The sequence below is a fragment of the Salipiger bermudensis genome, from assembly GCF_020171625.1.
GTDB lineage: Bacteria > Pseudomonadota > Alphaproteobacteria > Rhodobacterales > Rhodobacteraceae > Salipiger > Salipiger bermudensis_B.
The window spans coordinates 389,762-591,088 of sequence record NZ_JAIUZY010000004.1 but is presented as its reverse complement, the minus strand read 5'-3'; the positions used below and the strand labels follow the sequence as shown (position 1 = coordinate 591,088).

General features: G+C 66.8%; 194 protein-coding genes, 3 tRNA genes, 1 pseudogene and 2 riboswitches (1 of these 200 running past the window's edge). Of the genes and pseudogenes, 114 read left to right on the top strand and 84 right to left on the bottom strand.

The window, feature by feature from the left end:
• From LCM15_RS09420 to LCM15_RS09410, 3 genes are all read left to right on the top strand, one after another.
• Positions 1–201 (top strand): IS3 family transposase (locus LCM15_RS09420; protein WP_224855708.1); only part of this gene is annotated, 201 nt, incomplete at its 5' end.
• A gap of 177 nt (positions 202–378) precedes the next feature.
• Positions 379–696, top strand: a complete 318-nt coding sequence (locus LCM15_RS09415) for a DUF1153 domain-containing protein (protein ID WP_224855706.1) — start codon at positions 379–381, stop codon at positions 694–696.
• A gap of 316 nt (positions 697–1,012) precedes the next feature.
• Complete coding sequence (locus tag LCM15_RS09410) at positions 1,013–1,552, top strand: IS3 family transposase (protein WP_412103282.1); 540 nt, start codon at positions 1,013–1,015, stop codon at positions 1,550–1,552.
• A 246-nt stretch (positions 1,553–1,798) separates the two neighbouring features.
• Here the strand turns inward: LCM15_RS09410 and uxaC are convergent, their stop codons facing one another.
• The 7 genes from uxaC to uxuA all read right to left on the bottom strand — a co-directional run bounded on the left by uxaC (position 1,799) and on the right by uxuA (position 9,840).
• Complete coding sequence (gene uxaC / locus LCM15_RS09405) at positions 1,799–3,187, bottom strand: glucuronate isomerase (protein WP_224855702.1); 1,389 nt, start codon at positions 3,185–3,187, stop codon at positions 1,799–1,801.
• Between the two features lie 8 nt (positions 3,188–3,195).
• Positions 3,196–4,482: a TRAP transporter large permease gene (locus LCM15_RS09400; RefSeq protein WP_224855700.1), complete on the bottom strand. Its 1,287-nt coding sequence runs from the start codon at positions 4,480–4,482 to the stop codon at positions 3,196–3,198.
• Positions 4,479–4,997, bottom strand: a complete 519-nt coding sequence (locus LCM15_RS09395; RefSeq protein WP_224855698.1) for a TRAP transporter small permease — start codon at positions 4,995–4,997, stop codon at positions 4,479–4,481. The genes LCM15_RS09400 and LCM15_RS09395 overlap by 4 nt, the downstream gene beginning before the upstream one ends.
• Positions 4,998–5,061: 64 nt before the next feature.
• The gene (locus LCM15_RS09390; RefSeq protein ID WP_224855696.1) at positions 5,062–6,033 is read right to left on the bottom strand and encodes a C4-dicarboxylate TRAP transporter substrate-binding protein; all 972 of its coding nucleotides are present in this window, start codon (positions 6,031–6,033) and stop codon (positions 5,062–5,064) included.
• Positions 6,024–7,196: an AGE family epimerase/isomerase gene (locus tag LCM15_RS09385; RefSeq protein WP_224855695.1), complete on the bottom strand. Its 1,173-nt coding sequence runs from the start codon at positions 7,194–7,196 to the stop codon at positions 6,024–6,026. Before LCM15_RS09385 ends, LCM15_RS09390 begins: the two co-directional genes overlap by 10 nt.
• The gene (locus LCM15_RS09380) at positions 7,193–8,629 is read right to left on the bottom strand and encodes a mannitol dehydrogenase family protein (protein ID WP_224855693.1); all 1,437 of its coding nucleotides are present in this window, start codon (positions 8,627–8,629) and stop codon (positions 7,193–7,195) included. Before LCM15_RS09380 ends, LCM15_RS09385 begins: the two co-directional genes overlap by 4 nt.
• Entirely contained in the window at positions 8,626–9,840 is a 1,215-nt protein-coding gene (gene uxuA, locus LCM15_RS09375; protein ID WP_224855690.1) for a mannonate dehydratase, read from the bottom strand. The genes LCM15_RS09380 and uxuA overlap by 4 nt, the downstream gene beginning before the upstream one ends.
• A gap of 107 nt (positions 9,841–9,947) precedes the next feature.
• Between uxuA and LCM15_RS09370 the strand changes: the two genes are divergently transcribed.
• Entirely contained in the window at positions 9,948–10,628 is a 681-nt protein-coding gene (locus tag LCM15_RS09370; RefSeq protein ID WP_224855688.1) for a GntR family transcriptional regulator, read from the top strand.
• A 352-nt stretch (positions 10,629–10,980) separates the two neighbouring features.
• Here the strand turns inward: LCM15_RS09370 and LCM15_RS09365 are convergent, their stop codons facing one another.
• The 4 genes from LCM15_RS09365 to LCM15_RS09350 all read right to left on the bottom strand — a co-directional run bounded on the left by LCM15_RS09365 (position 10,981) and on the right by LCM15_RS09350 (position 15,091).
• Entirely contained in the window at positions 10,981–11,793 is an 813-nt protein-coding gene (locus tag LCM15_RS09365) for a class I SAM-dependent methyltransferase (protein ID WP_224855686.1), read from the bottom strand.
• Between the two features lie 175 nt (positions 11,794–11,968).
• Complete coding sequence (locus LCM15_RS09360) at positions 11,969–13,543, bottom strand: tripartite tricarboxylate transporter permease (protein ID WP_224855684.1); 1,575 nt, start codon at positions 13,541–13,543, stop codon at positions 11,969–11,971.
• Positions 13,540–14,103 carry a tripartite tricarboxylate transporter TctB family protein gene (locus LCM15_RS09355; protein WP_224855682.1) on the bottom strand — a complete coding sequence of 188 codons (564 nt, stop codon included), beginning with the start codon at positions 14,101–14,103 and terminating at the stop codon, positions 13,540–13,542. The genes LCM15_RS09360 and LCM15_RS09355 overlap by 4 nt, the downstream gene beginning before the upstream one ends.
• Positions 14,104–14,125: 22 nt before the next feature.
• Entirely contained in the window at positions 14,126–15,091 is a 966-nt protein-coding gene (locus LCM15_RS09350; RefSeq protein WP_224855681.1) for a tripartite tricarboxylate transporter substrate-binding protein, read from the bottom strand.
• A gap of 144 nt (positions 15,092–15,235) precedes the next feature.
• On the opposite strand from LCM15_RS09350, the gene LCM15_RS09345 reads away from it, so the two are divergent.
• Positions 15,236–15,697: a MarR family winged helix-turn-helix transcriptional regulator gene (locus tag LCM15_RS09345; protein WP_224855679.1), complete on the top strand. Its 462-nt coding sequence runs from the start codon at positions 15,236–15,238 to the stop codon at positions 15,695–15,697.
• Positions 15,694–17,130, top strand: a complete 1,437-nt coding sequence (locus LCM15_RS09340; RefSeq protein WP_224855677.1) for a sulfatase-like hydrolase/transferase — start codon at positions 15,694–15,696, stop codon at positions 17,128–17,130. The genes LCM15_RS09345 and LCM15_RS09340 overlap by 4 nt, the downstream gene beginning before the upstream one ends.
• A gap of 356 nt (positions 17,131–17,486) precedes the next feature.
• Here the strand turns inward: LCM15_RS09340 and LCM15_RS09335 are convergent, their stop codons facing one another.
• Positions 17,487–18,404, bottom strand: a complete 918-nt coding sequence (locus tag LCM15_RS09335) for an NAD(P)/FAD-dependent oxidoreductase (protein WP_224855675.1) — start codon at positions 18,402–18,404, stop codon at positions 17,487–17,489.
• A gap of 129 nt (positions 18,405–18,533) precedes the next feature.
• On the opposite strand from LCM15_RS09335, the gene LCM15_RS09330 reads away from it, so the two are divergent.
• From LCM15_RS09330 to LCM15_RS09305, 6 genes are all read left to right on the top strand, one after another.
• The gene (locus LCM15_RS09330) at positions 18,534–19,019 is read left to right on the top strand and encodes an RrF2 family transcriptional regulator (RefSeq protein WP_224855673.1); all 486 of its coding nucleotides are present in this window, start codon (positions 18,534–18,536) and stop codon (positions 19,017–19,019) included.
• Positions 19,020–19,203: 184 nt separating this feature from the next.
• Positions 19,204–20,943: a sigma-54-dependent Fis family transcriptional regulator gene (locus LCM15_RS09325; protein ID WP_224855671.1), complete on the top strand. Its 1,740-nt coding sequence runs from the start codon at positions 19,204–19,206 to the stop codon at positions 20,941–20,943.
• Between the two features lie 140 nt (positions 20,944–21,083).
• A complete protein-coding gene (locus LCM15_RS09320; protein ID WP_224855669.1) occupies positions 21,084–22,883 on the top strand; it encodes an NAD(P)/FAD-dependent oxidoreductase in 1,800 nt (599 codons plus the stop codon).
• Positions 22,884–22,972: 89 nt separating this feature from the next.
• Positions 22,973–24,025, top strand: a complete 1,053-nt coding sequence (locus LCM15_RS09315; protein ID WP_224855667.1) for a 2,3-butanediol dehydrogenase — start codon at positions 22,973–22,975, stop codon at positions 24,023–24,025.
• 404 nt (positions 24,026–24,429) lie between these two features.
• Positions 24,430–24,876: a hypothetical protein gene (locus LCM15_RS09310; RefSeq protein WP_224855665.1), complete on the top strand. Its 447-nt coding sequence runs from the start codon at positions 24,430–24,432 to the stop codon at positions 24,874–24,876.
• A 113-nt stretch (positions 24,877–24,989) separates the two neighbouring features.
• A complete protein-coding gene (locus LCM15_RS09305; RefSeq protein WP_224855663.1) occupies positions 24,990–25,847 on the top strand; it encodes an alpha/beta hydrolase in 858 nt (285 codons plus the stop codon).
• 251 nt (positions 25,848–26,098) lie between these two features.
• Here the strand turns inward: LCM15_RS09305 and tcuB are convergent, their stop codons facing one another.
• From tcuB to LCM15_RS09290, 3 genes are read right to left on the bottom strand one after another with little or no spacing between them, the layout of a single operon-like run.
• Positions 26,099–27,157, bottom strand: a complete 1,059-nt coding sequence (gene tcuB, locus LCM15_RS09300; protein WP_224855728.1) for a tricarballylate utilization 4Fe-4S protein TcuB — start codon at positions 27,155–27,157, stop codon at positions 26,099–26,101.
• Positions 27,147–28,547, bottom strand: coding sequence for an FAD-dependent tricarballylate dehydrogenase TcuA (gene tcuA / locus LCM15_RS09295; RefSeq protein WP_224855661.1), 1,401 nt, complete (start codon positions 28,545–28,547; stop codon positions 27,147–27,149). The genes tcuB and tcuA overlap by 11 nt, the downstream gene beginning before the upstream one ends.
• Positions 28,544–29,227 carry a GntR family transcriptional regulator gene (locus LCM15_RS09290; RefSeq protein ID WP_412103281.1) on the bottom strand — a complete coding sequence of 228 codons (684 nt, stop codon included), beginning with the start codon at positions 29,225–29,227 and terminating at the stop codon, positions 28,544–28,546. Before LCM15_RS09290 ends, tcuA begins: the two co-directional genes overlap by 4 nt.
• A 104-nt stretch (positions 29,228–29,331) precedes the next feature.
• Between LCM15_RS09290 and LCM15_RS09285 the strand changes: the two genes are divergently transcribed.
• The gene (locus LCM15_RS09285) at positions 29,332–30,360 is read left to right on the top strand and encodes an AbrB family transcriptional regulator (protein WP_412103285.1); all 1,029 of its coding nucleotides are present in this window, start codon (positions 29,332–29,334) and stop codon (positions 30,358–30,360) included.
• On the opposite strand, the gene LCM15_RS09280 is transcribed toward LCM15_RS09285, so the two are convergent.
• The 6 genes from LCM15_RS09280 to LCM15_RS09255 form a co-directional block, all read right to left on the bottom strand.
• A complete protein-coding gene (locus LCM15_RS09280) occupies positions 30,335–31,309 on the bottom strand; it encodes a D-2-hydroxyacid dehydrogenase family protein (RefSeq protein WP_224855656.1) in 975 nt (324 codons plus the stop codon). The two genes, LCM15_RS09285 and LCM15_RS09280, sit on opposite strands and share 26 nt — an antisense overlap.
• A gap of 9 nt (positions 31,310–31,318) precedes the next feature.
• Complete coding sequence (locus LCM15_RS09275) at positions 31,319–31,480, bottom strand: hypothetical protein (RefSeq protein WP_224855654.1); 162 nt, start codon at positions 31,478–31,480, stop codon at positions 31,319–31,321.
• Between the two features lie 10 nt (positions 31,481–31,490).
• Positions 31,491–32,306 carry a universal stress protein gene (locus LCM15_RS09270; RefSeq protein WP_224855652.1) on the bottom strand — a complete coding sequence of 272 codons (816 nt, stop codon included), beginning with the start codon at positions 32,304–32,306 and terminating at the stop codon, positions 31,491–31,493.
• A gap of 1 nt (position 32,307) precedes the next feature.
• Positions 32,308–33,396 (bottom strand): 4-oxalomesaconate tautomerase, encoded by a 1,089-nt coding sequence (locus LCM15_RS09265; protein WP_224855650.1) that lies wholly within the window; start codon positions 33,394–33,396, stop codon positions 32,308–32,310.
• An 18-nt stretch (positions 33,397–33,414) separates the two neighbouring features.
• Positions 33,415–35,445, bottom strand: a complete 2,031-nt coding sequence (locus LCM15_RS09260; RefSeq protein ID WP_224855648.1) for a tripartite tricarboxylate transporter permease — start codon at positions 35,443–35,445, stop codon at positions 33,415–33,417.
• An 89-nt stretch (positions 35,446–35,534) separates the two neighbouring features.
• The gene (locus tag LCM15_RS09255; protein WP_224855646.1) at positions 35,535–36,611 is read right to left on the bottom strand and encodes a tricarboxylate transporter; all 1,077 of its coding nucleotides are present in this window, start codon (positions 36,609–36,611) and stop codon (positions 35,535–35,537) included.
• Positions 36,612–36,759: 148 nt separating this feature from the next.
• On the opposite strand from LCM15_RS09255, the gene LCM15_RS09250 reads away from it, so the two are divergent.
• Together LCM15_RS09250 and LCM15_RS09245 are read left to right on the top strand one after the other, a co-directional pair.
• Positions 36,760–37,431, top strand: coding sequence for a response regulator transcription factor (locus LCM15_RS09250; protein WP_224855644.1), 672 nt, complete (start codon positions 36,760–36,762; stop codon positions 37,429–37,431).
• Positions 37,421–38,803 carry a sensor histidine kinase gene (locus tag LCM15_RS09245; protein WP_224855642.1) on the top strand — a complete coding sequence of 461 codons (1,383 nt, stop codon included), beginning with the start codon at positions 37,421–37,423 and terminating at the stop codon, positions 38,801–38,803. The genes LCM15_RS09250 and LCM15_RS09245 overlap by 11 nt, the downstream gene beginning before the upstream one ends.
• A 9-nt stretch (positions 38,804–38,812) precedes the next feature.
• On the opposite strand, the gene LCM15_RS09240 is transcribed toward LCM15_RS09245, so the two are convergent.
• From LCM15_RS09240 to LCM15_RS09225, 4 genes are read right to left on the bottom strand one after another with little or no spacing between them, the layout of a single operon-like run.
• Positions 38,813–40,111, bottom strand: coding sequence for a F390 synthetase-related protein (locus tag LCM15_RS09240; RefSeq protein WP_224855640.1), 1,299 nt, complete (start codon positions 40,109–40,111; stop codon positions 38,813–38,815).
• Positions 40,108–40,893, bottom strand: coding sequence for an MBL fold metallo-hydrolase (locus LCM15_RS09235; RefSeq protein WP_224855637.1), 786 nt, complete (start codon positions 40,891–40,893; stop codon positions 40,108–40,110). Before LCM15_RS09235 ends, LCM15_RS09240 begins: the two co-directional genes overlap by 4 nt.
• Positions 40,881–41,816 carry an NAD-dependent epimerase/dehydratase family protein gene (locus LCM15_RS09230; protein WP_224855635.1) on the bottom strand — a complete coding sequence of 312 codons (936 nt, stop codon included), beginning with the start codon at positions 41,814–41,816 and terminating at the stop codon, positions 40,881–40,883. The genes LCM15_RS09235 and LCM15_RS09230 overlap by 13 nt, the downstream gene beginning before the upstream one ends.
• Positions 41,816–42,799, bottom strand: a complete 984-nt coding sequence (locus LCM15_RS09225) for a 3-oxoacyl-[acyl-carrier-protein] synthase III C-terminal domain-containing protein (protein WP_224855633.1) — start codon at positions 42,797–42,799, stop codon at positions 41,816–41,818. Before LCM15_RS09225 ends, LCM15_RS09230 begins: the two co-directional genes overlap by 1 nt.
• A gap of 103 nt (positions 42,800–42,902) precedes the next feature.
• On the opposite strand from LCM15_RS09225, the gene LCM15_RS09220 reads away from it, so the two are divergent.
• Together LCM15_RS09220 and LCM15_RS09215 are read left to right on the top strand one after the other, a co-directional pair.
• Positions 42,903–43,493 carry a TetR/AcrR family transcriptional regulator gene (locus tag LCM15_RS09220; RefSeq protein ID WP_224855632.1) on the top strand — a complete coding sequence of 197 codons (591 nt, stop codon included), beginning with the start codon at positions 42,903–42,905 and terminating at the stop codon, positions 43,491–43,493.
• On the top strand, positions 43,490–44,584 hold the full coding sequence (locus LCM15_RS09215) for a sulfotransferase (RefSeq protein ID WP_224855630.1): 1,095 nt from the start codon (positions 43,490–43,492) through the stop codon (positions 44,582–44,584). The genes LCM15_RS09220 and LCM15_RS09215 overlap by 4 nt, the downstream gene beginning before the upstream one ends.
• Before the next feature lie 180 nt (positions 44,585–44,764).
• Here the strand turns inward: LCM15_RS09215 and LCM15_RS09210 are convergent, their stop codons facing one another.
• Both LCM15_RS09210 and LCM15_RS09205 read right to left on the bottom strand, forming a co-directional pair.
• On the bottom strand, positions 44,765–45,184 hold the full coding sequence (locus tag LCM15_RS09210) for a VOC family protein (RefSeq protein ID WP_224855628.1): 420 nt from the start codon (positions 45,182–45,184) through the stop codon (positions 44,765–44,767).
• Between the two features lie 150 nt (positions 45,185–45,334).
• Positions 45,335–46,198, bottom strand: coding sequence for an NAD(P)H-binding protein (locus LCM15_RS09205; RefSeq protein ID WP_224855626.1), 864 nt, complete (start codon positions 46,196–46,198; stop codon positions 45,335–45,337).
• Positions 46,199–46,312: 114 nt separating this feature from the next.
• Here LCM15_RS09205 and LCM15_RS09200 point away from each other — a divergent pair, with 114 nt between their 5' ends.
• From LCM15_RS09200 to LCM15_RS09180, 5 genes are all read left to right on the top strand, one after another.
• A complete protein-coding gene (locus LCM15_RS09200) occupies positions 46,313–47,218 on the top strand; it encodes a LysR family transcriptional regulator (RefSeq protein WP_224855624.1) in 906 nt (301 codons plus the stop codon).
• A gap of 172 nt (positions 47,219–47,390) precedes the next feature.
• Positions 47,391–47,581: riboswitch (cobalamin riboswitch) on the top strand.
• Between the two features lie 101 nt (positions 47,582–47,682).
• Positions 47,683–48,693, top strand: coding sequence for an ABC transporter substrate-binding protein (locus LCM15_RS09195; protein WP_224855622.1), 1,011 nt, complete (start codon positions 47,683–47,685; stop codon positions 48,691–48,693).
• On the top strand, positions 48,690–49,748 hold the full coding sequence (locus LCM15_RS09190; RefSeq protein ID WP_224855620.1) for a FecCD family ABC transporter permease: 1,059 nt from the start codon (positions 48,690–48,692) through the stop codon (positions 49,746–49,748). The genes LCM15_RS09195 and LCM15_RS09190 overlap by 4 nt, the downstream gene beginning before the upstream one ends.
• A complete protein-coding gene (locus LCM15_RS09185) occupies positions 49,745–50,506 on the top strand; it encodes an ABC transporter ATP-binding protein (RefSeq protein ID WP_224855618.1) in 762 nt (253 codons plus the stop codon). The genes LCM15_RS09190 and LCM15_RS09185 overlap by 4 nt, the downstream gene beginning before the upstream one ends.
• A 10-nt stretch (positions 50,507–50,516) precedes the next feature.
• On the top strand, positions 50,517–50,927 hold the full coding sequence (locus LCM15_RS09180; protein ID WP_224855616.1) for a pseudoazurin: 411 nt from the start codon (positions 50,517–50,519) through the stop codon (positions 50,925–50,927).
• Positions 50,928–51,189: 262 nt separating this feature from the next.
• On the opposite strand, the gene LCM15_RS09175 is transcribed toward LCM15_RS09180, so the two are convergent.
• The 5 genes from LCM15_RS09175 to LCM15_RS09155 form a co-directional block, all read right to left on the bottom strand.
• Positions 51,190–52,131, bottom strand: coding sequence for a YihY/virulence factor BrkB family protein (locus LCM15_RS09175; RefSeq protein ID WP_224855614.1), 942 nt, complete (start codon positions 52,129–52,131; stop codon positions 51,190–51,192).
• A 294-nt stretch (positions 52,132–52,425) separates the two neighbouring features.
• Positions 52,426–53,970 carry a hypothetical protein gene (locus tag LCM15_RS09170; RefSeq protein ID WP_224855612.1) on the bottom strand — a complete coding sequence of 515 codons (1,545 nt, stop codon included), beginning with the start codon at positions 53,968–53,970 and terminating at the stop codon, positions 52,426–52,428.
• A 17-nt stretch (positions 53,971–53,987) separates the two neighbouring features.
• Positions 53,988–54,236, bottom strand: coding sequence for a hypothetical protein (locus LCM15_RS09165; protein ID WP_224855610.1), 249 nt, complete (start codon positions 54,234–54,236; stop codon positions 53,988–53,990).
• Between the two features lie 91 nt (positions 54,237–54,327).
• Entirely contained in the window at positions 54,328–54,816 is a 489-nt protein-coding gene (locus tag LCM15_RS09160; protein ID WP_224855608.1) for a DUF805 domain-containing protein, read from the bottom strand.
• The gene (locus LCM15_RS09155) at positions 54,813–56,390 is read right to left on the bottom strand and encodes a hypothetical protein (protein ID WP_224855606.1); all 1,578 of its coding nucleotides are present in this window, start codon (positions 56,388–56,390) and stop codon (positions 54,813–54,815) included. Before LCM15_RS09155 ends, LCM15_RS09160 begins: the two co-directional genes overlap by 4 nt.
• Positions 56,391–56,873: 483 nt before the next feature.
• Here LCM15_RS09155 and LCM15_RS09150 point away from each other — a divergent pair, with 483 nt between their 5' ends.
• The 5 genes from LCM15_RS09150 to LCM15_RS09130 all read left to right on the top strand — a co-directional run bounded on the left by LCM15_RS09150 (position 56,874) and on the right by LCM15_RS09130 (position 62,361).
• The gene (locus tag LCM15_RS09150) at positions 56,874–57,278 is read left to right on the top strand and encodes a c-type cytochrome (RefSeq protein WP_224855604.1); all 405 of its coding nucleotides are present in this window, start codon (positions 56,874–56,876) and stop codon (positions 57,276–57,278) included.
• Positions 57,279–57,417: 139 nt separating this feature from the next.
• On the top strand, positions 57,418–58,710 hold the full coding sequence (locus LCM15_RS09145; RefSeq protein WP_224855602.1) for a PQQ-dependent sugar dehydrogenase: 1,293 nt from the start codon (positions 57,418–57,420) through the stop codon (positions 58,708–58,710).
• Between the two features lie 525 nt (positions 58,711–59,235).
• Entirely contained in the window at positions 59,236–60,252 is a 1,017-nt protein-coding gene (dusA, locus tag LCM15_RS09140) for a tRNA dihydrouridine(20/20a) synthase DusA (RefSeq protein WP_224855599.1), read from the top strand.
• 80 nt (positions 60,253–60,332) lie between these two features.
• On the top strand, positions 60,333–61,154 hold the full coding sequence (locus LCM15_RS09135) for a sulfite exporter TauE/SafE family protein (protein WP_224855595.1): 822 nt from the start codon (positions 60,333–60,335) through the stop codon (positions 61,152–61,154).
• A gap of 142 nt (positions 61,155–61,296) precedes the next feature.
• Positions 61,297–62,361, top strand: coding sequence for a calcium-binding protein (locus tag LCM15_RS09130; RefSeq protein ID WP_224855593.1), 1,065 nt, complete (start codon positions 61,297–61,299; stop codon positions 62,359–62,361).
• A gap of 3 nt (positions 62,362–62,364) precedes the next feature.
• Here the strand turns inward: LCM15_RS09130 and LCM15_RS09125 are convergent, their stop codons facing one another.
• The 3 genes from LCM15_RS09125 to ccmI form a co-directional block, all read right to left on the bottom strand.
• The gene (locus LCM15_RS09125; RefSeq protein ID WP_224855591.1) at positions 62,365–62,571 is read right to left on the bottom strand and encodes a DUF1289 domain-containing protein; all 207 of its coding nucleotides are present in this window, start codon (positions 62,569–62,571) and stop codon (positions 62,365–62,367) included.
• Positions 62,568–63,044 (bottom strand): Holliday junction resolvase RuvX, encoded by a 477-nt coding sequence (gene ruvX / locus LCM15_RS09120; RefSeq protein WP_224855589.1) that lies wholly within the window; start codon positions 63,042–63,044, stop codon positions 62,568–62,570. Before ruvX ends, LCM15_RS09125 begins: the two co-directional genes overlap by 4 nt.
• 94 nt (positions 63,045–63,138) lie before the next feature.
• Complete coding sequence (gene ccmI / locus LCM15_RS09115) at positions 63,139–64,377, bottom strand: c-type cytochrome biogenesis protein CcmI (protein ID WP_224855587.1); 1,239 nt, start codon at positions 64,375–64,377, stop codon at positions 63,139–63,141.
• A gap of 183 nt (positions 64,378–64,560) precedes the next feature.
• Between ccmI and LCM15_RS09110 the strand changes: the two genes are divergently transcribed.
• On the top strand, positions 64,561–65,805 hold the full coding sequence (locus tag LCM15_RS09110) for a sarcosine oxidase subunit beta family protein (RefSeq protein ID WP_224855585.1): 1,245 nt from the start codon (positions 64,561–64,563) through the stop codon (positions 65,803–65,805).
• A gap of 29 nt (positions 65,806–65,834) precedes the next feature.
• On the opposite strand, the gene LCM15_RS09105 is transcribed toward LCM15_RS09110, so the two are convergent.
• Entirely contained in the window at positions 65,835–66,251 is a 417-nt protein-coding gene (locus LCM15_RS09105; RefSeq protein WP_224855584.1) for a hypothetical protein, read from the bottom strand.
• Positions 66,252–66,475: 224 nt separating this feature from the next.
• Here LCM15_RS09105 and LCM15_RS09100 point away from each other — a divergent pair, with 224 nt between their 5' ends.
• From LCM15_RS09100 to LCM15_RS09080, 5 genes are all read left to right on the top strand, one after another.
• The gene (locus LCM15_RS09100; RefSeq protein WP_224855582.1) at positions 66,476–66,697 is read left to right on the top strand and encodes a hypothetical protein; all 222 of its coding nucleotides are present in this window, start codon (positions 66,476–66,478) and stop codon (positions 66,695–66,697) included.
• A gap of 57 nt (positions 66,698–66,754) precedes the next feature.
• Positions 66,755–67,078, top strand: a complete 324-nt coding sequence (locus tag LCM15_RS09095) for a sarcosine oxidase subunit delta (protein WP_224855580.1) — start codon at positions 66,755–66,757, stop codon at positions 67,076–67,078.
• A gap of 100 nt (positions 67,079–67,178) precedes the next feature.
• Positions 67,179–70,217, top strand: coding sequence for a sarcosine oxidase subunit alpha family protein (locus LCM15_RS09090; RefSeq protein ID WP_224855578.1), 3,039 nt, complete (start codon positions 67,179–67,181; stop codon positions 70,215–70,217).
• Positions 70,210–70,815 carry a sarcosine oxidase subunit gamma gene (locus LCM15_RS09085; RefSeq protein ID WP_224855576.1) on the top strand — a complete coding sequence of 202 codons (606 nt, stop codon included), beginning with the start codon at positions 70,210–70,212 and terminating at the stop codon, positions 70,813–70,815. Before LCM15_RS09090 ends, LCM15_RS09085 begins: the two co-directional genes overlap by 8 nt.
• A gap of 78 nt (positions 70,816–70,893) precedes the next feature.
• Positions 70,894–71,493, top strand: coding sequence for a superoxide dismutase (locus tag LCM15_RS09080; protein ID WP_224855574.1), 600 nt, complete (start codon positions 70,894–70,896; stop codon positions 71,491–71,493).
• A 248-nt stretch (positions 71,494–71,741) separates the two neighbouring features.
• Here LCM15_RS09080 and LCM15_RS09075 read toward each other — a convergent pair whose 3' ends face one another.
• Positions 71,742–72,608: a DMT family transporter gene (locus tag LCM15_RS09075; RefSeq protein ID WP_224855572.1), complete on the bottom strand. Its 867-nt coding sequence runs from the start codon at positions 72,606–72,608 to the stop codon at positions 71,742–71,744.
• A complete protein-coding gene (gene mnmD / locus LCM15_RS09070; RefSeq protein ID WP_224855570.1) occupies positions 72,605–73,279 on the bottom strand; it encodes a tRNA (5-methylaminomethyl-2-thiouridine)(34)-methyltransferase MnmD in 675 nt (224 codons plus the stop codon). Before mnmD ends, LCM15_RS09075 begins: the two co-directional genes overlap by 4 nt.
• Before the next feature lie 47 nt (positions 73,280–73,326).
• Between mnmD and LCM15_RS09065 the strand changes: the two genes are divergently transcribed.
• Positions 73,327–74,367: an NAD(P)/FAD-dependent oxidoreductase gene (locus LCM15_RS09065; RefSeq protein ID WP_224855568.1), complete on the top strand. Its 1,041-nt coding sequence runs from the start codon at positions 73,327–73,329 to the stop codon at positions 74,365–74,367.
• Between the two features lie 294 nt (positions 74,368–74,661).
• Here LCM15_RS09065 and LCM15_RS09060 read toward each other — a convergent pair whose 3' ends face one another.
• The 3 genes from LCM15_RS09060 to LCM15_RS09050 are packed head-to-tail and all read right to left on the bottom strand — an operon-like array spanning position 74,662 to position 77,661.
• The gene (locus LCM15_RS09060; protein ID WP_224855566.1) at positions 74,662–75,303 is read right to left on the bottom strand and encodes a GntR family transcriptional regulator; all 642 of its coding nucleotides are present in this window, start codon (positions 75,301–75,303) and stop codon (positions 74,662–74,664) included.
• A complete protein-coding gene (argE, locus tag LCM15_RS09055; RefSeq protein WP_224855564.1) occupies positions 75,300–76,454 on the bottom strand; it encodes an acetylornithine deacetylase in 1,155 nt (384 codons plus the stop codon). The genes LCM15_RS09060 and argE overlap by 4 nt, the downstream gene beginning before the upstream one ends.
• A 10-nt stretch (positions 76,455–76,464) precedes the next feature.
• A complete protein-coding gene (locus LCM15_RS09050; protein ID WP_224855563.1) occupies positions 76,465–77,661 on the bottom strand; it encodes a M24 family metallopeptidase in 1,197 nt (398 codons plus the stop codon).
• A gap of 421 nt (positions 77,662–78,082) precedes the next feature.
• Here LCM15_RS09050 and LCM15_RS09045 point away from each other — a divergent pair, with 421 nt between their 5' ends.
• From LCM15_RS09045 to LCM15_RS09025, 5 genes are all read left to right on the top strand, one after another.
• Entirely contained in the window at positions 78,083–79,183 is a 1,101-nt protein-coding gene (locus tag LCM15_RS09045; protein WP_224855561.1) for an ABC transporter ATP-binding protein, read from the top strand.
• A 122-nt stretch (positions 79,184–79,305) separates the two neighbouring features.
• Complete coding sequence (locus LCM15_RS09040) at positions 79,306–80,412, top strand: extracellular solute-binding protein (protein WP_224855559.1); 1,107 nt, start codon at positions 79,306–79,308, stop codon at positions 80,410–80,412.
• Positions 80,413–80,515: 103 nt separating this feature from the next.
• Positions 80,516–82,207 (top strand): ABC transporter permease, encoded by a 1,692-nt coding sequence (locus LCM15_RS09035; RefSeq protein WP_224855557.1) that lies wholly within the window; start codon positions 80,516–80,518, stop codon positions 82,205–82,207.
• 4 nt (positions 82,208–82,211) lie between these two features.
• Positions 82,212–83,402, top strand: coding sequence for an ABC transporter permease (locus tag LCM15_RS09030; RefSeq protein WP_224855555.1), 1,191 nt, complete (start codon positions 82,212–82,214; stop codon positions 83,400–83,402).
• Between the two features lie 124 nt (positions 83,403–83,526).
• Positions 83,527–84,774 carry a PAS domain-containing protein gene (locus tag LCM15_RS09025; RefSeq protein ID WP_224855553.1) on the top strand — a complete coding sequence of 416 codons (1,248 nt, stop codon included), beginning with the start codon at positions 83,527–83,529 and terminating at the stop codon, positions 84,772–84,774.
• Between the two features lie 18 nt (positions 84,775–84,792).
• Here LCM15_RS09025 and LCM15_RS09020 read toward each other — a convergent pair whose 3' ends face one another.
• Complete coding sequence (locus tag LCM15_RS09020; RefSeq protein ID WP_224855551.1) at positions 84,793–85,269, bottom strand: transglycosylase SLT domain-containing protein; 477 nt, start codon at positions 85,267–85,269, stop codon at positions 84,793–84,795.
• 138 nt (positions 85,270–85,407) lie between these two features.
• On the opposite strand from LCM15_RS09020, the gene LCM15_RS09015 reads away from it, so the two are divergent.
• Positions 85,408–86,271 (top strand): SDR family oxidoreductase, encoded by an 864-nt coding sequence (locus LCM15_RS09015; protein WP_224855549.1) that lies wholly within the window; start codon positions 85,408–85,410, stop codon positions 86,269–86,271.
• 115 nt (positions 86,272–86,386) lie between these two features.
• Here the strand turns inward: LCM15_RS09015 and LCM15_RS09010 are convergent, their stop codons facing one another.
• The 3 genes from LCM15_RS09010 to LCM15_RS09000 all read right to left on the bottom strand — a co-directional run bounded on the left by LCM15_RS09010 (position 86,387) and on the right by LCM15_RS09000 (position 89,019).
• Positions 86,387–86,830 (bottom strand): MaoC family dehydratase, encoded by a 444-nt coding sequence (locus LCM15_RS09010; protein ID WP_224855547.1) that lies wholly within the window; start codon positions 86,828–86,830, stop codon positions 86,387–86,389.
• A 207-nt stretch (positions 86,831–87,037) separates the two neighbouring features.
• Positions 87,038–87,910: a TIGR01459 family HAD-type hydrolase gene (locus LCM15_RS09005; RefSeq protein ID WP_224855545.1), complete on the bottom strand. Its 873-nt coding sequence runs from the start codon at positions 87,908–87,910 to the stop codon at positions 87,038–87,040.
• A gap of 188 nt (positions 87,911–88,098) precedes the next feature.
• Positions 88,099–89,019 (bottom strand): manganese-dependent inorganic pyrophosphatase, encoded by a 921-nt coding sequence (locus LCM15_RS09000; RefSeq protein ID WP_224855543.1) that lies wholly within the window; start codon positions 89,017–89,019, stop codon positions 88,099–88,101.
• Between the two features lie 175 nt (positions 89,020–89,194).
• On the opposite strand from LCM15_RS09000, the gene LCM15_RS08995 reads away from it, so the two are divergent.
• Together LCM15_RS08995 and LCM15_RS08990 are read left to right on the top strand one after the other, a co-directional pair.
• The gene (locus tag LCM15_RS08995; RefSeq protein ID WP_224855541.1) at positions 89,195–89,389 is read left to right on the top strand and encodes a DUF3072 domain-containing protein; all 195 of its coding nucleotides are present in this window, start codon (positions 89,195–89,197) and stop codon (positions 89,387–89,389) included.
• Positions 89,390–89,574: 185 nt separating this feature from the next.
• Positions 89,575–91,854, top strand: coding sequence for an NADP-dependent malic enzyme (locus LCM15_RS08990; RefSeq protein ID WP_224855539.1), 2,280 nt, complete (start codon positions 89,575–89,577; stop codon positions 91,852–91,854).
• A gap of 40 nt (positions 91,855–91,894) precedes the next feature.
• Here LCM15_RS08990 and LCM15_RS08985 read toward each other — a convergent pair whose 3' ends face one another.
• Positions 91,895–93,178 (bottom strand): Hint domain-containing protein, encoded by a 1,284-nt coding sequence (locus tag LCM15_RS08985; protein ID WP_224855538.1) that lies wholly within the window; start codon positions 93,176–93,178, stop codon positions 91,895–91,897.
• 717 nt (positions 93,179–93,895) lie between these two features.
• Here LCM15_RS08985 and LCM15_RS08980 point away from each other — a divergent pair.
• A complete protein-coding gene (locus LCM15_RS08980) occupies positions 93,896–95,797 on the top strand; it encodes a propionyl-CoA synthetase (protein ID WP_224855536.1) in 1,902 nt (633 codons plus the stop codon).
• A 58-nt stretch (positions 95,798–95,855) separates the two neighbouring features.
• On the opposite strand, the gene LCM15_RS08975 is transcribed toward LCM15_RS08980, so the two are convergent.
• The 3 genes from LCM15_RS08975 to LCM15_RS08965 form a co-directional block, all read right to left on the bottom strand.
• Positions 95,856–96,239, bottom strand: a complete 384-nt coding sequence (locus LCM15_RS08975; RefSeq protein WP_224855534.1) for a VOC family protein — start codon at positions 96,237–96,239, stop codon at positions 95,856–95,858.
• Positions 96,240–96,354: 115 nt separating this feature from the next.
• Positions 96,355–96,558 (bottom strand): CsbD family protein, encoded by a 204-nt coding sequence (locus LCM15_RS08970; protein WP_224855532.1) that lies wholly within the window; start codon positions 96,556–96,558, stop codon positions 96,355–96,357.
• A gap of 87 nt (positions 96,559–96,645) precedes the next feature.
• Positions 96,646–97,407 (bottom strand): NAD kinase, encoded by a 762-nt coding sequence (locus tag LCM15_RS08965; RefSeq protein ID WP_224855530.1) that lies wholly within the window; start codon positions 97,405–97,407, stop codon positions 96,646–96,648.
• Between the two features lie 168 nt (positions 97,408–97,575).
• Here LCM15_RS08965 and glyA point away from each other — a divergent pair, with 168 nt between their 5' ends.
• Entirely contained in the window at positions 97,576–98,871 is a 1,296-nt protein-coding gene (glyA, locus tag LCM15_RS08960; RefSeq protein WP_224855726.1) for a serine hydroxymethyltransferase, read from the top strand.
• Positions 98,872–99,018: 147 nt separating this feature from the next.
• Here glyA and LCM15_RS08955 read toward each other — a convergent pair whose 3' ends face one another.
• Positions 99,019–99,672 carry a peroxiredoxin gene (locus tag LCM15_RS08955; RefSeq protein ID WP_224855528.1) on the bottom strand — a complete coding sequence of 218 codons (654 nt, stop codon included), beginning with the start codon at positions 99,670–99,672 and terminating at the stop codon, positions 99,019–99,021.
• Positions 99,673–99,833: 161 nt separating this feature from the next.
• Here LCM15_RS08955 and LCM15_RS08950 point away from each other — a divergent pair, with 161 nt between their 5' ends.
• Positions 99,834–101,273: an aldehyde dehydrogenase family protein gene (locus tag LCM15_RS08950; protein ID WP_224855526.1), complete on the top strand. Its 1,440-nt coding sequence runs from the start codon at positions 99,834–99,836 to the stop codon at positions 101,271–101,273.
• A 523-nt stretch (positions 101,274–101,796) separates the two neighbouring features.
• Here the strand turns inward: LCM15_RS08950 and LCM15_RS08945 are convergent.
• Complete coding sequence (locus tag LCM15_RS08945; RefSeq protein ID WP_224855524.1) at positions 101,797–102,444, bottom strand: RluA family pseudouridine synthase; 648 nt, start codon at positions 102,442–102,444, stop codon at positions 101,797–101,799.
• A gap of 178 nt (positions 102,445–102,622) precedes the next feature.
• On the opposite strand from LCM15_RS08945, the gene glpX reads away from it, so the two are divergent.
• From glpX to LCM15_RS08910, 7 genes are all read left to right on the top strand, one after another.
• Positions 102,623–103,588 carry a class II fructose-bisphosphatase gene (glpX, locus tag LCM15_RS08940; protein WP_224855522.1) on the top strand — a complete coding sequence of 322 codons (966 nt, stop codon included), beginning with the start codon at positions 102,623–102,625 and terminating at the stop codon, positions 103,586–103,588.
• A 126-nt stretch (positions 103,589–103,714) separates the two neighbouring features.
• Positions 103,715–105,460 carry a single-stranded-DNA-specific exonuclease RecJ gene (recJ, locus tag LCM15_RS08935; RefSeq protein WP_224855520.1) on the top strand — a complete coding sequence of 582 codons (1,746 nt, stop codon included), beginning with the start codon at positions 103,715–103,717 and terminating at the stop codon, positions 105,458–105,460.
• A gap of 137 nt (positions 105,461–105,597) precedes the next feature.
• Positions 105,598–105,672 (top strand) — tRNA-Glu (locus LCM15_RS08930).
• A gap of 36 nt (positions 105,673–105,708) precedes the next feature.
• Positions 105,709–105,783, top strand: a tRNA-Glu gene (locus tag LCM15_RS08925).
• A 155-nt stretch (positions 105,784–105,938) separates the two neighbouring features.
• A complete protein-coding gene (locus tag LCM15_RS08920; protein ID WP_224855518.1) occupies positions 105,939–108,227 on the top strand; it encodes an arginine/lysine/ornithine decarboxylase in 2,289 nt (762 codons plus the stop codon).
• Between the two features lie 623 nt (positions 108,228–108,850).
• Positions 108,851–110,425 (top strand): sensor histidine kinase, encoded by a 1,575-nt coding sequence (locus LCM15_RS08915; protein WP_224855516.1) that lies wholly within the window; start codon positions 108,851–108,853, stop codon positions 110,423–110,425.
• Positions 110,426–110,469: 44 nt separating this feature from the next.
• The gene (locus LCM15_RS08910) at positions 110,470–111,456 is read left to right on the top strand and encodes a DNA topoisomerase IB (protein ID WP_224855514.1); all 987 of its coding nucleotides are present in this window, start codon (positions 110,470–110,472) and stop codon (positions 111,454–111,456) included.
• Positions 111,457–111,639: 183 nt separating this feature from the next.
• Here the strand turns inward: LCM15_RS08910 and LCM15_RS08905 are convergent, their stop codons facing one another.
• Positions 111,640–114,387 carry a [protein-PII] uridylyltransferase gene (locus tag LCM15_RS08905; RefSeq protein ID WP_224855512.1) on the bottom strand — a complete coding sequence of 916 codons (2,748 nt, stop codon included), beginning with the start codon at positions 114,385–114,387 and terminating at the stop codon, positions 111,640–111,642.
• Positions 114,388–114,406: 19 nt separating this feature from the next.
• Complete coding sequence (locus tag LCM15_RS08900) at positions 114,407–115,597, bottom strand: penicillin-binding protein activator (RefSeq protein ID WP_224855510.1); 1,191 nt, start codon at positions 115,595–115,597, stop codon at positions 114,407–114,409.
• 88 nt (positions 115,598–115,685) lie between these two features.
• Between LCM15_RS08900 and rsmI the strand changes: the two genes are divergently transcribed.
• The 4 genes from rsmI (at position 115,686) to LCM15_RS08880 (ending at position 118,909) form a co-directional block, all read left to right on the top strand.
• Complete coding sequence (gene rsmI / locus LCM15_RS08895; RefSeq protein WP_224855508.1) at positions 115,686–116,561, top strand: 16S rRNA (cytidine(1402)-2'-O)-methyltransferase; 876 nt, start codon at positions 115,686–115,688, stop codon at positions 116,559–116,561.
• Positions 116,562–116,580: 19 nt separating this feature from the next.
• A complete protein-coding gene (locus tag LCM15_RS08890) occupies positions 116,581–117,015 on the top strand; it encodes a YraN family protein (RefSeq protein WP_224855506.1) in 435 nt (144 codons plus the stop codon).
• Positions 117,016–117,077: 62 nt separating this feature from the next.
• The gene (gshB, locus tag LCM15_RS08885; protein WP_224855504.1) at positions 117,078–118,013 is read left to right on the top strand and encodes a glutathione synthase; all 936 of its coding nucleotides are present in this window, start codon (positions 117,078–117,080) and stop codon (positions 118,011–118,013) included.
• Complete coding sequence (locus LCM15_RS08880; RefSeq protein ID WP_224855502.1) at positions 118,010–118,909, top strand: alpha/beta hydrolase; 900 nt, start codon at positions 118,010–118,012, stop codon at positions 118,907–118,909. Before gshB ends, LCM15_RS08880 begins: the two co-directional genes overlap by 4 nt.
• Here the strand turns inward: LCM15_RS08880 and LCM15_RS08875 are convergent.
• Positions 118,879–120,383: pseudogene (locus tag LCM15_RS08875) on the bottom strand (YifB family Mg chelatase-like AAA ATPase). The gene LCM15_RS08880 and the pseudogene LCM15_RS08875 overlap by 31 nt on opposite strands.
• A 543-nt stretch (positions 120,384–120,926) precedes the next feature.
• Between LCM15_RS08875 and LCM15_RS08870 the strand changes: the two are divergent.
• From LCM15_RS08870 to LCM15_RS08845, 6 genes are all read left to right on the top strand, one after another.
• A complete protein-coding gene (locus tag LCM15_RS08870; protein WP_224855500.1) occupies positions 120,927–121,805 on the top strand; it encodes an RNA polymerase factor sigma-32 in 879 nt (292 codons plus the stop codon).
• A complete protein-coding gene (locus LCM15_RS08865; protein ID WP_224855498.1) occupies positions 121,802–122,650 on the top strand; it encodes a ChaN family lipoprotein in 849 nt (282 codons plus the stop codon). The genes LCM15_RS08870 and LCM15_RS08865 overlap by 4 nt, the downstream gene beginning before the upstream one ends.
• 55 nt (positions 122,651–122,705) lie before the next feature.
• Entirely contained in the window at positions 122,706–123,902 is a 1,197-nt protein-coding gene (coaBC, locus tag LCM15_RS08860; protein WP_224855496.1) for a bifunctional phosphopantothenoylcysteine decarboxylase/phosphopantothenate--cysteine ligase CoaBC, read from the top strand.
• Positions 123,903–123,995: 93 nt separating this feature from the next.
• Positions 123,996–124,433, top strand: coding sequence for a dUTP diphosphatase (gene dut / locus LCM15_RS08855; protein ID WP_263619600.1), 438 nt, complete (start codon positions 123,996–123,998; stop codon positions 124,431–124,433).
• The gene (locus LCM15_RS08850) at positions 124,433–125,479 is read left to right on the top strand and encodes a HesA/MoeB/ThiF family protein (protein ID WP_224855492.1); all 1,047 of its coding nucleotides are present in this window, start codon (positions 124,433–124,435) and stop codon (positions 125,477–125,479) included. The genes dut and LCM15_RS08850 overlap by 1 nt, the downstream gene beginning before the upstream one ends.
• A 593-nt stretch (positions 125,480–126,072) precedes the next feature.
• A complete protein-coding gene (locus tag LCM15_RS08845) occupies positions 126,073–128,094 on the top strand; it encodes a M3 family metallopeptidase (RefSeq protein ID WP_224855490.1) in 2,022 nt (673 codons plus the stop codon).
• A gap of 2 nt (positions 128,095–128,096) precedes the next feature.
• On the opposite strand, the gene LCM15_RS08840 is transcribed toward LCM15_RS08845, so the two are convergent.
• Positions 128,097–129,086 (bottom strand): TraB/GumN family protein, encoded by a 990-nt coding sequence (locus tag LCM15_RS08840; RefSeq protein ID WP_224855488.1) that lies wholly within the window; start codon positions 129,084–129,086, stop codon positions 128,097–128,099.
• Between the two features lie 88 nt (positions 129,087–129,174).
• Between LCM15_RS08840 and LCM15_RS08835 the strand changes: the two genes are divergently transcribed.
• Positions 129,175–129,834 carry a DUF2161 domain-containing phosphodiesterase gene (locus tag LCM15_RS08835; protein ID WP_224855486.1) on the top strand — a complete coding sequence of 220 codons (660 nt, stop codon included), beginning with the start codon at positions 129,175–129,177 and terminating at the stop codon, positions 129,832–129,834.
• A 1-nt stretch (position 129,835) separates the two neighbouring features.
• Here the strand turns inward: LCM15_RS08835 and LCM15_RS08830 are convergent, their stop codons facing one another.
• A complete protein-coding gene (locus LCM15_RS08830; RefSeq protein WP_224855484.1) occupies positions 129,836–130,807 on the bottom strand; it encodes a DMT family transporter in 972 nt (323 codons plus the stop codon).
• Between the two features lie 336 nt (positions 130,808–131,143).
• Here LCM15_RS08830 and LCM15_RS08825 point away from each other — a divergent pair, with 336 nt between their 5' ends.
• The 7 genes from LCM15_RS08825 (at position 131,144) to LCM15_RS08795 (ending at position 139,270) form a co-directional block, all read left to right on the top strand.
• Positions 131,144–131,437, top strand: coding sequence for a co-chaperone GroES (locus LCM15_RS08825; protein ID WP_224855482.1), 294 nt, complete (start codon positions 131,144–131,146; stop codon positions 131,435–131,437).
• 69 nt (positions 131,438–131,506) lie between these two features.
• A complete protein-coding gene (gene groL / locus LCM15_RS08820) occupies positions 131,507–133,150 on the top strand; it encodes a chaperonin GroEL (protein ID WP_224855480.1) in 1,644 nt (547 codons plus the stop codon).
• Positions 133,151–133,541: 391 nt separating this feature from the next.
• Positions 133,542–134,300: an SDR family NAD(P)-dependent oxidoreductase gene (locus tag LCM15_RS08815; protein ID WP_224855478.1), complete on the top strand. Its 759-nt coding sequence runs from the start codon at positions 133,542–133,544 to the stop codon at positions 134,298–134,300.
• Positions 134,301–134,321: 21 nt separating this feature from the next.
• The gene (locus LCM15_RS08810) at positions 134,322–134,969 is read left to right on the top strand and encodes a ribonuclease HII (RefSeq protein WP_224855476.1); all 648 of its coding nucleotides are present in this window, start codon (positions 134,322–134,324) and stop codon (positions 134,967–134,969) included.
• 89 nt (positions 134,970–135,058) lie between these two features.
• Positions 135,059–136,171 (top strand): site-specific DNA-methyltransferase, encoded by a 1,113-nt coding sequence (locus LCM15_RS08805; protein ID WP_224855474.1) that lies wholly within the window; start codon positions 135,059–135,061, stop codon positions 136,169–136,171.
• A 268-nt stretch (positions 136,172–136,439) separates the two neighbouring features.
• Positions 136,440–137,318 (top strand): DMT family transporter, encoded by an 879-nt coding sequence (locus LCM15_RS08800; protein WP_224855472.1) that lies wholly within the window; start codon positions 136,440–136,442, stop codon positions 137,316–137,318.
• Positions 137,319–137,398: 80 nt separating this feature from the next.
• Positions 137,399–139,270 carry a methyl-accepting chemotaxis protein gene (locus LCM15_RS08795; RefSeq protein ID WP_224855470.1) on the top strand — a complete coding sequence of 624 codons (1,872 nt, stop codon included), beginning with the start codon at positions 137,399–137,401 and terminating at the stop codon, positions 139,268–139,270.
• Between the two features lie 234 nt (positions 139,271–139,504).
• On the opposite strand, the gene aroC is transcribed toward LCM15_RS08795, so the two are convergent.
• A complete protein-coding gene (gene aroC / locus LCM15_RS08790; RefSeq protein WP_224855468.1) occupies positions 139,505–140,605 on the bottom strand; it encodes a chorismate synthase in 1,101 nt (366 codons plus the stop codon).
• 94 nt (positions 140,606–140,699) lie between these two features.
• Positions 140,700–140,799, top strand: a riboswitch (TPP riboswitch).
• Between the two features lie 37 nt (positions 140,800–140,836).
• Here aroC and thiB point away from each other — a divergent pair.
• From thiB to LCM15_RS08775, 3 genes are read left to right on the top strand one after another with little or no spacing between them, the layout of a single operon-like run.
• Entirely contained in the window at positions 140,837–141,820 is a 984-nt protein-coding gene (gene thiB, locus LCM15_RS08785) for a thiamine ABC transporter substrate binding subunit (RefSeq protein WP_224855465.1), read from the top strand.
• On the top strand, positions 141,796–143,337 hold the full coding sequence (locus tag LCM15_RS08780; RefSeq protein WP_224855464.1) for a thiamine/thiamine pyrophosphate ABC transporter permease ThiP: 1,542 nt from the start codon (positions 141,796–141,798) through the stop codon (positions 143,335–143,337). The genes thiB and LCM15_RS08780 overlap by 25 nt, the downstream gene beginning before the upstream one ends.
• A complete protein-coding gene (locus tag LCM15_RS08775) occupies positions 143,324–144,022 on the top strand; it encodes an ATP-binding cassette domain-containing protein (RefSeq protein ID WP_224855462.1) in 699 nt (232 codons plus the stop codon). The genes LCM15_RS08780 and LCM15_RS08775 overlap by 14 nt, the downstream gene beginning before the upstream one ends.
• A gap of 79 nt (positions 144,023–144,101) precedes the next feature.
• On the opposite strand, the gene LCM15_RS08770 is transcribed toward LCM15_RS08775, so the two are convergent.
• The 3 genes from LCM15_RS08770 to petA are packed head-to-tail and all read right to left on the bottom strand — an operon-like array spanning position 144,102 to position 146,843.
• Positions 144,102–144,890 carry a cytochrome c1 gene (locus LCM15_RS08770; protein ID WP_224855460.1) on the bottom strand — a complete coding sequence of 263 codons (789 nt, stop codon included), beginning with the start codon at positions 144,888–144,890 and terminating at the stop codon, positions 144,102–144,104.
• 20 nt (positions 144,891–144,910) lie between these two features.
• Positions 144,911–146,254, bottom strand: coding sequence for a cytochrome b (petB, locus tag LCM15_RS08765; protein ID WP_224855458.1), 1,344 nt, complete (start codon positions 146,252–146,254; stop codon positions 144,911–144,913).
• 13 nt (positions 146,255–146,267) lie between these two features.
• Entirely contained in the window at positions 146,268–146,843 is a 576-nt protein-coding gene (gene petA, locus LCM15_RS08760) for a ubiquinol-cytochrome c reductase iron-sulfur subunit (RefSeq protein WP_224855456.1), read from the bottom strand.
• A gap of 218 nt (positions 146,844–147,061) precedes the next feature.
• On the opposite strand from petA, the gene LCM15_RS08755 reads away from it, so the two are divergent.
• The gene (locus LCM15_RS08755; RefSeq protein WP_224855454.1) at positions 147,062–147,721 is read left to right on the top strand and encodes an outer membrane protein; all 660 of its coding nucleotides are present in this window, start codon (positions 147,062–147,064) and stop codon (positions 147,719–147,721) included.
• Between the two features lie 85 nt (positions 147,722–147,806).
• Here LCM15_RS08755 and LCM15_RS08750 read toward each other — a convergent pair whose 3' ends face one another.
• The 6 genes from LCM15_RS08750 to LCM15_RS08725 form a co-directional block, all read right to left on the bottom strand.
• A complete protein-coding gene (locus tag LCM15_RS08750; RefSeq protein WP_224855452.1) occupies positions 147,807–148,103 on the bottom strand; it encodes an alkylphosphonate utilization protein in 297 nt (98 codons plus the stop codon).
• 36 nt (positions 148,104–148,139) lie between these two features.
• Positions 148,140–148,829 carry a CDP-diacylglycerol--serine O-phosphatidyltransferase gene (pssA, locus tag LCM15_RS08745; protein ID WP_224855724.1) on the bottom strand — a complete coding sequence of 230 codons (690 nt, stop codon included), beginning with the start codon at positions 148,827–148,829 and terminating at the stop codon, positions 148,140–148,142.
• Between the two features lie 103 nt (positions 148,830–148,932).
• Positions 148,933–149,613 (bottom strand): phosphatidylserine decarboxylase, encoded by a 681-nt coding sequence (locus LCM15_RS08740; RefSeq protein ID WP_224855450.1) that lies wholly within the window; start codon positions 149,611–149,613, stop codon positions 148,933–148,935.
• A gap of 77 nt (positions 149,614–149,690) precedes the next feature.
• Positions 149,691–150,296, bottom strand: a complete 606-nt coding sequence (locus tag LCM15_RS08735; protein WP_224855448.1) for a glutathione S-transferase — start codon at positions 150,294–150,296, stop codon at positions 149,691–149,693.
• Positions 150,297–150,424: 128 nt separating this feature from the next.
• On the bottom strand, positions 150,425–151,351 hold the full coding sequence (locus tag LCM15_RS08730; RefSeq protein WP_224855446.1) for a tyrosine recombinase XerC: 927 nt from the start codon (positions 151,349–151,351) through the stop codon (positions 150,425–150,427).
• Positions 151,348–152,061: a DUF484 family protein gene (locus LCM15_RS08725; protein WP_224855444.1), complete on the bottom strand. Its 714-nt coding sequence runs from the start codon at positions 152,059–152,061 to the stop codon at positions 151,348–151,350. Before LCM15_RS08725 ends, LCM15_RS08730 begins: the two co-directional genes overlap by 4 nt.
• A 199-nt stretch (positions 152,062–152,260) precedes the next feature.
• On the opposite strand from LCM15_RS08725, the gene LCM15_RS08720 reads away from it, so the two are divergent.
• Complete coding sequence (locus LCM15_RS08720) at positions 152,261–152,611, top strand: antibiotic biosynthesis monooxygenase family protein (RefSeq protein ID WP_224855442.1); 351 nt, start codon at positions 152,261–152,263, stop codon at positions 152,609–152,611.
• An 18-nt stretch (positions 152,612–152,629) separates the two neighbouring features.
• Here the strand turns inward: LCM15_RS08720 and LCM15_RS08715 are convergent, their stop codons facing one another.
• Positions 152,630–153,340: a response regulator transcription factor gene (locus LCM15_RS08715; RefSeq protein ID WP_224855440.1), complete on the bottom strand. Its 711-nt coding sequence runs from the start codon at positions 153,338–153,340 to the stop codon at positions 152,630–152,632.
• Between the two features lie 296 nt (positions 153,341–153,636).
• On the opposite strand from LCM15_RS08715, the gene LCM15_RS08710 reads away from it, so the two are divergent.
• Positions 153,637–154,044, top strand: a complete 408-nt coding sequence (locus LCM15_RS08710) for a universal stress protein (RefSeq protein ID WP_224855438.1) — start codon at positions 153,637–153,639, stop codon at positions 154,042–154,044.
• An 18-nt stretch (positions 154,045–154,062) separates the two neighbouring features.
• Here LCM15_RS08710 and LCM15_RS08705 read toward each other — a convergent pair whose 3' ends face one another.
• Positions 154,063–154,638 (bottom strand): hypothetical protein, encoded by a 576-nt coding sequence (locus tag LCM15_RS08705; RefSeq protein WP_224855436.1) that lies wholly within the window; start codon positions 154,636–154,638, stop codon positions 154,063–154,065.
• A 193-nt stretch (positions 154,639–154,831) separates the two neighbouring features.
• Between LCM15_RS08705 and LCM15_RS08700 the strand changes: the two genes are divergently transcribed.
• Complete coding sequence (locus tag LCM15_RS08700; RefSeq protein ID WP_224855434.1) at positions 154,832–155,479, top strand: hypothetical protein; 648 nt, start codon at positions 154,832–154,834, stop codon at positions 155,477–155,479.
• Positions 155,480–155,711: 232 nt separating this feature from the next.
• The gene (gene tuf, locus LCM15_RS08695; protein ID WP_224855408.1) at positions 155,712–156,887 is read left to right on the top strand and encodes an elongation factor Tu; all 1,176 of its coding nucleotides are present in this window, start codon (positions 155,712–155,714) and stop codon (positions 156,885–156,887) included.
• Positions 156,888–157,021: 134 nt separating this feature from the next.
• Here tuf (LCM15_RS08695) and LCM15_RS08690 read toward each other — a convergent pair whose 3' ends face one another.
• Complete coding sequence (locus LCM15_RS08690; RefSeq protein WP_224855432.1) at positions 157,022–157,270, bottom strand: hypothetical protein; 249 nt, start codon at positions 157,268–157,270, stop codon at positions 157,022–157,024.
• A gap of 377 nt (positions 157,271–157,647) precedes the next feature.
• Between LCM15_RS08690 and LCM15_RS08685 the strand changes: the two genes are divergently transcribed.
• Positions 157,648–158,640 (top strand): zinc transporter ZntB, encoded by a 993-nt coding sequence (locus LCM15_RS08685; protein ID WP_224855430.1) that lies wholly within the window; start codon positions 157,648–157,650, stop codon positions 158,638–158,640.
• A 56-nt stretch (positions 158,641–158,696) separates the two neighbouring features.
• A tRNA-Trp gene (locus LCM15_RS08680) sits at positions 158,697–158,772 on the top strand.
• 292 nt (positions 158,773–159,064) lie between these two features.
• On the opposite strand, the gene LCM15_RS08675 is transcribed toward LCM15_RS08680, so the two are convergent.
• On the bottom strand, positions 159,065–159,619 hold the full coding sequence (locus tag LCM15_RS08675; RefSeq protein WP_224855428.1) for a hypothetical protein: 555 nt from the start codon (positions 159,617–159,619) through the stop codon (positions 159,065–159,067).
• Between the two features lie 364 nt (positions 159,620–159,983).
• On the opposite strand from LCM15_RS08675, the gene secE reads away from it, so the two are divergent.
• The 4 genes from secE to rplA all read left to right on the top strand — a co-directional run bounded on the left by secE (position 159,984) and on the right by rplA (position 162,226).
• The gene (secE, locus tag LCM15_RS08670; RefSeq protein WP_222601867.1) at positions 159,984–160,175 is read left to right on the top strand and encodes a preprotein translocase subunit SecE; all 192 of its coding nucleotides are present in this window, start codon (positions 159,984–159,986) and stop codon (positions 160,173–160,175) included.
• A gap of 221 nt (positions 160,176–160,396) precedes the next feature.
• A complete protein-coding gene (nusG, locus tag LCM15_RS08665) occupies positions 160,397–160,930 on the top strand; it encodes a transcription termination/antitermination protein NusG (RefSeq protein ID WP_224855427.1) in 534 nt (177 codons plus the stop codon).
• A 143-nt stretch (positions 160,931–161,073) separates the two neighbouring features.
• Positions 161,074–161,523 carry a 50S ribosomal protein L11 gene (rplK, locus tag LCM15_RS08660; RefSeq protein WP_007792844.1) on the top strand — a complete coding sequence of 150 codons (450 nt, stop codon included), beginning with the start codon at positions 161,074–161,076 and terminating at the stop codon, positions 161,521–161,523.
• A gap of 1 nt (position 161,524) precedes the next feature.
• Positions 161,525–162,226 carry a 50S ribosomal protein L1 gene (gene rplA / locus LCM15_RS08655; protein WP_224855424.1) on the top strand — a complete coding sequence of 234 codons (702 nt, stop codon included), beginning with the start codon at positions 161,525–161,527 and terminating at the stop codon, positions 162,224–162,226.
• 95 nt (positions 162,227–162,321) lie between these two features.
• Here the strand turns inward: rplA and LCM15_RS08650 are convergent, their stop codons facing one another.
• Entirely contained in the window at positions 162,322–162,582 is a 261-nt protein-coding gene (locus LCM15_RS08650; protein ID WP_224855422.1) for a DUF2798 domain-containing protein, read from the bottom strand.
• Between the two features lie 505 nt (positions 162,583–163,087).
• Between LCM15_RS08650 and rplJ the strand changes: the two genes are divergently transcribed.
• From rplJ to LCM15_RS08625, 5 genes are all read left to right on the top strand, one after another.
• Positions 163,088–163,606 carry a 50S ribosomal protein L10 gene (rplJ, locus tag LCM15_RS08645; protein ID WP_224855420.1) on the top strand — a complete coding sequence of 173 codons (519 nt, stop codon included), beginning with the start codon at positions 163,088–163,090 and terminating at the stop codon, positions 163,604–163,606.
• Positions 163,607–163,680: 74 nt separating this feature from the next.
• The gene (gene rplL, locus LCM15_RS08640) at positions 163,681–164,061 is read left to right on the top strand and encodes a 50S ribosomal protein L7/L12 (protein WP_076696776.1); all 381 of its coding nucleotides are present in this window, start codon (positions 163,681–163,683) and stop codon (positions 164,059–164,061) included.
• A 259-nt stretch (positions 164,062–164,320) separates the two neighbouring features.
• The gene (gene rpoB / locus LCM15_RS08635) at positions 164,321–168,457 is read left to right on the top strand and encodes a DNA-directed RNA polymerase subunit beta (protein ID WP_224855418.1); all 4,137 of its coding nucleotides are present in this window, start codon (positions 164,321–164,323) and stop codon (positions 168,455–168,457) included.
• Between the two features lie 96 nt (positions 168,458–168,553).
• A complete protein-coding gene (gene rpoC, locus LCM15_RS08630) occupies positions 168,554–172,813 on the top strand; it encodes a DNA-directed RNA polymerase subunit beta' (protein ID WP_224855416.1) in 4,260 nt (1,419 codons plus the stop codon).
• A gap of 148 nt (positions 172,814–172,961) precedes the next feature.
• Positions 172,962–173,867: a DMT family transporter gene (locus LCM15_RS08625; RefSeq protein WP_224855414.1), complete on the top strand. Its 906-nt coding sequence runs from the start codon at positions 172,962–172,964 to the stop codon at positions 173,865–173,867.
• Here LCM15_RS08625 and LCM15_RS08620 read toward each other — a convergent pair.
• Positions 173,843–174,643 carry a glycosyltransferase gene (locus LCM15_RS08620; RefSeq protein WP_224855412.1) on the bottom strand — a complete coding sequence of 267 codons (801 nt, stop codon included), beginning with the start codon at positions 174,641–174,643 and terminating at the stop codon, positions 173,843–173,845. The genes LCM15_RS08625 and LCM15_RS08620 overlap by 25 nt on opposite strands.
• Before the next feature lie 368 nt (positions 174,644–175,011).
• Between LCM15_RS08620 and rpsL the strand changes: the two genes are divergently transcribed.
• From rpsL to rplP, 13 genes are all read left to right on the top strand, one after another.
• Complete coding sequence (gene rpsL / locus LCM15_RS08615; RefSeq protein ID WP_007118826.1) at positions 175,012–175,383, top strand: 30S ribosomal protein S12; 372 nt, start codon at positions 175,012–175,014, stop codon at positions 175,381–175,383.
• Positions 175,384–175,395: 12 nt separating this feature from the next.
• Complete coding sequence (rpsG, locus tag LCM15_RS08610; protein ID WP_007792799.1) at positions 175,396–175,866, top strand: 30S ribosomal protein S7; 471 nt, start codon at positions 175,396–175,398, stop codon at positions 175,864–175,866.
• A gap of 21 nt (positions 175,867–175,887) precedes the next feature.
• Entirely contained in the window at positions 175,888–178,011 is a 2,124-nt protein-coding gene (gene fusA / locus LCM15_RS08605; protein WP_224855410.1) for an elongation factor G, read from the top strand.
• Positions 178,012–178,098: 87 nt separating this feature from the next.
• On the top strand, positions 178,099–179,274 hold the full coding sequence (tuf, locus tag LCM15_RS08600; RefSeq protein WP_224855408.1) for an elongation factor Tu: 1,176 nt from the start codon (positions 178,099–178,101) through the stop codon (positions 179,272–179,274).
• A gap of 181 nt (positions 179,275–179,455) precedes the next feature.
• Entirely contained in the window at positions 179,456–179,764 is a 309-nt protein-coding gene (gene rpsJ / locus LCM15_RS08595) for a 30S ribosomal protein S10 (protein ID WP_007792792.1), read from the top strand.
• A 12-nt stretch (positions 179,765–179,776) separates the two neighbouring features.
• The gene (gene rplC, locus LCM15_RS08590; RefSeq protein ID WP_224855406.1) at positions 179,777–180,619 is read left to right on the top strand and encodes a 50S ribosomal protein L3; all 843 of its coding nucleotides are present in this window, start codon (positions 179,777–179,779) and stop codon (positions 180,617–180,619) included.
• Positions 180,616–181,233 (top strand): 50S ribosomal protein L4, encoded by a 618-nt coding sequence (rplD, locus tag LCM15_RS08585; protein WP_224855404.1) that lies wholly within the window; start codon positions 180,616–180,618, stop codon positions 181,231–181,233. The genes rplC and rplD overlap by 4 nt, the downstream gene beginning before the upstream one ends.
• Positions 181,230–181,526, top strand: a complete 297-nt coding sequence (locus LCM15_RS08580; protein ID WP_224855402.1) for a 50S ribosomal protein L23 — start codon at positions 181,230–181,232, stop codon at positions 181,524–181,526. Before rplD ends, LCM15_RS08580 begins: the two co-directional genes overlap by 4 nt.
• Positions 181,527–181,917: 391 nt before the next feature.
• Positions 181,918–182,760 carry a 50S ribosomal protein L2 gene (gene rplB / locus LCM15_RS08575; RefSeq protein ID WP_224855400.1) on the top strand — a complete coding sequence of 281 codons (843 nt, stop codon included), beginning with the start codon at positions 181,918–181,920 and terminating at the stop codon, positions 182,758–182,760.
• Between the two features lie 3 nt (positions 182,761–182,763).
• Complete coding sequence (rpsS, locus tag LCM15_RS08570) at positions 182,764–183,042, top strand: 30S ribosomal protein S19 (protein WP_007792772.1); 279 nt, start codon at positions 182,764–182,766, stop codon at positions 183,040–183,042.
• Positions 183,043–183,045: 3 nt separating this feature from the next.
• Positions 183,046–183,426 (top strand): 50S ribosomal protein L22, encoded by a 381-nt coding sequence (gene rplV / locus LCM15_RS08565; RefSeq protein WP_007792768.1) that lies wholly within the window; start codon positions 183,046–183,048, stop codon positions 183,424–183,426.
• Positions 183,426–184,136, top strand: a complete 711-nt coding sequence (gene rpsC / locus LCM15_RS08560; RefSeq protein WP_224855398.1) for a 30S ribosomal protein S3 — start codon at positions 183,426–183,428, stop codon at positions 184,134–184,136. Before rplV ends, rpsC begins: the two co-directional genes overlap by 1 nt.
• A 13-nt stretch (positions 184,137–184,149) precedes the next feature.
• Positions 184,150–184,563: a 50S ribosomal protein L16 gene (rplP, locus tag LCM15_RS08555; RefSeq protein WP_007792765.1), complete on the top strand. Its 414-nt coding sequence runs from the start codon at positions 184,150–184,152 to the stop codon at positions 184,561–184,563.
• Positions 184,564–184,671: 108 nt separating this feature from the next.
• Here the strand turns inward: rplP and LCM15_RS08550 are convergent, their stop codons facing one another.
• Positions 184,672–185,466, bottom strand: coding sequence for a hypothetical protein (locus LCM15_RS08550; protein ID WP_224855396.1), 795 nt, complete (start codon positions 185,464–185,466; stop codon positions 184,672–184,674).
• 270 nt (positions 185,467–185,736) lie between these two features.
• On the opposite strand from LCM15_RS08550, the gene LCM15_RS08545 reads away from it, so the two are divergent.
• The 12 genes from LCM15_RS08545 to rpmD all read left to right on the top strand — a co-directional run bounded on the left by LCM15_RS08545 (position 185,737) and on the right by rpmD (position 190,979).
• Positions 185,737–186,357 carry a TIGR02466 family protein gene (locus LCM15_RS08545; RefSeq protein WP_224855394.1) on the top strand — a complete coding sequence of 207 codons (621 nt, stop codon included), beginning with the start codon at positions 185,737–185,739 and terminating at the stop codon, positions 186,355–186,357.
• A 266-nt stretch (positions 186,358–186,623) separates the two neighbouring features.
• Positions 186,624–186,830: a 50S ribosomal protein L29 gene (gene rpmC / locus LCM15_RS08540; protein WP_007792750.1), complete on the top strand. Its 207-nt coding sequence runs from the start codon at positions 186,624–186,626 to the stop codon at positions 186,828–186,830.
• A 12-nt stretch (positions 186,831–186,842) separates the two neighbouring features.
• Positions 186,843–187,073: a 30S ribosomal protein S17 gene (gene rpsQ, locus LCM15_RS08535; protein WP_224855392.1), complete on the top strand. Its 231-nt coding sequence runs from the start codon at positions 186,843–186,845 to the stop codon at positions 187,071–187,073.
• A 75-nt stretch (positions 187,074–187,148) separates the two neighbouring features.
• Positions 187,149–187,517, top strand: coding sequence for a 50S ribosomal protein L14 (gene rplN, locus LCM15_RS08530; RefSeq protein WP_005854833.1), 369 nt, complete (start codon positions 187,149–187,151; stop codon positions 187,515–187,517).
• Positions 187,517–187,828, top strand: a complete 312-nt coding sequence (gene rplX / locus LCM15_RS08525) for a 50S ribosomal protein L24 (RefSeq protein WP_224855390.1) — start codon at positions 187,517–187,519, stop codon at positions 187,826–187,828. The genes rplN and rplX overlap by 1 nt, the downstream gene beginning before the upstream one ends.
• A complete protein-coding gene (gene rplE / locus LCM15_RS08520; RefSeq protein ID WP_007792725.1) occupies positions 187,821–188,381 on the top strand; it encodes a 50S ribosomal protein L5 in 561 nt (186 codons plus the stop codon). Before rplX ends, rplE begins: the two co-directional genes overlap by 8 nt.
• An 11-nt stretch (positions 188,382–188,392) precedes the next feature.
• A complete protein-coding gene (rpsN, locus tag LCM15_RS08515) occupies positions 188,393–188,698 on the top strand; it encodes a 30S ribosomal protein S14 (RefSeq protein WP_224855388.1) in 306 nt (101 codons plus the stop codon).
• 12 nt (positions 188,699–188,710) lie between these two features.
• Positions 188,711–189,103 carry a 30S ribosomal protein S8 gene (rpsH, locus tag LCM15_RS08510; RefSeq protein WP_007792718.1) on the top strand — a complete coding sequence of 131 codons (393 nt, stop codon included), beginning with the start codon at positions 188,711–188,713 and terminating at the stop codon, positions 189,101–189,103.
• Positions 189,104–189,113: 10 nt separating this feature from the next.
• Positions 189,114–189,647 (top strand): 50S ribosomal protein L6, encoded by a 534-nt coding sequence (rplF, locus tag LCM15_RS08505; RefSeq protein ID WP_224855386.1) that lies wholly within the window; start codon positions 189,114–189,116, stop codon positions 189,645–189,647.
• Positions 189,648–189,660: 13 nt separating this feature from the next.
• The gene (gene rplR / locus LCM15_RS08500) at positions 189,661–190,020 is read left to right on the top strand and encodes a 50S ribosomal protein L18 (RefSeq protein WP_224855384.1); all 360 of its coding nucleotides are present in this window, start codon (positions 189,661–189,663) and stop codon (positions 190,018–190,020) included.
• A gap of 186 nt (positions 190,021–190,206) precedes the next feature.
• Positions 190,207–190,785, top strand: coding sequence for a 30S ribosomal protein S5 (rpsE, locus tag LCM15_RS08495; RefSeq protein WP_224855382.1), 579 nt, complete (start codon positions 190,207–190,209; stop codon positions 190,783–190,785).
• Between the two features lie 5 nt (positions 190,786–190,790).
• Positions 190,791–190,979, top strand: a complete 189-nt coding sequence (gene rpmD, locus LCM15_RS08490; protein WP_224855380.1) for a 50S ribosomal protein L30 — start codon at positions 190,791–190,793, stop codon at positions 190,977–190,979.
• Between the two features lie 195 nt (positions 190,980–191,174).
• On the opposite strand, the gene LCM15_RS08485 is transcribed toward rpmD, so the two are convergent.
• From LCM15_RS08485 to LCM15_RS08435, 11 genes are all read right to left on the bottom strand, one after another.
• Positions 191,175–191,963, bottom strand: a complete 789-nt coding sequence (locus LCM15_RS08485) for an amino acid ABC transporter ATP-binding protein (protein WP_318246060.1) — start codon at positions 191,961–191,963, stop codon at positions 191,175–191,177.
• A gap of 12 nt (positions 191,964–191,975) precedes the next feature.
• Positions 191,976–193,292, bottom strand: coding sequence for an amino acid ABC transporter permease (locus LCM15_RS08480; protein ID WP_224855378.1), 1,317 nt, complete (start codon positions 193,290–193,292; stop codon positions 191,976–191,978).
• A 1-nt stretch (position 193,293) separates the two neighbouring features.
• Entirely contained in the window at positions 193,294–194,526 is a 1,233-nt protein-coding gene (locus LCM15_RS08475) for an amino acid ABC transporter permease (protein WP_224855377.1), read from the bottom strand.
• Positions 194,527–194,697: 171 nt separating this feature from the next.
• On the bottom strand, positions 194,698–195,717 hold the full coding sequence (locus LCM15_RS08470; protein WP_224855375.1) for an amino acid ABC transporter substrate-binding protein: 1,020 nt from the start codon (positions 195,715–195,717) through the stop codon (positions 194,698–194,700).
• A gap of 200 nt (positions 195,718–195,917) precedes the next feature.
• Positions 195,918–196,631: an ATP12 family chaperone protein gene (locus tag LCM15_RS08465; RefSeq protein WP_224855373.1), complete on the bottom strand. Its 714-nt coding sequence runs from the start codon at positions 196,629–196,631 to the stop codon at positions 195,918–195,920.
• The gene (locus tag LCM15_RS08460; protein ID WP_224855371.1) at positions 196,628–197,305 is read right to left on the bottom strand and encodes an HAD-IA family hydrolase; all 678 of its coding nucleotides are present in this window, start codon (positions 197,303–197,305) and stop codon (positions 196,628–196,630) included. The genes LCM15_RS08465 and LCM15_RS08460 overlap by 4 nt, the downstream gene beginning before the upstream one ends.
• Before the next feature lie 3 nt (positions 197,306–197,308).
• Positions 197,309–198,361, bottom strand: a complete 1,053-nt coding sequence (locus LCM15_RS08455; RefSeq protein ID WP_224855369.1) for an RluA family pseudouridine synthase — start codon at positions 198,359–198,361, stop codon at positions 197,309–197,311.
• Entirely contained in the window at positions 198,358–198,735 is a 378-nt protein-coding gene (gene crcB, locus LCM15_RS08450) for a fluoride efflux transporter CrcB (protein ID WP_224855367.1), read from the bottom strand. The genes LCM15_RS08455 and crcB overlap by 4 nt, the downstream gene beginning before the upstream one ends.
• Positions 198,736–198,867: 132 nt before the next feature.
• Positions 198,868–199,893, bottom strand: coding sequence for an ABC transporter ATP-binding protein (locus tag LCM15_RS08445; protein WP_224855365.1), 1,026 nt, complete (start codon positions 199,891–199,893; stop codon positions 198,868–198,870).
• An 11-nt stretch (positions 199,894–199,904) separates the two neighbouring features.
• Entirely contained in the window at positions 199,905–201,137 is a 1,233-nt protein-coding gene (locus LCM15_RS08440) for an MGH1-like glycoside hydrolase domain-containing protein (protein WP_224855363.1), read from the bottom strand.
• Positions 201,134–201,327 carry the 3' end of a carbohydrate ABC transporter permease gene (locus LCM15_RS08435; protein WP_224855361.1) on the bottom strand. It continues 1,030 nt past the right edge of the window, so only the last 194 of its 1,224 coding nucleotides appear in the window; its start codon lies off the right edge, out of view; it ends in the stop codon at positions 201,134–201,136. The genes LCM15_RS08440 and LCM15_RS08435 overlap by 4 nt, the downstream gene beginning before the upstream one ends.

Genomic DNA, 201,327 nt, shown 5'->3' with positions numbered 1-201,327 from the left:
GTCTCGCCCGAGAGCTTCTTCAACCTGCTGAAGCGAGAGCGGGTCAGGCGACGGACCTACCGAACACGCGAAGAGGCCAGGCAGGATGTGTTCGACTACATCGAGATGTTCTACAACCCGAAGCGCAAACACGCCCGGAACGGAATGCTGTCGCCGGTCGACTTCGAGCGGCAGCAAAAACTGAGATACGAAGGCGTCTAAGAAACGCGGGGCTATTCACTTGCGGTTTGCCCTGAGCATTTTGGTTTCCTTGGAATAGCTAAGAGGTTCAAAGGGGCGGAGGGACAGACTAAACGCTCGGGGGCGATGATGAACTTGCTTCGCAAGGGTGTATCGACCCAGTGAAAACCTGCTCATGCTACAAGGGAGAACGTAGCCATGAGTAAGACGATAGACGACAGCATCAAGCGGTGGACGGCGAAGCGTACGACGGCGCTCGTCATCGAGATCATCCAAGGCAAGACGACCGTGTCGGAGGCCTGCCGGTCTTTTGACCTGACGCCCTCAGAGATCGAGGGCTGGGTCGAGGATGCCAAGCGCGGCATGGAGAACTCGCTGCGCGCCAACCCGCTCGACATCCGCGAGCAATACGAGAAGCAGCTCCGGGACCTGCAGGAAGCCTATGGAAAGGCGATGCTGGAGCTGCGGGCGCGAAAAAAGCTGCAGGCCCTGCTGGATGCGCAGGACGGGAATTGATCCGTCGCATCCAGCAGGGCCTCATTGCCGAGGGCATCGTTGTGTCGGTCGCCAAGCTGCGTGCCTGGTTCGGCATCCCGAGGGGGACGGTCCCACAAGCCGGTGAAGGCTGCGCCTAAGGTCGAGGCCCGCTTTTGCGAGCCGATCAAGACGCTGATCGAGGAAGAGCCGTCCTTTGGCTATCGGACCGGGGCTTGGCTCTTGGGGTTCAACAAGAACACCGTGCAGCGGATCTTCCTGATCAAGGGCTGGCCCCTCTCGGCAGCATGCTGCGCATGCGCCCGCCGGGCGACGGGTGCGCAAGCGTGCCGTGGGCATGCGGCCCCGTATCCAGGCCTTGCCGTCGGTCGCGGCTGCGCCGAACGAGCGCTGGTCGACGGATCTCGCCCGTATCTGGACGGGCAAGGACGGCTGGGCTTCCTTGGCATTGGTGATCGACTGCCACACCCGCGAGTTGCTGGGCTGGCACCTGTCGAAGTCCGGCAAAGCCACGACCGCCAGCGCCGCCCTCGAGCATGCGCTGATCGCCAGGTTCGGCACTTTGGGCAAGGTCGAGAAAGAGTTCTTGTTGAGGTCGGACAACGGTCTGGTCTTCACCAGCCTCCACTTCACCAAGATCGCCCGCAGTTACGGCCTGAAGCAGGAGTTCATCCCCCCACACTGTCCCCAGCAGAACGGCATGGTCGAATGCTTCGTCCGGACGCTGAAGGAGCAATGCGGGCATCGCCACCGTTTTGAGACCATCCAGCACGCGATGCGCCTCATCGGTGACTGGATCAGCTTCTATAACAACCGCCGCGCTCATCAGGCGCTTGCCATGCGCACGCCTGCCGAGGCATTCACATTAGCAGCTTAACCTGAGCAGATTCAGATGGATCGATACGCCGCTGCGGGGTGACAGTACGTGGCGCTTCCGTGACGAACCTGTCCCATCGGGCTTCCTCCCATTCCTTCGACAGGATCACACCATCAAACCGTGGGATCAAACACCTGGTTTCCCAGACACCTCAGCTCGGCGCCCGGAACCGTGCGCAACCCTTGAACGGAGAGGGCGTCGGGAGAGGCCCCGAGCCCAGTCAGGCGCACACTGCGATCATGGCGGTTAAAGCCGGAACGCGCGGCGTGCCAGATCGCCGGTCAGAAGGGGGAGGACCTCGAAGGCTTCGTCCTCCTCCAGTCGGTGCGTCGTCACCAGCCCCGCGAGGAACGCGCAATCCACCCGTCGTGCCACGTCGTGCCGCGCGGGGATAGAGCACAGCGCCCGCGTGTCGTCGTTGAAGCCGGCGAGGTTGTGGAACCCGGCGGTTTCGGTGGCGATCTGGCGGAAACGGGTCATGCCCTCGTAGCTGTCTTGGAACCACCAGGGCGGCCCGAGCAGCAGGCAGGGCCAGACCCCCGCCAGCGGCGCAAGCTCGCGCGAATAGGTGGACTCGTCGAGCGTGTAGAGGATGATCTGAAGCCCCGGCGTCAGGCCCACGGCGTTGAGCATCGGCCGCAGCGCCTCGGTGAAGCTGACGGGGATGGGAATGTCGAAGCCACGGTCGGTGCCGTAGCGCGCCCGCACGGCGTCGGAATGGCTCCGCGACGAGCCTGAATGGATTTGCATCACGAGGCCGTCCTCGGCGGACATCCGGGCCATCTCGGTCAGCATCTGGGCGCGGAACAGCTCGGCATCGCCGGGCGCGGCGCGCCCCGCGCGGAGCCGGTCATAGAGCGCCTCGGCCTCGGCCCGCGGCAGATCGGCGGTGCGCGGCGTCGCGTGGCCGTGGTCGGTCGCTGTCGCGCCCATCTCTGCAAAGAACGCCCGGCGCGCACGATGCGCGTCGAGATAGCCTTGCCAGGTGCCGGTATCGCAACCTGTCAGCTCTCCGAGCCGGTCGAGGTTCTGCACGAAACCGGGCACGTCGGGATCGGTCACCGCATCGGGGCGATAGGTCGGCACCACGCGGCCCGTCCAGCCCGAGGCCTGCGCCTTGCGGTGCTGCTCCAGATCATCGAGCGCGCTGTCGGTGGTGGCGATCACCTCGATGCCTAAGCGGTCGTAAAGCGCGCGGGGGCGGAACTCCGGCAGCGCCAGCTTCTCGGCGATCGCATCATAGGCGACATCGGCCGTCTCGGGGCTCAGCCGCTGCGTGACGCCGAAGACCTCGGACAGCGCATGATCGACCCAGAGACGCGAGGGCGTGCCCCGGAACAGGTGGTAGTGTTCGGCGAAGGTGCGCCAGATGGTGCGCGGGTCGGTTTCGGCCCCCGCACCGATCCCCAGCGCCTCGAAGGGCACGCCCTGGCTGGTGAGCATCCGGGTCAGGTAGTGATCCGGCGTCACGAACAGCGCGGCAGGGTCGCTGAAGGCCGGGTTCTCGCCCCACCAGCGCGGGTCGGTGTGGCCGTGCGGCGAGATGATCGGCGCAGACGCCACGGTCTCGTAGAGCGCGCGGGCCAGGGTGCGGGTGCCGGGATCGACGGGGAACAGGCGGTCGGGGTGCAGCAATTCGGGCCTCACATCAGCCAGTCGGGCAGGAACAGGACGACCTGCGGGAAGAGGATCATCACCACCACGGTCAGCAGCACCGCGCCGATGAAGGGCAGGGCCTCGACGGTGTAATCCTTGTAGGAGCAGCCGAGGATGCCGCAGACGGTGAACATCGACACGCCGACCGGGGGCGTCATGCCGCCGAAGGTCACCAGCGTCATCATCACCAGGCCGAAATGCACCGGGTCGATGCCCGCCGCCGTGATGACCGGCACCAGGATCGGGGTCAGCAGCATCACCAGCACCGTGGCCTCGATCAGCATCCCGAGCACCAGCAGGAAGCCCGCGACGACGAAGAGCAGAACCGTCGGGTTGGTCATCGCGGTCAGCGCGAATTCCGCGATGTCCTGCGGCACGCGCTCGAAGGTGATGACATAGCCGAAGGTGCCGGAAAACAGGATGATGAGCATGATCATCCCGATGTCGGTCAGGGTCTGGCGAAAGGCCGCGAGCACCTTGGCGGGGGTCAGTTCGCGATAGACGAACATGCCGATGACGAGGGTGTAGGCGATGGCGAAGGCGCCGGCCTCGGACGGTGTGAAGAAGCCGAAGCGGATGCCGACCAGCAGCCAGACCGGGAAGAGCACCGCCCAGAAGCCGCCGACGAAATCGCGCCAGACCTCGGCGAGCGTCGGCAGGGTCTCGCGCTCGGGCACATAGCCCCGGCGGCGCGCCACCGCCGAGGTGGTCGCCATCAGCGCCACGGTCAGCAGGACGCCCGGCACGATCCCCGCGATGAACAGCCGCCCGATCGAGACCTCTCCGAGATAGCCGTAGAGAATGAGCCCGAGGCTCGGCGGGATGGTTGCGGTGATCAACCCGCCGATGGACAGCAGCGACCCGGCGAAGCCCGGCGAGTAGCCGCGCTGCACCATCGGCACGCCCAGCACCCGCGCCTGCATCGCCGCGTCGGCGACGGCCGAGCCGGAAACGCCGCCCATCAGCGCGCTCAGCAGGATCGAGGATTGCGCCAGCCCGCCGCGCATCCAGCCTGCCAGCGTGGTCGACAGGCGGATCAGCCGCTCGGTGATGCCCGAGCCGTTCATCAGGTTGCCGAGCAGGATGAACAGCGGCACCGCCAGCAGGGGGAAGCTCTGCGAGACGGCGACGATGCGCTGCACGGCGGTGGAGTCCGGCAGGAAGGTCGAGGGCAGCAGGAAATAGGCGGTGCCGGAGATGCCGATGGCAAAGGCCACGGGCATCCCGATGGCGATCAGCAGCAGGGCGGCGATAAGGATGAGTCCGGAAATCACAGTACTTCCTCCGCGGCGAGGTCTTCGGGATCGGTGTCTTCGTCTTCGAGATGATCGAAGAGCGCGAGCAGCCCCACGGCGGCGAGGCGGCGGAGGAAGGACAGCGCCAGCAGCACCGCGCCGACCGGCAGCGCCAGCGTGACGAGCCCGTAGGACAGGCCCGAGGCGCCCAGCTCGCGCTCCCAGTTGCCGGTGGCAAGAAGCCAGCCTTCCCAGGCGATGAAGCCGAGGAACGGCAGCACCAGCGCGAGGCAGAGCAGAGAGACCGCCGCCCGTCCCTTGTTCGGAAGCATGTAGTAGAGCGCGTTGACCCGGATGTGCTGGCCCTGCCGCGCCGCGATGTCGGCGCCCAGGACACAGGCCCAGATCAGCGCGAGCTGCGCGTATTGCGGCGCGGCGGCCACCGGCGCGCCGATGCTGCGTCCGATGGCGGCAAACAGCACCGCGAGCACCAAGCCGCTGAGGGCGGCCAGCGCCAGCACCTGCTCGATGCGGTCGAAGATCTTCCAGAACATCACGGTTGCGCCTCCCTTACGCGCGTCGTCCCCGGCCGCGGGTATGCGGCCGGGGTGGGCTTGCTCAGTTGCCGAGATACGGCTGCAGCTCGGCGCGGGCCTCGGCTAGGCCGAGCTCGTCGTAGACGCCGGCGGTTGCCTCGCGGAACGGGGCCATGTCGACCTCGTTGAAGGTGACGCCCGCCGCTTCCATCTCGGCCTGCACCTCCTCCAGCTTGGCGACGGTGGCCTCGGTCGCGGCATCGCCGGCAGCGGCGAGTTCCTCGTCGAGCACGGTGCGGATGTCCTCGGGCAGCGACTGGAACCAGCTGTCCGAAGTCACCAAGCCGGTGAAGAGCTGGATGTGGTTGGTGAAGGCGACATTGGTCGAGACCTCGTGCAGCTTGATGCCGTAGGCCCCGGTCAGCTGCGCCTCGGCGCCGTCGATGGCCCCCAGTTGCATCGCGGAATAGACCTCGGACCAGGCCATCGGCGCAGCGGTCGCGCCCATGGCGTTGATCGTGGCGATCCAGCCCGGCGCGTCGATGGTGCGCACCCGGACGCCGCTCAGATCGGCGGGGCTGGTGATCTCCTTCTGCGTGAACATCTGGCGCGTGCCCTGGAACCAGTTGTAGTTCATCAGGCGCAGACCCGAGGCTTCGGCCAGCTCGTCCACCCAGCCGTCATAGACCGGCGACGCGGTGATCTCGGCATAGCCGGTGTAATCATCCACGAGGTAGGGCGCGGACAGGATGCCCAGTTCCTTCTGGAAGGGCGCAAGACGGCCCGCGTCGACCAGAACCGCGATCGGTGCGCCGCCCCGGATCTGCTCGAGCACATCGTTGTCCTCGCCGAGCTGCGAGCTGGGATAGATGACGACCTCGAGCCGACCGTCGGTGCGCTCCTCGATCTTCTCCTTCGCGCCCTGCATGGCGATCACCAGCGGATCGGTTAGCGGCTGCGACGTGGACAGCGCCAGCGTGTAATCGGCGGCGAACGCCGTCGAGGCCGTGAGCATGGCAATGGCCGACAGGGTGATGCGAGACATCAGTTGCATGGGGTTTCCTCCTCCTTGATGGATGACGGGGCAATATGGTCCTGCGCGCCGGGCTGCCCGTCGGGCCCGGTGAGGCGCCAGAGTCCGGCGCGGTCTCCCTCGGTGACGAAATATGCCACATGGTAGAGCAGGCGGCTGAGCGCCGCATCCCACGTGACGGTGCCGTTCCCGTCGAGCTGGTTGACCCAGCGCAGCGCGCCGGGGGTGAAGTAGCGGTCGAAGATCAGCTCTGCCATGCGCTGCGCGGCAGGATCTCCGAGTTGTGCGTAGAGCTTGCCTGCTTCTGTCAGTGGCCAGAGCAGGTGAGTGTCTTCGGTGACGCGGCCCTCGGCGTCGAGCGCATCGAAGGGCGCGCCGTCCAGCGGGCCACCCCGGCGCACCCCGTGGGTGTCCGCGAACTGCTGCATCCGGCGCGCGAGACTGCGCGGGGCGTCGTCGCCCGAGAGGTCGGCGTAGCGGTGCAGCAGCCAGGCCCATTCGTACTGGTGCCCCGGTTCGCGCCGCGCGCCCTCAGGGCCGGGCAGGGGGAGCAGATCGGCCCCGATGAACTCGCGCACCGCTCCGGTGGCAGGGTCGATGAAATGACGCTCGGCGATGGCGATGCGCTGTTCGGCGCGGGTCAGCCAGACCTCGTTGCCGGTGGCCTGATAGGCGGCAAACAGCGCCTCGAGCATGTGCATCTGCGGGTTCTGCGCCCGCCGCCCCGTTTCGGGGCCATCGTCGTCGCGCAGCACGCCGGTGCTGTCGAGAAGCTCGGCCTCGACGAAGCCGCAGAGCGCGTCGAGCTCTGTCTCAGGCGTGGCGACGGGATCGACCGCATTCAGCTCGGCGAGGGCCAGCAGCGCAAAGCATTGGTCATAGCTGCGGCGGCGGGTGTCCACTGGCGTGCCGTCTTCGGCCACGGTCGCGATGACGCCGCCGTCCGTCATATGCGCCGCAACGAACCCCTGCACCCGCAGCGCCGCCGCGACCAGCTCGGGGTCTCCCGCGAGCCGCCCGACATGGGCCAGCGTGACCACCGCCCGGCATTGCGTCAGCGCGCTGCGCGGACCGGTCTGCCCGAGCGCCTCGACGACCGGGGCGGGGCCGCCGCCCTCCGCGAGCGCCAGCCGCGTCCAGCCGCGCAGCAGCGCCGCGAAGCTGGAGGGTGCGTGGCCTGTCACGCCGCCTCCGCCGCGATGGCCGCCGCCATGCCATCTGTCAGCATCACGTGCAGACGCTCTTCGATGATGGTCAGGAAATCGCCCTTCAGCGGATCGGGAAACAGCCCCGGCAGCGCCGCCATGGCCTGCACCACCTGTGCCGCATCGCCCTGTGCGGCGGCGGTCAGCTCGGCCTCGCGCGGATCGCGCAGCGCATAGGCCGTCCCATCCTCGGCCTGCCCACGTGCGTAGCGCAGCCACGCCGCCACCGCGAAGGCAAAGGGCGCCAAATCCTGCCCCGCCGCCAGCGCGTCGAGCGCGGGGGCAAAGATGCGCTGGGGGATCTTCTCGGACCCGTCCATGGCGATCTGGTAGGTCTGATGCGCGATGGCCGGGTTTGCGAAGCGCTGGATCAGTGCCACGCGATACGCATCGAGGTCGATCCCGTCGAGCGAGCCGACCGTCGCTGCAGCGGCGCGCATGTGCCGGTCGACCAGCGCCGCCAGCGGGGCATCCGCCATCGCGTCGCGCACATAGACATGCCCCGACAGGAACCCGGCATAGGCGATCAGCGAATGCGCCCCGTTCAGCATCCGCAGCTTCATCCGCTCGAACGGGGCCACATCGGGTGCAAAGATCGCGCCGCCGGCCTCCCACGCCGGGCGACCCAGCGGGAAATGATCCTCGATCACCCACTGAAAGAACGGCTCGGTCTCGATGGCGGCGGGATCTTCGAGGTCGGTGAGACGCGCCGCAAGCGCCACCGTTTCCTCGGTCGCGGCGGGGGTGATGCGGTCGACCATCGAGGCGGGAAAGGCGACCTCGGCAGCGATCCAGTCGGCCAGCTCAGGATCGCAGCGCCGCGCGAAGCCGACCACGCCCGCGCGCAGCAGCGCGCCATTGTCGGGCAGGTTGTCGCAGCACAGGATCGCCGGCGGCGGATGCCCCTCGGCGCGCCGCTGCTTCAGCCCCAGCACCAGCAGCCCGAGCACGCCCTGCGGCGCATCGGGATGCGCAAGATCATGCGCCACCGCCGCGTGCTCAGGGTCGATGTCCATCGCGGCGCGGTCGATGCCATAGGCCTTCTCGGTCACGGTCAGCGTGACCACTTTCACCGCCGGATCGGCCAAGCGGTCCAACACGGGCGCAATGCCGCGCGCCGCGGCCAGCGTCTCGGAGATCGCGGCGATGACGCGAGCATGGTCTCCCTCGGCGCCGCGCTCGATCAGGGTATAAAGACCGTCCTGCGCCGCAAGTGCATCCACCGTCTCCACCGAACGCAGGCTCACCGCCGAGATCCGCCAGTCACCGCCGTGCGCCGCCAAGGCGTCATCGGTGCAGACCGCCTGATGCGCCCGGTGAAAGGCCCCGAGCCCGATATGCAGCACCCCGATGCCATGCGCTACGGGGTCGTAGCGCTGCGCTTTCACGCTGTTCAGGCTCAGCCGGGTCATGACGCCCTCGCAACCGGATGGGACAGGGCCGTGGCGATGCCGCGCAGCTCGGCCAGCCCCTTGAGCCGCCCGATGGCGGGATAGCCCGGCTGTGCCTGCCGCTTGAGATCGTCGAGGATGTCCTGCCCGTGATCGGGGCGGAACGGGATCGACACGTCGGCCCGACCTGCCGCGCGCCGCTTTTCCTCTTCCTCCAGCACCGCCGCGATCAAGGCGACCATGTCGGTGCCGCCACCCAGATGCTCGGCCTCGTGGAAGGAGCAGGGCGTGCCCTCGGTCTCGCGCGTGACATTGCGCAGGTGCAGGAAATGCACCCGGTCGCCGAGCCGCCGCATCATGCCCGGGAGGTCGTTGTCCTCGCGCGCGCCGAGCGAGCCGGAACACAGCGTGATCCCTGCCGACGGCGAGGGCACCGCGTCGAGCAGCGCGCGGTAATCGGCCTCGGTGCTCATCACGCGGGGGAGACCCAGAAGCGGGAAGGGCGGATCGTCGGGATGGCAGCACATGCGGATGCCGAGCCGCTCGGCCTCTGGCACCACCTCGGACAGGAAGTCGACGTGATGCTGCATCAGGGTGTCCGGCGACATATCCGCATATTGCGCCAGATGCGCCCGCACGTCGTCGAGGCTGAATCGTTCCGCTGCGCCGGGCAGGCCGAAGACCACGTTCCCCGCCAGTTGCGCGCGCCGCGCCTCGGGCATGTCGGAAAAGCGCCGGTCCGCCGCGTCGGCGATGGCGCCGTCGAAGGACTCCCGCGCGCCGGGGCGCCGCAGGATGTGAATGTCGAAGGCGGCAAAATCTATGAGATCGAAGCGCATCGCCGTGCCGCCGTGCCGCACCCGCCAGGCAAGATCCGTGCGTGTCCAGTCGAGCACCGGCATGAAGTTGTAGCACAGCACTTCGATGCCAGCCGCCGCCAGATTGCGCAGGCTCTCGCGGTAGTTGTCGAGATGCGCGCGCCAGTCGCCCGACTGCTTCTTGATGTCCTCGGAGACCGGCAGGCTTTCGACCACCTCCCAGGCAAGACCCGAGCCGCTGCCATCGGGCAGGGCGGCGATCTCCTCCTGCCGGCGGGCGATCTCCTCGCGGGTCCAGGCTGCGCCTGTCGGCACGTGATGCAGCGCCGAAACGACGCCCTCCACCCCGGCCTGAAGCATATCCGCGATGCCAACCCCGTCCTGCGGGCCGAACCAACGCCAGGTCTGACGCATGTTGTCTCCTCCTCTTGCCTCACCGTGTTAGACGCGAATCGCATTGATTACAAGTATGGTAGTATGTGCGTATTGGCATTGCCCGAGGCGCAGGGTACATTCGGGCCATGGACAAGATCGCGACCCTCGAAGCCACCGCGCCCATCGGCGCCCAGCTGATGACCGACCTCAGGGCGCGGATCGTCACCGGCGCCCTGCCTCCGGGCACGCGCCTGTCGGAGCAGGAGATCGCCGCGGGCTACGGCCTGTCGCGCCAGCCCGTGCGCGAGGCCTTCATCAAGCTCGGCACCGAACGGCTGGTCGAGATCCGCCCGCAGCGCGGCACCTATGTGTGCAAGATCAACCTGTTCGAGGTCACGCAATCGCAGTTCGTGCGCGAAGCGGTGGAGGCCGATATCGTCCGCCTCGCGACCCGCCGCGCCGATGCGGCGGCGCTCGACACGCTCCGCGCCGAGATCGCCGTCCAGGAGGAACACCTCGCAACGGGCGGACGTGGTTTCGTCGCGCTCGACGAACGGTTCCACCAGGCACTCGCCGCCGCCGCCGGGCGTGAGGCGGTCTGGTCGCACATCCAGCAGATCAAGATGCACATGGACAGGGTGCGCCATCTGACCGTGGAGGAATTCCCGCTCGAACATCTGGTCGAGCAGCACCGCGACATCGTCGATGCCATCGCATCAGGCAACGAGACCGCAGCCGAAACCGCGATCCGCAACCATCTGCGCGGCGTGCTCGACGACCTCAAGCGTGTCGCCGCCCTGCGCCCGGAATTCTTCGACCCGGCCTGAGCGCCCCTTCGCAATTTGCGCCGCGCAGGCGTTACGGACCCACTTGCAGACCGGCCAAAATCTCGCCGAGGTCGGTCCGCGATCCCGGAAACCGTCGGCGCCGAAGCCGGGGGGAAGGTCTGCCGGTTCTTGGTCTTGTCGCTCGGCGGGATCGGTCTGATCATACGGGGGCGCTCCCACACTGGATTCAAGCGATGTCTCCTTCGCTCGACCTTTGCGCAACAACGCCCTCTCGCGGGCCAGGTGGCATTCGCCGGCGCCCGAAACTGCCGGTCAGGCATCGCGCGGCGACGGTCGGGAGCGCGCCCAACGCCTCGAACGCTGCGCGGCGATCAAAAGGCAGCTGTCGACCCTAGGCGCTCTGCGCTTTCTGAGCGACGAGGCAATAGCTCATTGGAATTTGAGCCGCGCGTTTCTCGTAAATGTCATACTCCGGCTCGCGAATGGTGTGCCCGTATTCTCTCAGTTCGGCGATGCCGAGCCCGGACTGGGCGCACGCGGTAATGATCTCGCCGAGGGGGTGAATGAACCAGTAACCCGTTTCCCCCTCACCGTGATCTTTGCCGTCATAGCTGATCGCTTCGGTCAACGCCTGTGGCTGACGCTCGAAATAGCTGAAAGCAGGCTCAAACGGTGTCTTACTTGCCGGATCGAAGACCTCCATAAACGGATGCGTTTCGTAGATGACCAGCCGCCCGCCCGGTGCGAGCAGACGGGATGTAATACGGAAGAACTCCGGCAAGTCCGGCATCCAGTTGAGAACGCCTATGGTAATGAGGGCGAGGTCGAACTGGCCGACATCCGAAGGCAGGTCGTAAATGTCCGCCTCAAGCAGGCGCAGGTCGAGGCCGGCGGCGTCTGCGAGTTTCCTGGCCTGGACCAGAAAGCCGCTCGCTTGGTCGATCCCCATTTCGGGCTGGATCCCCAGCGAGGCGAGGGAAATCAACTCACGGGCGTTGTTGCAGCCAATTTGCACAGCGGTCTTGCCCTTGAGGTCAAGCCCGTCCAGCGTGGCCGTCAGGAACGGGTCGAGGACCGAAAAGCCGGGATGGCCGGCATTTTCGAGAAGCTGCTCCCAGTCTTTTCCTTCTCCGTGCAAAGGTGCAGACGCGTTCCATGCAGCGCGGTTCGCTCGAGTGATTTCCTTTTTGGTGAGTTCAGCCATCTTGCGCACCGCTGGGGCAGAGTGTTGATCCTGTGTCCCCAAACGTAGACCTTCGAGACGTCGCGTGGAAGGGCAGCTTGGTCCGCACTGTCGCCGCTCATGGGAGATGCGGCGAAGGTCCGTCCCCGGTTCAAGCCGACCGCGACCATGCCAGAGCTTCGCTGCGGGTGCCGCCCTAGCCGTCGCGCCCGAGAAAGATCAGCGCCGCCACGGCCATCAGCAACAGGATCACCGAGGTGGGGCTGGAGAACAGGAACCACGGGTCCGCCCCGGTGGCGGAGAAGGCCTCGCGCGCGCTGCGCTCCAGCGGACCGGCGAGGATGAAGGCGATGACGAAGGGCAGAACCGGCACCGCAAGCCTGCGCATCCCGTAGCCCAGCACGCCGAAGGCCAGCGTCGCCCAGACCGCGAACATCGAGGTCTCCTGCACGTAGATCGCGGTGAGCGAGACAAGCAGGACCACGGGCAGCAGCCGCGTCGCGGGCACCCGGGCCAGCACGCTCATCGACCGCATCACGGCCCCGCCGACGGTCCAGTTCAGCAGGTTGCCGATGGCCATCAGGGTGAAGATGCCGAAGGCCACGACGAGCTGCGGGTTGGTCTCGCCCTCGGGCATGGCAAAGACCGCCGGGCCGGGGTTGAAGCCGCCGATGCTGTCCGCCGCGAGGATGAGGAACACCGCCGCCGCGTTGCCGGGAATGCCGAGCGACAGCACCGGGATCAGGTTCGCGCCCGAAACGGCCGAATTGGCGGCTTCGGTCGCGGCGATGCCTTCGGGCGCCCCGCTGCCGAAGGGCTGCGCACCGGCAATCCGCCTGGCCCGGCGTGCGCCGAGCGAGTAGGAGAGCGTCGCCGCGAGGGTCGAACCGACGCCGGGAAGCGCACCGATGACCGTGCCGATGAGGGCGCCTCTGACGACGACGGGGGTGATGCGCTTCAGGTCACCGGGGGCGAGGCCATCCTGCGCCGTGCCGTGCGTCTCGGTCTTGACGTCGAGTGCCCGGTTGTTGCGCCAGAGCGTCTCCAGCGTGGCGAAGATCTCGCCGACGATCAGCACCCCGAGGATGGCGGCGATCAGCGGCACGCCCGCATCCAGCGCGTCGAACCCCATGGTCAGGCGCGGCGTCAGGTCGTTGCCCGACGCGATATAGGCGACGATCAGGCCAAGCCCGACGGAGAGCAGCCCTTTGCCCACGGACGCCCCCATCACCGCCGCGATGAAGGAGATCGACAGGATCAGCAGCGCGGTTTTCTCCGGCAGATCGAGGTAGCTCTCGACCACCACGGCGAGGAAGGGCGCGCAGACGAAGAGCACGATGTCGGAGAAGCTGTCTCCGGCCACGGAAGAGAGCTGTGCGATCCGCAGGGCCCGGCGCGGCTGGCCGTTGCGCGCCATGGGGTGACCGTCGAGCGTGGTCATCATCGCGTCCGGCGTGCCGGGCAGGTTGAAGAGGATCGCCGGGACCGCCCCGCCGAGGGTGGCACCCTTCATGATGCCGATCAGGAAGGCAAAGACCGGCAGCAGGGCGTCCGGCGTGAAGCCGAAGGCCGAGATCAGCAGCGGCAGCGAGATCGCCATGGCCATCGGTCCCGCAAGGCCCGGCGTCGCGCCGACGGCGATGCCGGTGAACAGCCCCGCCGCCAGCATCACCAGCGCGACCGGCAGGCCGATACCGCCGATCTCGAACAGGGCAGGGCCGTTCAGCACGGCCATGATGCCGAGGCCGATGTAATTCAGCAGGTCGGTCATTGGTCACCGTTCGGAGGCAGGAGAAGGTCGTCGAAGGCGAGGTCGAAGGCCCCGATCAGCACGAGCACCGTCGCCAGCCCGATGGCCAGCGCGGCCCATGAATAGCGATGCTCGACGAGGGTGATGAGGCCCGTCACCAGCCCCGTGCCTCCGACGACGAAACCGATGTGTTTCCACGGGGCGGCGTCGCGGAGATTCCGGTAGGTCTCGTCCGGGTTGAGCAGCGCCACCGCCAGCGGACCCGCCCAGATCATCACCGTCAGGGCCGCCGCGCAAATCCCCAGCATCACCGCGAGAAGGGCGGGGCCGCGCCTGTCGGACTGCCCCGGCGCGTCGAAGTTTCGCGTCTCCCAGAGGATGAGCAGGCCGGACAGCGCAAGCAGGCCGAAGGCCAGCGCGGGCGCCATGGCATCACCGATGGAGACCCGCCCGCGTTTCGAGACCACGTAGCCGGAGGCCGTGTCATTGGGCACCCAGACCAGCAGCGCGAGGACGGCGAGGACGAGCACGACCGCCCCGAGCGCACGGCTCGGGGTCAGCCTGAAGGACGGGTGTCGCACGGCGAGGCTCCGGCGCGCGGGGTTATTCCGAGACCGCCTTGATCAGCTCGGCCGCCTCGGCATTGGCCTTGGTCATGTAGCTGTCGAGATCGTCGCCGGTGCGCACCGCCGGCCCGCCGAAGGCCTTGCTCAGCAGGCCGTTCGCGTCGGTTTCGCTGTCCTCGGCCACGTCGCGGATCGCCTCGCCGAGCGCCTCGCGGGCGGCCGGATCGAGATCGCCCGGCGCGATGAACATGAAGTAGCCGTCGAGCAGGTAGTCGCTGCCCAGCTCGGTGATCATCGGTGCATCGGGACTGTTGGCCAGCGGGGACTCGATGCCGCGCGCGATGTTGACCATCTCGCCCTGCTGCACCGGTCCGGACTGCGCGCCCGCGACCCAGCCGATGTCCACGTCGCCGCCGCGCAGACCGTCCATGACACCCTTGCCGCCGCGCACTTCGACGATGTTGAAGTCGATGCCGACCTGCTGGCCGAGATGCCATGCCATGTCCGCGTGACGGTCGGAGGCGGCGGCAAAGCGGATCGGCGTGCCGGCCTCGGCCGCGCCCATCACCTTGTCCCAGCTGTCGAAATTCCCGTTCGCCATGGCCACGAGCCCAAGCTGGAACTCTGCCGTGGTGGCGAGCGAGGTGAAATTCTCGTAGTCGAAGGCCGGGTCACCGGCGGCCTGCGAGGAATAGGACAGGGTCTCCGACACCACCATGCCGATCGCGGTGCCATCCGCCGGGGCCTTCGCCAGTTCTGCCGCGAGGTTCAGCCCGGAGTTGCCCGGTGCCTGCTGCGGGATGACGGTCCAGCCGAATTTCTCCTCGAGGCCCTGGGCGATCAGGCGGGCCTGCGTGTCCGCGCCGCCCCCGGCGGCAAAGCCCACATACATGGTGATCGGCCCGGGCGGGGTCCACTCGTCTGCCAGCGTGGCGGTCGGGGTCGTGATGGCCGTGGCGCACAGGGTCGCGGCCGCGAGGAGCGGCTTGAAGAAGTGGGTCATGGTGTCCTCCCTTTATGCCTCGACGCTGACTCGGCAAGGTGGAAAAGTCAACGATAAGGTTGACAAGTCCGCCAAACCGGCAAAGCCTTGGCCGCAATGGGAGGACACGACGTGCTAAGTGAGGAAAAGGACGATGCCGAGGCCGTGGCCCGGATCGAAGCGGCGTTTCCGCTGAGTTTCATGATCCATCAGTTGCAGATAAAGCTCGGGGCGCAGGCCCGCGCGCTGATCGCGCAACACGGCGACCTGACGCTGCCGCAATGGCGGATCATCCGGGTGATCGGCATGGACGCCGCCGATGGCTCGACCGCGATCCGCAAGGTTCTGGGGTTCGACAAAAGCCAGTTTTCCAAGACCGTCACCCAGTTGCAGGCCCGCGGTCTGGTCGAGGTGCTCGACCATCCCGTCGACCGGCGGCAGTTCCGGCTGGCGCTGACCGGCGAAGGCCGCGCGGCGCTCGATCGCCTGACGCCAGTGCTGAGCGCACGCAATGAGTATCTCATGCAGGCCCTGTCCCCGGAAGAACGCGCGCTCATCCGACCGGCCCTACAAAAGCTCAGCATCGCGGCCGAGACCACCGACATACCAACTGGAACCGATACATGACCCGCTCGAAGAACCTTCTCGTCATCATGTCCGACGAGCACCAGGCGCGGGCGCTGTCCTGCGCCGGGCATCCGCTCGCGAAGACGCCCAACCTCGACAGGCTGGCGGCGCGGGGCATCCGCTTCACCGATGCCTACACGCCGTCGCCGATCTGCGTGCCGGCGCGGGCGGCCTTTGCCTCCGGGCGCTACGTGCATGACATCCGCCTGTGGGACAACGCCATGCCCTATACCGGCAAGCCGCGCGGCTGGGGCCATGCGCTGCAGGACAAGGGCATCCGCGTCGAGTCCATCGGCAAGCTGCATTACCGCAGCGACGAGGACCCGGCGGGCTTCGACGTCGAACACATCCCGATGCAGGTCGCGGGCGGGGTCGGCATGGTCTGGGGCTCGCTTCGGCGCGAGGACGAGCGCGTGCGCAAGGAGGGCCGGATGCTCGGGCCCTATATTGGCCCCGGCGAGAGCAATTACACCCGCTACGACCAGGCCGTGGTCTCTCGGACCGCGGACTGGCTGGCCGACGCGGGCAACGACCCGTGGTGTCTGTATGTCGGGCTGGTCGCGCCGCACTTTCCACTGATCGTGCCGCAAGAGTATCTCGACATGTACCCGGTCGAGAGCCTGCCGCCCTTCAAGCTGCACACGCTGGACGGCTTCGAGAACCACCCGTGGGTGCAGAAGCAGAACGAGGCGCTGACCGGCGACGACGGCTTCGAGAGCCATGACGAGCGGCTGCTGGCGGCGCGGTGCTACTTTGCGCTGTGCAGTTTTCTCGACGACAACATCGGCAAGCTGATGGAGGCCTTGGAGGCCAACGGCCAGCTCGAGGACACCATGGTGATCTACACCTCGGATCACGGCGACAACGTCGGCGCGCGCGGGCTGTGGGGCAAGTCGAACATGTACGAGGAATCGGTCGCCGTGCCGATGATCGTCGCCGGGCCTGCAGTGCCCGAGGGGCATCGTGGCAGCACCTGCGCCACGCCGGTCAGCCTGCTCGACGTCTCGCAGACGATCATCGACCATTTCGGAGCGACCCTCGAAGGCGACCGGCCCGGCGAGAGCCTGTTCGACATCGCCAGCCGCGAACCGGAGCCGGAGCGCGTGATCTTTTCCGAGTATCACGCGGTGGGCGCGGTCTCGGGGGCCTACATGCTGCGCAAGGGGCGGTGGAAGCTGATCCACTACCACGGGTTCGCGCCGGAGCTTTTCGACCTCGAGGCCGACCCGGAGGAGATCACCAACCGCGCGGCGGATCCCGCCTGTGCCGAGGCGCTGGCCGACCTCTATGCCGCGCTGAACGCGATTTGCGATCCGGCAGCGATGAACGAGCTCGCCTTCGCCGATCAGGACGCATTGATCGCGGGCTATGGCGGGGCAGAGGTCGCCATGAACATGGGCGCACCCGCCGCAACGCCGCCGCCGGAAACCTGACCTCAGGCCCGGGGGGGCTTGAGAGGGCGGAAGGCACGAGCCGCCTGTGGCGCGGCGGGCGGCGCTCCGGCTGTCCAGCGGAGGCTCGATCACGGAGCGGCGCGCGCGTGACGACCAGCTCACCACCATCCGCCCGTGAGCGGATGGTGGTAAGCTGGAGATGCAGCGGCGAAACTGCTCCCGGCGAGCGCGCCAGACGGATCGTCGCTTTTGGCGCATCCAAGCCCCAGCGCCGCGCCGACGCGTCAGGACCTCGGGAACTGTGAGCGCGTCAGCCCGAAGCTGCCAGACGAGGTCTGCGGGCCCTCGGCGCAGATGCCGTTCCGGATGGTCTCGGACGGCCTTAGTGTTCGCCTTCAGCCCGCACCCGTCAGATCGGGATCGAAGATCAGCGACCGGTGCGCGGCGACCCCGGCCATCACGCCTGCCGCCGCGGCCAGCGTCGCGTTGGCCGCCGGGGTGGCGACATCGCCCGCCGCGAACACGCCCGGAACGTTCGTCATCTGCATCGCGTCGACGGCGAGGTAGGGGCCGCTCGGGCCGTCCGTCGACTCGCAGCCGAGCGAGGTGGCAAGGTCGCTCGCCGGGGTGGTCTGCGGGGCGGTGAACAGCGCCGCGATGGGGATCTCGCGCCCATCGGCCAGCCGCACCGCCTCGAGCGCCGGCGCAGGCCCAAAGAGGGACGCTATCGGCGTGTCTTCGATCATGACGCCCCGGTCGGCCAGCGTATGGCGTTGCTCCGGGGTTGGCGCGAAGGCGCCTTGCGTGAAGAGCGTCGTCGGCCCCCAGTCGGGCAGCAGCATCGCCTGATGCATCGCCATCTCGCTTCTCGCCAAAACGCCCACGGGTTGCCGGTTTAGTTCATAGGCATGGCAGTACGGGCAATGCAGCACGCCCGTGCCCCAGCGCTCGGACAGACCCGGCAGGTCCGGCAGCGTGTCGCGCACACCGTAGGCGAGGATCAGCCGCTTGGCTGTGAGCGCATCTCCGGCTGCGAGCGACAGGTGGAAGCCGGCTCCCTGACGGGACGCCTGCACCGCCTCGGCATCTAGGAATGTCACCGTGGGATAGGCGTCAAGCTCGACACGCAGCGCGCCCCTGATGTGCGCGGGGCGTTTGCCATCCTGGCCGGGAAAGCCGTGCGAGGCGGCCGCGTAACGGTTGCGCGGCGCTCCGGTGTCGAGCACGAGCACGTTCCGCCGGGCGCGTGCCAGCTGCATGGCGGCCGAAAGCCCGGCGAAGCTGCCGCCGATGATGATGACGTCGTGATCCATGTGAGGACCCTCCATTTGGCTTAACGCAACACGGCGAGTTACGTGATTCGATAAGGGGGCGCAAGACACGGAACTTGGAGTGTTGCGTGATGCGTGCTAGAGAGCCGGCATTGAGAGAGGATCCCCCCAATGCCCCGCGACCTGCGCCTGTCCCGTATGCTTCACGTGCTCATCCACATGGACCGCCATGTGACGCTCGCGACGTCGGAGCAGATCTCGAAGATGATCTCGACCAATCCGGTGGTGGTGCGCCGGATGATGGGCGGGCTGCGCGAGAGGGGCATCGTCACGTCGGAGAAGGGGCATGGCGGCGGCTGGAAACTGGCCCGCCCGCTGAGCGAGGTCACGCTGCGGGACGTGTACGAGGCCGTCGGCGCGCCGCCCCTGTTCAACATCGGTCCCACCGCGGATCCGTCCGCCTGTCTGGTCGAACAGGCGGTGGACAGCAGGCTCGACGCATCGCTGCGCGAGGCGGAGGCGCACCTGCTGGCGCAGTTCGCCGAGATCCGGGTCGAGGACGTGGCCAAGGACTTCGAAAGCCGCGCCGCCGAGCAGCCCGGTGGCGTCCCGGCCTTTGGCGTTGGGCTCGAGCCGCATTTCGACCCTGACGCATAAGGGGTGGGCCTGAGAGGGAGTGCTCCCGCGTGACGTCAGGCACAGCGGGTCACCGCCCTTAGCCCAATCCACCCGCCCATGAGCAGACCGTCGCTTTCAGATCGACAGGACCGGCCCCTCATACCAAAATCCTGCATTGGCAGAGCAGCTTTTGACTGTACCATGCGGATCAGGGAGAGGTCTGATGATCGAGCGGTATCACGTAGAGGAAATTGCCCAGGTCCTGAATGGTCATGCCTCTGGACGCGACAGTTACGTAGACGCGTCCTGGCGCCGGTGTGTCGAGCTCTATGGTATGGACCCCACCCGCAACGAGCCGGCCCATATCGTGACCGACACGGAATTCCGCACCCATCGTGAGCAGGCCGACTGGATGATCGGGGCGGCGCGGTCCAGCCTGCAGACCCTGTTTAGACAGGTGGCGGGGCAGAATTACGTGCTGCTGCTGGCGGACGCGAAAGGGGTCTGCGTCGACTTCTTCGGCGACAGCCTGTTTGCCGACGAACTGCGCGGGGCAGGGCTCTATCTCGGCTCGAACTGGTCCGAGGATCTTGCCGGGACCTGCGGCGTGGGCGCTTGCATCGTCACCGGCGAGCCGGTCACGGTCCATCAGGACGATCATTTCGGCAATGCCCATACCGCACTTTCGTGTACCTCCGCTCCGATCTACGACAGCCTCGGGCAACTGGCCGCGGTGCTCGACATCTCGCTGCTGCGCTCGCCCTCGCCGAAAAGCAGCCAGAACCTCGCCATGTCTCTGGTGACGGCTGCGGCGCGGCGGGTCGAGATGGCCAACCTGATGGCCGCGAGCCGTCGCGAATGGGTGTTGAGGTTCTCCTCCAGCCCGGAGTTCCTCGATGTGGACCCGGAATGCGCGGTCGCTCTTGACGGCTCGGGCCGGGTGATCGGGGCCACCCATGCCGCCACCCGGATGCTCGCGCGCGGGGGGCAGCTGATCGGAGAACGGATCGACGGTCTGCTCGGGATCGGCGTCGACGATCTTCCGGACCTGATGCGCGATCGCCCGACCGAAGAGCGTGTCGTGGCGCTTGGCGATGGCGGTGCGGTCTTCGGTCACGCGATCGCGCCACAGGCCCCGCGTCGGCCAGCGGGGGCGCGGGTCTCGCGCGGCTCCGCCGGCGTCCTGACCGGGTTTGCGGGCAGCGATCCCGGCATGGACCGCCTCCTGTCGCGGGTCGAGCGGCTTGCGCCTACGGAGGTTCCGCTGCTGCTCTGCGGCGAGAGCGGCAGTGGCAAGACAAAGCTCGCCCGCGCCGTTCACATGGCCTCGCGGCGGGGCGGGTTCGTCACGCTGGACTGCGCCGGGATGCCGGCCGACGAGATGGCCTCGGTGGTCGAGGCGCAGCCCCGGCCGGCGACGCTGCTGCTTCGGCGGATCGAGGATTTGTCCGAGACGGCCGCCCTTGCGCTGCCCGGCCTTCTGGATGCGCATCCCGACCTGCGAGCGATCGCAACCAGCGGCCTCGCGCCAAGTGCGCTTCTGTCGCACGACATCCTGCCCTCCGCGCTCTATCACCGGCTCGCCGGGGCCGTCTTCGAGCTGCCGCCCTTGCGCGAGCGGCAGGATCTTGGCTGGCTGATCGAGCGGCTGCTGCGGCGGCGGTCGGGCGGCGAGATGCGTCTCACGCCCTCGGCCCGCGCGGAGCTGATGGCCCGCGACTGGCCGGGCAACCTGCGCGAGCTGGGCAATGTGCTCGACGTGGCCTGTGCCCTGGCCGAAGGCTCGGTGATCGATCTGCCGGATTTGCCCGAGCCACCCTGTGCCTGCGACCCTGAGCCGAGCCTCGAGACCGTGCTCGACGCCTGCAACTGGAACATGGCCCGCGCCGCTCGGCGGCTGGGGGTCAACCGCTCGACGGTGCTGCGCCGGATCCGCAAGGAAGGGTTGCGCGCGCCGAAGTGACGCGTTGCGCGGCGTTGCGTTTGCAACATGCTGCGCTGCTGCAAGCTCGCAGACAGCCAAAACTGTCGGATTCACGTGGCCCGAGGGCGGTCGGGCTCGCCACACTCTCCTCATCACATTGCCTATGAGGAGGATATGCAATGCTCGACTCGACCGTCACCGCCGAGGTGCAGGATATGCTCGACAGCCTGAACGCCGCCCTTGAGCAGGGCGACGCGCAGGCGGCCAGTGCGCTCTTTGCCACCGACAGCTACTGGCGCGACCTGGTCGCCGTTACCTGGAACCTGAAGACAGTGGAGGGGCCCGCCGGCGTGCAGGACATGCTTACGGCTCAGCTCAAGCACACCAAGCCGCACGGCTTTGCCATCCAGCAGGGGGAGCTTCCCGCCGAGGAGGGAGGTGTCATCACGACGTGGATCACCTTCGAGACCGCGACCGGGCGGGGCTGGGGACTGATGCGCCTGAAGGACGGCCGCATTTGGACGTTGCTCACCACGCTGCAAGAGCTGAAGGGGTTCGAGGAGAACCGCGGCAAGCGCCGCCCGATGGGGGCCGAGCACGAGGCCGCGAAGAACCGCAAGTCGTGGTCGGAAAAGCGTGAGGCGGAAGCGGCGGAGCTGGGCTACACCGAGCAGCCCTACACCGTGATCATCGGCGGCGGGCAGGGCGGCATCGCGCTTGGCGCGCGGCTGCGCCAGCTCGGCGTGCCGACCATCGTGCTCGACAAGCATGACCGCCCCGGCGACCAGTGGCGCTCGCGGTACAAGTCGCTCTGCCTGCACGATCCGATCTGGTACGACCACCTGCCGTATATCAAGTTTCCCGACAACTGGCCGGTCTTCACACCCAAGGACAAGGTCGGCGACTGGCTCGAGATGTACACCAAGGTCATGGAGCTCAACTACTGGACCCGGTCCGAGGTGCAGAAGGCCAGCTTCGACGAGGCGTCCGGGACGTGGGAGGTCAAGGTGAACCGCGACGGCGAGGAGGTCACGCTGCGCCCCACCCAGCTGGTGCTCGCCACCGGCATGTCGGGCAAGGCGAACATGCCGAAGTTCCCCGGCATGGAGGACTTCAAGGGCACCATCCAGCATTCCTCGCAGCACGACGGTCCGGACGCGTGGAGCGGCAAGAAGGTGGTGGTCGTGGGCTCCAACAACTCGGCGCACGACATCTGCGCCGCGCTGTGGGAGGCCGATGCCGATGTGACGATGGTGCAGCGCAGTTCCACCCATATCGTCAAGTCCGACAGCCTGATGGAGATCGGCCTCGGCGCGCTCTACTCCGAGGACGCCGTCGCCAGCGGCATGACGACTGAGAAGGCCGACATGGTCTTTGCCTCGCTGCCCTACCGCATCATGCACGAGTTCCAGATCCCGCTCTACGACCAGATGAAGGAGCGCGACGCCGAGTTCTACGCCGGGCTCGAACGGGCCGGGTTCGATCTCGATTGGGGCGATGACGGCTCGGGGCTGTTCATGAAGTATCTCCGCCGCGGCTCGGGCTACTACATCGACGTGGGCGCCAGCCAGCTTATCATCGATGGCGAGGTGAAGCTGGTGAAGGGGCAGGTGGAGCGCTTCGACGAGACCGGCGTGGTGCTGGCCGACGGGACGCATCTCGAGGCCGATCTCGTGGTGATGGCGACGGGCTACGGCAGCATGAACGGCTGGGCCGCCGATCTCATTAGCCCGGAGGTGGCCGACAAGGTCGGCAAGGTCTGGGGCCTCGGCTCGGACACCACCAAGGACCCCGGCCCCTGGGAGGGCGAGCAGCGCAACATGTGGAAGCCGACCCAGCAGGAGAACCTCTGGTTCCACGGCGGCAACCTGCACCAGTCGCGCCACTACTCGCTGTACCTGGCGCTTCAGTTGAAGGCCCGGATGGAAGGCATCGACACGCCTGTCTACGGGCGTCAGGAGGTGCATCACCTGTCGTGATGGCCCTCCCGGCGCGCCGTGAGCGGCGCGTCCAGCGCCCGGCCTCTCCTCCCGCCGGGCGCCCCCTTTTCTGACATTGGAGAACAGACATGAAAGCAGCACGTTGGCATGGCGTGGAGGATATCCGCGTCGAGGACATTCCGGAGCCGACGCCGAAGGCGGGCGAAGTGAAGGTCAAGGTGGCATGGACCGGGATCTGCGGCAGCGACCTGCACGAATACCTGGCCGGCCCGATCTTCGTCCCGGTGGACGAAGACCACCCGCTGAGCCACGACAAGGCGCCGATCACCATGGGGCACGAGTATTGCGGCACGGTCACCGAGCTGGGCGACGGCGTCACCGACCTCGCGATCGGCGACCGCGTGGCGATCGAGCCGATCTTTGCCTGCGGGACCTGTCCGGCCTGCCTGGAGGGCAAGTACAACCTCTGCGACAGCCTCGGCTTCGTGGGCCTCTCCGGCGGCCATGGTGGTTTTGCCGCGCACAGCGTCGTGCCCGCGCGCATGGTCCACAAGATGCCCGATGACCTGTCGATGGAACAGGGCGCGCTGGTCGAGCCGGCTGCGGTTGCCCTGCATGCCGTGCGGCTGTCCAAGATCAAGGCGGGGGACAAGGCAGCCGTCTTCGGGGCCGGGCCCATCGGCCTTCTGGTCGTCGAGGCGCTGCGCGTCGCGGGGGCGTCGGAAATCCACGTGGTCGAGCCATCCGAGGTGCGCCGCCAGAAGGCGCTCGATCTGGGCGCGACCTCGGTCATCGACCCGACGGAGAGCGACGCGGTCGACACGATCCGTGCCGCCACCGGAGGCGTGCACGTCGCCTTCGAGGTGACGGGCGTGCCGCAGGTGCTGCCTCAGTGCATCGACGCCACACGCCACGAGGGACAGGTTTTGATCGTGTCGATCTGGGAGAAGGAGGCGTCCTTCCAGCCCAACACGGCGGTTCTCAAGGAGCGCCAGCTGCAGGGGACCATCGCCTATCGCAACGTCTACCCCGCGGTCATGGCGCTGATGACACAAGGGTACTTCAGCGCGGACCAGCTCGTCACCAAGCGCATCGCGCTCGACGACATCGTGGCAGAGGGCTTCGAGGCGTTGGTCGCGGAGAAGTCCCACGTCAAGATCCTCGTCGAAGCGCCCGACTGATGGGGTGAACGGCATCCCGCCCGGCCGCCTGCTCGAGCAACGGCGGCCGGGGGCGGGGGGCTGATCGCCACCACCGTACGGGGTGACCTGCCGGGCCGTTGGCGTAGGAATAGGTATTGGGGGGCGTCCGAACAGGCGCCCCCTTGTCACACTCGGACTGGACGCCGCGCGGTAGGCCTTGCAGGTGGCGTCTATCATCACGGTCTTCTTTTCGCCGTGCCGGCTGCCCCTCCCACCATCATTTCTACGAAGACACCCCGCTCGTGGCCGCGCTCGGACCGGTGGCGTTTGCCACTCACCTCCACCGCTTCCAACGATTGTAGAGCGTCCGTCGCGGGGCGCTTGGATGCACATACTCAGAGGCAATCGCATATTTGGCTGACCCGAACCGGAAGGCCACGCCGATGTCGCCGACCGATTCCGCCACGCTGTCGCGCGCTTTCATTGCCGACGAAGGCAAGGACACGACCCCCAGATTATGGCAGATGAACCACCATCGTATCAAGCCGATCGCCGCGAAACTCGGGCAGGTTCTCGAGCCGGCGGAGCGCATCGAATTCTATCGGCTTTACCTTCGGCGCGCCAAGTTCGCACCCGCGGTGCCGCAGGGCGAGATCCCCCTGCTGATCGAAGGATACAGGCAGCTGGTGCCCCATGACCGGTCCCGGGCCCCTGCCGTTTCGGAGATTGACTGGGCTTTATCTCTTCGGCTTCGACGCGGTCGGCTCTGGGCCGCGTGCGCCAAGCCGATGCCACTTGCAGGGCCGGTGATGATCGCAAGGCTGCCTTCGATATCGAGGTTTGTGATACAGGTCCCCTCTCTGCCCGGGATACAGCAAGACTCGGCATGACGTGTTTCCGTGCGCCCCTCGGGAACCCAACGGCGCCCCGCGCCTTGATCTCTACAAGTCGACGACCTTCCCCGATCCACGGACATGCGTCCCTCAGCCGAATTGACCCGAAAATGACAGAGCGCGCCCAAGCCTCCCCCCTCGACCGCCGACCAAAGACAGAGGCAGAGCTGCGCGATCGCATCGCGGCCTGCCCGATTTCGGGCTCTGCCCAGCAAATGCGGCGGGCCTTCGCGACACTGGCTGGCCCGCAACCCCACCTGTCCGAGATCACGCGGGGCGGGCGGCGGTGTCTGGTGGTCGGCGAGGGGCCGGAAATCGTCTGGTTTCACGGGGGTGGCTATGTCTTTGGGGCGCCCGAAACCCATGCCACCCTGGCGACCGCTCTGGCCGCGCACGGCCTGCGCGTGGTCCTGCCCGATTACCGCCTCGCGCCGGAAGATCCCTGGCCCGCGATGTTGGAGGACGCCCACGCGGTCCTCTCCGACAGCGGGCCGGTGGTAGCGGGCGGCGACAGCGCCGGGGGGCATCTCGCGCTGGTCGCGGCGCAGACCGGCGCGGATCTCAAGGGGCTCGCGCTCGTCTCGCCCAACACCGATCGCAGCGGGGCGAGCCAGACGCGCGGGCGCGAGAGCGACGCCATGAACGACGATGCCAGCGATGCGGCCCTCGCGCGGCAGGCCATGCCCGACCGGAGCGGCAAGGACCCGGCCGCGTCGCCCCTTCTTGGCGAGCTGGCGGGCCTTCCCCCCGTTCATCTCGAGGCCGTGGGCGCGGAGATCCTTTTGGACGACTCGCTGCTTCTGGCACGGGCGATGGCCCTGGCCGATTGCGAGGTGTCGCTGCATGTCACTCCCGGCCTCATGCACATGCACACCCTCTGGCCGGATTGCCTGCCGGAAGGCGCGGCAAGTCTGGCACGCATTGCCGCGTTCGAACGGCGCCAGAGCGGGGCAGCGCAGGCGGGCTGACATCCCCGTCGACACGGGTGGAGCCTCGTCGGTGGTCGGGTTTTGTAGTGCGCCCATACGGTCTGAAGGTGCCACGAGCAGCCACGGCGTCTGGGTGCCCTTCGCAGGTCGGTGGGGCCGGTGAAACCCGCCCGAATAGAGCTTGGGGATCAGAACTCGTTCTCTCTCAGCCGGGAGACGAAGCCCGCGGCCCTCCCGGTTGCCGAGACGACGGTTTGCGGGGGCAGGTCAGACCTGCCCCCGAACCTAGATCATCCTCGTTGTGCATCGACCGCGAGCGCGGCGAGGCGATAGAAGCCGTGCGCCATCTTGGTGAAGGGCATCAGCAGGAAGAAGCCCAGCACCGCGCCCAGATGGATGGCGAGAAGCGCAGGCATGGCCGGGGTCTGGCCGAGGGCATAGAGCACCAGCCCGCTCAGTCCGACGAAGCCCAGCAGTCCGACAAAGGCGATCTCGCCGCCGAAGGCACCGCTCGCGCCAAGCGTGCGCTCGGAGCGCAGCTTCAGCCGGACCATCTCGAAACAGCCCGCCACCAGCAGCAGCCCGCCGGACAGGCCCAGCAGTTTCGGCAGCGACAGAAGCGGGTAGGGGGCGGGCATGTTCAGCGCGTAATGCATGACAGTGGCCACGCTGGTCGAGGCAAAGCACAGAAGGAACCCGTACATGACCGCCTGATGCACCGCGCGGCGGGCGTGGCTGAAGCGGTCCTCGTCCTCGAAATTGCAGCCGTCGCCATGGCCGCCCTTGAGGTTCTTCATGCTGGCGGCCTGCCGGACCGCCTGCACGAGATGCGCCAGTTTCAGCGGCTTTGCTCCGACCCGGCGCCAGTAGCGGCGCAGGCTGATGGCGATGCTGAGCAGCGGGAACAGGAAGGCGGGAAGGAAGATGGCCACCATCGCGTTGTGCGACAGGACCGCGTAGAAGCCCTCGCCGCCCTGGCTTGCCAGGGCCTTTGCCGCCCAGAACAGCAGGGCGAAGCCGGTCACCGTGGCAAGGGCGATCATCAGGCCGTTCTTCTGGAACGCCTTGCCTGCTGCCTTCGGGAAGGCGAGCTCTTCCCAGCTGTCCTGCCGCACATCGGCCAGCGCTTGTGGCAGGTTCAGGTCGAACTCGTGCGGGGCGGTGTACTGGCAGGCGTAATAGCAGCCCCGGCAGTTGTGGCACAGGTTCGCCAGCTGCGTGAGGTCGCCGTCGGAAAAGGCGCGCTCCGCGTGCAGGGCCGGAAAGACCGAACAATAGCCCTCGCAATAACGGCAGGCGTTGCAGACCTCGGCCTGCCGGCGCGCCTCCTGAAGCAGATCAGTTTGCATGTGCATATGCGGCGGCCTCCTTGCCTGCGATGCGTCCGAAGACGGTGCCGATGGTCATGCCAAACCCGGCGAGATAGCCCTGACCGAGGATCGAGCCGGCCATGGTTTCGCCCGCCGCCCACAGGTTGGACACCGGGCGGTTGCCGATGGAGCATTGCGCGTTCTCGTCGACCTTCAGCCCGAGATAGGTGAAGGTCACGCCGGTGCGCAGGGAATAGCCGTAGAACGGCGCCTCGGTGATCGGGCGGGCCCAGTTGGTCTTTGGCGGGGTCAGGCCGGTGGTGCTGACGCCGTCCAGCTCGGTCGGGTGAAAGCCCGACGTGTCGCCGCAGGCGGCGTTGAACTCGGCCACGGTCTGCGCCAGCGCGTCGGCGGGCAGGCCCATCTTGTCGGCCAGCTCTTCGAGCGTGTCGGCCTTGATCGGCGGGAAGACCGAGGGCATGAACAGGTTGAGCGACTTGGCGTCGATGATGACATAGCCCACCTGGTCTGGCTGCGCCGCGACGAGGCGCCCCCAGATGGCGTAGCGTTTGGGCCAGACATCCTCGCCCTCGTCGTAGAACCGCCGGGCCTCCTTGTTCACCACGATCGAGAAGGGCACGCAGTCGAGCCGGGTGACGATGCCGCCGTCGAATTTCGGAGCGCGCCCGTCGATGGCGACTGCGTGGCACTGCGTCGGATCGCCTACTTGCTCGATCCCCTGATCGAGCAGGTCGGCCAGCACCACGCCGCGATTGTAGGGCGTGCCACGAATGAGAAAGTTCTTGGCCGCCGGGCCCCAGGCGCGGGCCAGCCAGTCGGTGTCGGCCTGAAACCCGCCCGAGGCCACGACGACCGATTTCGGCGTCAGGCGGTGGGTCTCGTCCCCTTGGGTGTACTCGACATATGCGACCCGACCGTCGGCCAGCTCCAGATGGGTGACGGCAGCCTCGTATTTCACCTCGACGCCGAGGGCCTCGGCAGTGCGGTAATAGGCATTCACAAGGCTCTTGCCGCCGCCGAGGAAGAAGGCGTTGGTGCGCGCCAGCGACAGCGTGCCCGACAGCGAGGGCTGAAAGCGCACGCCATGCGCTTCCATCCACGGCAGGCAGTCTTCCGAGCTGCGGATCGCGAGGCGGGCCAGCCCCTCATGGGTCTTGCCGCCGGTGACCTTGAGCAGGTCGGCGAGGTATTCCTCTTCGGTATAGCTGTCGACCAGCGGGCCGAGCGGGCCGTGATGCATACAGCGGAAATTGCGCGTGTGGCGGGAATTGCCGCCGCGATAGGGCTTCGGGGCGGTTTCCAGGATCAGCACGCTGGCGCCCGCCTCGGCGGCGGTGATCGCCGCGCAAAGCGCCGCATTGCCGCCGCCGATGACAAGGATGTCGGGGCTCGAAACAGGAGCGGTCACAAGAGGTCTCCGTCATATCCGGGGGAACGGTTGGGCAGGGCGCGAAGCGCGCGGACGCGCACGCGCTGCGCCGCTTCGATATGGGCGCGCATGGCGGTCTCGGCGCGCGCGCCGTCGCGCGCCTGGATGGCGTCCAGCACCTCGAAATGCTCTTCGACGGCCTTGTGCGCACGGTCCGGCTCGGTCAGCGTGGTCGGGCCGAGGATCATCAGCGCCTTTTGCAGAACGTGGATGGACCGGGCCAAGAACCGGTTCTTGGCCGCGTCCAGCAGGGCGGCATGGAACTGGCGGTTCAGCACGAAGGCGTCCGGCGCATCGCCGAGCTCGGCCATCTGCCGGTTCATGTCCGCCAGCTCCTCGATCTCGATATCCGACGCAGCGCGGGCGGCCAGCCGCGCGGCCGTCCCCTCGAGCACGGCGCGCATTTCGTAAAGCTCCATCACCTCGGCGTAATCCAGCGTGCGGACGCTGGCGCCCTGGCGGGGAAGGTGGGTGACGATGCCATCCGCCTCGAGCTGGCGAATCGCCTCGCGGACCGGGGTGCGCGACACGCCGAGACGCTCTGCAAGATCTGTCTCGCGCAGCCGGTCGCCCGGGTTGAGGCGGCCGTCGCGCAGCTCGGCGATCAGGCGGGCATAGGCGGTGTTGCCCTGCGGGGTGCTGTCATCTTCGGTGGTCACGCGACTCTCCATCGACTATTGTATCCACGTGGATACAATAGTATTCAAGATCGGGTCAAGCGAGGCTGGAGGCGGGTTTGCGCAAACATCTATTCACACAGGCCATGGGCCGCAGGCTCCTGACATTCGCCCTCGCGGCGGCAGGGACGGGGCTGTTCTGGCTGCTTGGCCTGCCGCTGCCCTTCCTGTTCGGGCCGATGAGCTTCTGCCTCGCGGGGGCGCTCGCACATGCGCCGCTCAAGGGGTTCGGGCAGGTGTCGGTCGCGGCGCGCACCATCCTCGGGGTGGCGGTGGGGGCGTCGATCACGCCGACGGTCATCGCCGAGTTGCCGCGGATGGCGGCGTCCATCGCGCTGATCCCGCTCTTCATCGCGGTGATCGCGCTGGTCGGCGTGCCGTTCTTTCGCAAAGTCTGGGGGTTCGATGGCCCCACCGCCTATTACGCGGCGATGCCGGGCGGGCTTCAGGACATGGTGATCTTCGGCACCGAGGCCGGGGCCAGCCCCAGGGTGCTGGCGCTGGTGCACGGCACGCGGGTGCTGTTCATCGTGACGCTGGCGCCGTTCATCCTGAGCCATTTCTACGGCGCGCCGCTGACCAATCCGATCGGCAGCCCGGTCGCGGACCTGCCGTGGTACGAACTGGTCATCATGGCAGCCGCGGCCTTCATCGGCTGGAAGGGCGGCGAGCGTGTCGGCCTCTTCGGCGCGTCGATCCTCGGGCCGATGATCGTCACCGCGACGCTGTCGCTGTCCGGGGTGATCCACTTCCGCCCGCCGGCCGAGGCGATCCTCGCGGCGCAGTTCTTCATCGGTTGCGGCATCGGGGTGCAGTTCCTCGGCGTGACCCTGCGCGAGCTGACCCGCGTCGTGGCGGCGGGCGTGGCCTATGTGGTGGTGCTCTCGGTGCTGGCGGCGGGCTTTTCCGGCATCGTCTCGGGGCTGGGCCTCGGCGATCCGGTGGCCGCCTTCCTCGCCTTCGCGCCAGGCGGTCAGGCCGAGATGACCGTGCTTGCCATCGTGACGGGCGCGGACCTGGGGTTCGTCATCACCCACCATCTGACGCGCATCGTCATCGTGATCGTGGGGGCTCCGATACTTGCCGGGCTCATCGCCCGTAGGCGGAGGGATTGACCATGTGGATCGGCGCGCCCGCGGCGTAGGCGTTCACCTGCTCGAAGATGTCGGTGAACTGGCTGTCAAATTCGTCTTCGGTGACAAAGCCGATATGCGGCGTCGCGATCAGGTTCGGATGCGCCAGCAGCGGGTCCCCGGGATCGGTGAGCGGCTCGGTGTCGAAGACATCGACCGCGGCCATGGCGGGGCGGCCCGCGTCGAGGCCCGCCAGCAGCGCGCCCGGCGAGATCAGCCCGGCGCGCGAGGTGTTCACCAGCACCGAGCGCGGCGCCATCTGCGCTAGGTCGTCGGCGGTGACGATGCCGCGGGTCTGCGGCGTCAGGCGCATGTGCAGCGACAGCACCTCGCTTTGCGCGAAGAAGGCCTCGCGGCTTTCGGCAACGGTCTCGCCCGCCGCCGTGGCACGGGCGCGTCCCTCGTCCGAGGCCCACCACTGCACCGGCATTCCGAAGGCGCGGGCATAGTCCGCCACCGCCCGGCCGATCCGCCCGTAGCCGTAAAGCCCCAGCGTCCGGCCACGCAGCGTGCGCCCGACGCCGGTCTGCCAAGTGCCCGCCTTGGCGCTGGCCATCTGCTGCGGCAACTGCCGCATCGCGGCGAGGATCAGCGCGAAGGTCAGCTCGGCGGCGGCGTAGTTGGCGCCGTCCGCGCCGGTGTTGGAGCACAGCAGCACGCCCTGCTCGGTGCAGGCGTCGACATCCACATGCGGCCAGGCACTGCGCTGCGAGATCAGCCGCAGGTTCGGCAGCCGCTCCAGCAGGCTGCGCGTGATGCGCGTGCGCTCGCGGAAGAGAACGACGCATTCGGCCCCGGCGAGGCGCGCGGCGAGCGTGTCCTCGTCGGGGGCGGCATCGGTCCAGACCGTGACCTCGTGGCCGTCAAGCAGGCGGAAGCAGGGCAGCCCCTGCAGCGTGTCGAACCAGTCGTCGAGAATATGGACCTTCATGCCGCTCTCTCAGCCTTGCGGGGACAGCGCCTTGATGGCGCGGCTGACGCGGTCGTGCAAGATCGCATGGTCGGTCTCGGTGACCTGCTCGGCGAGGGCGGGCTGCGACAGCTCCCTGCGGAAGTCTTCCAGCTCGCGGCGCAGCAGCGCCAGTTTCTCGAAGGGGGTCATGACGGGCCTCTCAGTGGGACAGCAGGACGGGGATGTCGATCCGGGACAGCACCTCGGAGGTGACGCCGCCCAGCAGGTCTTCGCGGAACTTGGAATGCTCGAAGGCGCCCAGAACCAGCAGCGACGGGCGGTGCTTTTCGCACCAGCTCAGCAGGGTCGGGGCAACGGGATGAGAGGTGGGCCATTCCTCGAGGGTGGCGTCGACCTCGTGGCGGGCGAGGTGGGTCATCAAATCCTGAATTGGCCAGCTCGCACGCGGCCCGACGGTCAGAACGCTGACCCGGCCCGCATCCTCGAGCAGGCGAAGACTGTCGGACAAGGCGCGCGCGGCGGCACGGCCACCGTCCCAGGCGAGCGCCGCGTGGGTCAGACGCCCATCGCCCTCGTAGCCCGCCGGGACCACGACCACCGGGCGCCCCGACATCAGCGCGATGCGGTCCGGGTGCAGGGTCACGTGTTCGTCGTCGGTCTCTGCGTGGCTTCCGACGATGAGCATGTCGTAATGCCGGGCCGCCTCGGACAGAACGGTGTCGACGCGGCCTTTCACCTCCCTCAGCTGCAGCGTGTTGGTCAGCCCCAGCGCGCTGCGCTCGGCCTCGAACCGGGCCTCGATGTCGCGCAGGACGTTGGCGCCGACCTCGTCGAGCAGCGCGCGCGCTTCCTTCGGAATCCAGCGCGAGCGCTTGTCGATGACCTCGTGGGCGGTGTGGGCCAGCATCGCCGTGACATGCGCGCCGAGCCGGTCGGCCAGCGCCGCGGCATAGCGCAAGGCGGCAACCGAGCCTTCGGAGCCGTTGAAGGCGACGAGCAGGTTCATCATCGGCATCTTATCGGCCTTTCCAGACAGAGGCGGGCACGTAGACCTGCCCGTCCGCCAGCTTGCGCGCGGTGCGCAGCAGCCCGGCGGAGTTGAGGGTGAATTGGTCGGTCATGTCGAAATCCACGAGCACCTCGATGGTGCCCGAGGCGTGTTCCAGCACGACATTGGCCGGGCTCTCGGCGGGCCGCTCGAGCAGCCCGTCCGCCACCGTGCCCGGTGTTAGCGCGCAGGAGGCAAGGCATTGCGATCCGGTGACCGCCATCGACGGGTGCGTGGTCCAGGGCATGAAATAGCGGGTCGCGATCGTTCCGCCATCGCGCGCCGGGGCCAGCAGGCCGAACTTCGGCGTGACCGATTTCGACACGTCGCCCATGCCCATGGCGGCGCCGGCCTGAAGGCGCACCGCCTCCATGCGGGCGAAGAACTCGCGGTTCTCGTCCAGCTCCTGCACCGTCTCGTGGCCCGAAAGGCCGAAGTCTTCGGCGCGGGCGATGACCATCGGCATGGCCACGTCCATGCAGGTGACCTCGATGTCGTCAAAGCTGTCGTGCAGGTTTCCGGTGGGCAGGAACGCCCCGGTCGACGAGCCCACAACGCCCATGAAGCTGAGCGCGATGGGGGCGGCGGTGCCGGGCACGCCGGCGATGGCGGTGTCGCCGCCATAGCGCAGCGCGCCGCCCGGGGTTTGCACCCGTGCCAGCACCCGCGCCCCGGTGTTCACGGCGCGGATGCGTATCTCGGTCTCGTCGCCGGTGGGGGCGACGAGACCCATCTCGATGGCCGCCGGGCCGACGCCCGACAGGATGTTGCCGCAGGTCGGCTTGAAGTCGACCAGCCGCTCGTCGACGGACACCTGGGCGAAGAAGTAATCCACGTCCGCCCAGTCGTCCTCCGACGGCGACAGTATGGCGACCTTCGTGGTCACCGCCACACCGCCGCCGATGCCGTCGATGTTGATCGGATGGCCCGCGCCGAGAACCTCGATCAGCACCTCGGCGAGGGTCTCGCGGTCCTCGGGCAGGTCGGCGCGATTGAAGTACGGTCCCCGCGAGGTGCCGCCACGCATGAAGACGAAGGGAATGCCGGTCTGTGTCATGTCAATGTCTCCGGAAGGTCAGTGCAGCGGCCAGGGCAGATCGACGGCGTCCTGCAGAAGGCCCGGCGGGAAGTCGCGGTTGAGCGCACCCGCCATCACGCACATCAGCGCGAGGCCGCAGGCCGTGAGGATCAGCGTCTTGGGCCAGGGGGCCTGGGCGCGCACCCTCAGGAAGACGACGAGGAAGCCGGCCAGCGCGAGGATGAAGCCCACGAAATAGGTCGCGGCGATCAGGCTCGCGAACCAGGCCAGCGTGCCCCACAGCCCGTAGGGCGCGTCGGCGTCCTCGCCCGAAGCTTCCTTGTCGGCGAAGATCGTGTTGCCCTCGGGGCGCAGGATCATCTGCACCAGCAGGATGAGCAGGGCGACCAGGGTGATGCCCCCGATCACCAGCGGCACGATCTTGTCCGTCATGTTGTAGTCGGGGATGGCGTTGGCGTTGAGCAGCGCGGTCACGACATACGCCATGATCACCAGCAGGAAGACGATCGGCGCGCGCTTCGAGCCGGACTGGACGTCGCCCTCGGCCATGATGGTCTTGGCCTGACGCAGACCCAGAACGACCGACACCACGGTGATGATCAGCAGCACGATGACGATCGGCGAGAAGATGTAGTCCATCCCCTCCTCGAACGACCGGCGGAAGCGGAAGGACGCGATCTGGAAGGCCTGGTTCGAGAATTTCTCGACCGGGTTGGACAGCACGAACCCGATCAGGAAGGCCGGGCGCGACCAGTCGAAGCGGCGCAGGAAGATGCCGATCAGGCCAATGGCGAACAGCGCAAGGATGTCCTCGAAGTTCTGTCCGGACTGGAAGGCCGCGAAGGCGATCAGCATGAACAGGAACGGCGCGAGATAGGTGAAGCGGATGGTGGTCAGCTTCGCGATGCCGCCCGAGACGCCGATGCACAGCAGCGTGCCGACGACGTTGGCCAGCGCCAGCAGCCAGACGATGGAATAGGTGATGTCGAGGTTGTCGCGGAGCATGGCCGGGCCGACCTCGATGTCGCCCGATCCCAGCAGGGCGATCGCCCCGATGAAGATCGCCATGGAGCCCGAGCCGGGAATGCCGAACAGGAGGGTGGGCACGAGGCCGCCACCTTCCTTGGCGTTGTTCGAGCTTTCCGGCCCGATCACGCCGCGGATCTCGCCCTTGCCGAAGTTCGACTTGTCCTTGGTGGTCTGCACCGCGTGGCCATAGGCGATCCAGTCGACCACCGAGCCGCCGAGGCCGGGGATCACGCCCACCAGCACGCCGATCAGCGAGCAGCGGACCGACAGCCATTTGTTCGCGAACCAGTCGCGCACGCCGTCCATCCAGCCGGCGCCGAGCGAGGCGTTCTTGGAGATCGACTGGTCCTGCCGCAGCAGCGAGACGATCTCGGGCACGGCAAAGATGCCGAGGCCCACGATGACGAGTTGCAGGCCGTCGGTGAGATAGGGGAAATCATAGCTCGCCATACGCAGCGAGCCGCCGGCATCCGCGACACCGATGGTGCCGATCAACATGCCCAGACCCGCCGCCGCAAGCCCCTTGAGCGCGACGCGCCCCGCGAGCACCGCGACCATCGACAGGCCCAGCACCGAGATCATCAGCATCTCGGGCAGGCCGAACGCCAGCACGAGCGGCCGCGCGACGACGATGAACAGCGTCAGGAAGCAGGCGCCGACAAGGCCGCCGAAGAGCGAGGCGGTGAAGGCCGCCGACAGCGCCCGCGCCGCCTGGCCCTTGCGCGCCAGCGGAAACCCGTCGAGCACCGTCGCCTGTGAGGCGGACGAGCCCGGAATGCCCATGAGCACGGAAGAGAACGTGTCCGAGGTGGGCACCACGGCCACCATGCCGATCATCAGCGCAAGACCCAGCACGGGTTCCATGCCGAACATGAAGGGCAGCAGCAACGACAGGCCGGCGATGCCGCCGAGGCCGGGAAAGACGCCGACCGCAAGCCCCATGACCACTCCCAGGACCAGATAGCCCAGGACCAGAGGTTGCAGGATGAGAGCCCATGCGTCGGCAAGCGCCGGCAGGGCGGTCGCGAAGAGATCCATCGCACCGTTCTTTCGGTTGAGTTTTCAGAAGGAAGTCGAAAAGGGCGGGCCCCCCGGGGGAGGAGAAAGGGGGCCCGCCTGCGCGACGATTACTTGATCGTCACGCCGTAGGAGTCCTTGAGCCAGTCGATGACATAGGCCTTGGCCTCGGGCGACACCGTGGTCGCCTCCTTTGTCGCCTTGACCGCGCCTTCGCCGACGAACATCGGGTACTGACCCACTTCGTTCGACGAGATCTCGGCGAAGTCGGGGCGCGCGCGCACCGCTTCGAAGGCCGCGACATAGGTGTCGATCACCTCTTGCGGGGTGCCCTGCGGCAGGAACGCGATCTTCTGCGACGGATAGCCCGCGATGAAGAAGGCCTTCCAGGCGTCCCAGGCCACGCCCTCGGTCTCACAGCCCTCGGTCGCGGCGCAGACTTCCTTGAACGACGGCATGTCCGGGAAGGTCGGATCGCGGACGATGGCACCGTCTTCGTCGAGCGCGCCCCAGCTCATCATCGGCACGGCGGTGCCGGCCTCGACCAGTTCGGCGCCGCCGGACAGGTAGCCCGAGGAGGTCTGGTAATCGATGGTGGCCTCGCCGCGCTCGAACATCAGGCGACCGTCACCGCGGCCCTTGATGCCGAACACCGGCTCCACGTTCATGCCGAGCAGCTTCCACGCCAGCAGCGGCACCAGGTCGAGCCCGGTGGCCCCCTGCGAACCGAAGATCAGGTTGACGTCCTGAAGCCCGTTGGCCGAGCCGTCGAACTTCGCGCCGTCTTCCGGGTTCAGGTAGGCGACACCGCCGGTGCCCGTCGCCATGACCGGGATCCAGTCGCCGTACTCGTAGCGCACCCGCGGGTCGTCGAGCAGATAGGGGAACTGGGTCGAGCCGGAGGACCCGAACAGCATCGTACCGTCCTCGTATTCCTGCTCCTGGAACCAGTTCGCGCCCTTCGTCGAGCCGGCGCCGGGCATGAATTTCACGACCACGGTCGGTTCGCCGGGCAGCTCCTGCGCCAGCAGCGGCGCGAAGAAGTTCGCCCATTTTGCCGAACCGCCGGTTTCCGAGAACGGGATCACCCATTCGATCGTCTTTCCGGAGAAGTCGACTTCGGCCAGCGCCGGGGCGCTCAGCAGGGCGAGAGTTGCAGCCGAGGCGGCAAGGGTCTTGATGGTCATTGGTGTCCTCCCGTAGACCTTTACGCGCCGGACAGGCGCCCGACGCTTTAAGAGTTATTCGTTCAAGGGACTGATTCCCTCCTCCAACGGCGGAAACATGCCGTGCCAACCTTGCGTGAAACTTGCGCAAATCGACAAAGGCATCCGAATGCGTATCGCCGTGATCGAAGACAACGAAGCCCTGGCGCACGGGATCGCGTTCCGGTTGCGCGACCGCGGCCACTCCGTTGATCTGCTGCATGACGGCGCCGAGGCGGATGCGTTCCTCGCGCAGGAGGGGGCGGATCTGGTGGTGCTGGATCTGAACCTGCTGCACATGGAAGGGCTCGAGGTCCTGCGCGCCATGCGACGCCGCGGCGACGGCACGCCGGTGATCCTGCTGACCGCGCGGTCCGAGACGGCGGAACGCGTCGCGGGGCTCGATGCCGGGGCGGACGACTACCTCACCAAGCCGTTCGAGATGGACGAGCTGGAGGCCCGGCTTCGTGCCATGGCCCGGCGCAAGAACCTTGAATTCGCGGCGCGCGACAGGCTGGGGCCGCTGATCTTCGACCGCAACGCCCGGCAACTCCTGCAGAACGAGACGCCGCTCGACATTCCCCGGAAGGAGATCGCGACGCTGGAATGCCTGCTCGAGCGCCGCGGGCGCATCGTCTCCAAGGCGCAGTTGATCAGCCATGTCTACGGCACCGGGTCCGACGCCGACGAAACCGCGATCGAACCGCATGTCTCGCGGCTGCGCAAGCGGCTCGAACCGTTCGGCATCCGCATCAAGACCGCGCGCGGGCTTGGCTACATGCTTGATTCAGATGGCGAATAAACGGCGCGGGAGCGCGCGGCGCCGGGCACTTTCGCTGCGGCTGAGGCTGTTTCTCGTGATCCTGCCGCCGCTGTTCGCGGTGTCGATCCTTCTGGGTCTGTGGCGCTTCCATGCGGCGCAGGAAACCTCCGACGAACTCTTCGACCGCGGCCTGCTCGCCGCGGCGCTGGCAATCTCGCGGGATGTGGCGATCTCGGAGGGCGATGCGCTGTCGCCCATCACCCGCAGCTTCATCTCCGACGCCGGCGGGGGCGAGATCTTTTATCACGTCACCGGGCCGGGCGGGTATTACGTCACGGGCTATGCCTACCCTCCGCGTCATCCCTCGGGCTTCGACCCAACGGTGCCAAACTACTACGTCGCCGATTACCGGGGCGAGGAGATGCGCGTGCTGCGGATGACCGAGGCCCGCACCATCGCCAATCTCACCGGCGACAGCGTGGTGACCGTCTGGCAGCGCGTGAGCGACCGGCAGGCCTTCGCGCGGGAACTGGCCTTGCGGGCGATCGCGTTGATCGCCGGGCTGATGGCCACGCTGGCGCTGGTCGTCTGGTTCGGGGTGCAGCTCGGGCTGCGGCCGCTCAACGATCTTCAGGAGGCGATCCGGATCCGCTCGCCGGATGATCTCGCCCTGATCCGCCGCCCGGTGCCCAAGGAGGTCGCGGGGGTGGTCGGCACGCTGAACCGCCTGTTCGGGCAGGTGAAGGACAACATCGAGGCGCATCAGGTGTTCATTTCCGACGCCGCGCATCAGCTGCGCAACCCTGCCGCCGCGCTTCTGGCGCTTGCCGAAACGCTTCCGGATGTCACCGACGAGAGCGAGAGGGACGCCCGGCAGGCAGAGCTGATCGATGCGGCGCGTTCCACGGCGCGTCTGACCAACCAGCTGCTTCAGCTCGAGCGCCTGCGCTATGGCGACACCGGCGCGCGGCAGGTGTTCGACCTGAACGATGTCATCGAAGAGGTGTGTCAGGCGCGCGCGCACGCGGCCCTGACGCGCGACCTCGACTTTTCGCTCGATCGCTGCGCCGAGCCTCTGCCGGTTGAGGCAGACCCGACCCTCATCGGCGAGGCGGTGACCAATCTCGTGGACAACGCTTTGCGCCATGGCGGCGACGAGATGACCCGGATCACCGTGAGGACCGCACCGAGCGAGGCGGGCGTCACCGTCACCGTGCAGGACGACGGTGTCGGCATCCCCTCAGAGCAGTCGGAGGCCGCGTTCCGCCGGTTCTCGCAGCTTCGCAACGGCGAGGGCACCGGCCTTGGCCTGTCCATCGTCGAGCAGGTCGTGCGCCGGCATCACGGCAGCGTGCGTCTGGTCGCGGCGGCGAGAGGCACGACGATCCGCATCGAGTTGCCGCGCGCGTAGGGCAGGCGGCTAAGCGCTTCGCCGATCTTCGGCGAGGGACATCTGGTCCGTCGCGACCCGGATCCGCCGGCGCTTGAACCCGCTGTCCGGCGGAAGGCCCTCGCGGACCACAAGCGTCGGCGGCGCGACCCGGAACTGCCGGGCAAGCTCGGACACACGCGCCCGCAACGCGGCCTCGGTGTCTGGCCCCACCTGCTCGAGGCTGATCGTCAGGGCATCCGCGTGCTGCACGACGCGATAGTCGCCGACCGCCTGGTCAAGGCTGGCCAACATGGTGCGGATGGCTTCTGCCGGAATGAGGCGCGGTCCGTCGGGCCCCTTCCACCAGAGCATGTCGTCCTCTCGCCCTTCGATCCTCGCGATTCGCGAACAGGCCGAGCCGCAGGGGCAAGGGGTCTCGTCGGGCACAAGGACATCGTTGAGCCGATAGTTCAGCAGCGGCAGGCTTTCGCGCGTGAAGTCGTGGATCACCGGGCAGAACGCCCCGCTTTCCGGATCGACCACGTCGCGCTCGATCCGCATCCACGCTTCGTTGAGATGCAGGTTGCCGGCCGGGCAGGTGAAGGCAAGCACGCCCTCCGTCGCCTGATAGACCTCGTCGACCTGCGTGCGGAAGGCGCGGGCGATCGCCGCGCGGTCCGAAGGTCCGAGGCTTTCCGCGACCGAGACCACCCGCTGCGGCTGCACCGCAAGCCGGCCCTCCGACTGGGCGCGTGCCAGAAAGGACAGGACACCGGCGGGGGCAATCAGGACGGTGGGGGCGAAGTCACCCAGCCCTTGCAGATGCGCGTCCATCCCCTGCGTCACGTCGAAGAACTCGAACCGGAGCAGGGGATTGCTCAGCGACCGGTAGAGCGCGTTGTCCGCCCGCATGAAGAACGCCACCCTCTGCCGGCGCCGGAGGTCGGGCCAGAAGCGTCCCGACATGATCGCCGCCCAGAGCCGTCGTTCGCGCGGGGTGGTCAGGAACAATCCCCGCTGGCCGGAGGTCCCGGTCGAAAGGCCGACGCCGACCCTACCGATCATCGGAGAGAAATCCCGGCTGCGCTCCGCCTCGAGGGCGACCTCGAACGCTTCCTCCCGGTCGATGCCGCAGGTGTTGATCGCGGTGAAGCTCTCCATCAGTCGCGCCTTGTCCATGCGGGGCAGCGCGTGAAGCGGCGTGTCGATATGGTCTTGGTAGAAGGGCGAGCGGGGCATGATGCGGCGCCGGAACCGCGCCATGGCGCGGGATTGATGCGCCTCGATCTCCGCACGCGAGCGCAGGCCCCGGCCGTAGCGGGTCTGCAGGAAGGCTGTGATGCTCATGGCGCAGCCTCCCGGCAGTGCGACGGCACAATAACGATCTCCGGCCGAGCGCGCATGAGCGCCTGCAGGCGTCCGAAGGTGTCGCGGTAGCGGCCCGCGTTTCCCAGCCGCCCAAGGATGGGCGCGGGCGGGAGCCGGCCACTGCGCAGCGCGCTTCGGGCATAGGCCGCGTCGGCGATCAGGAAGGTGTTGGCCGCAGGCAGCCACAAGCCGATCTGGCCCACGCCGTGGCCGGGCAGGGGAATGGCAATCGCGTCGCCGGTGCCGGTCACGTCGTGGCCTTGCGGAAACCCCGGAAGGCCGGTCTCGACCAGCGCGCCACCCTCGACCGGCTGCGGCGCACGCGACAGGACCGCCTCGCGCAGGGCCATGGGGCAGGCCGCCAGCGTGGCGCTCACCTCGGACCTGAGGCCCCTGAGGTGGGCGATGGCCTCGGTCGACGCCAGAACCGGCGTTCCCTCCGCGATCTCGGGCAGCCCCGCCACGTGGTCGCCATGCATGTGGCTCAGCACCACCATGTCGGGCTGGCGGGGCAATTGCCGTGTCAGGCGTTCCTCCGCGGGAAGGGTGACCGGTGTCGCCCAGCGATAGGCGCGGGCCGGAAAGCTCTTCGTGGCGCTGAAGAACGCCTCGCCATAGCCGCAGTCGAACAGGATGGCCGCATCGGCGGTCTCGACAAGCGTCACCAGCGCGGGGAGGTCGACCTCCCCCCGATCCGGCAGGCCGGCGGCAAAGCCGCGCACCCGGCAGCTTCCGACACGGAACACGTTCACGCGAAGCATTCGTCGAGCCCCTCTTCAAGTCTGACCTTCGGCTCATACCCGAGATCGCGTCTGGCCGCGCCGATGTCGAGGGTCAGGGAGCGCCCGATCGAGACGACGGCCTGCCGGGTCAGCGCGGGCTCCTTGCCGCCGAGCAATGGGGCGGCCCGTTCCATCACCCCGGCCATCTTGTAGGCAAGGCCGAAGGGCAGGCGGATCGGTCTCGGGCGATAGCCGCCCTTCTCGCAGACAAGCTCCGCCAAGGCACGGAATGTGAATACCTCGCCGGAGCTGATGTTCCACACCCCTCCGCCGGGGCCGTCTGCCGCAAGGCGCATGGCCTGCGCCGCGTCGTGGCGGTGGGTCAGGTCGATGCGCGCGCTGCCGCGCTCGATCAGCGGCAGGATGCCCCGCTCGAAGGTGGCCCGGAGCCTCGGCAGAAGCGCGCGATCGTGTCGGCCATAGATCGCCCGTGGGCGGATCGCAGTACACCGCATCGCGGCCGTGTCGGAGCCCAGTACAAGCGTCTCGGCCGCGCGCTTGCTGTCCGCGTAGGGGGAGAGGGCGCGCGCCGGCAGGCTCGCATCCTCCGTGACGTGCAACCTGTCGCGCCCGTCCGCGTAGAGGCTCGGGGTCGAGGCAAAGACGAAGCGCGCGACACCCGCGGCGCGGGCGCTGTCGAGCAGGCGCGCGGTCGCCGTGACATTGGCGGCGTGGAACGCCTGCGGGCTGCCCCATCCGCCGCTCATCGCCGCGCAGTGAAAGACGGCATCGACGCCGTCCACGAGCGGGCCAAGATCGTCACATGTGAGATCGGCCGCCATGAAGTCCGGCAGGTCTACGGGGGTTCGGGCCGTGGTGCGCAGGGACCATCCATGCGCCCCGAGCTCCTCGATCATCGCGCGGCCGAGACAGCCGCTTGCTCCGGTAATCAGCGCTTTCATCAGAACCTCAGAACCGTGCCACCAAGGGAAATGCCGGCGGAGGTGCCCATCAGCAGGGCGGTCTGGCCGCGGCGAAGCTGCTGCGAGCGGACCGCGTGATCCAGCGCGCTGGGGATCGACGCCGCCACCTGGTTGCCGGTGCGGGCGAAGATGTTCACGACCTTCTCGGCCTTCAACCGCAACCCGCGCGTCACGTGCGACAGGGCCTGCGCGCTCGCCTGGTGGGGGACGATGCAGTCGATCTGATCGACGCCGATCCCGGCGCCGGACACCAGCTTGGCCAAAAACCGCGGCAGCCGACGCGAGGCCACCCGGAAGGCCAGCCCGCCATCCATCCGGAAGGTCTCGTCCCCGGGCTGTGCCCCGCGGGCGGGATTGACCCGGGTGCCCCCGGCGGCCAGCACGCAGGCGTCGCGCCCCTCGGCATAGGTCTCGAACCCATGGGCCATGATGCTGCCCTCGCCACGGCCCAGCACCACGGCGCCGGCGCCGTCCCCAAAGATCGCGGCGCCTTCGGGACGGGACCAGTCGAGCCCGACCGACGCGATGTCGGCAGAAAAGATCAGGACGCGGCGGGCCCGGTTCGCCTCCAGCCACATGCCCGCAAGATCCAGCGCCTGAAGGAAGCTCAGACAGGTCGCGTTGACGTCGAAGGCCGGGATCCCCGAACTTGCAAGACCCAGCCGGTCCTGCACCAGAACCGCGGTCGAGGGGATGGGCTGCTCCATCACGCCGCAGGCGCCGATGATCAGGTCGAGCTCGTCCGCCCGGCAGCCCGCCATCTCCAGCGCGCGTTCCGCGGCCCTGACGGCCATGAAGGAGGAGGTCTCGTCATCGCTGGCCACATGCCGGGCATGGAGCCCGAACCGGGACAGCGACTGGCCCGTGGGCCATCCCATGCGGGTGTCGATCTCGTCCGAGGTCAGGCAGGTCCGGGGCAGGTAGCTGCCGGTGCCGAGGATGGTGGTCGTGGTTGGAAACATGATCTCGTCGCCCGTTAATGAACGTTGTCCATTAACATTGACATGCCAGTTTATTTCGTCAAGTATGTTTTTGAACGATGTCCATTAATAATTTGAGGACCCAATGGCCCGTCCCAGACAATACGATCCCGAGGACCTGCGGCGCCGTGTCATCGTTGCCGCAAGGAGCCTCCTGCAGGAGGGTGGCCCGCCCGCCCTGACCGCCCGTGGGCTGGCCGAGGCGGTCGGCGTGACCAGCGGAACGATATACGCCCAGTTCGGCGGCCTTCGCGGCGTCATCCTCGAGGTCAACCGCGAGACGTTCAGCGAATTGCGCGCCACGATCGAAGCCCTTCCGGAGGCGTCGCCCGAGGTCTGGCTCTACAATCTGGCAGATGCCTATGTGGACTTCATGCTGAGACGGCAGGGCGTCTGGCAGGCTCTGTTCGAAGGGCCCCGACGCGACGATGTCGCGCCCGATTGGTATCTTCAAATGATCAAGAAGCTGCTCGGCCGGATTGCGGCCCCGCTGGCGGAAATCTCTCCCGAGGGAGACGCCGCCGGTCGCGCGGAAGAGCTGTTTCTGGCAGTCCACGGCATCGTGGCCATGGCCGCCGCCGACCGGCTGCACATGGTCTCTAGCCGGTCCCCCGAAGCTCTCGCGCGGGAAGCCGTCGCAACCATGGTGCGCGCGATCGCGCCAGCGCAATCATGACGGCCCCGAAACAACAAGATCCGGACACGTGCCGCGGCCAGCTCGGCGGCGGTCTGATCCTGGGGTCTGCCCGCTGCGGGTCGACCCTTGTGTCCGAGATCCTCAATCGCCACCCCGATATCCTCTCGGTGTCCGAGTTGTTCTCGACCGTTGGGCCACATGCGTTCCGACCCGATGTCCTGTCGGGCGCGCAACTCTGGCGCCACCTGTCGCGCCCGTCGCGGGCGCTTTCGAAGATCGGCAATCCCGACACGGCGCCGCGGGAATTCCTCTACGGCCAGACCGAGGACCCGGAGCACGACCCATGGCTCTGCCCGCCGATCCTTGCCATCACGCTGCCCCATCTCAGTGACGATCCGGACGCGCTGTTCCGGACGCTGTCGCAGGAGGTGCCTACATGGCCGAAGCGCGCGCTGGCCGCGCAGTATCGCGCGCTCTTCGCGGTGTTGGCGCGCGAGCGGGGAGGGCGGCAGGTCTGGGTCGAGCGCTCCGGCGGATCCCTCGTCGCGGCGGGCACGCTGCTCGAGGTGTTCCCGGAGGCCCGTCCGGTCCTGCTCACGCGGAGCGGCCCGGACACCGTCCTGTCGATGCGGGACTATCCCGCGACGCGTCTGGCGATCTGGATGTGGCGCCGGCTGTCCTGGACCGGCCTCGACCTGCTGTCGCCGCGGCACCACTACGGACGCGGCGCGATCTGGCCTCTCATCGCGACGCTCGGCGGGGTCGGGGGGCTTGGGCATATCGTGAAGCGGCGCCCTTCGCTGGAAGAGTGCGGCGCCTTCTGGTCGGACCTGACGTGCCGGGGGGTGGCAGCGCTCGCGGGGCAAACGCCGCTCGTGCTCTCCTACGAGAACTTGTGCCAGTCACCAAAGGAGGAAATCCGTCGTCTCGGCACGTATCTCGCGGGGACGGCCCCCTCCGAGTGGCTCCGGACAACCGCCACTCTGCCCCGCCCGCGGCCCTCGCGGCTGCAGGCCCTGAGCCCGGCCGAGCGCGACGTGCTCGAGACCGCCTGCGCCCCCGGCGAAGATGCTCTGGCAAGGTTCACGGCAGGGGCGCCTGTCGGCTCGGCGGAGAGGATCGCAGGGTGACTGGTCTCTGACGGGCACCTCAGCCTGTTCCGGGGGCGGTGGTGTGGCGCTCCCGGGCAAATGTGCTTTCGCCAAGTTCACAGCAGGGGCGCGTGTCGGTTCTGCGGTCGGGATCGCAGGATGACCGGACCCTGACGGGCACCTCAGCCTGTTCCGGGGCGTCGTCGCGCCGCTACCGGCTCATCCCGGCTGGAACAGCTCCACGAGCATTCCTTCGTTGTCGTGGATGAAGGCAAAGCGCGACTCGCTGCCGTCGGGAACGTCGCGGGGCGGGGCGACGATCTCCACCTTCCGTCTCCGAAGCTCGGCAACCGCTGCCTCGAGATCGGCCACCGCGAGCGCCAGATGGCCGATCCCGCCGATCTTGAGGTTGGTGTCGGGCCGGCGGCGGTCCTCGCTCATCGGCGTTGCCGCCTCATTCTGGAAGAGTTCGATCCGGATGTCGCCGCGGCCGATGAACGCCGCGCGCACGCCGGGCCAGCCGTATGTGGAAAGCAGCTCGAAACCCAGCGTATTCCGATACCAAGCGATGCTCGCATCGAGGTCGCGCACGGTGGCGCCGACATGGTGAAGGCCGGTAAGGGCGATGGTCTGTGTCATGATCTTGGTTCCCGGTTTGGTGAGGTCAGTGGTCTGTAGGCGCTGGATGATTGCTCTAAGGGCCTCGGGGGTCGGCGGACGCGACGGCCGGTCCGATGGGGGTGTCGATCCCGCCCGCACCAGCGTAACAGGCGTCGTCCCATGCCCACCTCAGAGCGATGCACGGGCCAGTACGGCCCGCATCGGAACCGTGGCGCGCCCGAGAAGGCGGGCGAGGGTCGGGTCCGGGCGGTTGAACTCGCCCGCTCTTGCGGCCCGGAAATAGCCCGTCATCACGGCGATCGCGCCCTCAGGGGCGCCGGTCTGCCGCGCGCGACGCGCGATCTCCTCTTCCGACACCACCTCCCGCGTGATGTCGCGGCCCGTCACCTCCGAGGCGAGGCGGGCGAGCGCCGCAAGGTCGAGAGCTTCGGCCCCGGTGAGCGGGGGCGTGGCACCGTTGATCGTCTCTTTCCCGGCGAGCAGCCGGGCATCGGCCTCGGCGAGGTCGTCATGCGTGACCCAGGCGACCTTGCCGTCTTCGGGGCCGACGAGCGCCCCCCGCGCAAAGCCGTGGGCGTTCATTTCAAGAGCGCTTGCCGCGTAGAACCCGTGGCGCAGCGCGGTCCAGGCGAGGCCGGACCCGGCCAGCATGGACTCGGTGGCCGCATGATCGCGTCCGGGCGGGAACTGCGACTCCGGAGACGCCGAGATCTGGCTCGTATAGAGCAGGCGCCCGACGCCAACCTCGCGCGCCATGTCGATCGCCACGCGGTGCTGCGCGATCGGATCGCCCCCGCGGGCTGCGGCGTTCGAGGACACGAGCAAGATCCGTTCCGCGCCCTCCCACGCATGGCGCAGGCTGGCAGGGTCGTCGTAGTCGCCGCGCCGCACGCGGATGCCCGCCTCAGGGAGATCGGCGGCCCGGCTCGGGTCGCGGGTGCTGACCCCGATCCGATCCGCGGGCACAAACGCCCTCAGATGATCCACGACCCTCCGGCCAAGCTGTCCGGTCGCTCCCGTGACGATGAGCATAGCGGTCTCCCTTCAGCAGCGGGCGGACCCGACCACGTCGGTGCCCCCACGACAGGGATCTAGCTGTTCCGGGTAACGGTGACTACGCGCCGGTTTTCGAATACGGTGTTCTCCATGAAGAACAGAGATTCCTTCGACGACCTCGCGATCTTTCACACCGTCGTCCGCGAGGGGGGCTTCCGCGCCGCGTCGCGGCGGCTCGGCCTCGCGCCCTCGAAGGTCAGCACCACGGTCGCGCGGATGGAGGCCGAGTTGGGCGTGCCTCTGTTGCGGCGCACGACGCGCAGCGTTTCGACCACCGATGCCGGGCGCACGCTGGCCGAACGGATCGGTCCCCTGCTGGAAGGGCTCGATGCCGCCCGCGCCGAGGCGGCGGAGGGCGCGGACCGCGTGACCGGCCGGCTCAAGCTCAACGTGCCGGGGGCGGTCATGCCCGACATGCTGCCTCCGCTGCTCGCCGCGTTTCATGCGCGCCATCCCGACGTGGAGGTGGAAATCGTTGTCGAGAACGGCATCGTCGACATTGTGGCCGCCGGTTGCGACGCCGGCATCCGCTACGAGGACATTCTCGCGCAGGACATGATCTCGGTGCCGGTTGGCCCGCGGATGCAGCAGATTGCCCTTGCCGCCGCGCCGGCGTACCTCGACGCGCACGGCACGCCGACGGCACCGCACGATCTGATCGAACATCAGGCGATCCGCTACCGCCTGCCGGACGGCCGGCTCCTGCCGTGGCAGTTGGTCGAGGATGGCGGAACGATCGCGGTCGAACCGATCCCGCGGCTTGTCCTCGGCGTCAACGCGATCAACACGGGCCTCGGGTTCGCGCGCGCCGGCATCGGCATCATCGCGACGTTCCGCAATTGGCTGGAGGCGGATTTCACGCGCGGCGATCTCGTGCCGATCCTGCCCGAACACTGGCCCGCCCGCACCGGGCCTCGCCTGTACTATCCGAACCGCCACGCGCCGCGGCCTCTGCGGGCCTTCATCGAGCTGTGCCTGGATCATCCTGCGGGCTGAGCGCCAACCGGACCAGGCGCCTGGCGAGATCGAGGGCACGCGTCCCGGGCGCGGGGGCGTCTGTCATCGCCCTCGCTGCACCCGTCATCTTCCGGCACTGAGGGCCCGCCGGTCTCGCGCCCGGTCTGACAAGATGACGCGCGACTGCTGATTGCCAGCTTCGGAAAAACCTGCCACTGGTCTCGGTGTCGGTTTCCTTCGGGAATGAAAAGGGAATCCGTTCCGGTCTTGGCCGGGAAACGGAACTGCCCCCGCAACTGTAGGCGGTGAGCGCCTCTCGATATGCCACTGGGATCGTCCCGGGAAGGCGAGAGGTGCCGCGACCCGCCAGTCAGGAGACCTGCCGACGAGCATAAACCATGACCGGACGGGGTGTGCCGGGGCGGGAAACTCGACGTGGCCGGCCCGGCCGCACTCCGTTTCGCGTCTTGCCCCAGACGGTCCTATCTGACGGGACGGATCGGATGAGACAGACCTTGATGACGGCTACGCTAGTGGTGGCTGCGGCAGGTGCCCTACACGCGCAGCAGACGGACTACCCCCTGACATTGACGAATTGCGGCGTCGAGCTGTCTTTCGACGCCGCGCCGGGCAGTGCGGTGACCATCGGACAATCGGCGACCGAGACGCTCTATTCCCTCGGCCTAGCGCCGAAGGTCTCGGGCACCGCGGTCTGGTTCAACCCGGTGCTGCCGGAATATGCCGAGGTGAACGCGGGCATCGAACGGCTGGCCGACAACGATCCCAGCTTCGAAAGCGTGGTGGCGAAGAAACCCGGCCTCGTCGCCGTGCAATACGAATGGCACGTGGGCGAAAGCGGGATCGTGGGCACGCGCGAGATGTTCCACGACATCGGCATCCCGACCTACATCATGCCGGCCGATTGCGACACCAAGGACAACTCCACCGGCGGCGACGGCACCCGCACCGGCGCGTTCGAAACCGCGTCGGTCTACAAGGGCATTCGCGAATTGTCCCAGATCTTCGACGTGGCGGAGGCGGGCGAGACGCTGGTCGCAGACCTGAAGGCCATCGAGGCCGACGCGATCGCCCGCGCCGAAGATGTCGACCTGCCGGACGACCTGTCGGCGGTGTTCTGGTTCTCGTCCGCCGATGTCGAGATCGACCCCTACGTGGCGGGGCAGCTCGGCGCGCCGGGCTACATGATGGACGCGCTCGGCATCGACAACGTCATCAAGTCCGACGAGGAATGGCCGACGGTCGGGTGGGAGAGCATCGCCCGCGCGGATCCGGACGTCATCGTCATCGCCTATATGGACCGTCGCCGCTTCCCGGCCGACGATGTCGAGCAGAAGCTGGAGTTCCTGCGCAACGACCCCGTCGCAAGCCAGATGACGGCTGTGCAGGAAGGACGGATCGTGCAGATGGATGCCCATGCGATGAGCGCGACCATGCGGTCGATCTACGGGCTGGAAACCCTGTCCGACGCGCTGTCGGAGATGTCGTTCGAATGACGGTCGTGGCCGCGCCGCTTCGCACGGCACCGCGGCGCGGCCTCCTGCTCGCCCCGGTCGTCCTGGCGCTGACCATCCTGGCCGGCACCGCGATCGGAGAGACCCGCCTGCCGTTCATCACGGTGCTGCAGACCCTCGCCAACCAGCTTTGGGAGGCCGGCTATCCCGTCGACAGGATCGATGCCGGGATCATCTGGAGCTATCGCCTGCCGCGGGCCATCGTGGCTGCCTGCTGCGGTGCCGGGCTGGCGCTGACCGGCGTCGTGCTGCAGGCGCTGCTGCGCAACCCGCTCGCCGACCCCTACCTCATGGGCCTGTCCGCGGGGGCATCGACCGGGGCGGTTCTGGTGACGGTGGCGGGCGTGGGCGGCGGCGCGGTCTCGATGTCGCTCGGGGCGCTGGGCGGAGCGCTGCTCGCCTTCGGCTGCGTCGTCGTGCTGGCCCACGCGGTGAGCGGAGGGGCAGGCGGCGGCCGCGCGACGCAGGCCGCCGCGGCAATCATCCTCGCCGGCATCGCCGGGTCGCAGATGTTCAATGCGTTGACGGCCTTTGTCATCGCGCGCTCGGCCAATGCCGAGCAGGCGCGCGGCATCATGTTCTGGCTCATGGGCAACCTCTCCGGCGTTCGGTGGGAGGATGTCGCCTCCTGCAGCCTCGTCTCCATTGCGGGGGTGGGCCTGTGCATCTGGCACCGGCGCGGGCTCGACGCCTTTTCCTTCGGGGCGGACGGGGCGGCCTCCCTCGGGATCAACGTCCCGGCCCTGCGCGGGAGCCTCATCACGGCGACCGCGATCATGGTGGGCGTGCTTGTCTCGAAGGTGGGGGCGATCGGCTTCGTGGGCCTTGTCGTGCCCCACGCCATGCGCTTCCTCGTCGGCGCGCGCCACGATCGTCTGGTGCCCGCCTCGGCGCTTGCGGGGGCCGTGTTCCTCGTCGCGGCGGATGTGATCAGCCGCGTCATCGTCCCGGGGCAGGTGCTGCCGATCGGGGTGGTGACCGCGCTCGTCGGCGCGCCGGCCTTCGCGCTGATCCTCGTGCGGGGGGCGCGGCGATGAAGATCGAGGTGCAGGCCCTGTCGGCGCGCGTGCATCGCACGCCGCTTCTCGAAGACATGACCTTCCGGATCGAACCGGGGGAGCTGTTCGGCCTGATCGGTCCCAACGGATCGGGCAAGTCGACCCTGATGCGCTGTCTCGCCGGGCTGAGCCGGCCCTCCGCCGGGCGCGTTCTGGCCGACGGGGCGGACCTCAAACGGATGCCCGCGAGGCGACGCGCGCGGCGCATCGCTTTCGTCGAGCAGCAGGCCGACACGACGGACCGCCTGACGGTCCGCAACGCGGTCGAACTTGGGCGAACGCCTTATCTTTCGCCGCTGCGGGGCTGGAGCGAGATCGACGATGCGGCGGTGTCGGACGCGCTCAAAGCGGTGGAGATGACCGCCTTTGCCACCCGCCTCTGGCACACCCTCTCGGGCGGCGAACGGCAGCGCGTCCACATCGCCCGGGCGCTCGCGCAGGCCCCCGAACTGCTCCTTCTGGACGAGCCGACCAACCATCTCGACATCCGCCATCAGCTTTCGCTGCTGGACCTCGTCGGGCGCCTGCCGATCACCCGCGTCATCGCGCTGCATGATCTCAATCAGGCCACGGCCTGCGACCGGATCGGGGTGCTCCGCGGCGGGCGACTGTTCGCCACCGGTGCCCCGTCAGAGGTTCTGAACGAAACGCTGCTGGCCGAGGTCTTCGGCGTCGCGGCGACGCGCCATGCGGCGCCCGACGGCGCGCCGCGCCTGCACTTTTCTCATGCCCTTTGAAGGATTTCCCATGCGCTTGTCGATTGCTTTGCTCGCCCTTCTGCCCACCATCGGACATGCCGAAATCCACGACGTGGCCATGCTCACCCGCGGGGACACCGGTGCGATGGTCTACGAACCCGCCTATCTCGAGATTGCCGCCGGCGACACGGTCCGCTTCCTGCCCACGCAGCGCGGCCACAACGCGGCGTCGATCCCCGAGATGCTGCCCGACGGAGCCGGGCGCTTCATCGGAAAGATCGACGAGGAACTCTTGGTCGTCTTCGAGGTCGAGGGCCGCTACGGCATCAAGTGCTCGCCGCATTATGCGATGGGCATGGTGATGATCGTCGACGTGGGGGAGGTGGCTAAGGCAGCGCCGCTGCCCGATGCGCTGCCGACCCGAGCGCGGGAGCGGATGTCGGAGATCCTTGCGCGATAAGAGGCTCGGAAGACTGGCCTCTGTGACCGCGCAGAAACAGGTAGACCCCGGTTCGCCGCCGGCGCCATGAGCCGTATCCGGCGGACGGCCCCTTGCTGCGCGGCGACCGCGCGGTTCCTCCGCAGTGCGGGCCTCGGGCCGCGAGACGCTGCCGCACGTCGCCGCGAGCGGCGGGCAAAGGGAAGCGGCGGCGCAGCGATCTCCGGTTCCTTGAACGTCCGGACAGGGCGGGAGATGGCGGCGCATTGCGATGTCGCGAAGCCTACTTTCGGCCGCGCATCGCGCGCGACAGGCGGCGGATCCGTATCGCCCGGTTGAGTTCTCCGCCAAAGATGAGAACGAGGGCCGCCAGGTACATGAAGTAGAGCGCGGCAATGATCCCCGCGAGGCCGCCATAATAGCTGGCGTAGGCCGCAAAGTGCCCGAGGTAGAACGAGAAGGCGACCGTCAGTGCGCTCCACGAGACAACCGTGAAGAGTACGCCGGGATAGATCGAGGAAAAGCGCGTGCGGCGTGCCGGAAGCAGCACATGGGCGAGGAACAGGGCCGCGATGAGGATGAGCGCCGCTGACGGATAGCGCACGAGGCTGACCGTCACGGAGGACGGATCGAACTCGGGAAACAGGATGTGCAGCCAAGAACCGGCACGCGGGGCGAGGACAAGCAGGTAGCCGACCAGCACCAGCACCAGGCTCGCGATCACCACCATCAGGGCCATCAGGGGATACAGCATGTACCACGGGCGGGTCTCGCGGACCCCGTAGGCGCGATTGAGGCCGACCCGGACGCCGTCAACGCCACCGACCGCGAACCAGATGGTCAGCAGGATACCCAGCGACAGGACGCCACCGCGTTGGACCGTCATCACCTGGCGAACTTCCGAGACGATGGGCTCGATCAGCGCCTCCGGCACGATGGCGATGAGGAACGAGACCAGATCGTCGGCCATGTCTTCATTGCCGATGAAGGCGGTCAGCGAGGAGGTGAAGATCAGGAACGGGAAGATGGCCATGAGCACACGAAAGGCGACGTTGCCTGCCAGGCCGAAGGCATCATCGCTCCAGAGCCGCAAACCGCCTTCGCGGAAGACGGCCCACACCGCTTGCCAACCGGTGCCGCGGAGCAGGGCTTCCGGATTGTCGGTGACGATGCCGTGAGTGATGACGGCATCACGGCCTGCTTCGGTCGGCATACGTTCAGCCATTCGGTACGTCTCGCGTTGGGCTGATGCCTTACCTAGTTCGCTCCGATAGGTCAGACCACTGGCTAGGGCCTCGTGGACCGCAACCGCGCCAGCTCGGCGCCGGGCGCGCATATATTGCCCGAAGCGGAATGGCTGGTCGTGGGGCTCTGTCAGGACCGACGAGCGCAACCGCCCCCGGGATGACCTTCCTGCAGGGTGCAGTGCGACGTCAGCTCCAAGGCAAAGCCCCTTGCGCATGACCGGCGGCCCGATCGGCAAACGCCCACGCTGACGTCTGCCGATCTGACGCCCGCCTCAGCGGCCGTACTCGCGCGGCGAGAAGGTGATGTCCCGGCGGACCTGAGGCTCCTCGGCAGGGCGGTCCAGCCGGAGGCGAATGGTCTGCGGGGCGGTTTCGGTGCGCAGGACCAGGGTTTGGCCCTCGGGGTGCTCGGCCGCGTACATGCGGACCTGGCTTTCTTCAGGGGAGAGCCAGTCAGGTCCGCGATCATGGGCATAGAGCGCGGCCTGGCCCGACATCTCCTCCGGCCCCGTCCATGTGATCAGATCGTTCTTCCGCCCGCTGTAGCGCAGGATGTAGGTGCCGGGTGCCTCGCCCGGCTGCAGGTCGGCCCGCACACCGTCGCTCTCGACGGACCCTCGCCCGTCCTCGTCCGCGGTCAGTTCGATCGTCTGTGTCGTCGAGGGATACCAGGCGACCTCTGCCGTCATGCTGGACATCTGATCGAGCATCACGGGGCCGATCACGTTCGGGGTCACGAGGGCGGCAGAGCGGAGCCGCTCGGGATAACCGAAGAACGGTTGTGCATAGACGGTGCCGATATGAGTACGGATATCGACGGGCTCTCCGGCTTCATCGATCATGCGCAGATCGGTGAACGTCATCCTGCCGGCCTGAACGAAGCTCTCGATCTCGGCAGGAATGCCCAGAAGGGCGGGCGCGCCGAAGAATTCGAAGGTCGCCTCGTCTCCGAACATCTGGTCCTCGGTGGCGGGGGGCAGCTCCGCGGGCGCCATCACCTTCTCGATGTCGCGGGGCCACCGGCTGCCTTCTGCGGCAAAGCTCTCCTCGCCGTCGGTCAGCGGCATCAGCACGGTCGTGCGGCGGGAGGGCAGCTTCTTGCCATCGAGCGTCAGCGTCGTTTCACGGGTGACAACCTGACGGATCACCCATCCCTCGGCACGATCCAGAACGGCGAGCCCGGCGATGCGGTGGCCGCGGGTGCGCCACGGGCGGGGATCATCAGCTTCGGCGGGCGTGTCGGGGCCGGTACCGCCCGCGAAGGCGACGCGCACCTCGTCGTCTGTCACCGCGGTCACGCGCACCTCCACGTCCTCGTAGCTGCCCAGCTCCGGAAGGGTGGTCGACCAGCCCTCCTCGGCCTGAACCGTAATCGGGAAAGCGGGGCCGGCGAAGGGATCGGACACGGCGGCGTGCAGCTGGACGGCCTTGTCGCCTGCGCCCTGTTCCACGTCAGGGGCGGCGCTGGTGACGGTGCGGGCCGTATCGTCGCCCGAGATCACCGTGTCATAACCGGCGCGTTGCAGGGCGGTCAGGTCGTCCGACCACTGCCCCGGCGCGGATGAGTTTGCGTACTGGTTCTCTTCCCGCAGTTCGACGCGCGTCGGGGTCGTGTGCACCCCGTCTTCTGTCGCCGTCACGTCGAGATAGGTGTCGAGATAGCGGCCATAGAGCCCGTCGAAGGCCAGCGGGCGGGCCTCGTCGCCGACGGAGAGGCTGTAGCTTCGCGTGCTGTCCGGGGCGGGCTGGAAGGTCACCGGTTCGGCAAGGGCCGGGACGGCCCAGAGCAGCGGTGCGATGAGAGCGAGTGAACGCATGTGAAGTCCTTTCATAGTCAAGCGAAATCTCCGCTGAGCCACATCCAGAGCAGGGCCGCCATCGCTGCCGCCGAAAGCAGCAGGTAGGCGCCCGCCACGGGCGCGACGATCAGCCAGATCAGGCCGTAGAGAAACGGGTGGCGCCGGAAGAACGGACGCCGCTGCCCCTCCTTGTGGGCGAAGGCCAGCGCGACGACGCCGATCGCCGCGATCGCCTGCCAGACCACCAGCAGGAGCGTCAGTCCCCCTTGCGCCACGGGGATCATGACGGACGCCGCCCCGGTTGCAGGGCGGCAGCCGTGCAGGGGCGGGCCGGGCCGCCCGGGATCGACAGATGATATCTCATCCGGTGCGCCATCATCCGTCCTGCGGTGCCGGGCCGAAGCGGTTCTCCTGCGGATCGCCCCGCCGAGCCAGCAGCACGATGAGCCAGATCGTCGTGACGAGCGAGACCGCCGGGGCGCCCAGCAGGATGGTGTAGAGCCAGCCTTCGGAGTTGCTGACGGTCGGGATCTCCGCCATCGGCTGCGCGGTCAGGCCGCGAAGGACGAAGGCGCCGACAAGGAAAACCAGCGTGGCAGCCCCCGGCAGCAGCAGCCACCAGCCGCGCCGGTCCACATCGTGCAGGCGCCGCCACCCGGCGGAGGTCATCGGCAGGACGGCGACGATGGCAAGCAAGGCGCCGAGGGGGTGCAGGCCGTCGAAGAGCATGTAATCCAGCGCGCCGGCGAGCCAGTTCGCGATGACCAGAGCCAGCACGAAGAGCCAGTATTCCGCCCGCGAGGCCCGCCCGCCGAAGCGGAAGACCTTGCGCAGGCAGGTGCGAATGGCCCGACCGAAGGTCATGGCGAGTCAGCCGGCGGGCTCGGGGTACGATCCTGCGACGGATCGCGCAGGACCGGGCGACCATCTTTGTCATGCGCCTCCTCGCGCAGCCGCCCTTGATCGGTCAGGAACGTGATCTCGCGCGTCGCGGCAGGGGTGTCCGGGTGACGGATCACACGCACCGACAGGGTGGGCGCGGGGGCCTCGGTCTTCAGTGCCACGCGCACGCTGCTGTACTGCGGCGCGGCGATGCGACGCGCAAGGCTTTCGGCAGGCACCAGCCAGTCCGGCCCGCGATCGGCGGCATAGATCATGCTGCCCGCCTCCGTGCCTTTGTCGACGGCCCACATGAAGTCGTCACCCTCGCGCCCCGACACGATCAGCTCGAATCCCTCCTCGGTCGGAGAGAGCCGCGCGGTGGCGCCGTTCTTCGTCACCTCGGCATGGCCGGTTTCGTCGGGGGTCAGCGTCATCGTGAAGGGGGCCGCCGGATACCACGCCACCGTCGCGCGGATCCCGGTCGCGTCCAGCACATCCGGCAGGATCTGCGTCTGCTCCGTGGGGATCAGCATGGTGGAGGTGAAAGTCGGATCGCCGTCTTCCTCGTGATAGTTCGGCAGGGTGATCGACGGCAGGGCCAGCATCGGCATCTCCACCGGCGCCTTGCCCCGGAACGCCTGCGGGTCGCTGAGCACCAAGCGTCCGGTATTGGCCATGTTCTCGTGCAGATGGGTGAAATCCAGCGTCGGAAGGTCGGCCTCGAGGCGCACGCGGCCCTGATCGTGGGCAAAGATATCGGCTTCGGTCGGCAGCGGTGTCATGGCAGAGAGGCTGTCGGGCACGGGCTGCCAGTCGGGGCGCTCATAGGTGTAGTCGGCATGGATGGGGAAGGGATAGTCCTGCGGGGCCATCGCGAGGGTGGTGCGCAGGGTGGTGCCGTCCTCGGCGGTCTGGTCGGTGGTCATGACGACGCGGCGCAGCCAGCCTTCCTCGCGATCCACCACCGCAAGCCCCGCGAGGCGGAACGCAGCGTCCTCGCCCGAATAGCGCAGGAACACGCTGTCCTGCGTGACATGGGTGACGGTCACCGTGACGTCCGGCACGCCCGAGAAATCTTCGATCACCGTGCTCCACCCCGCCTCGGCCTCGAGGCGCGCGGGGGGCAGGACGGCGCCGAACTGCTGGCTCAGCCCCGTCATCATCTCCTGCGGGACATCGGTTGTTCCGTGCGGCGTGACCTCGGCAATGACCCCGCCGTTCAGCGTGGCCTCGAATCCCTCCGCCATGGCCTGCCGCATCTTGTCGGGGAGAGGCCCCTGCGTGCCGTAGGTTTCACCGGCCACCACGGTCTGAAACCACAGCGGGAGGATATGCAGCGTCTGGGCATCGACAACCTCCATCCGGGTCAGCGAGGAGATGCGCTGGGTGGCGTAACTGTAGTCCGGCGGTTCGCCCTCGCGGCCGGGGCGGACGGACATCTCCATGCGCCATTTGCGCGTGTCGCCGGGTTCTGGGGTGAAGGCCACCGTTTCAGCCATTGCAGCGCTGGCGAGCATCGCAAAAATCGTGCTCAGCCCGAGTGTTAAGTGTCTCATGTGTCTTCCTTCGAGTCGGCGCGACGCTACCAGACAGCGTTCGGATGTGAACGGCTTTGTCGCGCAAAGGGCGAGACGCGCGGACCTCCGCCTTCGCCTGCCGTTATTTTCCATCGGCTCTGGGGGGAGAGGGCGCTCCGCCGGAACTCCGCAAACCGGCCATCGAAGGGGCACGCTCTCTGGACCTACTCGGAGCGGCGTCCTGCATCGCAGCTTCATCTCCGGCGCTTCACCGAACGTGACGCCAGTGGTCCGGCGTGGCTATCCGGGGCGACAGGCCGACTCGGCACGTCTTGGCGGTTCGATTGACGGGAATTGGGGACCAGCGGTGCCGTGAAGTCCGAATCCCACGGATGCGCAGGGCCGGGCGCCCCTCAGGCCAGCGCAGCCGCGTCAATACAGACTTTCCGCGGCATGGTCAGATGTAATGATGTATCTTCATTATTTCTTTGAATTGCGGAATGCAGGACGGAGAATAAACGTATGTGGAAAACCATCTGCTTGGGCGTCGGCCTGGCATTGATCGGCACGGTCGGCGTGGCTGACGAAAAGGAGGCCACGGCCAGCGACACCGGCGTGGTGCAGGCAGACACCACGGATGCGGCCAAGACCGACGCGGCCACTGAGCTTCAGGATGTCGACCTTGCCGCGGCCAAGAAGATCTTCTCGCGCTCCTGCCGCGCCTGTCACGGAAACAAGGCGCAGGGCGCGGCGAGCTACCCCAGCCTCTCTGACAAGGAGCCCACCTATATCGTCGAGCGGTTGGAGCGCTACCGCTCCGGTGAAACCATCGGCCCCAACTCGATCCTGATGATCCAGCACGCCAAGAAGCTGTCCGACGAAGACATCGCCAGCCTTGCGGTCTACGTCACCACCGCGTTCGAGTGACGGCGGCCTCGATCGAAGAACGCACGCCAAGCCCCGTCAGGAGAGCCTGAGCCGAGATCCGGGGCGGGTCGAAGAACATCCCGACTGGAGCGGGTGTGGCGCCATCAGTTCAGGTGGTGCCGATATAAGGGAGGAAACCATGAAATTTTCCGTTGAAAGATCCAAGCCGCCGGTGGTGGCAGCCTTGCTTGCCGGAACCAGCCTGCTGGCTGCGCCGGTCCTCGCGCAGGACGGCATGAACACCACGAAACTGACCTCGGAGGTCGTGCTGGATGACCTCGACAATCCGTGGGACATGGCCTTCCTCGAGGATGGCACGATGCTGTTTACCGAAAAGTGCAGCGGCCTGTCGGTGCTCATGCCGGACGGGAGCGTGAACGCGCTCTATGGCGTGGGCGAGGCCGAGGGCTATCCCGAGTCGGGGTCTGACCTGTTCTGCGAGGGGCAGGCGGGCATGATGGGGGTCGCCTTCGACCCAGAGTTCGAAAGCAATCGCCGGATCTACGTCTATGCGACGTCGAACATGTCCGACCCGCACACGAACCGCCTGATGCGGTTCACGCTGAGCGAGGATTTCAGCTCGGTTTCGGATCGCACCGACATCGTGGACGACGTGGTTTACAAGATGGCCGCGTCGGACCACCCGTTCGGGGGCCCGGGCGCGCATAATGGCGGACGCGTCCGCTTTGGCCCGGACGGGGCGCTGTACCTGACCACCGGGGACACCCATAACTCCGAGGTGCCCCAGAGCCCGACGATGATGGGGTCCAAGGTGCTCCGGATCGACACCGACGGCAACGCCCACCCCGACAACGCCCCGCCCGAGGGCTTCGACAAGCGCACCTACACCTACGGGCACCGCAACGTTCAGGGCCTGGCCTTCCACCCGGAAACCGGCGCGGCGATCACCGCCGAGCATGGGCCGTGGCACTCGGACGAGATCACCATCCTCGAAAACGGCGGCAATGCCGGTTGGGATCCGCGGCCGAACATGGCCGGACGCGGCGACTGCCCGGACGATTATTGTGGCTACAGCCCGAACCAGGCAGAGGGCATGAACCGCTACGAGCGTGCGGCCTTCATGCCGATGACCGACTTCGAGACCTATCCGGACGCCATGCCACCGATCTGGAACAACAACGGCTGGTCTCAGGGCACGTCCTCCGCCGCATTCCTCTCGGGCGAGCAGTGGGGCGACTGGGATGGCGCGATGGTGGTCGGCATCATGGGCATCGGCTTTGGCGGGACCCCGATCGGTCAGCGCATCGACGTGATCCAGTTCAACGACGAGTACAACGACGTCTACGACGTGACCGAGATGACGCTGCCGATGGATCCCGGCCGCTTCCGCTCCGTGGTCTCCGGACCGGATGGCAGCCTCTATACGTCCATCGACGAAGGCACCATCTACAAGCTGACGCCAGGCAACTGAGCCTTGAAAGGCCGCGCCCTGTGCGCGGCCTTTTTCCGTCTGCACGGGGGGGCTTGCGCTTTGGCCGCTCCAACCCGCTCGAGGTAATCGCCGGGCCGCGAACACCTCTCGGAACCTGATGCGCGCAGCTCGAGGCGAGTTCCCGTCCCCGGACTGATCTGCATCGCCCTGCGCGGGAGGCTCTCTCTGAGTGGGGGGGGGGCGATCCTTCTCGCCTCAATTTTGCTGATCTCCGCTACGTCGTTCTTCCCTCGGCCTTCCTTCCGACGCGCCATGATGGTACCCATCTAGGCCGCTTTTCGGGGCCATGTTGCCGATCGCCGGGCGGTCGCACCCGGCGGCGGAAGCGGCGCTCCGGGGGCGATGTCGCGGCAATGTAAGCGAGCGAGCCGTCGTGCCTATGCGCGGCACCAAAGGCGCTTAAGAGCGACGTAACAATTCGGGGGTTCGGGGCGAGAGTTGTTGCACCGCCCCCGAAATCGGGGGCAAAAGCCCCGTGAATCGAGGAAATCGGGTCAGGTGACCATGAGCGCAGAGCAAGAAAACCGAGGGGGTTCGGACGTCCGCAGGGCGGCCCGCCTCTCCGTCGCACCCATGATGGACTGGACCGATCGGCATTGCCGGTATCTGCACCGGCTGCTGTCGCGGTGCGCGCTGCTCTATACCGAGATGGTCACGGCGCCCGCGCTGGTGCGCGGCGGCGCGCTGCACCTGCTCGACTTCAATCCCGAGGAACATCCCGTGGCGCTGCAGCTCGGCGGCTCGGACACGGAAGAGCTCGCGCAGGCGGCGAGGCTCGGCGAGCAGGCGGGCTATGACCAGATCGACCTCAACTGCGGCTGCCCCTCGGACCGGGTCCAGTCGGGCACCTTCGGCGCGGTGCTGATGCGCTCGCCGGAGCTTGTCGCGGACTGCGTCGCCGCCATGCGAGAGGCGGTGAAGATCGACGTCACCGTCAAGTGCCGCATCGGCGTGGACGAGCAGGAGCCGCGCGAGGTGCTGCCCGACTTCCTCGAGAAGATCTCGGCGGCGGGCTGCGGGCGCGTGGTGATCCATGCCCGCAAGGCCTGGCTGCAGGGGCTGAGCCCCAAGGAGAACCGGGACATCCCGCCGCTCGACTACGATCTGGTGCGCGAGATGAAGCGGGCCTTCCCGCAGCTGCATGTCTCGATCAATGGCGGCATCGATGATCTTGGCACCGCCGAGGCGCTGCTCGCGGACGGGCTCGACGGCGTGATGATCGGGCGCGCCGCCTATCACCAGCCGTGGGATATCCTCGCCAATGCCGATGCGCGGATCTACGGGGAGGCGGGCCATCCGGTGTCGCCCGAGGCGGCGGTGCAGGCGATGCTGCCCTATATCGAGCGCCACCTCGCCGGCGGCGGCAGGCTGCACCAGATCACCCGGCACATGCTGGGTCTCTTTGCCGGTCGCCCTGGGGCGCGGCAGTGGCGCCGGGTGCTCTCCGAAGGCGCCACGCGCGACGGCGCCGGGCCGGAGCTGGTCGAAGAGGCATTGTCGCGGGTCCCTGCAGCGGCCTGACCGTCGCGGACCGGCGCAAGGCTTGCACGAACGGTGGCGGGGGACTAAGCCGCTGGTATACCAGGTCGAGGATCTCCCCCATGCCGGACATCGCCACCCTGTTGCCCCTCGTGGGGCTGCTTGTCGTCACCAGCGCGTTTGCCGGTTTGATCGCGGGCCTGCTGGGCGTGGGCGGGGGCATCGTGCTGGTTCCGGCGTTTCTCTTCACCTTCGAGACCCTTGGCTATGGCAGCCCGCAGGTCATGCAGATCTGCCTTGCCACCTCCTTGGCGACGATCATCGTCACCTCGATCCGCTCGGTGCTGTCGCACAACCGGAAGGGCGCGGTGGAATGGGGCATCCTGCGCGCATGGGCGCCGGGCATCGCCATCGGCGCGCTGATCGGGGTGCTGACCGCGGCGCGGCTGCGCTCTGATTTCCTGCAGGCGCTGTTCGGCTGCATCGCCATCTTCATCGGCCTCTACTTTGCCTTCGGACGCCGCCACTGGCGCCTGTCGGACGCCATGCCGGGCGGGCTGATGCGGGCCATCCTGTCGCCGGTGGTGGGCTTCCTGTCGGTGCTGATGGGGATCGGAGGCGGCAGCTTCGGAGTGCCGATGATGACGCTGTGCTCGGTGCCGATCCACCGCGCCGTGGCCACTGCCGCGGGCTTCGGCCTGCTGATCGCGCTGCCCTCGGTGCTGGCCTTCCTGTTCGTGCCGGTGCCCGCCGCGGTGCGGCCGCCGCTGACGCTGGGATCGGTCAATCTGGGCGCCTTCCTGATCGCCATTTCGATGACCCTGATCACCGCCCCGCTGGGCGCGAAGCTGGCCCACGCCGTCGACGAAAAGACCCTGCGCCGGTCCTTCGCGGTGTTCATCCTGGTGGTGGCCGCCAACATGCTGCGCAAGTCGTTCTTCTGAGCCGCGCTCCGATCCTGCGGACAGCGCTGCGCGCTCAGGCCCGGGATGCGATCAAGCGACGCGGATCAAAACGCTGGCAAGATGTCAGGCAAACTCGTTAACGTGATCTCGGCACGTATTTTGATCGGTCAGGGATTTGAAAATGCTCGAAGGTCTTTTGCTTCTTTCTCTCGGTGTTCTGGGGATTTCGCTGATCGGCAGCGGTGACGGTGGTGACGATGACGCCTCGGACGCGCCTTGGGCGGATCTCGATGAGCCGATCGTCGGCACGCTCGGCGATGGCGACGACAGCGCAATGCTCACCGACAATGCCGATACGGTCGCGGGAGGCGCAGGCAACGATCTCATCGAGGCGGGTGGCGGCGACGACTGGGTGCGCGGCAACGATGGCAACGACACGCTGCTGGGCGGGGAGGGCGACGATTTCCTTGCCGGAAATGCCGGCGCCGACGAGATCGACGGTGAGGACGGCGACGACGTTCTGCGGGGCGGGGCCGGGTCTGACCTGATCGAGGGCGGCGAGGGGGATGACGTGATCGAGACCGGGCTCGGCCGCGACCGTGCCTGGGGCGGCGGGGGCAACGACACCCTCGTGGTCGCCGAAGAAACCGCCGGCGATCTGCAGTTCAACGAGCTCCATGGCGGGCGCGGGGACGACCTCATGCTACTCAACAGTGGCTACGCGCAGGTCTCGGGCGATGAGGGCAACGACACGATCGCGATCTACCTCGCCGATGAGGCGGTCCGCGTCGACGCGCTCGGGGGCGATGGCGACGACCTGATCGTCGCCGGCTACACCGGGACCGACGCGCCGATCTACGCGTCGGGGGGCGAGGGGAACGACACCATCGATGTCGGTGCGGGTGGCTATGTCAGCGGCGATGCCGGCAACGATGTCATTCTGGCGGAGGGCATCGAGATCTACGGCGGGGCCGGGAGCGACCTGTTCGTCGGCGACCTGACCGGCGATCGCAGCATGTCGGGGGTGGTGCTGGATTTCCTGCCCGGCGAGGACGCCATCCTCTTCGATGTCCCGGTGTCGGACCTCGAGGGCGCGGAACTGGTCATCGGTGAGCCCGCCTTCAGCGAGGAGTACGGCAGGAGCCTGACCGAGATCGCGCTGACAGCGGGGGGCCAGACCTACTCGATCTTCGTCCAGACCGCCGAGGAGATCCGGCCGGACGATATCATCGTGCAGGGCTCGTGAGCTTCAGCCACGGTGATTGGCGATGCGCGGGGCGCGGGAGGGCAGCTCCCGCATCACCGCCCGGCGGGCGTCGGGGCTCATCCGCGACCACGCGGTGATCTCGTCGATGCTGCGCAGGCAGCCGGTGCAGAGCCGGCTTTGCGGGTGGATGACGCAGATCTTGGTGCACGGACTCTCGATCTCGTCACGGCGCATGGCATCGTCGCTCATCCGTTCGCTCTCAGGTGGCGCAGCCGATCGAGCGCGCCCTGCAGGATGTAGGATGCGGCGACATGGTCGATCAGCTCGGCGCGCTTGGCGCGCGAGGTGTCGGCCTCGAGCAGCGCGCGCTCGGCCGCGACCGTGGAGAGCCGCTCGTCCCAGAAGGTGATCGGCCCGTCCCAGAGCCGCGAGAAATTGCGCGCGAAGGCGCGGGTCGACTGGCAGCGCGGGCCCTCCGAGCCGTCCATGTTGCGCGGCAGCCCGAGCACCACGCCGCCGATCTCGCGCTTGGCGAGGATCTCGAGCAGGCGCTCGGCGTCGAGGGTGAACTTCTTGCGCTTCACGGTCTCGAGCGGGGTCGCGACGCTCAGCAGCCGGTCGGAGACCGCCACGCCGATTGTCTTGGTGCCGAGGTCGAGCCCGGCGAGGGCGCGGTCGCGGGGCAGGGCGGCGGCGAAGTCTTGGATCTCGTCGTGCATCATCGCGGATGGCTTTCGTTGCGTCGGAGGGGGCGCTGCCCCCGTCGCCCGAGGGCGACTCCCCCGAGGTATTTTCGAACCAGAGAAGACAGGGGCGTCATTTCGAGATCCCGGCGCGGGCCGCACCGGCCCGGACGATGGCAAGGGCTTCGGGCTGGCCCGCGAAGACCGTCTGGGCCTCCTGCCAGATCTCGGCGGCCTGCTCGGTGCGGCCCAGCACGCCCAAGGCGCCCAGCAACTGGCCCCATTCCTGCGGCGAGCCGCCCTCGTCGGCGAGGCGGGCGCCGAGCCGGTCGACCATGCCCTCGATCATCTGCTGCCGGTCCTCGGCGCTGAGCTCGGAGGCGGCCTCGACATCCGCCGCGCCGGGGCCGGCGATGGCCGGGCCGTCGGGGGCGGCGGGCAGTTCGTAGTCGTTGATGCCGGCGGCATAGGCGAGGTCGGGGATCTGCGCGCGGACCGGGGCCACCCAGGGGGCATCTGCCGGGCTTTCACGCAGCAGCTTGTCCCAGATCCGGAAGGCGGTGTCCGGCCGGCCGGTCTGCGCCATCATCAACCCGCCGTAATAGCGCGCCACACCGTTGTCGGGGTCGCGCCGCATCACCTCGTCGAGCGCCTGCTCGGCCTCGGGCGACACGTAGCCGCCGGCGGCGAGCACCAGCATATCGGTGAGATCGGCGTAATCCCTGGCGCTGGCCTCGTCGCCCTTGAGCGTGATCAGCCGGCGCTGCGCGGCGTAGGCTTGCGGATAGTTACCCAGCGCCGCCTCGGAACGGGCGAGAAGCGCATGGCCCTGCACGTCGTCGGGCCGCTCGGTCACCGCGGTGCGCAACCGCTCGACCAGCGCGCGGTAGTCTTCGGGCGCCTCGGTCGGTGATTGCTCGGGAAGCTGGGCCTCGGCCTCGGACTGCGAGGGGCGGTTCTCCCGGGCCTCCTGCGCCGCCGAGATGCGGGTCTGCAGGCCGAGATCGCCATAGCCCGGCGCGCCGAGGCGCAGGTAGATCAGGGCGCTGCCGGCCAGCAGCACCAGCACGATCACCGCCGCCATCACCAGGCTCGGGCCACCGCCACGGGCCGACCGGGGCGTGCCGGCCTGCATCCGGGCATCGGCGGCGAGGATACGGCGCGAGACCTCGGTCTTCAGCCGCTCCGCCTCATCCGGGGCGATGGTGCCGCGCGCCGCGTCGCGCTCGATCTCGCGGAGCTGGTCGCGGTAGACCTGCAGGTCATAGGCCTCGGCCGGGCCGGTGGCCCGCTCGCCGCGCAGTAGTGCCAGCACCAGCAGCGCCGCTATCACGAGCACCAACGCGCCCGCCACGATCCAGAAGAGGGTCAATGCTGTCTCCGTCCCAGTGTCCGCCCCTCATGTATAGGGAGCGGCGCCCGGAAAAAAGGCCCCAGGGGCGCGACGGATTGCCGGTCCGGCCCCGTGCCGGTGTCGAGGTGGTTGCGGTGGGGCCGCCTCCCGTGCTGATCTTGACCACAGAGGGGCCCTGCCACGCCCCGGATTCGAGGATTGATGAAGCGTTATTCCGCCTTTGCCATCGCCCGAGAGGCCGCACGCTACCATACCGGCTGGGGCCGGGCCTGGGGCAGACCCAAGCCGAAGACCCATTACGACGTGATCATCGTCGGCGCCGGCGGGCACGGGCTGGCCACCGCGTATTACCTCGGGAAGAATTTCGGCATCCGCAACGTCGCGATTCTCGAGAAGGGCTGGCTCGGCGGCGGCAACACCGGGCGCAACACCACGATCATCCGCTCGAACTACCTGCAGGATCCCTCGGCCGCGCTCTACGAAAAGGCGCGCTCGCTCTACGAGGGGTTGAGCCAGGATCTCAACTACAATGTCATGTTCTCGCCGCGCGGCGTGATGATGCTGGCCCAGACCGAGCACGAGCTGCGCTGCTACCAGCGCACCGTCCATGCCAACCGGCTGCAGGGCATCGATACCGAGATGATCTCGCCGCGCGAGGTCAAGCGGCTGTGCCCGATCATGAACATCGAAGGGCCCCGCTATCCGGTGCTGGGGGCGCTGTGGCAGGCGCGCGCCGGCACCGCGCGCCACGATGCCGTGGCCTGGGGCTATGCGCGGGCCTGCTCGGACATGGGCATGGACATCGTGCAGGGCTGTGAGGTCACCGCGGTGCGCCAGAGCGGCGGCAAGGTCACCGGGGTCGAGACCTCGCTGGGCGAGATCTCGTGCAACAAGCTGGGGATCGTGGTGGCGGGCCATTCCGGCGTGCTGGCCGAGATGGCCGGGTTCCGGCTGCCGATCGAGAGCGTGTCGCTGCAGGCGCTGGTCAGCGAGCCGATCAAGCCCTGCATGGACGTGGTGGTCATGGCCAACACCGTGCACGGCTACATGAGCCAGTCCGACAAGGGCGAGATGGTGATCGGCGGCGGCACTGATGGCTACATCAACTACACCCAGCGCGGCAGCTTCCAGCACATCGAGGAGACCGTGCGCGCGCTGGTCGAGACCTTCCCGATGATCTCGCGGCTCAAGATGCTGCGGCAATGGGGCGGCATCGTCGACATCACCGGCGACCGCTCGCCGATCCTGTCGAAGACCCCGCTCGAGGGCTGTTTCGTCAATTGCGGCTGGGGCACCGGCGGCTTCAAGGCGATTCCGGGCTCGGGCTGGGGCTTTGCCGAGCTGATGGCCAAGGGTCACTCGGCGCTGACCGCCGAGTTTGGCCTCGAGCGCTTTCGCCAGGGCCGCTTCATCGACGAGAGCGTCGCGGCGGGGGTGGCGCATTGACCACTCCGCGCGCTTCACTCCCTGCGGCGCTACCGACCGGCCATCGCCCGCTTGGTGCGGAATGGCGCCGGGGCGGCAAGACCCGCGAGCCCGGCCAGCGCGCCGCTTCCGTCGTTGCACGGCGGGTGCCAGCTGTGGATGAACTCGGCGGCGATCAGCGCGCGGTCCTCCGGGCGGGCCAGCGCCAACCCGCCGATCGCGTCGAAGCCGAGCGCTTCGGCACGGTCCCACGGGCCGCCGGGGCGGCGGTCCTGAAGCAGCTGCGTGCCAAGCGCGCAGGTCTGACCGACATAAAACACCTGCACCTGTCGCGAGCGCCCCTCGGGCAGCTTGAGGAAGAGATAGACCGCGCCGGTCTCGGTAAAGCCGGTGTCGGGCGTGAACAGCTCGACCGGGTAGTCCCGGCCGCGGTGGCTGGTGAGGGTCAGGGTGGTCAGTCTGCTCATTGTGGGTCCCGGTCTTGTTGCCTCGGGACCAATCTAGGCGCCGCGCGGGAAAACACCGTGAACCGGGCCGGGATTGCGCCGGCGCGGGGTCGGAATTCGCGGATCTGCCCGCCTTTTGCGCAGCCCAAGCGGGAACGGGCGCAGGATGTGGCAGGGCCGGCACGGAACGGCAGGGGCGCGATGCGCGTTTCACTGACATCACATGGCCGCGAAGGAGAGCCCGAATGTCAGATCGTCCCGCCCCGCGGCGGTTCCCCGGCCGCCACCTCGCCCCCGTTCTCTTCGCAATCGTGCTCTCGGTGGTGCTCGCCGTCCTGCTCTACACGTTCCTCGCACCCGGGGCGACCGGGTCCTCTGGGCTCGGCGTGCGTGTCCCGGTGCCGACCGAGGGTGGCGCCTCGACGCTCGAAAACGCGGCCAGCGCGCTGGAAAATCTCGACAACTGATCGGGCAGGGGGCCTCGCGCCGCTGCCGCGCCGCAGTGTCGCAACAGGAGCCTTCCCATGCTGATCCTCCACTGCCCCTGCTGCGGCGTCGACGCCGCCGAGATCGAACTCGCCCCCGGCGGCGAGGCGCACCTGACCCGCGAAGGCCCCGGCAGCTCCGACGCGGCGCTCGAGGCGTATCTCTTCACCCGCGACAATCCGCGCGGGGTCGTGTTCGAGCGCTGGCGCCACGCCTATGGCTGCGGCAAATGGTTCCTCGCCGCGCGCGACAGCGTCACCATGGAGGTCTACGGGACGTACTCGGCCCAGACCCACGCGCCGCCGCAGGAGATCCTCGACCGCATCGCCGACCGCCACCCGGACCGGGCAAAGGCACTCTGATGTTTCTTCTGGCGGAAAATATCCTCGGGGGGAGCGCGCTCCGGCGCGCGAGGGGGCAGACAGCCCCCCACCCCGCGCGCAACATCTCGGGAGCTTGGGCATGAGCACGCGTCTGGCCACGGGCGGCCGCTTCACCGATCGCGGCAAACAGATCGGGTTCACCTTCAACGGCCGCCGCTTCACCGGCTTTCAGGGCGACACGCTCGCCTCGGCGCTGCTTGCCGGCGATCAGATTCTGGTGGGGCGAAGCTTCAAGTATCACCGCCCACGCGGCATCGTCGCCTCCGGCTCCGAGGAGCCCAACGCGCTGGTGGGCCTCGGGCAGGGCGCGCGGTTCGAGCCGGACCAGCGCGCCACCACCACCGAGCTCTTCGACGGGCTGGTGGCGGAGAGCCAGAACCACTGGCCAAGCCTTGCCTTCGACGTGGGCGAGATCAACGCCAAGCTCGCCCGCTTTCTGCCAGCCGGGTTCTACTACAAGACCTTCCTGTGGCCGCGGGCGTTCTGGAAACACATCTACGAACCGGTGATCCGGCGGTCCGCCGGGCTTGGGAAGGCGCCGCACCCGGAGGTGCGGGACGCCGACCGCTACGAGCATTTCCACGCCCATACCGACGTGCTGATCGTCGGCGGCGGCGTGGCCGGGCTGCAGGCGGCGCGCAACGCCGCGCGCGCCGGTGTTCAGGTGCTGCTGCTCGAGCAGACCGCCCATTGGGGCGGCCGCACCCCGGTCGACGGCGGCACCATCGAGGGGCTGGCCCCCGAGGCGTGGGTGACGCAGGCCGTGGCCGAGCTCGCGGCGCTGGACAATGTCCGGATGCGGCTGCGCTGCATGGGGGCGGGCGTGTACGATCACGGCTATGCACTCGGCTACGAGCGGCTCACCGACCACAAGCCCGGCGCGCCGGGGCCACGGCACCGGCTCTGGCGCATTCGAGCCAGGCAGATCATCACCGCCACCGGCGCGCTCGAGCGTCCGCTGAGCTTTGCCGGCAACGACGTGCCGGGGGTCATGCTGGCCTCGGCGGTGCGCGACTACGTGGTCAATTACGGCGTCGCCCCCGGCGACCGCACCGTGGTTGTCACCAACAACGACGATGCCTACCGCACCGCCATCCTGATCAAGACATCCGGCCTCGACGTGCCCGCCATTCTCGACGCCCGCCCGATGGGCGGTGGCGCGCTGATGCAGCAGGCGCGCGATCTCGGCATCCGGGTCGAACCCGGGCGCGGCGTATCGAAGGTGCTCGGCGGGGCCCGCGTCACCGGCGTGGCGGTCTGCGATCAGGCCGGCGGCGGCTCGATGCTCGAGGAGATTCCGTGCGACGCGGTGGCGATGTCCGGCGGCTGGTCGCCGGTGGTGCATCTCTGGTCCCATTGCGGCGGCAAGCTGACATGGGACGCCGATGGCGCCTTCTTCCGCCCCGACCCGTCCCGCGCGCCCACCGGCGCCGATGGCACCCCCTTCGTCATCGTGGCGGGATCGGCCAATGGCCATCTCGGGCTGCAGGAGGCGCTGTGCTGCGCCGATGGCGCCGGCAAGGACGCGGTCGAGGCCATTGGCTGCTGCCTCGAGGAAAGCCCGGTGCCGAAGGCCGACGCAGTCGCGGAGGCGCCGCTGATGCCGGTCTGGCTGATGCCGCAGGGCGCCCGCGCCGATCTGCGCATGAAGGCCTTCCTCGATTACCAGAACGACGTGAAGGTGTCCGACATCCAGCTCGCCGCGCGCGAGGGCTATGAAAGCGTCGAGCACGCCAAGCGCTACACCACGCTGGGCATGGCCACGGATCAGGGCAAGCTCAGCAACATCCACGGCCTTGCGATCCTGTCGGACGCGCTGGGCGCACCGATCCCGCAGGTCGGCACCACCACGTTCCGCCCGCCCTACACGCCGATCAGCTTCGGGGCCATCGCCGGCGAGGCGCGCGACGCGGTGTTCCAGCCGCTGCGCCGCACCGCGATGCAGGACTGGCACGAGGCCAACAACGCGGCGTGGGAGATCGTCGGCCAGTGGCGCCGGCCCTACTGCTACCCGCGCCCGGGCGAGAGCCGCCACGCCGCCGTCAACCGCGAGATCAACGCCACCCGCGAGAGCCTCGGCCTGCTCGACGCCTCGACGCTGGGCAAGATCCTCGTCAAGGGGCCGGACGCGGGCCGCTTCCTCGACATGATGTACACCAACATGATGTCGACACTGCCGGTGGGCAAATGCCGCTACGGGCTGATGTGCAACGAGAACGGCTTCCTGATGGATGATGGCGTGGTGGTGCGGCTCTCCGAGGACAGCTGGCTGTGCCACACCACCTCGGGCGGCGCCGATCACGTCCACGCCCACATGGAGGATTGGCTGCAATGCGAGTGGTGGGACTGGAAGGTCTACACCGCCAACCTGACCGAGCAATATGCCCAGATCGCCGTCGTCGGCCCCAATGCCCGCAAGCTCCTGGAGAAGCTCGGCGGCATGGATGTCTCGAAAGAGGCGATGCCGTTCATGACGTGGGCGGAGGGCAGCCTCGCCGACACGCCGGCGCGGGTCTACCGCATCTCGTTCTCGGGCGAGCTGTCCTACGAGATCGCGGTCCCGGCCAATCGCGGCCGCGCCTTCTGGGGCAAGCTGCTCGAGGCCGGGGCGGAGTGGAACATCACGCCTTACGGTACCGAGGCGCTGCACGTGATGCGGGCCGAGAAGGGCTTTATCATGATCGGCGACGAGAGCGACGGCACGGTGATCCCGCAGGATCTCGGCCTGCATTGGGCGATCTCCAAGAAGAAGGAGGACTTCCTCGGCAAGCGCGCTCAGCAGCGCCCCGACATGGCGCGAGACGACCGCTGGCAGCTTGTGGGTCTCGAAACGCTCGACGGCTCGGTGCTGCCCGACGGCGCCTATGCCCTCGCGGCGGGCAAGAACGCCAACGGCCAGCGCAATACCGAAGGCCGCGTGACCTCGACCTATTATTCGCCGACGCTGAACAAGGGCATCGCCATGGGGCTGGTCAAGAACGGCCCCGACCGCATGGGCGAGGTGCTGTCCTTCACCGCCGAGGCGCAGGACGAGACCCGCGACGAGCTCAGCACCGTCGAGGCGAAGATCGTCAGCCCGGTGTTCTTTGATCCGAAAGGGGAGAAACAGGATGTCTGATGTGATGGCACCGATGGCGGGCGCCAGGTCCGAAGGGCTGATCGCTGTCGAGGCGTTGCCGCCGCAGGGCCAGATCTCCCTGCGCTGCGAGGTCTCAGAGGACTACCGCGCAAAGCTTGGCGACCTGCTGGGCCTCGGCGTGCCTGAGCCGCTCTCTGCGGTGGAGGAGGGCGACCGGGCGCTGCTCTGGATGGCGCCTGACGAGCTTCTGCTGCTTCTGCCCTACGACGCGGTGCCGGAGATGCTTGCACGGCTGAACGAAGCCTTCGAGGGCTGGTTCATCGCCATCACCGATGTCTCCGACGCCCGGGCGCAGTTCCGCCTGAGCGGCCCGCATCTGGGTGACGTGCTGTCCAAGGTGACGCCCGCCGACATGTCGCCGGACGCCTTCACCCCCGGGATGGTGCGACGCTCGCGGCTGGCGCAGATCGCGGCGGGCTATTGGCTGCGCAGCGACAGTGAGGCGCAGGTCTTCGTGTTCCGCTCGGTGGGCGACTATGCCTTCCGGGTGCTGTCGCTTGTCGCAACGCCCGGCGGGGAGGTGTACCACCACACGCGCGAGGCGATATCGGAACATGATGCGTCATCGTACGTTTAAACCATGACACTCCTTGACCTCGCTGAACGCAAGTCTAGGAATGGTATACAAATTCACTCGGACCAAGAGGGTAACACCATGGCTTTCGAACTTCCCGATCTTCCTTACGCACACGACGCGCTTGCCTCCAAGGGCATGTCCAAGGAAACGCTCGAGTACCACCACGACATCCACCACAACACCTACGTCACCACGCTGAACAAGCTGATCGACGGCACCGAGTGGGCGGACAAGTCGCTGGAAGAGATCGTGAAAGGCACCTACGAAGCTGGCGCCGTGGCGCAGTCGGGCCTGTTCAACAACGCCTCGCAGCACTGGAACCACTCGCAGTTCTGGGAAATGATGGGTGCCGGCGACAACGCCATGCCGTCCGAGCTTGAAGCGGCCCTGAAAGAGAGCTTCGGCTCGGTCGACAAGTTCAAGGAAGACTTCTCGGCAGCCGGCGCCGGCCAGTTCGGCTCGGGCTGGGCATGGCTGGTCAAGGACGCCGATGGCGGCCTGAAGATCACCAAGACCGAGAACGGCGTGAACCCGCTGTGCTTCGGCCAGACCGCGCTGCTCGGCTGCGACGTGTGGGAGCACTCCTATTACATCGACTTCCGCAACAAGCGCCCGGCCTACCTGGCGAACTTCCTCGACAACCTGGTGAACTGGGAAAACGTCGCCTCGCGCATGTGATCGCGACCGACCTGTTCCTGACAGGACAAAGCCCCGCGCAGCGCGTGGGGCTTTTCTTTTGTCCGGCCGAAAGGTGCCGGAGTTAGGGGCCAGGGGAGAGTCGGCTGTCACCGCGCTTGAAGGCGGCGCCGGGCGTTGCGATCCCGGCGTCGGAGGGCAAGGTATAGCCAGCGATCCCCGCGCCCGACGGCGGTGCCGGTCATCACAAGTCTGGTTGCCGGATGACCGGTCGTGAGGGCGAAAGCGCCCTAGCGCTTCACTCGCTCACGCCAGAGCGTGAAGAGCCCCGCCGCCACGATGATCGCTGCCCCCATCGCCACGTTGGGCCGCAGCGTCTCGTTGAACACGGTCATGCCGAGCGCCGAGGCGAAGACCAGCTGAAGGTAGGCGAAGGGCTGCACGGCCGAAGCCTCGGCCACCTCGTAGCACTTGATGAGGGTGAAATGCCCGCTGGCTCCGGTGATGCAGAGCAGCGCCATCCAGCCCCAGTCCGGCGCGCTCATCGGCTCCCAGAACCACGCGCCCACCAGCGTCGCGGTGACCGCGCCCGACACGCCGGTCCAGAAGAACGAGGTCGCTGCGCTATCGCGCCGGGCCACGTAGCGGGTCAGCAGACCGTAAAGCGCGAACATCAGCGCCGCCACCAGCGGCACGACGGCGTGGGGCGAGAACACCCCGCCCGAGGGCTGAAGGATGATGACCACCCCGACAAAGCCCACGCCGATGGCCGACCAGCGCCGCCAGCCGACCTTCTCGCCGAGAATCGGCCCCGACAGCGCCGCGATGAGCAGCGGGTAGGCGGTGAAGACGGCGTGGCTCTCGGTGAGGCCCAGAAGCACGAAGGCGGTGATCATCACCCAGATCTCGGCCACCAGCAGCACGCCGCGGAAGATCTGCAGCCACGGCTGGGTGGTGGCGGCGGCGGCCCTGAGCCCGCCCTCCTGCCGACCGGCGATGGCCATGACGAACGCGGCGAAGAACCAGTAGCGGATCATCACCACCATGTAGACGTTGTAGGCATCCGACAGGTGCCGCGAGATGCCGTCCTGCAGGGCGAAGACGAACGTCGTCAGGATCATCAGCCAGATGCCGAATTTGGTGTTCTGTTCCGTCATTCGGGCATCTCCGCGCGGGTCATGTGTCGTTTGCGGCCATAGCCGGGCACGCGGGTGACTGCAAATCCCGCCGCCTCCAGCGCCCGGCGCACGTGGCCGGCAGCGGTGTAGGTGGCGGCGGTCCCGCCCGGCGCGGTGTTGCGGCCAACCTCGGCCATCAGGTCCTCGCCCCAGAGCTCCGGGTTCTTGGCCGGCGAGAAGCCGTCGAGAAACCACGCATCCGCCTTGCCCTGCCACGCGGGCAGAGTGGTGCGGGCATCGCCTTCCACCATGCGGAAGCGCAGGTCGGGAATGTCGATCTCGCGCGCCCCGTCGCGCCAGAACGGCGCCAGCTCATCGGCGATGGCCGCGAGCTCGGGAAAGGCGGACTGGGCGCGGATCATGTCCGCGCCGTTCATCGGGAAGGCCTCGAAGCTGGTGAAAAGCAGCCGCCCGGCGGTGCCGCTCTCGCGCCAGAGCTGCAGCGTCGCGAGCAGGTTGAGCCCGGTACCGAATCCCAGCTCGGCGAGCTGGAACCCGTCGCAGAAGCGGGCGGGCAGGTCGTTGCCGGCGAGGAAGGTGTGGCGGGTCTCGGCAAGGCCGTTCTCGAGCGAGAAATACGGATCGTCGAAGCGCGGCGACACCGGCACTTCGCCGTCGCGCCAGAGCGGAGCGTCGGGCTGGTTCGTCATGATGGTCTGTCCTAGAACTGGCGCGACCATGACCGGAGGGCAGACGAATGGCAAGCATCGACGTGACAGTGCGCGGGGCGGGGATCTTCGGCCTCTCGATCGCCTGGGCCTGCGCCCGGGCCGGGGCCGCGGTGCGGGTCGTCGACCCGTACGGGCCGGGGGCCGGATCGAGCGGCGGCATCGTCGGCGCGCTGGCCCCGCACGTGCCGGAGAACTGGAACCCGAAGAAGGCCTTCCAGCTCGAAAGCCTGTTGATGGCCGAGGCCTTCTGGGCCGAGGTCGAGGCGGTGGGCGGGGTCGCACCCGACTATGCCCGCAGCGGCCGGCTGCAGCCGGTGGCCGACGAGGCCGGGCTGGAGCTGGCGCGCGCGCGCGCGGTCACGGCGGGGGACCTCTGGGGCGAGGCGGCGGTCTGGGAGGTGATCGGCGCCGAGTCCGCGGGCCACTTTGCGCCGCAGACGCCCACGGGCTGGCTGATCCGCGACACGCTGAGCGCCCGGATGTCGCCCCGCCGCGCCTCGGCGGCGCTGTTGGCGGCGCTCTCGGCGATGGGCGTCGAGGTGGTGCGCGAGGCGGAGGATTCTGGGCAGGTGCTCTGGGCCACCGGCTGGCAGGGTCTGCGCGCTTTGTCGGAGGCGCTGGGCAAGCCGGTGGGGGCAGGCGTGAAGGGGCAGTCGGCGCTGCTGCGCTTCGATGCCGGTGACGCGCCCCAGGTCTTTGCCGGCGGGCTGCACATCGTGCCACATCACGACGGCACCGTGGCGATCGGGTCGACCTCGGAGCGCGACTTCGTCGACCCGTCTTCCTGCGACGCGCAATGCGACGCGCTGGTCGAGCGCGCGGTGGCGGTGATGCCGGTGCTGCACGGCGCCGAGGTGGTCGAGCGCTGGGCCGGGGTGCGCCCGCGCGCCAGGAGCCGGGCGCCGATGCTTGGGCCTTGGCCCGGGCGGGAGGGGCATTTCATCGCCAATGGCGGCTTCAAGATCGGATTCGGCATGGCGCCGAAGGTGGCCGAAGTGATGGGGGAGCTTCTGCTGAACGGTCGGGACGGGATCCCGGAGGGGTTCCGCGTCGAGGATTCGCTGTAGCTCGGGCGGTATTGTGTCGCCTTGGTAGGATGGAGAGGGGGGGGGATGGGGGCGCTGCCCCCGTCCGCGCGCCGCGGACTCCCCCGGGATATTTCTGGCCAGAAGAAGCTTGTGGGTGGCGCTTGGTTTGAAACGTTGCGCTGGTGCACTGGGTGGCGCGGGCGCGACGCTGTACGGAGCGTCGCACCGGTTGGAACGCGGTGAAGGGGGGCGCTGCCCCCGCCGCAGCGGAGCTGCGACTCCCCCGAGGTATTTTTGAACCAGAGAAGATGGGGCGCTGTGGCGGAGCGTAGCTCAGCGGGACATGCGGCGCACGCTCATCGAGATGTGGGCGCGGCGGATCAGGGCGGCGGCGGCGGTGTCTCCGGCGTCGAGGGCGGTTTCCGTCTCGCGCATCTCGCCGAGGAAGATGGCGCATTCCGAGCGCAGGTTCATGCGCGGGATCGAGGTCAGCCAGATCCGGGCGGTGAGGTAGTATAGACGGGCCGCGGTCTCGCGCAGGGGGGCGCTGCCGGTGAGCGACAGCCCGAAGCCGTGATAGGCGCTGTTGAGCGCGGCGAAGGCGCGCGGGTCGGGGGCGGCCAGAAGCGCTTCGCCGCGGCTCACGAAATCGCGGATCTCGGCCATCACCGCGGGGGTCACCGGCAGCGGGTCGAGCTGGCCCACCAGAGCGGAGAGGTGCAGGCGCAGATCGTAGACCTGCGTCATCAGCGCCATGTCGACATCGGTCACCAGCGTGCCGATGCCGTGGCGGCTTTCCACCAGACCCTCGTCCTCGAGCCGCGCCAGCACCCGGCGCAACGGCGTGCGCGAAGTGCCGAACTCGGCCGCCAGCGCCTCTTCCGAGAGCTTCGTGCCGGGCGGGTAGTCGAGCAGGCAAATGCGCTCGCGCAGCTCCGCGTGCAGGCGCTGGTGGCGCGCCGCGGCGGTGCTCACGCGGCGACGCTCCGCCCGATGCCCTCCAGCATGGTCAGGCATTGCGACAGCTGCTGGCGCGAGACGAACTCGTCGGGCTTGTGTGCCTGCGCGATCGAGCCCGGGCCGCAGATCACCACCGACATGCCCATTTCCTGGAACAGGCCGCCCTCGGTGCTGAACGGCACCACGCCGCAATCGTCATTGCCGGTGAGCTGCGCCACCAGATCGCGGGCAGCATTGTCGGACATCGGCTCGAGCCCCGCGACCTCGCCGATCACCTGGGTCTCGATGCGGGCCTCGGGGTTCACCTTGCGCATGGCCGGCAGCAGCTCGGTCTCGACGTAGGCCTCCAGCGCATCCTTGACGAAATGCGCGTCCCCCGACTGCACCGGGCGCATCTCCCAGTCGACCTCGGCGAAGCCGGGGATGACGTTGTGCGCGACGCCGCCATAGAGCCGGCCGACGTTGACCGTGGTCCAGGGTGGATCGAAGCGCGAATTGGCCGGCACCCGGGTCTTGAGCTGCTCGGCCAGGGTCATCAGGCGGGTGACGTAGCGCACCGCGTATTCCACCGCGTTGACGCCGCGCGCGGGGGCGGAGCCGTGCCCCTCGAGCCCGTGAAACCGGCAGGTGTACTCGCAGCAGCCCTTGTGGCCCTCGATGATCTTCATGTCGGTCGGCTCGCCCACGATGGCCATGCGCGGCGCGTAGCCGCGGCGCTCGAGCTCGGGCACCAGGGCGCGGGCGCCCATGCAGCCGACCTCTTCGTCATGGGTGAAGCACAGGTGCACCGGGCGCTTCAGCGGCGTCTTGGAGAGCGGGTCGGCCATCGCGATGGCGGCGGCGATGAAGCCCTTCATGTCGCAGGCCCCGCGGCCCAGCAGCAGGTCGTCGCGCTCGGTCAGGTGGAACGGGTTGGAGTGCCAGACCTGGTCGGTTACCGGCACGACGTCGGAATGGCCCGACAGCACCACGCCGCCCGGCACGTCCGGGCCGATGGTGGCGAACATGTTGGCCTTGGCCCCGCTGGCATCGGCGAAGAGCTCGACCTTGGCGCCGTGATGTTCCAGCCAGTTGGCCATCCACGCCATCATGTCGAGATTGCTGTCGCTCGACACGGTGGGGAAGGAGATGAGGTCGGCGAGAATCGCTTCGGTCTCTTTCAGCATGGTTGGCTCCTCAGGGTTTGATGAACATCTGGCGGGGACGGTCGCAGAAGCACGCCGCCGCCCCGTCCTCGGTGATCAGGATCGATTCGGTGATTTCCAGCCCCCAGTCCGACATCCACAGGCCGGGCATGAAGTGGAAGGTCATGCCGGGCTGCAGGACGGTTTCGTCCTCGGCGCGCAGCGAGATGGTGCGCTCGCCCCAGTCCGGCGGGTAGCTGAGGCCGATCGGGTAGCCGCAGCGGGCGCCGCGCTCGATCCCGGCGCGCTCGAGCGGGGCGGCGAGCGCGTTGGCGATGTCGCAGGCACGGTTTCCGGCGCGGGCGGCCTCGAGCCCGGCCTCGAGCCCCTCGACCAGCGCGTCCTCGGCGGCGAGGAACAGGTCGGGCGGCTGGCCGAGAAAGATCGTCCGGCAGAACGGCGCATGATAGCGGCGGTAACAGCCCGAGATCTCGAAGAAGGTGGCCTCGCCCTTCTTGAAGGGGCGGCCGTCCCAGGTCAGGTGCGGGGCGGCGGCGTCGGAGCCCGAGGGCAGCAGCGGAACGATGGAGGCGTAGTCGCCCCAGTCGCCGCCCACGCCGAGGATCGCGTCGCGCTGGATCTCGGCCACCACCTCGTTCTTCGGCACGCCGGGCTCGACCCGCTCGAGCAGGCCGTCGACGATTTTCTCCGAGATCCGGGCCGCCTTGCGCATGAAGGCGATCTCTTCGGCGGACTTGATGTTGCGCTGCCAGTTCACCAGCGCGGTGGCATCGATGATGGTGGCGGCGGGAAGGCTGTCGGCGAGCGCCATGAACGCCTTGGCGGAGAAGTAGTAGTTCTCCATCTCGACACCGAGCCGGGCGCCCTCGAGGCCCATGCCGATCAGCCGCTGGGCGAGGTCCTCCATCGGGTGGCGTTCGGTCGACTGCACGTAGTTGTCGGCATAGCCGATGACCCGGTCGTCGCCCATCCAGACGGTGCGCACGGCGCCGTTGCTGTCCTGATTGCGGCCCCACCAGATCGGGTCGGCGTCGTGGAACACCAGCACGCCCTGGTGCACGTAGAACGACCAGCCGTCATAAGCGGTGAGCCAGGCCATGTTCGAGGGGTCGGTGACCAGCAGAACCTCGACGCCGGCGCGCTCCATGGCGGCGCGGGTCTTGGCGAGGCGTCGTTCATACTCGGCCTCGGAGAAGGGCAGGTCTTTCTGGAATCGGTGCTGGTCCATGGCGGTCTCCGGGGGTGGTCTTCGCCCCAGCTAGACAGTTGTGCACAACTCTGGCTGTCAAAAACCGACATCCCGCGTCGCTCATGGGATGGGAGCGCTGAAATTGCGCGCTTGTGGTTACGAGTTGTGCACTTGTGGCACCGAAACGCCTCGAAATTCCCGAAAATGGCCGCGCGGGCGGCCGCGAGGGGTTGGGTTCCGTAGCGTAAGATGTCCCGACTCGTGCAGCCGAATAGACCGGATATGGCAGCGGAAGTGGCGGTTTTGGCTGTGAAGTGCCGTTTTCAGGACCAGATCTCCCGTGTTGCGGGGGCTAGGCTTTGTCTGGCGTCTATGCGGTTGCAAGACGTGGTCGGACGCGGTTTAGTTTGACCCACAAGACAGCGGGGACAATCCGCGAGACATCAACGGGGAGCCGGATTTGCCAGATACCGGGACAAGCGACGCGTTCGTCGCCTTCGAACGTGTTCAGAAAAGTTATGATGGCGAGACACTCGTCGTCAAAGACCTGAACCTCAACATGCCCAAGGGCGAGTTCCTGACCATGCTCGGGCCGTCCGGATCGGGCAAGACCACCTGCCTGATGATGCTGGCAGGGTTCGAGACCGCCACCCATGGCGAGATCAAGCTCGACGGGGTCAGCATCAACAACATCCCGCCACACAAGCGCGGCATCGGGATGGTCTTCCAGAACTACGCGCTCTTCCCCCACATGACCGTCGCCGAGAACCTGTCCTTCCCCTTGGAAGTGCGCAAGATTGGCAAATCCGAGCGGGAGAAGAAGGTGATGCGCGCGCTCGACATGGTCGAGATGGGCGCCTTCGGAGGCCGCCGTCCGGCGCAGCTTTCGGGCGGCCAGCAGCAGCGGATCGCGCTGGCGCGGGCGCTGGTCTTCGAGCCCGAGCTGGTGCTCATGGACGAGCCGCTCGGCGCGCTCGACAAGCAGCTTCGCGAGAAGATGCAGTTCGAGATCACCGACCTCGCGCACCGTCTGGGCATCACCGTGGTCTACGTGACCCACGACCAGACCGAAGCGCTGACGATGTCGGACCGCGTCGCCGTGTTCGACGACGGCCGCATCCAGCAGCTCGCACCGCCCGACGAGCTGTACGAAGCGCCGCAGAACAGCTTCGTGGCGCAGTTCATCGGCGAGAACAACACGCTCGAGGGCGTGGTGAAGGAGATCAGCGGCGGGCGCTGCACGGTCCAGCTTGACGGTGGCGAGGTGATCGACGCCGTTCCGGTCAACGTCAGCAAGGTCGGCGAACGCACCCGCGTGTCGATCCGGCCCGAGCGGGTCGAGGTCAATCCCGATCTTGGCGAGAGCGCCCATACGCTTAAGGCGAAGGTGAAGGAATTCATCTACATGGGCGACATCTTCCGGACGCGGCTGAGCGTTGCCGGAAACGAGGATTTCGTCATCAAGACGCGCAACCGGCCCGACCAGGTCCGGCTGAGGCCGGGCGACGAGGTCACCATCGGCTGGATGCCCGAAGATTGCCGGGCGCTGGACGCTCAGTAGATTTGTGATTTGCCGGAACCGGCGGATCTGCGGATCATCGTCGGTACGGCAAGCACCACGAGGCCGGTACCGAAACCCGGGGGCCGTCCTCTCAATACGACGGGTTGAAAAGGGAGTTACCAATGAAACTGACCAAGACACTTATGGCCTCTACGGCCCTGACCGTCGCTGCCGGTGCAGTGGCCGCACAGGACATGGCGGACAGCATGACGCTGGTGTCCTGGGGGGGCGCTTATCAGGCCAGCCAAGACAATGCCTACGCCAAGCCCTATGCCGAGATGCACCCCGAGGTGAGCATCTCCTGGGACGAGAGCTCGAACGAGGCCGTGGCCAAGTTGCGCGCCATGAACGAAGCCGGCAACATCACCTGGGATCTCGTTGACGTGGTGGCCTCCGACGCCATGCGCCTGTGCGACGAAGGTCTGGCGATGGAATACGATCCCGACGAGCTGCTGGCCGAAGCGCCCGACGGCACGTCCGCCGAGGATGATTTCGGCGACATGATCGTCTCCGACTGCTTCATCCCGCAGATCGTCTACTCGACCACCGTGGGCTACCGCACCGACCTTGTCGGCGACACCGCCCCGACCGACATCTGCGCGATCTTCGACCTCGAAGCCTATCCGGGCAAGCGGTCGCTCGAGAAGCGCCCGATCAACAACATGGAGTGGGCGCTCTACTGCGACGGCGTCGCCAAGGAAGACATCTACGACGTGCTCGAGACCGCCGAGGGCCAGGACCAGGCGCTCGCCAAGCTCGACACCATCAAGGACAACGTCGTCTGGTGGTCCGCCGGTGCCGACACGCCGCAGCTGCTCGCCGACGGCGAAGTCATCATGGGCTCGACCTATAACGGCCGTCTGTTCTCGGTGATCGAGGAGCAGGATCAGCCGGTGGCGATGCTCTGGGACATGCAGGTGTTCGACCTTGATGGCTGGATCATCCCGACCGGTCTTCCGGAAGATCGCCTGGCGCGCGTGAAGGACTTCGTGAAGTTCGCCACCGACACCCAGCGTCTGGCCGATCAGGCCGCCTACATCTCCTACGGTCCGGCGCGCCAGTCCTCGGCACCGCTTGTCGGCCAGCACGCAGAGCTGGGCATCGAGATGGCACAGCACATGCCGACCGATCCGGAGAACGCCTCCAACACGCTGCTCTACAACTACGAGTTCTGGGCTGACTACCGCGACGACATCGACGCGAAGTTCCAGGCCTGGCTCGCGCAATAAGCGCCTGAGCTGAGCGACAGGGAAGGGGGCCGCGTGGCCCCCCTCCACCCTAGATAAATCAAATGCGCATCAAAGACGCAGATCCAACGGGGACCACATCCGCATGAGCGACGCCACTGGGCCAGATACATTCGACGGGCCGACGCCAGACAACGCGCTGCGCCAGGCACAAAAGACCTCCGGCCCGATGCTGGCCGCCGACGGGACGCCTCTGAAGAAGAGCCTTTCTCGGGCGCTGCGCCGTCAGAAGATGCGAGCGCTGATGCTGATCGCGCCGCTGCTGCTTTTCGTGCTGATCACCTTCATCGCGCCGATCGCCGACATGCTGTTCCGCTCGGTCGAGAACCAGATCGTGTCCGAGACGCTGCCCCTCACCACCGAGGAGCTGGGCAGCTGGGACGGCGAAGGGATGCCGCCCGAGGCCGCCTTCGAGGCCGCCTATTACGACATTTTCCTCGCCGCAGAGCGCAAGGAACACACCCGCCTCGGCACGCGCCTCAACTACGAGCTGACCGGCGCCTCCTCGCTGTTCCGCAAGTCGGGCCGCGGGCTCGACGATATCGGCGAAGTCTACCAGGACCAGTTCGAGGATCTCGACGAGAACTGGGACGAGGCGCTGCCCTGGCTCGAGCTGATGGGCGATCCCGAGTGGCTCGCCGAGCAGCAGGAATGGGTCGCCGAAGGCGAGGAGGGGCGGCAGCCGTCCTTTGAACTGAGCGAGGGCACCGCCGACATCCTGCCGCGGACGGCGCGCGAGTTTGCCGTCTTCGCCGAGTACACCCAGGATGAGGAGCGGGACAACCTGCTCGACGAAGAGCCCTGGTCGGCCGTCCATACGGCCCTCTATCAGGATCTTTCGAGCGGCGACGTGTCATCCTATTCCGGGCCGCGCGCCGACATGCTGCAGGCCGCCGCCGCGCTGGTCGCCAGCCCGGATTTTGAAACCGTCTCGTTCCTCGATGGCTTCGAGGAGGTCGATGAAGACTGGATGGAGCCGCCGATCTGGCGCACCATCAAGCTCTACAGCCCCAACTACACCTCGGGCTACTTCCTCAACTCGATCGACATGCAGCTGACGCCGGACGGCATCGAGGCGCGGCCCGAGAACCAGCAGATCTACATGCTGCTGTTCCAACGCACGCTGTTCATGTCGCTCGTCATCACGTTCAGCTGCATTCTGCTGGGCTACCCGGTGGCCTACATCCTGTCGAACCTGCCGATGCGCAGCGCCAACCTGCTGATGATCCTCGTGCTGCTACCGTTCTGGACCTCGCTGCTGGTGCGCACCTCGGCGTGGAAGGTGATGCTGCAGCAGCAGGGCGTCATCAACGACGTGCTGGTGTGGATCGGGCTGGTCGCGGACGACTCGCGCCTGACCATGATCAACAACCAGTTCGGCACCATCGTGGCGATGACCCACATTCTGCTGCCGTTCATGATCCTGCCGATGTACTCGGTGATGTCGACCATCCCGCCCTCTTACGTGCGGGCCGCGAAATCGCTCGGCGCGACCAACTGGACGACCTTCTGGCGGGTCTATTTCCCGCAGTCGATCCCCGGGATCGGGGCGGGGTCGATCCTCGTGTTCATCCTGTCGATCGGCTACTACATCACCCCCGAGATCGTCGGTGGCACCACCGGGACATTCATCTCGAACCGGATCGCCTACCACATCTCGTCCTCGCTCAACTGGGGCCTCGCGGCCGCGCTGGGGGCAATCCTGCTGGCGGTGGTGCTGATCCTCTACTGGGCCTACGACCGCATCGTCGGCATCGACAACGTGAAGCTGGGGTAAGGCAATGAACGACGTGATCCTCACACCCGTGGAAGAGAAACCCCTCTCCTTCACCCTGCCGGTGCTGGCCGCCGCGGGCGCCTTTGCAGGCATCTTCGTCGGCGCTGCCAACGGCTCGAGCCTTCTGGGCATCGTCGCCGGCGCGGTCATCATGGCCGCAATCGGCTTCCTGGTCGTCTCGGTGCTGGGAGAGAGCAACGAGAAGCCCGCGCGCTGGGGCCTGATCGCGGTCTTTGCCGCGGTGGGCTTCCTGCTGGGAGGGATTCCCGGCCTCGTGGTCGGGGCGCTGTTCGGCTGGTTCTTCGGCTGGTTCTCCTACTGGGTCGGCTTCGGCCGCTACCGCGAGAAGCTGGTGCCCTACCTCACCCCCGGGCAGGTGCTCTGGCACTATGCCTTCCGGGTGATCTGCGGCGCGATCTTCGTGTTCCTGATCACTCCGATCATCGTGGTGATGCCGCTCTCGTTCAACGCCGAGAACTTCTTCACCTTCACCCCAGAAATGCTGCGCTTCGATCCCGATGGCTACTCCCTGAGGCACTACCGCGACTTCCTGACCAACCCGGAATGGACCCGGGCGGTGAAGAACTCGCTGCTCATCGCCCCCGTGGCAACGCTGATCTCGGTCTCGCTCGGGACGCTGGCCGCCATCGGCCTGAGCCAGAGCCACGTGCCCGGCAAGCGCGCCATCATGGCGATCCTGATCTCGCCGATGATCGTGCCGCTAATCATCTCGGCAACCGGCATGTACTTCTTCTACTCCAAGATCGGCATCGTCGGCACCTACTGGGGGGTCGTTCTGGCCCATGCCGTGCTGGGCATTCCGTTCGTGATCATCACCGTGACCGCGACGCTGGTGGGCTTTGACCGCTCGCTGACCCGGGCCGCGGCCAACATGGGCGCCAACCCGGTCACCACCTTCTTCCGGGTGCAGATGCCGCTGATCCTGCCGGGCGTGATCTCGGGCGGCCTGTTCGCCTTCATCACCTCCTTCGACGAGGTCGTGGTGGTGCTGTTCATCGGGTCGGCCGAATTGCAGACCCTGCCGTGGCAGATGTTCACCGGCCTGCGCGAGCAGATCTCGCCCACCATCCTTGCCGCGGCGACGATCCTCGTGGGGATCTCGATCCTGCTGCTGAGCACGGTCGAACTGCTGCGCCGCCGCTCGGAACGGCTGAGGGGCATGAGCCCGGGCTGACCCGCCCCCGGCACAAGGCAACGAAAAATGCGGAACGCGGGCGTCAAAAGCGCCCGCGTTCAGCTTTTGGAAAGGGAGCTGCGTGCAAGGTCGGGACGATTGCGTCCTGAGGCACGAGGCACCGATGACCCAGCATGATTCCCAGCTCGTATCCCAAAGCCGCGGTGGCATGGGCGAGGTGCCGTTCGAGGCATCGTGCATGTTCTATTCCCGCACCGACGAACGCGGGATCATCGTCGAGGGCAACAGCATTTTCCGCCGCATCTCCGGCTTCGGCTGGGAAGAGCTGAAGGGCGCCCCGCACAAGCTTGTGCGCCATCCCGACATGCCGAAGGGCGTGTTCCACATCTACTGGGACCGCCTCAAATCCGGCAAGCAGGTCGCCGCCTACGTCAAGAACCAGTCGAAGGACGGGCGCTATTACTGGGTGCTCGCCGTGGCCTGGCCGATCGCCGGAGGGTATCTGTCGGTCCGGATAAAGCCGCATACGGACCTGTTCACCAAGATGAAGGATATGTACGCCGATCTGCGCCAGGCCGAACTCGAGGATGGCGTGTCCGCGGCGCGCAGCGCCGAGACGCTGCTCGCCCGACTGCCCGAGCTTGGCTACGAAGATTACGATGCCTACATGTCCGCCGTGCTCTCGCTCGAGCTCGAGGATCGCGCCAAGCGCTGCGGGTTGCCTCTGGATCCCCAGCAGCAGCGGTTCCTCACCATGGTGCGCACCATCGGCCAGATCCGGGAAGAAACCGACCGCATGACCGAGATCATCAAGATGATCCGGACGGTGCCGATGAACATGCGCATCCTCGCCTCGCGGCTCGAGAATGCCGGCGGCCCGATCAGCGCGATCTCGGTCAATTACGGCTCCATGCTCGACGAGATGGCAAGCTGGGTGACAAGCTTCGTGGAGGGCAAGGACAGCACCTATGTCCGGATGCGAGAGACCATCGAGCGCGGCCAGTTCCTCGTCTGCGCGGCGATCATGCAGCGCGAGATGTCGACGCTGTTCGAGGAAGACATCAAGAGCGCGCCGGACACCACGGCCCTGAACGAAGACCGCGAGACGCTGCAGGCCGAGGCCAAGATGTTCCACAAGAGCGCCGGAGAGGCGCTCAAGGTCGTCGAGAGCGAGGCGACCCGCCTGGGCCGCAGCGTGCTCGACATGAAGCGCTACGTCACCGGCCTCAGCTCGACGCGGATGATGTGCAAGATCGAAAGCGCGGCGCTCAACGGGTCGGGCGATTCGCTGTCGGGCATCGTCGATCAGCTGGATGCGGGGCAGGACGAGATCGAGGCGCGTCTGGCCCGGATCGTCGAGCTCAACACCATCATCCAGTCGAACACCGCAATGCTCCGGGCCGTCACGTGACGGGCCAGGGCGGGCGCCTCAGCCTGACCGCAGGCCGGTCTCGACAAGCATCCCACGGCGCTTGGCTTCGTAGTAATAGCCGCGCGCGTACCAGCCGATCGCCTCGTCATGGCTGCCGTCGGAGAGAAGCCATGCCCCACGGAGGTACTTCACCCCGTATTTCAGGTTGGTATCCGCGTTCAGCAGCTCCGACGGCGCTCCACGAAAGCCCATCGTGCGCGCCGTCTGCGGCAGGATCTGCAGCAGCCCGTAATAGGGGCCGTTGCGGGCCGCCGGATTGTGGCTGCTCTCGCGGATGGCCAGCCGATGCACGAGCGCGCGCGGGACCTCGTAGTGATCCGACCAGAGATTGATCTGCTTGCGCAGCTGCGGGGTCTCGTTTGGATAGAGCGGCGGGTTGTGGCTGCGTGAGGCCGGCTCATCCTGGCGGGTTCCGCAGGCGGCAAGCCCTCCGAGCATCAGCACCATCAGGGCACGGCGAGACAGACACGGCATGGGATACCTCTCAAGAACGGGGTGACCCTTGATTAGCGCGACACGCCGGGCTTGCCCATACTTTGGCAGGATCATGCGCGAAGCGCCGCTCACGTCGGGCGGCTTGCATATTCCCGCCTCAGAACTCACTTTGGAGGCATGACAAAGAGACTTCTCTCGCTCGGACATGGATACTCGGCGCAGGCGCTGGCGCGGCACTTGCTGCCGCAGGGCTGGACGGTGCTCGGCACCACCCGCGACCCCGACAAGGCCGAACGGCTTCGCGCAGAAGGCATCGTGCCGCTGCTCTGGGACCGCGCTGCTGTGGAGGAGGCGCTGGGGCGGGTGAGCCACGTGCTGATCTCGGCCGGGCCGGATGCCGAGGGCGACCCGGCGCTGCGGCTCTGCGGTGCCGCCATCGCCGAACGCGCGGCGCAGTTCGACTGGGTCGGATATCTCTCGACCACCGGGGTCTATGGCGACCATGGCGGCGGCTGGGTCGACGAGGACACACCCCTCACCCCCGGCACGCGGCGCGGGGCGATGCGGTTGGCCGCCGAACAGGCGTGGCGCGCCATCCCCGACCTGCCGCTGCACATCTTCCGCCTTGCCGGGATCTACGGGCCCGGACGCGGGCCCTTCGCCAAGGTGCGGGCCGGGACCGCGCGACGCATCGTTAAACCGGGGCAGGTGTTCTCGCGCATCCACGTGGAGGACATCGCACGGGTGCTCGAAGCCTCGATCGGCCAGCCCGCGCCCGGCGCGGTCTACAATGTCTGCGACGATGATCCCGCCCCGCCGCAAGACGTGATCCTGCACGCGGCGGAGCTGCTCGGTCTCGCGCCGCCGCCCGAGGAACCCTTCGACGAGGCAGAGATGGGGGCGATGGCGCGCAGCTTCTATGCCGAGAGCAAGCGGGTCTCGAACCGCCGCATCAAGGAAGATCTGGGGGTGACGCTGTCCTATCCGGATTACCGTGCCGGGCTTGCTGCGTTGCTGGAGGACGAGACCAACGCGGGCTGAGATCTGCCCCGCGGTCGCTCTGGCGGCGCGGGCGGGGAGGGGGCCAGCCCCCTCTTGGCGCAAGCGCCAATTCACCCCCGAGGTATTTGTCGAACCAGAGAAGACAGGGTGCGGCTCAGTCGAACTTGCGCGAGGGGGCAAGCACCTTGGCCTCGCCGGCAAGCACTTTCTTGCCATCGACAGAGCAGTGGCAGTCGAGCGTGACGCGGCGCTTCGAGTGGTCGATATCGACCACCTTGACCTCGGCGTAGACCGTGTCGCCCGGGCGCACCGGGGCGAGGAATTTGAGGGTCTGCCCGAGATAGATCGTGCCGTGGCCGGGAAGCTGTTCGCCGATCACCGCCGAGATCAGCCCGGCGGTCAACATGCCGTGGGCGATGCGCCCCTCGAAGATCGTGTCATGCGCATAAGCGTCGTCGAGATGCACCGGATTGCGGTCGGTGGAGACCTCGGCAAAAAGCTCGATGTCGCGGTCGGTCACCAGCTTTCGCAGGTGCCGGGTCATCCCCATCTCGATATCCTCGATGCAGATGGTGCCTCGCGGAAAATTGTCGAACATCTCAGCCTCCATGATCCCCGACCTGGTAACAAACGTGCGAGAATACGCAACTTACACGTAACTTTATTGCTTCGCGGGCGCAGAAAATCAAGGCTGTTCTGCGCGAGGCCGGTCAAACACCTGTGCTGCGGGCAGGGCAGACAGAGAAAGGGCGCGCCGTCCGATCGCGGCGCGCCCGTGTGTTTCAGGCCCGGAAAGCGCTGCGGATCAGCGCAGGAAGCCGATCGAATAGGTCGGCGCCATGCCCTCGCGCTCGAGGAATTCGAGAAGCGCCTCCGCGTGGGGCTGGCTCTCGGTGCGGGTTTCCTCGGCGGCGAGCCCGCCGGTGATGAACAGCGAATCGATGTCCTCGCCCTGCGCGCCCTGGATGTCGGTGCGCACGCCGTCGCCGATGGCGAGGATGGCGCTGTCACCGATTTCGGGGGCGATCTCGTGCAACCGGCGGCGCGCAAGGTCGTAGATCGGCGGGTGCGGCTTGCCGAAATAGAGGCTCTCGCCGCCCATCTCGGTATAGAGCGCCGCCAGCGCGCCGGCGCACCATTCGCGGCGGTGACCGCGATCCACGACGATATCGGGGTTGGCGCAGAGCAGCTTGAGGCCCTTCTGCTTGGCGTAGAGGAATTGCGGGCGCATCTCGGCCGGATCGGCGCTGGCGTCGAACGGGCCGGTGCAGACGATGCCCTCGGCCGCTTCGAGCGGCACGCAGGTGACCTCGACCGGGTCCTTGATCAGGTGCAGCGGCTCGAAGAAGGTCTTCTCTTCCTCGTTGCCGATGAAATAGACCTTGTTGCCCACGGTGCCCTGGAACATGGCGGAACGCGCGCTGTCGCCAGAGGTGGCGATGGTGTCCCAGGCGTCGTCGGGCACGCCGAACGTCACCAGCTGCTTGGCGACCTCGACGCGGGTGCGCGGCGAGTTGGTCACCAGCACCACGATGCCGCCGGCCTTGCGATAGGCCTGCAACGCCGCGCAGGCGGCGGGATAGGCGGTGACGCCGTTATGGACGCAGCCCCAGAGGTCGACGAACAGCGCCTCGTAGTTCTGCGAGACGTCGGACAGGGCTTCGATGATCTGGGACATGGGTCACCTTCTGTGCTCGGGTCGCGCCCTAGGTAGGCCGCGCGGGCGCGCTTGGCCAGCCCCTACGACACCCGTGCGGCAGGCTCTGGCCCCGCGTCAGGGCGCACTGAGCCGGACGCAGGGAGACACGCAAAGAAAAAGGGCGCCCCGGCAAGGGCGCCCGTCCGATCGCGTCGCAGGGGACAGGATCAGAGCTTGAGGTTCGGGATGATCTGCTTCTTGCGGCTCATCACGCCGGGCAGGACCACGGTGTCGCCCTCGACGGTGGCGCCGAAGCTCTTCTCGGCCACGCTCTTGACCAGATCGTTGGGGACCAGGAGGGTGGCCTCTTCCTTGATGATGTCGACCACGAAGAGCAGCACCTCGTCGACGCCATCCTCGGCGGCGACGGTCTTGAAGCTCTCCATCAGGCTGGCCTTGCGGTCGAGCGGGATCTCGGGCGCGGTGGTCTCGAGCACGGAGACGCGGAACTTGGTGCCGTCGACGGCATATTCCTTGCTGTCCATGCGGATCAGCTCGGCATCGGAGAAGGCCGAGACGTCGGACTTGGCGGCAAACATCTGTGCGGCGAACTCGGAGATGTCGAGGTCGAGATCGGCCGCCAGCGTCTCGGCCACGGCGCGGTCATGCGAGGTGGTGGTCGGCGAGCGGAATTCCAGCGTGTCCGACAGGATGCAGGTCAGCGCGGCGCCCTTGATGGCGTCGGGCATCTTGGCCACGTCGCCGCCCATCAGGTCGACCATGATGGTCGCGGTGCAGGCCAGCGGCCGCACGGTGATGTCGATCGGACCCTTGGTCTCGAGACCGCCAACCAGCTTGTGGTGGTCGATGATGGCGCGGATGTCGGCGCCATTGATCGAGGCGGGCAGCTCGGCGGGGTTGTTGGTGTCGACGATCACCACCGGCGCGTCGGCCTCGACATCGGCGATGATCTCGGGCTTCTCGAGGCCCCAGTGCTCGAGCATGAAGGCCGCTTCGGTGTTGGGCTCGCCCAGCAGTACGGGCTTGGCGCTCTCACCCTTCACCTCGTTGAGGTACCACGACCAGATGATCGGGCTGCCGGTGCTGTCGGTGTCGGGGGATTTGTGGCCGAAAACCAGAGTGGTCATGGAAAATTAGCTCCTTGGGTGCGGATCGGAATTTGGCGCGGGTTATAGGTGGCGAGGGGCCTCTTGTCACCTGCGGAAATGACCTGTCTGCAACGGTGGCACACGGGTTTGCGCCACCAGTGGAACCGGTCGGGCGGAGGTCGCGTTGGTCGCGCAAATGCGAGGACATGACCAGATGAACGCGATCAGCCGCCCCGACCGGATCGATGCCGCCCTTGACGTGCCGCCGAACCCGAACCAGCCGATGAGCGCCGCCCAAGAGGCCCGCCTCCGCGCGCTGTCCGAGCGCGCCGGAGCGCCCGTCAGCGCCGATCTGACGGTGCGGCAGGCCGAGCGGCGGATCGAACTTCTCGAGGCGGTGGTCTACTGATCCGACGCCCCCTTCGCTGCGCTGCGGCACCTGCTTTCGAGCGCCGAAATGCCCGGTCGCGGCCTGTCTCCGGCAGGGGCGCGGCGGATCCCGCAGGCGATTTTCGTTTACGGCTTGCCGGACTCCTGATATCCCGCCATCGACAGATTGTTCAGTGTTGAACTATTTCGGGAGCGCTGCGGGTCATGAGCGATACCACCCAGGAAAGCTTGCGCCAGGCGGCGCTTTTCTACCACGAGAACCCCAAGCCGGGTAAGCTCGAGATCCGGGCGACGAAGCCGCTGGCCAACGGTCGCGACCTGAGCCGCGCCTATTCCCCCGGCGTTGCCGAGGCCTGTCTCGAGATCAAGGCCGATCCGGCCAATGCCGCCCGCTACACCGCGCGCGGCAACCTCGTGGCGGTGGTGTCGAACGGCACGGCGGTGCTGGGGCTCGGCAATATCGGCCCGCTGGCCTCCAAGCCGGTGATGGAAGGCAAGGCCGTACTGTTCAAGAAATTCGCCAATATCGACTGCTTCGACATCGAGCTGAACCAGCCCGATCCCGAGAAGCTGGCCGAGATCGTCTGCGCCATGGAGCCGACCTTCGGCGCGATCAATCTCGAGGACATCAAGGCGCCCGACTGCTTCATCGTCGAAAAGATCTGCCGCGAACGGATGAACATCCCCGTCTTCCATGATGACCAGCACGGCACCGCCATCGTCGTGGGCGCGGCAGCGGTCAACGCGCTGCACGTGGCCGGGAAGAACTTCGAGGACATCAAGATCGTCTCCACCGGCGGCGGCGCGGCGGGCATCGCCTGCCTCAACATGCTGCTCAAGCTCGGGGTGAAGCGCGAGAATGTCTGGCTCTGCGACATCCACGGTCTCGTCTACGAGGGCCGCGAAGAGGACATGAACCCGCAGAAGGCGGCCTTCGCTCAGAAGACCGACAAACGTACCCTCGACGACGTGATCGACGACGCCGATATGTTCCTCGGCCTCTCCGGGCCCGGTGTGCTCAAGCCCGAGCACGTGCAGCGCATGACCGCGCAGCCCATCGTCTTCGGCCTCGCCAACCCGACGCCCGAGATCATGCCCGACGCGGTGCGCGCCGTGGCACCCGATGCGATCATCGCGACCGGGCGCAGCGACTTCCCGAACCAAGTCAACAACGTCCTGTGTTTCCCGTTCATCTTCCGCGGCGCGCTCGACGTGGGCGCGACCGAGATCAACGACGAGATGGCCGTGGCTTGCGTCGAGGGCATCGCGGCGCTGGCACGGGCCACCACCTCGGCCGAGGCGGCGGCAGCCTACCACGGTGAGCAGCTGACCTTCGGGCGCGACTACCTGATCCCCAAGCCCTTCGACCCGCGCCTGTCGGGCGTGGTGTCCTCGGCGGTGGCCAAGGCCGCGATGGAGTCGGGCGTGGCGACGCGTCCGCTCGAGGATCTGCAGGCCTACAAGGATCACCTCAACGCCTCGGTGTTCAAGTCGGCGCTGCTCATGCGCCCGGTCTTCGAGGCCGCCCGCACCGCCTCGCGCTCGATCGTGTTCTCCGAGGGCGAGGACGAGCGCGTGCTGCGCGCCGCGCAGGCCATCCTCGAGGAGACCACCGAGCAGCCGATCCTCATCGGCCGCCCCGACGTGCTCGAGACCCGCTGCGAGCGCATGGGGCTCGAGATCCGTCCAGGGCGCGACTTTCACGTGGTCGACCCCAACAACGACCCGCGCTACCGCGCCTACTGGGAAACCTATCACCGGCTCATGGCGCGCCGCGGCGTGACGCCGGATCTGGCCCGCGCCATCCTGCGCACCAACACCACCGCGATTGCCGCCATCATGGTGCACCGCGGCGAGGCCGACAGCATGATCTGCGGCACCTTCGGCGAGTATCGCTGGCACCTCAACTACATCAGCCAGGTGCTGGGCGGCGATGGCCACATGCCGCAGGGCGCGCTGTCGATGATGATCCTCGAAGACGGGCCGCTCTTCCTTGGCGACACGCAGGTCTGGACCGAACCCTCGCCCGAGCAGATCGCGCAGACGGTGATCGGTGCCGCGCGCCACGTGCGCCGCTTCGGCCTGACGCCGAAGATCGCGCTGTGCTCGCGCTCGCAGTTCGGCAACCAGTCCGACGGCTCCGGTCCGCGCATCCGTGCCGCGCTCGAAATCCTCGACAGCCAGCCGCGTGACTTCATGTACGAAGGCGAGATGCACGTGGACAGCGCGCTCGACCCCGAGCTGCGCGAACGCCTGATGCCGGAGAACCGGCTCGAGGGGGCGGCCAACGTGCTGATCTTCGCGCAGGCGGATGCGGCCAGCGGCGTGCGCAACATCCTGCGCCTCAAGGCCGGTGGTCTGGAAGTGGGACCGATCCTCATGGGGCTTGGCAACCGGGCGCATATCGTGACGCCTTCGATCACCTCGCGCGGGCTGCTGAACATGGCAGCCATCGCCGGTACGCCGGTCGCCAGCTACGGCTGAGGTATAAGACGCGCGCCCCGGTGCGGTCCGGGGCGCGCGCTCAGTGGTCCACCAGCAGCTTGCGGTTCTTCGAGATCCGCTCCGAGAACTTGCGCGCGCGGCGGCCCGCGACCAGCGGACGCGCCGAGAGATACCGGTCCATGTCGGGGAACAGAGTCAGGATCTCGTGGCGGGCTTCGGCCGGCAGCGCCCTGATCGCTTCGCTCCCGAGGTAGAGGCTTTCCGTGGCGGCCCCGTTCGAGAAGACGATCTGGTGCTGATCGAAGAAGAAGTGCCAGTAGGTCACCGAGGCGATGTCCCCGGCGGTCTCGATGCCGTCGAGCGACAGCAGGTGCTTGGCGGCGATCAGAACCTCCTTTTGGCCGAACATGCGCTCGGCGACCGCATTCGACACGAGCACGCGATGCTGGGGCGAGACGACGATGTCGCGGTCTGGGCGCCCCTGTCCAAGAGCATTGGCGCGGATCCGGATCGGGCGCAGCTCTGGATGGCGTCTCAGGTCCTCCTCTGCGAGATGGCGGCACCCGATCCAGCGGATCGGCTGGTATCCGTTGTCCATGGTCAGAACGCGGTGCCCAACGCGGAGGTGTTCCACCGCAACATCGCCGGCCAGCGTGGCGACGGGCGTTCCGCTGGTCAGGCAGGGCAGAGCCAGGCCGGGGAAGGTGAAGGTGTCGCCGCTCAGCAACGTGGCCTGATTGGCGAAGAATTCCGAGGCCTCGGCCTCGGTCATCGGAACCTCGATGTTGACGCTCTGGCTCAGCAGGCCGCCATCGACGGTCAGGCGCAGGACGCTTCCGTCATAGGCGCTTTCGGGCTCGCCGGCAGTGGCCTCGTCAAGCTCGATCGTGCGGCCTTCGACGATGAACTGGTCGGTGGCCTGCATCCCGGTGGTGTTGAAGCTCACCGGCTGGATGCCCAGCACCGAGAGGGTCGGCGGATCATAGGTAAACGTGCCGGTGCCGGAGGGGCCGGAATAGGCGACGTCGTAACTGTTGAGCAGGCCGTTGACGACGCTGAGGCTCAGGGTCGAGGCATCCAGCGTCATGGCGCTGTTGTCGAACACCTCGAAGGTGAAGCCGTTGAGCGCCGAGGCGTCGAGCAGCCCGTTGTCGATGGTCAGGTCGCCGCCGTTGATCACCCGGAAGGTCGGAGAAGAGCCTGCGGTGATGCCGGCAATGGAGGTGATCGTCAGGCTGACGCCGTCGACGATCAGCAGGCTGTCGCCAAGCGCGGTGATCTGGACGGTGTCGCCGTCGTTGGCGTTGCTTTCGTCATAGGTGAAGGTCGAATTGGTGAGCAGGTCGACGGACAAAAGGGCCATGGCGCTCAGATCCCCCCGGTCGTGCTGGTCCGGCGGTCAGGGGCCGGGCGGTGCTCTGCTGTGTGGCCCCTTGGGGTGCGGGGGCCGCGACGTGCCCCCGCTGTGAGTGGTGTGCCAATTGGGGAGGTTTGCGTCGGAACGTGTCGCACCATGTCTCAATCTCCATCTACCGACCTTCGTCGCGGCAGGCCGGACCTCGTTACTGCGAGAGATGAGGGGCGGTGGGTGCCGCTCTTGCGATCTCTCTTCCCCATTGAGAGGTCCAATTGTGATATCAATTTGATATAATGGCAATGTATGTATCATTTTGAGAGAAAATATTGTTCTGGAAAGATATTTTTTCGAGTTTGCGGGAGCGCGCGGACGATACGGGGCGAGATTGCGGTGAAAGCAGCCGAGAATCGTGGTTAATTGAGGTTAAAATGCGGCGATGGTTAACGCGGGGACGATTCTGGCGCAGCCGTATCGCTGGGTCGGGTATTCCAATCTGATATTGATTGGCATGCGAATGTCCTATCACGCGCCAGATTTTGCAAACTCGCCATGACTTCGCAGCGCGGTCTACGGAACCTGCATATTTGCAAATCTCGCCGCCCCGCAGGCGCGGGTTTCGTCAGATCGCCTGCGGTTTTGTGTCATGCTGGGCGGTAACATACTTGCTCGACGAGGGTGTCGTGCCTAATCAAAATACCCAGAGGCGAGAGGAGGAGCTTTCCAATGGGCTACAAGGATGTGTACGAGGCCTGGAAATCCGACCCCGAGGGGTTCTGGATGGAGGCCGCACAGGCCATCGACTGGGACGTGCCGCCGTCGAAGGCGCTCTTCGACAAGGGCGGCGACATGTACGAGTGGTTCTCGGATGGCATGGTCAACACCTGCTGGAACGCGGTGGACCGCCATGTCGAGGCGGGCCGTGGCGACGAGATCGCCATCATGCACGAAAGCCCGATCACCCACGCGAGCAAGGGCATCACCTATTCCGACCTGCGCGACCGTGTCGCCTCGCTTGCCGGCGCGCTGAAGATGCGCGGCGTGGAGAAGGGCGACCGGGTCATCATCTACATGCCGATGATCCCCGAGGCGCTCGAGGCAATGCTGGCCTGCGCCCGGCTCGGGGCGGTGCACTCGGTGGTGTTCGGTGGCTTCGCCGCGCACGAGCTGGCGGTGCGGATCGATGACTGCACCCCCAAGGCGATCATCGCCGCGAGCTGCGGCCTCGAGCCGGGCCGCGTGGTGCATTACAAGCCGCTGCTCGACGAGGCCATCGAGCAGGCGGCGCACAAGCCTGAGTTCTGCGTGGTGTTCCAGCGCGAGCAGGAGGTGGCCAAGCTGATCGAGGGGCGCGACTTCTCGTGGCATGGCTTTCAGTACGGGGTGAAACCCGCCGACTGCGTTCCGGTCGAGGGCAACCACCCGGCCTATATCCTCTACACCTCCGGCACCACCGGGCAGCCCAAGGGCGTGGTGCGCTCGACCGCCGGCCATCTCGTCGCCCTGCAGTGGTCGATGAAGAACATCTACAACATCGAGGCGGGCGACCGGTTCTGGGCGGCGTCGGATGTGGGCTGGGTCGTGGGGCATTCCTACATCTGCTACGGCCCTCTGATCGCCGGGGCGCAGACCATCGTCTTCGAGGGCAAGCCCATCGGCACGCCGCACGCCGGCGTGTTCTGGCGCATCATCCAGAACCACCGGGTGAAGAGCTTCTTCACCGCGCCCACGGCCCTGCGGGCCATCCGCCGCGCCGATCCGGACGGCGAGTGGATCAAGCGCTACAAGCTGCACGACCTTCAGGCGCTGTTCCTCGCGGGCGAGCGGGCCGACCCGAGCACCATCGAATGGGCGCAGAAGCACCTGAACGTGCCGGTGCTCGACCACTGGTGGCAGACCGAGACCGGTTGGGGCATCGCCGCCAACCCGATCGGCATCGAGGCGCTTCCGGTCAAGCTGGGCTCGCCCTCGGTCGCCATGCCGGGCTATGACGTGCGCATCCTCGACGAGGGCGGCCACGAGATGCCGGCGGGCGAGCTTGGCGCCATCGCCATCAAGCTGCCGCTGCCGCCGGGCACGCTGCAGACGCTGTGGCAGGCCGAGGCACGGTTCAAGACATCCTACCTCACCCAGTTCCCCGGCTACTACGAGACCGGCGATGCGGGGATGAAGGACGAGGACGGCTATCTCTACATCATGTCGCGCACCGATGACGTCATCAACGTTGCCGGTCACCGCCTGTCGACCGGTGCCATGGAGGAGGTGCTGGCCTCGCATCCGGACGTGGCCGAATGCGCGGTGATCGGCGTTTCGGACCCGCTCAAGGGGCAGGTTCCGATGGGGTTCCTCTGCCTCAGCTCCGGCGTGGAGCGCGACGCGGCGGAGGTCTGCCGGGAATGCGTCAAGCTGGTGCGCGACCAGATCGGCCCGGTCGCGGCCTTCAAGCTCTGCACCGTGGTGGAGCGCCTGCCCAAGACCCGCTCGGGCAAGATCCTGCGCGCCACCATGGTCAAGATTGCCGATGGCGAGGCGTTCAAGATGCCGGCGACGATCGACGAGCCGGTCGTTCTCGACGAGATCCGCGCGGCGCTCGAGGGGTTGGGCTATGCCAAGACGGTGCCAGCGTGATCCGGCGCGGCACTTGACCGAATGAGACAACCGCCCGCTGTCGCGCAGCGGCGGTGTCTCAGCCCTCGTAAAGCTCCAGCGGGAGCCCGTCGGGATCGGCGAAGAAGGTGAAGCGCTTGCCGGTCAGCTCATCCGTGCGGATCGGCTCGACCGGCACGCCCTGGGTCTCGAGCCTTTGCTTCGCCTCCTCTACGTCGGTGACGGAGAACGCGAGATGCCGCAGACCCTTGGCCTCGGGCCGGTCGGCGCGGTCTGGCGGGGAGGGGAAGCTGAACAGTTCGATCTGGCCACCGCCGGGCAGGGCGAGGTCCAGCTTCCAGCTGTCGCGGGCCTCGCGATAGGTCTCGGCGATGATCTCGAGCCCGAGCAGCTCGGTATAGAAGGCCTTGCTGCGGGCATAGTCGCCGCAGATCAGCGCCACGTGGTGAAAGCCTGTGAGCATGGTCCCGTCCGTCCCGGCCGCAATCTGCCTGCAAGAGCTATCAGAGGGCCGGACAAAAGAAAAACCCCGGGGGAGGGAACCCCGGGGCCTTCTTACGTGCCTTGACCGAAAGAGGTCAGGAGGAGTGCTTGTGGTAGAACTCGTCCACTTCGCGCTCTGCCTGGTCCTTCGCGATGCCGTAGCGCTCCTGGACGACACCCACGAGCTTCTCGCGGTCGCCCTCGGCGCGGTCAAGATCGTCATCGGTGAGCTCGCCCCACTTGGTCTGAGCGTCACCCTTCAGCTGTTTCCATTTGCCTTGGATAATATCCCAGTTCATCGGAATTCTCCTTTATCTCGGCTTGGTCCCGCCTCATCGCGGGGTTCGGATAAAGAACGCGGGCCGCGTGGCCGGAGTTCCGGGCGTTCAGACAAATTGTTCGCGGATCAGACGCTCCTCGAGGCCGTGGCCCGGATCGAACAGCACCCGGTGCGCCACCTTCGGTTCCGAGCGGATCTCGACCCGCAGCACGTCGCGCACCGACTGGCTGTCGGCCTCGGCCATCACCGGGCGTTTCTCGGGCTCCAGCACCTCGAAGGTCACGTCGGCGGTCTTGGGCAGCAGCGCGCCGCGCCAGCGTCGCGGTCGGAAGGCGGCGACCGCGGTGAGCGCCAGCACATCGGCGCCGATCGGCAGGATCGGACCGTGAGCCGAGTAGTTGTAGGCGGTCGAGCCGGCGGGGGTGGCCAGCAGCGCGCCGTCGCAGACCAGCTCGGGCATCCTCAGCCGGCCATCGACATAGATCGCCAGCCGTGCTGCCTGCGGTCCGGCGCGCAGCAGCGAGACCTCGTTGATCGCCAGCGCCCGGTGCTCGCTGCCGTCGGCTCGGTGCGCGCGCATCGAGAGCGGGTTGATCACCGCCTCCTCGGCGGCGGCCAGGCGCTCTTCGAGGGCGTGCTCGGAATAGGCGTTCATCAGAAAGCCGACGGTGCCGCGGTTCATGCCGTAGACCGGCACCGCCAGCGCCTCGGTGCGGTGCAGGGTGTGCAGCATGAAGCCGTCGCCGCCAAGTGCCACGATCACGTCGGCGCCGTCCTCGGCGTGGTTCCCGTAGCAGCGTGTCAGTCCGGCCAGCGCGGCCTGTGCGATGGGCGCGTTGGACGCGCAGAAGGCAATTTTCAGCGACATGGGTTTCCTTGGGCTGTCACGCCGTTCCGAAACAATCATAACTTCCCGGAACCCGCCAGTACCGTCGCCCCTCTACCGGAACAATGCCGCTTTGATCCCTTTGCGCAGGCGTCGCTTTCCTTTACGTAGTCGGCACGTGACGAATCCATGACACCGGAGACCTGCCTCATGAACGCCCCGCACCGCGATGACGGCTTCTTCACCCAGTCGCTTTCCGACCGCGACCCCGAGCTTTTCGCCTCCATCACCGGCGAACTCGGCCGTCAGCGCGACGAGATCGAACTGATTGCATCCGAGAACATCGTCTCCCGCGCCGTGATGGAAGCGCAGGGCTCGGTAATGACCAACAAGTATGCCGAAGGCTACCCGGGCCGCCGCTACTACGGTGGCTGTGACTGGGTCGACGTGGCCGAGAACCTCGCCATCGACCGCGCCAAGGAACTCTTCGGCTGCGAGTATGCCAACGTGCAGCCGAACTCCGGCAGCCAGGCCAACCAGGGCGTGTTCACCGCGCTGATCCAGCCCGGCGACACCATCCTCGGCATGTCGCTCGATGCCGGCGGCCACCTGACCCACGGCGCCAAGCCGAACCAGTCGGGCAAGTGGTTCAACGCCGTGCAATACGGTGTCCGCCAGCAGGACAACATGCTCGACTACGACCAGGTCCAGGAGCTGGCCAACGAGCACAAGCCGAAGCTGATCATCGCCGGCGGCTCGGCCATCCCGCGCCAGATCGACTTCGCCAAAATGCGCGAGATCGCCGACAGCGTGGGCGCCTACCTGCATGTGGACATGGCGCACTTCGCCGGCCTCGTGGCGGCGGGCGAGCATCACTCGCCGTTCCCGCACGCGCATGTGGTGACCACCACCACCCACAAGACCCTGCGCGGTCCGCGCGGCGGCATGATCCTGACCAATGACGAGGCCATCGCCAAGAAGGTCAACTCGGCGATCTTCCCGGGCATCCAGGGCGGTCCGCTGATGCACGTCATCGCGGGCAAGGCCGTGGCCTTCGGCGAGGCGCTGAAGCCCGAGTTCAAGACCTATGCCAAGCAGGTCATCGCCAACGCGCAGGCGCTGTCCGATCAGCTGATCAAGGGCGGGCTCGACACCGTGACCCACGGCACCGACACCCACGTGGTGCTGGTGGACCTGCGCCCCAAGGGCGTGAAGGGCAATGCCACCGAGAAGGCCCTGGGCCGGGCGCACATCACCTGCAACAAGAACGGCGTGCCGTTCGACCCGGAAAAGCCGACCGTGACGAGCGGCATCCGTCTCGGCTCGCCCGCCGGCACCACCCGCGGCTTCGGCGAGGCCGAGTTCCGCCAGATCGCCGACTGGATCATCGAAGTTGTCGATGGCCTTGCGGCGAACGGCGAGGAGGGCAATGCCGAGGTCGAGGCCAAGGTGCGCGGTGAAGTGACCGAGTTCCTCAAGAGCTTCCCGATCTACCCGATGCTCTGAACGGATCGCCCAAGATTTTTCGTCCGAAAAATCTTGGGGTCCCGACACCGGCGTGAAGATTTTTCGGACGAAAAATCTTGGGCACAGGCCAGAAAAAAGCCCCGGATCCTGCGATCCGGGGCTTTTCCGTTCCGGCTGCAGAGCCGATCAGGCGGGGTTCTTGGCAAAGCGCAGGTAGGGCAGCTTGATGTCGAGTTCGCCGTATTTCTCGGTCGCCGCCGCGTCGTCGAGCGACAGCGCGACGATCACGTCCTGTCCGGTCTCCCAGTTCGCGGGCACGGCCAGGGGCTGCTCGTAGGTGCGCTGCAGGCCGTCGAGGGCGCGCAGCACCTCGGCGAAGTTGCGGCCCACCGACATCGGGTAGGTCATCATGAGCTGCACCTTCTTGTTCGGCGCGATGATGAAGACCGAGCGCACGGTGGCGCTGTCGGCCGGGGTGCGGCCGTCGGGCAGGTAGGCATCGGCGGGCAGCATGTCGAGCGCCTTGGCCACCTTCAGGTCGTTGTCGGCGATGATCGGGAAGCCGGCCGTGGCGCCCGAGGTCTGCTCGATGTCGCCCTTCCAGCCCTTGTGTTCCTCGACGCCGTCCACCGAGATGCCCATCACCTTGGTGTTGCGCTTGGCCCATTCATCGGCCAGTTGCGCCACGGCACCGAACTCGGTGGTGCAGACCGGGGTGAAGTCCTTGGGGTGCGAGAACAGGATCGCCCAGCTGTCGCCGATCCAGTCGTGCAGGTCGTATTCGCCAAGGTCGGTGACGACGTGAAGGTTGGGAATCTCGTCGTTGATGCGCAGTGCCATGGGACTCTCCTCTTGCATGACGTCCGGGTCGGACGGTCTCTCCGCCTCCTACGTACATCCCCGATGCATGATGTAAAGACCCCGGCTTGCGGCGGGCCGGGTCGCGTGACAGAGTGCCGCCACGGGGAAATTTGATCAAATCTCAACGAAGGATGACTCCCATGATCGAGAAGCGTCAGTTCTACATCGATGGCGCGTGGACCGAAGCGCTCGCGGGGCGCGACCACGAGGTGATCGATCCGGCAACCGAAGAGCCCTGCGCGGTCATCGCGCTTGGCGGGCAGGCCGACACCGACGCCGCCGTGGCCGCGGCCAAGCGTGCGCTGCCGGGCTGGATGGCGACGCCCGCAGCCGAGCGCATCGCGCTGGTCGAAAAGCTGCTCGCGGTCTACAAGTCCCGCGCCGAGGAACTGGCGCAGGCCATGAGCCTCGAGATGGGCGCCCCGATTGCGCTGTCGCGCGCCAACCAGGTCGGTGCCGGGCTCTTCCACCTGCAGAATTTCGTCGATGCCGCCAAGAGCTTCGACTTCGAGGCGCCGTTCTCGGACGCCTATGCCGACACAAGGCTGATCCACGAGGCGGTCGGCGTCTGCGCGCTGATCACGCCGTGGAACTGGCCGATGAACCAGATCACGCTGAAGGTCGGCGCCGCGGCGATTGCCGGCTGCACGATGGTGCTCAAGCCCTCCGAAGAGAGCCCGCTCTCGGCGCTGCTCTTTGCCGAGTTCATGGACGAGGCCGGCTTCCCGAAGGGCGTGTTCAACCTCGTCAACGGCGACGGCGCGGGCGTCGGCACGCAGCTTTCGGGGCACGCGGATGTCGACATGGTGAGCTTCACCGGCTCGACCCGCGCCGGCCGCGCGATCTCGAAGACCGCCGCCGAGACGCTCAAGCGCGTGCATCTGGAACTCGGGGGCAAGGGTGCCAATCTGATCTTCGCCGACGCCGACGAGAAGGCGGTGAAGCGCGGCGTGCAGCACATGATGCAGAACTCGGGGCAGAGCTGCAACGCGCCCTCGCGCATGATGGTCGAGGCGCCGATCTATGACCGCGTGGTCGAAGAGGCCGCCGCCGTCGCGCAGGCGGTCAAGGTGGGCGCTCCTTCCGAGGACGGCAAGCATATCGGTCCGGTGGTCAATGCGACGCAATACGAGAAGATCCAGGGGCTGATCGAGACCGGGATCAAGGAGGGCGCGCGGCTCGTCGCCGGCGGCCCGGGCCGCCCCGAGGGCTTCAACAAGGGCTTCTACGTGCGCCCCACGGTGTTCGCCGACGTGACCCCCGAGATGACCATCGCCAACGAAGAGATTTTCGGCCCGGTGCTCTCGATCATGAAGTTCGAGACCGAAGCCGAGGCGGTCGAGGTTGCCAATGACACGCCCTACGGCCTGACCAACTATGTCCAGAGCCAGGATGTCGACCGCCGCCACCGGATGGCGCGCCAGCTGCGTGCGGGCATGGTCGAGATGAATGGCAAGAGCCGTGCCCCCGGCGCGCCCTTCGGCGGCATGAAGCAGTCGGGCAACGGCCGCGAGGGGGGCATTCTCGGGATCCACGACTTCCTCGAGATCAAGGCGGTCAGCGGCTGGGCCGCAGAGTAAGCCTTCGCACGGGGCGGCTGCGCAGCGCTGCCGTCCCACACCGCGCTCACGCTTTCTCAATGTCGACAAACACGCACGGCCCGGCCTCCCCGCCGGGCCGTTCCTTTCAGACGGGGGCGCGTCTTCCGTCCCTGTCCTGAACGGCTCTACGTTCCGGCACACGTACGGCGTGACGCTCCCGCCCGGCGCGCCGCTGCAGAGGGCAACACTGGAAGGAAACGCCTCCTGCGGTGCCCCCACCGGTCTCGCCCCGGCCCTATCTTCTCTACGTCGATAAATACTCACGGCGCCACGCTCCCGCCGGGCGCGCCGCTGCAGAAGACAGCACTGCGAGGCCGCACCACCCGCGGCGCCCCCACCGCTCTCGCTCGGCTCCTGCCTTCTCTGCGTTGATAAATACTCACGGCCCGGCCTCCCCGCCGGGTCGCTCCTTTCAGAAAAGGGCGCCCACTCTGGGACTGCCCTGATCTTCTCTACGTCAATAAATACTCATGGCCCCACGCGCCCCACCGCGCGCGCCGCCTCAGAACGGGGCCTTGGCGCGGAACTTCACCCCGATGCCGCTTTCGGGGTGGTGCAGCCGCAGTTCCTCGGCATGCAGCATCATGCGGGGATGGTCCGCCGCGGTCTCGGGGGCGTAGAGCGGGTCGCCGATGATCGGGTGTCCGAGCGCCAGCATGTGCACCCGCAGCTGATGGCTGCGCCCGGTGACCGGGTGCAGCCGCACGCGGCTTTCGGCATCGCTGGCCTTTGTCACCTTGTACTCGGTGAGCGCGGGCTTGCCGGTCTCGTGGCAGACCTTCTGCAGCGGCCGGTTCGGCCAGTCGACGATCAGCGGCAGATCGACGCTGCCGGTTTTCGGCACGAGCCGCCCGGACACACGGGCGATATAGGTCTTGCGGGTCTTGCGGGTCTCGAACTGCTGGCCGAGATGACGCTGGGCGTGCGCGGTCAAGGCGAAGACCATCACGCCCGAGGTGTCCCGGTCGAGCCGGTGCACCAGCCGCACCGTCGGGAAGGCACGCTCGAGGCGCGCGATCAGGCAATCGGCCAGCTCCGGCCCCTTGCCGGGCACCGACAGCAGGCCCGCGGGCTTTTCGACGACCAGCAGGTCGCTGTCCTCGTGCAGGACCGGGATCTCGCCCGTGGGCGGGGAATAGACATCGCTCATGCCGTCCCATGTGGCCCAGCCGCGCCGCCATCGCAAGGTGTGAGGCGCCATCCGTTGCCCGCAGGCCCCTGCACCGGCTTGAGCGGCGGCCCGCCGGTGCTGTTAGCGCCTGCGGGCTTGCCACTCGTCTCGCCCGCGCGCTACACCGCTTTCAACTGTCATTTCAAAGGACCTCTCCATGTCGATCCCCACGGATTTCAATGACCGCATGTTGTCTCTGGGCCTGGCCCGCGTGGCCGAACAGGCCGCGATCGCGTCAGCCAAGCTGATCGGCCATGGCGACGAGAAGGCTGCCGACCAGGCAGCAGTGAACGCGATGCGCGACCAGCTCAACAAGCTCGACATCAAGGGCGTCGTGGTGATCGGCGAGGGCGAGCGCGACGAGGCGCCGATGCTCTACATCGGCGAGGAAGTGGGCACTGGCACCGGCCCGGGCGTGGACATCGCGCTCGACCCGCTCGAAGGCACCACCCTGACCGCCAAGGACATGCCCAACGCGCTGACCGTGATCGCCATGGGGCCGCGCGGCTCGATGCTGCACGCGCCCGACGTCTACATGGACAAGCTGGCGATCGGCCCGGGCTTCGACGAGGATGTCGTCACCCTCGACATGACCCCGACCGAGCGGGTCGAGGCACTGGCCGCGGCCAAGGGCTGCAAGACCACCGACATCACCTGCTGCGTGCTCGAGCGTCCGCGCCACGAGGAGATGATCGCCGAGATCCGCGCCACCGGCGCGGCGATCCGCCTGATCACCGACGGCGACGTGGCCGGGGTCATGCACTGCGCCGAGGCGCACCTGACCGGCATCGACATGTACATGGGCTCGGGCGGGGCGCCGGAAGGCGTGCTCGCGGCGGCGGCGCTGAAGTGCATGGGCGGCCAGATGTATGGCCGGCTGATGTTCCGCAACGACGACGAGCGCGGCCGCGCCGCCAAGGCCGGGATCACCGATCTCGACAAGATCTACAAGCGCGACGACATGGTCACCGCCGACGTGATCTTCGCCGCCACCGGCGTCACCAACGGCTCGATCCTGTCGGGCATCAAGCGCGAGCCGGGCTGGATCACCACCGAGACCATCCTGATGCGCTCGAAGACCGGCTCGGTCCGCCGGGTGATCTACCGCAACCCGTTCGAATGACGCCACGCCCGGCTTTGATGCCGTGACGTGAGTATTTGCAAACGTGAAGAAGCAGGGGGCGGCGTTCCGTTCCCTGCTTTTTCGCTTTATGGCAGGGCTGAGACAGGCAGAGGGGAACGATTGGGCATGAGCTATCTCGGGGTCGAGGCATCGCTGACCGGGCGCCGCTGGGTCGGGCCGGGGGTCGAGCAGGAGCGGCAGGCAGAGGCGCTGGCGCAGCAGAGCAACCTGCCGCGCGGGCTGTGCCAGGTGCTGGCGCGGCTCGGGGTCGAGGCGCCGGAGGTGGCGGGCTATCTCGCGCCGACGCTGCGCGACCTGTTGCCGGACCCGCGCTCGCTGCGCGACATGGAGACGGCGGCCACGCGGGTGCTGGCGGCGGTGAAGCGGCGCGAGCGCATCGCGGTGTTCGCCGATTACGATGTCGACGGTGGCACCTCGGCGGCGCTGCTGCTCGACTGGCTGCACCAGCTGGGGCTCGGTGCGACGCTCTATATCCCCGACCGCATCGACGAGGGCTACGGCCCCAACGAGCCAGCGATGGAGAAGCTCGCCGCCGGGCACGACCTGATCATCTGCGTCGATTGCGGCACGCTTTCGCACGGGCCGATCGCGGCGGCGAAGGGCGCGGACGTGGTGGTGCTCGACCACCACCTCGGCGGCGAGACGCTGCCCGATTGCGTCGCGGTGGTGAACCCCAACCGTCAGGACGAGGACGGCGCTCTGGCGCATCTCTGCGCTGCCGCGGTGGTGTTCCTGATGCTGGTGGAGTGTGGCCGGCAGATGCGCGAGGAGGGCACGCGCGGCCCCGACCTGATGGCGATGCTCGATCTGGTGGCGCTGGCCACGGTGGCCGACGTCGCTCCGCTCAAGGGCGTCAACCGCGCGCTGGTGCGGCAGGGGCTTGCGGTGATGGCGCGGCGTGCGCGGCCGGGGCTGGTGGCGCTCTCGGACGTGGCGCGGCTCGATACGGCGCCCTCCTCCTATCACCTGGGCTACGTTCTGGGGCCGCGCGTCAATGCCGGCGGCCGCATCGGCCAGGCCGATATCGGCGCCCGTCTTCTGGCCAGCCGCGACCGGCACGAATCCGAGGCGCTGGCGGCGCGGCTCGACCAGCTCAACACCGAGCGTCGCGAGGTCGAGGAGGCGGTGCGCGCCGCGGCACTGGCGCAGGCCGAGGCACGCGGGCTCGACGCGCCGCTGGTCTGGGCCGCGGGCGAGGGCTGGCATCCGGGCGTGGTGGGCATCGTCGCCTCGCGCCTCAAGGAGCTGACCAACCGCCCGGCGGTGGTGATCGGGCTCGACGGCGACGAGGGCAAGGGCTCGGGCCGCTCGGTCTCGGGTGTCGATCTGGGCGCCAGCATCCAGCGTCTGGCGGCGGACGGGCTGCTGCTGAAGGGCGGCGGGCACAAGATGGCCGCGGGCCTGACGGTGGCGCGCGACGGGCTCGAGGCGGCGATGGAGCGGCTCTCCGAGCTGCTGGCCAAGCAGGGCGCGGGGCAGGGCGGCGCGGCCGATCTGAAACTCGACGGGCTGCTGATGCCGGGCGCGGCCAATATCGAACTCTGCGAGCAGATGGAGCAGGCCGGCCCGTTCGGCGCCGGCGCACCCGCGCCGCGCTTTGCCATGCCGGACGTGCAGGTGGGCTTTGCCAAACAGGTCGGCTCGGGGCATCTTAAGGTCTCGTTCGGAGACGGGCTCGGGGCCAAGATCGACGCGATCTGCTTCGGCGCCTTCGACGGCCCTCTGGGGCAGGCGCTCTGCGATCACCGGGGGCGGCGATTCCACGTCGCCGGGCGGCTCGAGATCAACGAGTGGAACGGGCGGCGCTCGGTGCAGATGCGGCTGGAGGATGCCGCCCCGGCGGAGGGCTGACACGACGCAGTCTAAGCGACTGAGAACAAAGTCGATATTCCGCGCGGGGCAGGGCGGAAGACAGGTGAGAAAAATATGAAAATTGGGCTTGCGGCTGCGCACGCAATTCCCTAAAACCCGCGTCACGCTTCGGCGCTGGCCCGTTCGTCTATCGGTTAGGACGCCAGGTTTTCAACCTGGAAAGAGGGGTTCGATTCCCCTACGGGCTGCCAGCGAAGCGCAAGTCGACGACCTGATCGTCGCAGAGTGGCCCGTTCGTCTATCGGTTAGGACGCCAGGTTTTCAACCTGGAAAGAGGGGTTCGATTCCCCTACGGGCTGCCACTTGATCCCGAAAATCAGACCCTTCGCCAAGCACGCTCGCCGTGCCTGTCGTGCTGTCGCTGCCCGTATGGCGGCGGCCCGCACAGGCCCTTGACGGGGCGGGCCGGGGCGGAAACAACGTTGGCACGTGTCATGCCGGCCGAGAGGAGAGGCAGATGAAGTTCCGTTTTCCCATCGTCATCATCGACGAGGATTTCCGCTCCGAGAACACCTCGGGCCTGGGCATCCGTGCCCTCGCCGACGCCATCGAGAGCGAGGGCTTCGAGGTGCTGGGCGTCACCGGCTACAGCGACCTGAGCCAGTTCGCCCAGCAGCAGAGCCGGGCCAGCGCCTTCGTGCTGTCGATCGACGACGAGGAATTCACCCCCGGCCCGGATCTCGATCCGGCGGTGCTCAACCTGCGCTCCTTCATCGAGGAAGTGCGCTGGAAGAACGCCGACGTGCCGATCTATGTCTACGGCGAGACCAAGACCTCGCGTCACCTGCCCAACGACATCCTGCGCGAGCTGCACGGCTTCATCCACATGTTCGAGGATACGCCGGAATTCGTCGCCCGCCACATCATCCGAGAAGCGAAGAGCTATCTCGAGAGCATCCAGCCGCCGTTCTTCAAGGAGCTGCTCGATTACGCCGAGGATGGCTCCTACTCGTGGCACTGCCCCGGGCATTCGGGCGGCGTGGCCTTCCTGAAAAGCCCGATCGGGCAGATGTATCACCAGTTCTACGGTGAAAACATGCTGCGCGCCGATGTGTGCAACGCCGTCGAGGAACTGGGCCAGCTGCTCGATCACAACGGCGCCATCGGGGCCTCCGAACGCAATGCGGCGCGGATCTTCAACGCCGATCACTGCTTCTTCGTGACCAACGGCACCTCGACCAGCAACAAGATGGTCTGGCATCACAGCGTGGCGCCGGGCGACGTGGTGGTGGTCGACCGCAACTGCCACAAGTCGATCCTGCATTCGATTATCATGACCGGCGCGATCCCGGTCTTCCTGCGTCCGACCCGCAACCACTGGGGCATCATCGGGCCGATCCCGCGCGCCGAGTTCGAGCCCGAGTCGATCAAAGCCAAAATCCGCGACAACCCGCTGCTCGAGGGCTATGACGCCGAGGCGGTGAAGCCGCGCATCATGACGCTGACCCAGTCGACCTATGACGGGGTCCTCTACAATACCGAGGTGATCAAGGGCCTGCTCGACGGCTGGGTCGAGAACCTGCATTTCGACGAGGCCTGGCTGCCGCACGCCGCTTTCCATCCGTTCTACGGCAGCTATCACGCCATGGGCCGCAAGCGGGGGCGGACCGAGAAATCGGTGACCTATGCCACCCAGTCGGTGCACAAGCTTCTGGCCGGCATCAGTCAGGCCAGCCACGTGCTGGTGCAGGATTCCGAGACCACCAAGCTCGACCGGCATCTCTTCAACGAGAGCTACCTGATGCACACCTCCACCAGCCCGCAATACTCGATCATCGCAAGCTGCGACGTGGCGGCGGCGATGATGGAGCCGCCGGGCGGCACGGCACTTGTCGAGGAGAGCCTCGACGAGGCGCTCGATTTCCGCCGCGCCATGCGCAAGGTCGACGAGGAATACGGCGACGATGAATGGTGGTTCAAGGTCTGGGGACCGGACGATCTTGCCGAGGAGGGCATCGGCCGCACCCGCGACTGGGAGCTCAAGAAGACCGATGCCGAGGGGCTCGAGACCGGCGGCGGCGACAGCTGGCACGGCTTCGGCGACATGGCACCTGGCTTCAACATGCTCGACCCGATCAAGGCGACGATCATCACCCCGGGCCTCGATATCGAGGGCAATTTCGGCGACAGCGGCATCCCGGCCTCGATCGTGTCGAAATACCTCACCGAGCATGGCGTGGTGGTCGAGAAGACCGGGCTCTACAGCTTCTTCATCATGTTCACCATCGGCATCACCAAGGGCCGGTGGAACACGCTTCTCGCGGCCCTGCAGCAGTTCAAGGACGATTTCGACAAGAACCAGCCGCTGTGGCGGGTGATGCCGGAGTTCTGTGCCAAGCAGCCACGCTACGAGAAAATGGGGCTGCGCGATCTCTGCCAGCACGTGCACCGGATGTATGCCAAGTACGACGTGGCGCGGCTGTCGACCGAGATCTATCTCAGCGACCACCGCCCGGCGATGACGCCGTCCGAGGCATTCTCGCACATTGCGCGGCGCAAGACCGACCGGGTGGGCATCGACGAGCTCGAGGGGCGCATCACCACCAGCCTTGTCACGCCGTATCCGCCGGGCATTCCGCTGCTGATCCCGGGCGAGGTGTTCAACGCGAAGATCGTCGACTACCTGCGCTTCAACCGGGCCTTCGCACAGGAATGCCCCGGCTTCGAGACCGACATCCACGGCCTTGTCGCGGAAGTCGGCGAGGACGGGCGGACCCACTACTTCGCCGACTGCGTCGCCGAATGAGCGCTGCGCTGGAAGATTTTTCGTACGAAAAATCTTTGGCCCGGTGACTGCCGGTCGGCCCGAACCACGACCGGCGGGCGTTTTGGTGAGGGTGGGCATCGCGCCCCCCTCACGCTGAGCGCTCGGACCGATGCCTGATTGAGCCGGAAATGCCGTGCTGAGACAGGCCTCTTGAGCCGCGACGGCAGACATCGTCCGCCATCCGGTTAAGAGGGTCGCCGATGACCAGCCACCTCGGACGCCCCCCCCGCAAGCCACACAACGCCGCCCTCACGCCGCTGGCCCGCTCAACCGCCGCGGCTGCCGCTCCGTCAGGTTCGCCTTGCCCGCTGACCCTGTGTAGAAGGGCATGACCGCGCTGAAGGGCGGGCCGTCCGCCACCCCTAACGCGGCCTGTGAAAACGTGCCTACGTCGTGCAAGTGGGACGGGTGGGGCGGTGGTTTTGCCAAACTAAACAGTGATATCGTTTGCAAGGCCGCCTGCTTGTGCCTATCTTTTCAATCCAGCCATGCTGTCGCGTGGCGGCATGGGTCTGGCCTCGGACCTCACACTGGAGAACTTGTTGCTACGTCGTCAGTCTCCGAACTTTGACAAGACATCCTTCCTTTCCGGCCCCAGCGAAATGGCCCGGCGAATCCGTGAGTTCGACTGGTCCGGACATCCTCTCGGGCCGTCCGAGGACTGGTCGGCGGCGCTGCGCTCGGCGCTCAGCATCGCGCTGAACTCGGCCTTCCCGACCTGCATCTACTGGGGGCCGGACCTGCGTCTGCTCTACAATGACAGCTGGTCGCACATCCCCGGCCCGCGCCACCCGGGCTGTCTTGGCGAGCCCGCGGCGGAGGTCTGGTCGGACATCTGGCACATCATCGAGCCGCAGTTCTCGGAGGCGATCATGACCGGGGAGGGGGTCTATTTCCGCGACCAGATGCTGCCGATGCGGCGCTTCGGGGTCGAGGAAGAGACCTACTGGACCTACAATTTCACCCCGATCCGTGACGATGACGGCTCCATCGGCGGCGTCTTCAACTCCGGCAACGAGACCACGCGGCAGGTCCTGCAGCAGGAAAAGACCCGCTTCCTGCTCGAGCTGAGCGATGTGATCCGCAACGTGACGGACCTGACTGAGCTGAGACGGCGCGCGCTTGCGATGCTGGGGGCGCATCTCGGCGCCGACCGGGTCGGCCTGCGCGAGCGGGTGCAGGACGGTCCGAATGCCAAGCTGCCGGTGATCGAGCAATGGGTGGCCGAGGGTGCGTCGCCCGTGCCGGTCGGGGGCGCGCGAGCGCCGCTCCTCGACGTAGCCTGGCGACAGTTGCTGGACGGGCGGGTGATCCAGATCGACGGACCCGATTCGTCCCGCACGGCCTCCGACCGGGCCCTGCTTGATGTCCTGAACTGCGAGGCCGCGCTGGCGGTGCCGTGGGTCGAGGACGGCGCCACCGAGGCGATCCTTTTCGTGCATTCCTGCAGCGCGCGGCACTGGACCGATCTCGAGCGGGAGACGGTGGAACAGGTGCTGTCCCGGATGATGACGGTGATGGACCGCGCCCGCGCCGCCGAGCGCGAGCGACTGATGTCGGACGAGATCAATCACCGCTCGCGCAACCTTCTGGCGGTGGTGCAGGGCATCGTGCGGCTGGCCCGTCCCGAAGCGCCCGAGGTGATGCGCGCCAAGCTGATCGACCGGCTGGGCGCTCTGGCACAGAACCATTCTCTGCTCGCCGATCAGCGCTGGGAACCGGTGGCGCTCAGCCAGCTTTTGTCGCAGGAACTGGCACCCTATTCCGGCGGTGGCGAAATCCGGGTGAACATGAGCGGGCCCATGGTGGCGCTCAGTTCCGAGGAATGCCAGACGCTGGGCATGGTGGTGCACGAGCTGGTGACCAATGCGGCCAAGTACGGTGCGCTCAAGGACGCCGGCAGCGTGCTCGACGTGCGCTGGGAGGTCGCGGACGGTCTCTTGCATCTGGACTGGATCGAGACGGTTGCCGGGCCGCTGAGGCGCGAGGGGTTCGATGTGCCGGGCTTCGGCTCGAGCCTGATGACGCTGATGATCGAGCGCCAGCTCGAGGGCCGGTTCGTGCGTGAGCTGACCCCGACCGGCCTGCACTGCATCATCGACGTGCCGTGGGCCAAACGCGGTGCCGCCCGGCGCGCGGCCGCCGACCGCGAGGGAGACCGCATCGCGGCGACGTGAGCCGCGCCGCGGAACCGGTGCTGGCCGTGCGGCGTTCTCGGCGCATGACCCCAGAACCCGACCTCGTCTACTATCCCGATGACCGCCCCGGCATTGCGCGACGGCGGTGCGGGCGCGGGTTTTCATACATCGCACCGGACGGAACGCGGATCGAGCGCGGCCCCGAGCGGCGGCGCATCGAGGCGCTGGCGGTGCCTCCCGCCTACGAGAAAGTGTGGATCTGCCCGCGCGAGAACGGGCACCTGCAGGCCACCGGTCGCGATGCGCGGTCGCGCAAGCAGTATCGCTATCACCCCGACTGGACCGAGCATCGCGCGCGCCAGAAATTCGCGCATCTGGCCGAGTTCGGACACGCGCTGCCCGGACTGCGGCGCCGCATCCTCGAAGACCTGCGCGGCCGCGACCCCGGCGACCGGGCTTTCGCGCTGGCGGCGGTGCTGGCGCTGCTCGACCGGGCCGGCATCCGGGTCGGCAATGCCGATTACGCAAAGCAGAACCGCAGCTACGGCGCCACCACGCTGCGCGGCGCGCATATGTCGCTCGAGGGCGGGGTGCTGCGGCTGAACTTCACCGGCAAGGGCGGCACCAAGATCGAAAGCGTCCTGCGCGATCGCACGCTCGAGCGCGTCATGACCGGCCTGCACGATCTGCCGGGGCGCGAGCTCATCACGTGGCTGGACACGGACGGCACGCCTCATTCGGTGCGCTCGGAGGAGGTGAACGCCTTTCTCGCCGACCGCACCGGCAACAGCGCGCTGACGGCGAAGACCTTTCGCACGTGGAACGGCACCGCCGCGGCGCTGAAATACGCGCTGGAGGCCGAGACGGTGACGATCAAGGCGATGTCCGAGGCGGCCTCAGAGCGGCTGCACAACACGCCGGCAATCGCCCGCAAATCCTACATCCATCCCGACGTGATCGCCCTTACCGAGAGCGAGGCCGAAGCGCGCGCGACGCTCTCGCGCGAGGCGCCGGAGGTCAGCGGATTGCGCCGGGCGGAGGCGCAGCTGCTCCACCTGCTGGAGCGCTGAGGCCCCCGGCAGGTCGGCGGGAAGCTCCGCAATCCCCATCGTTCCTTCGACGCTGCTGCCTTGCGCAAAGCGGTATCCATCGCGCACACTAAGAGTGCTCCAAATCCGTGGGACCCGCGCCGATCACAAGCCGGGCAGGGCGGGCGGCCGAGGACGGGCCGCACGTCCTTCCTCGGCGCCCGGTCAGTTCCCGGCGATGCGTGCGGCGCCGTCCTCGATGGCCGTACGCAGGCGGCGCTCGAGGGTCTTCTGCTTCGAGGGCGTGTAGAACTTCAGGCCGAACATGTCCTTCACGTAGAAGGTATCCACGACCTGCTCGCCATAGGTCGCGATCACCGCCGAGGAAATGTAGACGTTGGCCTCCGACAGCGTCCGTGCCAGATCGTAGAGCAGGCCCGGACGGTCGCGGGTGTCGACCTCGATGATGGTGTAGATCTCCGAGCCCTCGTTGTCGAAGGCGATGGATGTCGGCACGTTGAAGGCCTTCTCGCGCTTCTTGAGCTTGCCCCGCGACAGGATGGCCTCGCGCGGCCTGACCTCGCCCATCAGGGTCTTGCGGATGGTGTCGCGCAGGCGCGGGATGCGGCTCGCCTCGTAGGGAGAACCCTCTGAATCCTGAATCCAGAACGCCGCCGTGGCGTAGCCGTCCTTCGAGGTGAAGGTGCGCGCATCGACGACGTTGGCGCCGACCAGAGACAGCGCCCCGGCGAGACGGGCGAAAATGCCCGGGTGATCGGCCAGCGCAAAGCAGACCCGCGTCGCATCGCGATCCTCGTCGGGATGGATGTCGATGCGGATCTCGGTGTCGCCGATATCGCGCAGCAGCTCGGCAAAAACCTTGTGGGCGGTGACATGCAGCCCCTGCCAGTAGGGATCGTAATGACGCGCCGTCTCGGCCCGCAGGTCCTTGGCATCCCAGTCGGCCAGCGCTTCGCGCAGGGCCTTCTTGGCCTCGGCGCCGCGGTTCTCGCGGTTGAGCGCCTCCATGCCGTCCTCGAGCGCGCGGCGGGTCTGGCGGTAGAGCGCCCGCAGGAGCGCTGCCTTCCAGTTGTTCCAGACCCCCGGACCGACGCCGCGGATGTCACAGACCGTGAGCACGGTCAGCAGGTCGAGCCGCTCCTTGGTCTGCACCGCCTTGGCGAAATCGCGCACCGTGCGCGGGTCGGCGATGTCGCGCTTCTGCGCCATGTCCGACATCAGCAGGTGATAGCGCACCAGCCACTCGACGGTGGCGCATTCCGCTTTGGTCAGCCCCAGACGCGGCGCCACCTTGCGGGCGATGCGCGCGCCGACAACCGAGTGATCCTCGTCGCGCCCCTTGCCGATGTCGTGCAGCAGCAGCGCCACGTAGAGCACCTTGCGGTTGACGCCATCTTTCAGGATCGTCGAGGCGACGGGCAGCTCCTCGACCAGATCGCCATGCTCGATCTCGCTGAGATTGGCGATGCACTGGATGGTGTGCTCGTCGACCGTGTAGGCGTGATACATGTTGAACTGCATCATCGCCACGATGGGCTCGAACTCGGGGATGAAGGCGCCAATGACGCCAAGCTCGTTCATCCGCCGCAACGAGCGCTCGGGATTGCCGTGCTTCAGAAGCAGGTCGAGGAACAGCCGCCGCGCTTCCTTGTCCGAGCGCAGCTCGTCGTCGATCAGGTGCAGGTTGGCCTTGATCAGGCGCATCCCGTGGGGGTGCAGCAGCAGCCCCGTGCGCAGCCCTTCCTCGAAGTAGCGCAGCAGGTTCAGCTTGTCGGCGAGGAAGGCGGTATCATCCGCGATGGCGAGGCGGTTGTTGACCACCTCGTAGCCGTCCTTGACCTGCGGGCCGCGCTTGAACAGGCGCAGCAGCAGCGGCGCATCCTTTTGCTGTTCGGACTCGAGCGCGGTGAGGAAGATCCGCGTCAGGTCGCCCACCGCGGTGGCGTGGCGGAAGTAGTCCTGCATGAACAGCTCGACGCCGCGCCGTCCGGCGCGGTCGACATATCCCATGCGCTCCGCCACCTCGACCTGCATGTCGAAGGTCAGCTGCTCGACCGCGCGCCCCGCTGCGAGATGCAGGTGGCAGCGCACCGCCCAGAGGAACTCCTCGGCGCGCATGAAGAGGTTGTATTCCTCGCGGCGGAAGACGCCGATGCGCACCAGTTCCTCGGCGTCGTCGGTGTGGTGGATGTACTTCGTGATCCAGTACAGCGACTGCAGGTCGCGCAGCCCGCCCTTGCCCTCCTTGACGTTGGGCTCGACCACGTAGCGCAGGCCGTGCTTACGATGGCGGTTGCCGCGCTCCTCGAGCTTGGCCGCCACGAAGGCGCGCTCCGACCCCTTGAACAGGTCCTCCCAGAGCCGGGTCTCGAGTTCGCGCGCCAGCGGCTCATGGCCGGTGACGAACCGGGTTTCGAGCATCGCGGTGCGGATGGTGAAGTCCTCTCCGCCAAGGCGCAGGCAGTCCTTCACCGTGCGCGAGGCGTGGCCCACCTTCAGCTTCAGGTCCCAGAGGATGTAGAGCATCGACTCGATGACGCTCTCGGCCCACGGGGTGATCTTCCAAGGTGTCAGGAACAGCAGGTCGACGTCCGAATCCGGCGCCATCTCGCCACGGCCGTAGCCGCCGACCGCCATCACCGTCAGGCGTTCGCCCTCGGTCGGGGTGTTGAGCGGGTGCAGCCGCACGGTGGCCAGCTCGAAGACCAGTCGCACGATGCAATCGGTCAGCCAGGCATAGGCTTCGGTGGTGGGGAAGGCGGCGCGGGGCTTGGCGGCGAAGGCCTCGGCGATGACGGCGCGGCCATGATCGCGGGCCTCGGACAGAAGCTGCACCGCGATGGCGCGCACCTGTGCTTCGGTGTCGGCCTCCGCGACGCGGCTGAAGAGCGCGTCGCGAAGGGCCGGAAGGTCGAGGATGTCCGATGCCGGCGCGATCAGGTCGTCCGGCATCGGGGCTTGCGTGAGGTCTTCAGAAACCTGCGCCGGAGAAGCTGGAGGGGGCAGGGTCAAGGATCACCATCTGGTTGTTGCGCACGGTCGCGACGGCCAGACCACGTTCGTTGGTGCCATCGCGTTTCAGCCGGAATACACCGCCCGTGCCTTGGAAACCAGCGGATTGCGTCAGGGCGCGCCCGGTGAGGGCATCCCCGCGACCTTGCTTCACCAGCGCGCCGACGGCGGCAATCCCGTCGAAGGCCAGACCGGCAAGCGGGTGCGGGTTCGCGCCATAGGCGGCGCTGTAGCGCGAGGTGAAGCTGCGCTGCATCGACTGGTTGGGGATGGCGAACCATGCGCCCTCGGCGCCCGGATAGGCGAAGATCTCGGGCTTCACGTCCCAGCGGGTCAGGCCGATATACTGGAACTCGGCCGGGTCGAGGCCGTTCTCGGGCATCACCTGCAGCAGCAGCGGCATGGCGGCGTTGGTGGCGTCGGTGGTGATGAACACCGAGTCCGCGCCCGAGTTGCGGGCGACGTCGCCCATCGACTGCGCGGTGCCGGTCACGCCCTCGACGCTGAGGGGGTAGGGCTGCACGGTGGCGACGCGCACGCCGTTATTCGAGGCGGCCTGCTGGATGGCGTTGCGGCCGAACTGGCCGGGCACGTCCTCGGAATGCAGGATCGCGATGCTCTTGAGACCATTGCCGCGGCCGTACTGCATCAGGCGGTCGGCGGTGTTCTCGAAGGTCGGCCCAAGCACGAAGAGGTTGCCGCCGGCGATCGAGGGGTTGTTCGAGAAGGCGAGCACGTTGACGCCCTCGTCGGCGACCACCTTGCTGGCCTCGACGGCGACCTCGCCGCGCAGCGGCCCGAGGATGATCTTGGCGCCTTCGTCGACCGCGCGCTGCGCCTGCACCGCGGCGGTGGCGCCTGAGCCGGCGGTGTCATAGACCGCGAGGTCGATGGTCACCCCGTCGAGATCGGCGATGGCGAGGCGGGCGGCGTTCTCAAGATCGCGGGCGATGCTGCCGGCGCCGGGATCGCTTTGCGGGACCAGCAGGGCCACGCGCACGCTCTCGTTGGGGTTGATTCGCGGGCCGCCGCTGTTCGATGCACCGAGATCGGTCATCGTGGAGACGTCGCAGGCGGTGAGTAGGCCTGCGCCTGCCACAACGGCAGCGGTGCAGAGCGCCTTGCGGGCGCGGGACAAAACGGCGAACATGGTGGTGAACTCCCTCGTTCAGATGCGCGGGTTGAAGCCCGCGTGGATTTACGGGGGATCATAGTCCAGCAAGGGGATGGGTCCAGAGATGAATCCGGAAAGGCGCGGATTGGCGCCGGGGCTCTACATGGTGGCGGTCCCGATCGGCAACGCGCGCGACATCACGCTGCGCGCGCTCGACATCCTGCGCGATGCCGACGTGCTGGCGGCCGAGGACACCCGCAGCCTGCGCCGCCTGCTCGAAATTCATGGCGTGCCGCTGGGCGATCGCACGGTGCTCGCCTATCACGATCACAACGGCGGCAAGGTGCGCCCGAGACTGCTCGGGGCGCTGGCCGAGGGCCGTTCGGTCGCCTATGCCTCCGAGGCCGGCACGCCGATGATCTCGGATCCGGGCTTCGATCTGGTGCGCGCCGCCCGCGAGGACGGGTGGCCGGTGACCACCGCACCGGGCGCCTCGGCGGTGATCGCGGCGCTGACCATCGCCGGTCTTCCGACCGACCGTTTCCTGTTCGGAGGGTTCCTCCCGAATGCCTCCGGTGCGCGGCGCAAGGCGCTCGATGAGCTTCGCGCGGTGCCGGCAACGCTGGCCTTCTACGAGTCGCCCAAACGGCTGGGCGCGATGCTGGCGGACGCCGCCGCGGCGCTTGGCCCGGACCGCCCCGCGGCGGTCTGCCGCGAACTCACCAAGCGCTTCGAGGAGTGCCGCGAGGGCAGCCTCGCCGAGCTTGCCGAGGCCTACGCGGATGCGCCCCCCAAGGGCGAGATCGTGGTGCTTATCGGCAAAGGCGATTCAGAGGAAATTAGCGAATCTGACCTAGACCAGTCCCTGTCCGAGGCGCTGCTGACGATGTCGGTGCGCGATGCCGCCGATGCGGTCTCGGGCATGTACGGCGTGAAACGGCGCCCGGTCTACCAGCGTGCCATGGCGCTGGCCAAGGAGCGGGCCGAAGACGGGGGCTGATCCCCGGAAAGGGGGCTCAATGTCGATGATGGGCCAACAGCTCAGGTTCGATTTCTCGACCCCGGTGCCGGTGCGGGACGATGGTCGCCGCACGCGCGCCGAACGCGGGGCCACTGGTCATCGCGCAGGCCTCTCCGCCGAGGCGCAGGTGGCGCAGGATTATGAGCGCCGCGGCTTCCGCGTGGCCGGGCAGCGCTGGCGTGGCCGCTGCGGCGAAATCGATCTCATCCTGCACGATGGCGACGGGCTGATCTTCGTCGAGGTCAAGAAAAGCCGAAGCTTCGATGGCGCGATGCAGCGCCTGTCGTCCCGCCAGATCGCGCGCCTGCTGCGCGCCGGCGAGGAATTCGCCGGCACCCAGCCGCGCGGCTCGCTCACCGAGATGCGCTTCGACGTGGCACTGATGAACGCGCAGGGCATGATCCGCGTGGTCGAGAACGCCCTTGGCCCCTGAGGGGGCATTGCCAGTCCCGGGTCTCTGGGCCATGTATGGCCAAAGCCAGAGCGGGAGACCCCATGAAAATCGCCTTTCAGATGGACCCGATCGGTCCGATCGACATCAACGCAGACAGCACGTTTCGTCTGGCCGAGGAAGCTCAGGCGCGCGGGCACGAACTGTATTACTACCTGCCCGATCACCTCTCCTTCCAGGAAGGCCGGATCATGGCGCGGGCGCGCACGCTCAAGGTGAAGCGGGTGCAGGGCGACCATGCCGAGCTTGGTCCGCTCGAGCTGATCGACCTCTCCGAGGTCGACGTGGTCTGGCTCCGGCAGGATCCGCCCTTCGACATGCACTACATCACCACCACGCACCTGCTCGAGCGGTTGGGGCCCGATACGCTGGTGGTCAACGATCCGTTCTGGGTGCGCAACTCGCCGGAGAAGCTGCTGGTGCTGAACTTTCCCGAGCTGACGCCGCCCACCACCGTGGCCCGCGATCTCGAGACCATCCGCGCGTTCAAGGAAAAGCACGGCGACATCATCCTCAAGCCGCTCTACGGCAATGGCGGGGCCGGCGTGTTCCGCCTCGACGAAAACGACCGCAACCTCAGCTCGCTCTACGAGCTTTTTACCGGGTTCTCGCGCGAGCCGCTGATCGTGCAGAAATACCTGCCGGCGGTGACCAAGGGCGACAAGCGGGTGATCCTCGTCGACGGCGAGCCGGTAGGCGCGATCAACCGGGTGCCGGCAGCCAACGAGGTGCGCTCGAATATGCATGTGGGCGGCCGCCCCGAGAAGGTCGAGCTGACCGAGCGTGACCGCGAAATCTGCGCGACGATCGGCCCGGTCCTGCGTGAGAAGGGGCAGGTGTTCGTCGGCATCGACGTGATCGGCGACTGGCTGACCGAGATCAACGTCACCTCGCCCACGGGCATCCAGGAGCTTGAGCGCTTCGACGGCGTCAACGTCGCCGGCAAGATCTGGCAGGCGATCGAAGCCAAGCGCGGATGAGCCGGCGCCTCGTCGCGCTTAACCTCTTTCTGCGCCTCGCGGTCAAGCCGCGGCTGGCGCGGACGGCAGGTCCGGGCGCGGCGGAGCGCGAGTTTCGATATCTGGGCGCGCAGGTGCTGCGGCAGCCGCCGTATCTGCGTCACCTTGCCCGTCCCGGCGGGCTGCACTGGATCAGCGCCGGCCCCTGCCTGCCGGGCAAGCTGATCCTCTACTTCCACGGCGGCGGCTACATCTCGGGCAGCCCTGCCACCCATCAGGGCCTGATCGCGCGGCTCTCGAGCTTGGCGCGGGTCGAGATCTGCGCGCCCGATTATCCCCTTGCGCAGGACGCCCCGGTTCCCGCCGCCTTCGAGGCCGCGCTTGGGGCGTGGCAGCGCTGCCTCGCGCTGGGCTACCGGCCCGATCGCATCGTGCTGGCGGGCGACTCCGCCGGCGGCGGGCTGGCGCTGGCGCTGCTGGCGCGGCTTTGCGCCGACGGCACGCCGCCTGCGGGCGTCATTGCCTTCTCGCCCTGGACCGATCTCGCCAGGACCGGCGCGAGCCTGCGCGACAATGCTGCCGCCGATCCCTTCCTGCCGGCCGCCCGCATCGAGGAGCTCTGCGACATCGTGCTGGCCGGCACCGATCCAAAGGACCCGCGCATCTCGCCGCTCTACGGCGCCTTTCCCGGCTGCCCGCCGGTGCTGATCTGCCACTCCGCGACCGAGATCCTCGCCGATGACGCCCGCAGCATGGCGGCCCGCCTGCGCGAACAGGGCGCCGCGGTCACCCTGCACGAAGTGCCCGACGCGCCCCATGCCTGGCCGGTCTTCGACGGCTGGATTCCCGAGGCGCGCGCCACGCTGCGGCTTGCGGCCCGCTTCGCTCAGTCCTGCCTCGCGGCGACCAGCCGGTAGCTCAGCGCCTCGGCCACGTGCGGGCGGCGCAGCGCGTCGTCGCCGGCGAGATCGGCGATGGTGCGCGCGACGCGCAGGATGCGGTGATAGCCGCGCGCCGAGAGGCCGAAGCGGTCCGAGGCGCGCAGCAGCAGCGCGCGGCTCTCTTCGTCCGGCGCCGCGATCTCCTCGAGCAGTTGCCCCTCGGCATCGGCGTTGGTGCGCAGGCCGGTGTGGCCGGCGAACCGCTCGGCCTGTCGCGCGCGCGCCGCTTCGACCCGGGCGGCCACGGTGGCCGAGCTGTCGCCCGAGGCAGGCAGGTCGAGATCGGTGAAGGCCACGGGCGGCACCTCGATGCGCAGATCGAAGCGGTCCATCAGCGGCCCGGAGATGCGGCCGAGATAGTCCTCGCCGCAGGCCGGCGCCCGCGAACAGGCGCGGGCCGGGTCGGTGAGATGGCCGCAGCGGCAGGGGTTGGCAGCGGCGACCAGCAGGAAGCGGCTGGGGTAGCTGACATGGGCATTGGCGCGCGAGACCATGACCTCGCCGCTCTCGATCGGCTGGCGCAGGGTTTCGAGCACCGTGCGCGGGAACTCGGGAAACTCGTCCATGAACAGCACGCCGTTATGGGCGAGGCTGACCTCGCCGGGGCTGGCCCGCCGCCCGCCGCCGATGATCGCCGCCATCGAGGCGGTGTGATGCGGCGCCCGGTAGGGCCGCGCGCGTGAGATGCCGCCCTCGTCGAGCAGCCCGGCCAGCGAATGGATCATCGAGGTTTCGAGCGCCTCGGGGGCGGTGAGCGGCGGCAGGATACCGGCCATGCGCGCCGCCAGCATCGATTTGCCCGAGCCGGGCGTGCCCACGAGGATCAGGTGGTGCCGCCCGGCGGCGGCGATCTCGAGCGCGCGCTTGGCACGCTCCTGTCCCTTGACGTCGCGCAGGTCGCGATGGCTGGTCGGGGCGGGGCGCTGGCCGGGGCGATGGGGGCGGCGCCGCTGTAATGGCGCACCACCTCGGTCAGGCTGCGGGCGGCGAGCACCCGGCAGGCCCCGACCCAGGCGGCCTCGGGGCCGGAGGCGAGCGGGCAGAGCAGGGAGCGCTCTTCCTCGGCGGCGGTCATCGCGGCTGGCAGAGCGCCGGGCACCGCAACCAGCATGCCGTCGAGCGCCAGCTCCCCGAGCGCCATGGTCCGCGCGACCTCGTCCTGGGGCAGGATCTCCAGCGCGGCGAGCAGGGCGAGCGCGATGGGAAGATCGAAATGCGAGCCTTCCTTCGGCATGTCGGCGGGCGACAGGTTCACGGTGATCCGCTTGGAGGGCAGGGCGATGGCCATGGCGGTGAGCGCGGCGCGCACCCGCTCGCGCGCTTCGGAGACGGCCTTGTCCGGCAGGCCGACGATGGCAAAGGCCGGCACGCCCGGGCTGACCGCGCATTGCACCTCGACCGGGCGGGCCTCGACGCCCTCGAAAGCCACCGTGTAGGCAAGGGCGGTCACGCTCGGTCCTTCCTCCTGTCTCCGGCGAGGGTGCAGCGCTATTGGTTAGAAAGTGGTTAATCTCGGTTCCCGAGAGCGACGCTTTTGGCAGTCTTATGCCGATCACAGCCCGAGGCGGGTCCGCTCGCGGATCGTAAATGGCACGCCAAGGCGCGTCCTCGCGGGAACGTGATGAGACGCGTCCCGCTGACTGATCAACTCAGCGCAAACCAGGCCACCCGGGCCCGCCTGTGCCTTGCTCCCTTTTTAGGGGTGTGACGGGTCACTAATCTGGAATCTATTTATTTCAAGGGGTTGGCGGGGCTGGACAGCGCTTCGCGCCGGATTAGATACTGCGATGCGGGCCGGCTCTGCCTTTCCCCCTCTGGCGCGCAGACACGCTTTGAAAACCGGCGCATGGCTCCCCATGGCGTGCGCGGGTTCCCGCGTCGGGCGAAAAAATCTGCCCGCTGCGGCAACCATTTGCCGAGTTGTGACGTTGCACAGAAACAAGCGTGTGCGAGACGACGGGGCAGCCCGTCCAATAACCGATGGGGACCCCGTATGGCAGTCGAGTCTTTCAACGATCAGACCCTCTCCCGCAAGGCGATGAAGGCAGAACTTCTGGACGCGGAGACGGAACTCAGGCTTGCCTACGCCTGGCGCGACCATCGCGACGAAGCGGCGCTGCACCGGCTGATCAATGCCTACATGCGGCTGGCGATCTCGATGGCGGCGAAGTTCAAACGTTATGGCGCTCCGATGGGTGACCTGATCCAGGAAGCCGGGCTTGGCCTGATGAAGGCCGCCGACAAGTTCGACCCCGACCGTGGCGTGCGCTTCTCGACCTACGCCGTGTGGTGGATCAAGGCCAGCATCCAGGATTACGTGATGCGCAACTGGTCGATGGTTCGGACGGGCTCCACCTCCTCGCAAAAGTCGCTGTTCTTCAACATGCGCAGGGTGCAGGCCCGGCTCGAGCGCGAGGCGGCCGCCGAAGGTCGCTCGCTGGAGCGTCACACGCTGCACGCGGCCATCGCCAAGGAAGTCGGCGTGCCGCTGCACGATGTCGAGATGATGGACGGGCGCCTGTCGGGCTCGGACTTCTCGCTCAACGCCACGCAGTCCACCGACGAAGATGGCCGCGAATGGATCGACACGCTCGAGGATGACGGCGAGCAGAGCGCCTCGCTGGTCGAGGGCAAGCTCGACAACAACCAGCTGCGCGAGTGGCTGGTGGTCGCGCTGACCGGTCTCAATGACCGCGAACGTTTCATCGTGCGCGAGCGCAAGCTGCGCGACGAGAGCCGCACGCTCGAAAGCCTCGGGCAGGAGCTTGGCCTGTCGAAAGAGCGGGTCCGTCAGCTCGAGGCCGCCGCCTTCGTGAAGATGCGGAAGTCGCTTGAAGCCCAGTCGCGTGAGGTGGCACAGTTCCTCGCATGATGCGACCCCTCCAGCTTTGTGCCCAGCTTCTTGGCCTGACCCTGCTTGCGACCGCAGCAGCGGCGCAGGAGGAGGCCGACCCGCAGGCGGGCGCGCCGACTTTGGAAGACGCGCATGTGGTGTTTCTGGGCGAGGTGCATGACAACCCCGCCCACCATGTGCGGCAGTCAGAGCTCGTGGCCGAGATTAGGCCCGTGGCCGTGGTCTTCGAGATGCTGACCAACGAGCAGGCCGCAACCATCCATCCCGAAGATCTGGCGGACGAGGCGACATTGGCCGAGCTGCTCGAGTGGGAAGAGTCCGGCTGGCCGGACTTCTCGATGTATTACCCGATCTTCAAGGCGGCCGGCGAAGCCGCCATCTTCGGCGCCGCGATGCCCCGCGAAGAGGCGCGCCGCGTTCAGGACGAGCCGCGCGACCGCGTCTTCGGCCCGAGCGCGGGCTTCTACGGCCTCGATCAGGACCTTGCGCCGGAGGAACAGGCTGAGCGCGAGGCGCAGCAGATGGCCGCCCATTGCGACGCGCTTCCCCTCGATATGCTGCCGGTGATGGTCGACATCCAGCGCCTGCGCGATGCCCGTCTGGCCGAGACCGCGCTCGAGGCGTTGTCGATGCATGGCGCCCCGGTGGTGGTGATCACCGGCAACGGTCATGCCCGCACCGACTGGGGCGCGCCCGCGATGATCGCGATGGCGGCGCCCGAAGTGCCCGTAGTCGCGCTCGGGCAGGGCGAGGCCGGACGCGACGCGCTGGACGGCAGCTTCGACCTCACGGAAGAGACCGAGGCGGTCGAGCGCGACGATCCCTGCGCGGCCTTCGATGGCGGCGAGCCTCCGGCCAATTGAGTTTTCCCGGCCCGCGCCTTAACAGGAGAGGTGACGGGCAAGGGAGTGGCGCGGAATGCTGTCAGGCAAGCGAATTCTTCTCATCATCAGCGGCGGCATCGCGGCTTACAAGGCGCTCGAGCTGATCCGGCGCCTGCGCGAGCGCGGCGCCGCGGTCACCCCGGTGCTGACGTCGTCCGCGCGCGAATTCGTCACGCCGCTCTCGGTGAGCGCGCTGGCCGGCGAGAAGGTCTATACCGATCTCTTCGATCTCACCGACGAGGCAGAGATGGGCCATATCCAGCTCTCGCGCGTGGCGGATCTGGTGCTGGTCGCACCTGCCACGGCGGACCTGATGGCCAAGATGGCGCAGGGATCTGCAAGCGATCTGGCCTCCACGCTGCTCTTGGCCACCGACACGCCGGTGATGATTGCCCCCGCGATGAACGTGCGGATGTGGGAGCACCCGGCCACGCAGCGCAATCTCGACACCCTGAAGCGCGACGGCATCACCGTGATCGGCCCCGACGAAGGCGACATGGCCTGCGGCGAATACGGGCGGGGGCGCCTTGTCGAGGTGCCGCAGATCGTGGCGGCGGTCGAGCGGGCGCTGGCCGACGGGCCGCTGAAGGGCCGGCGGGTGCTGGTCACCTCCGGCCCCACCCACGAGCCGATCGATCCGGTGCGCTACATCGCCAACCGCTCCTCGGGCGCGCAGGGCACGGCCATCGCCGAGGCGCTGCGCGATCTCGGGGCCGAGGTGGTGTTCGTCACCGGCCCGGCCGAGAAGGCCCGGCCTACGGGCGTCGAGGTGATCGAGGTCGAAAGCGCGCTCGAGATGCGCGCCGCGGTGCTGGGCGCGCTGCCGGTCGCGGTGGGCGTGTTCGCCGCCGCGGTGGCGGACTGGCGCGTGGCGCAGGCCTCCGGCTCGAAGATCAAGAAACAGGCGGGCCGGCTGCCGGTGCTTGAGTTTGCGGAAAACCCCGACATTCTCGCCGAGGTCTCGGCCTTGGGCGACGAGCGCCCCGGCCTCGTGGTGGGCTTTGCCGCCGAGACCGACGACGTGGTTGCCAATGCCACCGCAAAGCGGTGGCGCAAGGGCTGCGACTGGATCCTCGCCAACGACGTGAGCCCGGCCACGGGCATCATGGGCGGCAGCGAGAACGCTGTGGTGCTGATCTCGGAGGCGGGCGCCGAGCCGTGGCCGCGCATGGACAAGCGCGCGGTGGCAGAGCGGCTGGCGGCGCGGATCGCCGAGGCTCTGGGCGCCTGACCCTGTCCCCGTGGGGACGGAGCCGATCCTGAACACGTCCCCGCGGGGACAGAACGATCAAGAGGACATGCGGACGTGGTGACAATTGCAGTGATGTGGGACGAGGGCGCGGATCAGGCGCTGGGGCTGCCGGCCTATGCGACCACGGGCGCGGCGGGTGCGGACCTGCGCGCCAACCTGCCCGACCGGGGCGAGGTGGTGCTGGCGCCGGGGGCGCGGGCGCAGGTCCCGACCGGGCTCCGGCTGGCGATCCCCGAGGGCTGGGAGGTGCAGATCCGCCCGCGCTCGGGGCTGGCGCTGAAGCACGGCATCACCCTGCCCAACAGCCCCGGCACCATCGACAGCGACTATCGCGGCCCGCTCGGTGTGATCGTGATGAACGCCGGCGACGCGCCCTTCACCATCGCCCATGGCGACCGCATTGCGCAGATGGTGGCCGCACCGGTGGTGCAGGCGGGCTTCGATCTGGTCGACGCGTTGCCCGAGACCGCGCGCGGCGTTGGCGGCTTCGGCTCGACGGGCGTCTCCTGATGCTTCTGGTCCTCGTCATCGCGGCGGCAATCTGGGGGCTGGGGCGGCTGATGGGGGCTTCGCGCCAGGCGCGGCTCTATATGCTGGGGCTGCTCTACGTGGCGCTGCTCGCGCTGCATCTGGTGTTGCCCGACGGCCACCCGCTGCGCATGGCCACCGGCGAGAGCCCGGCATTCTGGGCCATTCTCGGCGGCTTCGCGGCGCTGGCGCTGGCCTACGCGCTGGTGCTGCGCCGGGTGAAGGCGCGGGCGGTGACGCGCGAAGCCGACCGGGCGCCCGCCACGCCCGAGCGGCGCGGGCGGTTCAGCGAGGCGGAGCTCGAGCGCTACGCGCGCCACATCGTGCTGCGCGAGCTGGGCGGGCCGGGGCAGAAGGCGCTGCGCGAGGCAAAGGTGCTGGTGATCGGCGCCGGGGGGCTGGGCGCGCCGGCGCTGCAATACCTCGCTGCGGCCGGGGTCGGCACCATCGGCGTGGTCGATGACGACGTGGTCGAGAACGCCAACCTGCAGCGGCAGGTGATCCACAGCGACGACCGCATCGGGATGCCCAAGGTGTTCTCGGCGCAGGCGGCGATGCAGGCGCAGAACCCTTACGTCGAGGTGCGGCCCTATCACCGTCGGCTCGACGCCGAGAGCGCCGGGCTGCTGTTCGCCGAGTATGACGTGATCCTCGACGGCACCGACAATTTCGAGACCCGCTACCTCAGCAACCGCACGGCGGTCTCCGCGGGCAAGCCGCTGGTTTCGGGCGCGCTGAGCCAGTGGGAGGGCCAGCTTTCAGTCTTCGATCCCGCCAGGGGCACGCCTTGCTACCAGTGTCTGTTCCCGGAGGCCCCCGCGCCGGGGTTGGCACCCTCCTGCGCTGAGGCCGGTGTGCTCGGCCCGCTGCCGGGCGTGGTGGGCGCGATGATGGCGGTGGAGACGGTGAAGCTGATCGCCGGGGCCGGCCAGCCGCTGCTGGGCGAGATGCTGATCTACGACGCGCTCTGGGGCGAAACCCGCAAGATCGCGCTGAAGCGACGCGAAGGCTGCCCGGTCTGCGGCTGAGCCGCGGGCGGCGTGCTTGTGGTTGGTCGCTGGTTTGGTGAGGCCGGGCCGTTCGATCCGGCGCTGCGCGCGTGTTCGCGTCGGATGCCTCCGGCGGGAGTATTTTTGACGAAGAGAAGATCGGGGCGTTCGGCGGGGCGGTGGGGGTGCGCCTTTGTCCGCCTTGGTTGGGGCGTTGCGCGTTTTCGGGGAGAGCCGCGTGGGTGGCACGGAGGCTGCCTCCGGCGGGAGTGTTTTTGACGGAGAGAAGATCGGGGCGTTCGGTGGGGGTGTTCCCTTGCCCGCCTTGGTTGGGGCGTTGCGCGTTTTCGGGGAAGGTCGCGTGGGTGGTAGGGGGGTGCCTCCGGCGGGAGTATTTTTGACGAAGAGAAGACGGGGGCGTTCGGCCGGGTGGTGGGCGTTGCTCTCCTCGTCCTTTTTTGGGTGTTGCGTCTTTGGGGAGGCACCGTGCGGGCGACAGGGTCGGTCGCCTTCGGCGGGCGTATGTTTGACGAAGAGAAGGTGGGGGCGTTCGGCGGGGCGGGGATTGTTGGGCGCGGGCATTGTCGTCGCGGCGGGGCGGGCTTAGCTTTGGGGCAAAAGGAGTTCCGCACATGACCAACCCGCTGCTTGCCGACTGGGACACGCCGTTCGAGATCGCGCCCTTCGACCGCATTTCGGACGAGGACTTCGCCCCCGCCTTCGAGCAGGCGCTGGCGGCGCATCTGGCCGAGATCGAGGCCATCGCGGACAACCCCGAGCCGGCGTCCTTTGATAACACCATCCTCGCAATGGAGGGCGCCGGCGAGGCGCTCGACAAGGTGCTGTCGGTGTTCTTCTCGGTCGCCGGGGCCGACAGCAACGACGCGCGGCAGGCGCTGCAGCGGGACTTCTCGCCGAAGCTCGCGGCGCACAGCTCGGCGATCTATGCCAACGCGCGGCTCTTCGGGCGCGTGGCTGATCTCTGGGCACGGCGCGAGGAGCTCGGCCTGTCGGACGAGGAGGCGCGGGTGCTCTACCTCACGCATCGCGGCTTCGTCCGTGCCGGCGCGGCGCTCGAAGGCGCAGAGGCGGAGCGCATGAAGGCGGTGAAGTCGCGGCTGGCGGTGCTGGGAACCGAGTTCACTCAGAACCTGCTCAAGGACGAGGCCACGTGGTTCATGCCGCTCTCAGAAGACGACCTCGAGGGGCTGCCGGGCTTCGTGGTCGATGCGGCGCGCTCCGCCGGCGAGGCGCTGGGGCAGGACGGGCCGGTGGTGACGCTGTCGCGCTCGCTCATCACGCCGTTCCTGCAATTCTGCCCGCGTCGGGATCTGCGGCAGACCGCGTTCGAGGCCTGGGCGGCGCGCGGGGCCAATGGCGGCGAGACCGACAACCGCGGCATCGCCGCCGAGGTGCTCGCGCTGCGCGAGGAACGCGCCAAGCTGCTGGGCTATGCCGATTTCGCTTCCTTCAAGCTCGAGACCGAGATGGCGGGCACGCCCGACCGGGTGCGGGAGCTGCTGATGCAGGTCTGGGAGCCGGCCCGGGCGCAGGCGCTGCGCGATGCCGCCGAGATGGAGGAGATGCTGCGCGAGGACGGCCTCAATGACGCGCTGCAGCCCTGGGACTGGCACTACTACGCCGAGAAGCGCCGCCGCGCGCTGCACGATCTCGACGAGGCCGAGCTCAAGCCCTACCTGCAGCTCGAGCGCATGATCGAGGCGGCGTTCACCTGCGCCAACCGGCTTTTCGGGCTGGAGTTCAAGCCGCTCGACGTGGCGCTCTACCACCCCGATTGCCGGGCCTGGGAGGTGACGCGCAACGGGCAGCATCTCGCGGTGTTCATCGGCGACTATTTCGCGCGGGCGTCGAAACGCTCGGGGGCGTGGTGCTCGGCGATGCGCAGCCAGGCGAAGCGGCCCAGGGTCGAGACGCCGATCGTGGTCAACGTGTGCAACTTCGCCAAGCCGTCCCAGGGCAAACCGGCGCTGCTGTCCTATGATGACGCGCGCACGCTGTTCCACGAGTTCGGCCACGCGCTGCACCAGATCCTGTCGGACGTCCAGTTCGGCTCGGTCTCGGGGACTTCGGTGGCGCGCGATTTCGTCGAACTGCCGAGCCAGCTTTACGAGCACTGGCTCGAGGTGCCGCGTGTGCTCGAGGAGTTCGCCACCCACGCCGAGACCGGTGCGCCGATGCCAGAGGCGCTGCTCGACAAGGTGTTGGCGGCGGCGAGTTTCGACATGGGCTTCCAGACGGTGGAATACGTGGCCTCGGCGCTGGTCGATCTGGAGTTCCACTCCGGCGCGGCGCCGGGCGATCCGATGGCGCGGCAGGCCGAGATCCTGCGCGGCATCGGGATGCCGCAGGCCATCACCATGCGCCACGCGACGCCGCATTTCGCCCACGTCTTCGCGGGCGACGGCTATTCCAGCGGCTATTACAGCTACATGTGGTCCGAGGTGATGGACGCCGACGCCTTCGCCGCTTTCGAAGAAGCCGGCGACGCCTTCGATCCCGCCACGGCGGAGAAGCTCGAGCGCTTCATCCTGTCGAAGGGCGGCTCGCAGGAGGCGGAAGACCTCTACACCGCGTTCCGTGGCCGGATGCCCGGCGTCGAGGCGCTGCTCAGGGGGCGCGGGCTGGCCGCCTGATCTCAGAAGGGTTCGCGCGTCAGCGTGAACCCTTCGTCTTCGAGCAGCTGCGCCACGCCCTCGGCCCCCGGCAGGTGGGCGGCGCCGAAGGCGGCGATCACCGGTCCTTCGGTGGTGGCCGCGGTCTCGAGGATCACCGGCAGCCAGTCGCGGTTGCGCTGCGCCAGCAGCGCTTCGTTGGTCTCGTCGAGCATGGCCTGTGCCTCGTCGGGCGTGACCATGTCGCTGCGCTCCGTGAGGATGCCGGACAGCGCCCACATCTCGCCCGGCCGCTCGTCGAAATAGGCGGCGACGGTGGTGGCCATGCCGTCGGCGCCCTGATCCGCGGTGGCGAGCGAGAGAGACATCATCTCGACCTGCTCCTCGAGCGGTGCGTCGTTGAAGATGCCGAAGGCGGTGTCGAACGGCTCGAGCGGCAGGGTCGGCACGCCGGCGGCCTCGGCCAGCGCCTCGAGCCGCACGTCGAGCCCGTTCTGCTCCTTCATCGCGGCCTGTGCACAGGCGGGGATGGCCAGCATCATCGACAGGTACCAGGGCCGGAACTTGGCCGCCATGACCGCTGGGATGCCACGCGCGCCGGCGGCCTCGGAGAGCGCCTGCCAGTCGTCTTCGGGCATGATCTCGGGCAGGGTGGTCTCGGTCAGAAGCAGCAGTTCGGGCCGGTCGGCCATGGCCTGCATCAGCTTGGCCTGCTTGGCCTGCGGCATCTCGAGCAACAGCGCGCCGGCCTCGGCGATGACCGGGCGCAGCCGGTCGACCGGCGCGTCGAGGCGTGGGTCGCTCAGATGCATGGTGCCGATCAGGTGGATGACCTCACCGTCCTTCTCGGCGCGCCAGTGGTTGCCGGTGGCGTAGGGCATGTCGGCAAGCTCGGCGTCGAGGCGGGAGCGCTCGGTTGCGCTCAGGGTGTCGCGCAGGTCGGCGCCCTCGCAGGCGGCATGGGCGGCGGGCGCGACGGTGAGGCCGAGCAGAGCGGCAAGGATCAGGCGCATGGGATCTCCGGGCTGACGTGGCAACAGGCTCGGCGCAGGCTAGGGCAGGGGATGGACAGCGGCAAGCGGCGGGGCCAGTGTCTGCGCCATGCAGCGGGAAAGTGAACTCTACGCGCCGGTAAAGGCGCTTCTGACGGGGCAGGGCTACGAGGTGAAGGGCGAGGTCGGCGCCGCCGATCTCGTGGCGCTGCGTGGCGCGGAGCCGCCTGTCATCGTCGAGCTGAAGCTGAAGATCTCGCTGGCGCTGTATCATCAGGCGGTGGCGCGGCTGACGGTGAGCGACGCGGTCTATATCGCGGTGCCCAAGCCCGCGGGGCGGAGCGCGCGGCGGGCGCTGAAGGACAATCTCGCGCTGTGCCGCAGGCTGGGGCTTGGCTTCATCGTGGTCAGGGAGGGCCGGGCCGAGGTGCTGTGCGATCCGGGGCCTTACGCGCCGCGCAAGAACAAGCGCAAGCAGGCGCGGCTGTTGCGGGAGTTCCAGCGCATCGAGGGCGACCCGAATGCCGGCGGTGCGACCCGGCACGGCATCGTCACAGGCTACCGGCAGGACGCGCTGCGCTGTGCCGCGCATCTGGCCGAGCATGGCGCCAGCCGGGGCCGCGACGTGGTCTCGGCGACCGGCGTGAAGGAGGCGACACGGATCATGCGCGACAACCATTACGGCTGGTTCGACAAGGTCGAAACCGGGGTCTATTCGATCAACGAAGCGGGCCGCGCCGGCCTCACCCACTGGGCCTATAGCTGGTAGCTCAGATGTCTTCGGCGCGGGCCGCGGCCTCGGCGGCGAGCGCCTGTCGAGCCTTGCGCTCGCGCTTGGCGACGACGCGCTCGCGGTTCAGCGTGTAGAGCCCGGAGGCCACGATCACGGCGCAGCCGACCAGCGTCCAGAGGTCCGGCAGGTCGGCGAACAGCAGGAAGCCGTAAAGCGTGCTCCATAGGATCATCGAGTACTGCATCGGCGCCACCACCACCGCCTGCGCCACGTCGAGCGCGCGGATGATGAAGATCTCGCCGGTGGCGGCGCAAAGCGCCATCGCTGCGCCGACGAGCCAGATCCAGCCTTGGGCGGGCATCTCCCAGACGAAGGGAATGGGCAGGGTCAGCAGCAAGGTCGAAGTGATCGAGGTGTAGGCCACCGTGGTGGCGATGGTGTCGTCGCCGCTGAGCATGCGCGACAGGATCTGGCGGGCGGCGAAGGCGGTCGCGGCGGCGATGGTGATGAAGATCGCCGGGTGGAACACGCCCATTCCGGGGCGGATCACGATCAACATGCCGAGGAAGCCCACCGCCACGGCGGCCCAGCGGCGCCAGCCGACCGGCTCTTTCAGGAGCACGCCGCCGATCACGGTGACGATGAAGGGCGCGATGAAGGTCACGGCGGTCGCATCGGCAAGCGGCACGTGCTGCACCGCGAGGATGAAGAACGCGGCAGAGCAGGTCGCCAGCACCCCGCGCGATATCTGGATGACCGGGTGCCGGGTGCGCATGACGTGCAGGCCGCGCAGCGCCACCATCAGCATGACGCCCGCGAACAGCCCGAGCTGGCGCATCCAGACCACCTGCAGCGGCGGCAGCTCGGTGGTCAGCAGCTTGGCCATGGCGTCGGTCGCGCCGAAGCACACGAAGCCCAGCGTGATCAGCACGATGCCCTTCATGTTGTCGGGGGCTGGGCGGGCGGCGGCGTGCGGCACCTGAACGGAGGCGGCGGGATGGATCGGCATGGCAGGCTCTCGGGCTGGCGGACGCGCAGGCGTTTCATTTGGTATACCATTTCACGGAACGTCCGAGGATGCCAAGGGGATTGTCTCGCGCATCACCATTGGCGCGTCAGCTCCCAACGCTGTCGGCGAATTTCGGCGCAGCGCCTTTTGTGCGGAGAAATCGGTCTTACGTGAGGGTCGGGCGGCGTTCGGAGCGAGACGATTTTTCCGGGCGGCCCCGTTGACACGACTCGCGACGGTGCCTAGCTATGCGTCGTTAGCACTCAGAAGAGGTGAGTGCTAACGGCTCCGCAAGGGGCCGTACAGGGACAAACTTTGAGCCAGGAGTACTCGAAGATGGCATTCAAACCGCTTCATGACCGCGTGCTGGTCCGCCGCGTTGAGAGCGACGAGAAGACCAAGGGTGGTCTGATCATCCCCGAAAGCGCCAAGGAGAAGCCCGCCGAGGGCGTCGTGGTCGCATGTGGCGAAGGCGCGCGCAAGGATAGCGGCGAGCTGATCGACATGGCCGTCAAGGAAGGCGACCGCGTCCTGTTCGGCAAGTGGTCGGGCACCGAGGTCTCGATCGATGGCGAAGAGCTGCTGATCATGAAGGAATCGGACATTCTCGGCATCACTGCTGCTGCCTGAGATCCGCTTCCAAGCACTGACCGGCGGGTGCGCCCGCCAATTCCCAACAGAATTCAGGAGAACTGACAGATGTCTGCAAAGGACGTGAAGTTCGATACCGACGCCCGTACGCGTATGCTCCGTGGTGTGAACATCCTCGCCGACGCGGTGAAGGTGACCCTCGGCCCGAAAGGCCGCAACGTTGTGCTCGACAAATCCTTCGGCGCTCCGCGCATCACCAAGGACGGTGTGTCCGTGGCGAAGGAAATCGAACTGGAAGACAAGTTCGAGAACATGGGCGCCCAGATGGTGAAGGAAGTCGCTTCCCGCACCAACGACGAAGCAGGCGACGGCACCACCACCGCCACCGTGCTGGCCCAGGCCATCGTCAAGGAAGGCATGAAGTCGGTCGCAGCGGGCATGAACCCGATGGACCTCAAGCGCGGCATCGACCTGGCAACCGCCAAGGTCGTCGAAGCGATCAAGGCTGCTGCCCGCCCGGTCAACGACTCGGGTGAAGTCGCTCAGGTCGGCACCATCTCCGCGAACGGCGAGGCCGAGATCGGCCGTCAGATCGCCGACGCGATGCAGAAGGTCGGCAACGAGGGTGTCATCACCGTCGAAGAGAACAAGGGCCTCGAGACCGAGACCGACGTCGTCGAAGGCATGCAGTTCGACCGCGGCTACCTGTCGCCGTACTTCGTGACCAACGCCGACAAGATGATTGCAGAGCTCGACGACTGCATGATCCTGCTGCACGAGAAGAAACTCTCGTCGCTGCAGCCGCTCGTGCCGCTGCTTGAGCAGGTGATCCAGTCGCAGAAGCCGCTGCTGATCATCGCGGAAGACGTCGAAGGCGAAGCGCTGGCGACCCTCGTGGTCAACAAGCTGCGCGGCGGCCTCAAGATTGCAGCCGTCAAGGCACCGGGCTTCGGCGACCGCCGCAAGGCCATGCTGCAGGACATCGCGATCCTGACCGGCGGCCAGGTGATCTCGGAAGATCTCGGCATGAAGCTCGAGTCCGTGACCATGGACATGCTGGGCACCGCCAAGACCGTGACCATCTCCAAGGACGAGACCACCATCGTCGACGGCCACGGCGAGAAGGCAGAGATCGAGGCGCGCGTTTCGCAGATCCGCACCCAGATCGAAGAGACCACCTCGGACTACGACCGTGAGAAGCTGCAAGAGCGCGTTGCCAAACTGGCAGGCGGTGTTGCCGTGATCCGCGTCGGCGGTATGACCGAAGTGGAAGTGAAAGAGCGCAAGGACCGCGTCGATGACGCCCTGAACGCGACCCGCGCGGCCGTTCAGGAAGGCATCGTGGTCGGCGGCGGCGTCGCCCTGGTGCAGGGTGCCAAGTCCCTCGATGGGCTGGAAGGCGCCAACAGCGACCAAAACGCCGGCATCACCATCGTGCGCAAGGCTCTGGAAGCTCCGCTGCGTCAGATCGCCCAGAACGCGGGCGTCGACGGCTCGGTCGTGGCTGGCAAGATCCGCGAAAGCGAAGATCTCAAGTTCGGCTACAACGCTCAGACCGACGAATATGGCGACATGTTCAAGTTCGGCGTGATCGACCCGGCAAAGGTCGTCCGCACCGCTCTGGAAGATGCGGCATCGATCGCAGGCCTGCTCATCACCACCGAGGCGATGGTTGCAGACAAGCCGCAGAAAGACGCCCCCGCAGCAATGCCCGACATGGGCGGCATGGGCGGAATGGGCGGCATGATGTAATCCGGTCGGCCTCCCTTCGGGGAGGCCACCGCGACCATCACGGTTGCCACGTGCTTCGTTGCACGCAAAGGGCCCCTTTCGGGGCCCTTTGTCATGTTCAGGGGGAGGTTTCTCTTGCGGGAGGGGCCTTTCGGTCTGGCGGAATGCGCCGGATCTCCGCCACGACAGCCTTGCGCCTTGGTCGATGCGGGGCGGCAAGACAGTGCTTGCCACGCAGTAGGGGGGGCACCCACTGCCGGTGGCGCCAAGGACGGTGCTCCCGCTCGCGGCCCCTCCGAACCGCATCCGATCCGCAGGCAGAAGAGCGGGCGCTGCAGGTCGAAGACGCCGCCGGAACGAAGGTTGGCGGCTGCCGTTGTCTTTCCAAAGGATTGATAGGAGAGACAACCTGATGACCCGTTTCGAAAACAAGACCGTCATCGTCACCGGCGCCAGCTCCGGCATCGGCGCGGCCACCGCCCGCCGTTTCGGCCGCGAGGGCGCCAACGTGGTGCTGATCTCGCGCACCCAGTCGAAGCTCGACGAGGTGGCGGCAGACATCCCCTCGGCCAAGGTGGTGCCTGCGGACCTGTCGACCAAGGAGGGCGTCGAGACCGCCGCCAAGGCCGCCCGCGATGCCTTTGGCCGGGTCGACGTGCTGGTCAACAACGCCGGCACTGCCGTCATGGGCAGCATTGAAGAGGTGGACGAGGACGGCTTTGCCGAGGTCATGGAGACCGACGTCACCGGCGTCTGGCGGCTGACCAAGGCGCTGTGGGGCGATCTCAAGGCCAGCAAGGGCAACGTCGTGATGACCTCGTCGGTCTCGGGGACTGGCGGCGACTGGGGGATGCACGCCTACAACGCCGCCAAGGGCGCGGTGACCAACCTGACCCGCGCGCTGGCGCTCGACGCGCGCGACAGCGGGGTACGGGTGAACGCGGTCAACCCGAGCTTCACCAAGACCGAGCTCACCGCCGGTATGCTCGACAACGACGAGCTGGTGGCGAAGTTCGTCGAGCGGATTCCGCTGGGCCGCCCGGCCGAGCCCGAGGACATCGCCGACGTGATCGCCTTCCTCGCCTCGGACGACGCGCGCTTCGTCAACGGGGTGAACCTGCCGGTGGATGGCGGGCTTTCGGCCTCGAACGGCCAGCCGCCGCAGGCCTGAGCCCTTGATCCCGTGCCGCCCATGGTCTTCATGGGCGGCATGGATGGACCTGACGACTCGTTCGAGACGCCCCTCTGGGGAGAAAACCTGCGTGTGGCCGGGGTCGACGAGGTCGGCCGCGGCCCGCTCGCCGGCCCCGTGGTCGCCGCCGCTGTCGTGCTCGACCCGCTCTGCATCCCGCCGGGTCTCAACGATTCAAAGAAACTGTCGATCAAGCGTCGGGCGCAGCTCTCGGCCTGGCTGCATGAATGCGCCGAGGTCAGCATCGGGGTCGCCACCGTCGAGGAGATCGACGAGCTCAACATCCTGCAGGCCTCGCTTCTCGCGATGCACCGGGCGGTGACCGATCTCGGCCAGCCGGTGCAGCACGCGCTGATCGACGGTCGCTTCGTTCCCCCGCAGCTGCCCTGCCACGCCACGCCGATCATCAAGGGCGACGGGCGCTCGGTCAGCATCGCCGCCGCGTCGATCGTGGCGAAATGCCATCGAGATCGCCTTATGCGGGAGCTTGCGCTGCAACATCCGGGCTATGGATGGGAGACGAACGCCGGCTACGGGTCGAAAAAGCACAAGGACGCCCTCCAAAATCTGGGAGTGACCCCTCACCATAGGCGATCCTTCAAGCCGATACACAATATCTTGTGGCAAGCGAATTTCACAAGTGACTGATTCAAAAAAGAAATTGACCGCGAATCACCTTTGACTCAAAATCAGGGCCAACCAACGAGTGCAAAAGCACCATAGGGCTTGAGGCAGAGATGAACGCGATGACCAAACCGAAGAGCGCGGAAGCGCTCCCTATCAACACGATTCTGGCCGGGGACTGCATCGAAATGATGAACAGTCTGCCCGCGGAGTCGGTGGATCTGATCTTTGCCGATCCGCCCTATAACCTGCAATTGCGGGGTGATCTGCACCGGCCCGACAATAGCCGCGTCGATGCCGTCGACGATCACTGGGACCAGTTCGCGTCCTTCGAGGTCTACGATAAGTTCACCCGCGCGTGGCTGGCCGCCGCCAAGCGGCTGCTCAAGCCCAACGGCGCGATCTGGGTCATCGGCTCCTACCACAACATCTTCCGCGTCGGCGCCGCCCTGCAGGATGCGGGCTACTGGATCCTCAACGACGTCATCTGGCGCAAGTCGAACCCGATGCCGAACTTCCGCGGCAAGCGCTTCACCAATGCCCACGAGACGATGATCTGGGCGTCGAAGGGCGAGGGCGCGAAGTACACCTTCAACTACGAGGCGCTGAAGGCGCTGAACGAAGGCATCCAGATGCGCTCGGACTGGGTGCTGCCGATCTGCAACGGCGGTGAGCGCCTGAAGGATGCCAACGGCGACAAGGCGCACCCGACGCAGAAGCCGGCAAGCCTGCTGCACCGCGTGCTGGTGGGCTCGACCAATCCCGGCGACGTCGTGCTCGACCCGTTCTTCGGCACCGGCACCACCGGCGCGGTGGCCAAGATGCTCGGCCGCGACTGGATCGGCATCGAGCGCGAGGAGGCCTATCGCGAGGTGGCCAAGCGCCGCATCGCCGATGTGCGCGCCTATGACCGCTCCTCGCTCGAGGTGACCCGCGCCAAGCGCGCCGAGCCGCGCGTGCCCTTCGGCCAACTGGTCGAACGCGGCCTGCTGCGCCCCGGTGAGATGCTGGTCTCGGCCAACGGCAAGGTCGCCAAGGTGCGGGCCGATGGCACGCTGGTGGGCGATGACGTGAAGGGTTCGATCCATCAGGTCGGCGCGCATCTCGAGGGCGCGCCCTCGTGCAACGGCTGGACCTACTGGCACTTCCGCAAGGACGGGCAGGTCGTCCCGATCGACGTGCTGCGCCAGCAGATCCGCGCCGAGATGGCGACCCGCCCGAACTGAGGCGTTCCGCACCATCACTGCACCAATGGGCCCCGGCTGCGCATGCAGCCGGGGCTTTCTTTTGCGCCCGACGCCGTGCTGGCGGGACGCCTGCGTTGGATATCGACGCACGGCGCGCGCTTTAGAACCGACATCTGGGGCATCCCGGAGCGTGCGCTGCGCGGCGTCCCCCGACCTGTCCGCGGCAGCCTGTCAGGACCTGAGCGCCTGTGCATCTGATTGACCCTGCCGCGCGCTGAGGTCATTGGTGCGCAAACGGAGTATGTTCATGGATTTGCGCGCGATTTTCATGGGGCTGGCCTTTGCGGTCATGTGGTCCTCGGCCTTCACCTCGGCCCGTATCATCGTCAGTGCCGCCCCGCCGATCGGCACGCTGGCCCTGCGGTTCCTGATCTCGGGGCTGCTGGCGGTGGTGCTGGCCCGGCTGATGGGGCAGAGTTGGCGTCTGACGCGGGCGCAATGGCGCGCCACGATCATCTTCGGGCTGTGTCAGAACGCCCTGTACCTAGGCCTGAATTTCGTTGCCATGCAGACCGTCGAGGCGTCGCTGGCCTCGATCGTCGCCTCGACCATGCCGCTGGTCGTGGCGCTGGCGAGTTGGCTGTGGCTCGGCGAACGCCTGCGCCCGGTGGGCTATGGCGGCTTGCTGGCAGGCGTGCTTGGGGTGACGCTGATCATGGGCGCGCGGCTTCAGGGCGGGGCGGATCCGTTCGGGGTGCTGCTTTGCGTGCTGGGCGTGCTGTCGCTGGCGGTGGCCACGCTGTCGGTGCGCGGCGCCATCGGCGGCGGCAACGTGATGATGATCGTGGGGCTGCAGATGCTGGTGGGCAGTGCGCTGCTCTGGCCGCTGGCACTGGCCTTTGAGCGGCCCGAGGTGACGTGGTCATGGGAGCTGATCGCGGCCTTTGCCTACACGGTGTTGATCCCGGGCGTCGCGGCCACTTTCGTCTGGGTGCTGCTGGTCGAGCGCATCGGCGCCACGCGCGCCGCGACGTTCCACTTCCTCAACCCGTTCTTCGGCGTGGCCATCGCGGCGCTTCTGCTGGGCGAACCGATGGGCCGGATGGATGTGGTCGGCGTGGCGATCATCACCGCCGGCATCCTCGCGGTTCAGCTCTCGCGAATGCCGGCGCGGCCGCCGCGTTAGAAGGGTTTGTTTACACCTGTCTGCTAGCTCACGTTCTGGCGCACCCGGCGCGCCTTCGGAATAGGAGCATAGCGGCAGTGATGAGACGGTTTTCCATCAGGATCCAGATCCTGGCCCTGGGTATGGTGTTCGTGCTGCTTATGGCGGCGAGCGGCGTTCTGTCGTGGAAGATGCAGAATGCAGTGTCCCGCGACGTGCATTTCACCTTCGATGTGGTCCGGCAGAACGAGCTGATTGCTTGGGTGCGCGAGGATCTCGAGCAGGCGCGCGTCGATATTCTTCGCACCCAGGCCGGGCAGGAGGGCGCGTTCGACAGCCTGATCGGCAACCTTGCCGAGGTCACGCGCGACATCTCCGCTTCGGAGGGCACGTTCAACGAGCCGTGGTCGCAACGCGCGCGCCGGCTCGACTACCACGAGCGTTTCGAAGGCCTGCGGGCCGATGTCGCAACGCTTTCGGACGACCTGCTGACCATCGCGGGGAGCCGGGCGGAGCGCGCTTTTGCCAATCTCGACATCGCCCCGCTTTACGAGCGGCTGGTTGCGGTGATCGCGGAGGTGGACGAAATGCAGGAGGTCGTCCGCATGCAAACCAAAGTGACCGAGGATGAGACGCTCGAGGCGGTGGAGCAGGGTCAGTGGCTGCTGGCGGTGTCGCTCGCTGTGGTGACAGCGACCTCCTTTCTTCTGGTCATGGTGTTCGGCCGCGTGCTGGCGACGCCCTTCAAGACCGCCGCCACCTCGGTCAACCGCCTCGCCGAGGGCGATTACGCGGCCGAGATCGGCGGCACCGAATATGGCGACGAGGCAGGCATGATCGCCCGCAACCTCGAGGAGCTGCGCGACAAGCTTCGCGCGGGCGATGACGAGGCCGCGCGCGAGCGTGTCACGAATGAGCGCCGGACGGCCCTGTTCCGGGCCCTCGGAGACGCGATGGGCGGGTTGTCGCAGGGCCGGGTAGACGCCCGGATCGACACATCGGAATGGTCCGATCTCGGTGAGAGCTACGAGGCGATCTGCAACGACTTCAACGCGCTGTCCGAAAAGATCGGCGATCTGGTCTCGTCCTTGCGCGACTCGTCGGACATGGTGCAACGCAACTCGCAAGAGCTGTCCTCGATGTCGACCGAGATGTCACGCCGCTCCGAAGTGCAGGCTGCCACGCTCGAGGAATCCGCTGCCGCGCTCGAAGAGATGTCGAGCAGCGTTCGCGCCGCCGCGGAGCGTGCCGAGGAGGCGGACCAGCGCGCCGGGGCCGGACGCCGGCGCGCCGAAGAGGGCGGCGCGGTAATGGAGCGGGCGCTGACCGCGATGAGCTCGATCGCGGCGTCGTCGGATCAGATCACGCAGATCATTGGGGTGATCGACGATATCGCCTTCCAGACCAACCTTCTGGCGCTGAACGCGGGGGTCGAGGCGGCGCGCGCCGGAGAAAGCGGCAAAGGCTTCTCGGTGGTGGCCTCCGAGGTGCGATCCCTGGCGCAGCGGGCCTCCGAGTCGGCGCGCGAGATCAAGGCGCTGGTCTCGAACAGTTCGCAGCAGGTCAAGGATGGCGGCCATCTGGTCGAGCAGACCGGCGAGACGCTGTCGGATATCGTGCGCTATGTGACCGAGGTTTCCGACATGGTGGGCGAGATCGCGTCCGCCGCCAAGGAGCAGGCGGCGGGGCTGCAGGAGATCAATGTCGGCGTTGCCGAGCTTGACAAGGTCACCCAGCAGAACGCCGCCATGGTGGGCGAGACGAGCTCGGCCAGCCAGCAACTCAGCAGCGAGGCGGATCGCCTGACCTCGCAGATCAACCGCTTCATGGGCGCCGAGACCGGCGCTCTCGAAGAGGTCACACCGGTGACGGCGCCGATCGGGGAACTCGACGTGCCGCCTCCCCCGGCGGTGAGTGAGACGGCCATGAAGCGCGCCGTCGGAGACAATGCAGCGATGTGGGAGGATTTCTGACAAGACCGGTGCGGGCGGGACTGGTCTTGCCGCCCGTCTCGACGCCGAACGCGGCTTGCAGGCACTGCGCGTGCAACCGAACAAGTCAGCCCCGATCCGCCTTACTCCGGAGCAGGGGGGCACTTGCAAGTGGTTAGCCCCAACACACAGGCGCTTCGCAAAACGGGCCATCCGGAACACCCGGACAGCCCGCCTCCTGCCTCCGAACGATCCCGGAAAAGGGGAGGGGCGTCGTCAGCCGATCTTGCCGCGGTTCTCGCCGACCTGACCACGATGCAGCAGCAGGTGATCGAGCAGCACGCAGGCGACCATCGCTTCCCCCACGGGCACCGCCCGGATGCCGACGCAGGGATCGTGACGACCCTTGGTGATGATCTCGGCCTCTTCGCCGGACTTGGTGATGGTGCGCCGCGGCGTCAGGATTGATGAGGTCGGCTTCACCGCGAACCGCAGGACGATATCTTGCCCGGTGGAGATCCCACCGAGGATGCCGCCGGCGTGGTTCGAGCTGTAGACCGGGCCGTCCGGACCCATGCTGATCTCGTCGGCATTCTCCGAGCCGCGCAGCGCCGCCGACGCCATGCCCTCGCCGATCTCCACCGCCTTCACCGCGTTGATCGACATGGCGGCCGCCGCGAGATCGGTGTCGAGCTTTCCGTAGACCGGCGCGCCAAGGCCGGCGGGCACGCCGCGCGCGACCACCTCGATCACCGCACCGACGCTGTCGCCGGACTTGCGCAGATCGTCGAGATAGCTGGCCCAGGTCTCGGCCGCCTCCGCGTCGGGGGTCCAGAACGGGTTCTTCGGGATCTGCGCGAAATCGATCTTGCTGCGGTCGATCTGGTGCGGGCCGACCTGCACCATGTAGCCGGTGATCTCGATCCCCGGCGCCAGAGCTTCGAGCGCCGCGCGCGCCAGCCCACCGGCCGCGACCCGCGCCGCGGTCTCGCGCGCGGAGGACCGCCCGCCGCCGCGATAATCGCGGATGCCGTATTTCTGCCAGTAGGTGATGTCGGCGTGACCGGGGCGGAACTTCTCTGCGATGTCGCCGTAATCCTTCGACCGCTGGTCGGTGTTCTCGATCATCAGCTGCACCGGCGTGCCGGTGGTCTGCCCCTCGAACACCCCCGACAGGATGCGCACCGCGTCGGGCTCGCGCCGCTGGGTGGTGAACTTGTTCTGCCCCGGCTTGCGCTTGTCGAGCCAGTGCTGGAGCATCGCCTCGTCCACAGGCACGCCCGGCGGACAGCCGTCGACCGTGGCGCCAAGCGCCGGCCCGTGGCTCTCGCCCCATGTGGTGACGCGGAACAGGTGGCCGAATGTGTTCATGCTCATGCGCGATCTCCTTTGTCCCGGCTTCCTGTAGGGCAGGGGCGGCAGCGTCTCAAGGGATTTCACCTTGCAAGGGCCGGCGCGCGGGACTACGTCTTGCGATACCTCGGGGTGCCCGCACGGGCTGAGATGCATGACGCGAACCCGTTGAACCTGAACCGGTTGATACCGGCGGAGGGAAGGTGACGGCATCCTGCCCAGTCTTGCCCTCTCGCCGCAAGTCTGGAGGACGCCATGAAGGCCACCACCACTTTTGCAGCGGGACTTCTGACCGCCAGCGCCGCGCTGGCAGAGACCCCCGTTCTCACCGTCTACGCGGGCGATTACGTCGTCTCGGAATGGGGCCCCGGCCCGAAGATCGAGGAGATGTTCGAGGCCGAGTGCGGCTGCGACCTGCAGTTCAAGCCAGGCGACCTGCTGCCGCGCATCCTGCTCGAGGGCGAGCGTACCGAGGCCGACGTGGTTTTCGGGTTGAACACCGACGTGACCAAACAGGCGCGCGAGAGCGGGCTGTTTGCGCCGCACAATGTCGACCTGTCACCGCTGACGCTGCCGATCGAGTGGAACGACGACATCTTCCTGCCCTACAATTACGGCCACACGGCTTTCGTCTACAACACCGAGCGACTGGCCGAGCCGCCCGCGAGCTTCGACGCGCTGCTCGAGGCGCCGGACGATCTGAAGATCGTGATCCAGGACCCGCGCAGCTCGATTTCGGGGCTGGCGACGGTGCTCTGGGTGCAGTCGGTCTATGGCGACGAGGCCGAGGCCGCGTGGGAAAAGCTGGCGCCGAAAATCCTCACGGTCACAAAGGGATGGTCCGAAAGCTACGGCCTGTTCACCGATGGCGAGGCCGACATGGTGATGAGCTATACGACCAGCCCCGCCTATCACATCATCGCCGAGGACGACCGGACCAAGAAGGCGGCAATCTTCCCCGAAGGGCACTATTTCATGGTCGAGCTGGCCGCCAAGGTGGCAAGCACCGATCAGCCGGAACTGGCGGATCAATTCCTCGCGTTTACGCTGAGTGAACCTTTTCAGGAGATGATCGCCACGGGCAACTGGTCCTTCCCGGCGGCGCTGCCGCGCGCGCAATGGCCCGAGGGGTTCCAGGAACTCGCGCTGCCCGAAACGGTGCTGTTCTACTCCGAGGAGGAGGCGGCGGCGCTGCGTGACGAAGCGGTCGAGGCATGGCGTCGCGCGCTGTCACGCTGAGCCGAGGCTCGGCTGCCGCCCTGCTCGCAGGGCTGGCGGTGGCGGCGTTGACGCTTGGGCCGGTTGCGGCGGTGCTGGTGCGGGCCGGGGGCTGGGGCGATCTGGGCCCCGGCGACTGGCAGGCGCTGCGCTTTACGCTGCTGCAGGCGCTGGCCTCTGCGGGCGCCAGCGTGGCGCTCGCGGTGCCGGTCGCTCGGGCGCTGTCGCGTCGGCGGTTTCGCGGTCGTGGCGCGTTGGTGGCGCTGATGGGGGCGCCGTTCATCCTGCCGGTGATCGTCGCGGTGCTCGGCCTCATCGCGGTGTTCGGGCAGAACGGGTTGGCGAACGCGGCGCTGCGGTGGCTCGGCCTGCCGGAGATGACGATCTATGGCATCCACGGCGTGATCCTCGCGCATGTGTTCTTCAACCTGCCGCTGGCGGTGCGCCTGCTGCTGCAGGGCTGGCTGGCGATTCCGGCCGAGCGCTTCCGGCTGGCGGCTTCGCTCGGGCTCTCGCCCTGGGCGATGTTCCGGGTGCTGGAGGCGCCGATGCTGCTGCGCATCGCGCCGGGGGCGTTCGCGGTGATCTTCGTCATCTGCCTGTCGAGCTTTGCCGTGGCGCTGACCCTCGGCGGCGGGCCGCGGGCCACCACGGTCGAGCTGGCGATCTATCAGGCGGTGCGGTTCGATTTCGACCTCGGGCGCGCGGCGCTCCTGTCGGTGATCCAACTGGCGCTGGCGTTGGCCGCGGGGCTGGTGGCGCTGCGGCTGGGCGCGGGCAGCGGCTTTGGCGCCGGGCTCGACCGGGTCGCGCGGCGCTGGGACGGGCAGGGCAGGCTGGCGCGGCTTGCCGACGGGCTGTGGATCGCGCTTGCGGCCGTTTTCCTGCTCACGCCGCTGGCCATGGTGGCGCTGCGCGGGCTGCCGGGCCTTGCCGCGATGGGGCCGGGCACATGGGAGGCGGCGCTCAATTCCGTGACCGTCGCGCTGATCTCGACGGCGCTCTGCATCGCCTGGGCGCTGCCGCTGGCGACACGACGCGGCGAGCTGGTGGGCCTTGCCGGCATCGCGCTGTCGCCGCTGGTGCTGGGCACGGGGCTGTTCCTGATCGTGCGCCCGGTGGTGAACCCGTTCGCGCTGGCGCTGCCGGTGACCATGGTGGTGAACGCGCTGGTGGCGCTGCCCTTCGCGCTGCGCATCCTGCGCCCCGAGGCCGAGGCGGTGCGGGCCGACTATGGCCGGCTGGCGCTGGCTCTGGGCCTGACGCGGATGGCGTGGCTGCGGCTGGTCTTCCTGCCGCGCCTGCGCCGCCCGCTTGGCTTCGCGGCGGGGCTGACCGCGGCGTTGTCGATGGGCGATCTCGGTGTCATTGCACTCTTCGCCGATCCCGACCGGGCGACGCTGCCGTTGCAGGTCTACCGGCTGATGGGCTCCTACCAGATGCACGCGGCGGCCGGCGCGGCGCTGTTGCTGCTGCTGCTGAGCTTCGGGGCGTTCTGGATCTTCGACCGGGGAGGGCGGGTCAATGCTGACGCTTGAGGGGATACGCTACGGCGACGGGGCGTTTTCGCTCGCGGCGGATCTGAGCCTGTCGCCCGGCGCGCGCGTCGCGGTGATCGGGCCGTCTGGCGCGGGCAAGTCGACGCTGCTCGACCTCATCGCCGGGTTTCGCCGGCCCGACGCGGGCCGGGTGCTCTGGCAGGGCCAGGAGATCACCGCGGCGCCGCCGGACCGGCGCCCGGTGGCGATGCTGTTCCAGGAGAACAACCTCTTTCCGCATCTCGAGCTCTGGCGCAATCTGGGGCTCGCGCTGCGCCCCGATGGCGGGCGGCTGCGGGAGGGGGAGCGTCAGGAGGTCGAGCGGGCGCTCGACCGCGTCGGGCTGCAGGGGTACGCCGCGCGCAAGCCCGGGGCGCTCTCGGGCGGGCAGCAGAGCCGCGCGGCGCTGGCGCGTGTGCTGCTGCAGGCGCGGCCGATCATCGCGCTCGACGAGCCATTCGCGGCGCTCGGGCCGGCGCTGAAGGAGGAGATGCTGGATCTGGTGCGCAGCGTCGCCGGGGAGCTGGGGGCGCTGGTGCTGATGGTCAGCCACGACCCCGAGGACGCAACGCGCTTCGCCGACGAGGTAGTGCTGGTGGCCGACGGCGTGGCCGCGGCGCCGGTGGCCACGGCGCGGCTGTTCGACGATCCGCCGGAGGCGCTGCGGCGGTATCTCGGGCGCTGAGCGGCGCGCCGGGTCCCGGTTCAACCAACGAAAAAGCCCCGCGCGATGCGCGGGGCTTTGTCTTGTGCGGGAGCCGCGATCAGTGGTGCTTGTGCTTGATCGGGCGCCAGATGCGCTTGTTGGTGAGGTAGAGCAGCACCGAGAGCACGGCGAGGAAGATCACGCCGGCAAAGCCGGCCTGCTTGCGCGCCATCATCTTGGGCTCTGCCGTCCACATCAGGAAGGCCGCCACGTCCTTGGCCTCGTTCTCGAGCGCGTTGGGGTGGTCGTTGGCATACTCGACATCCTCGCCCATCAGCGGCGGGGCCATCGAGATCCAGCCGCCCGGGAAGGCGTGGTTCTCGTAGAAGGTGGTGCCGGCTTCGACCTTCTCTTCGCCGGTGTAGCCGGTGAGGATCGAGGCGATGTACTCGGCGCCGCCCATGCCGTTGAACAGCTGGCTCAGGCCGGTGCCGTAGGGGCCGTGGAAGCCCGCACGTGCCTTCGCCATCAGCGACAGGTCGGGGGCGCCGACGCCGTCATTGGCCGGGAAGTGGTCGGTCGGGATGGCCGGGCGGAAATCCTCGAGCTCTTCGTCGTAGATCTCAATGTTCTGCTCGGCGTAGGCGCGCACCTCGTCTTCCGAGAAGTGCGGGCCGCCTTCGTCGCTGAGGGTGCGCAGCGGCACGTAGCGCAGGCCGTGGCAGGCCGAGCAGACCTCGGTATAGACCTGCAGGCCGCGCTGTAGCTGGTCCTGATCGAAGGCACCGAACGGGCCTTCGAAGGAGAAGCTGTAATCCTCGACATGGCCCATATCGCCGGCGGCATAGGCGCCGCCGGTGGCCAGGCCAAGGGCCATCGCGGTCGAAAGGGCAAGGTTCTTGAACATGGTCATCTGTCCTTTCTGTCTCACTCGGCCGGGGTCGTGGCGGAGGAGCCGGTTTCCGAGGTCTTGCCGTAATGGGCCTCGAAATCTTCCTCGATGGTCGCGGGGCGCGGCAGCGGCTTCTCGAACACGCCGAGCAGCGGCAGGATCACGAAGAAATAGCCGAACCAGTAGGCCGAGCCGATCAGCGAGAAGCTGGCATAGGGCTCTTCCGCGGGCATGGCCCCGAGCCACATCAGCGCGATGAAGTCGATCACCAGCAGCCAGAACCACCACTTGAACTGCGGGCGGTACTTGCCCGAGCGCACCGAGGAGGTGTCGAGCCAGGGCGCCAGCGCCATGGCGATGATGGCACCGAACATCGCCAGCACGCCGAAGAACTTGGCGTCGACGATACCACCGGTCAGGAAGGATGCGATCTGCACCACCCAGACTTCCGAGGTGAAGGCACGCAGGATGGCGTAGAACGGCAGGAAGTACCATTCCGGCACGATGTGCGCGGGGGTCGAGAGCGGGTTGGCCTCGATGTAGTTGTCGGGGTGGCCGAGGTAGTTCGGCATGAAGCCGACGATGGCCCAGAACACCGCGAGGATCAGCACCAGCGCGAACAGGTCCTTGATGACGTAGTAGGGCCAGAACGGAACCGTGTCCTTCTCGGCCTCGGCCTTGGAGGCGCGACGGACTTCAACACCGGTGGGGTTGTTGTTGCCGGTGGTGTGGAAGGCCCAGATGTGCACCGCCACCAGCGCCGCGATGACGAAGGGCAGCAGGTAGTGCAGCGAGAAGAAGCGGTTCAGCGTGGCGTTGTCGACCGCCGGTCCGCCCAGAAGCCAGGTCTGGATCGGCTCGCCGATGAACGGGATCGCGCCGAACAGGCCGGTGATCACCGTGGCGCCCCAGAACGACATCTGGCCCCAGGGCAGCACGTAGCCCATGAACGCCGTGCCCATCATGCACAGATAGATGAGCATCCCGATGATCCAGGTGACCTCGCGCGGGCTCTTGTAGGAGCCGTAGTAGAGGCCGCGGAAGATGTGCATGTAGACCGCGACGAAGAACAGCGAGGCGCCGTTCATGTGCAGGTAGCGGATCATGAAGCCGCCGTTCACGTCGCGCATGATGTGCTCGATCGAGGCGAAGGCCATGTCGACATGCGGCGTGTAGTGCATGACCAGCACGATGCCGGTGATGATCTGCAGCGCCAGGCAGAAGGTGAGGACGATGCCCCAGATCCACATCCAGTTCAGGTTCTTGGGCGTGGGGATCATGATGGTGTCGTAAAGAAGTCCGACGATCGGCAGGCGCTTGTGCACCCAGCGCTCGGGCCCGGTCTTCGGTTCGTAATGGTCGTGCGGAATACCCGACATCTATGTGCCTCCCTTATCCCAGCAGAATTGTGGTTTCTTCGACGAATTCCGCCGTGGGAACCGGGAGGTTCTGCGGGGCGGGGCCTTTGCGGATGCGTCCGGCGGTGTCGTAGTGCGAGCCGTGGCAGGGGCAGAACCAGCCGCCGACGCCGCCGGCGGTGTATTCCCCGGCATTGCCGAGCGGCACGCAGCCGAGGTGGGTGCAGACACCCATCATCACCAGCCACTCGCCGGTCTCGTCGAGCGCGCGGTTCGCGTCGGTTGCGTCGGAGCCTGCGGGGATGTTGGGGTTGCGTGCCACCGGATCGACCAGTTCGCTCATCTCGACGCCGCGTGCGGCTTCGATCTCGGCCTCGGTGCGGCGGCGGATGAACACCGGCTTGCCGAGATACTGGACGGTCAGCTGGGTGCCCGTTTCGACGCCGGAGACATCGACGCGGATCGAGCTGAGCGCGCGGACGTCGGCGGAGGGGTTCATCTGATTGACCAGCGGCCAGACGGCGGCGCCGGCAGTGACGGCGCCCGCACCGGCGGTGGCATAGTAGAGGAAGTCCCTCCGAGTGCCTTCGTGATCTTCTGCTTGTGTCACGGGGTAATCTCCATTCCTCACGGCCTTTTGCTGGCCATAATAGCTAGATAGCCGCGTCCCGATACGGCTTTTCCGCTCGCGTGTTTAGCGATCTGTCATGTGTCCGTAAAGCAATCATGAACGGACATTGTGCCAAAGTGCGCATCTGTCGCAATTGAAACGCTCCGGCTGCGGGACTATGTCACGCCGAGGCCATGCAAAGCGCGCGGAGCACATCCATGAAAGCACTGATTCTTACAGCGACACTTTCCGTCGCCGCGGTCGCGGCGTCGCAAGCCGCCGCGCAGGATTACGAATTGTCGATCTATTCGGGCTGGCAGACCGCGCCGCACAGCCGCGTCTCGGGCGACTATCCCGGCGGCGGCGACTACGATGCCCTGATCGGCTGGGACGGGAAAAGCTTCGAGATGCCGCCCTATTACGGTCTGCGCGGCACCTGGTGGCGCTCCGAGACCTTTGGCGTCGCGCTCGAATTCACCCATGCCAAGGTCTACGCCCCCGACGACGAGCGCGAGGCGATCGGCTTCGACAGCTTCGAGTTCACCGACGGGCACAACCTGCTTACGGTGAACGCGATGCGGCGCTGGCCGGAGCAGTGGGGCACCGCGACCCCCTATGCCGGCGCGGGCCTCGGCATCGCCTTCCCGCATGTGGATGTCGAGACCACCGGAGGCGACAAGACGTTCGGTTACCAACTGACCGGCCCCGCCGTGCGGCTTCTGGCGGGCGTCAGCTACCCGATCAGCGAGCGCGTTTCGATCTTCGGCGAATACCAGTTCACCTATTCGAGCAACGAGGCCGATCTCGACGGTGGCGGCACGCTCGAGACCGACATCAAGACCAACGCGATCAACGTGGGTCTGGCGCTGACCTTCTGATCCGGCCCTCAGCCGGAAACGCAAAAGCGCCCCTCGGGGCGCTTTTTTCGTTACTGGGGCTGGTCCGAGCCGCGCCGTGGGGCCCTCAGCGCTTGCGAACGAACTCGGTGCGCAGGACGAGGCCCTTGATGGTGTCGTGGCGGCAGTCGATCTCGTCGGGATTGTCGGTGAGGCGGATGGAGCGGATGACCGCGCCCTGCTTCAGCGTCTGGCCCGCGCCCTTCACCTTCAGATCCTTCACCAGCACCACGGAATCGCCGTCTGCCAGCAGGTTGCCCGCGGCATCGCGGACCTCGACCGTGTTGGCCGCCGTGATCTCCGAGGCCGGGCGCCATTCGCCGCTGGCCTCGTCATAGACCCATTCTTCTTCCTGATCGGCCATCGCCTGTCCTTCCCGTCATTTGCCCACGAGGGGCTGTCAGTCGCCCGCGCCGATGCGGGGCTTGCGCGGCAGCATCACGATCACCGCGCCGATATAGCCGATGCAGAACAGCACCAGCGTGATCCACGCATAGCTCACCGCGGCGGCCAGCGCGAAGGCGACGGCCACGAGGACGAACTTGGCGTTCTTGCGCGGAATCCGGGTGGTCTTGAACGACCATGTCGGGATGCGGCTGATCATCAGCAGGCCCATGGCCACCATCCACAGCGCCAGCACGAAGTCGGGCAGGAACGGGCCGGAGCCAAGCGCGAAGCTGAGGAACATCGGCAGCATCACCAGAAGCGCCCCCGCAGGGGAGGGGACGCCGGTGAAATAGGCGTTGTCGTGGCTCTTGTCCTCGGACTTGCGCTGCACGTTGAACCGCGCCAGCCGCACCACCGCGCAGATCGCGAAGACCAACACCGCGAGCCAGCCGAAGCCGCGGCTGTCCTCGAGCGCCCAGGTGTAGAGCAGCAGCACCGGCGCCACGCCGAAATTCAGGAAATCCGCGAGGCTGTCGAGCTCGGCCCCCATGACGCTCTCGGACTTGAGGGCGCGGGCGAGGCGCCCGTCCATGCCGTCGAGCACTGCGGCCAGCAGGATCAGTTGCACCGCGAAGGTGTAGGAACCCTGAAGCCCGAGCTTGATCGCCGTCAGGCCGGCGCAGATCGCCACAACGGTCAGCATGTTGGGCAGAAGCTGGATGATCGTCAGCTTCTCGGTGCCGGGCTCCTTGGGAAGGCCGTCGGGGGCCTCGGCTTCGGCGTGGGGATCGGACGGCGTTTCGGGATCAGTGCTCATCGCCGGCCCCGCTGGTCAGGTCGGCGATCACCGTCTCGCCGGCCACCATGGTCTGTCCGATGCGGACCTGCGGGGCGACGCCCTCGGGCAGGTAGACATCGAGCCGCGAGCCAAAGCGGATCAGGCCGAAGCGCTCGCCACGGTCGATCCAGTCGCCTTCCTTCTTCCACCACATGATGCGCCGCGCCACGAGGCCGGCGATCTGCACCACCGCGATCTCGCGCCCGTCTTCCATGCGCAGGCGCAGGGCGTTGCGCTCGTTGTCCTCGGAGGCCTTGTCGAGCGAGGCGTTGAGGAACTTGCCGGGGCGGTAGGCGAGCTTGATCAGCTCACCGGCGACCGGCGCGCGGTTCACGTGGCAGTTGAACACCGACATGAAGACCGAGACGCGGGTCAGCGGCTCGGGCCCCATGCCAAGCTCGGCTGGCGGCACCGCCGGCTCGATCAGCGAGACCACGCCATCGGCGGGGCTGATGACGAGGCCGGGGCGGACGGGGGTGATGCGGTCGGGGTCGCGGAAGAAGTAGTAGCACCAGACCGTGAGACCGACGCCGATCCAGCCAAGCGGCTCCCAGATCAGGAACAGGATCAGGGTGATCGCGGCAAAGATCGCGACGAACTTGCGCCCCTCGGGGTGCATGGGCTTGATGAAGGTGTCGCGCATCCGCATGGCTGGGATCCTCCCGCGTGTCTTGGAAACTGCCGTGGCTTACGGAGCATCGCCGCCCGTTGCAAGCCCGCGCAGCATCACGTTTCCGGTTCCGTGGCGACCATCGAGGGCCGTGCGGCAAAGCCCGCATACCATTCCGCCAGCGCGTCGCGGCCGGTGCGCCACTTGCGCGCATCATGGCGGAAATCGAGATAGCTCAGCGCGCAGGCCATGCCGATATGCCCGATGTCGAGGCGCCCGTGCAGGTGGCTCATCCAGCGCGTGCTGACCGCGTCGAGCGCGCGCGAGACCTTGGCCCATTGCCCCTCGATCCACTCCATCGAGACCTTGTCGGTCGGGCGGAAGCGCTCTTCGTAGACGATGAGCACGGCGGCATCCATGATGCCGTCGGCGGTGGCCTCGAGCGTCAGCGTGTCGAACTGGCGGATTTCGGGATACAGCCCGGCCTGCGCGCGATGATCGAGAAAGCGGCAGATGACCCGGCTGTCATAGAGGGTCGGGCCGTCATCGCGGATCAGCGCCGGGATCTTGCCCACCGGGTTGGCGGCAATCAGGTTGGCATCGGGGGACAGCGGCGAGGCGGTGACCTGTACCTGCTCGACCGCGTCGTACTGGTCGGTTTCGTGCAGGGTGACGAGCACCTTGCGGACAAAGGGGGACGGGCCGGCTTTCAGCAGCTTCATGGCTCTGCTCCTTGATGGTCCCCGAGCGGCACTCGGGGAGTGTTTCGTCGCGAAACCTAGGCAGCGCCGGGTATAGGAGCAAATCTTTTCGCAAAGATGTGCTGGGCGAGGATGCGGTCGGGCGGCGGTCAGCCGGCCTTGGGGTGGGTCGCGGCGTAGACCTTCATCAGGTGCACCTCGTCGACCGACGTATAGGCCTGCGTGGTCGACAGCGAGGCGTGGCCGAGCAGCTCCTGGATCGCGCGCAGGTCGCCGCCGGCGGCGAGCAGGTGGGTGGCGAAGCTGTGGCGCATGGCGTGCGGCGTGGCGGTGGCCGGCAGGCCAAGCTGCAGCCGGGCCGCCTCGGTCACCTTCTGGATCAGCCGCGGGTTCAGCGCGCCGCCGCGCTTGCCGCGGAACACCGGCGCGTCGGGTTCGGGATCATAGGGGCAGAGCCGGAGATAGGTGTCGAGGGCGCGGCGCGCCACCGGCAGCACCGGCACGATGCGCTCCTTGCCGCCCTTGCCGACGATGCGCAGGCTCTCGCCCAGCGGCAGGTCGAGCCCTCGAAGCCCCAGCGCCTCGGAGATCCGCAGCCCGCAGCCATAGAGAAGCGTCACCACCGCCGCGTCGCGGGCGCCGATCCAGCTGTCGGCGGCCTGCATCTCGACGGTGTCGATCATCGCCTTGGCGGCGTCCTCGGCCAGCGGGCGGGGCAGCTTCTTCTGGAACTTGGGGGCGCGCGCCATCATCACCGCGGTTGGCTCGAAGCCCTCACGCTCGGCCAGCCAGCGGTAGAAGCTCTTCACCGCCGAGAGCTTGCGCGCCATGCTGCGCGAGCCCACACCCTGACCGCGCAGGTGGGCGAGAAAGGCACGCATGTCGGGCGTGGTGACGCGGGCCAGCGGCGCCAGCCCCTGCGGCTCGGCGTGATGCGCCGTCAGGAAGACGATGAACTCGAGCACGTCGGCGCGGTAGGCGGTGATGGTGTTCTCGGAGTTCCCCCGGAGCGCGCGCGCCGCCGTCAGCCAGCCTTCGAGCGCATCGCGCGCCGCGGGAGAGATCTCGAGTGTCACGCCAGATAGCGCCGCATGGCGCGTTCGAACACCCCGGCGAAGAAGGCCAGCAGGTCGGTGCCCTGCTGCGGGGTGAAGAGTTGCGGATCCTCGGAGCCCATGACCAGCAGGCCGGGCAGGCGTCCGGCGCCCAGATCGAGCCGCAGGCAGGCCTCCGAGCGCATCCACGAGGCGCTCTCGCCATAGATCGCCGGGTCGCCCTCGCTCATCTGGCGCAGGGTGACCTGCCGCTTCGGCGCGTGGTTGCGGCCATCGGCGAGGAAGGTGTCGATGAAGCCGGGTTCGGCCACCGAGAGCACGTCTCCCAGCCGGCGGATCGCCGGGTCGCTGTCGTTCTGCACCGACTCGAGCACCAGCTTGACGCCGTCGACGCGCAGGATGTCGGCCACCTCGCCGCCGAGATCGCGCAGGAACGGCTCGAACTCGAGCGGATCGAGCATCCGCAGGATGGCGCGGTGAATCTGGTTGGTGCCGGCGAGGTTCTCATAGGCCGCCGCGATGACGCTGCGATGGGTGTCCTCGAGCCGGTCCAGCCGGGCCTCGAGACGGTCCATCGCGATGCCGCGCAGGTCGACGATGTTGCCGCCCATCGCGCGCTCGTTGGCGGCGATCAGCGCCTGCATCAGGTCGCGATCGTCGAGGATCATGTCGGGGCGCGAGATGAGTTCCTCGCGCAGCGACTCGTCGATGGTCTGGGACTGTGTGCTCATGCCCGCCTCTGTGTTGTTTGCCCGCAACCTAGCAAAGCGATGCGCGGATTGCGCGCCATTTTTCGCCGCGCCCGCGCGGTTTCGCGCGCCTGTTGCGCATCGGTCGGACACGCCCTTCCTGTGCAGGGGGGCGGCGTGGCGGAAAGTTTTGGCGGGCGGAGGCTTCCGTGCCAAGGTGGGGCAGGAACGGAGGAGAGCCATGCAAAACACGACCGGGCCGAATGAGACTGGGCCGAACATCACCAGTCCCAGCCCCTGCCAGACCGTCATCACCACGTTTGAGACCTCGCCCGGCACCTGTCAGGACCTGCTCGATGCGCTGCAGGAGGCCTATGCGGGCTTCATCTCGAAACAACCCGGCTTCATTGCGGCGGGCCTGCACGTCAATGACGCGCAGACCCGCATTGCCAATTACTCGCAGTGGGAAAGACGAGAGGACTTTCTGGCCATGCTGCGCAGCGACGAGATGCGGGCGCACAACCGGCGCTTCAACGAGCTGTGCCGAAGCTTCGAGCCGGTGCTTTATGATGTGGCGGCGACCTACGACTGAGCCACGTCGAGTTCCCGGTCAGGCGGCCCGTGAGCAGGCCGCCAGCGGGCGGGCGCCCCTGCGGCGCTCGGTCACTTCGAGCCGGTATCCAGAGCCGCGCACCGTCTCGATCTTCAGCGCATGGCCGACGCTTTGCAGATGGGCGCGCAGGTTGCACATGTAGACATCGAACACCCGCGGCGCCGGCTCGTCCTCGAAGCCGTAGACATGGCTCAGCAGCGCCTCGCGTGCCGCCAGCCGCCCGGAGCGCAGCACGAGGAACTCGAGGATCTCGTAGAGCTTGGGCGAGAGCGACAGGGTGACCTCGCCGAGATGCGCGCGCCGCTGCTCGAGATCGAGCAGCAGCGGCCCGCGCTCGATCACCGGCTGGGCAACGCCATGGGCGCGACGCGCGACGGCGGAGAGCTGCGCCAGTGCCTCGGGCAGGGGGGCGGTGTCCTCGATCACCGTGTCGGCGCCGACCATCAGCCACTGCGCGATGCGCTCGGGGGCCGGGGCCGACGCGACCACGCAGATCGGGATGCCGGGCCTCTGGGCGCGCAGGTCGGCAAGACTGACGGCGCGGCCAAGCTGGGCGGAATCGATCACCAGCAGGTCGTGCTGCCCCATGCCATGGAAATCGGCGAGCTCTTCGCCATCCTCGCAGCGTGTCCGCAGCACCCCGCTGTCGGCCACGGCCTTGGACAGGGTGACCATTTTCCAGTTCGTTTCACCAATCAGGTAGCGCATGTGGGACTCTCCTCGCTCGGGCTCGTTCGAAATCGACGTTCGGGATGGGTCGGCGCGGCGGGACAAGGCGGCTGCGCTGCGGGGCATCGCGGGCTGCGACGCGGGATCCGGTGTTTGGCGGATCTGGCGCGGCGGCTCGGTCGATGTGGCGCGTTCTGCGGCCTGCGGGACAGACGCTACGGTCCGATTGCGACCGAATTGTGATCGGAACCCGGCCCGGGGCGGGTGATATGGATCAAGGCATAGCCCGTTCGGACAGGGCAAGCTTGCGGCACAACCTTTGAAGGAGGCCGCGCATGTATCGCAATATTCTCGTCCCCATCGCCTTCGACAGTGACGCCAAGGCAGAGGCGGCGATCGCCGTCGCCCGACAGCTCGCAGGGACGGAGACCACAATCACCCTGCTGCACGTCATGGAGCATGTTCCGGGCTACGCGATCAGCTACATGCCGCCCGATTACCTCGCGCAGTCGCGCGCCGCGGTGCAGTCCGAGCTCGACGCGATGGCCGCCAAGCTGGGCCATGCCTCGGGGGTCGTGGTCGAGGGGCATTCCGGCCGCACCATCCTCGATTACGCCGAGGAGACCGGGTCGGACCTGATCGTCATCGCATCGCACCGCCCGGGCATGGGCGACATGCTCGTCGGCTCGACCGCGACGCAGGTGGTGCGCCACGCCAAGTGCGCGGTTCACGTGCTGCGCTGAGACCAATCGGCCGCGCGCTTACCGCGCGGCCAGTCGCGCGCGCTTGCTGGCGAAGACCTCCTGCCGCGGCAACCACGGATAGGCGTCGTCCTCGGTGACCTTGCCCCAGTAGAGCCGGCCGCCATTGCGCCACGGATCGAGCACGACGCCGTCATACATGCTGTCGCCCGGCGCGGTGATCACGACGGTGCTGTGCTCGATGCGGATGGCGCTTTGCGAGTTGGCGATGGCGCGCTGCAGCTCGAGCGTCTCGAAGCCTTCCTGCGCCAGCCGCGCCTGCAGGTCGTCGGCCCACTGGTAGCACAGGCCGCGGGGCTTGAGGCCCTGATTGACCTTGATGTTGTGGATGATCGGCGGATCCTCGACCTGATACTCCACCGCGAGCCGCAGGGGATATTCATAGGCGATGGCCGCCGCCCGCGCCGCCTCGGCGGCGTCGATGTTTGGCCCCAGCGCGTGGATTTCGTCGGCAAGGGCAGCGATCTCGCTCTGGGTCGGGCGTGGCAGGTCCTCAGGGCGCGGTGTCGCACAGGCGGCAAGAAAGAGCGCGAGGCTCAGGAAGAGGAAGGCGGTCAGTCGTCTGGGGAGGGGCAATGTCGGGCCGGATCGTTGCTTTCGGTCGGGGCAGAGTGTCTGCAAAGCGGCGGGGGATGGCAAGCCGCGCCGTGACCGCGATGACGCCGCCGTGACCGCGTTGCATCGGCGGGGCCTCACGGGCACGCGATTGCGCGCGCGGCCCCGCTGCGCTAAGCCGGACCGACCTGACGCGACGACCGGAGCCTTGTTGATGTTTCGCCTGATCCCCGCCCTCGGCCTTGTTCTCGGCCTTGCCGCCTGTGCCAATGGCCAGTCCCAGCTCAAGAAGCCGCTGGTGCCGGTCGGGGATTTCAAGCTTGGTCACGCGGCGGTGGTGGCCCCGAACCTCGTCGAGGGGCCGGTGTCACGCAATGCCACGGAAGAAGAGTGGATCGCCTCGGTCGACGCCGCCGTCGAAGAGCGTTTCCGCCGCTATGAGGGCGACAAGTTCTACCACATGGGCATCAGCGTCGAGGGCTTCGTTCTGGCCCAGCCTGGCGTGCCGCTGGTGTTCAGCCCGAAATCGGCGCTGATCCTGCGGGTCACCGTGTGGGACGACGCCACCCAGACCAAGCTCAACGCCGAGCCCGAGCAGTTCACCGTGCTCGAGAGCTTCACCGCCGAGACCGTGGTGGGCTCGGGCGTGACGCAGACCAAGGCGCAGCAGATGCGCAACCTCTCGGCCAATGCGGCGCTGCAGATCGAGAAGTGGATGCGGCGGATGCAGGCGGAGGAGGGCTGGTTCGGCGGCCCGGACGCCACTCCGCAGGCCGCTCCCGAGGCCGCCGACGCGCCCAAGCCACCGGCAGGGGAAAAGCCCGGCACGGCTGCTGCTGCACCGCGCAAGGCTGCATCCTGAGGACCTGACGAGCAGGGCGCAGAGGGGCCTCATCGCGGGGTTTCTCGGGGTACGCGATCACGATGGCTTGTGCGCACCGCGCCTCTGGCCGTGTCCCGCAAGGCGCGTGCGGGCGGGGGCCTGCCAGTCCGTGCATGAACGGCTTGATTTTCCTTCTGCAAGTCAATAAACGGCCCGCGATGCGAAACCGGGTCATTTGGGGCCCCTGGAAAAGGCGAGGCGTCTTAGAAAGATGGCAAAGGAAAAGTTTGAGCGCGGCAAACCGCACTGCAACATCGGCACGATCGGTCACGTTGACCACGGTAAGACGACGCTGACGGCGGCGATCACCAAGTACTTCGGTGACTTCCGTGCCTACGATCAGATCGACGGCGCACCGGAAGAAAAAGCCCGCGGCATCACGATCTCGACCGCGCACGTGGAGTACGAGACCGAGGCGCGCCACTACGCGCACGTCGACTGCCCCGGCCACGCCGACTACGTGAAGAACATGATCACCGGTGCCGCCCAGATGGACGGCGCGATCCTGGTTGTGAACGCAGCTGACGGCCCGATGCCGCAGACCCGCGAGCACATCCTCCTGGGCCGCCAGGTGGGCATCCCCGCCATGGTCGTGTTCCTGAACAAGGTCGACCAGGTGGACGACGAGGAGCTCCTCGAGCTCGTCGAGATGGAAGTCCGCGAGCTGCTCTCCGAGTACGACTTTCCGGGCGACGACATTCCGATCATCGCGGGCTCCGCGCTTGCGGCGATGGAAGGCCGTGATCCGGAAATCGGCGAAGAGAAGATCAAGGAACTGATGGCTGCCGTGGACGAGTACATCCCGCAGCCCGAGCGCGCTGTCGACCAGCCGTTCCTGATGCCGATCGAAGACGTGTTCTCGATCTCGGGCCGCGGCACGGTTGTGACCGGCCGTGTCGAGCGTGGCGTTGTGAACGTCGGCGACGAACTGGAAATCGTCGGCATTCGCGACACCAAGAAGACCACCTGCACCGGTGTCGAGATGTTCCGCAAGCTGCTCGACCGCGGTGAAGCCGGCGATAACATCGGCGCCCTGCTGCGCGGCATCGACCGTGAAGGCGTCGAGCGTGGCCAGGTTCTCTGCAAGCCGGGTTCCGTGAAGCCGCACACCAAGTTCGAAGCCGAGGTCTACATCCTGACCAAGGAAGAAGGCGGCCGTCACACGCCGTTCTTCGCGAACTACCGTCCGCAGTTCTACTTCCGGACCACCGACGTGACCGGCACCGTGACCCTCCCCGAGGGCACCGAGATGGTCATGCCCGGCGACAACCTGAAGTTCGCGGTTGAGCTGATCGCCCCGATCGCCATGGAAGACGGCCTCCGCTTCGCCATCCGCGAAGGCGGCCGTACCGTCGGCTCCGGCGTCGTCTCCAAGATCATCGAGTGATCCCCGGACCGGTCGTGCCGCCCTGCGGCGCGACCTCCCGGAACGATTAAAGGGGCGCCCCTCGGGGCGCCCCTTTTTCATGTCTTGGCCTGTGCCGGGGCGCCGCGCGGTGCGGCGCGCCCGGACGGGTCCGCTTACTGGTAGTTGGCGACCGCGGCTTCGACGGTGGCTTTCTTGTTGGCGGCGCTGGTTTCGTCCTGCACCAGCTGGTACACGGCGACGGCCTGCGTGTTGGTCAGCGCTTCGACATTGGCGTTGGGCGCAATGTGCTGCAGCGCGGCGCGGGCGTTGTCGCCGGTGTTGTACGCCTGGGCCGATGCGGCGCCGGACAGGGCGGCAACGGTGGTGGTGGCGGCGGCGGTGAGGGTGATGAAGCGTTTCATGTCATGTTCCTTTTGTTCTCTGGTGCACATCTTAGCGTTGGATCGTTTGATCCGTGCTTCGGATGAGAGGGATATCGGCCTTCACCGGGGGAGTTACAAATCACGCAACGCCTCACGTGACCTCGCGATTTCGTGCCCTTGAACGTGATCAACGCAGTGCCAATGCCCTCGCAGTGCCGCTGAGACATCAACGTTTTATGACAGTTTGCTTCGGTGGGGCGTCACGCTCGGCAGGAGTGTCGCGTGAGCGATGCGCTGAAATGCGCTGGCGGCGTGTGATGCAATACCCAGTGTGAATATGTGCACATAGGCGGATTCAGAGGTGAAGCGTGCAATGTCGTCTTGCCGGCAGCCTGCGAGAGGCTAATTTTCCTGCCATGAACGAGCTTGTCCCCCGCACCGATGATGTCATCCAGTCCGCCTTCGTGCTGGCTGGCGCACGCCACAGTCAGAACCTCACGGCGGCCGAGGTGTCGGAAGTCCTGCGCAGCGACGAGCTTGGTTGGGTCCATCTGCGCGCCCAGCATCCTGACACCCCGTCCTGGATCGTCGAGAACCTGTCCTATCTCGACCCCACCATCATCGACGCGCTGGTGGCCGAGGAGACGCGTCCGAGGGTGACCCGCGTCGGCGACGGGATGATCGTCATCCTGCGCGGCATCAACACCATCGAGGGGCAGGAGCCCGAGGACATGGTGTCTGTGCGGATGTGGATCGACCCCTACCGCATCGTGAGCCTCGCCCGCCGCAAGGTCCGTGCGATCGAGGAAATCGCGACGGAGCTGGAGCATGGGCGCGGCCCCTGCGACTGCGCCGAGTTCCTCGTGAGCTTGGTCGAGCGGCTGACCCAGCGGATCGAGCGGCATTGGAACAGCATCGACGATCTGGCCGATGATCTCGAGGAGTCGGTGCTCGACGAGGCCGGGCCGGAGGTGCGCGCCACCCTGGTGGAACTGCGTCGGGAGGCCATCATCCTGCGCCGCTACCTGCAGCCGCAGCGCGACGCGCTGCGCGCGCTGCAGATCGGCCAGCCCGCATGGCTCGAGGCCGACGATCAGCGCCACCTGGCGGAAGAGCTCGACGCTCTGGAGCGGGTGGTGGAAGACGCCGACGCGATGCGCGAGCGCATGGCGCTGGTGCGCGACGAGCTGAACGGTCAGGCGTCGGAGCGGTTGAACCGGAACATGTACCTTCTGTCGATTCTCTCGGCAGTGTTCCTGCCGCTTGGATTCCTCACCGGGTTGTTCGGAATCAACGTGGCGGGGTTGCCCGGAACCAACGAGCCGATGGCGTTCTGGATCTTCAGTGGGGCGCTTGTGATCGTGGCCGGTCTGCAACTTGCGGTGCTTCGCAGGATGCGGTGGATCTGAAGTGTTTTTCCCGCTTGCAAAGCCGCAGAGCCTCTCGTAAACGGGGCACCGGCCTTAGGGGTATAGCTCAGCTGGTAGAGCGACGGTCTCCAAAACCGTAGGTCGCGGGTTCGAACCCTGCTGCCCCTGCCACTTCCCGACATTCTAGATCTTTGCCGAATGCGCGCAGCGTAATCGTGTGCTGTGATCGTGCCGGTCCCGTCTCCGCTGGTTGCAAAGCGGGCGACTCAGATCCGCGATCCGAGGTGCGATTATCGGTGGTTGTTCCGGTGTGAGGCGCACGGGTTCGCCGTAGCTCGCGGAGCGCTGCCGTGGGCATCCTCCGGTCACCGCCTCACCCGAATCCGTCAGGCGCCGCGTGACCGACCGCGCACGAAAAAGGGCCGCGCAAGCTGCGCGGCCCTCTTCTGTCGATGCAATCGAATTACAGAGCGTCTTCGATCTTGGTGCGCATCTCGGCGTCGTCGTCGGAACCGTAGATCGCGGCGCGAACCTGATTGACCTGCTCGGTGGTCAGCACGGTGAGATCAGCCTCGGGCACGACTTCCTGCACGGCCTGAAGCTCAGCCGGGGTCAGGTTCGGAGCGGCCGATTCCATGTCCTTCAGGAGCTGCACGCGCACGCTCTCGGGGTCGTCGTTGCGGTTCACGAGGGCGACGACGTTCTGCTTCTCTTCCTCGGTCATTTCGGCGAGGCGCCATGCCGGAACGTAGGCGGTCAGGTCCATCTCGGTGACGTCGGCGGTGTCGTCGCTCGGGTTGTCCATCATCGCGACGGCTTCGATGTCATCGCGCTTTTTCTGGTCCGATTCACCGCTGTTGGCGATAGCGAACATCTCTGCGACCTGATCATCGGAGAGGGTCGCAAAGTTGGCGTCCGGGTAGTAGGTGGTGATGGCTGCCTGCTCGGCCTCGGACGCGGCGAACGCGGAGGTGGCCATGGTGGCTGCGAGGGCGGTGGCGGTAAGAAGACGTTTCATGATACGATCCTTTCGGGTCTTGAGACTTGCTAAACTCTTGGGGTGCAGAGCGTGGTGCCCTGCGATTGTGGCTGGTCAACCTCTGCCGAGACGGATTGGTTCCTGACCCCCGCTGACCCAAAAAATAATATCCCGATCCTCTGGCGGGGCGCGAAGCCAGCCAACGCGCGCGCGAACGCGCGGGCGGCTGCTTGGTTGCGTCAGTATCTGGGTGATATTTTCAGCTTTTCGTGAGGCCGCGGTGGCACTCCGTGATCGTCCGCGAGCCTTCGGTGAGCTGGAGGCCAGCCGGCCCAGCCCTTGCCAGCAGGCGCCGAGCCTCGTATATGCGCGAAAACCGCACGCAAACGGAAAGCTTCCCTCGATGGCCAACCCCATTCAGTTCATTCAGCAGACCCGGGCCGAGGTCGCCAAGATCGTCTGGCCGACCCGCCGCGAGGTGCTGCTCACCACCGTCACCGTCTTCATCATGGCGGCGCTGACCGCGAGCTTCTTCGCGCTCGTCGACATCCTGATCCGCAGCGGGCTGCAGGGCCTTCTGTCGTTCTTCGGCTGAGACCGGGGCGAAACCGACCGCCGGGCCTTGAATTCGGCCGGGCAGGGCGGTAGGGGACGGGACACTTTCCTCAGGCGGGCGTGCAGCGATTCGAGTTGCACGCCGGTTTTTGTTTGGGGCGAGGCCGTTCCGGGGCGCAAACGCTCCGAGCAAGACACGGTCGCGTGGACGCGAAGGACTGCCGGCAGAGATGACCGGCGCAAGGTTGGAAGAGGGGCCCTATGGCGAAGCGGTGGTATTCGGTCAGTGTTCTGTCGAACTTCGAGAAGAAGATCGCGGAGCAGATCCGTCAGTCTGTCGAAGAGCAGGGGCTCGAGGACCAGATCGACGAGGTCCTCGTTCCGACCGAGGAAGTCATCGAGGTGCGTCGCGGCAAGAAGGTGACCACCGAGCGGCGCTTCATGCCCGGCTACGTGCTGGTGCACATGGAGATGTCGGACCAGGGCTATCACCTGGTGAACTCGATCAACCGCGTCACCGGCTTCCTTGGTCCGCAGGGCCGCCCGATGCCGATGCGCGATGCCGAGGTCGAGGCGATCCTGGGCCGCGTTCAGGAAAGCGACGAGGCGCCGCGCACGCTCATCCATTTCGAGGTGGGCGAGAAGGTCAAGGTCAACGACGGCCCGTTCGAGGGCTTCGATGGCATGATCGAGAGCGTCGACGACGACAACCAGCGCCTGCGCGTCGCGGTGTCGATCTTCGGCCGGGAAACCCCGGTCGAGCTGGAATTCACTCAGGTCTCCAAGCAGGGCTGAGGGTTGCCGGCGGGTCCGCCCGCCGCACGCGGCAGAGATGCCGTTTCACCGTGGAAGGCGAGGTCATCGCGATGACCGGACCAGACCACGCAACGCAAAAGCCCCGAGGACGCGTTCGAGGGGTGTTGTAAAGGAGAAAGACAATGGCCAAGAAGCTTGCCGGCGTCATGAAGCTGCAGATCCCTGCAGGCAAAGCGAACCCGTCGCCGCCCGTGGGCCCCGCCCTCGGTCAGCGTGGCATCAACATCATGGAATTCTGCAAGGCGTTCAACGCCAAGACGCAGGAAATGGAGCCCGGCGCGCCGTGCCCGACCGTGATCACCTACTATCAGGACAAGTCCTTCACCATGGACATCAAGACGCCGCCCGCGTCTTACTACCTGAAGAAGGCGGCTGGCCTGAAGCCGGTCGGCAAGCGGAACCGTCCGCGTGGTGCCGAGAATCCGGGCCGCGAGACCGTTGCGACCGTCACCACCAAGCAGGTGCGCGAGATCGCCGAGGCCAAGATGAAGGACCTCAGCGCGAACGACGTCGAAGCGGCAATGCAGATCATCCTTGGCTCCGCCAAGTCCATGGGCATCGAGGTGAAGTAAGATGGCAAAGCTCGGAAAACGCACCCGCTCCGCCCGTGAGGCCTTTGCAGGCAAGGAAGACGTGACCGTCGAAGAGGCCGTCTCCCTGATCAAGTCCGCTGCCAGCGCGAAGTTCGACGAGACCGTCGAGATCGCGATGAACCTCGGCGTCGACACCCGTCACGCAGACCAGATGGTCCGTGGCGTGATCGGCCTGCCGAACGGCACCGGCAAGACCATGCGCGTCGCCGTGTTCGCTCGCGGCCCCAAGGCTGAAGAAGCCCAAGCCGCCGGTGCAGACATCGTTGGCGCCGAAGACCTGATGGAAACCATCCAGGGCGGCACCATCGAGTTCGATCGCTGCATCGCGACCCCGGACATGATGCCGATCGTCGGCCGTCTCGGCAAGATCCTCGGCCCGCGCAACCTGATGCCGAATCCCAAGGTCGGCACCGTGACCATGGATGTCGCCCAGGCCGTCAAGGACGCCAAGGGCGGTCAGGTCCAGTTCCGCGCTGAAAAGGGCGGTGTGGTCCACGCCGGCGTCGGCAAAGCCTCCTTCGACGAGGCCAAGCTGGTCGAGAACATCCGTGCCTTCGTGAGCGCGGTTGCCAAGGCCAAGCCGACCGGCGCCAAGGGCACCTACATGAAGAAGATCTCGCTCAGCTCCACCATGGGCCCGGGCGTCACCGTCGACGTGGCGAACGCCGCCAGCGCCGAGTGATCTTCGGATTGATCTGATCGGAAAGGGCGGGCCTTCGGGTCCGCCCTTTTTCGTTTGCGGCGGCGCTTGCGCGCCCCGTGCGCCGATTGGTGGCGCTAGCCCCGTGCCATCGCGAGAAGGTGCTGGGTTCGGCGGGCCAGCCAGAACGACACCGGCCCCACGGCCATCGACAGAACGAAGGCGATCGGCCACGCGGTCGCAAAGCGGGACAGCCAGATACCGACCCAGCCGGGAGCCAGTGCCGTCGGGATCGCAGTGAAAATCCCGGACATCAGGAAGGCCATCAGGCAGGAGATGAACACCTGCGCGAGGATGACGGTGGCTTTCGTAGGGGGTGTTTGGTCGATAACGGTCATGCGTGCTCTCTGCGTCTGTAGGGCAGGGGGCGGGAGACCGTTGGCAACAGCGCTCGCGCACCCCACCGAAATGGGTGTGCGCCGCGGGTTCGAAACTCGACGAACTCTCGCTGCGATGCGAGGGCCGGGATAACCGAACCGGCCTGGCGTTTTTCGGCCTTAGCCGCCTAAAGTCGCGACTAAGCAGCGTTCAGCACGGAGCCGACCTCGGCGTCACGCGAGCGTGACGGAACCTTTTTCGCCGTGCCCCTTGGCAGGGTCGGGCAAAACCGGTATTCAGCCGCTGTTGAGGGCATCCGCGCGATTCGTGGACGCCCTCGATTTCGTCCGAGACGGTGGGTTGGAGGCATCCTATAAATCCTGCCTGAGACGGGAAGAGACATACGAACCGGATCTTCGAGTGTTCCGGCGACGCGATGCACGACCCGAATCGGACCTTCTTGGCCAGGGAAACCTGGCTTGAACGAGCCGGAGGGGTCTCCCCTCCATCAACTGGAGTGAAACTGTGGATAGAGCCCAGAAAGAGAAAGTGGTCGACGAACTCGGCCAGATCTTCGAAAGCTCTGGCGTCGTGGTGGTATCCCGCTACGAGGGTCTCACGGTTGCCGAGATGACGGATCTTCGGGCGCGCGCAAGCGCGGCTGAAACGCAGGTCCGCGTCGCCAAGAACAGGCTCGCCAAGATCGCCCTCCAGGGCAAGGAATGCGAGAGCATCTCCTCCTTCCTGGAAGGCATGACCGTTCTCACCTATTCCGAAGATCCCGTGGCGGCAGCCAAGGTGATCGAGGACTTCGCCAAGGACAACAAGAAGCTTGAGATTCTTGGCGGTGCGATGGGTGGTACGGCTCTGGACCGGGCCGGTGTTGAGGCCGTGTCGAAAATGCCGTCGCGCGATGAGCTTATTGCTTCCATCGTCGGCTGTATCGGCGCACCCGCTTCGAACATCGCCGGCGCCATTGGCGCACCTGCTTCGAACATCGCTTCGATCCTTTCCTCCATCGAGGAAAAGGCCGAGGCGGCGTAACGCGCAGTCAAAGGACACTCGTGGGGTTGCAGACCCGCACGTTGGAACACATCTAAAGATACGGAAAAGGCAAAATGGCTGATCTTAAAGCACTTGCAGAGCAAATCGTCGGTCTGACCCTGCTCGAAGCACAAGAACTGAAAACCATCCTCAAAGACGAGTACGGCATCGAGCCCGCAGCTGGCGGCGCTGTCATGATGGCTGGTCCGGCTGCCGGCGGCGAAGCTGCTGCAGAAGAGGAAAAGACCGAGTTCGACGTGATCCTCAAGTCGGCTGGCGACAAGAAGATCAACGTGATCAAGGAAGTCCGCGGCATCACCGGTCTCGGCCTGAAAGAAGCCAAAGAGCTGGTGGAAGCCGGCGGCAAGGCTGTCAAAGAAGGCGTTTCCAAGGACGAAGCCGAGGAAATCAAGAAGAAGCTCGAAGAAGCAGGCGCCGAAATCGAGCTCAAGTAATCACGCATGGTGCGCTCGCACTTCATGTGATTATGACTTCAGGCTGGGTCCGGGGTTTCCCGGGCCCAGCCGAACCCGTCTCAGAGAGGCCCCTTGCCGGCGTGCGGGGGAGGGGCTTTTCTCAGACGAGTTCACCGATCGGGAGGCCCTTGGTGGGACAGGGGCCAGGAATGGATCAGAACCGTCGTCTCGGATGGACGTGCCGCTGGTGCCCGACAGCGCGCGCGACCGGTGAGAAGCTGAAAAGGTGACAAACCTCATGGCGCAAAGTTTCCTTGGCCAGAAACGTCTTCGCAAATATTTTGGTAAGATTCGTGAGGTTCTGGAGATGCCGAACCTCATCGAGGTTCAGAAAAGCTCCTACGAACTCTTTCTAAAGTCCGGTGATCAACCCCAGCCGACCGACGGCGAGGGGATCAAAGGCGTGTTCCAGTCGGTCTTCCCGATCAAGGACTTCAACGAGACCGCGGTTCTCGAGTTCGTCAGCTACGAGCTGGAGAAGCCGAAATACGACGTCGAGGAGTGCATGCAGCGCGACATGACCTACAGCGCCCCGCTGAAGGTCACCCTGCGCCTGATCGTGTTCGATATCGACGAAGACACCGGCGCCAAGTCGGTGAAGGACATCAAGGAACAGGACGTGTTCATGGGCGACATGCCGCTCATGACGCCGAACGGCACGTTCATCGTGAACGGCACCGAGCGCGTGATCGTGTCTCAGATGCACCGTTCGCCGGGCGTGTTCTTCGACCATGACAAGGGCAAGACGCACAGCTCGGGCAAGCTGCTCTTCGCCTGCCGCATCATCCCCTACCGCGGCTCGTGGCTCGATTTCGAATTCGACGCCAAGGACATCGTGTTCGCGCGCATCGACCGCCGCCGCAAGCTGCCGGTCACGACCCTGCTCTACGCCCTCGGGCTGGATCAGGAAGCGATCATGGACGCTTACTACAAGACCGTCACCTACAACCTGCGCCGCGGCGAAGGCTGGGTGACCAAGTTCTTCCCCGAGCGTGTGCGCGGCACCCGCCCGACCTATGACCTCGTGGATGCCGACAGTGGCGAGATCATCGCCGAGGCGACCAAGAAGGTTACCCCGCGCGCGGTGAAGAAACTGATCGACGAAGGCAACGTGCAGAACCTGCTGCTGCCGTTCGACCAGATCGTCGGCAAGTACGTCTCCAAGGACATCATCAACGAGGAAACCGGCGCGATCTACGTCGAGGCCGGCGACGAGCTGACCTGGACCGTCGACAAGGACGGCGACGTGACCGGCGGCACCCTCAAGGAGCTGATGGACGCGGGCATCACCGAGATCCCGGTTCTCGACATCGACAACGTCACCGTGGGTCCGTACATGCGGAACACCATGGCGCAGGACAAGAACATGGACCGCAACAGCGCGCTCATGGACATCTACCGCGTCATGCGCCCGGGCGAGCCGCCCACCGTCGAGGCCGCCTCGGCCCTGTTCGACACCCTGTTCTTCGACAGCGAGCGCTACGACCTCTCGGCCGTGGGCCGCGTGAAGATGAACATGCGTCTGGCGCTCGAGAAGCCCGACACCCAGCGCACGCTGGACCGCGACGACATCGTCAAGTGCATCAAGGCGCTGGTCGAGCTGCGTGACGGCAAGGGCGAGGTCGACGACATCGACCACCTCGGCAACCGCCGTGTCCGCTCCGTCGGCGAACTGATGGAGAACCAGTACCGCGTCGGTCTGCTGCGCATGGAGCGCGCCATCAAGGAGCGCATGTCGTCGGTCGAGATCGACACCGTCATGCCGCAGGACCTGATCAACGCCAAGCCGGCCGCGGCCGCGGTGCGCGAGTTCTTCGGTTCGTCGCAGCTGTCGCAGTTCATGGACCAGACCAACCCGCTCTCCGAAGTGACGCACAAGCGTCGTCTCTCGGCGCTCGGGCCGGGCGGTCTGACCCGCGAGCGTGCCGGCTTCGAGGTGCGCGACGTGCACCCGACCCACTATGGCCGGATGTGCCCGATCGAGACGCCGGAAGGCCCGAACATCGGTCTGATCAACTCGCTGGCCACCTTCGCCCGCGTCAACAAGTATGGCTTCATCGAAACCCCGTACCGGGTGGTGAAGGACAAGCAGGTGACCGACGAGGTCCACTACATGTCCGCCACCGAAGAGATGCGCCACACGGTTGCACAGGCGAACGCCAACATCGACGACAACGGCCAGTTCATCAACGAGATGGTCAACACCCGTCAGTCCGGTGACTACACGCTCGCGCCGGCGGAAAGCGTCGACCTGATCGACGTCTCGCCGAAGCAGCTGGTCTCGGTCGGTGCCTCGCTGATCCCGTTCCTCGAGAACGACGACGCCAACCGCGCCCTGATGGGTGCGAACATGCAACGTCAGGCCGTGCCGACCCTGCGCTCGGAAGCGCCGCTCGTGGGCACCGGCATCGAGGGCAAGGTCGCCATCGACTCCGGCGCTGCCATTCAGGCGCACCGCGCCGGCATCGTCGACCAGGTGGACGCGCAGCGGATCGTGATCCGCGCAACCGAGGATCTCGAGCTTGGCGATGCCGGGGTCGACATCTACCGGATGCGCAAGTTCCAGCGCTCGAACCAGAACACCTGCATCAACCAGCGTCCGCTGGTGAAGGTGGGTGACAAGGTCGCCAAGGGCGAGGTCGTGGCGGATGGCCCGTCGACGGATATGGGGGAACTGGCGCTCGGCAAGAACGTCATCGTCGCCTTCATGCCGTGGAACGGCTACAACTACGAGGACTCGATCCTGATCTCTGAGCGCATCGCGCGTGACGACGTCTTCACCTCGATCCACATCGAGGAATTCGAAGTCGCTGCCCGTGACACCAAGCTCGGGCCGGAAGAGATCACCCGCGACATCCCGAACGTCGGTGAAGAAGCGCTGCGCAACCTCGACGAGGCTGGCATCGTCTACATCGGCGCCGACGTGGAGCCGGGCGATATTCTCGTGGGCAAGATCACTCCGAAGGGCGAGAGCCCGATGACGCCGGAAGAAAAGCTTCTGCGCGCCATCTTCGGCGAAAAGGCCTCGGACGTGCGCGACACCTCGCTGCGGGTGAAGCCGGGCGACTACGGCACCGTCGTGGAAGTGCGGGTGTTCAACCGTCACGGCGTCGAGAAGGACGAACGTGCGCTTCAGATCGAGCGTGAGGAAGTCGAACAGCTGGCCCGTGACCGGGACGACGAGCTCGCCATCCTCGACCGCAACATCTATGCCCGTCTTGGCGACCTGATCCTCGGCAAGACCGCGGTCAAGGGCCCGAAAGGCGTGAAGCCGAACTCGGAGATCACCTCCGAGCTGCTCGAGACGCTCAGCCGCGGCCAGTGGTGGCAGCTGGCGCTCGCCGAAGAGCAGGACGCGCAGATCGTCGAGGCCCTGCACGAGCAGTACGAGGCGCAGAAGCGCGCCCTCGATGCCCGTTTCGAGGACAAGGTCGAGAAGGTCCGTCGTGGCGACGACCTGCCGCCGGGCGTGATGAAGATGGTCAAGGTGTTCGTGGCGGTGAAGCGCAAGCTGCAGCCGGGCGACAAGATGGCCGGTCGTCACGGCAACAAGGGTGTGATTTCCCGCGTTGTTCCGATGGAGGACATGCCGTTCCTCGAGGATGGCACCCCGGTCGACTTCTGCCTCAACCCGCTCGGCGTGCCGTCGCGCATGAACGTCGGTCAGATCCTTGAAACCCACATGGGCTGGGCCTCGCGCGGCCTGGGCATCAAGATCGACGACGCTCTGCAGGACTACCGCCGCTCGGGCGACCTGACGCCGGTCCGCGAAGCGATGCGCATCGCCTATGGCGACGAGGTCTACGAAGAGGGCATCGCCGACATGGAAGAGGATCTGCTGGTGGAAGCCGCAGGCAACGTCACCCGTGGTGTGCCGATCGCGACCCCGGTCTTCGACGGCGCCAAGGAAGCGGACGTCAACGACGCGCTGTCGCGCGCCGGGTTCGACACCTCGGGTCAGTCGCGCCTGTTCGATGGCCGCTCCGGTGAGGAGTTCGCGCGGAAGGTCACGGTGGGTGTGAAGTACCTGCTGAAGCTGCACCACCTTGTTGACGACAAGATCCACGCACGGTCGACCGGGCCGTACTCGCTCGTCACGCAGCAGCCGCTGGGTGGTAAGGCGCAGTTCGGTGGCCAGCGCTTCGGTGAGATGGAAGTCTGGGCTCTGGAAGCCTATGGCGCCGCCTACACCCTGCAGGAAATGCTGACCGTGAAGTCGGATGACGTGGCGGGCCGGACCAAGGTCTACGAAAGCATCGTCAAGGGCGAGGACAACTACGAGGCGGGCGTTCCCGAGAGCTTCAACGTGCTCGTGAAGGAAGTCCGCGGCCTCGGCCTGAACATGGAACTCCTGGACGCGGAAGAGGACGAGTGACGAAGAATTTTCCTCCGAAAATTCTTCCGCCCAAGATTTTTCGTCCGAAAAATCTTGGGCCGTCCCCAGCCGCAGCCATGACACAAAGGTTTTGACATGAACCAGGAACTGACGAACAACCCGTTCAACCCGCTGACCCCGCCCAAGGTCTTCGACGAGATCAAAGTGTCGCTCGCTTCGCCCGAGCGCATCCTCTCGTGGTCCTACGGTGAGATCAAAAAGCCCGAGACGATCAACTACCGGACGTTCAAGCCCGAGCGTGACGGCCTGTTCTGCGCGCGCATCTTCGGCCCGATCAAGGACTACGAGTGCCTGTGCGGCAAGTACAAGCGCATGAAGTATCGCGGCGTCGTCTGTGAAAAGTGCGGCGTCGAGGTCACCCTCCAGAAGGTGCGCCGCGAGCGCATGGGCCACATCGAGCTGGCCGCGCCCTGCGCCCACATCTGGTTCCTGAAGTCGCTGCCGTCGCGCATCGGTCTCATGCTGGACATGACACTGCGTGATCTCGAGCGCGTGCTCTACTTCGAGAACTACGTGGTGATCGAACCGGGCCTCACCGACCTGACCTACGGCCAGATGCTCACCGAGGACGAGTTCCTCGATGCGCAGGACGCCTATGGCATGGACGCCTTCACCGCCAATATCGGCGCCGAGGCGATCCGCGAGATGCTGGCCCAGATCGACCTCGAAGCCGAGGCCGAGCAGTTGCGCGCGGACCTCAAGGAGGCCACCGGCGAGCTCAAGCCGAAGAAGATCATCAAGCGCCTCAAGGTGGTTGAGAGCTTCCTCGAGTCGGGCAACCGCCCGGAGTGGATGATCCTCACCGTGATCCCGGTCATCCCGCCGGAACTGCGCCCGCTGGTGCCGCTGGACGGTGGCCGCTTCGCGACCTCCGACCTCAACGACCTGTACCGCCGCGTGATCAACCGGAACAACCGCCTCAAGCGGCTGATCGAACTGCGCGCGCCGGACATCATCGTCCGCAACGAAAAGCGGATGCTGCAGGAAGCCGTCGACGCCCTGTTCGACAACGGCCGTCGTGGCCGCGTCATCACCGGCGCCAACAAGCGTCCGCTGAAGTCGCTCTCGGACATGCTCAAGGGCAAGCAGGGCCGCTTCCGTCAGAACCTTCTCGGCAAGCGCGTCGACTTCTCGGGCCGTTCGGTCATCGTGACCGGTCCGGAGCTCAAGCTGCACCAGTGCGGCCTGCCCAAGAAGATGGCGCTCGAGCTGTTCAAGCCGTTCATCTACTCTCGTCTCGAGGCCAAGGGCCTGAGCTCGACGGTGAAGCAGGCGAAGAAGCTGGTCGAGAAGGAACGCCCCGAGGTCTGGGACATCCTCGACGAGGTCATCCGCGAGCACCCGGTTCTTCTGAACCGCGCGCCCACGCTGCACCGTCTTGGCATCCAGGCGTTCGAACCCCAGCTCATCGAGGGCAAGGCGATCCAGCTGCACCCGCTCGTGTGTTCGGCCTTCAACGCCGACTTCGACGGTGACCAGATGGCCGTTCACGTGCCGCTGTCGCTGGAAGCGCAGCTTGAGGCGCGCGTTCTGATGATGTCCACGAACAACGTGCTGTCGCCTGCAAACGGCAGTCCGATCATCGTGCCGTCGCAGGACATGATCCTCGGCATCTACTACCTCACCATCATGCGCGAAGGCATGAAGGGCGAGGGCATGGTGTTCTCGAACATCGAAGAGGTCGAGCACGCGCTCACCGCCGGCGAAGTGCACCTGCACGCCAAGATCACCTGCCGCGTCAAGCAGATCGACGAGACCGGCCAGGAGATCGTCAAGCGCTACGAGACCACCCCGGGCCGCGTGCGCCTCGGCTCGCTTCTGCCGATGAACGCCAAGGCTCCGTTCGACCTCGTCAACAGCCTGCTGCGCAAGAAGGACGTCCAGCGCGTGATCGACACCGTCTACCGCTACTGCGGTCAGAAAGAGTCGGTCATCTTCTGTGACCAGATCATGTCGATGGGCTTCAAGGAGGCCTTCAAGGCTGGCATCTCGTTCGGCAAGGACGACATGGTCATCCCCGACACGAAGTGGGAACTGGTCGAGGAAACCCGCGATCAGGTGAAGGACTTCGAACAGCAGTACATGGACGGCCTGATCACTCAGGGCGAAAAGTACAACAAGGTCGTGGACGCCTGGTCGAAGTGTAACGACAAGGTCACCGACGCCATGATGAACACCATCTCCGCCGCCAAGCGCGCCGAGGATGGCTCCGAGATGGAACCCAACTCGGTCTACATGATGGCGCACTCCGGTGCCCGTGGCTCGGTCACGCAGATGAAGCAGCTGGGCGGGATGCGCGGCCTGATGGCGAAGCCGAACGGCGACATCATCGAGACCCCGATCATCTCGAACTTCAAGGAAGGCCTGACCGTTCTCGAGTACTTCAACTCGACCCACGGTGCCCGTAAGGGTCTGTCGGACACCGCTCTGAAGACGGCGAACTCGGGTTACCTGACCCGTCGTCTGGTGGACGTGGCGCAGGACTGCATCGTGCGGATGCGCGATTGCGGCACCGACCGTGCGATCACCGCGGAAGCGGCGGTCAACGACGGTGAGGTCGTGTCGAGCATCGGTGAGCGTATTCTGGGTCGCGTCGCGGCCGAGGACATCATGCGCCCCGGCACCGACGAGGTTCTGGTCCGCGAAGGTCAGCTCATCGACGAGCGCATGGCGGATGCCATCGAGGATGCGGCGGTGCAGACCGCGCGGATCCGCTCGCCGCTGACCTGTGAGGCCGAAGAGGGCGTCTGCGCCATGTGCTACGGCCGTGACCTTGCGCGCGGTACGATGGTGAACACCGGCGAGGCCGTCGGCATCATCGCGGCACAGTCGATCGGTGAACCTGGCACGCAGCTGACGATGCGGACCTTCCACATCGGCGGCGTTGCACAGGGTGGTCAGCAGTCCTTCCTCGAGGCGAGCCAGGAAGGCATCATCGCCTTCGAAAACGCCTCGACGCTGGAGAACACCTCCGGCGAGACGCTGGTGATGGGCCGCAACATGAAGCTCATCATCCAGGGAGAGGACGGGGTCGAGCGCGCCAGCCACAAGCTGGGCTACGGCACCAAGCTCTTCGTCAAGGAAGGCGAGACCATTGCCCGCGGCGCGAAACTGTTCGAGTGGGACCCGTACACCCTGCCGATCATCGCGGAAGCCGATGGTGTGGCCCGTCATGTCGACCTCGTGAACGGCCTTGCCGTGCGCGACGAGACCGACGAAGCCACCGGCATGACCCAGAAGATCGTGATCGACTGGCGTGCGGCTCCGAAGGGCAACGAGCTCAAGCCCGAGATCATCTTGATGGATGGCGACGGCGAGCCCGTCCGCAACGCGGCCGGCAACCCGATCACCTACCCGATGTCGGTGGACGCGATCCTGTCCTGCGAAGACGGTCAGGAGATCAAGGCCGGTGACGTCGTGGCGCGGATCCCGCGCGAAGGTGCGAAGACGAAGGACATCACCGGTGGTCTGCCGCGTGTGGCCGAACTCTTCGAGGCACGCCGTCCGAAGGACAACGCGATCATCGCCGAGATCGACGGTTACGTGCGCTTTGGCAAGGACTACAAGAACAAGCGCCGTATCGCGATCGAGCCCGTCGACGACACGCTCGAGACCAAGGAATACATGATCCCGAAAGGGAAGCACATTCCCGTGGTCGAGGGCGACTATGTCCAGAAGGGCGACTACATCATGGACGGCAACCCGGCGCCGCATGACATCCTCGCCATCATGGGGATCGAGGCGCTGGCCAACTACATGATCGACGAAGTGCAGGACGTGTATCGACTGCAGGGCGTGAAGATCAACGACAAGCACGTCGAGGTCATCGTCCGGCAGATGCTGCAGAAGTGGGAGATCACTGACAGCGGCGACACGACCCTTCTCAAGGGCGAGCACGTGGACAAGGCCGAGTTCGACGCGGCCAACGCCAAGATCGAGAAGAAGGGCGGCCGTCCGGCTCAGGGCGAACCGATCCTTCTCGGCATCACCAAGGCGTCGCTCCAGACCCGCTCGTTCATCTCGGCGGCCTCCTTCCAGGAGACCACCCGGGTCCTCACCGAAGCCTCGGTGCAGGGCAAGAAGGACAAGCTCGTCGGCCTCAAGGAGAACGTCATCGTGGGCCGCCTGATCCCGGCGGGCACCGGTGGCGCGACCCAGCGGGTGCGCAAGATCGCGACCGACCGCGACGGCAAGGTGATCGAGGTCAAGAAGGCCGAGGCGGAAGCCGCCGCGGCCCTCGCAGCCCCGGATGCCGCGTTCTCGAACGAAGACGTCGCCGCTGGCGGCGAGGAGTTCGACAGCATCGTCGTGGATACGCCGGAGAGCCGCGAGTAAATCGCGCCTCTGTCTGAACAGGAAAAGCCCCCGCCCTGCGCGGGGGCTTTTTCGTTTCTGCGGGTGGCGTCGACACGTCTGCGAAAATCATACGTGCTCTAACGGATAATCCTTGGCGGATCGCCGCGACGGGTCTACCGATCGAGGCATGGCACAGCTTTCCGACAACACCCGCGGCGCGCTTCTGATGATGGCCTCGATGGCGGCCTTCACGCTGGGCGACACCTGCGTGAAGGCGATCGGCGAGGCGATCTCGCTGTCGCAGCTGCTGGTGATCCGCGGCTTCTTTGCGAGCCTGTTCATCGCGCTGCTGGCGTGGCGCCTTCATTCGCTCCGCTTCGACCTGCCACGGCGCGACTGGGCGCTGGTGCTGACCCGCGCCACGGCCGAGGTGTGCTCGACCTATTTCTTCCTCACCGCGCTGCGGCAGATGCCGCTGGCCAACGTGACGGCGCTTTTGCAGATGCTGCCGCTGACGCTGACCCTCGGCTCGGCGGTGTTCTTCGGCGAGCCGGTGGGCTGGCGCCGCTGGGTCGCGATTGCGGCGGGGTTTGTCGGGATGCTGCTGATCGTGCGACCGGGTACCGAGGGGTTCAACCTCTACTCGGTCTACGCCCTGATCGCGGTGGCCTTCGTGACGCTCCGAGATCTGGTCACCCGCCGGATGTCTCCGGCGGTACCGTCGCTGACCGTGACGCTGGTCTCTTCGGTGGCGGTGTTTCTCTTCGCCTCCACCATGTCGCTCGGGCAGGACTGGGCCCCGATCACGCCGCAGCTGGGTCTGCTGCTGGCCGGCAGCACGTTCTTCATCATCGTGGGCTACAGCCTGTCGGTGATCGTGATGCGGGTGGGGGAGATGAGCTTCGTCGCGCCGTTCCGCTATACCGGGCTGCTGATCGCCCTGACGGTCGGGTTCCTGGTGTTCGGAGACTGGCCGGTGCCGCTCACCCTGATCGGGGCGGCGATCATCGTCGCGACCGGCAGCTTCAACCTCTGGCGCGAGGGCCAGCTGCGCCGGCGCGCACTGGCTCAGGCGAAGATCCGGCGCACCTGATCGGCATCGATGGCAAAGCGCTCGCGGAATAGCGCCTCGCCGTCGCGGTCGAGCCGGGGCAGGGCGACAGGTTTCACGTGCGACTTTTGCCGAGAGTCGTTGTGCGCGTTGTGGCCGCGCACATACATCGGCCGGTCGGTGAAGGTCACCGTGGGCATGAAGCGCATGATCTTGTTGTGCCCGAAGTTCATCATGCTCTGCCTCACACCGGGGGCCACCGCCATCGCCTCTGCCACGCCCCAGTAGGGCGTCACCGTCTCCTTGGCGCAGAGGCCCTTGGCGTCGGGGCGGGCGATGTAGCCGCGGTTCCAGTCGAAGCCCACGAGCCGGTGCTTGGCGCGCAGGGACGCAACGTCACGCGCGGCCTCGCGCAGGTTGGCGACGAAGTCCACCGCCACGGCGTCGTCGTCGTCGTGGCGGAACTGCAGGCAGGGCAGGGCCATGTCGCGGGCCTCGTTGATCACCTCCTGACAGACGGCCCTGTGCGGCCTCGGAGGGCGCGCCACGATCCGGGCCTGCGGGACCCCGGCAAGCAGCGCCTCGAGCCTCTGGCGGGCCTCAGGGGGCAGGGAGGTGCCCACCAGCACGAGGAAGGTGAACTCGGGGTCGGTCTGGGCCTTCAGCCCCGGCAGGCAGATCGCCTCGAAGTGGCGGAAGCGCTCCTCGAGGCGGGCAGGGGCGTAGAGATAGGCTTCGCGCGCCGCGATGTCGTCGTGCTCGACCTGGAAACCACCCTCGGCCGGATAGGAAAACCGGCACAGTCCGATCACTTGCATCGCCCTCGCTCCTCTGAAACAAGCCCCGACGTGCTTCGCATCGCCGCTTTGACCTGACAAGGTTCGGCTTATGTTGACAAGGCCCGCGACTCCCCCTATACGCGCCTCAATTCGCCGGAGGCATCAGTGCGTCCGGTGCGTTCTACAGTACTGAAGCGGTCACGATCCGGGCCTCGGCCCCGATCCTCTGGACACCCACCGCGTCGTTCCCTTGCGGGAGCGTATGCGGTGCTTTGCGTCGTCTCTGACTGTCGGGTCGGGGGAGATGCGTCGCCGGTGACCTGCGGACGCGCAGGGCGCCTTGAATGATGAACCGCACGGGACGCCCCGTGCAGCACATATGTGAGAAACACGGGGAAGATACCCAAATGCCCACGATCCAGCAGCTGATCCGCAAGCCGCGGCAGCCCAAAGTCAAACGTTCCAAGTCGATGCACCTGCAGGAATGCCCGCAGAAGCGTGGCGTCTGCACTCGCGTCTACACCACCACCCCCAAGAAGCCGAACTCCGCTATGCGGAAAGTGGCCAAGGTGCGCCTGACCAACGGCTTCGAGGTGATCAGCTATATTCCGGGCGAAAGCCACAACCTGCAAGAGCACTCGGTTGTGCTCATCCGTGGCGGCCGGGTGAAAGACCTTCCCGGTGTGCGTTACCACATCCTGCGCGGTGTGCTGGATACCCAGGGTGTCAAGGACCGGAAGCAGCGTCGCTCGAAATACGGCGCGAAGCGTCCCAAGTAAGAGGATACGGAAATGTCTCGTCGTCACGCTGCAGAGAAGCGCGAAGTCCTGCCCGACGCCAAGTATGGCGATATCGTGCTGACCAAGTTCATGAACAACCTGATGGTCGACGGTAAGAAGTCGGTCGCAGAAAAAATCGTCTACAACGCGCTCGACCGCGTCGAAGGCAAGGTGAAGCGCGCGCCCGTGGAAGTGTTCCACGAAGCGCTCGACAACATCAAACCGTCCGTCGAGGTTCGTTCGCGCCGCGTTGGCGGTGCCACCTACCAGGTGCCCGTCGAAGTGCGCCCCGAGCGTCGCGAAGCGCTGGCCATCCGCTGGCTCATCACCGCGTCGCGTTCGCGCAACGAGAACACCATGGAAGAGCGCCTCGCCGGTGAGCTTCTGGACGCTGTGCAATCTCGCGGTTCCGCCGTGAAGAAGCGCGAAGACACCCACAAGATGGCCGACGCGAACAAGGCGTTCAGCCACTACCGCTGGTAAATCCAGGAAAGGCAGTCCATCATGGCACGCGATTATCCGCTGGAGCGTTACCGTAACTTCGGCATCATGGCCCACATCGATGCGGGCAAGACGACGACGACGGAACGCATTCTCTACTACACCGGCCGGTCCCACAAGATCGGCGAAGTCCACGACGGCGCAGCCACGATGGACTGGATGGAGCAGGAGCAGGAACGCGGGATCACCATCACTTCCGCCGCCACCACCACGTTCTGGCAGTGGCAGGAGGATCCGACCGCCGAAGGCACGTCGGACACCAAGTTCCGCTACAACATCATCGACACCCCCGGTCACGTCGACTTCACCATCGAGGTTGAGCGGTCACTGGCGGTTCTCGACGGTGCCATCTGCCTTCTGGACGGTAACGCCGGCGTCGAGCCCCAGACCGAGACCGTCTGGCGCCAGGCCGACCGTTACAAGGTTCCGCGGATCGTGTTCGTCAACAAGATGGACAAGATCGGTGCCGACTTCTTCAACTGCGTGAAGATGATCAAGGACCGCACCGGCGCGACCCCCGTTCCGGTCAACTTCCCGATCGGCGCCGAGGACAAGCTGGAAGGCATTGTCGACCTCGTCACCATGGAAGAGTGGGTCTGGAAGGGCGAAGACCTGGGCGCCTCCTGGGTGCGCGGTCCGATCCGTGACGAGCTCAAGGATCTTGCCAACGAGTGGCGTTCGCACCTCATCGAGAATGCCGTCGAGCAGGACGATGACGCGATGGAAGCCTATCTCGAAGGCGAAGAGCCGTCGATCGACAAGCTGCGCGAGCTGATCCGCAAGGGCACCCTGTCGCTGTCCTTCGTTCCGGTCCTCGGTGGCTCGGCGTTCAAGAACAAGGGCGTTCAGCCCCTCCTGAACGGCGTGGTCGACTTCCTGCCGGGTCCGCTCGACGTGCCGCCCTACATGGGCTTCTCGCCGGACGACGAGAACGAAGAGCGTAACATCGCCCGCCACGCGGACGACAGCGAGCCGTTCTCGGGCCTCGCGTTCAAGATCATGAACGACCCGTTCGTGGGCTCCCTGACCTTCACCCGGATCTACTCCGGCGTGATGAACAAGGGTGACTCGATCCTGAACTCGACCAAGGGCAAGAAAGAGCGCATCGGTCGTATGATGATGATGCACTCGAACAACCGCGAAGAGATCGAAGAGGCCTTCGCAGGCGACATCATCGCGCTGGCCGGTCTCAAGGAGACCACCACCGGTGACACGCTCTGCGCAGCCAACTCGCCGGTCGTGCTCGAAACCATGACCTTCCCCGATCCGGTGATCGAGATCGCGGTCGAGCCGAAGACCAAGAACGACCAGGAGAAGATGTCCCAGGGTCTGGCCCGTCTGGCCGCCGAAGACCCGTCCTTCCGCGTCGAGACCGACCTCGAGTCCGGTCAGACCATCATGAAGGGCATGGGCGAACTTCACCTCGACATTCTGGTCGACCGCCTCAAGCGCGAGTTCAAGGTGGAAGCCAACATCGGTGCCCCGCAGGTGGCCTATCGCGAGACCATCGGTCACGAGATCGAGCACACCTACACCCACAAGAAACAGTCGGGTGGTTCGGGTCAGTTCGCCGAGGTCAAGCTGGTCATCAGCCCCACAGAGCCGGGCGAAGGCTACTCGTTCGAGAGCAAGATCGTCGGCGGTTCGGTTCCCAAGGAATACATCCCGGGCGTCGAAAAGGGCATCAAGTCGGTCATGGACTCCGGTCCGCTGGCAGGCTTCCCGGTGATCGACTTCAAGGTCGCTCTGATCGACGGTAAGTTCCACGATGTGGACTCCTCGGTCCTGGCCTTCGAAATCGCATCGCGGATGGCCATGCGCGAAGGTCTGCGCAAGGCCGGTGCGAAGCTGCTCGAGCCGATGATGAAGGTCGAGGTCGTGACCCCGGAAGAGTACACCGGTTCGATCATCGGTGACCTCACCTCCCGTCGCGGTCAGGTGTCGGGTCAGGAACCGCGCGGCAATGCCGTGGCGATCCAGGCCTTCGTGCCGCTGGCCAACATGTTCGGCTACATCAACAACCTGCGCTCCATGTCCTCGGGCCGCGCGCAGTTCACGATGCAGTTCGACCACTACGATCCGGTTCCGCAGAACATCTCTGACGAGATCCAGTCGAAATACGCATAAGCCGGGTGGCGGGGTCGGTCCCCGCCCTACCCACCACCGTAGGGTGGGCTAGTTGCCCACCACCTGTCAAAAAAAGGAGCCTTTCGAATGGCAAAGGAAAAGTTTGAGCGCGGCAAACCGCACTGCAACATCGGCACGATCGGTCACGTCGACCACGGCAAGACGACGCTGACGGCGGCGATCACCAAGTACTTCGGTGACTTCCGTGCCTACGATCAGATCGACGGCGCACCGGAAGAAAAAGCCCGCGGCATCACGATCTCGACCGCGCACGTGGAGTACGAGACCGAGGCGCGTCACTACGCGCACGTCGACTGCCCCGGCCACGCCGACTACGTGAAGAACATGATCACCGGTGCCGCCCAGATGGACGGCGCGATCCTGGTTGTGAACGCAGCTGACGGCCCGATGCCGCAGACCCGCGAGCACATCCTTCTGGGCCGCCAGGTGGGCATCCCCGCCATGGTCGTGTTCCTGAACAAGGTCGACCAGGTGGACGACGAGGAGCTCCTCGAGCTCGTCGAGATGGAAGTCCGCGAGCTGCTCTCCGAGTACGACTTCCCGGGCGACGACATTCCGATCATCGCGGGCTCCGCGCTTGCGGCGATGGAAGGCCGTGATCCGGAAATCGGCGAAGAGAAGATCAAGGAACTGATGGCTGCCGTGGACGAGTACATCCCGCAGCCGGAGCGCGCTGTCGACCAGCCGTTCCTGATGCCGATCGAAGACGTGTTCTCGATCTCGGGTCGTGGCACGGTTGTGACCGGCCGTGTCGAGCGTGGCGTCGTGAACGTCGGCGACGAACTGGAAATCGTCGGCATCCGCGACACCAAGAAGACCACCTGCACCGGTGTCGAGATGTTCCGCAAGCTGCTCGATCGCGGTGAAGCCGGCGACAACATTGGCGCCCTGCTGCGCGGCATCGACCGTGAAGGCGTCGAGCGTGGCCAGGTTCTCTGCAAGCCGGGTTCCGTGAAGCCGCACACCAAGTTCGAAGCCGAGGTCTACATCCTGACCAAGGAAGAAGGCGGCCGTCACACGCCGTTCTTCGCGAACTACCGTCCGCAGTTCTACTTCCGGACCACCGACGTGACCGGCACCGTGACCCTCCCCGAGGGCACCGAGATGGTCATGCCCGGCGACAACCTGAAGTTCGCGGTCGAGCTGATCGCCCCGATCGCCATGGAAGACGGCCTCCGCTTCGCCATCCGCGAAGGCGGCCGTACCGTCGGCTCCGGCGTTGTCTCCAAGATCATCGAGTGATCTTGACAGCAGGCGCGTCCGGCCTTATCCGGCGCGCCAGCTTGGAATAGTGATGGGTGCTTCGGCACCCATCATGTCTTAGGGCAGGGGCCTCGGCCGCTCCCGAACGGGTTCGAAGAGGCGGCGGGATGGTCCTGTCTCCTCCTCTCAACTCCCACGCCTATGAAAAGGCAGACCGAACATGCAAAGCCAGAACATTCGCATCCGGCTCAAGGCGTTCGATTACCGCGTCCTCGATGCTTCGACGCAGGAAATCGTGAACACCGCCAAGCGGACGGGCGCGCAGGTGCGCGGGCCGATCCCGCTGCCGAACAAGATCGAAAAATTCACCGTTCTGCGTGGCCCCCACGTGAACAAGAAATCCCGCGACCAGTTCGAGATCCGCACCCACAAGCGGCTGCTCGACATCGTCGATCCGACCCCGCAGACGGTGGACGCGCTCATGAAGCTCGACCTCGCCGCCGGCGTGGATGTCGAGATCAAGGTGTAAGGAGAGCAACTCATGATGCGCTCTGGAGTGATCGCAAAGAAAGTCGGCATGACCCGGCTCTTCCTGGAAGACGGCAAGCAGGTTCCTGTGACCGTTCTCCAACTCGACGGTTGTCAGGTCGTCGCCCAGCGGACCAGCGACAAGGACGGCTATACCGCCGTTCAGCTTGGCGCGGGCTCGATCAAGGCCAAGAACGTCTCCAAGCCGATGCGTGGCCACTTCGCCATCGCCAAGGTGGAGCCGAAGCGGAAGATCGCGGAATTCCGCGTCGATGCCGAGAACCTGATCGGCGTTGGTGAGGAAATCACCGCTGACCATTACTTCGAAGGCCAGTTCGTGGACGTGTCCGGCACGACCATCGGTAAAGGCTTCGCCGGTGCCATGAAGCGGCACAACTTCGGCGGCCTGCGTGCCACGCACGGTGTGTCGATTTCGCACCGTTCGCACGGCTCGACCGGTCAGTGTCAGGACCCGGGCAAGGTCTTCAAAGGCAAGAAGATGGCCGGCCACATGGGTGCCGTCCGTGTCACCACGCAGAACCTGCAGGTTGTGAAGACCGACGCATCGCGCGGCCTCATCATGATCAAGGGCGCCGTTCCGGGCTCCAAGGGTGGCTGGGTGACGATCAAGGACGCGGTCAAGAAGCCGTTCCCCGAGAACGCCATTCTGCCCGCCGCCCTGAAGTCCGCCGCTGAGGAAGCCGCGAAAGCCGCCGAGGAAGCCGCCGCACAGGCCGCCGCCGAGGAAGCCGCAGCAGCCGAAGCAGCCGCCGCAGAGCAGGCCGCAGCCGAAGCAGAGGCCCTGAAAGCCGCTGAAGCGGAAATCGCGGCCGAGAAGAAGGAAGGCGACGAATGAAACTCGACGTGATCAAACTCGACGGCGGTGCCGCGGGCGAAGTCGAGCTGACGGACGAGATCTTCGATCTCGAGCCGCGCGCCGACATCCTGCACCGTGTGGTCCGCTGGCAGCGCAACAAGGCGCAGGCCGGCACCCACAAGGTCAAGACCCGTTCGGAAGTCAGCTACTCGACCAAGAAGATCTATCGCCAGAAGGGCACCGGCGGCGCACGCCACGGCTCCCGCAAGGCGCCGATCTTCCGCAAGGGTGGTATCTACAAGGGTCCGACCCCGCGCAGCCACGCCCACGACCTTCCCAAGAAGGTCCGTCAGCTGGGCCTCAAGCTCGCACTGTCCGCCAAGGCGAAAGCCGGCAGCCTCGTGATCATCGAGAACGCCGACGCCGACGGCAAGACCAAAACCCTCGCAAGCCAGGTCAAGAACCTCGGCTGGAAGCGGGCCCTGGTCATCGACGGTGCCGAAGTCAACGAGAACTTCGCCCGCGCCGCGGCGAACATCGATGGCCTCGACGTGCTGCCCAGCATGGGTGCCAACGTGTATGACATCCTCAAGCGTGACACCCTGGTGCTCACGAAAGCGGGTGTCGAAGCTCTGGAGGCTCGACTGAAATGAGTGCGAAGCCCGAACATTACGACGTGATCCGCAAGCCGATCATCACCGAGAAGTCGACCATGGCGTCCGAGAACGGCGCGGTTGTATTCGAAGTGTCGATCGACGCAACCAAACCCCAGGTGAAAGAGGCCGTCGAGGCGCTCTTCGGTGTCAAGGTCAAGGCCGTGAACACCACCATCACCAAGGGCAAGGTGAAGCGCTTCCGTGGCCAGATCGGCCGCCGGAACGACGTGAAGAAGGCCTACGTGACCCTCGAAGAGGGCAACTCGATCGACGTGTCGACCGGCCTCTGATCGTCTCACAGCGATTGCACGAAATTGGAAAGGCCCCCGGGAGACCGGGGGCTTTTCTGCGTCTGGCGGCTCTCGTTCCGGCGGAGCTTTCCTTGAGACGCGGTCAGGCAGGGCAGGGGCGAGCGACCTTCGGTGCCGGCGCGAACGGACCGCGTGTCGGGCCTTGACCTCGTGGGGTGGATCACCTAAACGACCCCATCCGCTACGGCCCCGGATTCGTCCGGGGCTTCGCGTTTTGCCCACGCAGATCCGTTCCACGCATCCGCCGGGCATCGAACCGGGCACCTTCGGGGGCCTATACCATCGGCCACCTGCGGATCCATCCGGGATCGAGGGGGCTCACACATAGGGTGGACCCGCTCCACCCGTTCTGCAAACGGAAGACAGAAGCATGGCACTCAAGTCGTACAAACCGACGACGCCGGGCCAGCGCGGGCTGGTGCTGATCGACCGTTCGGAGCTGTACAAAGGACGTCCCGTCAAGGCCCTCACCGAGGGTCTGACGAAATCGGGCGGCCGGAACAACACCGGACGGATCACTGCACGCCGCCGCGGCGGTGGCGCGAAGCGTCTCTACCGGATCGTCGATTTCAAGCGCAACAAGTTTGACGTGAACGGCATCGTCGTTCGCATCGAATACGACCCCAACCGTACCGCCTTCATTGCCCTCATTCAGTACGATGACGGCGAGCAGGCCTACATCCTGGCGCCGCAGCGTCTGGCCATCGGTGACAAGATCGTCGCCTCGGCCAAGGCTGACATCAAGCCGGGCAACGCGATGCCGTTTTCGGGCCTCCCGATCGGTACCATCGTGCACAACATCGAGCTGAAGCCGGGCAAGGGCGGTCAGATCGCACGTGCCGCGGGCACCTACGCCCAGTTCGTCGGCCGTGACGGGGGCTACGCCCAGATCCGTCTGTCGTCGGGCGAACTGCGTCTGGTGCGTCAGGAATGCATGGCCACCGTCGGTGCCGTGTCGAACCCCGACAACAGCAACCAGAACCTCGGTAAAGCCGGCCGCGTCCGCCACATGGGCAAACGTCCGAGCGTCCGCGGCGTCGTGATGAACCCGATCGACCACCCGCACGGTGGTGGTGAAGGCCGGACCTCCGGTGGTCGTCACCCGGTGACGCCCTGGGGCAAGCCGACCAAGGGCAAGCGGACCCGCGACACCAACAAGGCGTCGCAGAAGCTCATCATCCGCTCGCGTCACGCCAAGAAGAAGGGTCGCTAACATATGTCGCGCTCTGTTTGGAAAGGCCCTTTCGTTGATGCCTACGTCCTGAAAAAGGCCGAGAAGGTACGCGAAGGCGGCAAGAACGAAGTCATCAAAATCTGGTCGCGCCGCTCGACGATCCTGCCCCAGTTCGTGGGCCTGACGTTTGGCGTCTACAACGGCCAGAAGCACGTTCCCGTGCTGGTTACCGAAGACATGATCGGTCAGAAATTCGGTGAATACTCGCCGACCCGCACCTACTACGGGCACGCGGCCGACAAGAAAGCCAAGAGGAAGTAAGCCATGGGCAAGGATAAGAATCCCCGCCGCGTGGCGGACAACGAGGCAATGGCCAAGCTGCGCATGCTGCGCACGTCGCCGCAGAAGCTGAACCTGGTGGCCGCGCTGATCCGTGGCAAGAAGGTGGAAAAGGCCCTCACGGACCTGACCTTCTCGAAGAAGCGGATCGCCGTGGACGTGAAGAAGTGCCTTCAGTCCGCAATCGCGAACGCCGAGAACAACCACGGTCTGGACGTTGACGAACTCGTCGTCGCCGAGGCCTACGTGGGCAAGAACCTTGTGATGAAGCGCGGGCGTCCCCGTGCCCGTGGCCGCTTTGGCCGCATCAACAAGCCGTTCTCGGAACTCACCATCAAGGTGCGTCAGATCGAGGAGCAAGCCTAATGGGTAACAAGACCAATCCGATCGGCATGCGTCTTCAGGTCAACCGCACCTGGGATAGCCGTTGGTACGCTGACACCAAGGATTACGGCGACCTGCTTCTGGAAGACATCGCGATCCGCGAGTTCATCCACGAAGAGTGCAAGCAAGCCGGCGTCGCACGTGTGATCATCGAGCGTCCGCACAAGAAGTGCCGCGTGACCGTTCACACCGCGCGTCCGGGCGTGATCATCGGCAAGAAAGGCGCGGACATCGAAGTCCTGCGCAAGAAGCTGGCGAGCATGACCGACAGCGAGCTGCACCTCAACATCGTCGAGGTCCGCAAGCCCGAGCTTGACGCCCGCCTCGTGGGTGAGAACATCGCGCAGCAGCTCGAGCGTCGTGTGTCGTTCCGTCGCGCCATGAAGCGCGCGGTGCAGAGCGCCATGCGCATGGGTGCCCTCGGCATCCGTGTGAACGTCGCTGGTCGTCTCGGCGGTGCCGAGATCGCCCGTACCGAGTGGTATCGCGAAGGCCGTGTGCCCCTGCACACCCTGCGCGCCGATATCGATTACGCCAACGTCGAAGCCACGACCCCCTATGGTATCATCGGGATCAAGGTCTGGATCTTCAAAGGCGAAATCATGGAGCACGACCCGTCTGCCCGCGAACGCAAGTCGCAGGAAATCCAGGACGGTCCGGCTCCGCGCGGCGCCATGGGCGGCCGTCGCTGAGGGAGTTTGACTGATGCTGCAACCGAAACGCACAAAATTCCGCAAGATGTTCAAGGGTCGGATCAAGGGTGAAGCCAAGGGCGGCTCTGATCTGAACTTTGGGCACTACGGTCTCAAGGCTCTTCAGCCCGAGCGCGTCACCGCGCGCCAGATCGAGGCAGCCCGTCGTGCCATGACGCGTCACATGAAGCGTCAGGGCCGTGTCTGGATCCGGATCTTCCCGGATACCCCGGTCACCTCGAAGCCCACCGAAGTCCGGATGGGTAAGGGTAAGGGTTCGGTCGATTACTGGGCCTGCAAGGTCAAGCCGGGCCGCGTGATGTTCGAGATCGACGGCGTTGCCGAAGATGTCGCGCGCGAAGCTCTTCGCCTTGCCGCGATGAAGCTGCCGATCAAGACCCGCGTCGTCGTGCGCGAAGACTGGTAAGATCGGGCGCGTCCGCGCTTGAGACAAGATCGAGACCCCCGCCGAGCGATCGGCGGGGGTCTTTTCGTTTGCGGGCTGCCGGCCGCGGAGGCGGCCCGGGGGAGAGGGCTAGTCCGGCAGCACCCGCGAAACCTCGCGATGGAAGCGGGCCCAGGTCATGGTGGCCTTGTTGCCGGCGTAGCCGTGATAGTGCGACCTCCCGCTCGAGGTCGGAAGCCCGGCCCAAATCTGTGCGAGGTTGTTCATGAAGCGCGTCCGGCTGATGGCGCCGGCCTGAAGGTCGTGCAGCCCCGCATCGCGCAGCAGCAAGTCGGCAAGCCGGTCCTGCACCTCCGGTGAGAACCGGGTATGGCGCGGAAGATCTGCGCGGCGGACGAGCCTCCTGAGCGTGTCGGGGATGAACTGGTAGCGCCCGATGGCATGAGGCTGGCCTGGGGTGTCCGCGATCCACTGGAAGATGTCGACGAGCGTCATGCGGGTTGGCGCCCTCGGCGGGCGGATGCGGGCGCCATGCTGCACGGCGTCATATCCGGCGGGGCCGGCCTCGGCCCAGGCGATGACGTTTCTCAGATGCGCCGCGACGCCGCTGACGGGACCGAGGAGCGGCGCGCCGGCGCGAGGCGCGACGGGCGCGAATAGCCCGCCCTCCCACCGCCCCGCGAACAGGCTGCCGGTGCCTAGGCTGGCCTGCCTCTCGTGGGCCGACGCAGGGGGCGTGATGCCCGAGGAGGGTCTGTTACGCGCGTCGGCTCCCCTATTCTCGTCGGTCGAGGGGCCAAAGAGCGGCTGCCCCTGCTGCAGGAGCGGCTTGCCGCTGCCGTGAAGGGACAGGAACGCAGCCGCCACGCCCGGCACGGGGGCGAGCAGGAGGGACAGGGTTATAAAGGCGCGCAAGAAGGTCATTCTGACCTCATCAGGGTTTCTATGTCGACGGGCCTGCCTGCCCAATGAGGCCGGCAGGGGCGGAGAGCCGAGGGGGACGGCGCCCCGTATGGGCGCAGCCGTTCGTAAGGTCTGGCCGGACGGCGATGAATAACGGCCCGGTCACGGAGCGTGCGCCCGAACAGGCGCGATGGCGTGAGTGGTCTGTGTGACGTTGCTCAGGATGGCAGCAGGCTCTTAAGAAATGCTTGCCTCTCGCCAGTCTGCGCGACTCGCGTTATGAGCGGTGGCATGACCCAGATCCGTTCCCTCTTCGCGACCCGCCTGTACCGTGCCCCGCTCTCCGAGCAGGCGCCCGCCATCGATTTCGACGAGCTCGAGGCCTCGTGCTGGTCCATCGCCGAGGACGACGAGGCCGGTCAGGAATGGTGCGACGAGAACAATTACCCGGGCTACACGTCCTATGCTTCGCTGACCGATCTGCCGTGGCGCTTTCCGATCTTCGCCGCGCTGGTCGAGGCGCTCGATAAGCACGTGGCGGCCTTTGCCGAGGATCTGGAATTCGATCTCGGCGACCGCAAGCTGGTGGTCGAGGACATCTGGATCAACATCCTGCCCGAGGGCGGCACGCATTCCTCGCACATCCATCCGCATTCGGTGATCTCGGGCACGACCTATGTGTCGATGCCCGACGGCACCTCGGCGCTGAAGCTCGAGGACCCGCGGCTGGGCTTCATGATGGCCGCGCCCGCGCGCCGCAAGGGCTGCCGCGAGGAGCTGAAGACCTTCGTCTACGAGGCCCCGGCGGTGGGCGACGTGCTGCTCTGGGAATCGTGGCTCCGCCACGAGGTGCCGCCCAACACGTCGGAAGACGAGCGCATCTCGGTCAGCTTCAATTACAAGTGGGAGTGAGCACCGGTTCGGCGTAGCCGACAAACGCTCCGGGGGAGCGTTTGAGGTGCGAACGGGCGGAGCCCAGCGTTTTGCTTCAAACCCGAACGAGACTCGCGTGCGGCAGGGCGGGGCGAAAATGCCCGGCACTGCCCGGAAGCCCTTTCTCCCTTGCCTTATGCGCGATCCCGGCCTATAGAGCGCGCTCATCCACCTCCACCGGGAATCAGGGTGACCCGCGTAACGACGGGGCTCTCCGGTGATGTTGCAACAAAGGAGCGACCGATATGGACGCCAAAGAGCTTAGCTCGAAGACCCCGGACCAGCTCCGGGACGAGCTCGTGGCCCTGAAGAAGGAGGCCTTCAACCTCCGCTTCCAGAAGGCCACCGGAGCCATCGAAAACACCGCACGCATCCGCCAGGTCCGTCGTGACGTGGCGCGTGTGAAGACCGTGCTGAACCAGAAAGCCGCTGCCGCGGCTTCGGCGGAATAAGGAGTTAACCCCATGCCCAAGCGTATCCTGCAAGGCACCGTGACCTCCACCGCCAACGCACAGACCGTCACGGTCCAGGTGGTCCGCCGCTTCAAGCACCCCGTGCTGCAGAAGACCATCAAGAAGTCGAAGAAGTACCGCGCTCACGACGAGGCGGGCAAGTTCGCAGTCGGCGACGCCGTCCGCATCATCGAATGCGCGCCGAAGTCGAAGACGAAGCGCTGGGAAGTGATCGCGGAGTAATCCGCCCACATCCCAGTTTGATCGAAACCCTGGGGGGTAGACCTAGAACAACCCCCAAAGGTCGGGAGAAACCACATGATCCAGATGCAGACCAATCTGGATGTCGCTGACAACTCCGGTGCCCGGAAAGTTCAGTGCATCAAGGTCCTCGGCGGCTCGCATCGCCGCTACGCATCGGTCGGCGACATCATCGTCGTCTCGGTGAAAGAGGCCATTCCGCGCGGCCGCGTGAAGAAGGGTGACGTCCGCAAGGCCGTCGTCGTGCGCACCGCCAAGGAAGTCCGCCGTGAAGACGGCACGTCCATCCGCTTCGACCGCAACGCGGCCGTCATCCTGAACAACTCGGGCGAGCCGGTCGGCACCCGTATCTTCGGGCCGGTCGTTCGCGAGCTGCGTGCGAAGAACTTCATGAAGATCATCTCGCTCGCTCCGGAGGTGCTCTGATGGCTGCCAAGCTGAAAAAAGGTGACAAGGTCGTCGTTCTTGCCGGTAAGGACAAGGGCAAGACCGGAACCATCGAATCCGTCGATCCGAAGGCCGGCAAGGCCGTCGTCGGCGGCGTGAACATGGCGATCCGCCACACCCGTCAGTCGCAGGACTCGCAGGGCGGCCGTCTGCCGCAGGCGAAGCCCCTCGACCTGTCGAACCTCGCCATCGTCGATGCCAACGGCAAACCGACCCGCGTTGGCTTCCGCATGGAAGGCGACAAGAAGGTCCGTTTCGCCAAGACCACGGGGGACGCGATCGATGCTTGATACCGCAACCTATACCCCGCGTCTCAAGACGCAGTTCCGCGACACGATCAAGGCCGCTCTGAAAGAAGAGTTCGGCTACACCAACGACATGCAGATCCCGCGTCTGGACAAGATCGTCCTGAACATCGGCTGCGGTGCCGAGGCCGTGCGCGACTCCAAGAAGGCGAAATCGGCTCAGGAAGACCTGACCAAGATCGCCGGCCAGCTGGCCGTCACCACGAAAGCCAAGAAGTCGATCGCCGGCTTCCGCGTTCGTGAAGACATGCCGCTCGGTGCCAAGGTGACCCTGCGTGGTGACCGGATGTACGATTTCCTTGACCGTCTGGTGAACATCGCGATGCCCCGTATCCGCGACTTCCGCGGCGTGAAGCCGTCGTTCGACGGCCGTGGCAACTTTGCCATGGGCATCAAGGAGCACATCGTGTTCCCCGAGATCGAGTTCGACAAGGTCGACGAGGTCTGGGGCATCGATGTCATCATCACCACCACCGCGGCAACCGACGCGGAAGCCAAGGCGCTGTTGAAGCATTTCAACATGCCCTTCAACGCCTGAGGAGCGAACACATGGCCAAGAAATCCATGATCGAACGCGAGAAGAAGCGCCAGGCGCTGGTGGAAAAGTACGCCGCCAAGCGCGCTGAGCTCAAAGAGATCGCGACCGACGAAAGCAAACCGATGGAAGAGCGCTTCAAGGCCCGCCTGAAGCTGGCGAAGCTGCCGCGCAATTCCTCGCCGACCCGTCTGCACAACCGCTGCCAGCTCACGGGCCGTCCCCACGCATACTACCGCAAGCTCAAGGTCAGCCGTATCGCACTGCGCGAACTCGGTTCCAATGGCCTGGCTCCCGGTGTCGTGAAATCGAGCTGGTAAGGAGGGTATGAGATGAACGATCCTATCGGCGATATGCTCACCCGTATCCGCAACTCGCAGCTTCGCGGCAAGTCGGTCGTGTCGACCCCCGCGTCGAAGCTGCGTGCCTGGGTGCTCGACGTCCTCGCGGACGAAGGCTACATCCGCGGCTACGAGTCCGGGACCGACAAGAACGGCCACCCGACGCTCGAAATCAGCCTCAAGTACTTCGATGGCACACCGGTCATCCGCGAACTGCAGCGGGTCTCCAAGCCCGGCCGTCGCGTGTACATGGGTGTGAAGGACATCCCCTCGGTCCGTCAGGGCCTGGGTGTGTCGATTGTCAGCACGCCGAAGGGCGTGATGTCGGACGCAAACGCCCGCGCTGCCAATGTCGGCGGCGAGGTGCTCTGCACGGTATTCTAAGGAGGGACGCATGTCTCGTATTGGGAAAAAGCCGGTCGAGCTGCCCTCGGGTGTTTCCGCATCCGTGAGCGGCCAGACCGTTGAAGTGAAGGGCCCGAAAGGCGCCCAGACCTTCACCGCCACCGACGATGTGACCATCTCGGTCGAGGACAACACCATCAGCGTGACGCCGCGCGGCAACTCCAAGCGCGCCCGTCAGCAGTGGGGGATGTCCCGCACCGTGGTCGCCAACATGGTGCACGGCGTTCAGAACACCTTCAAGAAAGAGCTCGAGATCCAGGGTGTGGGTTACCGCGCTCAGGTTCAGGGCTCGGTCCTGAAGCTGAACCTCGGTTACAGCCACGATGTGAACTTCGACATTCCGCAGGGCATCACGGTCACCACGCCGAAGCCGACGGAAATCATCGTCGAGGGCCACAACGCCCAAGAGGTCGGTCAGGTTGCGGCGAACATCCGCGACTGGCGCCGTCCGGAGCCGTACAAAGGCAAGGGTATTCGCTATAAAGGTGAGTACATCTTCGCCAAGGAAGGCAAGAAGAAGTAAGGACGCGGACAATATGGCAAACAGCAAACTGCAACTGTTCCAGAAGCGCCGCCTGCGCGTCCGGAACAAGCTTCGCAAGGTCAACGCCGACCGCGTGCGCCTTTCGGTGCACCGTTCGAACAAGAACATCAGCGTCCAGCTGATCGACGACGTTCGCGGCGTGACCCTGGCTTCGGCCTCGACCATGGAGAAAGATCTCGGTGTGGTCGGCAAGGGCAACGTCGAAGCGGCCCAGAAAGTGGGCGCCCTGATCGCCGAGCGTGCCAAGGCCGCCGGTGTGGAAGAAGCCTATTTCGATCGTGGCGGCTTCCTCTATCACGGTCGCGTCAAGGCTCTGGCCGACGCAGCCCGCGAGGGTGGCCTCAAGCTCTGATCCGTCGCGGCGGGGCCAGCCCCCGCCCGGCGATCCTTCTCGGGGCAGCTTCGGTTGCCCCGTTCTTGTAGGCGGAAACGCCTCGATGATCCGGGAGACGCCTTTTGCGCCTCACCTGGATTGCACCAACCCGGTGGCTCCGGTCCGAGGACCGCAGCGCGCCGACCCTGAACAGAGGAATGCCTGATGGCAGAACGTGAGAACCGCCGGAACAACCGTCGCGACCGCGACGAAACTCCGGAATTCGCCGATCGCCTTGTCGCGATCAACCGTGTGTCCAAGACCGTGAAGGGCGGTAAGCGCTTCGGCTTCGCCGCGCTCGTCGTCGTGGGCGATCAGAAGGGCCGCGTCGGCTTTGGCAAGGGCAAGGCCAAGGAGGTCCCCGAGGCCATCCGCAAGGCCACCGAGCAAGCCAAGCGCAAGATGATCCGCGTGCCGCTGCGCGAAGGCCGCACCCTGCACCACGACATCGAAGGCCGTCACGGCGCTGGCCGTGTGGTGATGCGCACCGCACCGCAAGGTACCGGTATCATCGCCGGTGGTCCGATGCGTGCCGTGTTCGAGATGCTGGGCGTGCACGACGTGGTCGCCAAGTCGACCGGGTCGCAGAACCCCTACAACATGATCCGCGCCACGCTGGCCGGCCTCGAGCGCGAGCAGTCGCCGCGCAACGTCGCCCAGCGTCGCGGCAAGAAAGTGGCCGACATCCTGCCCAAGCGCGACGACGCGCCGGCGGATTCGACCCAAGTCGCTGAGGAGGCCTGAGATCCATGGCTAAAACCATCGTCGTGAAGCAGATCGGTTCGCCGATCCGCCGCCCGGAAATCCAGCGCAAGACCCTCATCGGTCTCGGCCTGAACAAGATGCACAAGACCCGCGAGCTCGAGGACACCCCCTCGGTGCGCGGCATGATCGCCAAGATCCCGCATCTCGTCGAGGTCATCGAAGAGCGCGGCTGACGCCACCCGCTTCGACAGCATTGAGACACGCCCCGGAGATCCCTCTCCGGGGCGTGTTTCGTTTCGGGGCACGGCCTCTCCGCCGGGCACAAGAATTTTAGCTAAAATTCTTGGCCCTCTGGCCGCCGCCGGACATGAAAAGCCCGTCCGGGGGGACGGGCTTTCCGAAAAGCTCTGTGCCTGTGGGGCAGGGGCTCAGTGGCCGAGGATCTGGCTGAGGAACAGCTTGGTGCGCTCGTGCTGCGGGTTGTTGAAGAACGCCTTCGGCTCGTTCTGCTCGACGATCTGACCCGCATCCATGAAGATCACCCGGTTCGCCACCGCCTGCGCGAAGCCCATCTCGTGGGTCACGCAGATCATGGTCATGCCTTCCTCGGCGAGGCTCACCATGGTGTCGAGCACCTCCTTGATCATCTCGGGATCGAGGGCCGAGGTGGGCTCGTCGAACAGCATGATCCGCGGCTTCATGCACAGCGAGCGGGCAATCGCCACGCGCTGCTGCTGACCGCCCGAGAGCTGGCCGGGATACTTGTGGGCCTGCTCGGGGATCTTGACCTTCTCGAGGAAGTGCATCGCCGTGGCCTCGGCCTCCTTCTTGGGAACCTTGCGGACCCAGATCGGGGCGAGTGTGCAGTTCTCGAGGATGGTCAGGTGGGGAAAGAGGTTGAAGTGCTGGAACACCATGCCGACCTCGGAGCGGATCTTGTCGATATTCTTGAGGTCCGAGCCAAGCTCGGTCCCGTCGACCACGATCTTGCCGGCCTGATGCTCTTCGAGCCGGTTGATGCAGCGGATCATCGTCGACTTGCCCGACCCGGAGGGGCCGGCAATGACGATGCGCTCGCCGCGGTGCACCGTGAGGTCGATGTCGCGCAGCACGTGGAAGTTGCCGTACCACTTGTTCATCTTGGTGATCTGGATCGCCACTTCGTCAGAGACGGTCATGTGGCTGCGGTCGATGGTCTCGGTCGCCTGTTGTTGCATGATCAGGTCTCCTTAGCGGTGCTCACGACGGAGCTTTTTCTCGAGGAAGAGGGAATAGCGGCCCATGCTGAAGCAGAAGATGAAGAAGCACAGCCCGATGAAAACGAAGAGTTCCCAGTAGATGCCGTTCCAGTCGGTGCTGGCGCGGATCGCGTTCGACAGGCCGATCGGGTCCAGCAGGCCGATGAAGACCACCAGCGTGGTGTCCTTGAACAGGCCGATGAAGGTGTTCACGATGCCCGGGATCGAGATCTTGAGCGCCTGCGGCAGGATGATCAGCCGCATCGACTTCCAGTAGTCGAGGCCAAGCGCGTCGGCGGCCTCGTACTGGCCCTTGGGAAGCGCCGCGAGACCGCCGCGCACCACCTCGGCGATATAGGCCGACGAGAACAGCGTCACCATGATGATGACCCGCAGCATGAGGTCGAAGTTGGTGCCCGGCGGCAGGAAGTAGTTCAGCAGCAGCGAGGCGGTGAACAGCCAGACGATCAGCGGCACGCCGCGGATCACCTCGATGAAGATCACCGAGCACTTGTTGATGATGAACAGGTCCGATTGCCGTCCCAGCGCCAGCACGATGCCCAGCGGCAGCGACAGGGCGATGCCCGAAATGCCGATGATCATCGCCAGCATGAAGCCGCCCATGTCGTTCGAGCGCACGTCGACCAGCTCGAGCGGGATCACCGCGTTGAGCGCACCCGCCAGCGGGGCGCAGAGGGTGAACCAGTAGAGCAGCGGCACGAGGATCGCCAGCAGCACGCCCGCAAGCGCGCCGAGGGCAGGGGTGGCGAAGCGCATGACCACGGCCCCCAGGGCAAAACCCGCCCCGACCGCGATCGGGCCCCAGAGCGAGCCGCCCCAGAGCAGCCAGTACAGCACGAAGGGGGCGGCGGCCGAGAACCACAGCGCCTTGCGCGGCACCGAGGCGAAGAGCACCGGTGCGATGGCGGCGAGGAACAGCACGAAGGCCAGAACCGGGCGCCAGTAAAGCTCGGGCGGGTAGAAGCCGAAGAGCAGCTGGTTCCAGCGCTCCGCGATCACCGCCCAGCAGGCGACGGAGGCGTCGGGGCCGTAGATCTCGTCGCGGATCTCGCGGCACTGGGCGAGGCTGTCGGCATCCCAGATTCCCAGCACCGCCCACGGCAGGGTGTGGCTCAGCACCAACCAGATCACGAACAGCGACACCACCGTCAGGATGATGTTGAGCGGCGTCGAGAAGAGGTTCTCGCGCGTCCACTTGTAGGCGCCGGACTGCGACAGCGGCGGCTCCTGCTCCTCGACCATGGTGTCGCGCACGAAGGGGACGGTCTGTGCGTGTGTATCGCTCATCTCAGCGCTCCTTCAGCTTAACGGAGGCGTTGTAGACGTTCATCACGCCCGAGATCAGCAGGCTGAGCACGAGGTAGAACAGCCCGAGCAGCAACATGCCCTCGAGCTCGCGTCCGGTCTGGTTGATGGTGATGCCGCCGAGGGTGGAGCGGACGTCCATGTAGCCCACGGCGATGGCCAGCGAGCTGTTCTTGGTCAGGTTGAGGTACTGCGAGATCAGCGGCGGGATGATGACGCGCAGCGCCTGCGGCAGGATCACGAGGTTCATCGTGGTGCCGGGGCGGATGCCGAGCGCGTAGGCAGCCTCCGTCTGGCCCTTGCTGACCGCGAGGATGCCGCCGCGCACGATCTCGGCGATGAAGGCGCCGGTATAGAGCGAGAGCGCCAACCACAGCGCGATCAGCGAGTTGCGCAGGTGGATGCCGCCGCCGAAGTTGAAGCCCTGCAGCGAGGGCAGGTCGAGGAAGGCGCCCATCAGCAGCATCAGCAGCCCGGTGGGCAGGATCAGCAGGCCGAGGATCAGGTACCACGTGGTGGGCCGGTCGCCGGTGGCTTCCTGCTTCTCGGTGGCCCAGTGACGCAGGCGCTGGATGGCGAAGATCGAGACGCCGAGCACCACCAGGACGAGCAGCCAGTTGAGCGCGCCGTTGGCGAAGAAGGGCGAGGCGAAGTGGACCGCGGGGATATAGACGCCGCGGTTGGTGATCGCCACGGCGTCGAACAGCATTGACGAGCTGGGCGTGTCGCCGCGGAAGGCGCTCGGGGCCGGGGTGCCCTCGGTCATCAGCGCAAAGATCAGCACGATCCAGAGCAGAAGCGGTACGTTGCGGAAGCCCTCGACATAGACCGCCATCAGGCGCGAGACGAGCCAGTTGTTGGACAGGCGCAGCACGCCGGCGATGACGCCCAGCACCGTGGCAAGGGCGCATCCGAGAAGGGCCACCAGCAGGGTGTTGAGAATCCCGACGACGGCCGCCCGCCCGTGCGTGGACTGGCTGTCATACTCGATCAGGCGCTGGTTGATGTCGTAGCCCGAGGGCTGGGTCAGGAAGCCGAAATCGAAATCCTTGCCGAGCGTCTCGAGGTTGTGGATGGTGTTCGACACCAGCCAGGAGAACAGCAGCATCAGCACGATCATCGCCACGACCTGAATCGTGAGCGATCGGTAGCGTGTGTCGTAGATAAGTTGCGACAGCCGGAAGCCCTGCCCCGGCGGGTCTGTCATCGTCGTCATTTTTTCTCCCCGGTGGTTCCCGTTGTTGCCGGGGCATCGCGCCGGTTGTTCCGGCATCCAGCCCCTCTTCGGGAACTCAGTTCGGTCGTTTCGACCGATCGTCTGATTTGTTGTCGTCAGTTAGGAAGGGCGCGGGAATGTCTCCCCGCGCCCCAGTTTGTTTGCGTCCGATCAGCGGAACGGCGGGCTGTACATCAGGCCACCTTCGGTCCACTGCGCGTTCAGGCCGCGCGACAGGCCGATCGGGGTGTTCTCGCCGATGGTCTTCTCGAAGATCTCGCCGTAGTTGCCGTTGGCCATGATGGCCTTCTTGGCCCAGTCGGCGTCGAGGCCGATCATCGCGCCAAGCTCGCCTTCGGTGCCGAGCAGACGGTTGATCTCCGGGTTGTCGGTCGGGGTCGAGGACAGTTCCTCGATATTGGCCGAGGTGACGCCGTACTCTTCGGCGGCGATCAGGGCGTTCAGGGTCCAGCGGGCGATATCGCCCCACTCGCTGTCACCGTGGCGGACCAGCGGGCCGAGCGGCTCCTTCGAGATGATTTCGGGAAGGATCACGTGATCGCCTGGGGTCTCGAAGGAGGCCCGGGTGGCCGCGAGGCCGGAGGCGTCGGTGGTGTAGACGTCGCAGGCACCGGCAAGGTACTGCTGCTGCGCCTCGGCGTTGGTCTCGATCGGCACCGGCTCGTAGCTGATGTTGTTGACGCGGAAGAAGTCCGCGAGGTTGAGCTCGGTGGTGGTGCCGGTCTGGATGCAGACGGTGGCGCCATCAAGCTCCTTGGCCGAGGACACGCCCAGCTCCTTCGGGATCATGAAGCCCTGGCCGTCGTAATAGTTCACGCCGATGAACTCAAACTTCAGGTCGTTGTCGCGCGAGAAGGTCCAGGTGGTGTTGCGGGCCAGAATGTCGATCTCGCCCGAGGCCAGCGCGGTAAAGCGTGTCTGGCCGGTGGTGGAGACGAACTCGACAGCCATCGGATCGCCGAGGACGGCAGCGGCTACGGCACGGCAGACGGCGACGTCGAAGCCCTGCCAGACGCCGTTGGCGTCGGGGGCCGAGAAGCCGGTCAGGCCGGTGGACACGCCGCAGTTGAGAGTGCCACGTGCCTTGACGTCGTCCAGCGTCGCGGCGCCGGCAGCGCCTGCGGCGAGACCGGCAACGGTCAGCGCGCCAAGGATTACGGTGTTCTTCATGTTAACCTCTTCCTGTTTTCCAGCCCCTGTCGGACCGGTTCATTGGCCCGTTTCGGGCCGGGATAACCTAGGATGGGTGCTCCCCCCCATTGGTGCTCGAGAGTTTGGGAGGATTCCTTCTGACAGGTCAAGCCGTTCTGCCTGAGAAAACGCCATTCGGTGCCGCCTGATTGAGCAGTCAATCCGATGACGCGACCTGATTAATCAGTCTTGCACAAACGATAAAACCGATGGGCGTCCAAAAAGGCGGCACGCTTACGTTCCGCAACGTCGCTTGCCTCTTCGTCAACACCCCAGAGCTCTTCCTGCCAGCTCTCGTCCAGCCGCGACAGCGCCCACAGCGCCTCGGGGTCTTGCTCCGGGTCGGTGGCGGCAAGGCCAAGCACGAGCGATCCGGTGAGCTGCACGAGATCGTGGAAGGCCGCCAGCTCGAAGGCGTCGAAGGCATGGGCCTCGCGCGCCAGCGCGGTCAGGGCGGCGGGGTCCTGCGGCGCGTGGATCACCCCGGCGCGCGGCTCGAGCCGGGCGCCGTAGCGCGTCGCGGCCCAGTCGAGCAGCGGGTCCCAGCGCGCGCATTGGCGCTGCACCAGCTCGTCGGGCTGGTCGGCCCGGTAGCACAGCAGGTCGCTGTCGCCGTAATCGGCCAGCATCGCGGCGACGGCTTCGCGCTGCGGTGCCACCTTCTCGATGGCGCTGTTGGCGGTGCGGGTGAAGGGCATGGTGTTGGGGTCGATCTTCTCGCCCTGCGCCTGCCATTCCTCGGCGATGGCCTCGGCCAGCCCGCGGGTCGGCACCACCAGAGGCGACTTGCCCGGCGTCATCACCCGGCGGCCATCCAGCGCGATGCCGTGGCCGCCCTCGACCTCGGTGGCGGTTGCGGTCTCGTAGAACCGGCGGGGTGCCCATTCGCTCATGCGGTCTGCTCCCAGATCTGTGTCAGAAGGCCGGGCAGCAGGCGGATGTCGTCGATGACGAGATGCGCATCGCGCAGCCGCCCGGCGTCGTGGTAGCCCCATGTCACGCCGATCGCGAGGATGCCGGCAGAGCGGGCCATGTCCATGTCGTAGCTGGTGTCACCCACCATCACCGCGCGCTGCGGCGCCACGCCGGTCTCGGAAAGCGCTGCCTCGATCATCGAGGGGTGCGGCTTGGACGGGTGGTCGTCTGCGCATTGCTGGGTGACGAAGAGCCGGCGCATGTCGTGCCCATCGACCAGCTTGTCGAGCCCGCGGCGCGATTTGCCGGTGGCGATCCCGAGTAGCGTGTCAGGCTCGGCGTGAAGCTGGTCAAGCACCTTGCGCACATGCGGGTAGAGCGGCGAGCTCTCGGGCGTGCCCTTCTCGGAGCGCAGGCCGAGATAGGCGGCCTTGTAGGCCTCGACCATCTCTGCGCGGGCGGCCTTGTCTGCCTTGGGGGCGAGCTTGGCCATCGCCTGCGGCAGCGACAGGCCGACGATGGAGAGGATCTCCTCGCGCGTTGGCACCGCGAGGCCGGTCGCGCCAAAGGCCGCCTGCATCGAGGCAAGGATGTCGGCCTGGCTGTCGACCAGCGTGCCGTCGACATCGAAGATCACGAGGCGCAGCGACATGGCTCAGTGCAGCTCTGCGAAGGGATCGTCGGCGGCGATGTCCTCGGCCCAGCCAAGCGTCTCCCAGGTGTTTGCCATATGCGCGGGAAGCGAGGCGGTCACGGTGACCGCTTTCTTCGTCACCGGGTGCAGGAAGGTCATCGAGCGCGCGTGCAGGTGCAGCTTCTTCGAGATCACCCCGCCAAGCTGGGCGCCCCAGCCGTCGCCAAGGTTCTCTTGCCCGGAGCCGCCATACTTGCCGTCACCGATGATCGGGTGGCCGATCTCGGCCATGTGGGCGCGTAACTGGTGGGTGCGGCCGGTGATCGGCTCAAGCGCGACCCACGAGGCCCGGCCCGCCACGCGGTAGAGCGTGGCATAGAGCGTGTGGGCGCGTTTCGCGCCGGGGGTGCGGTCCATCTCGCGCGGGTGCACGCAGATCATCTTTTCGCCCTCGCCGGACTTGCCGTGGCCGGGCGCCTTCACGAGGCCGAAGCGGATCTCGCCGAGATAGGGCGTCGGCACGCCGGCGACCACGGCCCAGTAGATCTTGCGGGTCTGCTTGTGCCGGATCGCCCCGGTGAGCGCCTGCGCGATCTCGCGGGTGCGGGCCAGCAGCAGCACGCCGGAGGTGTCCTTGTCGAGCCGGTGCACCAGCCGGGGCTTCTCGTCGTAGTCGAAGCGCAGCGCCTCGGCCAGCCCGTCGACATGGCGCTCCTGCTTGCTGCCGCCCTGCACCGGCAGGCCGGGGGGCTTGTTGAGCGCGATGATGTGGTCGTCGCGGTAGATCACCGCGTCGCGGATCATCTTGGCATCGGCATCGCTGACCGTGGGTTTGGGCTTGGCCGCGGGGGCCGGGGTCTCGCCGGGCTCGGGCAGGGGCGGGACGCGGACCTGCTGGCCGACCTCGAGCCGGGTCGCCGCCTTGCAGCGGCCGCCGTCGACGCGCAGCTCGCCCTTGCGGCACATCTTCTCGATGCGGCCCTGCTGCAGGTGCGGGAAGTGGCGCTTGAGCCAGCGGTCGAGGCGCTGGTCGCCGTCGCCGGGGCCCACGGTGATGGTCTGGACACGGCTCATGCGATGACACTCCGGGTGAGGATGAGGCCGGCAAACAGCGCGGCAATGGACAGGATCAGCGAGGCGGCGACGTAGCCGGCGGCCAGAGCGACCTCGCCACGTTCATACAAGGTAACCGCATCGAGCGAAAAGCTCGAGAAGGTGGTGAAGCCGCCAAGCACCCCGATGGCAAGGAAGGGGGCGAAGCGGGTGGCCGAGAGATGGCCCAGGGTCACCACCAGAACGCCCATCAGGAAGGAGCCCACGACGTTCACCGTGAGCGTGCCCCACGGAAAGCTGCGCCCCATCAGCGCGGTCATGCCGACGCCGGTCAGATAGCGCCCGCTGGCACCCAGTGCGCCGCCCGCGGCGACCTGTAGAAGCGTGTAGACCATGGGCGCGATGTGTCCTGCGGGCGTCGGCTTGTCAAGGTCGCGCAGGTTGGGGGCGCTGCCCCCGTCCGCGCCGGGCGCGGACTCCCCCGAGGTATTTTGAAACCAGAGAAGGGTAGAGCGGGGGCGCTGGCGTCAGCGGAGCGCCAGGCCATTCGTGTCGAAGAGATGGGTCTGACCGGGTTCGAAGATCAGGCCGCAGGACTCACCTGGCCTGAGGTCGGTGTGGCCGTGGCTGCGGATCGTCAGTTTGCCGGCGGGGCCGCAATCGGCGATCACGTAGGTGTCGGCGCCGAGATACTCCAGCACGTCGACGGTGCCGTCGATCTGGCCGCTGCCCGGCGCGCCGAGGGTGATGTGCTCGGGCCGGATGCCGAAATGACGGGCCTCGGCGGGCAGGGGCGCGTCGAGCGACAGCCCCGGGGTGTCGGCGGGAAAGACGTTCATCTTGGGCGAGCCGATGAACTGCGCCACGAACAGGTTGCCGGGTGTTTCGTAAAGCGCGCGCGGCGTGCCGACCTGGCTGACGCGACCGGCCTCGAGCACCACGATGCGGTCGGCGAGGGTCATCGCCTCGACCTGGTCATGGGTGACGTAGATCATCGTGGCGTCGAGCGTCTGGTGCAGCTTGGCGATCTCGTAGCGCATCTCGACGCGTAGGGCAGCGTCGAGGTTCGAGAGCGGCTCGTCGAACAGGAAGGCGGTGGGATCGCGCACGATCGAGCGGCCGATCGCCACCCGCTGGCGCTGGCCGCCGGACAGGTCCTTGGGCCGGCGGTCGAGCAGCGGCTCGAGCTTCAGCACGCGGGCGGCCTCGTTGACCTTGGCGTCCATCTCGGATTTCGCCACGCCCGCCGCCTTGAGCGAGAAGCCCATGTTCTCGCGCACCGACATGTGCGGGTAGAGCGCGTAGCTCTGGAACACCATGGCCAGCCCGCGCCGGGCCGGGGGCTCGGCGGTGGCGTCGCGCCCGCCGATGAGGATCTGCCCGCGCGAGGTCTCTTCAAGGCCCGCGATCATCCGCAGCAGGGTGGACTTGCCGCAGCCCGAGGGGCCGACGAAGATCACGAACTCGCCCTCCTCGATGGCGAGGTCCACACCCTTGATGACCTGCGCCTCGCCGTACCATTTCTCGACGCTTTTGAGTTCGATGCTTGCCATGTCTGTCGTCCTTACCGTCCGGCCCAGGCCAGCCACACCGCGGCGGTCCAGGTGAAGTTGTCGCCGCCGCAGGGGGCGGCATCCAGCGGGTCGAAATACTCGCGGAAGCCCGCGCGCTCGATCAGCGCGGCGGTCTCCTCGCGCAGCCGCGCCTCGTCCCAGTCGCGCCCGGCGCTCAGGAGGCCGAGCCCGATCAACGCGTTCATCTGCGGCCAGACCGGCCCGCGCCAGTAGCGCTTGCGCTCGAAGCTCGGCGCCTCGGGGTCGGAGGAGGGCAGGCCGTAGGTCACCGTTTCCCACATGCGGGCGAGATGTGCCTCCATCTCGGGCTTCTCGCAGCGCGCCAGCCAGCACAGCAGCGCGCCCGAGCCGACCACCCCGGCCCATTTGCCGCTGCGCAGGTCGCGCGCGTCATAGCTCTGAAGGTCCGGGTTCCACAGCGTCTGCACGCCCGCCCGCAGCTCTACCGCCCAGGCCTCTATGTCGGAGACGTCCTCTCCCAGCGCCCGGCCGAGGGCGGCAAGATCGTCATGGGCGCGGATCAGGATGAAGGTGATGCTGGGGTCGGCCATCAGGAACGGGCCGCGTGCGACGATGGTCTCCTGGTCCCAGCCGCACGCCTTGCCGAAGCGGACGAGCGCGAGGTAGCGGTCGTATTCCAGCTTGGTCGGGCGCTGCTCGCCGTCCACCTCTGCCGCGTCGCGGCGGGCGTAGTCGCCGGCGCCGCTCCCGTCGACATTGGCGAGGCCCACGTCCCAGTCGGGGCAGTTGTCGCGCCCCGATTCCCACGGGTGGCACACCGCCACCGCGCCGCTGGCGCAGCGGGTCTGCATCCACCAGCGGTGCCAGGCCACAAGCTTCGGGTAGAGTGCGCGCAGCCGTTCGGTGCCGGCCTCCGGGTCGGCGTCCCAGACCGCGCGCATCAGCGTCGCGGCGACGGGGGGCTGGCTGATGCCGGAGGTCGGCACGTCGCTGCCCGCGCCCCAGACCTCGGGGCCGGGGAAATAGCCGGGCGCTGCGTCGTGGAACACCATGTGCGGCACCATTCCGTCCGCCCATTGCGCCGCCAGCAGCGTCTCGAACTCGCGCCACGCGCGGTCGATGTCGAAGGTGGCAAAGCCGAGGGCGGCAAAGGCGCTGTCCCAGTTCCACTGGAACGGGTAGAGCATGTCGGTGGGCACGGTATAGCCGCCCCGGTCGTTGCCGCGTAGGATGGCGCGGGCCTGATCGTCGCGCCCGCTCATCCCTTCACCGAGCCCGCGGTCAAACCCTTGGTCATGAAGCGCTCGAGTCCGAGGAATAGCACCATGATCGGCACCGTGGCGATCACCGAGCCCGCCATCAGGTGCTGGCGCGGCACCTCGGAGGAGTTCAGCGAGGCGATGCCGCGCGTCAGGGTGTATTTCGAGGGATCGTCGAGCAGCATGAAGGCCA

What these genes read in the sequence shown, in the direction of transcription:
- LCM15_RS09305 (WP_224855663.1), top strand. Translation starts at nt 24,990, where the DNA reads ATGACAGAGCGCGCCCAAGCCTCCCCCCTCGACCGCCGACCAAAGACA.
- LCM15_RS08990 (WP_224855539.1), top strand. Translation starts at nt 89,575, where the DNA reads ATGAGCGATACCACCCAGGAAAGCTTGCGCCAGGCGGCGCTTTTCTAC.
- mnmD (WP_224855570.1), bottom strand. Translation starts at nt 73,279, where the DNA reads ATGACGAACCAGCCCGACGCTCCGCTCTGGCGCGACGGCGAAGTGCCG.
- rpsS (WP_007792772.1), top strand. Translation starts at nt 182,764, where the DNA reads ATGTCGCGCTCTGTTTGGAAAGGCCCTTTCGTTGATGCCTACGTCCTG.
- LCM15_RS09050 (WP_224855563.1), bottom strand. Translation starts at nt 77,661, where the DNA reads ATGGACCAGCACCGATTCCAGAAAGACCTGCCCTTCTCCGAGGCCGAG.
- LCM15_RS09370 (WP_224855688.1), top strand. Translation starts at nt 9,948, where the DNA reads ATGGACAAGATCGCGACCCTCGAAGCCACCGCGCCCATCGGCGCCCAG.
- dusA (WP_224855599.1), top strand. Translation starts at nt 59,236, where the DNA reads ATGAGCGCAGAGCAAGAAAACCGAGGGGGTTCGGACGTCCGCAGGGCG.
- LCM15_RS08485 (WP_318246060.1), bottom strand. Translation starts at nt 191,963, where the DNA reads ATGCAACAACAGGCGACCGAGACCATCGACCGCAGCCACATGACCGTC.
- LCM15_RS09145 (WP_224855602.1), top strand. Translation starts at nt 57,418, where the DNA reads ATGAAATTTTCCGTTGAAAGATCCAAGCCGCCGGTGGTGGCAGCCTTG.
- LCM15_RS09315 (WP_224855667.1), top strand. Translation starts at nt 22,973, where the DNA reads ATGAAAGCAGCACGTTGGCATGGCGTGGAGGATATCCGCGTCGAGGAC.
- rplE (WP_007792725.1), top strand. Translation starts at nt 187,821, where the DNA reads ATGCTTGATACCGCAACCTATACCCCGCGTCTCAAGACGCAGTTCCGC.
- glyA (WP_224855726.1), top strand. Translation starts at nt 97,576, where the DNA reads ATGAACGCCCCGCACCGCGATGACGGCTTCTTCACCCAGTCGCTTTCC.
- LCM15_RS08735 (WP_224855448.1), bottom strand. Translation starts at nt 150,296, where the DNA reads ATGAAGCTGCTGAAAGCCGGCCCGTCCCCCTTTGTCCGCAAGGTGCTC.
- tuf (WP_224855408.1), top strand. Translation starts at nt 178,099, where the DNA reads ATGGCAAAGGAAAAGTTTGAGCGCGGCAAACCGCACTGCAACATCGGC.
- LCM15_RS09020 (WP_224855551.1), bottom strand. Translation starts at nt 85,269, where the DNA reads ATGCCGTGTCTGTCTCGCCGTGCCCTGATGGTGCTGATGCTCGGAGGG.
- LCM15_RS08770 (WP_224855460.1), bottom strand. Translation starts at nt 144,890, where the DNA reads ATGTTCAAGAACCTTGCCCTTTCGACCGCGATGGCCCTTGGCCTGGCC.
- LCM15_RS08965 (WP_224855530.1), bottom strand. Translation starts at nt 97,407, where the DNA reads ATGTCGCTGAAAATTGCCTTCTGCGCGTCCAACGCGCCCATCGCACAG.
- LCM15_RS08625 (WP_224855414.1), top strand. Translation starts at nt 172,962, where the DNA reads ATGGCACAGCTTTCCGACAACACCCGCGGCGCGCTTCTGATGATGGCC.
- LCM15_RS09200 (WP_224855624.1), top strand. Translation starts at nt 46,313, where the DNA reads ATGAAGAACAGAGATTCCTTCGACGACCTCGCGATCTTTCACACCGTC.
- rplC (WP_224855406.1), top strand. Translation starts at nt 179,777, where the DNA reads ATGATGCGCTCTGGAGTGATCGCAAAGAAAGTCGGCATGACCCGGCTC.
- LCM15_RS09390 (WP_224855696.1), bottom strand. Translation starts at nt 6,033, where the DNA reads ATGCAACTGATGTCTCGCATCACCCTGTCGGCCATTGCCATGCTCACG.
- LCM15_RS09215 (WP_224855630.1), top strand. Translation starts at nt 43,490, where the DNA reads ATGACGGCCCCGAAACAACAAGATCCGGACACGTGCCGCGGCCAGCTC.
- LCM15_RS08835 (WP_224855486.1), top strand. Translation starts at nt 129,175, where the DNA reads ATGCAGCGGGAAAGTGAACTCTACGCGCCGGTAAAGGCGCTTCTGACG.
- LCM15_RS09210 (WP_224855628.1), bottom strand. Translation starts at nt 45,184, where the DNA reads ATGACACAGACCATCGCCCTTACCGGCCTTCACCATGTCGGCGCCACC.
- LCM15_RS08710 (WP_224855438.1), top strand. Translation starts at nt 153,637, where the DNA reads ATGTATCGCAATATTCTCGTCCCCATCGCCTTCGACAGTGACGCCAAG.
- LCM15_RS08905 (WP_224855512.1), bottom strand. Translation starts at nt 114,387, where the DNA reads ATGCCGGACGACCTGATCGCGCCGGCATCGGACATCCTCGACCTTCCG.
- LCM15_RS09185 (WP_224855618.1), top strand. Translation starts at nt 49,745, where the DNA reads ATGAAGATCGAGGTGCAGGCCCTGTCGGCGCGCGTGCATCGCACGCCG.
- petB (WP_224855458.1), bottom strand. Translation starts at nt 146,254, where the DNA reads ATGTCGGGTATTCCGCACGACCATTACGAACCGAAGACCGGGCCCGAG.
- rplP (WP_007792765.1), top strand. Translation starts at nt 184,150, where the DNA reads ATGCTGCAACCGAAACGCACAAAATTCCGCAAGATGTTCAAGGGTCGG.
- LCM15_RS09225 (WP_224855633.1), bottom strand. Translation starts at nt 42,799, where the DNA reads ATGTTTCCAACCACGACCACCATCCTCGGCACCGGCAGCTACCTGCCC.
- LCM15_RS09340 (WP_224855677.1), top strand. Translation starts at nt 15,694, where the DNA reads ATGACCCGCTCGAAGAACCTTCTCGTCATCATGTCCGACGAGCACCAG.
- coaBC (WP_224855496.1), top strand. Translation starts at nt 122,706, where the DNA reads ATGCTGTCAGGCAAGCGAATTCTTCTCATCATCAGCGGCGGCATCGCG.
- LCM15_RS09325 (WP_224855671.1), top strand. Translation starts at nt 19,204, where the DNA reads ATGATCGAGCGGTATCACGTAGAGGAAATTGCCCAGGTCCTGAATGGT.
- LCM15_RS09380 (WP_224855693.1), bottom strand. Translation starts at nt 8,629, where the DNA reads ATGACCCGGCTGAGCCTGAACAGCGTGAAAGCGCAGCGCTACGACCCC.
- LCM15_RS09245 (WP_224855642.1), top strand. Translation starts at nt 37,421, where the DNA reads ATGGCGAATAAACGGCGCGGGAGCGCGCGGCGCCGGGCACTTTCGCTG.
- LCM15_RS08800 (WP_224855472.1), top strand. Translation starts at nt 136,440, where the DNA reads ATGGATTTGCGCGCGATTTTCATGGGGCTGGCCTTTGCGGTCATGTGG.
- LCM15_RS08825 (WP_224855482.1), top strand. Translation starts at nt 131,144, where the DNA reads ATGGCATTCAAACCGCTTCATGACCGCGTGCTGGTCCGCCGCGTTGAG.
- LCM15_RS09415 (WP_224855706.1), top strand. Translation starts at nt 379, where the DNA reads ATGAGTAAGACGATAGACGACAGCATCAAGCGGTGGACGGCGAAGCGT.
- LCM15_RS09220 (WP_224855632.1), top strand. Translation starts at nt 42,903, where the DNA reads ATGGCCCGTCCCAGACAATACGATCCCGAGGACCTGCGGCGCCGTGTC.
- rpoB (WP_224855418.1), top strand. Translation starts at nt 164,321, where the DNA reads ATGGCGCAAAGTTTCCTTGGCCAGAAACGTCTTCGCAAATATTTTGGT.
- rplB (WP_224855400.1), top strand. Translation starts at nt 181,918, where the DNA reads ATGGCACTCAAGTCGTACAAACCGACGACGCCGGGCCAGCGCGGGCTG.
- LCM15_RS08845 (WP_224855490.1), top strand. Translation starts at nt 126,073, where the DNA reads ATGACCAACCCGCTGCTTGCCGACTGGGACACGCCGTTCGAGATCGCG.
- LCM15_RS09165 (WP_224855610.1), bottom strand. Translation starts at nt 54,236, where the DNA reads ATGATCCCCGTGGCGCAAGGGGGACTGACGCTCCTGCTGGTGGTCTGG.
- rsmI (WP_224855508.1), top strand. Translation starts at nt 115,686, where the DNA reads ATGAATCCGGAAAGGCGCGGATTGGCGCCGGGGCTCTACATGGTGGCG.
- LCM15_RS08900 (WP_224855510.1), bottom strand. Translation starts at nt 115,597, where the DNA reads ATGTTCGCCGTTTTGTCCCGCGCCCGCAAGGCGCTCTGCACCGCTGCC.
- LCM15_RS09150 (WP_224855604.1), top strand. Translation starts at nt 56,874, where the DNA reads ATGTGGAAAACCATCTGCTTGGGCGTCGGCCTGGCATTGATCGGCACG.
- rpsL (WP_007118826.1), top strand. Translation starts at nt 175,012, where the DNA reads ATGCCCACGATCCAGCAGCTGATCCGCAAGCCGCGGCAGCCCAAAGTC.
- LCM15_RS08810 (WP_224855476.1), top strand. Translation starts at nt 134,322, where the DNA reads ATGGTCTTCATGGGCGGCATGGATGGACCTGACGACTCGTTCGAGACG.
- LCM15_RS08725 (WP_224855444.1), bottom strand. Translation starts at nt 152,061, where the DNA reads ATGAGCACACAGTCCCAGACCATCGACGAGTCGCTGCGCGAGGAACTC.
- LCM15_RS08830 (WP_224855484.1), bottom strand. Translation starts at nt 130,807, where the DNA reads ATGCCGATCCATCCCGCCGCCTCCGTTCAGGTGCCGCACGCCGCCGCC.
- LCM15_RS09040 (WP_224855559.1), top strand. Translation starts at nt 79,306, where the DNA reads ATGAAACTGACCAAGACACTTATGGCCTCTACGGCCCTGACCGTCGCT.
- LCM15_RS09170 (WP_224855612.1), bottom strand. Translation starts at nt 53,970, where the DNA reads ATGCGTTCACTCGCTCTCATCGCACCGCTGCTCTGGGCCGTCCCGGCC.
- LCM15_RS09320 (WP_224855669.1), top strand. Translation starts at nt 21,084, where the DNA reads ATGCTCGACTCGACCGTCACCGCCGAGGTGCAGGATATGCTCGACAGC.
- LCM15_RS08975 (WP_224855534.1), bottom strand. Translation starts at nt 96,239, where the DNA reads ATGCTCACAGGCTTTCACCACGTGGCGCTGATCTGCGGCGACTATGCC.
- fusA (WP_224855410.1), top strand. Translation starts at nt 175,888, where the DNA reads ATGGCACGCGATTATCCGCTGGAGCGTTACCGTAACTTCGGCATCATG.
- LCM15_RS09100 (WP_224855582.1), top strand. Translation starts at nt 66,476, where the DNA reads ATGTCAGATCGTCCCGCCCCGCGGCGGTTCCCCGGCCGCCACCTCGCC.
- LCM15_RS09075 (WP_224855572.1), bottom strand. Translation starts at nt 72,608, where the DNA reads ATGACGGAACAGAACACCAAATTCGGCATCTGGCTGATGATCCTGACG.
- rpsH (WP_007792718.1), top strand. Translation starts at nt 188,711, where the DNA reads ATGAACGATCCTATCGGCGATATGCTCACCCGTATCCGCAACTCGCAG.
- LCM15_RS08720 (WP_224855442.1), top strand. Translation starts at nt 152,261, where the DNA reads ATGCAAAACACGACCGGGCCGAATGAGACTGGGCCGAACATCACCAGT.
- LCM15_RS08715 (WP_224855440.1), bottom strand. Translation starts at nt 153,340, where the DNA reads ATGCGCTACCTGATTGGTGAAACGAACTGGAAAATGGTCACCCTGTCC.
- LCM15_RS09130 (WP_224855593.1), top strand. Translation starts at nt 61,297, where the DNA reads ATGCTCGAAGGTCTTTTGCTTCTTTCTCTCGGTGTTCTGGGGATTTCG.
- LCM15_RS08755 (WP_224855454.1), top strand. Translation starts at nt 147,062, where the DNA reads ATGAAAGCACTGATTCTTACAGCGACACTTTCCGTCGCCGCGGTCGCG.
- rpsC (WP_224855398.1), top strand. Translation starts at nt 183,426, where the DNA reads ATGGGTAACAAGACCAATCCGATCGGCATGCGTCTTCAGGTCAACCGC.
- LCM15_RS09125 (WP_224855591.1), bottom strand. Translation starts at nt 62,571, where the DNA reads ATGAGCGACGATGCCATGCGCCGTGACGAGATCGAGAGTCCGTGCACC.
- glpX (WP_224855522.1), top strand. Translation starts at nt 102,623, where the DNA reads ATGTCGATCCCCACGGATTTCAATGACCGCATGTTGTCTCTGGGCCTG.
- rpsN (WP_224855388.1), top strand. Translation starts at nt 188,393, where the DNA reads ATGGCCAAGAAATCCATGATCGAACGCGAGAAGAAGCGCCAGGCGCTG.
- LCM15_RS08910 (WP_224855514.1), top strand. Translation starts at nt 110,470, where the DNA reads ATGACCCCAGAACCCGACCTCGTCTACTATCCCGATGACCGCCCCGGC.
- LCM15_RS09065 (WP_224855568.1), top strand. Translation starts at nt 73,327, where the DNA reads ATGGCAAGCATCGACGTGACAGTGCGCGGGGCGGGGATCTTCGGCCTC.
- LCM15_RS08465 (WP_224855373.1), bottom strand. Translation starts at nt 196,631, where the DNA reads ATGAGCGAATGGGCACCCCGCCGGTTCTACGAGACCGCAACCGCCACC.
- LCM15_RS09285 (WP_412103285.1), top strand. Translation starts at nt 29,332, where the DNA reads ATGGGCCGCAGGCTCCTGACATTCGCCCTCGCGGCGGCAGGGACGGGG.
- LCM15_RS08460 (WP_224855371.1), bottom strand. Translation starts at nt 197,305, where the DNA reads ATGTCGCTGCGCCTCGTGATCTTCGATGTCGACGGCACGCTGGTCGAC.
- rplL (WP_076696776.1), top strand. Translation starts at nt 163,681, where the DNA reads ATGGCTGATCTTAAAGCACTTGCAGAGCAAATCGTCGGTCTGACCCTG.
- LCM15_RS08475 (WP_224855377.1), bottom strand. Translation starts at nt 194,526, where the DNA reads ATGACGACGATGACAGACCCGCCGGGGCAGGGCTTCCGGCTGTCGCAA.
- rplK (WP_007792844.1), top strand. Translation starts at nt 161,074, where the DNA reads ATGGCCAAGAAGCTTGCCGGCGTCATGAAGCTGCAGATCCCTGCAGGC.
- LCM15_RS08890 (WP_224855506.1), top strand. Translation starts at nt 116,581, where the DNA reads ATGTCGATGATGGGCCAACAGCTCAGGTTCGATTTCTCGACCCCGGTG.
- rpmC (WP_007792750.1), top strand. Translation starts at nt 186,624, where the DNA reads ATGGACGCCAAAGAGCTTAGCTCGAAGACCCCGGACCAGCTCCGGGAC.
- LCM15_RS08870 (WP_224855500.1), top strand. Translation starts at nt 120,927, where the DNA reads ATGGCAGTCGAGTCTTTCAACGATCAGACCCTCTCCCGCAAGGCGATG.
- LCM15_RS09230 (WP_224855635.1), bottom strand. Translation starts at nt 41,816, where the DNA reads ATGAAAGCGCTGATTACCGGAGCAAGCGGCTGTCTCGGCCGCGCGATG.
- LCM15_RS08780 (WP_224855464.1), top strand. Translation starts at nt 141,796, where the DNA reads ATGGCGTCGCGCGCTGTCACGCTGAGCCGAGGCTCGGCTGCCGCCCTG.
- LCM15_RS08480 (WP_224855378.1), bottom strand. Translation starts at nt 193,292, where the DNA reads ATGAGCGATACACACGCACAGACCGTCCCCTTCGTGCGCGACACCATG.
- LCM15_RS08815 (WP_224855478.1), top strand. Translation starts at nt 133,542, where the DNA reads ATGACCCGTTTCGAAAACAAGACCGTCATCGTCACCGGCGCCAGCTCC.
- LCM15_RS09005 (WP_224855545.1), bottom strand. Translation starts at nt 87,910, where the DNA reads ATGTCCCAGATCATCGAAGCCCTGTCCGACGTCTCGCAGAACTACGAG.
- LCM15_RS09250 (WP_224855644.1), top strand. Translation starts at nt 36,760, where the DNA reads ATGCGTATCGCCGTGATCGAAGACAACGAAGCCCTGGCGCACGGGATC.
- rplD (WP_224855404.1), top strand. Translation starts at nt 180,616, where the DNA reads ATGAAACTCGACGTGATCAAACTCGACGGCGGTGCCGCGGGCGAAGTC.
- LCM15_RS08650 (WP_224855422.1), bottom strand. Translation starts at nt 162,582, where the DNA reads ATGACCGTTATCGACCAAACACCCCCTACGAAAGCCACCGTCATCCTC.
- LCM15_RS08700 (WP_224855434.1), top strand. Translation starts at nt 154,832, where the DNA reads ATGTTTCGCCTGATCCCCGCCCTCGGCCTTGTTCTCGGCCTTGCCGCC.
- crcB (WP_224855367.1), bottom strand. Translation starts at nt 198,735, where the DNA reads ATGGTCTACACGCTTCTACAGGTCGCCGCGGGCGGCGCACTGGGTGCC.
- LCM15_RS09190 (WP_224855620.1), top strand. Translation starts at nt 48,690, where the DNA reads ATGACGGTCGTGGCCGCGCCGCTTCGCACGGCACCGCGGCGCGGCCTC.
- LCM15_RS09160 (WP_224855608.1), bottom strand. Translation starts at nt 54,816, where the DNA reads ATGACCTTCGGTCGGGCCATTCGCACCTGCCTGCGCAAGGTCTTCCGC.
- LCM15_RS08545 (WP_224855394.1), top strand. Translation starts at nt 185,737, where the DNA reads ATGACCCAGATCCGTTCCCTCTTCGCGACCCGCCTGTACCGTGCCCCG.
- LCM15_RS08795 (WP_224855470.1), top strand. Translation starts at nt 137,399, where the DNA reads ATGAGACGGTTTTCCATCAGGATCCAGATCCTGGCCCTGGGTATGGTG.
- LCM15_RS08445 (WP_224855365.1), bottom strand. Translation starts at nt 199,893, where the DNA reads ATGGCAAGCATCGAACTCAAAAGCGTCGAGAAATGGTACGGCGAGGCG.
- LCM15_RS09000 (WP_224855543.1), bottom strand. Translation starts at nt 89,019, where the DNA reads ATGACCACTCTGGTTTTCGGCCACAAATCCCCCGACACCGACAGCACC.
- LCM15_RS08840 (WP_224855488.1), bottom strand. Translation starts at nt 129,086, where the DNA reads ATGCGCCTGATCCTTGCCGCTCTGCTCGGCCTCACCGTCGCGCCCGCC.
- rplA (WP_224855424.1), top strand. Translation starts at nt 161,525, where the DNA reads ATGGCAAAGCTCGGAAAACGCACCCGCTCCGCCCGTGAGGCCTTTGCA.
- rpsQ (WP_224855392.1), top strand. Translation starts at nt 186,843, where the DNA reads ATGCCCAAGCGTATCCTGCAAGGCACCGTGACCTCCACCGCCAACGCA.
- LCM15_RS09330 (WP_224855673.1), top strand. Translation starts at nt 18,534, where the DNA reads ATGCCCCGCGACCTGCGCCTGTCCCGTATGCTTCACGTGCTCATCCAC.
- LCM15_RS09180 (WP_224855616.1), top strand. Translation starts at nt 50,517, where the DNA reads ATGCGCTTGTCGATTGCTTTGCTCGCCCTTCTGCCCACCATCGGACAT.
- rplR (WP_224855384.1), top strand. Translation starts at nt 189,661, where the DNA reads ATGGCAAACAGCAAACTGCAACTGTTCCAGAAGCGCCGCCTGCGCGTC.
- LCM15_RS08980 (WP_224855536.1), top strand. Translation starts at nt 93,896, where the DNA reads ATGGGCTACAAGGATGTGTACGAGGCCTGGAAATCCGACCCCGAGGGG.
- LCM15_RS08740 (WP_224855450.1), bottom strand. Translation starts at nt 149,613, where the DNA reads ATGCGGATGCGCGACACCTTCATCAAGCCCATGCACCCCGAGGGGCGC.
- LCM15_RS08915 (WP_224855516.1), top strand. Translation starts at nt 108,851, where the DNA reads ATGGCCCGGCGAATCCGTGAGTTCGACTGGTCCGGACATCCTCTCGGG.
- LCM15_RS08970 (WP_224855532.1), bottom strand. Translation starts at nt 96,558, where the DNA reads ATGAACTGGGATATTATCCAAGGCAAATGGAAACAGCTGAAGGGTGAC.
- LCM15_RS09270 (WP_224855652.1), bottom strand. Translation starts at nt 32,306, where the DNA reads ATGCCGATGATGAACCTGCTCGTCGCCTTCAACGGCTCCGAAGGCTCG.
- LCM15_RS08950 (WP_224855526.1), top strand. Translation starts at nt 99,834, where the DNA reads ATGATCGAGAAGCGTCAGTTCTACATCGATGGCGCGTGGACCGAAGCG.
- LCM15_RS08945 (WP_224855524.1), bottom strand. Translation starts at nt 102,444, where the DNA reads ATGAGCGATGTCTATTCCCCGCCCACGGGCGAGATCCCGGTCCTGCAC.
- LCM15_RS08880 (WP_224855502.1), top strand. Translation starts at nt 118,010, where the DNA reads ATGAGCCGGCGCCTCGTCGCGCTTAACCTCTTTCTGCGCCTCGCGGTC.
- LCM15_RS08865 (WP_224855498.1), top strand. Translation starts at nt 121,802, where the DNA reads ATGATGCGACCCCTCCAGCTTTGTGCCCAGCTTCTTGGCCTGACCCTG.
- LCM15_RS09155 (WP_224855606.1), bottom strand. Translation starts at nt 56,390, where the DNA reads ATGAGACACTTAACACTCGGGCTGAGCACGATTTTTGCGATGCTCGCC.
- LCM15_RS09030 (WP_224855555.1), top strand. Translation starts at nt 82,212, where the DNA reads ATGAACGACGTGATCCTCACACCCGTGGAAGAGAAACCCCTCTCCTTC.
- tuf (WP_224855408.1), top strand. Translation starts at nt 155,712, where the DNA reads ATGGCAAAGGAAAAGTTTGAGCGCGGCAAACCGCACTGCAACATCGGC.
- LCM15_RS09085 (WP_224855576.1), top strand. Translation starts at nt 70,210, where the DNA reads ATGTCTGATGTGATGGCACCGATGGCGGGCGCCAGGTCCGAAGGGCTG.
- LCM15_RS08955 (WP_224855528.1), bottom strand. Translation starts at nt 99,672, where the DNA reads ATGGCACTGCGCATCAACGACGAGATTCCCAACCTTCACGTCGTCACC.
- LCM15_RS08550 (WP_224855396.1), bottom strand. Translation starts at nt 185,466, where the DNA reads ATGACCTTCTTGCGCGCCTTTATAACCCTGTCCCTCCTGCTCGCCCCC.
- LCM15_RS09025 (WP_224855553.1), top strand. Translation starts at nt 83,527, where the DNA reads ATGACCCAGCATGATTCCCAGCTCGTATCCCAAAGCCGCGGTGGCATG.
- LCM15_RS08985 (WP_224855538.1), bottom strand. Translation starts at nt 93,178, where the DNA reads ATGGCCCTTTTGTCCGTCGACCTGCTCACCAATTCGACCTTCACCTAT.
- LCM15_RS08470 (WP_224855375.1), bottom strand. Translation starts at nt 195,717, where the DNA reads ATGAAGAACACCGTAATCCTTGGCGCGCTGACCGTTGCCGGTCTCGCC.
- LCM15_RS08775 (WP_224855462.1), top strand. Translation starts at nt 143,324, where the DNA reads ATGCTGACGCTTGAGGGGATACGCTACGGCGACGGGGCGTTTTCGCTC.
- LCM15_RS09105 (WP_224855584.1), bottom strand. Translation starts at nt 66,251, where the DNA reads ATGAGCAGACTGACCACCCTGACCCTCACCAGCCACCGCGGCCGGGAC.
- LCM15_RS09080 (WP_224855574.1), top strand. Translation starts at nt 70,894, where the DNA reads ATGGCTTTCGAACTTCCCGATCTTCCTTACGCACACGACGCGCTTGCC.
- secE (WP_222601867.1), top strand. Translation starts at nt 159,984, where the DNA reads ATGGCCAACCCCATTCAGTTCATTCAGCAGACCCGGGCCGAGGTCGCC.
- gshB (WP_224855504.1), top strand. Translation starts at nt 117,078, where the DNA reads ATGAAAATCGCCTTTCAGATGGACCCGATCGGTCCGATCGACATCAAC.
- LCM15_RS09350 (WP_224855681.1), bottom strand. Translation starts at nt 15,091, where the DNA reads ATGACCCACTTCTTCAAGCCGCTCCTCGCGGCCGCGACCCTGTGCGCC.
- argE (WP_224855564.1), bottom strand. Translation starts at nt 76,454, where the DNA reads ATGCTGAAAGAGACCGAAGCGATTCTCGCCGACCTCATCTCCTTCCCC.
- rpoC (WP_224855416.1), top strand. Translation starts at nt 168,554, where the DNA reads ATGAACCAGGAACTGACGAACAACCCGTTCAACCCGCTGACCCCGCCC.
- LCM15_RS09015 (WP_224855549.1), top strand. Translation starts at nt 85,408, where the DNA reads ATGACAAAGAGACTTCTCTCGCTCGGACATGGATACTCGGCGCAGGCG.
- LCM15_RS09280 (WP_224855656.1), bottom strand. Translation starts at nt 31,309, where the DNA reads ATGAAGGTCCATATTCTCGACGACTGGTTCGACACGCTGCAGGGGCTG.
- LCM15_RS08440 (WP_224855363.1), bottom strand. Translation starts at nt 201,137, where the DNA reads ATGAGCGGGCGCGACGATCAGGCCCGCGCCATCCTACGCGGCAACGAC.
- LCM15_RS09175 (WP_224855614.1), bottom strand. Translation starts at nt 52,131, where the DNA reads ATGGCTGAACGTATGCCGACCGAAGCAGGCCGTGATGCCGTCATCACT.
- LCM15_RS09095 (WP_224855580.1), top strand. Translation starts at nt 66,755, where the DNA reads ATGCTGATCCTCCACTGCCCCTGCTGCGGCGTCGACGCCGCCGAGATC.
- LCM15_RS09135 (WP_224855595.1), top strand. Translation starts at nt 60,333, where the DNA reads ATGCCGGACATCGCCACCCTGTTGCCCCTCGTGGGGCTGCTTGTCGTC.
- nusG (WP_224855427.1), top strand. Translation starts at nt 160,397, where the DNA reads ATGGCGAAGCGGTGGTATTCGGTCAGTGTTCTGTCGAACTTCGAGAAG.
- LCM15_RS09235 (WP_224855637.1), bottom strand. Translation starts at nt 40,893, where the DNA reads ATGCTTCGCGTGAACGTGTTCCGTGTCGGAAGCTGCCGGGTGCGCGGC.
- pssA (WP_224855724.1), bottom strand. Translation starts at nt 148,829, where the DNA reads ATGCTGACCGTTGTGGCGATCTGCGCCGGCCTGACGGCGATCAAGCTC.
- LCM15_RS08920 (WP_224855518.1), top strand. Translation starts at nt 105,939, where the DNA reads ATGAAGTTCCGTTTTCCCATCGTCATCATCGACGAGGATTTCCGCTCC.
- LCM15_RS08690 (WP_224855432.1), bottom strand. Translation starts at nt 157,270, where the DNA reads ATGAAACGCTTCATCACCCTCACCGCCGCCGCCACCACCACCGTTGCC.
- LCM15_RS09265 (WP_224855650.1), bottom strand. Translation starts at nt 33,396, where the DNA reads ATGACACAGACCGGCATTCCCTTCGTCTTCATGCGTGGCGGCACCTCG.
- dut (WP_263619600.1), top strand. Translation starts at nt 123,996, where the DNA reads ATGTGGGACGAGGGCGCGGATCAGGCGCTGGGGCTGCCGGCCTATGCG.
- LCM15_RS09310 (WP_224855665.1), top strand. Translation starts at nt 24,430, where the DNA reads ATGTCGCCGACCGATTCCGCCACGCTGTCGCGCGCTTTCATTGCCGAC.
- LCM15_RS08850 (WP_224855492.1), top strand. Translation starts at nt 124,433, where the DNA reads ATGCTTCTGGTCCTCGTCATCGCGGCGGCAATCTGGGGGCTGGGGCGG.
- LCM15_RS09035 (WP_224855557.1), top strand. Translation starts at nt 80,516, where the DNA reads ATGAGCGACGCCACTGGGCCAGATACATTCGACGGGCCGACGCCAGAC.
- LCM15_RS09260 (WP_224855648.1), bottom strand. Translation starts at nt 35,445, where the DNA reads ATGGATCTCTTCGCGACCGCCCTGCCGGCGCTTGCCGACGCATGGGCT.
- rpsJ (WP_007792792.1), top strand. Translation starts at nt 179,456, where the DNA reads ATGCAAAGCCAGAACATTCGCATCCGGCTCAAGGCGTTCGATTACCGC.
- LCM15_RS08620 (WP_224855412.1), bottom strand. Translation starts at nt 174,643, where the DNA reads ATGCAAGTGATCGGACTGTGCCGGTTTTCCTATCCGGCCGAGGGTGGT.
- LCM15_RS08685 (WP_224855430.1), top strand. Translation starts at nt 157,648, where the DNA reads ATGAACGAGCTTGTCCCCCGCACCGATGATGTCATCCAGTCCGCCTTC.
- tcuB (WP_224855728.1), bottom strand. Translation starts at nt 27,157, where the DNA reads ATGCAAACTGATCTGCTTCAGGAGGCGCGCCGGCAGGCCGAGGTCTGC.
- rpsE (WP_224855382.1), top strand. Translation starts at nt 190,207, where the DNA reads ATGGCAGAACGTGAGAACCGCCGGAACAACCGTCGCGACCGCGACGAA.
- rpsG (WP_007792799.1), top strand. Translation starts at nt 175,396, where the DNA reads ATGTCTCGTCGTCACGCTGCAGAGAAGCGCGAAGTCCTGCCCGACGCC.
- thiB (WP_224855465.1), top strand. Translation starts at nt 140,837, where the DNA reads ATGAAGGCCACCACCACTTTTGCAGCGGGACTTCTGACCGCCAGCGCC.
- groL (WP_224855480.1), top strand. Translation starts at nt 131,507, where the DNA reads ATGTCTGCAAAGGACGTGAAGTTCGATACCGACGCCCGTACGCGTATG.
- rplF (WP_224855386.1), top strand. Translation starts at nt 189,114, where the DNA reads ATGTCTCGTATTGGGAAAAAGCCGGTCGAGCTGCCCTCGGGTGTTTCC.
- LCM15_RS09205 (WP_224855626.1), bottom strand. Translation starts at nt 46,198, where the DNA reads ATGCTCATCGTCACGGGAGCGACCGGACAGCTTGGCCGGAGGGTCGTG.
- rplN (WP_005854833.1), top strand. Translation starts at nt 187,149, where the DNA reads ATGATCCAGATGCAGACCAATCTGGATGTCGCTGACAACTCCGGTGCC.
- uxuA (WP_224855690.1), bottom strand. Translation starts at nt 9,840, where the DNA reads ATGCGTCAGACCTGGCGTTGGTTCGGCCCGCAGGACGGGGTTGGCATC.
- LCM15_RS09195 (WP_224855622.1), top strand. Translation starts at nt 47,683, where the DNA reads ATGAGACAGACCTTGATGACGGCTACGCTAGTGGTGGCTGCGGCAGGT.
- rpmD (WP_224855380.1), top strand. Translation starts at nt 190,791, where the DNA reads ATGGCTAAAACCATCGTCGTGAAGCAGATCGGTTCGCCGATCCGCCGC.
- LCM15_RS09335 (WP_224855675.1), bottom strand. Translation starts at nt 18,404, where the DNA reads ATGGATCACGACGTCATCATCATCGGCGGCAGCTTCGCCGGGCTTTCG.
- LCM15_RS08750 (WP_224855452.1), bottom strand. Translation starts at nt 148,103, where the DNA reads ATGGCCGATCAGGAAGAAGAATGGGTCTATGACGAGGCCAGCGGCGAA.
- LCM15_RS09090 (WP_224855578.1), top strand. Translation starts at nt 67,179, where the DNA reads ATGAGCACGCGTCTGGCCACGGGCGGCCGCTTCACCGATCGCGGCAAA.
- LCM15_RS09240 (WP_224855640.1), bottom strand. Translation starts at nt 40,111, where the DNA reads ATGAGCATCACAGCCTTCCTGCAGACCCGCTACGGCCGGGGCCTGCGC.
- LCM15_RS08995 (WP_224855541.1), top strand. Translation starts at nt 89,195, where the DNA reads ATGAACGCGATCAGCCGCCCCGACCGGATCGATGCCGCCCTTGACGTG.
- rplX (WP_224855390.1), top strand. Translation starts at nt 187,517, where the DNA reads ATGGCTGCCAAGCTGAAAAAAGGTGACAAGGTCGTCGTTCTTGCCGGT.
- ruvX (WP_224855589.1), bottom strand. Translation starts at nt 63,044, where the DNA reads ATGATGCACGACGAGATCCAAGACTTCGCCGCCGCCCTGCCCCGCGAC.
- LCM15_RS09410 (WP_412103282.1), top strand. Translation starts at nt 1,013, where the DNA reads ATGCGGCCCCGTATCCAGGCCTTGCCGTCGGTCGCGGCTGCGCCGAAC.
- LCM15_RS08455 (WP_224855369.1), bottom strand. Translation starts at nt 198,361, where the DNA reads ATGAGCCGTGTCCAGACCATCACCGTGGGCCCCGGCGACGGCGACCAG.
- LCM15_RS09255 (WP_224855646.1), bottom strand. Translation starts at nt 36,611, where the DNA reads ATGACCATCAAGACCCTTGCCGCCTCGGCTGCAACTCTCGCCCTGCTG.
- LCM15_RS08675 (WP_224855428.1), bottom strand. Translation starts at nt 159,619, where the DNA reads ATGAAACGTCTTCTTACCGCCACCGCCCTCGCAGCCACCATGGCCACC.
- LCM15_RS09275 (WP_224855654.1), bottom strand. Translation starts at nt 31,480, where the DNA reads ATGACCCCCTTCGAGAAACTGGCGCTGCTGCGCCGCGAGCTGGAAGAC.
- LCM15_RS09395 (WP_224855698.1), bottom strand. Translation starts at nt 4,997, where the DNA reads ATGTTCTGGAAGATCTTCGACCGCATCGAGCAGGTGCTGGCGCTGGCC.
- LCM15_RS08580 (WP_224855402.1), top strand. Translation starts at nt 181,230, where the DNA reads ATGAGTGCGAAGCCCGAACATTACGACGTGATCCGCAAGCCGATCATC.
- LCM15_RS09110 (WP_224855585.1), top strand. Translation starts at nt 64,561, where the DNA reads ATGAAGCGTTATTCCGCCTTTGCCATCGCCCGAGAGGCCGCACGCTAC.
- LCM15_RS09010 (WP_224855547.1), bottom strand. Translation starts at nt 86,830, where the DNA reads ATGTTCGACAATTTTCCGCGAGGCACCATCTGCATCGAGGATATCGAG.
- LCM15_RS08805 (WP_224855474.1), top strand. Translation starts at nt 135,059, where the DNA reads ATGAACGCGATGACCAAACCGAAGAGCGCGGAAGCGCTCCCTATCAAC.
- LCM15_RS09365 (WP_224855686.1), bottom strand. Translation starts at nt 11,793, where the DNA reads ATGGCTGAACTCACCAAAAAGGAAATCACTCGAGCGAACCGCGCTGCA.
- aroC (WP_224855468.1), bottom strand. Translation starts at nt 140,605, where the DNA reads ATGAGCATGAACACATTCGGCCACCTGTTCCGCGTCACCACATGGGGC.
- LCM15_RS09360 (WP_224855684.1), bottom strand. Translation starts at nt 13,543, where the DNA reads ATGACCGACCTGCTGAATTACATCGGCCTCGGCATCATGGCCGTGCTG.
- recJ (WP_224855520.1), top strand. Translation starts at nt 103,715, where the DNA reads ATGAGCTATCTCGGGGTCGAGGCATCGCTGACCGGGCGCCGCTGGGTC.
- rplV (WP_007792768.1), top strand. Translation starts at nt 183,046, where the DNA reads ATGGGCAAGGATAAGAATCCCCGCCGCGTGGCGGACAACGAGGCAATG.